We start from the raw sequence: 227,493 nt of genomic DNA on the forward strand, positions 1-227,493 counted from the left end.
CCCCCCCCCCCCCCCCCCCCCCCCCCCCCCCCCCCCCCCCCCCCCCCCCCCCCCCCCCCCCCCCCCCCCCCCCCCGCCGCTGTGGCAGTCAGACGCCAGGGAGGCTCCATTGCATCTGCAGCGTTTTTCCACCGAAGCCTATCCGCGCAACCGGCGCGGCGCCGCATGGCGCGACGAGCTCAGGGCCGCGCGCCTGCAGTGCGAGAGCCTGTGCGCGGACCACACCCTGCACGGCACGATCCAGTCGCGCACCACGCCTGCCGGCATCGGGCTGACCTGCATCGCGTCGGTGCCGCAGACGCTGGCCATCACTGCCGGCGACGGCCGCGGCCTGATGCTGCTGATGCTGACCGAAGGTGAAGCCCACCTCGCCAGCCCGGACCTGCGCGAGCCGCTGCGTCCCGGCCAGGTGGTCTGCGTGCCCGAGCACGCGGCGCGCAAGGTGGCGCTGACCACCGGCTTCCGCCTGCTGATCGTGCATATCGGCCAGGCCTTGCTCAATGCGCGCATCCCCGCGCCGTTGCCGCGCTCCGCGCTGGTGCTGGCCGGCGACGCGGCGGAACTGTTCGCGCGCCTGCTGCAGTCCATGGCGGCCAGCATCGACACCCTGGTGTCCGCCGACGACCGCGCGGTGCAGCCCTTCGACAGCACCATCGTCGCCTGCCTGGGCGCGGCCCTGTCGGACAACCAGCCGAGCGCGCCGGCGGACATGACGCCGTCGCGCGCGGCGGTATTCGCGCGGGTCTGCAGCCGCATCGACGCGCGCCTGGCCGAGCCCGAGCTCAGCCTCAGCGCCATCGCCGCGGACGAACACATGTCGGCGCGCTACCTGCAGAAGCTGTTCGAGAAGTCCGGCAGCAGCTTTTCCGCCTACCTGCGCACCAGCCGGCTGGAGCGGTGCCGCGCCGACCTGGGCAATGCGCAGTACGACAAGCTCTCGGTCTCCGACATCTGCTATCGCTGGGGCTTCAACGATCCTTCGCACTTCAGCCACGCGTTTCGCGAGCAGTTCGGGATCTCGCCGCGCGCCTACCGCGAGCAGGCCGCGGGCACCCCCGCGCAGCGCCCGCCGCTGAATGTGTCGCGCGGGCTGCCGGCCGATGCCAGACGCGGCCCCGCGCCACAGCGCGCCCCGGCCAACGACGGTGCGCGCACACGCGCGCTGCCCGCGCCGTCCGTGGTCCCCATCACCCAGGCCCGCTCGCACGCGGCGCGTCCGGAAGGCCGCCACCACTGGCTGCAGGCCACCGACAAGACCGTGCACTGGGGCTACCTGAGCCACCAACTGCCGCCCGTGCTGGAAGTGATGTCGGGCGACACCGTCACCATCGAAACGCTGACCCAGCACGCCTCGGACGACCGCGAGCGCATGATCGACGGCGACCCCGGCGCCGAAAGCGTGTTCCACTGGACCGCCGAGCAGAAGAACGTCGACCGCCGCGGCGCCGGCCCGATCGACGCCTCGGTCTACGGACGCGGTGCCGGCGAGGGTTTCGGCGTGCATATCTGCACCGGTCCGGTCGCGGTGCGCGGCGCCATGCCCGGCGACGTGCTGGAGGTGCGCATCCTCGACGTGCGCCCGCGCCCGTGCGCCAACCCCCGCTTTGCCGGCCGCGCCTTCGGCAGCAATGCCGCCACCTGGTGGGGCTTCCACTACCGCGACATGCTGACCGAGCCGCGCGAGCGCGAAGTGGTGACGGTGTTCGAGATCGACTGCGAACGCGCCGACGGCTGCGCCCGCGCCGTCTACAGCTTCCGCTGGACGCCGCAGCGCGATCCGTTCGGCGTGCTGCATCCCACCATCGACTATCCCGGCGTCCCGGTCGACCACGACACCATCGTCAAGAACCACGACGTGCTGCGCGATATCGAGATCCCGATCCGGCCGCACTTCGGCGTGATCGCGGTCGCGCCCGCGCAGGACGGCCTGATCGACTCGATCCCGCCCTCCAGCTTCGCCGGCAACCTCGACAACTGGCGCGTCACGCGCGGCGCCAGCGTGTACCTGAAGGTGGCGGTGCCGGGCGCGCTGCTGTCGATCGGCGACCCGCATGCCTCGCAGGGCGATTCCGAGCTGTGCGGCACCGCCATCGAATGCTCGCTGACCGGTGAGTTCCAGCTGATCCTGCACAAGAGCACCATGATCGAACGCGGCGCGCCGTTCGCGGACCTGAGCTATCCGCTGGTGGAGACCGCCGACGAATGGATCCTGCATGGCTTCAGCTCGCCCAACCACCTGACCGAGCTGGGCCAGATGGCGCAAAGCCACATCTACCTGAAGTCCACGCTGGACGACGCCATGCGCGATGCGTTCCGCAAGACGCGCCGCTTCCTGATGACGGTCAAGGGGCTGAGCGAGGACGAGGCGGTGACGCTGATCTCGGTGGCGGTGGATTTCGGCATCACGCAGGTAGTGAACGGCAACTGGGGCGTGCACGCCATCATCAGGAAGGCCTTGTTTACGCGATCGTAAGGGTCTGCGATGAAGGGCGCGGGGGCCTGCTGCCGGGCCCTATAGTATTCTCGCGGGTTCCCCGACCCGTACCACGAGATTGATGCCACACACCGAAGACGCGCTGCCCGAGCACGAAGCCTCAGCCATCCACGAACCGCGCCTGTGGCGCGACAAGGGCTGGACCGCCCGCGTGATCAAGAACGAGGATGGTGAAGGCTGGGCGGTCGAGATGATCCGCGACGGCAGCGCCGAGCCGGCGCTGGTCGGCCCCTGGACCATGGGACGCAACAAGGTCGACCCCAAGCCGCTCGACGCCACCGCGCACCAGACCCTGGTCAAGACCGCCTCGGAAGTGATCCGGCGCCATGAGCAGCAGTTGCACGCGCAGCTGAACAAGCAGGTCAGCATCGAAGCCGAAGCCGGCAGCGTGACCGTGAAGCTGGCGATCACGCCCGATGAGTTCGAGCCCTTCGGCACGCTGAGCGCCGAGGATGCCTTCGGCGAGGTGCTGGCCAGCATCAAGGTGCGGCCCGACTTCCGGCTGACGCGCGACAGCGCCGAGCGCTGGGCCGCCAGCGGCTTCGACAAGATTCGCTAGCCCGGACGGTTACTTGCGCAGCCGCAACAGCTCGGCGTAGGAGACCAGCTTGCTTTTCTCCTTGGCCAGCGTTTTGGTCTTGGCAGCCGGGCGCTTCGGCTGGCCGCGCTCGAACTTGGCGGCGGCGCGTTCGTCTTCGCGCGCGTAGGTGCGCGCGGACCTGGCTTCGGCCTTCAGCCGCTCCGCTTCCAGCCGCGCGGCGCTGCGTTCCTCGCGCGCAATATCCTGCGCGGCCGACATGATTTCGGCCCGCAGCAGGTTGCGTCTCTGCCTGGCGACGGCACGGGCCGCCTGCAGTTCTTCCTTGCGCTGCCGCAGCCAGTCCCTGCGGTTGACCGGCGCGGGCCTGGCTTCCGCCGGCACGCTCAGGCGCAAGGCCCGGCTGAGCGAAACCTGGTCGGTCCGCCGTGCGCGCCGCGGCGTTTCCTTCCCATTACTCACGCTGCATGACTCTCCTGACACCGCACGGGTGCCGCCTGCGTCTCGTCCATGGATGTCGTCGAAACCATTCACCAACCTTACCACAGCGACAAAAGCCGCTTGCCCGGTTTCCAGGGCAGCGAAGTGCGATGGCAATCCGCGTTGTCCGCACTATCCGGTATCGGATTCATCACACGCCACGGGGCTGGAATCTAGTGGCGGGGGCAAGATCGTCCGCTGATACGGGCCAGCGAACGATCCTGAACGCCGTGCCAGCACGCGCGCCGCGGCGCAAGCGAGCCCTGCACGACGCCCGCCTGCCGGTCATGCGTGCGATGACGCACAGACCAGAATTCGCCAGCCATTAATCTCGACCCCATGAACGCGCCATCACTTCGAATGGCGTGCGCCGGTCTCTCAGGAGCATCGGATGGATCGATTTTATTTGTTGGACGCCTCGTTCTGCCCGAGCGTCAACCAGGGTCGCACTCCCATTTACGTCAGCTCGCCCGAGCGCGCCGTGGCGTCGCAGATGACCGCGTTTACCGCGGCGCTGCAGGCGTGTACCGGCCAGTCGTTCCACCGCTACGGCGCGCTGCACGATTTCTCGGTACGGGAATACCGGACATTCTGGCGCTGCTTCCTGCAGTGGTCAGAGGGGCTGGCGTGGTCGGGCAGCCCCGAGCCGGTCTGTGTCGGCGACGATTGCGAACATGCCCGCTTCTTCCCGAACCTGTCGCTGAACTACGCGGACAACCTGCTAGGGCTGGAAGTCGCTGGGCCCGACGCACCGGCGCTGACCGCCTGCCACGCCGATGGCCGGCGTGAACGCCTGACTCGCGGCGAACTGCGCGAGCGTGTCGCGCGTGCGGCACATGCCTTGTCGCAACTGGGGCTGCGCGAAGGGGATCGCGTGGTGGCCGTGATGCGCAACGACGCCGAGGCCATCGTCGCCGCGCTCGCCGTGACCGCGCTCGGCGCCACGCTGTCCACCGCCGCCGCCGAGATGAGCGTCGAAACCCTGCTCGACCGCTTCGCCCCGCTGGCACCGCGGTTGCTGCTCGCGCACACCGCGCAGCGCGCCTTCGACACCGGCATCCCGCTGGCGGACAACGTCGCCGGCCTCGCTGCCGCGCTGCCTTCGCTGCAGGGCATCATCCAACTCGACGACGGCGCCTTGCCGGCCACCGTCAGCCAGCCGGTCCATGCGCTGGCGGACCTGATCGGCCGTGGCGATGCAGAGCAGTTCTCCTTCCAGCGCTTTGCGTTCAACCATCCGCTTTTCATCATGTTTTCGTCGGGCACCACCGGCAAGCCCAAGTGCATCGTGCACGGCGCCGGCGGCAGCCTGCTGGAGCACCTGAAGGAGCACCGGCTGCATTCCGACCTGCGGCCCGGCGACCGCATGTACTTCCACACCACCTGCGCGTGGATGATGTGGAACTGGCAGCTGTCGGCACTGGCGTCCGGGGTCGAGATCGTCACCTATGACGGCCCGATCGCCACGGTCGACGCGTTGTGGCGGCTGGTTGCGCAAGAGCGCGTCACGGTGTTCGGCACCAGTCCCGCCTACCTGAAGATGTGCGAGGACGCCGGCCTGGTGCCCGGCCAGCAGTTCGACCTGGGCGCACTGCGCACGATGATGTCGACCGGATCGGTGCTGTTCGATGCGCAGTTCGAATGGGTGCGCGATCACGTCAAGGCGCTGCCGTTGCAGTCGATCTCCGGCGGCACCGACATCCTCGGCTGCTTCGTGCTGGGCAATCCGAACCTGCCGGTCTATGCGGGCGAAGCGCAGTGCAAGAGCCTGGCGCTCGATGTGCAGGCGTGGGAACACGGCGCGCCCACCAGCGGCATCGGCGAGCTGGTGTGCGCCAACCCGTTCCCGTCGCGGCCGCTGGGCTTCTATGGCGACGTCGACGGCCAGGGCTTCCACAAGGCGTATTTTTCGGCCAACGCGGGCGTGTGGACCCACGGCGACCGGATCGAGTTTCCGCCCGAAGGCACGGCGCGGCTGCATGGCCGTTCCGACGGCGTGCTCAATGTGCGCGGCGTCAACGTCGGGCCGGGCGAGATCTATCGGGTGCTGCGCGATATCCCGCAGATCCGCGAGGCGATGGTGGTCGAGCAGCGCGCGCAAACGGCACCGCCCGACCGCACCCACGCGCAGCGGTACGAGCAACGCATGGTGCTGCTGCTGGTCTTGCAGCACGGCGTCGCGCTGACCGGCGCGCTCGCCGCGCACGTGCGCCGCGAACTGGCGCGCCGCGCCTCGCCCACCCATGTGCCCGACCGCATCCTGGCCGTGCCTGAGCTGCCGGCCACGCATAACGGCAAACTGTCCGAAGCGGCAGCGCGCAATGCGGTCAACGGCCTGCCGGTGGGCAACGCCTCAGCGTTGCGCAATCCGGACTGCCTCGACGCCATCCGCAATCATCCGGCCCTGAACCTGGCGGCGCGCGAACTGCCCGCGCCCGGCACATCGCGCGAGCAGCTCGAACGTCATCTGCAGGCGCTGTGGGAGCGCTTGTTCGATTTCGCCCCGATCGGCCGCGACGACAATTTCTTCGACCTCGGCGGACATTCGCTGCTGGCCGCGCGGCTGCTGGCGGACGTGCACCAGTCGACCGGCCGCACGATCCCTCTGGCGACACTGCTGTTCGCGCCCACCATTGCAGGCCTGGCCGCGGCCATCGACGAAGCCGCGTCCCCGCGGACTTCGCCCAACCTGGTGCCCGTGCGCAGCGGCACCGGCTCGCCGCTGTTCCTGGTGCATGGCGCGAGCGGCTCGGTGATGGAGTGCTGGGGCATGGTCAACGCGCTGCGCACTTCGCGCCCGGTCTATGGGCTGCAGGCACGCGGCCTTGACGGCGAACAGCCGACGCAGCGGCGTGTCGAGGACATGGCGGCCAGCTATATCGAACAGATCCGCAGCCTGCAGCCGCGCGGTCCCTACGCGCTGGCCGGCTACTCGTTCGGCGGGCTGGTGGTGTACGAGATGGCGCAACAGCTGACCCGCGCCGGCGAGCAGGTCGAGCTGCTGTGCCTGCTCGACACCTATGTCTGCGAGCACTTCCTGCCGTGGCGCACCTGGATGCGCTACTGCTGGAACTATCCCGGCTGGCAGCTGCGCAAGCTGCGCGCGGTGCCGGCGGCACAGCGCGTGCGCTACCTGAAATACGCGCTGCGCCGGGCCGCGGAAGGTGTCGGCATGCGCCGCGGCGGCATCACCTGCAAGCCCGACGCGTTTACCGAATCGCTGCCGCCGGCACTGCGGCAGGTGCGCGAGACCATGGTGCGCGCCATGACGACCTATCGGCCGCGGCCGTACCATGCCAGCCCGGTGCTCTACCTGCGCGCCGCGGTCAGGCAGCAGCAGCGCGGCGATCCGCTGTCGCTGTGGCGGCGCGTCGCGCTGGGCGGGCTGACCATTGCCGAGGTGCCCTGCAGCCATTTCGACCTGGTGCTCGAACCCAACCTGCAGGCGGTGGCGGCGATCCTGGACGAAGGGCTGGCGGGCGCGTGACGCGGCGGACGTGGCACGGCATGCAGCATGACGACGTTGCCGCACGGGGCGCGGTGGATACCGCGACGTTCGTGCTGCCGCAATCGGAGCGCCTGGCGTTGCCGGACGGCGCGGTACAGGTATGGCGGCTGGATGACGCGCAGGTCAACCCGGCATGCACGCGCCTGGCCCATACGCTTGCGCCGGACGAGCGCGCGCGCGCCCTGGCCTACCGGCACGCCAGGCACTGCAATGGCTATGTCGCCCGGCGCGGGCTGCTGCGCTGGCTGGTCGGCGGCTACCTGCACTGCCAGCCCGAAGCGCTGCGCCTGACCGTGTCGCCATTCGGCCAGCCGGTGTTGCAATGGCCGCAGACCGGGTTGGCCTTCAGCGTGTCCCACACCGACGGCCTGGCGCTGCTGGCCTTCGCGCGGGATTGCCGCCTCGGCGTGGACGTGGAGCGGCGTGCCGGCGGCGTGAACGTAGCGGCCGTCCCGGGATTTGGACGCGGCATATTTTCCACGCAGGAAGCGCAGGTCCTGGCGCGTGCCCGGCCCGCTGCGGCCGACGCCCTGCTGGGCATCTGGACGCGCAAGGAAGCGCTGCTGAAAGCGCTCGGCACCGGCCTCTCGGCCGATCCCACCGCGTACACCACGGAAGACGACTGGCGGCGCGGCGCGGGCCATTGGCGGGCTTCGCGAGATGGCATAGCCATGTCCGGCTGGACCTGCCTGGACCTGGATGCCGGTGCCGGGTTCAGGGCGGCGCTGGCCGTGTCGCTGCCGGATGCAAGCGTCACGTGGCTCCGTTGCTGACCGGTCCCGCGGCTTGGCAAGGGTTCGGCGACGTAACACGTTACGTTACACGTAACGCCAGCCGGGCCGATGCCAGCCATGCGCGCGGGCCGGTCCGCACCGGCCGCCCTGCCGCAAACCCGCGGCCCGCCTGGGTCGCGGCGCTGACCGGGAGCGCACGCCCGGGCCCTGCCGGCATTGGCATCCCCTTTGCTGATCCCGGTGAAAAGCGTTGGCCAGGAAGCCAATGCCCGACAACGGAGGAAGGAATGAGCTGGACTAACCATGGAACGCCGGCCCCGGCGCAGGTGCTGGAGTGCGGCGGCGAGGCCCATGCCGTGGTCATCGACGACATGCCGATGTACCGGCACGGCATCGCGCGCCTGCTCGGCGAGATGCCGGGCATCGGCCGGGTGGAACCGGTGGAGACCGAGTCCCTGGCGGCGCGCAACCTGCGCTTGCCGGCGCCGGCGCTGCTGGTGTTCGGCATGCCGCCGGACCTGGCCGAAGGCTGGAACCAGCTGCGGCTGGCCAGCCTGGTGCTGCGTCCGCGGCGCCTGCTGCTGATCTCGGACAATATGTGGCTGCGCCTGCCGCCCGGCCTGGACGCGCGCTTTGCGCGCACCCTGTGCCGCTCGGCATCGCTGGCAACGATCGAACGGGACGTGCGCGCGCTGCTGGACCTGCCGCTCGCCGCGCCGGCCCGGCCCGGGCCGGACGCCATGCCGGCCGGAGTCCGGCGTCCCTTCCACGCGTTCGCGTAAGACGCGGCTATCCGGGCCTATCGCGCCGGCGAGATCCTGTGCACCTGGGCCGTGGCACCGGCGCTGCGGCGCGCGAACGTGCCTGCGTTCTCGTTCTCGCCGTAATAAAACGTCGGGGCGGGAGCGAGATGCCTCAGGAACGGCTGGAACTCGCGGCTGCCGATGCAGATCTTGGACCGCTCCGAGGCCGCGCCAAGCAGCACCTCCCGCGCCGCGTGGTCAGCCCTGTCCATGCCCACCGCGCGTGCGCGCTGGTCTGTCAGGTCATCGTCGACCAGCACATAGCGCCCCGGCAGCAGGTGCGACAGCATGAAATCGCTCAGCGCTTCCTGGACCGATATCGACAGGCCGAACAATCGCCGGGGCATGTTGGCGGGATTGATGCCGCCCCAGTCATAGGTGCCGCCCTCGCGATTGCGGCGCGGGTTCACGGTGAACTTCGACGACATTGTTCCTATCGCCATGACGTGCACATCGGCGAGCGAGCGCAGCAGGGAATACTGCGCCTCGTGCACGGCCAGCAGGCCCGGCGCATTGGCGTAAAGGCCGCCATCGACGAACTGGTTGTGGTTGAAGGTGTAGCGCGCGAAGTAGGCCGGCGCGGCACTGGTCGCCATCGCGATATCCGCGATGCGGAACTTGTGGTCGCGCTTGAAATTGACGTGGTGCGGCGTCTTGAATATCTGCGGCCGCCCCGTGGAGTAATTGATCGCGGGAATGACGACCCGGTGCGCGCAGGCGCCGAGCAGGCGCTCGCCGAACAGATGCTCGGCGCACAGCAGTTCCAGCAGCCGGCGCGAGCCGAACGGCGCGCGCCAGATGCCGGCAAGCGACCAGCGCCGCTGAAAGATCTGCTCGCCATGCCGCGTCAGCAGGTCCACGATGCGGCTTGCTGGCAGCTCCAGCGCCAGGGCCAGCGCAATGACCCCGCCGATCGAGGTCCCCGCGATCAGGTCGAAGCGGGTCGCAATCGGAGCTCCGATTTCCTCCTCGAAATCGGCAAGCAGCCTGGCCGTGTACAGCCCGCGAAAGCCGCCGCCCGAGAGCGCGAGGATCTGAAACCGGTCCGGAGCCGACTCGTCCAAGGATTCCCCCTGCCGCCATATGAACCGTCGTCGCACGGCCGGAAACCCACGTCTGGTCCTCGCGGCAATGCCGCCCGCCTCAATGCCATGCGCATCCATACTAGGCGACGGCTACATGTTTTTACAGAAGCGTCGCGGGCGATGTAGCCAGAACATGCAGGCAATTAGATGGCATTTCATTCTGATTTGCACGACGGCACTGTCATGCGCCATCGGGCCGCTCCCGCGCGTCGCACCGCGAAGCGAACGCCAGCGCCGGCATGCGAGACCATCCATGCGATGATGGCCACGTCCTGGCCAGCCTAGCCACCCCATGCCCGACCGCATCCCACGCTCGTCCCCGGTGCAGCGCGCGCTCTCCATCCTGCGCGCGCTTTCCGATCCGCAGGTGCGGCGCCTGTCCGATGTCGCGCGCGCCACCGGGCTCGACCCGGCAACGACATCGCGCCTGCTGGAGATGCTGGTCGCGGAAGGATTCGCCACGCGCGATGCCCAGCGGCGCTTCGGCATCGGCGCCGAGGTCTTCCAGCTTGCCGACGTGGCCCAGCGCCGCGTCGACCTGCGCACGCTGGCACGGCATAGCCTTGAGCGGTTGGTGGAGGAATTCGAGGACACCGCCGTGCTGACCGAAGCCAGCCGCGGCGAATCGGTCTGCACGCATATCGAGCTGGGCACCTTCGCGATCCGCGCCAACTATGTCGAGGTCGGCACGCGCCGGCCGCTGGGCGTGGGCGCGGGCAGCATGGCGGTGCTGGCCTGGTTGCCGCCGGCTGAGCGGGCGACGCGGTTGCAGCAGACCGCGCGCCGGCTCGCGGGTTATCCGCGGCTGACGCCGGAACTGATCGCCAGAGAGGCCGTGGCCGCGCGCGAACGCGGCCACGTGATGTTTCTCGACTGGGTGGTCGAGCAGATGGGTGGCATCGCGGTGCCTATCCTGAACTATGAAGGCCAGCCTCTCGGCGCGCTCAGCATTGCCGCGCTCAGCGAACGGCTGCGCTCGCGCGAAGCGCGCCTGGCCAGGCGGCTGAAGGATGAAGCGCGCCGCATCAGCAGCGCCTGGACCCGGCGCGCCGGACCGCGCTAGCGCTTCAGGCCGGCGGCCCGCGCAGCAGGCCGGCAAGCGCGTCGGGAATGTCCAGTTCGAAGCGCAGCACTGCGCTGGCCAGCGCCTTGCCGTAATTGTCGAGCGCCAGGCTGCGCGATACTCCGCCGCCCAGCGCGCCGTGCGCGACAAAGTTCAGCACCTGCAGGCCGTCGACGGCATAGCGCTCCACCGCTCCCGTGATCACGCCGCCGAACAGGGCCTTGAACGCCGGCGCGGTGAGCTGCGCCTTCAGGTAGGGATAGAACGCCGGGTCATAGGCAATCACGGCCGTATTCGAGGTATTGCCCTTGTCGCCCGACCGGGTATGCGCGACGCGCCGCAAGCAAACGATCATTGGCTGGCCCTCAGAGAAAGTGGATGCGGGACTCGACCTGCGCGCGCGGCACCAGTGCCGACCACACCCCGATGATCTCGCGCGTGCGGTCCTGGTGCGGCACGCGCTTGCCGGTCGACGCCAGCCCGCAGACCGCCATGCTGTCGATCTCGCGGCCGACCTTGGCGGCCTCTTCGCGCGTGCGGGTGCGCGCGGCCACGCGCACTGCAACCTCGTTCGGCTCGCATGGCGGCACCGGCGACGCCGCGCCATGGATGGCGTTGACCCCTAGGAAGTCGATGCGCAGTTCATCCGCCTGCAGGTTGGCCAGCGCAAAGCGCTTTTCCAGGATGACGCGCGCCAGCTGCGCCTTGGCCAGGCAGCCGGGCCCGGCGTAGAAGAACATGTCCTCGCCGATAAAGCCCTCGGTACAGCCCAGCGACACCTTCAGCGTGCCGGTGCGCGGCGCGCCGTGCACGCCGCTGATGCGCACCTGGGCCGGCCCCGCCTGCTCGAGCACGGCGGTGGTGAAATCCACCACCACGTCCGGCGTGATATAGCGGGCGGGGTCGTGCACCTCGTAGAACATCTGCTCCTTGATGGTCTGCAGGTCGATGCGGCCGCCGGTGCCGGCCACCTTGCCGATGACGGCATTGCCGTGCGCATCGACCTCGGCGATGGGAAATGCCAGGTTCCAGGGTTCGGGCACATCCTTGTAGCCAGGATCGCCGAAGTATCCGCCCGTTGCCTGCGCCCCGCATTCGAGCAAATGGCCGATGGCGCTGCCGCGCGCCAGCAGGTCCACGTCGCGCGCATAGTCCCAGCCAAAGGCGTGGATCATCGGCGCCAGGAACAGCGACGGATCGGCGACGCGGCCGGTCACGACGATCTGTGCGCCCTGCTCCAGCGCCCTGACGATGGGCAGCGCACCCTCGTAGGGCTCGGCCGAAATCAGCGTGCCGCGCAGCGACGCAACCGGCGCCCCGCTCTCGAGCAGCGCCAGATCCTGGTCGCAGATGGTCGGCGTGAGATCGGTGGTGGTGATGGCGGCGATGCGCGGCATCGGAAGTCCCAGTTCCTCGCAGATCGCGGCAATGCGGCGCGCCGCACCAAGCGGATGGATCCACCCCTGGTTGCTGATGATGCGCGTGCCATTGGCCAGGCAATGCGGCAGCACGGCGCGCATGCGCTCGTCCAGGTAAGTGTCGTAGCCGGCGAAGGCCGGATCTCGCCGCTTGCGCACTTGCGCTGCGGAGACCGTCGCCTCGGCCATGGTTTCAAAGCACAGGTAGTCGAGCCGGCCCAGGCGCGCGCTGAGGGCGGCCGGTTCGACGCGGTCGCCCCACCAGCCGGAGCCGGAACCGACGCGCAGCGTTGTCTTGGTCATTGGCATTGTCAGGAAGTGGAAGGGTCGCCTTACTGGGGCTGGATGCCCGCCTGGCGGATCACGCGCGACCATTTGTCGTGGTCCGCGCGGATGATCGCCGCGAAGGCGGCGGAGGTGTCGCCGCCTGGCATGGCGCCGAGCTGCTCGATGCGCTGGCGCACCGCGGGCTCGGCCAGCACGCCGGCCACCGCCTTCTGCAGCCGCGCAACGATCTCCGCTGGCGTGCCGGCCGGCGCGAGCAGGCCAAACCAGGAATTCACCACGTAGCCGGGCAGGCCGGATTCCTGCACCGTCGGCACGTCCGGCAACACGGGGGAGCGTTGCGGACTGGTCACGGCGAGGGCCCTGACCTTGCCTGCCCGGATCTGCGCCAGCGCCGACGGCAGGTTGTCGAACATCAGCTCGACCTGCCCGGCCAGCAGGTCCGTCATCGCGGGTGCCGCGCCCTTGTACGGTACATGCTGCAGCCTGATGCCGGCCATGCTGGCAAGCAGTTCAGCCGACAGGTGCGGCGAGCCGCCGGTGCTGGTCGACGCGTAGTTGATGCGCCCGGGCTCCTTCCTGGCCTGCGCGATCACGTCCGCCACCGATCGCACCGGCTGCGCCGCATTGGTCAGCAGCACATTGGGCGAGTTGGCGACCAGCGTCACCGGCGCAAAGTCCCTGGCGGCGTCGTACGGCATGCGCGCGTACAGGTAGGCGTTTGTGACCTGCGTGCCAAGGGTGCCCATCAGCAGGGTGTAGCCGTCGGGGGCGGCGCGCGCCACCGCTTCCGCGCCGAGGTTGCCGCCCGCCCCGGGACGGTTCTCCACCACGACACTCTGTCCGAGCACCTCGCCGAGCCGGGCACCGACCACGCGCGCCAGGATATCGGTGGTGCCGCCGGGCGTGAACGGCACCACCAGCCGCAGTGGCCGCGCCGGATATTCCGCCGCGCCTGCAGCCTGCGCGAACGGCAGGCAACATACCGCGACCACCAGCGCCAGCCGGCGCAGTCCTTTCGTCCGCATTGCTGTCTCCTCGCACTGCGCCGGCAGCGCCAGCGCAGTTTCGCCTGATGAAGGTCTAGTGCGGGCGATGTTAGGCAGCCGACAAAAATGCCGTCAAACTTTTGCGGTTTATTTTCATTGAATGAAAACCCGCGTTCCGGAAGGGAAGCGTCGGGGTGGCACCGATGCGCGCCAGCGGAAATCCGGTCCGCCCCCAAAGGTGACGCCCACGCCGCAGCAACAGGCAGCGATTTTTCTAAGCTCGCCGCCCAAAAAGTTTCACTTCCGCTGCAAATCGCAAGCTGTAACCATGCACCCAACTCTGTCCCCGGCCCGCATGGATGGGGAACGCGCGCGGCGGTGGCACCGCCGTTTCCCAAATCACGCGAGCGACGGATGACCATGGTGTTCTTGCTGACGCGGCGGCTTCCCGTGCTGGCCATCCTGCTGTGGCTTGGCATCGCCGCGGTCCGGGCCGCGCCGGATCCCGCCGCCGAAGCGGCGGCCGTGCCGGTCGAAGTCCGCCTGATGAACCGCCCGATCATGGTGCTGCGTGCCACGCTGGCCGGTGTCACGCCTGAAGTGCGCGCGCGGCGCGCGCTCGACCGCTTCGAAGCCATGACCCCGTCGGACCTGCGCCAGCCCGTGCGCACCAGCCCTGGCGAGCTTGCCGGCCAGCGCGGCGAAGCCATCTATATCGGCGAGCGGCTGCTGCTGGCCGTGGTCGAAGGCGACCTCGATCCCGAGGACAAGGCCGCCTCGCTCGAGACCCTGGTCCGGCAGACCGTCGACAATGTCGGCCAGGCCGTCGCCGCGCGCCGACAGCAACAACATTGGCCTACGCTGATTCGCGGCGCCTTGCGCACGGGCGGCGCGCTGGCGGTCGCGGTCTTGCTGGTCTGGGGGTTGACCAGGACCCGGCGCTTGCTGGGGCGCGTGGTGGACGCCTCGCTACAGCGGCACCTGAAGGCGCGCACCGCCAACGGCTTCGACTGGACCGCCGCGCTCTACCAGCTGACCGACCGCATCGTACGCATCCTGGCGGTGGCGCTGTTTGCGCTGGTCGCCTTTGTCTGGCTGGAATTCTCGCTGCTGCAGTTTCCGCTGACGCATCCGCTCGGCGACCGCATGGGCGCCTACCTGTGGCGGCTGCTGGAAGGCATCGGCAACGCCGTGGTCGGTGCCGTCCCGGGCCTGCTGGTGGTCGCCATCATCCTGTTCATCACGCGTGGCGTGCAGGCCGTGGTCTCGAGCGTGTTCACGGCCACCGAGCGCGGCAACCTCACGGTGCCCGGCCTGCATCCGGAGACGGTGCCGGCGACGCGCCGCCTGGCCATGGTGCTGGTGTGGGCGCTCGGCTTCACCTTTGCCTACCCCTACATTCCGGGGTCGCAGAGCGACGTGTTCAAGGGCGTGTCCGTGCTGCTCGGCTTCATGCTGACGCTGGGCTCGGCCAATGTCGTGAACCAGCTGATGAGCGGCATGGTGCTGGTGTATGCGCGCGCGCTGCGCGTGGGCGACATGGTCAGCATCGGCGATACCGTGGGATGGGTCGAGAACCTGGGTCCGCTGTCGGTCAGGCTGGTCAACCTGCGCCGGGAGCAGGTCACGCTGCCGAACGCGGTGGTGGTCGGCAGCGCCGTGCACAACTATTCGCGCTCGGGCGACGTCCACCAGGGCAGCGCGGCCCTGCTGTCATCGGCGGTGACGATCGGCTATGACACGCCCTGGCGCCAGGTCCATGCGATGCTGCTCAATGCCGCGCGCCAGGTGCCCGGGCTGGACCCGGCCACCGCACCCTTTGTGCTCCAGCGCGGACTGTCGGACTTCTATGTGGAATATGAATTGTTCTTCGCCATCGAAGACCCGCGCCACCGCTTCTTCGCCCTGTCCACGCTGCATGCCGCGATCCAGGACGAGTTCAATCGCCACAACGTGCAGATCATGTCGCCACATTTCGTGCTGCAACCGAAGGAGCCGGTGACGGTGCCGGCCGAACAATGGCATGCACCCCCCGCGCAGCAGCGCAGCGACGGCTGAATCGCCTGCGCACTGCACGCTGCGGAGGATATGGCTGCAGACGAGGCCACGCCATCGTGACCCGACCATCCGTAGCGGTCAGCGCTTGCGAACCACGCAGGCTTAAAGAGCTTATAAGCTGTACTTATCAATCCGGCACGGCATTCTTGACGACAATGATGGCCTCATGACAGGCGCCGCAAGTTCGCGCGCCTTGGCATGGCACCGTGCCATTGTCTTCACAAGGAGTTCCCCATGACAAGATTCCAGGTCAACGGCCAGCCCAAGGACGTCGACGTTCCAGGCGAGATGCCGCTGCTGTGGGCGTTGCGCGATGAGCTGGGCATGACCGGCACCAAGTTCGGCTGCGGCATGGCGCTGTGCGGCGCCTGCACGGTGCACGTCGACGGCACCGCGATCCGCGCCTGCGTGACGCCGGTGTCGGCCGTCGCGGGACGATCCGTTGCCACCATCGAAGGCATGGAAGGCGACCGCGTGGGCCAGGCGGTGCAGCAGGCGTGGATTCAGCATAACGTGGCCCAGTGCGGCTATTGCCAGGCCGGGCAGATCATGACCGCGGTCAGCCTGCTCAAGACCTCGCCGGCGCCGACCGACCGGCAGATCGATGAAGCCATGAGCGGCAATATCTGCCGCTGCGGCACCTATCCGCGCATCCGTGCCGCGATCCGGCAGGCGGCCAGCCGCCTGGCGCAGGGGGGCAAGTAATGGCCGACCTCGCTCGACTCTCCCGCCGCGGATTCCTGCGCGGCAGCGTGGGCCTGATGACGCTGGCCGTGACCAGCGGTGGCCTGGTAACCGTCGCCCGCGCCGCTGATCCGGCTCCGAAGAAGTTCGGCGCCGACTCCATGCCGGGCGGCACCGTCGACAATCCGCTGGCGTTCGTCTCGATCGCCGCTGACGGCACCGTCACCATCGTGGCCCATCGCGCCGAGATGGGCACCGGCGTGCGCACCAGCCTGCCGATGGTAGTGGCCGACGAGATGGAGGCGCGCTGGGAGCGCGTCAAGGTGGTCCAGGCCGAGGCCGACGAGACCCGCTACGGCAACCAGAACGTCGACGGCTCGCGCAGCGTGCGGCATTTCCTGATGCCGATGCGGCGCGTCGGCGCGGCGGCGCGACAGATGCTGGAAGCCGCTGCGGCCGCGCGCTGGTCGGTGCCGGTGTCCGAGGTCCGCGCCGTGCAGCACGAAGTGCTGCACCAGCCCAGCGGACGCCGCCTGGGTTTTGGCGAATTGGCGGCCGATGCGGCGCGCCAGCCGGTGCCGAAGGGCGATGCGCTGCGGCTCAAGCCCCGCGCCGGCTTCCGCTATATCGGCAAGAACGCGGTACGACCGGTCGACCAGGAAGCTATCGGCTCGGGCCGCGCTGTCTATGGCATGGACCTGCGCCTGCCGGGCATGGTGTACGCCGTGGTGGCGCGCCCGCCGGTGGTGGGCGGCAAGCTGCGCCGGCTGGACAGTCGCAAGGCGCTGGCCCTGCCCGGCGTATTGAAGGTGGTGGAGATTCCCGCCTTCCAGGGCGCGCCGGCGTTCCAGCCGCTGGGCGGCGTGGCGGTGGTTGCGCGCAACACCTGGGCGGCCATGCAGGGCCGCGCCGCGCTGGAAATCGAATGGGACGACGGCCCCAACGGCAGCTACGACTCCACGGCGTATCGCCGCACGCTCGAGGCCGCGTCACGTACGCCGGGCAAGGCGGTGCGCAACCAGGGCGATGCGCAGCGGGCCTGGGACACCGCGCCGCCCGCCGAGCGCCTTGCCGCCGACTACTACGTGCCGCACCTGGCCCATGCGTCGATGGAGCCGCCGGTGGCCACCGTGCGCATCCGCGGCGGCAGCGCCGAGGTCTGGACCTCGATCCAGAACCCGGTTGCCGCGCAGACCGCCGTGGCCAGGCGGCTCGAGCTCAAGCCCGGCAACGTCAGGGTCAACGTGCTGCTGCTGGGCGGCGGCTTTGGCCGCAAGTCCAAGCCCGACTTTGTCGACGAGGCCGCCATCGTCGCCCAGGCAATGCCCGAGGGCACGCCGGTCAAGCTGGTATGGACGCGCGACGACGACATCCACCACGACTACCTGCACACGGTCTCGGCCGAGCGCCTGGAGGCGGTCATCGACAGGCAGGGCCAGGTAAAGTCGTGGCTGCACCGCAGCGCCGCGCCGACCATCGCCTCGCTCTTCACCGAGGGCGCGAAAGGCCAGCAGATGTTCGAGTCGGCCATGTCGGCGATCAACATGCCCTACCGCATCGACAACGTGCGCGTGGAAACCGCCGAAGTGCCGGCGCATGCGCGCATCGGCTGGTTCCGCTCGGTGGCCAATATTCCGCACGCGTTCGCGGCCCAGTGCTTTATCGCCGAGCTGGCGCACCGCGCCGGCAAGGACCACCGGCAGTTCGCGCTCGACCTGATCGGGCCCGCACGCAAGATCGACCCCGGCACGCTGGCCGATACCTGGAACTACACCGAATCGCCCGAACGCTACCCGTATGACACGGGGCGCCTGCGCGGCGTGATCGAGGCCGCCACCCGCGGCGCGGGCTGGGGCCGCAAGCTGCCCAGGGGCCACGGGCTGGGCCTGGCGTTCTGCTACAGCTTCATGAGCTACACCGCCACCGTGGTCGAGGTGGCGGTCGATGCGAAGGGCGAGGTGCGCGTGGTGTCAGTGGACATGGCGATGGACTGCGGCCCGCAGATCCATCCCGACCGCATCCGCGCGCAGATGGAAGGTGGCGCCATCATGGGCCTGAGCCTGGCGCTGGCCAGCGAGATCACCTTCGACAAGGGCCGCGTGATGCAGAGCAACTTCCACGACTACGAAGTGCTGCGCCATCATGCGTCACCGCGCGTGATCCGCACCCACCTGGTCAACGACAACCACGACCTGCCGCCGGGCGGCGTGGGCGAGCCGCCGGTGCCGCCGGTCGCGCCCGCGCTGTGCAATGCGATCTTCGCCGCCACCGGCAAGCGCGTGCGCAGCCTGCCGGTGCGCAAGGTGGCATAGGGAAGGCGCCGCGACCATGGCCGCGGCGCCTTTCGCGCAAGCGCGTCAGGCAGCCCGCGCAGCTTCGGCGCGCGCGGTCAGCCAGGTCAGCAACGCCGCAATCCCCAGCAGCGCCGCGCTGGCGACGAAGGTGCTTTGATAACCGCTGCGGTCAAATAGCAGGCCACCCAAGGTAGAACCCAGCGCGATGGCCAACTGCACCACCGCCACCAGCAGGCCGCCTCCGGCCTCGGCGTCGTTCGGGAAGGTCCTGGCGATCCAGGCCCACCAGCCCACTGGCGCCGCGGTGGCCACAAAACCCCACAGTCCCAGCAGCGCCACCGCCGCGCCAGTCTGGCTACCGAATGCAATCAGCGCCAGCGCAATCCCGGCCATCAAGACCGGTATGGCGATCATGGTCGCGTAGAAGCCGCGCCTGAGCGCCGCGCCGATGGCCATGGTGCCGATAAAACCCGTAATCCCGATCACCAGCAGGATCAGCGACAGCGACGACACATCCACGCGCGTCACCGTCTCGAGGAACGGCCGCACATAGGTGAACAGCGTGAACTGTCCCATGAAGAACACGCTGGCGCCGAGCATGCCCAGCAGCGCCAGCGGCTGGCGCAACAGTCGCAAGCCGCTGGGGGAGTCGCTGCCGCGCGCTGCCACCGGCATCGCCGGCAGGCTGAGCCACTGCCACGCGAAAGCGACCAGCGCCACCGGCACCAGGCAAAAGAACGCGCCGCGCCAGCCGATCACCCCGCCCAGGTAGCTGCCCAGCGGCGCCGCCACCACCGTGGCCAGCGCGTTGCCGCCGTTGAAGATCGCCAGCGCGCGCGGCACCTGGCCGGGCGGAACCAGCCGCATCGCCGTCGCCGCCGACATCGACCAGAAGCCGCCGACCACCACGCCGATCAGCGCACGGCCCGCCATGTAGGCAAGGTAGTTGGGCGCCAGCGCAATCACCGCGCCGGAAACCGCCATCAGCGCCGTCAGCCCCAGCAGCAGCGTCTTGCGGTTCATGCTGCCGGCCAGCGCGGAGATAAACAGGCTGGTCACCACGGCAAAGGCGCCGGAGATCGCGATGCCCTGGCCCGCCAGGCCTTCGGTGACATGCAGGTCGACGGCCATGGGCGTCAGCAGGCTGACCGGCATGAATTCCGAGGCAATCAGCGCAAATACGCACAGCGTCATCGCCAACACGCCACCCCAGTGGGCAGGCTGGCGTTCGGCATCGTGCGCAGGGAGGGTCGCGCCCATGGGGGCGTCACAGAGTCGGGTTGTCATGCAGTGCGGAAGATGTGGATGCGCGCACCACGCCGCGCGGCGCCGTCATCGTCCGGAGCTGCGTGGCCTGAGCGCGGGGAGCGGAAAAAATGTGCCGGAAGCGGCAATGGCGAAGCCGGGTGTCCCGCCTCTTCGTCCCACCCATGTTCGCGCGTCGACGCGCCCGTGACTAGCTAATGAGTGCTTAAAGACGATATAAGTAGCACTAATCAATATGCCGATGGAGACCGACTCATGGTCCGACGCAATCTCAACGACCTGCTGGCTTTCGTGACAGTGGCGCGCGAAGGCAGCTTCACCCGGGCCGCCGCCTCGCTGGGCGTAACGCAGTCGGCGCTGAGCCAGGCCGTGCGCGGCCTCGAGGAACGGCTGCGGATCCGTCTACTGACCCGCACCACGCGCAGCGTCTCGCCCACCGCCGCGGGCGAACGGCTGATGCAGGCCATCGGCCACCGCTTCGACGAAATCGAGGCCGAGCTCGATGCCCTGACCGCCTTGCGCGACAAGCCCGCCGGCACGGTCCGCATCACCTGCGGCGACAACGTGCTGCACACCATCCTGCTGCCACGGCTCACGCCGCTGCTGCAGGAATATCCGGACATCAAGCTGGAGTTCGACGTCAACTACGGCTTCCGCGACATCGTGGCGGACCGCTTCGACGCCGGCGTGCGCCTGGGCAACACCATCGACAAGGACATGATCGCCGTGCCCATCGGCCCGCCGCTACGCATGGCGGTGGTGGCGTCGCCCGCCTACTTCGCCGCCAATCCGCCGCCAAAGACCCCGCAAGACCTGATGGCGCACCGCTGCATCAACCAGCGCATGCCCACCTCCGGCGGGCTCTACGTCTGGGACTTCGAGCGGCGCGGCCGCCAGGTGAACGTGCGCGTCGACGGGCCGCTGATCTTCAATACCACGCAACCCCAGGTGGATGCCGCACTCGCCGGGCTGGGCATTGTCCTGCTGCCCGAGGATGAGCTGATGCAGCATATCGAAGCCGGCCGGCTGGTGCGCGTGCTGGAGGACTGGTGCCCGAAGTTCAATGGCTACCATTTGTACTACCCGAGCAGGCGGCAGCCGTCGCCGGCGTTTGCGTTGGTGGTGCAGATGTTGCGGGGGTAGGGAGGGAGCGCGGTGGCGATCGATCGCAGCCGTGCGACCTCGGCCAAAGAAGGGACAATCAGTCATGTTCTCTAGCCCACCCACGCGTGACTCGTTAGCTTGCGGTCGAGACGCTGGGCCGAAACTTTACGCGATCGTCCTAACTGTCGAAAACCCTACGATAACGTCCGTGGCCCTTGGGCTCGCGGCGCGTCGCTGTACCCATTACTGCAAGTACCGCTTCCGTACTCGTTCCAGCGATTGCCCGAAGATCCGCCGCATCAGCGTCCGTCATCAGCGGGACGCCACCTGGGGTCTTCTTATTGGCTTCGAGAACGCGCCGTTCAAAGGCATTCAATTCATAAGCCAACGCTCGGCGGCGCATATTGTTGGCATACCCTGGATTGCCCGACTTCTCCGCGCTCTCCATCAACTTGTCATGCATTGCCTTCTTCTTCCTGACCTCAGCGATGAATACCGCTCTGTCGTCCTTGGTAATCGGACCGAGGAGCCAGAACCCCCCATGTGAATCATGCACGAACTTGTCGAAGAACTCACTCACCGCGGCGGGGACGCTGGACGCCGCGTTGACTTCCGCCACTATCTGCCGTTGCACCGCGTCTGCTGGCGGCGGTAGGTCAACATAGCCGATTCTGGGATTGAAAACCCTTCGCGGCTTGCTTGCCTCCTGGGCGCGTGCGACATCCTTGCGCCAGTCCAACTCCGATTCCCACAGATCCGTCTTGTCCTGGGCGCTGGAATTTCGATAGCTGGACAGACCTTTGAACTTTGAATCAGGAGATACCTGCGCACGCCAACGCCAATAGAGTTGCATGTGATATTGCATGCGGTTCTCGCATGGAGGACCATTTCCAGCGCTTACGCTTTCCTTCTCGACGAATCTGGTCCAGTCGCAATATGCATTGAATGCATTGTCCAGCTCTGGAGCGATATCGAAGTCCACACGGGCTTCAGGCAACATCTTGTCTTTAGGCAACAACTTGACGCCTGCATTGCGCGCTTCAAAGTACATGTCATTCAAGGCTATCTGCGACAGCAGTGCCGATCTACCACTGACTGACTTGCCCTGATCTCCTGGCCCATATCCACCCCCCAAGTCCGAGTGGGCGCCAGGATAGATGAACTCGTTTGTGTTGGATGGGTAGGCCTTGGCACCGATACGCGCGGTGGACAGTGGAAAGGATTGTCGGATTTCGTGGGCCGCCACGTAGTGGACCACCTTGCCAACATTCTCGATATCCATAGTGCCGTCAGCCCAGTCCATCAAGCCCTTGGCAATAGGCATTGAATCTGCCACTCCAACCGAGGCGACGGTGTCAAAAATCCCCAGGAAACGCAGATCGAGGGTGGCGTTGCCGACCTTCATGCCGGTTGCCTTTCGAATCCATTGGCAGAATGTACGGGCTTCTGCTGCGCCGCGTGAAAAGCCAAAGACCGAAAGACGGACGGCGGTGATTCTTGGCCGCTTTCCTTCGATTGCTTTTATCAAGCGATTTTGAAGACCGCCGAAAATAGCGATCATTTTTCCATCGCCCAAGCGCCAGCTCGTGCGAAGGCCATGCATTGCACTTGTCGTGAGCGTAAGCATCTCCTGCTCATCGAGCAAGTCATCGTCTGTCACGGAGCGATGCAGTGCATTGAAGACCTGTAACATCGCCCAATGGATGCGCGCCTCTCCGCCGCTGGCAAAAGCTTTACCCCCGCCAGATTCCGAATTCTCACCGATCTGAGGGAATTTCGTTCCGACGCCAGGCATATAGTAACGAAATCCCTCCACACGATCATTAACGTGAACATTGTGGAGGGCTACGATATTGGAGTGGCTGTTCGTAGGCATATCTCGCACCATGTTGTTATTAGTGCCATCAAAAAAAAGACCGACGTGAATTTCCCGCGTACAGCTTAGAATGCCTTCATTGGCGGCGGCGGTGCCCACACGTTGGCAAAACTCGCGCGGCGTGGGAGCACGCGTTGCCCGTGGCCCTGCGATCGGCAGCAAAGGCCGAAACGTTGCACCACCCGGTGGTTCATTCCACCAATCGGTGGTCGCTGCAGGGGTAAGCCGACGAAAATGTGGTGACCATACCGAAGGCCTGCCATTCCCATTCAATCCAGATGAATCGAGCCATAACAGAGTTTGATGACCGCTACTCTGGACCAGGCATTCGGCTGTCAACGTTGTCGCGGTCTTAAAGTATCCACACCGCACATCACGCGTCGTGGCATTAAAATCAAGTTCATACCAGCCGGGCTGAAAAGCGCTCATTGTCGCTCCTTCGGGTATAGGGGCATCTGCTCCGGGGGAAGTGATGGCGAATCGTCAGGACTAACCTGCAGCGCACGGTGTGCCTCCCGAGATCGGGCACGAGCTTCGGCCTCGCTTGCCGCACCACGCCACGGTTCGAAATGAAAGTCAGGTGGCATTACCGGATAATCTGGCCCGGGATAGTCGGGATGGCCTGCCCCCTTGCTTGAGATGATGATCCTGACTTTCCCGTTCGGTAGAAAATGGACGTTAACGTTGCCGGGCTTGTCGTACTTCTCAATTGGGACGATCGCCTCGTGCCATTTACCTACTGCCGCGTCGCCCGTCGCATTCGGATCCGAACTCGAGGTCGTCCAGCGTACCGTTGCAGTCAGTCCTTCATGCCACTTCCTTGGGTAGGTCACACAACAAACAAAGCCTCCGCCACCGCCATAGGCGAAGGAATTGCCTCCCCACGCGTCGTTGACGTAGAACTGATGGATATAGTCGGGCGTATGATTGTAAGCAGTGATACTTGAAGCAGCCATATCATCCGCCCGCCCCTCACTCTTGCTGCATGCCGCAATCATCATGGTCAGCGCTGCCAGGATAACCGTCATCAATGTCGTGCGCTTCAGCTTCATACCATTTCCGTCCTTCACCGTTTTGTCTTATGTCCACGCATTGCTCACCTACGCACTATTCCGGGGATTTCACCGTATTGCCGGACTCATAGCAGTACTACCACCCGCCACCTTCCCTTCCAGTACGTTCCATATGGCATCAGACCATTGCGTCATGCAGTCCTTGAGACTTTCTCCACCAGCCACCCGTCTCCAGGTATCCGCCAGTTCCGGCAATCGATAAAACGCCTCAGTACAGGTCAGACTTAGTACTATGAACTGAAGTTTGTCTGCCGGCGCTCCTATTCCTAGCTTCGTGGCACGATCGATATGATCCATTAGAGTCGCATGGAACTCCCCCCGTTGTACGACAGGAACCAATTCAGGCGTTGTGTCGAGAAGGAGGCTGAACATGGTGTCGCCCTCACTGGCATCAAGCATTGCGGCAAACTGGCCACCGGTGAGATGTAGAAATTCATGCTGATCGGCAACTTCATAACTGTTCGTGACGACAGGGTTCAGCCGACAAGGCACATTTGTCCGGTCCAAGCAACTCCAGGATGCTATGTCTTGCGTCACCCTGAGACGTTGGGAATTCGTCAACAATCGCCACAACTCGGGCAATATGCGCGTGTCGGCAAACCGACAGTGGAATTCCATGTCGCCGTCGATCTGAGCCATCGCCAGGTAAGAAAGCGTTTGACATACCTCCTCGGCGCACTTTGAGGAAGACAGCCAACTGAACGCAGGAGCGGCAGCCCCTGCCCCAATGATTTGACTGACACGCGCTTTCGCGCTTGCATCGCTGGCGGGTAACTCGACTAAGTGCGGTGCCACATCGCCAAATGCCGCGAGCCTAGAGTGTGCCAGCACATTATGGATTGGCCAGGACTCCTTTCGCGCAATGGCGCGGATTCTCGCAAAATCGACGAGCATCGCATCGATCAATAGCCACTGTGAAAGACCGTCTTGTGCCAACTGCCACTGCGCAATTTGTGCCGCCGCAGCTTCAGGCTTCAGGACGTCGACAGCAAAGTCCACGGCCTTCCTCATTGCAACATCGAGAACGGCGCCCCGCGCTTGGCGGCCTCCAATGCGCACTCAACGCAAACACTGGAAGGGAATAGCGGAATGCCATAAGACTGACTCACCGGCCCCTCGAACTTCCTCTGCGCCGCCTTGTAGGTAATCGGGCCGGGACATTCGAAGGTGATATTGCCGCCCTCAATCGTGATGGCAGCCCCACCAGCCGTCCCAATGTGAATCCGCTTGGCCGCGGCAAAGTCCACATTCATGTTGGCCGACACAATGGTCAGGTCCTCACGCGCCGCCAACATAAGCAGATCCTGCTGCGCCTGGAGATCGATATCGCCCTGACCTGCCGTCAGTTGCAGGCCGACGTTTCCGTCGCCGGCAGCTGAGAGTCCCGCCGCCACGCCAATCGCCTGACCCGCATGGATGCGCCCCTGCCCTGCGACGGCGACATTGCTGTCCTGCCCGCTGGCCATTACAACGCTTTCCCCATTAGCGATCTGCAAGTCCTGTCCCGCGACGACGGCCACGCCAGCCCGGCCGTTGAGGTGGACCATCGGCTCGATTTGGTGCGGCACCATTCCCGGCGTGCTGGTATTGCCGCTAGCCGCGTCCTCCTTTGCTGCTTCGAGCGATTGTCCATCTACCATGCCTGCCGTGGCCGTTGCTTGCCTCACCAGCGGTGAATCGTCATCCTTCGCGGTCGAAAGGGCGTGGCTTTGATGGGTGGTAGCGCCATCACTCAGCGTCCTGACCAGATCGCCCGCCTGCCGCAGCAGTGCGATGCCTGCAGCGTTGTCACCCGTTGGCAGTACGTGGCCCGTGGCGGCATCGCGATAGGTCGTCAACAACAGCCCGGCCCGGCCGCGTACCGCGGCGTAGCCATCGGTCCGCAACTCGAATCCCTGGCCTCGGAAGCTGCCGCGGCGGTTGTCCTGCTGATGAATTAGATGGCCGAGGTTAAGCTGGGTAGCTTGTTCCGTCGTTGCCAGTTGCGTGCGCAGCTGCCCGTCGCTGTCGTCAAGCACCAACTGGTTGTAGCCCATGCCGCCGTGTTCCTGACTCTTGAAACCGGTCAGCGCTGCGGCATTACGGTGTCCGTCTGGGTCAGTGCCCATGCCATGCCACGCGGGGCTGTTGCCACTGGCCAGGTTGCCTTGCGCGCTCGACTGGCTGTCAGAGCCAAGCGCATAAATGCCAGTGGCCTCATAGGGTTGGGAGAACGTGCTGCCGTTCATGGACTTGCCGCCCGGCGTGGGCGGGATGCCGGCTTCGCCTTGGCCGTTGTAGAGCGCGCCGATCACGAACGGCTGGTCGATGTCGTCATCCGCAAATTTGACTAGCACCTCCTGCCCGATGCGCGGCAGCCATTGCCAGCCCATGCCGGCCCCAGCCTGCCGTTGCGCCACGCGCACCCAGCGGCTGCTGCGGTCGTCGGCGCGCTCGCCGCGCTGCCAGGGAAAGCGCACGCGAATCTGACCGCGCGGGCTGGCGTGATGTTCGGCATTGCCGGACGGCCGCGTCTGTCCGTCGGGGCCGACTACGATCGCCGTATGAACGCCGAGCGGGGTGGCGCGGCTGTAAAGACGCGGACAATCAGCGCCCAGGACACGCGCGCGCCATGGCCGCCGCGCGTCGTAGGCGCGGAAGAGGCACGCGTAGCCCTGCTGTTGCGCTACCGCTTTCAGCGCGGAGGTAGGGCTGAGCCGGTCAGCCTCGGACAGCGGAAAGGGGTCCGGCAAGCCAAGCGTGAGCTCGGCAATATCGGGGGCCGGTAGCGGTGTGTCGAAGCACAGTGCCGCGTCCAGCGGTCCCAACCGGTCGGCCAGCGCCGCACGCGTGTCGGCGGCGAGGCTGTTGATGCCGCAGTGCTCGACGGCGTCGATCAGCAGCGGATAGCCGATGCCATCGTCATCCAGCGGGGGCAGGTGCGGGCAGCCATTGACGGTCAGCCGGGTGCCGCTACGCAGCGAGCGCACCGAGGCGCGCCCAGTGAAGCGCAGCGAACGGATTTCGATCGCTTCCATGACCTGTTCGGCGACCCGCTGGGCGCTGGCTGCGTCCGGCGCGAGCGACAGACTCACCGACAGATAGGGGTCCGGGCTCGCGGCGCGGTTCACATGGCCAGCGAAGCGCGCCGGGGCGTGAGCCCGGATCGTGCGCTTGGCTTCTGCGTCCCACGCGGACACGGCGACGCCTCCCACGCCGACCGATGTTTCGCAGGCCAACTGCTGGATAGCGTCCCGGGCTTCCTGGCTATGCGCACGGTGGAAACGAATGCCGCCGCCATCCGCCGACTCGGTGTCTTCGGGCAGTTGCGCGCTGTCGGCAAAGATCACCACAGCGTGACCACCGGCCGCTTCATCTTCTTCCACCACGGTGTAGCCCAAACCGGCCTCGGCCAGCAGGCGCGACAGGAACTGGTAATCGGTCTCGCGGAATTGCGCGACGTGGGGGCGCTCGCCGATTGCCGCGATGCGGGCCTCGGCGCCGGCGGCATAGCGCCACTGCACGTAGGGCGAATATGGCTGCAGGATCGCCTCGATGATGCTGTCGAGGCGGCGGCTCTGGAAAACCTGGCTGTTACGCTGCTGCGTGGTCAGCCATAGCCACGGCACCACGGTCAGCCGGTAGCGCGCCAGGCTGCCATCCGCGCCGAGCTTCTCGGCCTGCCGGATCAGGCCGGTACGGCGCGACTGCCCGCCATCTGCAAGTGCGGTAAGTAGCGTGACGCGCTGCCCAAGCAAGCTGTCGAGCGGGATGCCTGCATTGGCGCTGAGCGCGATGATGCGTGATTCCGCAAGCATCGAGATACCTTCGCGGCCGATCCATGCTTCGACGGCAAGTTCCTCGAGCGGCGAGCTGCCGTCCAGCCTGTACAGACGGTGGTGCGATGAAAAAAGATGCTGATAGAGCGTGGCAAGGTCCATTTTCCGTACAACCAGGGCAGCGCAATCACCGATGGGCGGAACATGCGAATTTGCCGCGAAACGGTACGGAAGTCCATCAGAAATGTATTAAATGATATTTATATCTATTTCTAGCAGATTAAAGAACCGTCAATGAGGGCCTCTGCCGGCTTCGCTAAACAAAAAAAGCCGCTCAAAGAGCGGCTTCCCATGACGCAAGCAGGCACCCAGCCCGCCCCTCGCATCAATCGTCCAACAACGACAAATCCCTCACCGCGCCCTTGTCCGCCGACATCACCAGCTTGGCATACGCCTTCAGCGCCGCCGACACCTTGCGCGGGCGCGGCTTGGCCGGCTTCCAGCCCTTGGCGTTCTGCGCTTCGCGGCGGCGCGCCAGTTCCTCGTCGGACACCAGCACGTTGATGGTGCGGTTGGGGATGTCGATGCGGATCTTGTCGCCGTCCTGCACCAGGCCGATGGCGCCGCCGGCCGCGGCCTCGGGCGAGCAGTGGCCGATGGACAGGCCGGAGGTGCCCCCGGAGAAGCGGCCGTCGGTCAGCAGTGCGCAGGCCTTGCCCAGCCCCTTGGACTTGATGTAGCTGGTGGGGTAGAGCATTTCCTGCATGCCGGGGCCGCCCTTGGGGCCTTCGTAGCGCACGATCACCACGTCGCCGGCCTTGACCTTGTCGCTGAGGATGTTCTCGACCGCTTCGTCCTGCGATTCGGTGACGTGGGCGGTGCCCTCGAACACCAGGATGCTTTCGTCGACGCCGGCGGTCTTCACCACGCAGCCGTCCAGCGCGATGTTGCCGGTCAGCACCGCCAGGCCGCCTTCCTTGGAGAAGGCGTGCTCGTAGGAGCGGATGCAGCCTTCGGCGCGGTCCAGGTCCAGGCTGGGCCAGCGCGTGTTCTGGCTGAACGCCACCTGGGTGGGAATGCCGGCCGGGCCGGCCAGGTAGAACTGCTTGACCGCCTCATCCTGGGTGCGGGTGATGTCCCACTGCGCCAGGGCGTCCTTCAGCGTGGGCGCGTGCACCGTCGGCACGTCGGTGTGCAGCTTGCCGGCGCGCTCCAGCTCGCCCAGGATGGCCATGATGCCGCCGGCGCGGTGCACATCCTCGATGTGGTACTTGTTGGTGTTGGGCGCGACCTTGCACAACTGCGGCACCACGCGCGACAGGCGGTCGATGTCGGTCATGTCGAAGTCGATTTCCGCCTCGCGCGCGATCGCCAGCAGGTGCAGGATGGTGTTGGTCGAACCGCCCATGGCGATGTCCAGCGTCATGGCGTTCTCGAACGCCTTGAAGCCCACCGCGCGCGGCAGCACGCGCGCGTCTTCCTGCTCGTAATACTGGCGGGCCAGTTCCACGATGCGGCGGCCGGCGCGCTTGAACAGCTGCTCGCGGTCCGCATGCGTGGCCACCACCGTGCCGTTGCCGGGCAGTGACAGGCCCAGCGCCTCGGTCAGGCAGTTCATGGAGTTGGCGGTGAACATGCCCGAGCACGAGCCGCAGGTCGGGCAGGCGGAACGCTCCACCTCGGCCACGTCGGCGTCGGAATACGCGCTGTCGGCGGCGATCACCATGGCGTCGACCAGGTCCAGCTTCTTGAACTCCATGGCCTTGGTGACGGGGTTGGCCAGGCGCGTCTTGCCGGCTTCCATCGGCCCGCCCGAGACGAAGATCACGGGGATGTTCAGGCGCATTGCGGCCATCAGCATGCCCGGGGTGATCTTGTCGCAGTTGGAGATGCACACCATGGCGTCGGCGCAGTGCGCGTTGACCATGTATTCCACCGAGTCCGCGATGATGTCGCGGCTGGGCAGCGAATACAGCATGCCGTCATGGCCCATGGCGATGCCATCATCGACCGCGATGGTATTGAACTCCTTGGCGACGCCGCCCGCGGCCTCGATCTCGCGCGCGACCAGCTGGCCCAGGTCCTTCAGGTGCACGTGCCCCGGCACGAACTGCGTGAAGGAGTTGACCACGGCGATGATGGGCTTGGAGAAGTCTTCGTCTTTCATGCCGGTGGCGCGCCACAGCGAGCGCGCGCCCGCCATGTTGCGGCCGGCGGTGGAGGTTTTGGAACGGTATGTGGGCATGGTCTTGCTTTAGAAGTATCGCGGTAGGAAGCGGGCCGCGGGAATAAGGGCCCTGGCATGCCCGTGCGATCAACCTCTTGAGCTGCGCCGTGGGCAAAGCCGCGATTATCCCACAGCCGGCCGGGCAGGTTATGCCGTCCCGCCCGTGGCGTCCGGCGCGCGCAAACGCCGCGCAATGTTCGGGCGGCCACCATGGGAGCGCGCCATTTGTCCCCGACGCCCTTGCGCGATCGCCGTTTCGGGGAAATGCTTGCGCTTATGTCACCTGCGCGGAGCAACGTCATGGACACATCAAGTGAACTGCAAGCCACCGTGGATGCCCTGGCACAGCCGGGCAAGGGCCTGCTGGCCGCCGACGAGAGCGGTCCGACCATTGCCAAGCGGTTCGAGCGCATCGGCGTGGAATCGAGCGAGGAGAACCGGCGCGCGTGGCGTCAACTGCTGCTGGGCACGCCGGGGCTGGGCGACTACATCAGCGGCGTGATCCTCTACGAGGAAACGCTGGGCCAGAGCGCGGACGACGGCACGCCCTTGCCCGAACTGGCCGCGCGCCAGGGCATCGTGCCCGGCATCAAGGTCGACAAGGGCAAGCTCGCCCTGGCGCTGGCCCCCGGCGACGAAATCACCGAGGGCCTCGACGGACTGGGCAAGCGGCTTGCCGGCTATCGCCAACAGGGTGCGCGCTTTGCCAAGTGGCGCGCGGTCTACAACGTGTCGGACACCCTGCCCGGGCGCGCCGCCGTGCAGGCCAACGCCGAGGCGCTGGCCCGCTACGCCGCGATCTGCCAGCAGGCCGGCGTGGTGCCGATCGTCGAGCCCGAAGTGCTGATGGATGGCGGCCACTCCATGGCCCGTTGCGCCCAGGTGACCGAGGCCGTGCTGCACGAAGTCTTCCACGCCCTGCACCGCTACGGGGTGGCGCTGGAACACATGCTGCTCAAGCCCAGCATGGTGCTGCCCGGCAAGGACGCCGGCCAGGCGCCACCGTCGGAGGTCGCGATGCAGACCGTGCAGGTGCTCAAGCGCACCGTGCCCGCGGCGGTGCCGGGCATCTTCTTCCTGTCTGGCGGACAGACTCCCGCCGAGGCCACCGCAAACCTCGACGCCATGAACCGCCTGGCGCCGCTGCCGTGGCGGCTGTCCTTCTCCTATGGGCGCGCGCTGCAGGAACCGCCGCTGCTGGCCTGGCGGGGCGACGCTGCCAACGCCGGGCAGGCGCAACAGGCGCTGCTGCTGCGCTCCCGGCTGAATGGCATGGCCTGCCTGGGGAAATATGACGCGGCGCTGGAAAGCTCCGCCAGCTGAATGCTGCCGCTGCGCCTATGCCCGCCGGGCGTAGGCGCTTGGCCAGCGTCCACACGACGCCTGACCAGGGTCCATGCGCGTTGCGCGACATTGCGCGGCGCCGCGGATGCTTTTAACATTGCGGGCAATCCCCCATCACCGAGGTACTCGTCATGCGCCATTGATGCCGCCGTCTTCATGACGGCCAGTCTCCACCTACCCCCACGAGCAGGGGGAGTTCCTGGCATCCCTGGATGGACTCATGACGCATCCCTATCTCGCGCTGGAAAGCGTGTCTTACGTTCTTCCCGACGGCAGGACGCTTTTCTCCGACCTCACCGAACAGTTCGACCAGCGTGCCAGCGGCCTGGTCGGGCGCAATGGCGCCGGCAAAACGGTGCTGGCGCGCATGCTGGCCGGACAAGTGCAGCCGACCGGCGGCCGCTGTATACGCTCCGGCAGCGTGTATTACCTCGCCCAGCAGGTATCGCCTGCGCCTGGCGCTACGGTGTCGGGCCTCGCCGGTGTGCAGGCCACGATCGATGCGCTCGAACGCATCGAAGCGGGCAGCAGCGCGCCTGACGATTTCGATGCCGTGGGCGAGCGCTGGGATGTGCGCGTGCGCCTGCAGGACGAACTGGCGCGCAATGGCCTGGACCATCTCGATGCCGCGACGCCTGCCAGCGCGCTCAGCGGTGGCGAAGCCATGCGCGTCACGCTGATCGGCGCATTGTTGTCGGATGCCGATTTCCTGATCCTGGACGAGCCCAGCAATCACCTCGACCGGCCGAACCGGCAGGCGCTGCTCGCGCAGCTGCAGCGTTGGCCGCGCGGGCTGCTGGTGGTGAGCCATGACCGGCAACTGCTCGACGCCATGGCGCGCATCGTAGCGTTGTCTTCGCTGGGACTTCGCAGCTATGGGGGCAACTACACCTTCTACGCCCAATGCACGGAGCGCGAGCGGCAGAACGCGATCCAGCAACTGGAACAACGCAAGCTCGAACGCCGGCGCGAAGAGCAGTCCCTGCGCGAACAACGCGAACGCCTGGAGCGGCGCCAGGCACGTGGCAACCGGCATGCACAAGAGGCCAACCAGGCCAGGATCCTGCTCGGCCGACAGAAGGAACGCAGCGAAAGCTCGGCCGGCAAGCTGCGCCAGCAGCATGCCGAGACCCGGCTGGAAATGGCCGAGCGCGTGCGCGAGGCCGCGCAGCGGGTCGGGCACGACCTGGCCATCGTCGTGCACGAGCTGCCGGTTGCCCTGGCTTCGCAAAAACGTGTCGCGGAACTGGAGGCCGTGGAGCTGCCCTTTGTCCAGGCTGCCACGCGCCAGATCAGCCTCACGCTGACGGGGCAGCAGCGCGTGGGCGTGGTCGGCCCCAATGGCAGCGGCAAGTCGACCTTGCTCAAGGTGCTCGCGCGCCAGCTGCAGCCCCTGGCCGGGACATGCAAGCTTCCGGTGCAAGGCATCTACCTCGACCAGCGGCTGGCCAGCCTGGACCCGCGGCGTCCCGTGCTGGAACAGATGCTGGCGGCCAACCCGACGACGAGCGAAGGCGATCTGCGCATGCGCCTTGCGCACCTCGGCCTGGATAGCGGGAAGATTGCAGTGCCTGGCGGCTCGCTCAGCGGTGGCGAGCGTCTCAAGGCGGCGCTGGCGTGCGTGCTGTATGCCGATCCACCGCCGCACCTGCTATTGCTGGATGAGCCCAGCAATCACCTGGACCTGCCTTCGGTACAGGCGCTGGAAGCGATGTTGCGCGGCTACCAGGGCGCGCTGGTGGTCGTGTCCCACGACGACGCGTTCATGAACAACCTTGGCTTGACGGATCGGCTGGTGGCAACGGAACAGGGCTGGCAGACAGCGCCATGGTGATGTCAGGTCACCCGCATCGCCAGGGCGTAGTACGACGCGCCGTCATCGCTGTGCTCCAGCACCGCGCGCACCGTCACCGGCAGCCCGCTTCCATCTTCCCGTTGCAGTTCGGCGGCAAACGTCGCGCGGGGCCGGTTGCGCGTCATCCTGCGCAGGCGGGCCCCGGCCTCGGCGCAGCGCCTGGCAAACCCGTCGCCCAGCAGCGCCTCGGCGTCGCCGCCAACCATCGCCACCAGCGCCGCATTGACCGATTCGCACCGCAGCTTGCCGTCCAGCAGCGCCATGCCTTCCGAGGTCAGCTCGAACACCGCCCGGAACCGCGCCTGCTGGTCGCGCAGTGACTGCTCGGCGAGCTTGCGCGCAGTGTTGTCCATGCTGATGCCGACGATCTTGACGATGCGTCCGTCGAGTTCGCGCACCGGCGTGGCGCGCGACGAGATCCAGCGGATGCTGCCATCGGGCTGGATCAGGCGGAAGTCGAATTCGTGGGCCTTGCCGGTGCGCACCGATTCCTCGTAGGCGGCGTTCATCATGGGAACGTCATCGGCGGGCACATGCTTCCAGAAGCTTTCGTTGCTGACGATGCGCCAGCCGTACACGGCCTCGACGTTGGACGAGTAGGTCACGTCGTCGGTGATCAGGTTCCATTCCCACGTGACGATGCGCGCGCCCTCCTGCGCCAGCTTCATGCGCGCCTCGCTCTCCATGATCTCGGCGGTATAGCGGCGGCGCATGTCGGTCATGGGGATTTCCACCGCGCTGGAGGTTTCGGCCTCTTGCCGGGCCTGTTCGCCGTAGCGCAGCCAGATCCAGTTGACATCCAGGAACGCCGCCAGCTTGCGCAGCTTCTCGTAGTCGATCTCGCCGCCCCGGGTCCACTTGTGGACGGCCGGACGCGACACGTCTAGCGCGTTGGCCACCGCCTGCAGCGTGAGCTTCTTGTGTTCGAGCAGTTCCTTGAGGCGGAAGGCAAAGCTGTTTTCTGTCATGTTGTGGATTCCCCCGTGGCACCGCCGAGATGCCGCATGAAAAACTCGACGCAGGCGCGCACGCGCGCGGAGCCGGACAGGCGCGAAGGATACACCGCCCAGATATCGGCGTCCTGGCGGTAGTCGGGCAGCACCTGCACCAGGCGCCCGGCGCGAAGGTCGGGCGCGATATCCCACATCGAACGCAGCATGACGCCATGCCCGGCCAGCGCCCAGCCGGTGACGATCTCCCCATGGTTGGACGACAGCCGTCCGCCCACCTTGACGCTGCGCTCGCCCTCCGGCCCCGTCATGCGCCAGATGCCGAACGGGTGGTCGCGCTCCTTGGTGACCAGGCAGTCGTGCTCAGACAGCGCCTCGAGCGTCTGCGGCACGCCGCGCGCCGCCAGGTACGAGGGCGCCGCGCACAGCACGCGCCAGTTGCGCGCCAGGCGGCGCGCGATCAGGTGCGGGGCAATGTCGTTGCCGATGCGGAGGTCGAGGTCGATGCCTTCGGCCACCAGGTCGACCAGCTTGTCGAATACGTCGAAGCGGATTTCCAGCCCAGGAAACTGCTGGCAAAGCGTCGAGATCAGCGGCGCGACATGGCGCCTGCCGAAGCCCACGCTGCTGCCGATGCGCACCAGCCCGCGCGGCGCGCCGCCGGCGGCAGCGATTTCATCCCTCAGCTGCCCGATCTCGTCGAGCATGTGGCGGGCCCAGCGGCACACGCGCTCGCCGTTTTCCGTCAGCGATACCTGGCGCGTGCTCCGGTGCAGCAGTTGCGCGCCCAGCACCTGTTCCAGCGCCTTGACGCGCTTGCTGACATAGGCCGGCGAACTACCCAGCTCTTCGGCGGCGGCGACGAAGCTGGCGCGCTGCGCGACCAGGCAGAACACCCGCAGGTCTTCCAGTGGGGGCAGATTATTCACGATTCGTGTTTCCTGTATCCACGCTGGCGCGGATGATCCGCGCCGGGTTTCGCGGCATTCTCGGTCGGACCTGACCACCAGACCCGAGCGAGACACCGCCATGACCACACCATCTCCTGCTGCATTCCGCATCGCCGCCATTGCCGGCGACGGCATCGGCAACGAAGTCCTGCCCGAAGGGCTGCGCGTCGTCGAAGCCGCCGCGCGCAAGTTCAACCTGCCGATTGAAGTGCGCCACTTCGAATGGGCCAACTGCGACTACTACCTGCGCCACGGCAAGATGATGCCGGACGACTGGAAGCAGCAGCTCGACGGCTTCGACGCGATCTACTTCGGCGCCGTGGGCTGGCCCGACAAGGTGCCCGACCACATCTCGCTGTGGGGCTCGCTGCTCAAGTTCCGCCGCGAGTTCGACCAGTACGTCAACCTGCGCCCGGTGCGCCTGCTGCCCGGCGTGCCGTGCCCGCTGGCCGGCAAGAAACCCGGCGACATCGACTTCTACGTGGTCCGCGAAAACACCGAGGGCGAGTACAGCCCCGTCGGCGGCCGCATGTACGAGGGCACCGCGCGCGAGATCGTGATGCAGCAGTCGGTGTTCAGCCGCCACGGCACCGACCGCATCCTCAAATACGCCTTCGAGCTGGCGCAATCCCGTCCGCGCAGGAAGCTGACCTCGGCGACCAAGTCCAACGGCATCGCCGTCAGCATGCCGTGGTGGGACGAGCGCACTGCGGCAATGGGCGCGCAGTACCCGGAGGTGGCATGGGACAGCCAGCACATCGACATCCTGTGCGCGCGCTTTGTGCTCCAGCCCGAGCGCTTCGACGTGGTGGTGGCCTCCAACCTGTTCGGCGACCTGCTGTCGGACCTCGGCCCGGCCTGCACCGGCACCATCGGCCTGGCGGGCTCGGCCAACCTGAACCCGGAACGCAGGTTCCCGTCGCTGTTCGAGCCGGTGCATGGCTCGGCGCCGGACATCTACGGCAAGCAGATCGCCAACCCGATCGGCATGATCTGGTCGGGCGCGATGATGCTGGACTTCCTTGGCGGCGAAGCCGGACGCCAGGCCCATGACGCCATCCTCGCCGCCATCGAGACCGTGCTGCGCGAAGGTCCGCTGACGCCGGACGCCGGCGGCAAGGCCGGCACCAGCGAGGTGGGCAAGGCCATCGCGGCCGCGCTCTGAACCTGCGCGGCGAGCGGGACGTGATGCCGGGTTCGCGCCCGGCATCGTATTCCCACAACGCAGCGCGCACCGTTCGTCACACCCGCAATTTTTTTCCACGCGGAGCTTGTGCATGTCCGGAATTTTGCATAGAGTTTCCGTTAACTAATAGTTACTGTAAACCATTAGTTAACAAAATACAAGCAATCTGAACGCGGGCACCACCCGCGCCCGGGCAGACAAGTTCCACCCCAAAACCAACCCGTGCGCCACGACGCATCGGAGGAGACGCACTTGAAAACTCCCACGCCCCGCCTCGACGGCTTCCTGACCGTCTGCACGCTCACCGCCGTGCTGGTCACCGTCATCGCCATGGTCCGCTGGCCCGCCGAAGCGGCCGCCACCGCCACCCTGCTGTTTGAATGGTCCACGCGCTCGTTCGGCTCGCTGGTCCAGATTTTTGTCTTCGGCTGCGTCATCGCCTGCCTGGCGCTGGCCTTCAGCAAGTACGGCAACGTGCGGCTGGGCGAAGGCAAGCCCGAATACTCCACGCTGTCATGGGTGTTCATGTTCATCTGCGCCGGCATGGGCTCGTCGACCATGTACTGGGGCGTGATGGAGTGGGTCTACTACTACCAGTCGCCCGGCCTGAACGTGCCCACCGGCACGCGCGAGGCGCTGGAGCACTCCATCAGCTACTCCTTCTTCCACTGGGGCCTGAGCGCGTGGGCGGTGTACGCGCTGCCGTCGCTGGCGATGGCGTACCACTTCCATGTGCGCAAGAACAAGGGCCTGAACCTGGCGTCCATCGTCGAGGCCATCACGGGTTTCCGCGCCACCGGGCCGGTGGGCCGGCTGGTGGACCTGATCTTCCTGCTGACGATGTTCGGGGCGCTGACGGTGTCGATCGCGCTGACCGCATCGACCTTCACGCGCGGCCTGTCCGGGCTGTTCGGCGTGCCGGATACCTTCGTCACGCAGCTGGTCGTGATCGTCGGCGTGTCGGTGCTGTTCTCGGCGAGCGCCTACGTCGGCATCGACGGCGGCATGCAGCGCCTCAGCCATATGGTGTGCTGGGGCGCGCTGCTGCTGGCCGCGGTGGTGTTCGCGATCGGGCCGACCCTGTTCGCCGGCAATAACATCGTCAACGGCCTGGGCCTGATGCTGCAGAACTACGTGCACATGAGCCTGTTCACCGATCCCACCGGCGACGGTGCCTTCAGCCGCGGCTGGACCGTGTTCTACTGGCTGTGGTGGGTGTCGTACTCGCCGGGCGTGGCGATGTTCGTGGCGCGCGTGTCCAAGGGCCGCAAGATCAAGGAAGTCATCTACGCCCTGCTGCTGGGCGGCAGCGTCGGATGCTGGTTCTTCTTCGGCGCGCTGGAAAGCTACAGCATGCACCAGTTCATCACCGGCGCCATCGACGTGCCGCGCATCCTGAAGGAGCATGGCGGCGAGGCCGCGGTGGAAATGCTGCTGAGCGCGCTGCCGGCCGGCAAGGTGTTCCTGGCGGTGTACCTGGCGATCATGATCGTGTTCCTGGCCGCCCACGTCGATGCCGTCGCCTACGCCGTGGCCGCCACCACCACCCGCCATCTGAAGGAGGGACAGGACCCGTCGCCGACCAGCCGCGTGTTCTGGTGCGTGATGCTGACGCTGGTGCCGCTGGCGATGCTGTTCGTCAAGGCCTCGCTGGAGACCATGAAGACCGCCGTGGTGCTGACCGCGATCCCGTTCCTGGTAATCCTTGCGATCAAGTTGTTCGGTCTGTTCCGCTGGCTGATGCAGGACTACGCCGACACGCCGGCCCACCTGATCGAAACGGCCCGGCCCGAAGCCGAGGGTGCCGTGACCACCGAGCGGCAGGCCGCCATCGCCAAGGCCTGATCGCGCCAGAGGGGACGCGCCTCGGCGTCCCCTCTCGGGAAACTTTGCCGCCAACTGGCTCTATTTTTACGCCGTGCTGTTAAACAATATTTAACTGGTAACCACAAATTAACTAAAGGAAACGGAATCATGGAGAAAACCCTGGACACCGCCGCCGTCAAGCTGCCTGCCGGCTTCTGCGCCGACGACGAAAACGCCTGGACCCTGCCCGCCTCCTTCTACACCACGGACGCGGTGTTCGAGTACGAGAAGGAGAAGATCTTCGCCAACAGCTGGATCTGCGTGGCCCACCGCAGCGAACTGGCCGAGTCGAACGACTACGTGACGCGCGAAGTCATCGGTGAAAGCATCGTCGTGCTGCGTGACCGCGAAGGCGTGCTGCGCGCCTTCTACAACGTCTGCCCGCACCGCGGCCACCAGCTGCTGCAAGGCAGCGGCCGTGCCAGGAACGTCATCACCTGCCCGTACCACGCCTGGACCTTCAAGCTCGACGGCGAACTGGCGCTGGCGCGCAACTGCGACAACGTGCCCAATTTCGACAAGAGCAAGTCGAGCCTGGTGCCGGTGCGGGTCGAGGAATACGCCGGCTTTGTCTTTATCAACATGAACCCGGACGCGGGCAGCGTCGAGGAACAGCTGCCCGGCCTGGAAGCGCGCATGCGCGCCGCCTGCCCCGTCATCGACGAGCTCCACCTCGGCGCCCGCTTCGTCACCGAGACGCCGGCCAACTGGAAGTCCATCGTCGACAACTACATGGAGTGCTACCACTGCGGCCCCGCGCACCCCGGCTTCTCTGACTCCGTGCAGGTCGACCGTTACACCCACACGCTGCACGACAACTGGACGCTGCAGTTCGGCCATGCCAAGTCGTCGGAGAAATCCTTCAAGCTGGACGAGTCGGTGAAGGACCCCAGCTTCAGCGGCTTCTGGGCCTGGCCCTGCACGATGTTCAACGTCCCGCCGGGCGCCAACTTCATGACGGTGATCTACGAGTTCCCGGCCAGCGCCGAAGTCACGCTCCAGCACTACGAGATCTACTTCCTGAACAAGGACCTGACCGAGGAGCAGCAGAAGCTGGTCGAGTGGTATCGCGACGTGTTCCGCCCCGAAGACCTGCGCCTGGTCGAAAGCGTGCAGAAGGGCCTGAAGTCGCGCGGCTATCGCGGCCAGGGCCGGATCATGGTCGACCGCCAGCGCAGCGGCATCAGCGAGCACGGCATCGTGCATTTCCACCGCAAGGTGGCCAGGGAATACGAAGGCGCGTGAGCGCCGGTACAGCCAATACTGAAACGGAGACCAGACCCATGCAACTAAAGGACAACGCCCTGTTCCGCCAGCAGGCCCTGATCGGCGCCGAATGGACCGACGCCCCCGACGCCGCCACCGTGGCCGTGACCGACCCCGCCACCGGCGATCTGGTCGGCACCGTGCCGCTGATGCGCGAGGCCGGCGCCGTGGCCGCGATCGAGGCCGCCAATGCCGCCCTGCCCGGCTGGAAGGCCCGCACCGCCAGGGAGCGCGCCGCGCTGCTGCGCAAGTGGTTCGACCTGATCATCGCCCACGAGGACGACCTCGCCGCCATCATGACGCGCGAGCAAGGCAAGCCCCTGGCCGAGGCGCGCGGCGAGGTGCGCTACGCCGCCTCGTTCATCGAGTGGTTCGGCGAGGAAGCCAAGCGCCTCTATGGCGATGTGATCCCCTCCCCCGCCGCCGACAAGCGCCTGGTGGTGGTGCGCGAGCCGATCGGCGTCTGCGCCGCGATCACGCCATGGAACTTCCCGGCGGCGATGATCGCGCGCAAGGCCGCCCCCGCGCTGGCGGCCGGCTGCACCATGGTGGTCAAGCCCGCCAACGAGACGCCGTTCAGCGCCCTGGCGCTGGCCGAGCTGGCGCTGCGCGCCGGCATCCCCGCTGGCGTGCTCAACGTCGTTACCGGCGACGCCGCGGCGATCGGCAGCCAGTTCACCGGCCACCCGCTGGTGCGCAAGCTGTCGTTCACCGGCTCCACCCCGGTCGGCCGCCTGCTGATGCAGCAATGCGCCGGCACGGTCAAGAAGGTGTCGCTGGAGCTGGGCGGCAATGCGCCCTTCATCGTGTTCGAGGACGCCGACATCGATGCGGCGGTCGAAGGCGCGATCCAGGCCAAGTACCGCAACGCCGGCCAGACCTGCGTCTGCGTCAACCGCCTCTATATCCACGACGCGGTCTATGACCAGTTCGTCGAGCGCTACGTGAAGAAGGTGGCCGGGCTGCGCGTCGGCAACGGCTTCACCGCGGGCAGCGAGATCGGCCCGCTGATCACCGACAAGGCGGTCGCCAAGGTCGGTGAGCTGGTGGCGGATGCCGTGAGCAAGGGCGCGCGCATTGCCATCGGCGGCGGCGTGCATGAGGCCGGTGCGCAGTTCTTCGCGCCGACGGTGCTGGCCGACGTCAAACCCGGCATGCGCGTGCTGGACGAAGAGATCTTCGGCCCGGTCTCGCCCATCGTCCGCTTCACCTCGGAGGCCGACGTGGTGCGCATGGCCAACGACACCATCTACGGCCTGGCCGCCTACTTCTTCAGCCGCGACATCGGCCGGGTCTGGCGCGTGGCCGAGCAGCTCGAGTACGGCATCGTTGGCATCAACACGGGCCTGTTCTCGAACGAGGTGGCGCCGTTCGGCGGCGTGAAGCAGTCGGGCCTGGGCCGCGAGGGCTCGAAGTACGGCATCGAGGACTACCTCGAGATGAAATACCTCTGCATGGCGCTGTAACGCGCGGCAGTACACCCGGAAGACAGCAGCATGGGCAATACCTACCAGACCCTCCAGGTGCGGGTCTCGCGCATCGAGCACGTGACCCCGCTGATCAAGCGCTTCACCATGGAAGCGCTCGACGGCGGCGAGCTGCCGCCCTTTACCGGCGGCAGCCATGTCATCGTGCAGATGCGCGACGGCGAGCGCCAGTACAGCAACGCCTACTCGCTGATGAGCTCGCCCGACGCGCTCGGCAGCTACCAGATCGGCGTGCGCCGCGAAGAGCAGTCGAAAGGCGGATCGGCGTTCCTGCATGACAAGGTGGCCGAGGGCGACGCGCTGACCATCACCACGCCGAACAACCTGTTCGCACTGAACCATGGCGCGCATCACCACGTGCTGATCGCTGGCGGTATCGGCATCACGCCGTTCATGTCGCAGATGCACGAGCTGCGCAAGCGCGGCGCGTCGCACGAACTGCACTACGCGTTCCGCGCCGACGAGCACGGCGCGTTCCGCGATGAGCTGGCGGCGCTCACGCAGCAGTCTTCCGGGGGCCAGGTCCGCTTTTACATCGACAGCCAGGGACAGAAGCTCGACCTGTCCGGCCTGCTGGGCAGCATCGACGCCGGCGCGCATGTCTATGTGTGCGGCCCGGCCCCGCTGATCGACGCCGTGCGCCAGGCAGCGCGGGACCGGGGCCTCGATCCGTCGCGCGTGCACTGGGAACAGTTCGCCGCGCCGGAACAGGCGGGCGACGCCTTCACCGTGGTGCTGGCCAAATCCGGCAAGACGGTCGAGGTTGGCGCGGGCGAATCGATCCTGAAAGCGATCGAGCGCGACGGCACCGTGCCGGTCGAATGCCTGTGCCGCGAAGGCGTGTGCGGCACTTGCGAGACCCGCATCCTGGAAGGCGAGGCGGCGCACTTCGACCAGTACCTGAGCGACAAGGAGAAGGCTGCGCAGAAGACCATGATGATCTGCGTCTCGCGAGCCAGGGGCGGCAAGCTCGTGCTCGACCTGTAAGACCACGACAGGCCGGCGCATCGGACGCCGGCCACCATCCACCGAGGAGACCCCATGAGGAAATCAGCCAGCCTGTGGCTGCTGGCGGGCGCAGTGCTGCCCGCCGTTTCGTATGCGCAGTCCAGCCTGACGCTCTACGGTGTGATCAGCACCGCCGTGCGCTACACCTCCAACATCGACGGCCGCCATCACGACCAGGGCGAGCTGGTCTCCAGCGGCATCGGCGGCAGCCGCTGGGGCCTGAAGGGCGACGAAGACCTGGGCGGCGGCAACAAGGCGGTGTTCCTGCTCGAGAACGGCTTTGGCACCGACGACGGCAAGACCGCCTATAGCGCGCTGTTCGGCCGGCAGGCATACGTGGGCCTGTCCGGCGACTGGGGCACGCTGACCTTCGGCCGCCAGTACAACGCCCTGAACAATATCGCCTGGTCTTTCGATCCGCTCGACCAGGGCTGGGGCAATTTCTGGTCGGACCCGCTCTACACCGGCGGCGATATCTTCTTCCAGGGCTACCGCGTCAACAACAGCGTGGTCTACAAGAAGAAAGTCGGGCCGGTCAGCGTGCAGCTCGACTACGGCTTCGGCGAGCGCCCCGGCAGCATGGCGCGCGGTGCGACCTTCGGCGGTGGCGTGATGTACCAGGACGGGCCGCTGGCGCTGGGCGTGGCCTATGACCAGCAACGTCCCGGCAGCGGCGACAACACGCTGCACAACTACTCGGTCGGCGCATCCTACGTGATCGGCAAGGCCACCGGCTATGCCGGCTACATGGGCCGCCGTGAGACCAATCCGGACGCGCGCTTCTGGATCGCCTTTGTCGGCCTTGGCTATCAGCTCACGCCGGCGCTGCACCTGTCGGGCGCCTATTACCGCTACCAACAGAGTGGCACTGTGACCACCCAGTTCCAGGCCACGCCGCTTGTGCTGGGCAGCGGCAATGCCGATGCGATCTCGGCGGTTGCCGACTATGCCTTGTCGAAGCGCACCAGCCTGTTCCTCGAGGCCGACGCCACCTTCGCACGCGGCGGCACGGTCGGCCGCGAGACCGAGTACTGGGCCGGCACGCCGGTGACCGATGTCCGCAGCACCACGCGCGTGGGCGTGATGGCGGGGATCCGGCACGTGTTCTGAGGAGGCTTCATCGGTACGGGCTGGCGCTGCGCGGCCGGCACCACGCCGCGCGCCCCACAACGACGCTCTCGCAAACACGTCAGCCCGCCGTAGCGGCGGTGACAATGATTTCCACCAGAATGTCCGGATGACCCAGTTCGCACTGCGCGGTCGCTCGCGTAGACGCGGCGTTCGGCGCCGTCCATGCGTCCCAGATCTCGTTCATGCCTTCGAAATCCCGCTCGAGGTTCTTCAGCCAGATCTGTGCGGTCAACAGACGTCGCTTGTCGGTGCCAGCGTCGGCGAGGAACTTCTCGATCTTGGCAAGGGTCTGCCTGGTCTGGCCCTGAATGTCCTGGCTGCGGTCATCGGCCGTCTGGCCGCCCACGAATACCATGCCGTTGTACACCACCGCGCGGCTACGTCGTTGGTCCGTAGCGATTCGCCGGATTTCAGCCATAGGTCCTCCTGGTTGAGGCTGTTGATAGTCATGCAGAACCGGTGTGCCGGCGGGGCTATGCCATGGCCCCGGCCAGGCCGCGGTGTTATCCCGCCAGCTCGCCCAGCGTGATGGGCTTGATGGGTGGACGGATGCGGTAATAGCCCACTTCCTGTGGCGCCACACCGCGTCCCTGCGCGATCAGTTCGGTCACGGTCAAGCCGCAGAGGCGCCCCTGGCACGGGCCCATTCCGCAGCGTCCAAACGCCTTGGCCTGGTTGGGGCCATGGCAACCCACCTCGACATACTTCCTGATGGCCCCCGCCGTCACTTCCTCGCAGCGGCAGACAATGACGGCGTCATCCGCGGGCATGCGATGCAAGTCGCTGGGGCGGTACAGCGCATCCAGGAAGGGGCGGATACGCAAGTGTCTTTGCAGCTCGGCACGCATCGATGACTCTCTCACCCGCCGCTCGCTCATGCCGAGTCGCTGCAACCTGGAAGCAATCGACAACGCGGCCAGCGTTCCCTGCACCGCGGACGCCCTGGCACCGACAATGCCTCTGCTGTCGCCCGCGATATAGATGTGCGTGTCTTCAATCTCGCCATACTCGTCCGTCTCCGGAATCCAGCACAGCTGGGCATCGCTCCAGTTGTGCCTGGCCCGCAGCGCCCAGCTGATCTGGGTATTGGGCACGACACCCTGGTGGAGCAGTACCAGCGAGGTGTCGATACGACGCTCGACACCCCGGTGCGTGAAGCACAGGGCTTCGGCACGAGCTTCGCCCTGGATGGCGAGGGCTTGCGCTCCCGCATACACCGGGACGCGATGGCGCCGCAGCTGCCTGAACATGTCCATGCCCTTGCGCAGGTCCCGCCAACCGCGCAAAGCCGCCGGCAGATGGGAGACGGCGCGCAGGTAGTCAGCGCGCTGCGTGGTGTGCACGACGGCCTTGAGCTCGATGCCCGCGCGCAGATATTGCGCGGCCAGCAGATAAAGCAGCGGCCCACAGCCTGCCAGGACCGCCGGCTGCCGTGGCAGCGCTGCCGCGCTCTTGATCAGGATCTGCGCCGCCCCAGCGCCCATCACGCCGGGCAGTGTCCAGCCTGGCAAGGGGAAAGGACGTTCCATGGCCCCGCTGGCCAGCACGATGGACCTGCCCTCGACGGCGTGGCTGGCACCGTCCTGCAGGTAGCTGACTTTCCGGTCCCGGCCGACGTTCCACACGGAGGCCCCAGCGATATGCCGCGCGCCCGATGCGGCGAAGGCCCTTGTCAGCGCCGCGCCGGCAACATAGTCATCGCCAAGGACCGCGCGCAGCGTCGGGCTTGCCGCGTCGACATTCCGATAGATCTGCCCGCCAGCCGCCGGCTGTTCATCCAGCACTGCGACGCTCAGCCCCCACTGCCGCGCTTCGATCGCTGCGGACAGTCCAGCCGGGCCCGAGCCAACCACGACCACATCGAACACTGCACCGTTCATGCTTCAACCTCTTCCTGGATAGCAATTGCCGAGGCGCCTTGCTGGCGCTTGATGACCATGCCGTCCCGGACCGGAGTCAGGCAGGCCTGGCGGCTGGGCTTTCCGTCGATCTCGACCAGACACTCGAAGCAGACGCCCATCATGCAATACGGCGCACGCGGCGCGGATGTCACCGGTGTGGTGCGGAACGGGGCCACGCCGTTCAGCAGCAGCGCCGCGGCAACGGTGGCACCGGCCGGCGCCCTCAGCGGCTGGCCTTCAAAGGTCAGAGTGACGGTGGACGATCGATCGGTCTCGACCGCCGTGAATAGCGGTGCACCAGCGGCGTGGTCATTAGTGGGCATTGGCAAAGCTCCTGGTGGGGTCGAGGTAACGATCCCCGGCGAATTCTTCGATATCGTCCGGTGCGGGTCCAAGTCCGGAAATCCATGGCCCTACGACATAGGCATGCGTGCCCGCAAGCGTCACGCCACTGTGGCTGGCCGCGACGAATGCTCCCGGACATGACCGGGATTCCTGGTAGATCGGGTGTCCATCCGGCGTCATCACGCGCAACGCGCCCCAGGCGCGGACCAGGCGCACGTTGGCAAGCAGCGGGAAGGTGTCCACGGCACGCCGTGCGATCCACTCGATGGCTGATACGGTAGTGCCATCATCGAAGCCAACATCCTCGATGGAATAGCCAAGCTGCACCGTCCCTTCCGCCGTCTGCCGCGCCTTGTTGGTCGGATAGGGCAAGAACGGCCTGAGCCGCTCGGTGATCAGGACCTGGCCCCGGTTCGGCTCGACCGGCGCGTGCAGCCCCACCTGCGGCGCAAGCTGCTTGTTGCCCAGTCCGGCCGCCAGCACGAGCCGGTCGCCGCTCCAGCTCCGGTTGTCCGAAGCTGCCACGACAAAGCCGCCGTTGGTCCGATGGCGCACGGCAGTCACATCCACCCCAGAAAACACCTGGGCGCCCAGCGCTTTCAGACCCGCGTGCAAGGCGTGCAGCAGCTTGAGCGGATTGACATGCCCGTCCAGCGGACACCAGCTGCCGCCAGCCACCTTCGGTCCGATGGCGGGGAGATGGGTCTTCAGCTCGGCATGCTCCATCATCTGGTAGGGCACGCCCGCACCCGTGTGCCTGAGACGCTCCAGCAGCTTCTCGCGAGCGCGCATTTCCGTTTCGCTGAACCCTATCCAGAAGCCGCCCGCCTGTTGCAGATCGACGTCGATCCCGGTGAGGGACAGCAACTCGGCCGCGAGCGGTTGCCAATGATCGATGGCATCCCGGGACCAGCGCGCATAGCGGGGAAACCCGTCGCCTTTGCTCTGGAGCCATACCAACCCAAAATTTCCCCGCGAAGCGCGGTTCGCGATGTCGCCCTGGTCGAGCAATGTGACCGGCGCCCCGGCTTTCGCGGCCCCGAAGGCTATGGCCGCGCCCACCACGCCGCCCCCCACAACGATGACTTCTTCCTTGCGCATGTCTATCCTTCGGCCGCCCCATCCTTCAGTCCGGCACAATGCGTTCTCTTGCGAGACGGGCGGCGTGGTTGCTTCAATCGATACTGATGTGACCGGCCTTGATGACCGCGCCCCATTTGGCGGCATCGGCCTTGATAAGGTCGGCAAACTGGGCGGGGGTACCGGGCGCAACGGTGGCGCCCAGGCTCTCGTGCTGCTTTACGATGCGCGGATCGGCCAGGATCGCGTTGATCTCGGTGTTCAGCTTCTGGACGATGGCGGCGGGCATGCGAGCCGGCCCGACCACCCCGCCCCAGGTCACCATTTCGACGGCGGGAAATCCGGCTTCCGCGATGGTTGGCACATTCGGCAGCAACGGCGAGCGGTTGGGGCCTGTGATGGCCAACGCGCGAATACGGCCGGCGCGTACCTGCGGTTCCATGGAGGTGAAGTTGCTGATCATCAACTGGATCTGCCCGGCTGCCAGGTCAGATTCCGCCGCGGGCGCGCTCTTGTAGGGCACGTGCGTGATCTGTATGCCGGCCTTGGTCCGGAAAAGTTCGGTCACCACGTGCAGTGACGTTCCCGTACCGGTAGAGCCGTAGAACAGCTCGCCGGGATGACCCTTGGCGTATGTCACAAGGTCGCTGACGGAATTGACAGCAAGCGAAGGAGTCACGCCCAGAAGATTCGGCTGCGTCCATTGCTTTGCAATCGGCGTGAAGTCCTGGATTGCGCGATAAGGCAGCCGTTTGGCGGCAAGCGCGGCGACGACGAAGGTAGAGAGGTTAGCGCCCCCGATCGTGTACCCGTCCGGCTCTGCCTTGGCGACAACATCGAGGCCGATCACGCCCGCGCCGCCGGGCCGGTTCTCCACCACAAAGGGCTGGCCAAGGCGCTGGCTGAGGGCGGCGGTGAGAATGCGCGCCGTCACATCCGCCGCGCCGCCGGCGGCCGCATTGACAATAAAACGCACCGGCCGATTGGGGTAGTCGCCCTGCGCGACGGCCGCACACGCCGCAAAGGTCGCCATCAGCCCGACGGCGGCGCGGCCTATGTCCAGGATAGATAACTTCACAACAGTCTCCCCTCTTTTAAAAATCATGATGGAGATGTTATGAAGGTGCGGCCCTTGAATCTATGGCGCCGGCGTTAGCAACCTATTCAGATTCGATATGAGTCCGCGCCTTTTCCGTCGCCGTCGACAGGTATCGGAGCAGATCCCCGGCCGGCTTGCCAAGTCGGGCATCGCTCATGGCGGTGGCATAGAAGGTATAGCTCAGCGTCGGCCTCAGCGGTAGCACCACCCCGCCACGCTGCCGATGGAGCACCCCGGTCAGGGGATCGACGATCGAAACGCCCATGCCACGCAGCACCAGTTCGCTCATGGAGTGGAACAGCGAGGCCTCGACGGTGATGTCCAGTTGCACCCCCGTGGTCGCCAGCAAGGCGTCCAGGCGCTTCTGGAACGTGCCGGTCTGGCCGACGAAAGGCTTCCCCTCAAGATCCTTCAACTCGACGGCGGCCGCCTTAGGCGACAGCCATTTGCGGGTCCCGATGCAAACGCAATCAGCGCTGAATTCAGCAACGGTCTCGAGATCGCCAAGGGAGAGAATATCCGCCGTGAAGCCGATGTCTGCCTGGCGATTGCGTACCGCACGCGCGACTTCGACATACGACGTCACCGAGAGCGTAATGAATACATCCGGATATTTGCCTCGCAGGTGCTCGATCGCCTCGGGCATGATCGAGTGTCCGATCGACGGGATGGTCGCGATGGAGAGTCGTCCCATCTTCTGCTTGCGCAACTGATCAGAAAATCTCATGATCTCGTCCAGCCCCAGGAAGGATTGCTGGACCTTTGTCATGAGCGCAAGGGCTTCCTCGGTCGGCTTCACCGTGCGGCCGTGTTTCAGGAAGAGCGGGAAGCCGACTGCCTTCTGCAGTTCGGCTATCACGCGGCTCATGGAAGGCTGGGACATGCCAAGCGCATCGGCGCCTGCACTCATCCCGCCATGCGCGATGGCGGCGCGAAACGCCTCGATCATCCTGTGGGTTATGACATTGTCGGACATAGGTCGCCTAAGGCTTGCTCGGGTGCCGCCTGGTCGCGGTACGGATACGCAGTATAAGGGTCCGACGGAATACCGATGACGCGCCTTTCTGCAAGCCGCTTCCCTGCCGGCGACACGATTTCAGATGGTCCGCGCGCGGTAATGATGCTCAAGATGGCGGCTCTCGGGCCGGCCCAGCAGCCACATCCCAACGCTACGCCCCGGCGTATTTCAATGGAAGAGAGATGATCACCGGACACGTCTTCATTGCCACCAGCCTTGATGGCTTTATCGCCCGCCCCGATGGCGACATCGGCTGGCTCCTGGAGCGCGATGACCCCGCTGAAGACCATGGCTATACAGCCTTCATCGCCGACAAGGACGCGATCGTGATGGGCCGTGGCAGCTATGAAAAGGTCGTCACGATGGGCGAATGGGCCTACGACCGTCCGGTGCTGGTGCTGTCCCGGCAACTGGCCGGCAAGCCGGTGCCCGACGCGTTGCAGGGCAAGGTGCGCTTTTCCGATGCCACGCCCGCGGACGCGATGGCGCAGCTGGAGGCGGAAGGGGTGCGACGCGTCTACGTCGATGGCGGCCAGGTGGTGCAGTCCTTCCTGCGCGACGGATTGATCGCCGACATGGTGGTCACCACGGTGCCGGTGCTGATCGGGGCAGGCAGGCCATTGTTCGGCGCGCTGCCGTGCGACGTGAGCCTGAAGCTCGAGTCGAGCCGTCACTTCCCCTCGGGACTGGTGCAGTCGGCCTATCGCGTGCTGCGCTGAGCCCAGGACGGGTCGGGGCGCTCCGCGTTATGAGGCTCGAATTCCGCAGTTGCCGGGAACACCATGCTCGATCGAAATGAAACTCAAGCGGGAGCCGGAAAGGGTTGGCGCCGCCCGCCGGCCTGAATGCGTTGTGACATAAACTCTGCGGAAACCGGGCGCCGCGAATGGGCGGCCCCCGTTCGCCATGACCGACCAAACCCGCCGCCGTTACGTGACTTATGCCTGCGCGCTCGGCGCCAGCGCGCTGACCGCCGCATGGCCCACCGAGACGCGCGCCCACGCGCCGCCTGCCATGCGGCGCGCATCCCGCTGGCCGCTCTACCGGCAGTTTCTGGAACGCTTCGTGCAGGCGGATGGCCGCGTCATCGACTACTCCACGCCCTCGTTGCAAAGCACGTCCGAGGGCCAGTCCTACGGTATGGTGTTCGCGCTGGTCGCCGATGACCGCGATGCGTTCGACCGTCTGTGGCGCTGGAGCGTTGCCCATCTTGGCGATGGTCGCCTGGACGACAAGCTGCCGGCATGGCAGTGGGGCCGGCGCGACGACGGCACGTGGGGCGTACTGGACCGCAATCCGGCTGCCGACGCCGACCTGTGGTTCGCGTTCGCGCTGGCGGAGGCGGCGCGCCTGTGGCAAGCCCCTTCCTACGCTGGCGCGGCACGTGCCTTGCTGCGGCGGGCGGCAGAGCAGGAGGTGGTGACACTGCCCGGCTTCGGCCCCATGCTGCTGCCCGGTCCGCAAGGGTTTATCGACGATGGCCCCGATGGCTCGCGCCGCTGGCGCCTCAATGCCAGCTATCTGCCGGTACCGCTGCTGCGCCGGCTCGCCGCCTTCGACCCGTCCGGCCCGTGGGACAAGCTGGCCGCACAGGCGGCCAGGCTGATCGGCGCGGTGTCCCATGCCGGCATCGTGCCGGACTGGTCGGCCTACCGCGCCGGGGGGCGCCGGCAGGGATTCGTGCGCGATCCGGTCAAGGGAGACGTCAGCAGTTATGATGCCGTGCGGGTCTACCTGTGGGCTGGCATGACGCCGCAGCAGGACAGCACGCGGCCTGCCCTGATGCAGGCGCTGCTGCCCCACGCGGCGCGCGTGGCCGGCCGTGCGGCACCGCCGGAGAAGATGTACGCGCAAAGCGGCAAGGTCGAAGGCACCGGGCCGCCGGCTTTCTCCGCCGCGCTGCTGCCGTTCCTGCAGGCCGCCGGCTCGCCCGCCCTGGCCACCCAGATGGCACGTGCGCAGGAGATCGTGGGCGCTCCGTCGGGCCCCGGCGCCCCGACTTACTATGACACGGTGCTGGGCCTGTTCGGGCTTGGGTTCATGGAAGGGCGCTACCGGTTCTCCGCCTCGGGCCAGCTCGACATGTGATGGCGCAAGGCTGATGCGTCTGCCGCAGGATGCACTTTGCCTCGCATCTTCGGGGAAACAGCCATGGCCGGAAACAAAATCCACGTCGTGCCCGTCGATGCCTCCGGGGCCCGGGCGGCGTGCGCCGCATGCGCCGGGCTGCGCTGACCCGGGCACCGGCATCGGGAAACGCCATGGGTGCACGGCGAAAAGCTGATGGGGCGTCGGCCTTCGCGCTCGGCATCGGCGAAAGATACGAGGCTGCCGACGAAGGGGCGGCCCGCGCGACCTGCCGCCAGCATACGAGCACGTGAAACTGGCTGCATCTACTGCAGCGTCAGAACAGCGACGATTGCGGTGTGGCCGCCTGCTTCCAGACAATCCGGTTTTCCGGCGGCAGGCTTTCAAAGGGCACGGCGCGTGCGCATGGCGCGTCGATGTCGTATTAGAGCGTGAGGCGCAGTCGATGCTATCCGCCCCGGTGCACTGGCAATGCCACCCGAGCCAGCTCCGCGAAATACCGCGCCCCGACGCTCAGCACTCCGTCGTTGAAGTCATAGCCGCTGTTGTGCAGCGGAACGCCGCCAGGCATTCCTGTCTCGCCGTTGCCGATAAAGACAAACGCCCCTGGCACGGCCTGCAGGAAGGCGCCGAAGTCTTCGGAGATCATCATCGGCGCGATGTTGCCGTCGACGCGGTCGCTGCCCACGACATTGCGGGCGGCCTCCAGTGCGGAAGGCACCCACTGCTCCCAGTTCACCGTCGGCGCGAACTCATGGGAGTAGGTGAAGGCGCACCCGGCCCCATGCAGCCGGCAGATTCCCTCCGCTATCTCGCGCATGCGGGTTTCCAGCAGCGCCTGCACCGCAGGCGTATAGCTACGCGTATCGCCCTTGATGGTCACGTTGGTCGGAATGGCGTTGCGGATGCCATCTGTGATGAACTCGGTGCACGAGATCACCGCGGGCAGGCCGGGATCGAGGTTTCTGGATACGATGGTCTGCAGCGCCAGGACGATCTCGGCGCCGATCACGATTGGGTCGACCCCCATGTGCGGCCGCGCGGCATGCGTGCCGCGCCCTTTCACGTGGATCACGAAGTTGTCCTCGCTGGCCATGATGCCGCCTGCGCGCGTGGCGATGCTGCCAGCCGGCAGCCCGGGCATGTTGTGCGCACCGAAGATGGCGTCCACGGGGAAACGCTCGAACAGGCCATCCGCCATCATTGCCTTGGCGCCACGCCCATGCTCCTCGGCGGGCTGGAAGATAAAGCGCACCGTACCCTCGAAATCGCGGCGTTCGCTGAGCAGTCTGGCGGCGCCCAGCACCATCGCCATATGGCCATCGTGGCCGCAGGCGTGCATCTTGCCGGGCGTGGCAGACGCATGGGCGCGTCCCGGCGCGTCTTCCTGAATGGCGAGCGCGTCCATGTCCGCGCGCAGCCCGATCACGCCGGTACCTGAGCCGGCGCGCAGGTTTGCCACTACGCCTGTGCCACCGATGCCGCGATGCACTTCCATGCCCATCTCGCCAAGCACGCGAGCGATGAAGTCCGCAGTTTGCCATTCCTCGAAGCCCGTCTCGGGGCAGCGGTGCAGCGCGTGGCGCCAGGACTTGAGCTGTGCAGCGAGGTCGTCGTCAGGAATCATGATTCGGTCCGCAAGAGAAAACATGAGGCATGGCCGATCATAAGGGCTGCCCGCTGCAACGATGTCCGGTTCCACGGGATCTATTCGGGACATCGTTGCGCGCCTGGCCGTTGCCCCGGCAAAACGTCGCGATTCAAACGAGATGGCGCCGGGGATGCTGCCATGCTCGGCGTGGGATGCGAAAATGGCCGTTCCATGCCATGCGCGGGGCCACAGCCCCGCGCGCAAAGAGGACCACGGGCAATGCAACTCGACGCGTATGACCGCAAGCTGCTGCGACTGCTGCAGGACAACAACAAACTCTCGCAGCGACAGCTGGCCGATGCCGTCAACCTGTCGCCGTCGGCCGTCAACCGGCGTATCGCCGCGCTGGAAGCGGATGGCGTGATCGTCGCCAATACCGCCGTGGTCGATCCCGCACAGGTCGGCAAGATGATCACGGTACTGGTCGAGGTGACGCTGGAGAACGAGCGGCTGGACCTGCTGGACGAGGTCCGCAAGCGCTTCGTCGACTGCCCGCAGGTCCAGCAGGTGTACTACGTGACTGGCGACTTCGATTTCCTGCTGGTGCTGGCCGTGGCCGACATGACCGAGTACGAGCGCCTGACGCGCGAGTTGTTCTTTGTCTCGGGCAACGTCAAGAACTTCAAGACACACGTCGCCATGCAGCGGGCCAAGGTGTCGCTCGGTGTGGCGATCGAGCCCTGAATGGGCTCGATCATGCATCGTGTCTTGTCAGTACGCGTGGCTCAGCGTGCCGTCCACGCGGCCTGGCGCGCCAGGACGGAATCCGCCGATTCGCCTACCAGTTGCTGGTAGACCACGGGAGCGGTGGCTCCTTCGGTATTGATCACCAGCACGCGCGAACCAGCATCTAGTCCGGCCGCTGCGGACAGCGCCGGCTGCGCGCGCAATACCGCCAGTCCCGCGACGCCGGCCGCTCCGGATTCGCCAGCGACCACGGGCACGTCGCCGTCGTTGCCGCTGGCGAGACGGTGCATGGCGGTCACGGCATCGTCGTCGGCAATCGTCATGAAGACGTCCACGCTGGGTTCCAGGAAGCGCCAGGCCAGCGGCGACGTCTCGCCACAGGCCAGTCCCGCCATCACCGAGTCGACCGAACCGGTTGCGCGCGCGGGGCGCCCCTGCAGCGCGCTTTGGTACAGGCAATCTGCCTGCGCCGGTTCCACCACGACGAATTTCGGCCGGCCGGCACCGAAGCGCTCCCACAGATAGCTGGCCACGCCGGCGGCCAAGCCGCCGACGCCCCCTTGCAGGAACACATGCGTGTACGGGCATGGCTGGCCGGGCGCGACGTCGCGCTGCGCCAGCACTTCCGCGGCAATGGCGCCGTAGCCCTGCATCACGTCGCGCGGGATGTCCTGATAGCCCTCGTAAGAGGTGTCGGACACAACGGTCCAGCCATTGGCCGCGGCCAGCCGCGCGGCTTCCTCGACCGACTCGTCATAGTTGCCGACGATGCGCACGATGCGCGCACCGCAGGCCGCAATCGCGTCTTCGCGCTCCTGGCTGACGTTCGCATGCAGTACGATCACGCACCGGCAGCCGAAGCTGCGCGCCGCCGCGGCGAGCGCGCGGCCGTGATTGCCGTCGGTGGCGCTGATCACCGTGAAGTCACGCAGCAGCGCGGCATGGCGCCCGGCGATCAGTTCGAACGGATCGAGCTCGCGCTCCGGAAACATGCGCAGCACCAGCCGCACCAGCGCGATGGGAGCGCCGAGCGCCTTGAAGCTGCCAAGCGGCGAGCGGGCCGACTCGTCCTTGACGCTCAACTGCGCGATGCCAAGGCTCGCGGCCAGGCCGGGCAGTTCGCGCAGCGGCGTGAGCCCGGCGTTGAGCTGGTCCCAGTGCGACAGCCACGCGAGGCTGCGCCCGGCTTCGGCGATGCTCATCAGCTGCCTCAGCTCGGCCGGATAGTCGCACAGGTGGGCGCGGGAATTAATGGTCAGCATGGGGGTATCTGCGGTCATTGGAGAAGGGATTCACTCAGAGGTATGCCCAAGGCGGGCGAGGATGACATCAAGCAGCACTTGCGCGCCCATTACCAGCTGGTCGTCGTCGGTGTGCTCGCGCGGGTTGTGGCTGATGCCGCCGCGGCTCGGCACGAAGATCATTGCCGCGGGGGCGATGCGCGCGATCATCTGGGCGTCGTGGCCGGCACCGGAGGTCATGCGCCGATGCGTGTAGCCAAAGCGCGCCGCCGAGGCTTCGATGGCGGCAATGATGCCGGCATCGAAGCTCACCGGCTCAAAGCGCGCGAGCGGCTCGGTGCGGATCGTGACACCCTCGGCTTCGGCGACTTGTGCCAGGAATTCCGCCAGCCGTGCTTCGGCACGTTTCAGCCGGATTTCATCGGGATCGCGCAGATCGACCGTAAACACCGCCTTGCGCGGAATCACGTTGATCACGCCGGGCTCCACGCGCAGGCAACCCACTGTCGCCAGCGTGGTGCCATCCGACGCGTTCGCCAGTTCACGCAGGAACGCCACTACCGCGGCAGCCGCCCAGCCGGCATCGTGCCGCAGGCGGGTAGGCGTGGTGCCGGCGTGGTTGGCGTTGCCCTGTACCGTCACCTGCTGCCACGAAATCCCCTGCAAGTTCTCGACCACGCCGATCTGCGTACCCTCGGCCTCCAGCACCGGGCCTTGTTCGATATGGAGTTCGATGTACTCGTGCGGCACCACGGCGCCGGGTTCCATGTCGCCGGCATAACCGATGCGCGCCAGTTCGTCGCCAAGCCGCGTGCCGTCGGTGCCGACCGTGTCGAGCGCCTGCCGCACCGGCAGTCCGCCCGCATACACCAGCGAGCCCATCATGTCGGGCTGGTAGCGGATGCCCTCCTCGTTGGTGAAGGCACCGATCATGATGGAACGGTTCGGCGTGACGCCGGCCTGGCGGAAAGCGCGCGCCACCGCGAGCCCGGCCAGCACCCCGTAGCAGCCATCGAGCGCACCGGCATTGGTGACGGTATCGATATGCGAGCCGGTCATCAGCGGCGCCTGGCTGCCATCATCGGCCGCCGAGCGCAGGATGCCGAAGACGTTGCCGATGCGGTCGATGCGAACTTCAAGATCCAGCTCGCGCATCCATTGGACAACCTGGTCGCGGCCCGCTTTCTCGGCGTCGGTCAGCGCAATCCGGGTGCGGCCGCCGCCTTCGGGGTCGGCACCGATTTCGCCAAGCGCACGGATCTGGGCCAGCAGCCGTGCGCCGTCCAGCGATAGCGGGTTTCGCCGGGAGGGGGTGTGTTCCATTCACTCTCCATGTCGGTCGGCCCCCGGGACGCTGGTGCGGAAGACCTGGACGTCGCAACGGGGGTGATAACGTCAATGGTAGAGGCGGCGGGATGAAACACGCGCCCTATCCCCGGCACGCAAACGCAACAACGGTGCAATCTCCGCGGCGGCGTGGGTGCGGCGTAGCGTAGTGCAATGCGCAGCACATTAGCGTCTGCGCGAACTACCGCGCTGCACGGTGCGGCCAGCTTCTCCCAGCACCAGCGCCCGGCCGATGGTGTCGAGCGCGTCGCGCATCAGCAAGGCTTCCTCGACATCGCTGGCATACGCGCTTAGATCCGACCAGGTCACATGGCAGAGCAACCTCGACAGAGCGGCTGCGCGCCGCTCGTCGAGCGCCAGTTGGAAAGTTGATGCCATCACCGTCCTATTGCATCCCCGGTCCCACATTGGGCATCTCGGCCAGGCCCGGCCGCCCTTCCCTGGTGTAGAACTTGTAGGCGACGAAGACGATGGCGACCCACGATGCGGAGACGATCAGCGACATCCGCATATCCGGCAGGATCGCGATGCAGACCAGCACCGCGGCAATGAACGCCAGGGCAATGTAGTTGCCATACGGGAAGAACGGCATCTTGTAGGACAGGCTGTCCGCTTGCCCGGTCTGGATCCTGAGCTTCCGGAAGCGCAGGTGGCTGACCACGATCGAGGTCCAGGCACACACCAGCGCGAACACCGTGATCGACGAAAACAGTTCGAACGCCTTTTCCGGCATCAGGTAGTTCAGCAAGACGCCCGCGAACATCGTGGCGAACACCAGCATGATGGCGCGCGACGGCACATTGCGGCGGTTGACCGTGCCCAGGAAAGCCGGTGCGTTCTTCTGCAAGGCCAGATTGTAGAAGGTGCGGCTGTTGGTGAACACGCTGGCGTTCACGGCAGACAGTACCGCGGTGATGACCACCAGGTTCATGACCCCGGCCGCCGCGGGCACGCCGATCCTGGTGAAGACGTCGACAAACGGGCTGCCCTTCGCGGTCAGCGAGGTCCACGGGAAGATCATCAGCAGCACTGCAATGGCACCAACGTAGAAGATCAGCAGACGCCAGAAGGTCGCGCTGACGGCCTTGGGCATGGTGGTCTTGACATCCTTGGCTTCGCCTGCAGCCAGGCCGAGGTTCTCGATGCCGCCAAACGAGAACGCCACCATGACGATCGACAGCACCATGCCGCCGATGCCCTTGGCGAAGAAGCCGCCATGGTCCACCAGGTTGTGATGGCCGATGGGCTCGCCATTGTTGCCCAGGCCGAAGAAGATCATGCCGACGCCGAACACGATCATGGCAACGATCGCGGTCACCTTGATCAGCGCGAACCAGAATTCGGCCTCGCCGTAGAACTTCACGCCGATCATATTGACGCAGAACATCACCGACACGGCTATCAGCGCGGTCACCCAGATCGGCATGGCCGGGAACCAGAAATGCACGTAGTTGCCCAGCGCGTTCAGCTCGGCCGCGCTGGTTGCCAGCAGGAAGATGAATGCGTTCCAGCCGTTCAGGAAGCCGGCAAACCGGTGGATATAGCGGTTCGAATAGGAAATGTAGGACCCGGAGACCGGCTCCTCGACCGCCATCTCGCCCAGCGCCCGCATGACGAAGTAGATCGCCACGGCGGCGACCAGGTACGTCAGGATGATCGCCGGACCCGCGGTCTTGATGGCCCACGATGACCCGTAGAACAGGCCGGTACCGATCGCTCCGCCAATGGCGATCATCTGGATATGGCGGCTTTTTAGATCTCGTTTGAGCTCTTCCTGCTCATAGGACTGAGCGTCTGTTTTCCTGCGCATTACATTGTCTCCTTTGGTACATCTCTTTGTGATGCTTGTCGTTGTGGGTGGCTGTTGCGACGGGCGAGCGCCGTCCGCAGCCGATGGCTCCTTTTCCATCGACTGTCGGTTGGTTTCGTCTTGCGTTCGCTGAGCCGGATCAGAGTCCGGCGACGGCGGCAGTCAATCTGCCGATGGCTTTATCCACGATCGCGCGCGGACATCCCAGGTTGACGCGCATGTAGCCGTGGCCCTCGATGCCGAACTTCTGGCCCTTGTCGAGCCACAGGCGAGCCCGGGTCAGCATGAACTTGTCCAGCGACGGCGCGTCCATGCCGAGGCCGCGGCAGTCCATCCATGCCAGGTAGAGCGAGTCGGCCGGCAGCACCTGGATGCGTGACGTGGCGCGATGCACCGACTCGCGGAAATGGTCGTGATTGGCGCGCAGGTACGCCAGCATCTGTTCGAGCCATGCTTCGCCGTGAGCATAGGCCGCCTCTGCGGCAACCATGCCCAGCGTATTGACCAGCGGGAACATATTGCGGTCGTACTGGCGGCGCAGTTCGTCGCGCAGGCGCCGGTTCGGCACGAACACGTTCGCGCTTTGCAAGCCCGGCAGGTTGAAGGTCTTGCTGGGCGCCGTGCAGGTGATGCTGTGCTGGGCAAAATCTTCGCCGAGCGAGGCAAAGGGGATGTGCCTTTTCTCCGGATTGATGATCAGGTCCTGGTGGATCTCGTCCGAGATGACCAGCACGCCGCGTCGCAGGCAGATCTCACCCATGGTCCGCAGTTCGTCTTCCGACCAGACATTGCCGGTGGGGTTGTGCGGATTGCTCAGGATGAAGAGCTTCGTATCTTCGCGGATCGCCGCTTCAAAGACGGCCGGGTCGAAGCGGTAGCCGTCCTCGGTGCGCTCCAGCGGCGCAAAGGCGAGATGGCGGCCGTTCATCAGCACGTCGTTATGGAAGTGCGCATAGACAGGCGGCTGGATCAGCACCGAATCGCCCGGTGCGGAGAATGCCTGGATGGCGGTCTTCAGAGTGGTGATGATGCCGGAGGTCTGCACCACCCATTCCTTTGCCACCTCCCAGCCGAAGCGCTTGCCCTGCCACGCGACGACGGCATCGACATAGCTGTCGGTCGCGCCGCCGGGGTAGCCGAAGACGCCGTGCGCCACCGCGTCGTGCAGCGCATCGATGACGGCTTGCGGCGAGCGGAAATCCATGTCGGCGACCCACATCGGCAGCGGCTTGGCGGCAGCCTCGTCCGGCGCGAGGAGTTTTTCGGGGATGGCCCATTTCATGGAGTGCGAGTTCGCGCGGTCGATGACTTCGTCGAAAACGCTGCCTGCGTGGCCGGCCGCCCCAGCCGACATCTCGCCTTGCACTGCCGTTGCATTGACCTTCATGACTTCCTTTTCTCGCTATGGAAAGGCGCCGAAGGGCGCCAGATGGATTCGACCGAGGCCAGCATAGCAACGCCTTTTCATGAAAAAAAATGGTATCTTTTCATGAACCAATGAACAGGAGTCATGCGTGCTGGATCGCCAACATCTTGCGGCACTGGTTGCGGTAAGCCGTACCGGAAGCGTCACCGCCGCCGCGGAAAAGCTGAACGTCACGCAATCCGCGCTCTCGCACATGGTGAAGAAGCTGGAAGACCACCATGGCGTAAAGATCTGGACCAAGAGCGGCCGCGGCCTGCGCTTCACGCAGGCTGGCGAATACCTGCTGGCGCTGGCGGAACGCCTGCTGCCCCAGCTCGAGCACGCCGAGCGCATACTGGCGGACTTCGCCGAAGGGCGGCGCGGCGCGCTGCGTGTCGGCATGGAATGCCATCCCTGCCAGAAATGGCTGGCGCGACTGACGCCGCATTACCTTGCCGCGTGGCCGGACGTGGACTTCGATGTCAGGACCTCATTCCGGTTCGACGGCGTCGCCGCGCTGCTCGGGCATGAGATCGATCTGCTGATCACACCGGACCCGGTCAAGCTGCCGGAGCTGGCTTTCACCCCGGTGATCGATTACGAACTGGTGCTGGTCGTTCATGAATCGCACCCGCTGGCCGCGCAGCCCTACATACGGCCTCAGGATCTGCTTGACGAGACGCTGATCACGGTCCCGGTCAGCATCGAGCGTCTCGACATCTATACCCGGTTCCTGGTCCCGGCGCATTGCCAGCCGAGACGGCACCGCACTGCCGAAGTGACAGACCTGATGCTGCAGCTCGTCGCCGCCGGGCGCGGCGTTTCCGTGTTGCCTGACTGGCTGGTGGAAGAAGAAGGCGCGGGCATGCCATTGCGCGCGGTGCCGCTGGGCAAGCACGGTATCCGCAAGCATATCAATCTCGGCATCCGGCGCGGCGACGAAGACACCGCCTACATTGCAGGCTTTGTCGAGATGGCGCGGCAAGCGCGCCGCTAGGCGTCTGCCCGACATATTCTTATAGCTTCTGCGCAGACAGAATGGTGGCCAGCGCGCCTCCAGACAAGACGATTGCCATAATAAAATACAAGGCCGAGCCAAAGTTCCCCGTCACGCTGATGGACAGGCCTATCAATACCGGCGATAACGCTCCAAAACCGACGGCGATACCATTCATGGTTCCCGCCGCGGAAGACATTGCCGCCTTTGGAACCAATCTTTGCAGCAGCGTGAAAATTCCCGGAATCTGCGCGGACGAGGCACCGATGCCGAAGGCGATCACGATGGCAGCCGTGTAGTTATCCTCCAGGGTCACCCCAAGATACACTCCCGCTGCACACAACAGTGCCGACAAAGCCATGACGGGTGCGTTTCTTCCGGTGCGATCGATGATCACCCCAGCGGCAAGCTTGAACACGAAGCCAAGAATGAACGGCAGCGACGATATCCAACCCATCGCTTCCCAGGAAAATCCTCGCTCCTGGTTGAGATATGTCGGCAGCCAGGTTGCCACCCCCCAGGACAAGATTGAATTGGATGCAAGAATTAGCAGCAGCATCCAAAAGCGATAGTTGGAAGCAAAGGTTCTCGCCAGCCGAAGGAAAGGTTCTTTCGCTGGTGCGTGGTCTTCGCCACCCTCTTTTTCCTTGGCCAGATTCTCTTCTATGTATTCCAACTCTTCCTTGTTCACGCGCTTATGCGCGTGGGGTGAGTCGGCCGTGAAAAACCACAGCAGTACCAGTGGAACAAGACTGACAGCAAATGAAAAATGGAAAGTCGATTCCCAGGAGAACGCTGCAACAAGATAGGTGAACACGGGCATGGCAGCTGCCGGAGCGAGCGATTGGCCAATAAGCCAGGCGGTATTTGCTCTGCCACGCTCTTTCGGGGGAAACCAGTTCTTGACGAAGGTGTTCTGCATAGGATAGTAGAGTCCCTCGCCGACTCCCAACAAGACGCGCGTAGCGAGGAGGACGCCAAAAGTACGCGCCATGCCGCCCGCCAATAGCGAGACGCAGATGATCACATACGCAACCACCATGGCTTTACGCGGCCCGAGATAATCCCCCAGCGGACTCAGGACGACATTGGAAATGCCATAGGCCGCCAGGAACAGACTCATCATGAGTCCGACTTTTACCGGCTGCCCGGCAATACCCATATCAGCAAGAAACCTCGCATTTGCCGCTATGACTGCGATATTGACGCGGTCCAGGTAGGCAATGGAAATCCCGATAAAAAGAATCACCACCAGAAAAAACCGTTGTCTGGTCGGTCGCTTTCGATCGAGCGCGTGCATACTTGCGTCGCACATATAAGAATTCTGGCTCATTGTTGTCTCCTGAAAACTGTATTTTTTTGCGAGGTGTCACAGGCAAGCCCGATGGCTGGGTTGCCGCAAGGTACGCGTCAGCGCCGTGCCTGGGTTTCGAACCAGCGCCGCGCCAGGCGGTCCCAGAATCGAGCCCCCAGATCCAGGTTGTGGTCGTTGAAGTCGTAGCCGGGGTTGTGCAAACCCAGACCGGAATTGCCATCCGCGCCATTGCCGATCCAGCCATAGGCGCCAGGAATCTGCTGCAGCATGAATCCGAAGTCCTCGGCGGTCATTGCGGGCAGCACGTCGGTGTGCGCGTGTTCGTTGCCCACCAACTCGCGCATGATCTCGCCCATGAACACGGCTGCTTGCGTGTGGTTGGCGGTGTTGGGATAGCCGCCTGGCTTGAGGACGACTTCGGCCGTCGCGAAATGCGCTGCGGCAACGTGGCGCGCAATGCGATGTATGCCGTCGATCAGGAACTGCTGCGATGCCTCGGTCAGGGTGCGGCAAGTGCCATGGATGCGTGCTTCATCCGGGATGATGTTCGCTGACGTGCCGGACTCGATCTTGCCGACGGTAAGCACGGCAGGGTCCAATGGATCCGTGCCGCGCGACACCAGCGCCTGCAACTGGGCAACGATGAAACAGGCTGCCAGAATCGGGTCAATCGTCGTGTGCGGGAGTGCTGCATGGCCTCCCTTGCCTCGCACGATGATCTGGAACTGCTGGGCGGCGGCCATGATGGGGCCCGCACGCACGCCCATTTGTCCCTGGGGCAGCGCGGGCCAGTTGTGCAGGGCGAAGACAGCCTGGCAAGGGAACTGGTCAAACAAGCCCTCTTCCATCATTACGCGCGCCCCAGCACCGCCTTCCTCGGCCGGCTGGAAGATCAGATGCACCGTGCCGTCAAAGTCGCGATTGGCTGCCAGCAGTTCGGCCGCGCCTAGCAGCATGGTGGTATGGCCGTCATGTCCGCAGGCATGCATGCGGCCGTCGACCTTGCTCGCATGACGGAACTGGTTGATTTCCTGCAGCGGTAGCGCGTCCATGTCGGCGCGAATCCCCACGGCCGGGCCTGGATTGTCTGCGCCGCGGCCCTCGCCGTGGATGCTGGCTACGATACCCGTGGTACCCAGGCCGCGCACCATGGGAATGTCCAACGCCGCGAGGTAGGCCGCAATCTTGTCTGCGGTGCGGCATTCCTCGTACTTCAGCTCGGGATGCATATGCAGGTCATGACGAAACGCGGTAAGCCGAGCGATATTTGGGGCAATGTCAGTATTGGAGCGCATAAGCTGGATGGTGGAACGGGGAGGCGTTTCGGTGAATGGTAGAAACAAGCCGTCATGCCGTAAAATACCTTTTCAACATCCAACCAATGCCGAAAAGGTATAGCCATGGATCTCCGTCAATTGCGCTACTTCTCCGCGGTGGCCAAGCATGGGAGCATCAGCATTGCGGCCCAGGCGGTGCACATTGCTCAACCGGCGCTGACACGCCAGATTCAGTCTCTCGAAGACGAATTGGGCACACGCTTGTTCGAGCGAACAACGCGCGGCGTGAAGTTGACGGATGCCGGCAACCAGCTGCTGGAGGATGCAGGCAAGCTGCTTGACGATGCGATTGCCGCGAAAGACCGAGCGCAGCGTGCCGGGCGCGGAGAATCCGGGCACTTGTCCATCGCGCTGCCCGTGATGCAGAACCTGGCGCCCAAGATCGCCGAAGTGCTGAAGAAGTATCGAAGGGAAGTGCCAGGGGTCGGAATCACCCTGCACCATCTGCTTTCCGATGTTCAGCTTGGCCAGATCGCCGAAGGGAGGCTGGACGCAGGCTTTCTGCTATTCCGTCCACCCGGCGACCCGGATTTCGAGGGGATTCCTGTGTTCTCGGATCGGATGTTGTTGGCCTATCCGTCGGACTGGAAATGGCCCCGGGGCAAGCGGCCCAAAGTGTTGAAGGATCTTCAGGATCTGGAGTTCGTCTGGCTGCCGCGCACGGCTGCCCCGGCATGGCATGACCGGCTGATTCATTGTTTCTTCGACGCCGGCTTTATCCCGCGCACCGCGGTTCACGGCGTGGACGCCGCCTCGATGCTGACCCTGGTAGCAGCCGGCATGGGATGCACGATTTTGCCGGAAGGTGCCCGCCGCATTGCTCCCGAAACCGTTGCTTTCATGCCATTGGCAGACCTGACGATTCGTCAGGATTGGGAACTGGTATGGCGCCGTGACCGCTGCTCCTCCCTGCTTCAGCGCTTTATCAGCGTGGTCTCGTCTTCTCGATCGGAATTGAGACAGGGCTCGTGAGCATTGACCGGGCAGCAAGCTGCCCGGTCTATGCAATCTCACGCCATGCTTTGGTGCTCGGCGGCAAGGGCCTTGTTCCTTCTTATCGCCACGGCGAGCGCCACCAAGGCCAGCGCCAGCGGAACGAACGAGACCCACAGCACTGTGTTCCAGCCATAGGCGGACAACAGGCCGCCGGAGGAAAAAGAGCCGATCGCCATCAGGCCAAAGACGATGAAGTCGTTGAGGGACTGCACGCGCGTCTTCTCCTCGGGGCGGTGGCACTCCAGCACCAGCGCCGATGCGCCGAGGAATCCGAAATTCCACCCAAGGCCGAGCAGGATCAGCGTGGCCCAGAAGTGTGCCACGTCGACGCCGCCGAGTCCGACGGCGGCAGACAGCCCGGTGAGCGCCAGACCGACGATCGCCACGCGGCTTGCTCCGAATCGCGCAATCAGAGAACCCGTGAAGAAACTCGGCGCGTACATCGCGATGACATGCCATTGCATCCCCAGGTTGGCGGAGGCCTGCGGATGCCCGCAGATATGCATTGCCAGCGGTGCGGCAGTCATCAGGAAGTTCATCAACATATAGGACACCGCGCCACAGATCGCCGCGGCAATGAAACGCGGCTGCCGTGCGATTTCGGTGAGCGGCCGGCCGCTGGTCATTTCCGCAACGCTGGGTCGAGGTAGCTTTACCCCGAGCAGGACGAGCGCCGAGAGCGCTGCCACGAGTGCCTGCACCAGGAAGGTAGTGGCAAACGTATGCCCTGGCCACAGATCCATGGTCCAGGTCACCAATTGCGGCCCCACCACGCCCGCGGCCACGCCACCTGCCATGACGAGCGATAGTGCCCGTGCGCGCCGGGCGGGTGCAACCCCATCGGCGGCCGCAAAACGAAACGACAGCACCACGGCGGCGTAGCTGCCGCCAAAGAAGGTCGCCAGGCAGAACAGCCAGAACCAGCCCAGGATGACAGCAAGCATGGCCAGCACGCCGGTCAATACACCGGCCCCTGTGCCCACCAGAAAGGCAGCGCGCCGGCCATATCTGCGGGAGACCGCACCGATGGGCAAAATGCACGCCGCCATGCCCACCACAAAGATGGAAATGGGCAACGTAGCCAGCATGGGGATCGGCGCCAGCATGTCGCCGACGATGGCGCCGGTGGCATAGACCACCACCGAGTTGGCGCCAGCCAGTGCCTGGGCGATGGACAAGCGCCAGATGTTGCCGCTCTGGACGCGGTCGGGGAGAAGATCGGATGCGTCGAGGGCTGGTTGGGTGTTGTACTTGGTCATATTAGTATTTGGCCGCCCCTTGCACAGAGCGGTAGCGCGTTCAACGCGGATTATCCATCGTCAGCACCATGCGGTATTTCGCGCTACCGGATTTCATCTTCGCGTAGGCCTGAGCTGCTTGCTCAAGCGGCATGGTCTCTATCCGAGGCCGCACATTCGCTAGCATACTGAAGTTCAACGTTTTTTCGTTGTCGTAAGGCGTACCCGTGAGCGACCCGAGGATGCTGCGTTGTCCGCCGACGAGCAGACCTGGGGGGATGTGTAGCGGGCTTCTGGCGGGGTTGAGGACAACCAGCCGCCCCTCGGGTGCCAGGCCGGGGAGCAGCGCCGAAATTGCCTCGGCATGATCGATCATGGTCACCATGGCCTGCGCGCCGCCCATGGCCTTGAGCCGCGCAGCGGCATCTTCCCGGCGGTTATCGATATAGACATGTGCGCCCAGCGCCAGCGCGTCGCCGGCCTTTTCGTTGCCTCGCCCGATCGCCACGACCCGGAAACCCATGTTTCGTGCATATTGCAGCGCCATGTGCCCCAAGCCGCCGATGCCGAGGATCGCCACCGTATCGCCGGCTTGCGCGCCGCACTTCTTCAAGGCGTTGAAGGTGGCGATACCCGCGCATAGGATAGGGGCGGCCTCTTCCGAGCCAAGCCCGTCTGGAATGGCGACGAGGCCGGTGCTGCGCGCCAGCATCATCTCGGCGTAGCCACCGTCGACGGTGGCACCCACCACAGGTTGGTTCAGGCAAAGCTGGAACCGCCCCTGCCGGCATTGCACGCATTCGCCACAGTGACCACCCAGCCGGCCCACGCCCACACGCTGGCCTGTCGTCCAGATCGATGGCGTGCCTGGGCCCATCGCCAGGATTCGGCCAACCACCTCGTGACCGGGCACACGCGGCGGGTGCGTAGCAGGGCCTGTTCTTTCGATGTCGGCCGCATCCGCTCCGCAGATGCCGCAGGCTTCCACCCGGATCAGCACCTCAGCGACGCCAGGCTGTGGCACGGCCCGCTCCACAAGCTCCAGTACGCCTGGCCTGCTGATCTGCATGGCCCGATAGGTAGTCTTCATCTCGACACTCCAATGTCTCCTCTGGTCCCGCGCTGCGCGCAAAGGCAAATCAATGCAAAAGGGAATCTGCGGTATTGCCGGCCATCAAAGCGGCCACAGCCCGCCGGGCAGCGTCCAATGCGCCCGCGACATACCCGCCAAACTCCGGCGACCATTCGCTGGCAATACCGGTGAGCCGGTTGCACCAGACGCCGGACGCCGCGCACGAAGGTAATGGCAACACTTGGTGCGCGCCCACCTTGTTGTCGGCCTCCAGCGCTGTGTAAGGGTCGCGCGCCCAGTCTTTCAGGTATTCGATGCGGGGTGATGCAGCGCAGCGGCCGAACAAGCGAACCAGCTGAGCACGGCAGAGCGCCCGCAATTCCTGCTCCGGAATCCGGCGGCGCACGGGGGCGGGGACGCCCAGGAAACCGAACAGGGCACCATCGCAAGCCAGCGCCGAGGCGTCGTGAATCTCCGTCATCGGCCCGACAGCGCTGCGCGCCTCGCCGGATAACCCGTGCTCGCGCCAGAAGGGTCGATCGAAGACCGCCAGATACTTGGCATGTGGCGCCATCCATGTCGCGCAGTGCTTCCACGGCCCTGCCAATGCGTCGGGCAACGCTGGCTCGAACACAATGGTGCCGGCTGCAAGACGCGGCGGCACCGCCAACAGAACGTGGGCCACGCGATGCATGAGTTCACGCCCCTGCGGGCCGTCAGCCTCCACTTCGACACAGTCATCCAGATAGCGCACCCGCTTCACATGGCAATGGGTCATCAGCCGGTTTGCTGTCAGGCGCTGATGCAGAGAATCGACGAGCGCGCCCATGCCGCCCACCAGCCGCCGCGAGGCGGGCGTGGAGCGATAGCCATCGACGCGTACGGGGGCGTGCGTCGCGGAGCGCTCCAGCAGCATGTCTCCCTCTTCTTGCTGCGCGAAGGTCTGCAGGCCCAGCTCGTCCACCAGCACCTGAAGATCCGGTTGCAAAGCGGGCCAGAACCAGGTTGCGCCAAGGTCATACTGGTCGCTGGCCCGCTGCTCGCCGGTACGGGCCTTCGGCGAGACAGAAACGATCCGCCCCCCCAAGGCGCCTCGCGCTTCCAGCAACACGTAATCCCGGATGCCGCGTTGCTCCAGCAAGTAGGCCGCGTAGAGGCCACTCAGGCCGCCGCCGATGATGGCAATGCGCGCGGTCAGCATGACGCGCCGTCCAGACTGACAGGGATCGCGAGATGCCCTGTCTTGAGGTACACGCAGGCCCCGAATCTGCCCGCGACGAGATCCGGATACGTCCCCGGCGGCAGCCTCACCCAACTGCCCCGCTCGTATTCCTGTGCGCGCTCACGCAAGCTGCCCTCCACTACCAGCATCTCGGCACCCTCTACCGGAGCGCGGAACAGGGTGGCGCCCGCCGGTATGCGCTCGAGGGAGACATGTTCGATGTCGTCCGAGAACAGCGGGCAGCATTCACGACCATTCCTGACCGTCCAGCGCGACACATCACGCGTGTCGACACGAACCGGGCGGGATTCGTCCTGTTGCATCTGCCGGAGTTTTACAAAGATGACCGCCCCCTCGGCGCTGGAGGGCTCGTGGCAGGAGCCCGGCGGGCTGCGCAGATACCAGCCGGCCGGATAGTGAATGTCTCCTTCGGAGAACGTGCCCGACAGCACGAGAATTTCCTCGCCTCCCGGATGTGGGTGGTGGGGAAACCAGGATTCGGGCGCGTAACGCACGATGCTGGTGGCGCGTCCTTTTTCTCCCCCCATTCGATCCAGCATCACGCGCTCGACACCGGGCTGGGGCGAGGCGATCCACTGGTACTGATGTGGCGTGACGGCTGCGCGCAGCGCAAGATCCGCATTAACTAGCATAGAGACTTCTTTAAAGACAAGCGGGGTACAGGACCGCGGCGTTCCGCGGCGGCCCGATGTACCCCATACCCTTTACCTGGGCAGATGTGCGTGGGTATCGAGCACGCGTGCCGAATAGACGAGAGCGGCGCCGGCGTTGAGGGCAATGGCAACCCCGAGCGCCTCGGCAATTTCTTCGCGCGTGGCACCATACTCCGCTGCCTTCTGCGTGTGCACGGAAATGCAGCCGTCGCAGCGCGTGGTAACGGCGACAGCCAGGGCAATCAGCTCGTGCATCTTGGGTTCCAGATGTCCGGGCCTGGCCACGAATTCATTCAACTTCGCGAGCCCTGCCATTACCTCTGGGTTCAACGACGCGAAATCGCCGACGCGCGTCTTCAATTCATTCCGGTAGGCATTCCAGTCCTGCATCATGTCTTGAGCTCCTGCTGTCAATGAGTGGGCGGGCGGTTGCGGCGAGATCACGCGACCTCGTAGATCCGCACGTCGGGCGCGGCACCCAGCAATGGCTCGAGACCGGCCACCACATCTGCCGTGAACAGCTCGCTTCGCAGATAGGCAGCGGCGTTCTCCCTGCTGTCGAAGCCATGCAGCACTTGCACGTCTTCCTCACGCACCAGCAGTTCCTTCGACTTCGCGCCGGCAACGGTGCTGAGGAACGGCGCCTTGTACCTTTGGTAGACGCCAGCCGCGGCCGCGCGGTTGGCGCTGGCGATCATGAGGGTAATTTGCAGATAGACCATACGTGCTCTCCGAGCAGGTGGTTGGGAAAACAAGGAGGCAAACGGCAGGCGCTCGCCCCACGCATCAGTTGCGGCCAGCCATCACGCCGCCATCCACATCCCAGATGGCGCCCGTCACCCAGCGCGCCTTGTCGGAGAGCAGGAAAACGACCGCTTCGGCAACATCCCGCGGTTTGCCAACGCGGCCGATGGGATGGAAGCTGTTGAAACCTTGCAGGGCGCCATGTACTTCAGCCTTGGGAATGAAGCCCTCGTAGATCGGCGTTTCGACCACCGCAGGCGACACCGCGTTGACGCGGATGTTTTTGGAAGCCAGCTCCATCGCCAGATGCTGCGTCAGCGAATGCAGGCCGGCTTTGGCCATCGAATACGCCGAAGATGGCGTGGCTGCAATCGCCTGCCTGGCCCACATCGAGCCGATGTTGACGATGGCGCCGGTTTTGCCTTGCGCGACCAGGTTGCCTGCGACGCGTTGGGTAATGAAGAAGAACGCCTTGTTGATCTTCATGTACTGGTCGTAGTCAGCCTCCGAGTGTTCCAGGAATGGCTTTGGAAAGAACACACCGGCGGCGTTCACCAGCAGGTCGATGTCGGCATGCTGACCGTCGACGGCTTCAAGCAGTGCGCGGACGCCCTCATCGCTGGCGAGGTTCACCGTCAGTGCCCAGACCTGCCCCAGCGCGGCTAACTCGCTGCGCGCCGCCTCGGTCTTTTCGGGGCGATTGCCCACGATCACCACGCTGCCGCCTTCGGCGAGCACCATGCGTGCGGTCTCCAGCCCCATTCCGCTGGTGCCGCCGACGACCAGCAGTTTTTTGCCCTTGAACTGATTGCTCATATCTCTCTGCCTGTCGGATGGGCCAAATCGGGTTGAAAAAAGAGCACGGTGAGGCTGCTAGTGCGACTTGATGTCCGAACCGAGCGCCAGACCTGCGCCGAAGAAGCGGAATGCCCTTATCGAGTGTCAATGCAATCTGAAAGGAAAACTATCCGCCCAGGGATGCGCCATCTGCTCCCGGGATCCGCGACAGAATCCAGGGAAGTGCCGCGAATCTTTGCCAATTTTTGGTCAATCCGAAACCTCTGGCAAATGAGATAAAATTTCTTTCCTTGAAAGAAAACCTTTACTGCGATGAAGCTACCGGTCCATCTGAATGCGCTGCGCGCCTTTGAAGCCAGTGCCCGACACGAGAGCTTCTCCGCAGCAGCGGAGGAACTCAACGTCACGCCCGCCGCCGTTGGTCAGTTGGTTCGGGGCCTTGAGGATTGGCTTGGCTCCCCGTTGTTCGTCCGGGGCAACAGCGGTCGGGCACGACTTTCTGCCACCGATGCCGCACTGCGCGCATTGCCGGACATCCGCGCCGGATTTGACCGGCTATCCCTGGGCCTGGAACGGCTGCAGGAGGGTTCCGTCCGCGGAGTACTGAGCGTCACGGTCAGTCCCGCTTTCGCTGCCAAATGGCTGCTGCCACGCTTTGAGCGATTCCAGGCGATCTGCCCTGACACTGATATTCGCCTGGAGACCAACCTCAAACCCGTGGACTTCGTGGCGCAGCGGGTGGACATCGGCGTGCGCTACGGTACCGGCACGTGGCCCGGACTGACTGCTGAAAAGCTCATAGAGGAGGAGGTATACCCGGTTTGTTCGCCTGAGCTACTGCGGCAGCATCGGTCTCTGCGCCGCCCCGGTGATCTGGATGGCGTCACCCTCATTCACGATCTCTCCATGGATGGCCATGCGGGCTTCCCCACATGGAGCCAGTGGTTTCAGAAAATGGGCGTCTCCGGCGTAGCGACTTCGCGCGGCATGAAGATCAACAACTCCGCAGCCGTGTTGCAGGCAGCAAGCGAAGGACGCGGCGTGGCGCTGGCGCGCAGCGTCATGGCTCGCGACGACTTGGCGGCCGGGCGCGTGGTACGGCTCTTTCCAAGGTTAAAGTTCCCTTCCGAGTTGGCCTACTACGTCGTTTATCGGCCGGAGAGTGCCGGCTTGCCGAGGTTGCAGGCATTCCGGAACTGGCTGCTGAGTGAAGCGGCCTTACCCAGCGAATAGCCCTATCCCGTTGCAGCGGCGCCGGCTCGAAACCTTATTCGATCGAAGAAGCGAGGTAGTCCTTCACGACTCCATCGTTCAATGTCTGACCGAGGCCGGTGCATCAGCTTCCATCGACGCGACGATGGCCGTGTGCGCGGCGAGCGAGGATTGAAAGTGGGAATCGGGGAACGTCAGCAGACTCCTCATGGCCCAGATCTTGATGTCCACGGTCTCGTAGGCGTCCGTCATCTCGAATTCGCCCTGGACGATCAGCGACTTGATCCGCTCCTGTATCTCAAGTTCGTGGCTGGCCTCTTCCAGACGCACTGGCACGGCTGTCTCCCAAGTACTCAAACCGGCAATGACCGGCGCGCGCGAGATGATATCGCCACAGGCGCGAGCACGACAGGGCGGCCGCCCTCGTCACCGCGTCCGCGCATGAATGCCTGCGGACCGCAACCCATGTCGAGGCGGAAGGCGTAGACGAACGCGGAGGTGGAACCGTAGCCCAGCTCCATCGCCGTGCGCGTCACGCTCATCCCGCCGCACAACAGTTCAATGGCCCGGAACAGGCGCATGCGGCGGCGCCACGAACGCAGCGATATGCCGGTCTCGCCGACAAAGCGCCTGGAAAGCGTTCGCGCCGACATCCCGAGCACCAGGCCCCAGTCTTCCGGCCCGCGGGCGTCGGCGGGATCGGCGTACAACGCCTCGCACAGCGTCGTCAACGGCGCGCTGCGCGGCCACGGCAGCGCGGCGGGAATCGCCTCGGCCCTGCGCAACTGGTCAATGATCAGATGCGTGACGCGTCCGGTGTAGCCGTCGACGTCTTCTGTGCCATCGATCTCGGCTGCCTCGACGATCAGCGCCTTCAGCAGGGCCGATACCCGGAACACGGTAGCCTGGGCAAACGGCAACTCGCCACCCACGCCATCACTGATCCAGAGGCTCCGAAACTCCGCGCCAAGCAACGAACCGACGCGGTGCTGAAGACCGGTGGGCAGCCAGGCCGCCTGCTCGGGAGAAATGACGAAGGAGCCACCAGGAACGATAACGGTCAAGGCGCCCGATATCGCATAGACCACCTGGTGCCACGCATGGGCGTGATCCGGAAAGGCATGGCGTGCCGGAATCGACTGGGCCCGCACGGTCATTGGCCGCGGCGGCGCTACGCCGTGTGGTGCCTCAATGGTGTCCCATCTCATGGTCCTGCCCTCCCCTTGGCAGTTATTCTATATAAATTGACCGTTAGTCGAAAGACGGCCAGCACCGCTTCGGCTTTAATAGTTGGCATGGCGATCCTCCGGCATGCACCGCGCACCCGGAGCTGCCGCTTGCCCGAGGCCTTGATCTCACAGGAGTGAATAGTTTTATGGCGCGCTTCGAAGACCGGTACGGTCTGCAACTCTCCACGACCTCTGACGTCGCCGCGGACCGGTACCGGACCGGCATCGACCTGCTGCTGTCCCTGTGGCCCGACGCGGCAGCGACGCTCGATGCCGCCATCGCGGCCGATCCGGATTTCGCGCTCGCCTACGCTGCGCGCGCACGCCTGCACGCCATCCGCGCCGAGGCCACCGACGCCAAGGGGAAGATTGCCCTCGCCCAGGAGCTGGTGGCGCGCCATGGCACCGAGCGCGAGCGCAGCCATGTCGAAGTCCTGCGGCTGGCCATCCACGGCCAGTCGGCCAGCGCGCTGGCCGGCGCCCTCGAGCACGCCGACCGCTGGCCGCGCGACATCCTGATCCTCTCTCTGCCGCTGGGCGCCTTCGGCTTGCTTGCATTCTCCGGCATGGCAGACCACGACCAGGCACGCGTGGACCTGTGCGAGCGTCATGCTGCGCATTTCGACGCGGATGACTGGTGGTTCCTGACCTATCGCGGCTGGGCGCATGGCGAGAACGGGGATGTCGTGCGCGGTCGCGCCTTCACCGAGCGCGCACTGCAGTTGCGACGGAACAATGTCAACGCGGTTCATGCGCTCACGCACGTGATGTATGAAGCCGGCGCTGGCACCGAGGCGGAAGCGCTGATCGAGGACTGGCTGCCCGGCTACGACCGCAGCGGCGTCCTTCACAGCCACATCGCCTGGCACGCCGCGCTGGTTGCGCTGGAGCGGGGCGACACAGAGAAGGCGCTCGGGATTTATGGCCAGTACGTAGCGCCCTCTAACACCTTGGGCGTGCCGATCAATGTCGTGAGCGATACGGCTTCATTCTTGTGGCGCTTCCAGGCTTATGGGCATCCGGTCCCAGCGGGACTCTGGCAGGATGCATCGGCCTATGCTTCGCGGTACTTCCAGCAGCCCGGCTTCCCGTTCGCGGACGTTCACATGGCGCTGGTCGCGGCAGCCAGTGGCGACCGGGCTGCGCTCGAGGCGCGCGTCAAGGCGCTGAACGCACTCATCGAGGCGGCAAAGCTTCCCGCCGGTCCCGTGGTGCCGACCATCTGCCGCGCTGCGCTGGCATTCGCCGAAGAAGACTACCTGGGTTGCGCCAGCCTCCTGGAGCCCATGGCGCACGAAGTTGTGCGTATCGGTGGCAGCGCGGCGCAGCGGGAGGTCGTGGAAGACACCCTGCTGGTTGCATTGATGCGCAGCGATAACGCGGCCAAGGCGCGGGCGCTGCTCAGCAAGCGGCTACATCGTCGGCCTTCTCCCCGCGACGCAAGCTGGCTCGAAGACCTCGCCCCGGCCTGACACGCTGCACGGCAACGGCTTCTCCTGAGCCACAGCGCCAGGGGTAGCAGTTGAATTTCGCATTGCCTCCGCACTGCTGCGCCATCATGTCCGCCGGCGGCGCAGCGTTCCGGTTCGCCCGCACGGGGCGCGCGCAATTGCGCAGCAGGACAACCTCTCCACCCATGGCCGGCCGCCACGCAACGGCCCGCCGGTTTCCTCATTCCGCATGACCTCCATCGCAACGACAGAAGCCAGCGGGCTTCAACGGCTATTGGTCCATCGCATCGGACCGGTTGCCACGATCGCCATCGCGCAGCTGTTCGGCACCGCGCTGTGGTTCAGCGCAAACAGCACGGCGGCAGACCTGATGCGGCTCTGGCACGCCACGGAGGCCGACATCGGCTGGCTCACCAGCGCCGTGCAGCTCGGCTTCATTCTCGGCACGCTCAGTATCGCCCTGAGCGGCGCGGCAGACCGCTTCCGCGCGAGTTTCATTTTCGTGGCCAGCGCGATCGCCGGAGCGCTCTTCAACCTCGGCTTTGCCTGGTTGTCGACCGGCCTTGCCAGTGGCGCGGCGCTGCGCTTCTGCGTGGGGATCTGCCTGGCAGGGATCTATCCGATGGGCATGAAGCTCATTGTCGGCTGGGCGCCGCATCGAACCGGGCAAGCGCTGGCGCAACTGGTCGCCATGCTGACCCTTGGCACCGCGCTGCCTCATGCGATGCGCGTCATCGGCGCGGGCCTGCCGTGGCAGCTTGTGATTACCGCGTCGTCGGTGCTTGCCTTGCTGGGCGCCTGCATGATCGGCGTGTTGAGGGACGGCCCGCACACCCTCACCAAGCCTCGCCAAACCAGACCAGGACAAGCGCCGCACGCGGCCTCACGCTCCGTGCTGCAGGTCTTTCGCATCCGTGCCTTCCGTGCCGCGACATTGGGTTACTTCGGCCATATGTGGGAGCTTTATGCGTTCTGGACGGTGGTACCGCTGCTTGTCGCGCGCACCGCATTGGCCGCACAGTTTCCCGGCATCGGCATCGCAGGACTCACCTTCATCGTGATTGGCATCGGCGGGCTTGGCTCGCTGATCGGGGGCGCCTTCTCACAGCGCGTCGGCAGCGCCAGGGTAGCGTTGACGGCGCTGAGCGCTTCCGGGCTTTGCGCCATCGCGTTCGCGCTGGGCTGGCAGACGCTTGCGCCGATGCCGCTGTTCGCCCTGCTGATGCTGTGGGGCGCATCCGTGGTGGCCGACTCGCCACAGTTCTCCGCGCTGGCAGCCAGGGCATGCCCGCCGGAACTGGTTGGCAGTGCCCTAGCCATCCAGAACGCGATTGGCTTCGCCATCACGGTCGTGTCGATCGCGGCGACCACGGCCCTGATCGAGCGCATCGGGCTGGACGCCACCTGGCTTCTCGTACCTGGCCCGATTCTTGGACTGGCCGGCTTCTCGCTGACGACGCTGCGCGCGCGCACCGCTCGCTGAACGCCGAAGACTTCCGCAAGTTTCTGCTGCAAGAGCAGACCAAAAAGAAGGCATTGGTCAAGCGCCGTGGGCTGAGCCAGCACTAATGGGGGATCGGCAAGCGATGTCCGCGGGGTACAGTTCCCGTAGCGCTTCCACTACGGCACCCCGCTTCGATCCCTGATTCTCGCTTAAAGCAAGATACCGATGCCTACGCATACCAGCAGTATGCAGACGATTTGCCGCAGTCTCTCCTTCGACACTGGCGGCTGGCGATTCGCGGCGAGGATGGTCACCAGCATGGCGACCGGAAGCGCCTCTGCCGCGAGTTGAAGCGCGAACAGATTCACCTGCCCCGAGAGCCCCATCACCGATAGCCGCAGCACCGCGCCAACACCGAAACTGAAAATCAGCGATTCCTGGATGACCTCCACGGACCAGGGCTGACGATACACCGCATACACCAGCGGCGGACTCGCCGTAGCAAACATGCCGCCGAGGACGCCCGACAGTGCGCCGACGAACGCAAAGGTCCTGGGACCAGACGCCACGGCGTAAGGCCTGGCCGCCTTCCAGAGCAGCATGGCACAACCGATCACACAGATTCCCAGCAACGCGCGCAAGGTCTGGAACGCGTGGGTAGCAAGAAAAGTCAGCAATGCCATACCGACAAGAGAACCGCCCAGACTGCAAACCACCGCAGGCTTGATTTCCGGCTGAATCCTCAGCGGGCGCCTCTTGTACAAGAACAGCGCTGCGTTCAACACGATGATGACGGTTACCGCATTGACCGCATCCGGCAACGGCACAATATCGGTCAGCGCAACCAGGCCCAACAGGACCAATGCCAGCGCGAAGCCGGTCACGTTCGACGCATAGACGGATATCGCCACAAACAGCACGAATAGCAGGTGCGCTCGAGCTTCTGTATCTCCTGACAGCATGGTGTCTCCAACGTGCCGGGCGCGCCGCTATCAGCAAGCGCAGCCATCCCTTGATCTCACTTTCGCGGCGACGTCCACGGCCGGCTAGACGTTGGTGTAACCGGAGATAAAAGTCTTCTGCTCCCCGGTGTGCTCGTCATAGACATGACGTGAGATCTTGCCGATGTTCCCCCCATAAACATGGATGCTGATCGACACGCTGTCGTCATGCGCATTCGCCACGCGGTGAATATCTCCAATCGACGGCGACACCCGATCGACGTGACCGGGCTTGAGAATGTCTTTGCCGAGGGAACGCATCGGCTTGCCAGGCGCCGCGACTTCGAATCGTTCGGACGTCTCGGCACCGCGTAGCATGCCGATGAGGGCCCAGACCGTGTGGTCATGCACCGGGGTCTTCTGGCCCGGGCTCCAGACAAAGCTGACCACCGAGAACCGATCGCCCGGGTCGGCATAGAGAAGATATTGGCCGTAGTACTGGGGATGCGGCTGCGCGTACGCCTCCGGCAACCAGTCATCCACGGCAATCAGTTCGCCAAGCAGCTTCTCGCCCGCATCGAGGATGCGGCGCTCGTTGCCTTCAGCGGTATCGACGATCCGGGTCATTCCGGCGATAAAGTCGGTAAAAACCTTGGGCAGATTCATTGCATGTCTCCTTTCTGGGGTCAAAGCCTTACGTCGTCGCGCGGCCCAGGTCACTGCCAGGCCGCCCTGGTTGATGCTTTTCCATCCTGACAAGGCAAGTGTGAGCCGCACAGCCTTGCGAGAAGCCGGAGCTGCATTTGTCCAGGGTCAGCACGTTCGGATTGCCGGCGACATCTAAGGCGTTCGGCCCCTCGTCTTCCGGCGCATACCACGCGCCCGTCGGCAGCATCAGCACGCCTGGCCGAACCGCATCGGTAACGGATGCCGATGCCAGGCACTGTCCCCGGTCATTCCATAGCCGCACCGCGTCGCCATCGGATATCGACAGCCTTGCCGCATCGCCCGGATGGATCCACACCCGCTCACGGCCGTTATGCTTGGTCGCCATGCTGACCGGCGCCTCGTCCAGCTGGCTATGCAGCTTGCCGGCCGGCTGGCGGGACACCAGGTGAAATTCTTCAGGGCCGGCGCAGCCCAGCCACTCGGCGGGCGGGATCCAGGACGGGCACGGCGGACAGTCGTCAAGGCAAAGCGTGGCTAGCTTGTCGCTACCCAACACGATGCGCCCGCTTTCCGTGTTGAGGCGATGCCCGTCGGGATCACGCCGGAAAGCTTCGAGATAGGTGAACATGGCCCTGGTCGGCACGGGCGTCGAGCCACGTTCCCAGAATGTCTCGAACTCCGGCAGCTCGACGCCCAGCCTTTCCCGGCTGTGCCGCGCCGAGCGTTCGTACATCATGCGGATCCACTGCATCTCATCCCGCCCTTCGCTGAAGGCGCATTCCACACCGAGACACGCGGCGATACCGCGGACGATGTCGTAGTCGTTGCGCGCCATGCCCACGGGACGGATGGCCTGATGCATGGCGATCAGGTGGTCGGAACGGCGGTTGCCCGCAATATCGTTGCGCTCGATGGAGGTGGTCGCGGGCAGCACAATGTCGGCGCGGCGGGCCGTTGCTGTCCACATCGGCTCCTGCACGATAATGGTATCGGGACGAGACCACGCCTTGCGCAGCCGATTCAGATCCTGATGGTGGTGAAACGGATTTCCGCCCGCCCAGTACACCAGCCGTATGTCAGGGTAGGTGTGCGTCATGCCCTCGTACGTGAACTCTCGCCCCGGCTTCAGCAGCAGGTCGGCGATGCGTGCGCACGGGATAAAGTCTGCATTGGGTTTTGCGCCCTGCGGGAACGCCGGAGATTGCGCCTGGGAAAGCGGCGATCCGACACCGCCAAGGGAACCATAGCCAAAGCCGACGCCAGTGCCGGGCAGTCCGATCTGGCCGATCACCGACGCCAGCGCCAGGGCCGCCCAGTATGGCTGCTCGCCATGGTCTGCCCGCTGCAGGCTCCAGCTCACGGTGATCATCGAACGCGTATCGACCAGGCGGCGGGCGAGCGCGTTGAGACAACCAACGTCAAGGCTCGATATCCGCGAGGCCCACTCCGCGTCTTTCCGCACGCCGTCATGCTGTCCGGCCAGATAGGCCAGGAAGCGGTCGGAGCCGCTGCAATAACGGTTCAGGAACGCCTGGTCGTGCCGGTTCGCCGAGACGATTTCTCCGGCCAGCCCCAACATGACCGCGGCATCGGTGTTCGGGCGCACGGGCAGCCATTCGGCCGGCACCCACTCCGGCAAATCGTCACGCATCGGCGAGACCAGGAAGAACCTGACGCCGTTATCGACCATGGCCCGCAAATGGGATTCGAGCTGGTGGCGTGCAACACCGCCGGCCTCGCTCTGGGCCGTGCGGGGCGACAGCCCGCCGAAGACAACAACGGTTTGCGCATGCCTGGCCACGGCATCGAGCGTGGTGGCGCCACCATTGCAGGCCTCGCTGTCGCCGAGGACGTGGCGCAGGATGACCGGGCCGGCGGCAATGCTGTAGGTATCGACATGGCCGGTATAGCCGCCGACCAGGTTCAGCATCCGCTTGATCTGCGAGGGGGCATGATGGAACCGCCCGCAGCTGGTCCAGCCATAGGAGCCCGCGAAGATCGACGCATTGCCGTACTCATGGCGCACGCGATCGATCTCGCTGGCGACGATCTGGTTGGCCTGCTCCCAGGACACCGGCACGAACGCTTCGTTGGCCTTTCGCTCGCCCGGCCCGCGCTTGGCGAGCCAGCTCTTCCGGACCATGGGCTGAGCAATCCGGTTGGCGGACTCGGCCCAGTACTTCACCGAGTGGATGACCGGTGACGGCGACGGATCTCCTGCGAACGGCTCGACCCCGACGATCCGGTTGTTCTCCACCAGCAGGGTATAGGCGCCCCAATGGCTGCAATGGCTAAATTTCTGGACTGCCATGGATTTCCTCCTGCCGCTCACTTCGGCGCTTGTCGCAGCACTGTCGCGTCCCCGGACGTCCTCGCCAGCACACCCAGGACCCGCTGCGCCACCAGTTCACAAACTCGCAGCTCCGAATCGGCGGTCACGCCGGCTACGTGCGGTGTCAGCAGCAGGTTCGGCACCCCCGCCAGCACCGACCCGCCAGGCAGCGGTTCGTCGTCGAATACATCCAGTGCGGCCGCCCGGAGCTTTTTTTCCGTCAGGGCGCGCGCCAGAGCTGCCTCGTCGACGATGCCCCCTCGCGCGGCATTGATCAGCACCGCTTCAGGCCGCATCATGGCGAGCCGGTCCGCATTGATGAGGCTACGTGTCTCCGGCATCAGCGGAACGTGCAGACTGACAACGTCACTGACGGCCAGCAATTCGTTCAGGGGAAGCATTTCGCATGGGAAGTCGGGCGACGTCCCCGGCCGAAGCGCGGCGTCATGCGCCACCACGCGCATGTCCAGCCGGCTGGCCAGGCGGCCGGTCAACTGGCCGATCGAGCCGAATCCCACCAGGCCCAGCGTCCGACCACAGACCTCATGGCCTTCCGGCGTTGCCGGACGGGTCCAGCAGCCATCGGCCAGCGTGTCGCTGACGCTGTAGTGGGAAAACCTGAGCAGCAGCATGGCGCAGGTCACGACATACTCCGCCACGGAGCGGGCGTTGGCTCCGAGGGCCGGGATCACTTCGATACCGCGCTCCTGGCAGGCGGGAACGTCGATATTGTCAAGGCCGACCCCAAGGCGACCAACGGCCCGGCACTGGCCGAGCGCATCGAGCAGCTCGCCACGCACCTGCGTACGGTTTCGGACGATCAGGGCCTGGGCATCGCGCGCGGCATCCAGCAGCGCCGCCTGGCGCGCGAAGAGGGTAGGGTCGAACACGACCTCGTGCTCCTTGCGCAGGCGCTCCAGGGACCGGGGGTGAATCAACTCGGGGATCAGGATCTTCATGTTGGCTCTCGTGGTTCCGGGCGCTCGGTTACGCCGTCGACGTCGGTCTCGATCATCGATGCCAGGTCTACTTCAGCAGCCCGCTTTGCTTGAGCACCGGCGTGTACTTGCGGTAGTCCGCCCAGGCCGCCTCGCGCGCGGTGGCACCATCCTGGTAGGCGATATCCAGCGCGTTGTCCGCGGCAAATTTCCTGAATTCCGGCGTTTCCATGGCCGCCTTGGCGGCATCATGGATGTACTTCACCACGGGTGCCGGCGTTCCTTTGGGAACGACGATGAGGTAGCGCACGCCGAAATCCGCCGCGACGCCCTGCTCCTTCATCGTTGGCACGTCCGGCAATCGTGACTGCCGCGTTTCGCTGAAGGAGCCGAGCGCACGCATCTTTCCTGACTTCAGGTACGGCACCGCCTCGATGGGCTGCGCGATCGCGGCGGTGATGTGCCCGCCCAGCAATTGGGGACCCCCTTCTCCCCAACCCTTCTGGGCCACGTCGATCAGCTGCACACCGGCCAGGCGCTCGAACTGGAGCAGGTTGAGATGGCTCAGAGTCGTCACGCCCGGAAAACCCACGCTAAGGCTTTCCGGGGCCTTCTTGGCCGCATTGAGCAAGTCCTGCAGCGTCTGGTAAGGCGAACTGCTCGGCACCAGCATCACCGGGGCGAAGTTGACGATGTTGATGACTGGCGTGACATCGTCCGGCGATTTATAGGACAACGAATTGACCTGCGGCGACAGCGCCAGGTTCGAGTTGGGTACGAATGCGAACTGATACCCGTCTGGCTTGGCCATCGCGAGCGTCGACACCGCCAGGCTGCCACCGACACCCGGCTTGTTTTCGACCACGATGCCCGAGGGGAACCTGGGCGCCATGACCGCTGCTAGCTTGCGCGTGACAAGGTCCGCGGCACCGCCCGGAAGATACCCGACCAAGGCGGTGACCGGTCGGCTCGGGTAGCCGTCCTGCGCCATCGCGGGGGACACGACGGCGCTTAAGAGAAACAGGGAAAGTAGTGCTCGCATGCTTTGTCTCCAATCGATCTTATGTTTTGCCGGGGATATGCCGGGGCTGCGCCCTGCCTGCTGCTTAATCGCCGAGCTCGACGAAGGTGGTAACCATGCGCCGCTCTGCTTCGGGCGCGAGCGTCATGCCCAGGCCCGGTGCCGTCGGCACGTGGAAGCGGCCGCCCTGCGGCTGCAGATCCTCGATAAACAGATCCCTGTTACACGCCTTCAGCGCATACGTGTGGTGCTCATGAATCTCGAAATTGGGGATGGCCGCTTCAAACTGCAGCGCAATCGCTGTGGCCAGCGGCGATCCGCACACATGGGCCTGCACCCCCACATCGAAGGTGTGCGCGAGGTGTGCAATCTTGCAGGCCTCGCTGATGCCACCGACCAGGCCCACGTCCGGCTGAATCATGTCGATCGACCCGGCCTCCAGGTACGGCAGGAAGCCCCAACGGGTATAGAGCCGCTCGCCGGCGGCTACCGGCACCGGCGACTTGCGCGCGGCACGGTTGTGCGCATGCGCGCCGTTGTAATGAGTCGGCTCCTCCATAAAAAGAATCCCCAGGTCCTTCAAGGTTTCCGCCGCCTGCAGCGCGCCTGCCGTGGAGGTGAAGGAGTGCAACTCGAGGATGATGTCGGCGTCGGGGCCAATGCCGTCCCGCACCGCCTCCATGCGCGCGCGCAGCATCTTGCGCTGCTCGGGTGTCAGGATGCCGCGCAGCTTGGCAGCGCGGCTGCCGTCCGGCGCGATCATCAGCGGATCGACCTTGACGCAGTCGTAGCCTTCCTCGCGCGCACGGACCGCGGCTTCGCGATACCGCGCCGGGTCGACAAGGTTCACCGTTTCCCCGGCCCAGTCGAACTGAAGCTGGCTGGCATAGCAGCGCAGCGGCGCCGGCGTGTCGGCGCCCAGCAGCCGATGCACGGGCAAGCCAAGCGCCTTGCCTTTGATGTCCCAGAGCGCCGCGTCGAGCGCGCTCATGGCGCCGAACACCACGGGCCCGCCGCCTTCGGCCCAGAAGGACTTGCGCAGCATCCGCTCCCAAACGGATTCGGTCGAAAACGCGTTGTGGCCCAGCACGAAGCGCTGGCCCAGCGCCAGCACCATCGGCCCGGCGGCCTGCGCGCCGGTCCCGTACGCCATGCCGACCTCGCCCAGTCCGCTGACGCCTTCTTCGGTGTGAACCCGGACAAATACGTGATGCCACGAGGCAATGCCGCCCTGGCCGGACAGTTCGGCCTCGAGCACTTCGATCTTGGTAATTTTCATGATGGTCTCCCCCAGGCAGTTTGGGTTGGATGGCCGGCGCGCCAGGTGGCAGCCGACCATTGCGAGATGTGGCATGAGAGGATGCACAGCACTCCCATGCCGTGATGACAGCCCCGACTAGGGCAGTTCGTGCTACTCGACCCGGATGTTGGCGTCCCGCGCCACGGCGCTCCAGCGGTCGACTTCGCTCATCAGCAGTTTGCGCAGCACCTCCGGATTGCCGCCGCCGGGCTCGGCACCCTGGCGCCGCCATTGCTCGACAAAGACATCGTTGGCAAACGCCCGGGCCGTGGCGCCGTTCAGCGCGGTAACGACCTGCACCGGCGTGCCGCGTGGCGCGAACAAGCCGTACCAGCTCGCCGCGTCATAGTTGGGCACGCCGGACTCGGCGATGGTGGGAAGGTCCGGCAGCGTGCGCGAGCGCTGCCTGGAAGTCACCGCAAGCGCCCGCACGCTTCCGCTGCGGACATACTGCAGCGCCGACGGCATGGTTTCGAAGTAGACCTGGATGGTCCCGGAGATCAGGTCGACCAGCGCGGGGCTGGAGCCCTTGTAGGGGACATGCATCATACGGGTTCCGGTGACGGCCTTGAACTGCTCCGCCATCAGGTGGTGCAGCGTGCCGGTGCCGGGCGAGCCGTAGGCCAGCTTGTCGGGATTCGCCTTCAGGTAGGCGATCAGTTCGGCGACGTTCTTTACCGGCAGCTTGTTGGTCACCAGCAGCACATGGTCCACCCGCCCCAGGAAGCTGACCGGCACCATGTTGCGGATGTCATAGGGCAGCGCCGGGTAGACGGTCTGGGCGATGGCGTGATGCGCAGCGCCAAACAGCACGGTGTAGCCATCCGGCCTGGCGCGCGCCACCGCATCCGCACCGATGGTGCCGCCCGCGCCGGCGCGATTCTCGACGATCACCGATTGGGATAGCTCGCGCGCAAGTTGCGACGAAACCAGCCGTGCCAGGATATCGACGGTGCCGCCTGGCGGGAACGGCGCGACCAGCCGCACCGGCGCAGCGGGATAGGCCCCGCTCGCAGCGCGCACACCCACAAGCGGCGCCATGGACCCCGCGCCGATATACGACAGGGCTTTTATGAAGTCTCTGCGCTTCATATCTTTGTCTCCTCCGTTATTTTTGCGACCGGCCTTATTTCGCGAGGTAGCCGTGGCGCGTCTGCGGCAGCTTCATCTCGAGCACGCTCGCCGCGACCTGCGTTCTCAGGATCTGCGCGGTGCCGCCGGCAATGGTGAACATCCGGGCATCGCGGACGTGCCGCTCCATCGGGTTGTGGCGGCCATAGCCAGACGACCCATAGAGCTGCAGCGCATCGTTGGTGACCTTGTTGGCCGTCTCGGCGGCGAAGATCTTGGCGCGGGCGGCGCGGGCCATGTCGGGAAATTCCTTGCCACTGCACGCGGCCGAGTGCAACAGCAAGCGCGCGGCCTCCAGTTGCACCGACATATCGCTGATCATCCACTGCAGGCCCTGGAATTCGGCGATGGGGCGGCCGAACTGCTGGCGCGACTTCGCATAGCGCACGCCTTCCTCGAACGCGCCCTGCGCGATGCCGAGCGCCACCGTGCCGGCACCGACTCGCTGCGCGTTGTACGCGTTCATCAGCGCCGCGAAGCCGCGCTGCAGCCCGCCCGGCGGTACCACCAGCATGGATTTGTGGATCTTCAGGTCGCGGAACTCGATATGCGTCTCGGGGATGCCGCGCACGCCCATCGCGTAGAGGCGGCGGCCGATCACCAGGCCGTCGGGAGCATTGCCATCGCGCACGCAGATGAACGCGCCGATGCCCTGGTCGACACCATCGTCGAACACGCGGGCGAAGATCAAGTGCAGGCGCGAGACACCGCCGCCGGTGATCCAGTACTTTTCGCCGTTCAGGATGTAGTCGTCGCCGACCCGGTCCGCGCGGGTGGTCATCTCGCTGGCGGCGCTGCCGGCGTTGGGCTCGGAGATGCAGATGGCGGGCTTGTCGCCGCTGAGCACGGCCGCCGCGGCGAGCTTGCGCTGCTCGTCGGTGCCATAGCGCAGAATGGCGCCGATCGCACCCATGTTAGCTTCGACGGTAATGCGGCCCATGGTGGCGCACGCCTTCGCCATCTCCTCGATCACGATCACGGTATCGTGGTAGCTGCGACCTTGTCCGCCCAGCTCCTTCGGGATCGTCATCCCCATGAAGCCTGCGGCAAGCAGCCGGTCCACGTTCTGCCAGGGATAGGCCTCGGTCAGGTCGGTGTCGGCAGCGGTCGGTGCGAATGCGTTCTGCGCCAGGTCGCGCGCGGCCAGTTGCAGTTCTCTTTGTTCAGCGGTCAGTTCGAACATGCGTCTCTCCATTGGTTTATGAGTTGCCGAGCCAGTCTTTCAGGATCGCGTCGCGATGCTCGTCCAGCCGGGGCGGGGGTTTTCGATAGGTCGCGGGCGTCTCTGACAGCTTGAGCGGATTGGCGAGCAGCCGCAGTTGGCCGTTCTTTGCCCATTCACAGGGCATGCGGATCTCAGCGCCCCGTGCCTTGACATGCGGGTCGTTGAAAACGTCTTCGAGGTTGTTCACCGGGCCGCATGGCACCCCCGCGTCTTCCAGCGCGGCGAGCCATTCGGACCGGCCACGCTGGCGTAGTGCCGCGGCGACCAGCTCGCACACCGCTTTGCGATTGGCAACCCGCGCCGGGTTGGTGCGGAACCGCGCATCCGCGGCGACGTGCATCAGGTCGGCGACCTCGCAGAACCGCTCGAACTGGCCATCGTTGCCGACCGCGAGGATCATCGGTGCGTCAGCGGTATCGAACACCTGATAGGGCACGATATTGGGATGCCCGTTGCCGAGCCGTTGCGGCAGCACACCGTCGGCAAGGTAGTTGGTGGCGCCGTTCACCAGCCACGCAATCTGCGAATCGAGCAGCGACACATCGATATGCTGGCCGCGGCCATGCGCGGCGCGGTACTGCAGCGCGGCGAGGATGCCCACCGCGGCATACATGCCAGTCATGACATCGGCGATGCCGACGCCGACCTTCATCGGCTGGCCGTCGGGCTCGCCGGTGAGGCTCATGATGCCGCCCATGCCCTGGATCAGGAAGTCGTAGCCCGGTCGCTGCGCGTAAGGGCCGGTCTGGCCGAACCCCGTGATCGAGCAGTAGATCAGCCTGGGGTACTGTGCCTTGAGCTGCTCGTATGACAGGCCATAGCGCGCCAGCCCACCGACCTTGTAGTTCTCCACCAGCACGTCGGCGTGCTGCAGCAGGTCATGGATCAGCGCGCGCCCTGCCTCCGACGCCAGATCGATGGCAATCGAGCGCTTGTTGCGATTGGCGCTGAGGTAGTACGCGCTTTCCTGCGTCGGGTTACCGGCGGCGTCCTCGATGTATGGGGGACCCCATTTGCGGGTATCGTCACCCTCCCCGGGGCGCTCGACCTTGACGACATCGGCGCCAAGGTCGCCAAGCAGCTGCGTCGCGCTCGGCCCGGCAAGGATCCGCGAGAGGTCGAGAACCTTGATGCCGGCCAGCGCCAGGCGGTCAGGAGGCACGTTCATTGCGCACCTCGCAAGCATTGGGCCGCTGGGCACTGGCCTGGTACGGCCACGCTGCGGTTCGGCGTTCTACTGCATCGCATGACAAGATCTCCTTGCAGGTCATGCGATCGATTCTAAGAATCGGTGTCCGACAAGCTCAATTGAATTGCGGCGCAAGGAGAGGAGAAACCCCTAGGCAGCCGCCAGCGTTGTCATTTGCGCAGGGCGATGGCAAGCATCTCGGCGGTGGCACAGAGAGTCTCGCCCGCCGTGAGCATCATCTCGACCCACACCTTGCGGCCGTCGATGGCTTTCAGTTTTCCCGACACCGTCAGTACCTGCGCCTGCGGCGTGGGTGCAAGGAAGTTGACCTGGAGTGAAGCGGTAACGAACCGGCCCAAGGGTCCGGAGGGGTCGTCCGACTGCTGCCTGTGAAAGGCGGCAGCGGAAGCCGTGCCGTGGCAATCGAACAGCGATGCGATCATGCCGCCGTAGACGTTGCCAGGCACGCCACCGCTGTACATCGGGTCCGGCGTGAAACGGGAAACTGTTTCTGTGCCGTTCAGGTAGGTCCTGAGTCCGTTGCCATGAGGGTTGGCGACGCCGCACCCATAGCAGTGGCTGTTCTCGGGGGAATATTCTTTCTGGATCCAGACGTCGGCGCGGTCGATATCACTCATGGTCAAGAGGCAATAGTGGCTAGTCCCCGTAACGCCGCAGCGTGCAGCGGGCGGGTTCCGGCAAATGCCCGAGCCTAAGAGTGGCCTCGCTCATGTGCAATTGAATCGGATTTCAATGCGAGCCGAAGACCACCACCTTAGTACCTGGCCACGCTGAACCGCTTCGCCTCCTGCCACAGCGCCTTGGCTGCGGGCGACAGCTTGTTCTCGCTCAGGCAAGCCAGCCCGATGCTGCGGCGGGTCTGGGGCAGCAGCGGAACATAGCGCACGCCCGGATACGTATCCGGGACCGCAAGCCGGGCCAGGATCGAGACGCCTTCGCCACGGGAGACGTACTCCAGGATCGACATGATCTGCAGCAGCTCATGCGCGATCGTGGGACGACAACCATGGCGCGCGAATAGTCTCTGGATCAATTTCTGCGAACCCGCGCGCGTCATGATGAACGGAAAGCGGGTGATTTCGGCGAGCTGGACTTCGGCCTGCGCGGCCAGCTCATGGTCAGCGGGCAGCACCGCAACTAACTCGTCGACCGCCAGCGTAATGGTCTCGAAGTCGGGCTTGGGCAAAGTGACCGCGGCCAGCTCGATGCGGCGCTCGATCAGGTCCTGGCTGGTTTCCTCGTCCGGCCGTTCGGTGACGACCACGCTCACGCCCGGATACCTGGCCCGGAACTGCTGCAGCAGCTTGGGCAGCGCATGCAGCGACGCGCTTGCGCCGAACGAGCCGACGCGGATCAGCCCGGTCTTCAGTTCCGCGCCGGCACGCGCCGTGGCAGTCACCAGCTGCAAGGAGGCGAACACGTCCCGCACATGCGGCAGCACCTGTTCGCCAGCGTAGGTCAGCGACAGCCCGGTCTGGTTGCGCTCCACCAGCTGGACACCGAGCGCATCCTCCAGCGCCCGCAACGCGTGGCTGGTGGCGGATGGCGTCATGCCGAGCTTGGCGCCGGCGCCTGCTATGCCATCGGAAGAGACCAGTGCGAGGAGTAGTTCTAGTTGCCGCAGGGTAGGGTGCTGAGCTCTTTCAGACTTGGGCATCGACGATCCAAAGGCAGAACAGGTGGCGTTGAGATGGATTTCACCCCTAGCCGCGGATCGTTGAAAGTAGCCTCATTAGTTAGACGTGTCAATGGCGCCGGACTGAGCACGTGCGCCAGCGAAAAGCTCTGGCCTTGACTGGCTTAAAAGTCAGTCTCGCCTCCTGGCAGTCAATTCCATGGCTAAGGCCAGGAACAACGCAACCGCGCTGCTGGCAAAGATGAGCCCGTAATTTCCGTCTGTGCGCGAGAATAGCCAGGCATAGCCGTAGCCGCCCAACGCCTGGAACAGCGCGAACGATGCCGTCGCGCGACTCCAGGCGGCTCGTTGGTGGATGGCATCATGCGGTAGCAACTCCTGTATGCGTCCCAGCACCAATGGCACGATGCCGGGCGTGAAAGCGCCCAATATGATGGTTGACACCATTAGCACAGCGGTATGCTGCGAGATTGCCAACAGGCCAACTGCGATCGCCTGCAGCAACAGGGCAATCCGATAGGCATTGCCGAAGCCTACCCTCCCCCCGGCCCATCCGCTGAACAGCGGTCCCGCAGTCGCCGCGACGCCATAGAGCACCCAGTAGCGTGCGCCTACTGTCGCGCCTTGTCCCAGTCCACGTGCGACATAGTCGACCAGCAGAACCATGGCTGGCACCAGTCCCAATGCATTAGCGGCGTACTGCATACAGATGATGCTGAGCATGCGAGCAAGGGTGGGACGGCTGGCTGCAGCACATTCATTCACCGATCCTGGCGCAGGTCTGCCAGCGGGCTTGTCCGCGGGTGGCCACCCGTCCCAACTCAGCACGGTGAGCAGCAGTGACACCGCCCCAAGGCCGAGCCATGCCGCACGAAGGCCCATCGACAGCAATCCGGGTACCAAGGTGCCGGACGCAGCAATGCCCAGACCCACACCCAGAAATATCATGCCGCTCACCAGTGCCCGGCGGGCCGATGGGATATGAGGAAGGATTGTCGTTGCCACCAGCACCATGATGGCGCCGCCGGAAAGCCCGGACAGGAAGCGCCAGATGAAGAACCAACTCAGGGAGACCGGAAGCGCACACGCGAAGAACGCCGCGGTGGCGGTCAGCATCATCCAGCGCATGACGTTCCGGTTCGACATGCGAGCGGCAAGCAAGCGGCCTGACAGTGCGCCCACCAGGTATCCGGCAAAGTTCGCCGCGCCAAGCGAGACAGCGTCGGCAGCGCTGAACCAGTGGGCCTGAATCAACGCCGGTATCAAAGGCGTGTAGGCGAAACGGGCGAGTCCGATCGCGACCAGACTTGCACTCAAGCCGGCGAAGGCGGCATGCAACGCACGCCGGTCGATCAGCCCGCTTGCATGGGGCAAGCCAGCACTTGCTTCCGTAGCTGTGACATCTTGTGACATGGCAGAAATTTTCGTGGGGAATCAGACCCACTGGATAAAGCGCTGAACATCAATTGCGAACGTACGACGATGGCTTCCGATAAGCCAGATGCCCGAAGACACGCCTCGAGCGAGGCATTGCTCACTTGCGCGGCAGCGCTAAAGTCAACTGCGAGATCGCGCGATCCAGCGTCTGGCGTGGGCACGCCAGATTGGCACGCATGAAGCCGTGGCCCTCCTTGCCAAACTTCGGTCCACGATCAAACCAGACGCGGGCCTTGGTTAGCAGGAAGTTCTCGAGGTCTGCGGGAGGCAGTTGCAGATCCCGGCAGTCAATCCAGGCCAGGTACAGAGAGTCCGAGTCCAGAACGCGGATCCCGTCGACACGGCTGTTCACCTCGGTGCGGAAGTATTCATGGTTGGCGGCCACCTTTCCTACTAGCGCGTCTACCCATTGGTCCCCTGACGTGTAGGCTGCCTCCGTTGCCAATGCGCCCACCATGTTGACGTGCGCATTCATGTTCCGCTCGATCGTTCGCTTGATCTCGTCCCGCTTACCTTTGTCAGAGACGACGATATTCGCGCACTGCAGGCCCGCCAGGTTGAAGGTCTTGCTTGCCGAGATGCAGGTGACACTGTTGTCGGCATAGTCGTCCCCCAGCGAGGCGAAGGGCGTGTGCCTCTTGCCACCACCGAAGACGAAGTCCCCATGGATTTCATCGGATATGACGAGCACACCATGGCGACGGCAGATGTCGCCCATGGCGCGCAGCTCGTCCGGGCTCCAGACGTTCCCGGTGGGATTGTGAGGATTGCAGAGAATGAAGAGCTTGGTATCCGCTTGAATGGCGCGCTCGAAGGCCTCCGGGTCAAAGCGGTAGCGCTCGCCATCGAACCTGAGCGGCGCCATCGCCAGCTGGCGCCCGTTGATCAGGACGTCATGGTGGAAGTGCACGTATACCGGCGGCTGGATCAACACCGAATCCCCTGGCCGGGAAAAGGCATGGATAAGGGTCTTGAGCGCGGCAATGACGCTCGCAACCGGCACGATCCATTCCTCGTCGACGGGCCAGCCAAAGCGCCGGCGCTGCCAGTCCGCTACCGCCTTGAAGTAACTCGCCGGAACCGAGGAGTATCCGAACACACCCTTGGCCACCATCCCCTGAATTGCCTCGACGACGACGCTGGGGGAGCGGAAGTCCATATCCGCCAGCCACATCGGAATCGGCTCGGCTCGCACCTGATGCGGTGTGAGAAAGCTGGCCGGAAAACACCACTTCATCGAACTGGAGTCGCTGCGATCAACGATGTCGTCAAATTCGAACTCTGAAACCTTTACCATCACATCATTCCCTCAAACATCCATCATGCGTTTTCAGTACCCCAATGCCTTCAATACGGGCGTCATGCATACGACCACACCCACGAAGAATACGAAGTAGACCGACTTGGACTTGTAGGCGTGTAGCGCAGGAACCTTGTAGACAAGCAGGCACGGGATAATGAAGGAGGTGACGCCGTAGATGGGCGCGGCGATTTGCTGTAGCAAAAGGATCGAGAACTTTGATTGCACCCAAAGCCAGAGCGCTCCCACGATCAGGACCGATGTGCCGATTGAAACCACCTTTCTGTTGATGTTCTCCCTGGGAATGAACCGGGACAGCACATTGATCGCGATGCCGGAAACAGCCTCGTCGATCCCCAGGTACAGGCCAAAGAATGCAGTCACGATGGCAAACACGTTCAGCGCGGTCGTCATCAGCAACACGTCAGCCCCAGGAATCACACTACCTGCCAGGGCCAGTGCGGAGATGTTCTGTGCCTTGGCAGACAATGCCTGTTCGTGCGATAGCGAGAACGTGAACGAAGTGGCGAAGAACAACACCGATACCACCAACACGACGTATGCCACCCGGTGCGCGCGGATCGCGCGGTATGTCGCGATGCGCGGATCTGAATCTTGCTTGCGGAACGCAATGTTCATCGGACTCAGTATCTGAACGAAGAGAATCGAGAACACGGTGAACGGCAAAGTCAGCACGGTGTCGATCGCCAGCTTCTTCAACTCGGGGAACGAAGGAAGATTCCCCATGATGTCCCAATGCGGGATCATGACGAAGCCCAAAAGCAGGACAATAGCGAGCTTCACGATCACCAATGGCCCGGAGACCTTGAACAGCAACCGCTCACCTTGCGCCGCGATCAGCACCAGCACAACCAGAATCGTCAGAGAGTACAGCGGACTATCCGACAGCAGCTGGGTGGTGATACCGAAGGTCTGCAAATACTTGGCGCTATCGAAGGTCACGGCCAACGAGTACGTCAACATCCCCTTCAGCAGCATGAGGAGATAAGCAATACTTAGAAAGAAGCCCCAGTTCTTACCCAGGTAATGGGTAATGATGCTGACATAGCTATCGCAGTCCGCGCTCTCCGACAGCGTCCTCAAATAAAGGTTCTGCATCATGTAGAGCGCGGGATAGGCCAGGATGACGGATGCGATGAATACCCACACTCCCATGATCCCGACCTGGACCGGCAAAAACACCACGCCGGCACCAATGGCCATCCCGATACACAGGATGACCCAGCCGAGGTCGTAGCGCGTAAACGGCACGCGCATCTCCTCAGCAGAAATGGTCAGTTGTCTCATTTCTCCTCCATAATTTCTCAAGCTATTTTTTAAAGCAGTTCGGCAGTCGGGCCTTCTTTGCTTTTCAGCACACCGACGCTTGCATACGGATTGGTGGTCCTCATTTCCTTTCGCCTTCGACCCCGATCCATTCTCAGGGACTTTCGACGATTCAGTTAGCGAATTCCCTTCAAACCATCTTTGATGGAAAGTCAAAGATGCCGGCGTCGCAGGGTAGGTGGCGCGAACCAAGTAGATGCGATGCGTCACGCTTCGGAATAGAATGATGCTGCCCTCAGCACTACAGGGGACGCGCATACGCTGCCAGGCCGGCGCCTCCGAAAATATGTCTAAAAGCTTCGCAACGTTCACACAGATCACTGTGTTTGTCAGGGTGGCCGAACTGGGCAGCTTGAGCGCAGCTGCGAGAGAACTCAATCTGTCGCCTTCAGCCGTGAGCAAGAGCCTTTCGCAGCTCGAAGACCGACTTGGCGTATTGCTGGTCAAGCGCACGACCCGCAGCATGACGCTGACGGATAGTGGTCGCATCATGCTGGAGCGGGCGAACGGAATTCTCTCCGACGTAGAGAGCACTCTTGATGCAACCAGACAGTCCCAGCGCCTTGAAGGGACACTGAGGGTGACTTGCTCCATTGCGTTCGGCAGCAAGCAACTCACCCCTATAGTGGGCAGGTACCTCGGCGCATATCCGGATGTGGACGCGCGCGTAACACTTGACGACCGGCTGGTAAATCTCGCTGAAGAGAACTTTGATGTCGCGGTGCGCATCACGGGCGACACCGACTCGGGCTACGCCGCTCGCAAGCTGGCACCCATACACTGGGTATATTGCGCTGCGCCAGCGTACCTGGCCAGGCATGAAGCGATTCTGGAACCTTCCGACCTGATGCGGCATCAATGCCTGGTTTATCCGGAAATGACCATGAATGGCGCATGGACGTTCCAGCGAGAAACGATGGTGCAGCACATCGGCATCGCATCCAGGCTGACCTCGAATTCCAGCCTGGCGCTGCGCGAGGCTGCGTTGCAAGGCTACGGTGTCGCTTGCCTGCCCACCTATCTGGTCTCCCACGATATCCTGTCGGGGCACCTGAAGCTTGTGGTCCCGGAATACCGGGCGGCGATCTCACATTCGCTGTACGCGATGTACTACCGCTCGCGTTATGCGCGCGCTGTCATTCGCAGCTTCATCGACTTCCTGGTTGCCGATATTGGCGAGGTGCCCGTCTGGGATCGCGCACTCAGTTCCTAGCCGTGGGCCAGGTCAGTCTGCGCTGAGCTGTCTCAGCTTGACGATTCGGGCCCACTTCTGCGATTCGGCTGCAATGATTGCCTTCATCTGCGACGCATCTTCACCCCCCGCACGCATACCCTGCGACATCAGTCTCGCCTTGAGTTCGTTGTCTTGCAGCGCCTTGACAGTGTCGGCCCGGATTTTGCGCTCAATGTCTGCTGGCGTACCCGCTGGAACTAGCAGCGCAAACCATGCCGAAATATCTTCCAGGCCCGGAACACCAGCTTCGGTTGCAGTAGGCACTTCCGGCAACATGGGAGAGCGGCTTTTATCGGTAATCGCCAGCGCCTTGATGCGGCCAGCGTTCACAAATGGAGATACGGCTGCGATGTTTCCAACCACAACCTGCACTTGCCCCCCCATCAGGTCATTCAACGCGGGAGCCTCGCCCTTATAGGGCACGTGCTTGAGATCGATCCTTGCGGCATCGGCAAACGCTTCTCCCGCCATGTGGACCTGGGTGCCATTGCCGGCAGATCCAAAATTCAGCTGGCCCGGTCTTGATCTGGCAAGCGCCACAAGGTCCTTCAGAGTCTGGGCGGGGACAGCGGACCCTACAGCAATCACCATGGGGCCTCTGGCTATATTGGCAATGATGGTGAAGTCTGAGGGGGCTATACGGCAATTGCCGATAGATGTGCGGGTTCACCGTCAGCTGACTTCCGCCGACGAGGATCATCGTATACCCGTCTGCAGGAGACTTTGCCACCAGCGACGCCGCGACACCGCCCCCTGCGCCAGGCCTGTTATCCACTACGACGCTCTGCTTCCATATGTCGCCAAGCTTTTGCGCCAGAGATCGGGCAATGACATCCGTCGCGCCGCCTGCTGCGAAAGGCACAACAAGCCTGACGGGCTTCGTCGGCCATGACTGGGCGAACGCCGAGGAGGCCATCATGGCGCCAATGAAGACCAAGGCTGCTACGCGAAACTGGGGGAGGATACTCATCATTCGGGTATGCGCGAGCGAAAAAATGGCCTGCTACGGATGCCGAGCCACGCGAAGCCAAGCCATGCCATAAGCCAGCTTGCACTTCGCGGCCGTTTTTACAGTATCTCTCCGGCTGCGAGGAACGACGCTTCGATCCGGGCCGACACAGCCAGGTGAACCACCTGCGCAACCTGCGCTGGCACGATACCTAGCGCCCGCGCCGCATCAACATGACGCTCCATGCAATACACACACTGGGTAATAGTAGCGCAGCCGATAGCAAGCAATTCATAGTCGAGCCTGGACAGGGGCATCCCGTCCTTGTGCATCTCGCCGAGCATCTTCGTCAGCCGCTCGAAATCCGCTGGCGATGACTTGCGGAATTGGGTCATCAACTCACGATCTTTCTTGATTTCGGAAACAGCCGAAGAGACAGCGGCGGAGTCTTCATCGCCATTGAGGTACTTGTAGGCCAGCCTGCCGTAGGCAACCGCGGCACCGGCTCGCAAGGCCGTGGCAACACTGACTGCCTGCTCGATCTCCTCTCGCGCAACGATCCCCTCTGCTTCGTTCCTGCAGGTCCGCAACATTTCCGCGCAGGGAATTGCGACGGCAATGGCGATCCGGACCAGCGCCAGCTGGCGAGGGGTCAATCCCGCTTCTCCATCTTCTGCCGCATGCAAGTGGGACCGGTGCGTCTCAAATGCCTGCACATAGGTCGAAGCCGGGCCTTTTACCCCGGAGATGATTTCCTTGACACTTGCTGCCATAGTCTCTTCCTCGTTTTCATGGTGATACGCCCGCGCAAGGCTATCGCGCCGGAAAACCATGCTCAATTGAAATAAAACTCAATGGCGAATGGGATACTTCGCTGCAACCGCTGCGTGAGCCGCTATGGTGAGCGCTGTGCAGACAGGATGTCATCGCATCAGCAGGCCGCGGACCAGCACCGAAGCGCCACTGGCGCCGAGGAACACCAGCAGCGCACGGCGTACGGCATCTGCCGCGATGCGCCGGCGCAGGCAGGAGCCCACGGCCAACCCGGCCAGACTGAATGGCATGGCAAACGCGGCACTGCGCCATAGCTCGTCTTGTTGCAGGAGACCGCCGCCTGCAAACGCCAGCAGCCTAGCTACCGCACTGGACAGGATCACGGACGCAATGGTGGACCGGAACACGTCGATCTCAGGAAGACGGCTCGCCAGATACATCGTGTAGATTGGCCCGCCCGTGCCAAACAAGGCGCTGAATACGCCACCAATGACACCGGCCGGCACTGACCACCCCTTTGCGGCGGCAGCCATGCGCCCGGAGGAACCCATCAATGCGCGCGCCGTCATGGCCAGCACAAACAGCCCGAGCCCCACCAGCAGCCAGCGGGATTCGAGCTTTGCCAGCACGGTGGTGCCCAGCGCCACGCCGATCATCATGAACGGAAGCAATCGAAACAATTCGGTGTGCGACACCGAACTCCGGTTCCGCACACCCACCACGGCGGTCGCCACCAGATCGAGCAGCAGCAGCATTGGCACTACGAACTGCAGCGGAAGGAATTGCACCAGCACGGGTACCGCGACCATCGCCGCGCCAAAGCCTGTCAGGCCGAACACCGTGTAGGCGGCCGCAATGGTCGCAGCCAGGATTGCGTAATGTTCTGCCGCCATGGTCGCCGGTCGCCTTGTCGAAAGTGTTGCTGCCATGCCTGGCTATATCCTGGTCCGGGCGCGGTGGGCGGCGGATGAATAGATGCCGGGGTCATCCGCCTGCCCACAGGGCGCTGGTCCGCCCGTCATTGCAACCACTAGTTAGCAGCAATCTTCCGCTTCGCGACCAGGAGCTTCCAGCGCCCGGCTTCCTGGGCGATCTCTTCGGGGAGCCGCCCCTTCGGCGTGAGCGTCCTGGCCATGCCCTGGGATGCCAGGTAGCGTTGCATGCCAGGCTCCGACACCGCCTTCTCCAAGTCGGCATACATCTTCGCAGTCAACGCTCTGGGCGTACCGGCCGGTGCCATTAGCGCAAACCAGCCGTAGAACGTGAACCCCTGCAAGCCGGCTTCGGCGGCCGTCGGCACATCGGGCAGCAGCGTTGAGCGTTCTTTGCCGGTCACGGCAAGCGCGCGCAAGCGGCCGCCCTTGAGCAGCGGCGAGATCGCGTTGATATTGCCCACGGTCATGTTGACCGTACCGGCCATCAGGTCTGCGTAGGCCGGCCCCTCGCCCTTGTACGGCACATGGACCACATCGATGCCGGCAGCCTCTGCGAAGGCCTCGCTGGCCATGTGTACCTGGCTGCCATTACCGGCCGAGGCGAACGTGAGCTTTCCGGGGTTGGCCTTGGCATAGGCAATCAGCTCGGTCATGGTTTTTGCCGGCACTTGCGTATTGACGGTCACAACCATTGGCCCGCTGGCTACCTTGCTGATCATCTCGAAGCTCTCGGCGGAATACGGTAGCTTCTGATAGATGAACGGGTTGACCGTGAACATGCTGCCGGAAGCCAGCAGCAGCGTATAGCCATCGGGGCTTGCCTTGGCTACCATCTCCGCGCCGACGGCCCCGCCGGCGCCGGGCCGGTTGTCCACCACCACCGGCTGCTTCCACTGCTTGCCCAGTTCGAGAGCCACGGCACGCGCCAGCAGGTCAGTGGCGCCACCGGAGGCAAACGGCACCACCAGGCGCACCGGCTTCGCCGGCCATTCCTCGGCATGCGCTCCCGCCATGTACAGGGGAGCGATGGCAAACGCGAACATGGTCATTGCCACCGAAGTGCCGTGCCGTTTGGCGCGGGCGTGGCCAAATCCCGCTGTTGGAAGGCGATTCCGACGCATGCGGCGCAGCCATTGCTTGGCCTGACCGATCCATTGCCCAAACGCCTGTTCAGTACCTGATGCTTGCATCGCTGTCTCCTTTTGTGGCGCCGTCACGGCTTCGACGATCGCGTTTGAATGCTGCGGTTTCGATCCATCCTAATTTCGAACCTCATCGATACGAAACGGATTATTGCAATCAGCCTTATCAGTTAAATTTGTTATTGTTATTTTCGGAAATACGTCTCCCCTCGCATTTTCAAGAATGCGAATCCGCAATTGGCCCTGATGAGTTTTTGTTTTTAGGCTATTCCAGCGTCACGCCCAGCATCTGCTCAAGCTCGTTCACGGCGGAGCTGACCGCCGACTGCGACAGCGCCGTGGTCTCGCCCGCCGCCGCGGTCGAGCCTGTTCTGGCCACGGCCGAGAACAGTTCCAGTTGCCGCAGCGAGAATCGCAGCGCTGCCATGGCTAGCCCTTCCTGACCAGTTTCGGCCTGCCGTTGTCGGGCGTGCCAGCCGGCGTCGTGACCTCGGTCAGCGCGTCCAGCAACAGCTTCGACAGGTGCGCACGCGGATTGTCACGGGGCACCAGAATGCCAAGCCGGCGGGTCAGCGGCGGCGATCCGAACGGGATGGTGCGAATCGACGCCGGGAACTCGTTCTCGACGCCACGCGCCGGCACCACGGAAGAACCCAGGCCGTTGGCAACCATGGCGATAACGCCTTCGAGCGTGTCGATCTCCATGGTCGACCGGACCGCAATCTGCCGGCGCACCATTTCTTCCTGGACCAGTAGACCGACCCGCGCGGTACGGTTGAACCGGACATAGGGCGTGGTTTCAAGCACGCCTTTGTCCGAGTCGCCACGCGTCGTGGCATGGGTGATGACGACGAACTCCTCATTGAAGAACGGCATGAACTGAAGGTCCAGGCGCGGCACTTCGGGTTCCGTGACGACTGCGACATCGAGCTGGCGCCGGTACACCGCCCGTTCAAGATCGTGCGTGAGGCCGGTGGTCAGGTGGATGTCAATGCGATGCCCTTGCTGCTGGAGCCGCTTGAGCGCGAGCGGCAGTACGCCCGACACGCACGTATGAACCGAACCGAGCTTGAGCACGCCGCCCGCTGCTTCGCGCTTGAGCGCCGCGCTCATGCTCTCCCAGTGTGTCAGCAGGTCGCGGGCCCGGTTCGTGAACGCAAGCCCGGCGTCCGTCAGCACCGGCGGCCGCCGGCTACGATCGAAGATGGTCATGCCAAGCTCCTCTTCGAGCGAGCGCATTTGCATGCTCACGGCCGACAGTGACAGGCCGATCGCGTTGCCTGCTTCCGCAAAGCTGCCTCGGTCTGCGATCGCTACAAGCGTATAGAGTGTCTTAACGTCCATGTCTGACAAATCGATAGTTGGTTGACCCGCTGGCGCGGTGGCGACGTCATTCTGCCGCATGGACGTGCGCCGCGTGCCTACAGCTTCAACAGACGACGGGCGTTTGCGCCCATGATTTTTTCCAGATTGCCGGGGCGGATCGGCAGCGTTTCGAACCACTGCTTGTAATCGCGCACCGGGCAGAACGGGAACGAGCTTGCATACAACATCCGGTCTGACAGGAAGGTATCGGCGGCCTTCACGTATTCCTCCCACCCCGGCATCCGCGAGAAGTACATGTCCGGGGACAAGTACAGGTTCGGACGTCGGAACGCAATGTGCAAAATCTCCGTGACCCAAGGCCAGCCACCGTGGACCACCACCACGCTCAGCCGCGGAAAGTCAGACAGCACACGATCGGTCCGCACAGGGTCCGAATAACTCAGGTCCGGCCCGGCCGTGCCGCCCACCATCAAGATGACCGGCACATCCAGATCTTCGCAGTGGGCGTAGATCGGATACAGCCGTCTGTCATCCGCGTACATCGGTATGGGATAGGCGCCTGGTTCGATGTTGATGGCCTTGAAGCCTGCGGCAATGGCATCGGAGATGGTCTGGCACGCCGCCACGCGCTGGGTCGGGTCGATGGACGCCGCCCCGATGAAGCGCCCCGGGTATTCCCGCACGATCTGCTCCACATCGGCATTCGACACGCTCCCCAAGGTGCCGGCAAGGCGCCCCACCACGACGCCCTTGTCGACGCCGGCGCCGTCCATCTCCTGCATCAGCAGGTCCATCGACTGCTGCTGCGCGGCGGGCGACGGCTCGAAGCCGACGGTCCGGGTAAAGCCATCGCGGCGCTCTCCTGCCGAGTACATCAGGGTGTCAAGGAAGCCACCGAGCGGCGGGCGGAGACGGAAATCGATAATCATGTTCTGTTCCTCGTTGACTGGTGGAGAGCTTGCGTTACATCACTTCGTTCTTGCGGTCGTCGGTCTCGCCATAGCGGTGCAATGCCGGGGGCTTGAGGCCGGCGTATAGCTTCTCGATGCCGGCATTGATCACTTCGGCATGCTGCGCAAACAGCGAGTTACCCTCCAGGTCGCTTTCCACGATAAACGGGCCAAAGTTCTCGACTTCGAACATCCACATTGCCTGGGCAATGCCCAGCTCGTCGAGCCAGAACACATCCTTCACCCGCTTGATGCCCCGTCCCAGCAGCGCGCCGGTGCCATATCCCACTGTCGTCAGATAGATCGCCCCGCCGGGTGCCATGACCCGCTTGTAATCCTCGGCGGGCATGCCGCCCTTGCCGATAAAGATCCGGCAGTCGGTCTTCTCCAGCCATTTCGGAATCCACTTAGAAAACCGGAAACTGGCTGTCGCCGTCACTGCCCCGACGTTGTAGCCGCCGTCACCGGCCGGGGCCGCGGCCGGAGAGCAATGGAAATTGACATTGCTCAGGCCCCTGAGCTCAACCGGCAGGTCAAGGCCTTCATCCAGGACCTTCTTGTAGACGCCCTCTCGCGCGGTATAGACCAGGCCGCTCAAATAGACGGCCGCTCCCAGTTCAAGCCTGGCGATATCCGCCGTCGTGGCCGGCAAGTTGATGTGGAAGACTTTCAGTTCATCGTCCTTGGGGCTTACCATTCGACCGTCTCCCTGCGCAGGTATGGGGTGAACCACTGGGGGTCCGTGCGATATGCGATGTCGCCGTTGGCATGGATCCGTGCCGTCGCACGGCGCGACGACAGACAAAAGGTGTGCAGGCTGATCGGCATGCCGCCGGTATGGGTGTGGCCGACCTCGATATGGCAATCGACCACCATCGAAGAGCCGACGAAGCCCATGGCACCCATGCCGATTGAATTGCCAAGCTTCATCAGCTCCAGCTCCAGTTCGGCGATTTTCGGATCCGGATTGCGATTTCCGACCACGCGCAGGCATGCCGCCTGCTTGCCGAGCTGCATGCAGGTGTCCTTGGACCCGCCCAGCCCGATACCAACGATGGCCGGCTGGCATGCCAAGCCGCGTTTGCCGAAAGCGATCAGGGTATCGAGCACGAAGCGCTTGATGCCGTCGATTCCATCGCCGGGGAAGAGCATCCGGTAGTCGGTACCGAACAGACCGCCCTTGTGCACTGTCGTGATATCGACCCAGTCGGCATCCGGCTCGAAGGACCATTCGATCTCGGGCGCGTTGATGCCGACGTTGTTGTTGTTATCTGTGCGCCATAGCGGGTGTACGCGATTCGGGCGCAGCGGTACGGCCTGCGTCGCGTCCGCCGTGGCCTTGCGCAGGGCACGCTCGACCGCCACGAAGCCACGCTCCACGGTAGCGTTGTTGCCGACCTTGACGTAGTAGCGCGGCAGTCCGGTGTCAGCGCACATGGGCCGCCGGTCCTGGTCCGCGGCTTCCCAGTTGTCCTGCATCGCGTGAATGACAAAGCGCGGCAGCTTTCCGGTTTCCGTCTGCTGCAAGGCCTTGATGCCTTGCTTGTAGTCCTGGGGGATCTCGATCGCGGCGCGCTTCATGATCTCGAACGCGGCTTCCTCGACCCGGTCGATGGAAATGGTCATCGTAGCGGTCCTCTATGCTGCAACTTTGGGGGGTTGACCGGCCTCACCGGCAATCAGGGAGGTGCCGGGCCGGACGATGTCGAACTTCACAGGGACCATATCCAGGCGAAGGCCATCGCCGTCGGCCGTCACCCGGGTATAGCGGCTGCTATGCAGGTCGCCCGGCTCGGGGAAATCCTCGCGGAAATGCGCGCCACGACTGTTCTCGCGCGCCAGCGCGGACACCGTGATCACGCGGGAGATGTCCACCAGGCTTTGCAGGTTCATCCAGTCATGCCAGGTCACGTTGTAGCGGCGGTCGCCATCGGCAACCCCCATGGCCATCAATGCCTCGCCGTGCGATGCCAACGAATCCAGGCCGCGGCGCATGGCCGCTTCGTTGCGCAAGACCCCGACGTCGTCCCACATGGTCTGCGCCAGCGCGTCGCGCAGTTCGTGAATTGCTCCGGGCGATCTGGCGAACGGGTACTCCGCCCGCTCGATGCCGCTGGCAATGACGCGCTTGTCCGGTTCTTTCCAGTGCTGCACGCCCGAAGCATAGGCGGCCATAGAATCGCCGGCGATACCGCCGAAGACCGTCGAATTCGCCACGCCGTTGCCGCCCAGCCGGTTGGCGCCGTGGACGCCGCCACAATCCTCGCCCGCGGCAAACAGGCCTGGCGATGCCGTGCTGCCATCGACATTGAATTCCACGCCGCCCATCAGGTAGTGGGCGGTCGGAACGACCTCGACCCGGCCGCCGGCCAGATCGAAACCACAATCCTTGCAGCGATTGACCATCCCGGGGAATGTCGTGGCGACCTTCTCGGCGCCAAGGTGGCTCATCTGGATATATACGCCGCCCATCGGTCCAGTCCTGCCGGCACGCATTTCGGCATAGATGCCGCGACTCACCACATCGCGCGTGGCACGCTCGCCGCGCGCATCATAGCGAGTCATGAAGCGGTCGCCATCGCCGTTGAGCAGCCACCCCCCCGCACCACGCAAGCCCTCCTCCAGCACCGTGCCGGTCATGCGGGTGTCCGGTCCGCCCAGCAAGCCGGTGGGGTGAAATTGCACCATTTCCATGTCGCGCAGGCTCAGGCCGTAGCGCATTGCCATCGCCAGGCCATCACAGGTCTTGTCGCCGGACGGAGTGTGATAGCGGTACATGGTCGGGCCGGCGCCCGTGGCCAGCAACACTGCCTTGGCCTGCACGAAGCGGTAGCTGCCGCGTCGCATATCGATGAACAGCACGCCGGCGATGCCCGACCCATCCGCGGCGGGTATCAGCTCGATGGCCCGGTGCTCCTCCATCTCTTCCACATCGAGCGCACGCACCTGTTCCATCAGGCGGTTGATAATCTCGATGCCGGTCAGGTCGGCCTTGTGTACGGTGCGGTCGAAGCTCTGCCCGGCGAAAGCCTTCTGGTGCAGGGTGCCGTCCGGATTGCGGTCAAAGAAGCAACCGATCTCGTTCTCGAGCTCGCGCACCCGCTCGACCGCCCCTTCGACCAGCCGCCAGGCAAGGTCTTGGCGGGGCAGCCACTTGCCGCCTTCGATGGTATCCATGAAATGGCGCTCGACCGAGTCCCCGGCGGAAAGCGCCACGTTGTAGCCACCTTGGACCATGCGCGTGCACCCGCACTTGCCTAACAGACCCTTTACGGCCACGGATACCTTTAGCGCCGGATTCGCCTTCTTCGCGTGCAACGCGGCGAACAGGCCTGCTCCGCCAGTACCGAGGATCAGGATGTCCGTCTTGTGGTGTTCGATTTGCATTCAGATTACCCCCAGGGCAAAGATCACGCCGACCAGCAGGGACAGCGCACCACCCCAGCTGATCCAGGACAGGCGAGCGTCACGGGTCGAACTCCATGGCAGCAGTTCCAGTGCCAGCAGCCGCAGGCCAAAGCACATGTGCACGGACAGCAGCAGCACCAGCCCCCATTCGCCGAACTTCACCGCGCCCATGTCGGCAAACTTCAGGAAGGCGTCCATGCGCGCACGCTGGTCGAGGGCGAGGCCCAGAACGTAGAAGTGCGCCGGTAAAAAGATGCCCAGAGCGAGTCCGGACAGGCGATGCCCCAGAAAGGCCCAGTAGGCGCGGTGATTGCGCGGTGATTTCATGACAGCAAGCCTCCCACCGCCGCCACGGCACGCAGCCCCATCCACAACAGCAACAGTCCGAACAGCAGTCCAAGCGAGGACGCTGCGCCGCGACTGAGCCGCCCCCATTCGATCAGGATGTTGCGCATGCCGATCGGCACGTGAACCGCGACGCTCAGCACGAACAGCGAATAGAAAGGAATCCAGATCCAGCTTCCTTGCGTGCGTGACAGGATCTCGGCGGCGGTCAGTCCTCCCCGTACGGCATAGAGAATGACCGCCAGATGCACGAGCACGAACGGCGCCATGATCATGGCCGTCAGGCGCTGCAATGCAAACAGGCGCGACTCCATGGTCAGTCCCCTCCCTTCAGGAACTGCAGCAGTGCGTTCTTCTTGAGTCCGGCGATGCTGCCGGTCGGGCTCAGGCTGACCGGACAGTGCGTCATGCAGTTGCCTTGCGTGTGGCAGGAATGGCAACCGCTGCCCGAAGTCGCTTGCTTGAGCACGCCCTTCGGGTCGGCATGGCGTTCGTCGTTGAACAGCGTCCATGCCCGGTTCAGTGCCGCAGGGCCCAGGTATTCCTTGTCCCACGACACCACGTCGCAGGCGGCATAGCAAACACCGCAATTGATGCATTCAATGGCAGCATCGGCCATCTTGCGCTTGCGGCTGGCGGGCGAAACCGCGGCTGGGGGATCGTTGCGCGTGGCGGTCCCGACAAAGGTGTTACCCGCCTTCTTCCACTTGTCGAAGAACTCGGACATGTCTACCACCAGGTCCTTGATGCGAGGCATGTTGCGCAGCGGCTCGATCACGATCACGCCGTCCTCCTCCACGCGGCTCACATGGGTTCGGCAGGTCCAGCGTGGCCGCCCGTTCACCGTCATCGCGCACGATCCGCACACACCGACCCGGCATGCGAAGCGGTACGACAGTGTCGAATCCATGTGGCGCTGGACCTCGGTGACCACGTCGAGCACGGTCTGGTTCTCGCGCCACGGCACCTCATAGGTGGTGAGACTGCTCTCGTCGGTGCCACGCGCAATGCGTACCGTCAGCGTGCGTTTCGTGGCTGTTGTTGCCTCCATGCCTCTCTCCCGTTTCGACCGTGCCTGGCCGTTGCTCTGATGGGTGGGTTGAGAGAAGTCTAAGTAATCGATATTTATGAAGCAATAATATTTAGCTTGATATTTTTTGAAGTAAATCGCAAAAAGTGGATAAAACCAGACCTGTTTTCCACAGGGTCAGACCAGGGCAGGCGGCGTTGAGGTGAATCCCTTCGAAAAGCTCTCGCGTAGATAGTCGACGAAGACTTGCGAGACCCTCGATGCATGGGCGGAGTATGGCCGGATCGCATAGAGCCAATCACCGAAAGCCCCCGTTGCACGCCACTCGGGCAGCACCTCGATAAGCCGGCCAGTGTCGAGTGCCGACTGGGCACTGAAATCCGGCAGCAGCGCAATGCCAAGCCCTTCGATGGCGGCGTCACGCAAGGCCTCGCTGTTGTTGACCGCCAGCGGTCCGTTGACCGCCACGGTCACCGGGTCGGCATGGGTGGAGGGTTCATCCGGGCCGGTCCGTACGAAGGTCCAGGTCGCGGTGCCATGCTGCCGGGGGTAATGCAGGCAGGCATGGTCAACGAGTGCCTCGGGGATTTCTGGTGTACCGTTGGCGCGCAGATAGGATCGGCTTGCCACCAGCACGATACGCGTGGCAGACAGGGTCCAGGCGACATGGGTTTCCGGTGGCGCGGTCGTGTGGCGCACCGCGATGTCATAACCTTCCTGAGCCAGCGAACGCAGGCGGTCCGACATATCCAGTTCGATCTGGATTTGCGGATACTGCCGCAGAAATTCCGGTAGCCGCGGCACCAACTGTTGCCTGGAAAACGCAACCGGCGCGGTCACTCTCAAAAGTCCGCGCGGAGCTCCGGCGAGGTCTCGCACGTTGGCAAAGCCAGCGGAGATCTGCTCGAACGCACCGCGCATCGAATCCACCAGTTGCCTGCCTGCATCGGTCAGCGTGGCGCTGCGTGTCGTGCGCTGAACCAGCATGATGCCTGCCGACCTTTCCAGGTCAGCAATATGCTGGCTCATGGACGCCTTGCTCACACCAAGGCGGGCCGCCGCCTTGCTGAAACTACCTTGTTGATGCAACACCATGAGCCAATGCAGGTGTTCCCAAAGGCCCTCTACATCACCCTGCCGCATAGTTGCTCCCTGTCCAGGCCATCCCGGCCTCATATTTCACAGCTATAACATGGGTGTAGGCAAATTTCCTGAACAGTGAGTTTGGGCCCGGGCCGCTACCCGGGCCAGATCCTGCTACCTACACTGCGGTCATCCTTCAACGCGGTGGATTTCGACCCACCCACGACGCCAGGAGATCCTTGTGACCGCTCCCTACAACTCATCCGCGGAAGTTATGCACTTTGTAGCCGGAGCGCCCTATGCCGGTGCCGGCACGCGCTCGCAGGCTGTGTTCAATCCCGCCACGGGCGCGGTCGCGCGCAGCGTTCGACTGGGCAGCCCTGGGGACGTGGATGCCGCCGTCGCCAGCGCGCTTGCCGCGTTCTCGAAGTGGGCTGACACGCCGCCGATCCGCCGCGCCCGCGTAATGCTGAAGTTCCTGGAGCTCATGAACCGTCACAAGGACGAACTGGCCGCCATCATCACCGCCGAGCACGGCAAGGTCTTCAGTGATGCCCAGGGTGAGGTCAGCCGTGGCATCGACATCATCGAGTTTGCCTGCGGCATCCCGCAGCTACTCAAAGGCGATTACACGGATCAGGTCTCGACCGGCATGGACAACTGGACGCTGCGCCAGCCGCTCGGCGTCGTCGCGGGAATCACGCCGTTCAACTTCCCATGCATGGTGCCGTGCTGGATGTTTCCGGTGGCCATCGCGGCGGGCAACTGCTTCGTGCTCAAGCCCAGCGAACGCGATCCGTCGGCATCGCTATTCATGGCCAGGCTGCTGCAGCAGGCGGGGCTACCCGATGGCGTGTTCAACGTGATCCAGGGCGACAAGGTCGTGGTCGACGCCCTGCTGCATCACGCCGACGTCAGGGCCGTCAGCTTCGTCGGCTCGACGCCGATCGCCAACTATATCTACGAGACCGGCGCCAAGCTCGGCAAGCGCGTACAGGCGCTGGGCGGCGCCAAGAACCATATGGTGGTGATGCCCGATGCGGACCTCGATCAAGCCGTGGATGGCCTGATCGGTGCCGCCTTTGGATCGGCCGGCGAGCGCTGCATGGCAATTTCCGTCGCTGTCCTGGTGGGTGACATCGCCGACAAGATCATGCCGAAGCTCGCGGCACGTACGCGCGAGCTGGTCATCAGGAACGGCATGGATCCTGATGCCGAGATGGGTCCGGTGATCACGGGCCAGGCGCTCGAGCGCATCGAGAACTACGTCGCGCTCGGGGTCGATGAAGGGGCCCGGCTGGTAGTCGATGGCCGCAACTGCAAAGTGACGGGACACGAGCAAGGCTTCTTCACAGGCGGCACCTTGTTCGATAACGTGTCCCCCGACATGCGAATCTACAAGGAAGAGATCTTCGGCCCGGTGCTGTCATGCGTGCGCGTGGACGACTTCGCCCAGGCGGTCAAGCTGGTCAATGCGCATGAATTCGGCAATGGCGTCGCCTGCTACACGCGCGACGGCCAGGTGGCCCGCGAGTTCGCACGCCGAATCGAGGTCGGCATGGTAGGCATCAACGTGCCGATCCCGGTGCCGATGGCCTGGCACGGTTTTGGCGGATGGAAGCGTTCGCTGTTCGGTGACATGCACGCGTACGGCGAGGAAGGCGTGCGCTTCTACACGCGCCAGAAGAGCGTGATGCAGCGATGGCCTGCCGATATGTCAGGGGGCGCTGAATTTGCTATGCCGACGGCGAAGTAAAAAAGGCAACTTGACGCGAACTCGGGACCAGCTCATATCGATGCGTGAATCAGGCTGGGCCTCCGTCGCGCTCCCTGTGACGATCCTGCCCGACTAACCCTCGGCGTCGCCGCCGATGGCATAGTGCTACGCCAGCGAGCGACTCCCTTGAAGGCCATGCCCTTTTAACGTCTTGCGCGGGCGTTCGTTGAGCCGCCTGGCAATGGAGGAAGCCGCCGTGGCCGCCGCCGAGGGCCGCTAAGGGCAGGACGGTTTCCGTTGTCGGGCGGGCATCCGACCGAGACCGGCCAGCAGCGGACATCGACCAGTCAGCGACGTTCACGCAGACGCCACTGCCCAATAGGTACGTGCATTGGTGAACTCGCGGATGCCCGCGGCGGCAAGCTCGCGGCCGTAGCCTGACTTCTTTGTGCCGCCAAACGGCACGCGCGCGTCGGAAGCGGTGATCGCGTTGATGAACGCGGCGCCGCTGGTGATGCCCTTCGCCACCGCCAGCGCCCGCTGGCTCGATCCGGCCCAAACGCTCACCGACAGGCCAAACGGCGTGGCGTTGGCCAGGCGTACGGCGTCAGCGTCGTCCTTAGCCACCGCGATGGCGGCCAGCGGACCAAACGTCTCTTCGTCGAAGGCAGCCATGCCTGGCTGCATATTGCCGAGCACGGTAGGCGCATAGAAATTGCCAGGGCCCTCGATGGCCTTGCCGCCCGCGAGCAGCACTGCGCCGGCTTCCAGCGACCGGCGCACCTGCTGGTCCAGCGCATCGCGCAGGTCAGGACGAGCCAGCGGCCCCATCTGCGTGGCGGACTTGTTGGGATTGCCGACGACAAGTGCCTGCGTGGCCAGTACAAACCGTTCGGTGAATGCCGTGGCGATGCGTTCCGAGACGATAAAACGCTTGGCGCAGACACAGCTTTGTCCGGCGTTATGGAAGCGCGCCTTGACGGCCGCCGCCACGGCCTTGTCGAGATCCGCATCGTCAAGCACGATAAACGCATCGGAGCCGCCCAGTTCCAGCACCGACTTCTTCGATGCCCGACCCGCCGCCGCGCCAACGGCGGCCCCAGCGCGGTTGGACCCTGTCAACGTCACGGCCGCAATACGGTCGTCCTGGATCAGGCCATCGATGACTCGCGGCACTTCGGGTTCGGCGACGACCAGCGTAGTCATGAGATGCTGCGGCAACCCGGCGTCGAGGAACAGCTTCTCCAGCGCCAGCGCACAACCCGTGACATTGGGCGAATGCTTCAGCAGTACACCGTTGCCTGCCGTAATCGCTGGGATCGCGAAGCGCATCACCTGCCACACCGGGAAATTCCAAGGCATCACGGCCAGCACCAGCCCGATCGGTTCGTAGCTGACCCACGCATCAACCCCCTCAATCTCGGCCTTTTCATCGGCGAGAATGCGCGCGGCGTTATCAGCATAGTAAAGCGCGGTGACCGCGGACTTCTCCAGTTCCCCAGCGGCCTCGGTTATCACCTTGCCCATCTCTGCAGCGATCAGCTCCGCAAATGGCGTAGCCTGGCGACGCAGTTCCTCAGCCAGGCGGCGCACCGCCGCAACGCGGTTCCCCAGTGGTTGCCGGCCCCAGGCTGTCGCGGCGGCATGGCCGGCGCTGACCGCCGCTTCAATCTGTTCCGCGGTCCAGCCTTCATAGGTCTTCAGCACGGCGCCCGTACTGGGGTCGTAAGTCGTAATGGTTTGGGTCATGGCTATCCTTCGGGAAGACCGGTGTTTCAAACAAAAACCTGCCCCTGGCGCACCGGGCCATCGCTCCGGTGCGCCAGAGGGTTGATGGACGGCCTAGTCGGCTGCCACGTTTGCCGTCTTCACGACGGCCGACCATCTGGCCGATTCGGCGCGCATGAAGCGGGCAAGATCCTCGGGCGATCCGCCTGCGGGCTCCGCGCCGAGTTGCGCAAGCCGCTGCCTCGTCGCAGGCTCCTTGAGGATTTCATTGACCTGTGTATTGAGGAACTGGATGGCCTGCTTCGGCGTGCCGGCCGGTGCCAGCAGACCGTACCATGCCGGCGCGTCGAAACCGTTCAGGCCTGCCTCGGCAAAGGTCGGCACATCAGGCAGTTCCGGCAAGCGATGCGTGCCCGTGACGGCGATGGCGCGCAGCTTGCCGCCCTTGAGCTGGGGCAACGCGGATGCCGCGGTATCGAACATCATCTGCACCTGTCCGCCGATCAGGTCGGTCACGGCCGGGCCGCTGCCTTTGTACGGCACGTGGATCATCTCGGCGTGGGTCATGCTGCGGAACAGCTCACCGGCCAGATGCACCGAAGTGCCCTTGCCACCCGATGCAAAGTTCACCTTGCCGGGATTGGCCTTGATGTACCGGATCACACCTTTGAGGTCCTTTTCCGGAAAATCCCTGGTCACGACCAGCACCGTCGGAGACGTTGCGATCTGCACCACGGGCACGAAGTCCTTCTCCGTGTCGTAGCGCAGCTTCTTGTAGACGAACGGATTGATCGACAACGCCACCTGGCCGAACAACAACGTCTGGCCGTCTGGCGCCGCGCGCGCTGCCGCCTCATTGCCGATATTGGTGCCGGCACCGGGGCGGTTGTCGATCAGGAACTGCGCCTTCGTCTTTTCCGACAAGCGCGTGGCGATATATCTCGACACGTTGTCGCTGCCGCCGCCCGGTGCGAACGGCACGATGATGCTGACGGGTTTCGTCGGGTAGTTGCTGTTGGCGCTGGCGCTGCCGATGAACGCCACACTGGCGAGCGTCATCGCCAGCAATGACTTAAATGCGTGCATGCTGTCTCCGGATGTTCTCTTCGGTGGATGGGGCGCGGTGGCAGCCTTGGAGGCACCGCGCCGCTCATAAGGCGGGATTCAGCCCGCGATGATGCTTGCGGCAACGGCCTTGCCGAACGCTGCACAGCCCATGGCGCCGCCAAGGTCCGCCGTGCGCGTAGCAGGATTTGCCAGCACCCGGTCCACGGCGGCGTCGATGGCCCTGGCTGCCGCAACGAAGTTCGGCTTGCCACGGTGCTCACCGAGCCACTGCACGAGCATGGCGACGGACAGGATCATCGACGTCGGATTGGCCTTGTCCTGGCCCTGGATATCTGGGGCCGAACCATGCTGGGCCTGCGCACAGCACAGCGAATCGCCTGCCATGACAGAGCCGCCAAGACCCAGGCTGCCCGATAATTCGCTGGCCAGGTCCGACAGGATGTCGCCATAGAAATTGGTCGCCACGATCACGTCGAAGCGCGACGGGTCCCGCACCAGGTATGCCGTCGATGCATCCACCAGCAGGTCGTCGAGCTTCACTTCGGGGAATTCCGCCGCCACCTTGCGCACTTCGCGCAGGAACAGGCCGTCGGTCATATGGAAGCTGTTGGCCTTGTGGATCGCCGTCACGTGTTTCTTGCGCTTCATCGCCAGTTCGAACGAGCGACGGGCGATGCGCTCCGAGCAATGCGCGGTGATCTTGCGCACCGAGATCGCCATGTCCTTCGACGGCATCATCTCGCCCCAGCCTTCGTACATGTTGCGGTCGGGATAGAAGCCTTCGGTGGCCTCGCGCATGATGACGAGGTCCATGTTCTTTGCGCCCTTGCCCAGGAATTCCCGCGAACGCGACGGCCGCACGTTGGCGTACAGGTCCAGGTCGCAACGGAACGCTGCGGAAATATTGCGGCCGCCCTTGTCCGGCGCCGGATAGTCCGCGTGGGACTGGGTGCCCAGGATCAGGCCGTCATACGATGTAGCTTTCTCCAGCACTTCCTGGCGCAGTGTCGTGCCGTGCTTTTCCAGGCTGGCGAAGCCGACATCCTCATAGTCGAACTGCAGGTCCAGATCAAAGGCCTGGTCGGCCTGCTTCAGGACATCGATGGAGGCAGCAACGATTTCGGGGCCGATGCCGTCGCCCGGGAGAACAAGAATGCGCATGGTGGAAGTCTCTGTTAGGCCTTGGGGGTCTGGTGCTCGGCCGATACGGTCCGGGTTTCGCCGCTATCGACGAGGGTACGGGTGGCGTCGATGGTCGCGTAGATCCACAGGATCTTCATCGGCGCGGTCTTCGACAGGTTGCGGAAGCGGTGCGGCACGTTGGGTGGGATGAATGTGGTATCCAGCGGCTTCAAGCGGTACTCGATCCCGTCGATATCGAGCATGGCCTCACCTTCCACAAGCACAACGCTTTCCTGGCAGTTATGGCTGTGGAACGGAATTTCGACGCCGCCGGCAAACGACGTGTAGCCGGTAATAAAGCTGTCCGAACCGATGGACTTGCCTACCAGCGGAGTCGTGCTGGCGCCGCCGCCACGGTCATAGGCAGGCAATTGGTCGGGCTTGAGCAGCACCGCACCTGAAGGGGTCTTGATCGTCATGGGTAGTTCCTGCTGATTCACTGGTATGTGGTCAGGCCGCGGCACGGTCAAAGCCGTAGAGCCGGGCCGGGTTGTCAACGAGAATGCCTTGCAGCAACGCGGGGGCGGTCGTCCAGCTCGCCAATTGGTTCAGCGCGCGCCCTGCATCCGTCTTGCGGAAGGGCTCGACCTGATCGAGGTTGCCCGTGCGGCTCGCGGAGCTGCCGGTGTGCGGCCAGTCGGACGCCCACACCAGGCGGTCTGAACGCGCCTGGATCAGCGCCATCGCAAATTCCGCAACGTCGTCGAAATCGGGCGCGTTACGCGACGCGCGATACGGCGCCGACAGCTTTACGTACGCGTTGCCGCGCCTCACCAACTCAACCACGCTGGCGAACGCGGCCTTCTGCTCTTCCTTCTTGTAAGCCTTGATGCCGGCGAAGTGGTCGAGCACCACGGGCACTTCTAGCGCCGCGATATCGACGGACAGTTCGGCGATTACATCGACATCCGCATAGACCTGTACCGCCCAGCCGAGAGGCCCGACCAATCCCTCCGCGCGCTTCAGCTGCTTCAGCGCGAAGCCATGGTCGCGTTGGCCGCTCACCTCTAGGTTGAGGCGGATGCCTCGGACGCCCCGGGCATGCATTGCCTGCAGCGCCGCCGGCGTGCTGGTCTCCAGGTCGATCACTGCCACACCGCGGGCCCGCTCGCCAAGCCGGCCCAACGCGTCGAGCAAGGCCGCGTTGTCGGAACCATAGACGCTGGGCTGTACCAGTACGACGCGATCGATACCGAGGCGCTGCTCAAACGCAACCAGGTCTTCGACGCGGGCCGCAGCCGGCGTGTACGAGCGCCTGGCCGCGAATGGGAAACGCGCGCCGTCGAAGATGTGGACGTGACAATCACAACTGCCGGGCGGCGGCCGAAAAGATGGCGCGCTGACGTGGGAGACGAGATCCGGGTTCACTGAAGATCCTTGTGTGGACACACCAGGTGCGTTAGCCGCCATGGCTTCAAAGAGGGAAAGTCCGCCGATGGCCGCCAGGCCTGCCTGAAGCACTTGTCTGCGATGCACTGCTGTCTCCTGTTGTTGTCGGTGCGCCGCCAAGGGGACGCGATGAATGGCATTTTATAAGCTCAAAGAACCATGTAAAGGGTTTTTTGGATTTACAAAGAACCGCCGTCGACCAACAGCGATCGCCAGCCCTTGCAGCACAAGGCACAGCAGGGGATTTTCATGGTATACCCGATGCCAGCTTGCCTGCCTGCGGAATTTGACGCCGCCCGCCGTCAATGTGCATGGCGTCATCGTTGGCCTTTTGATTTTCCAAAAGTCCAACATAGATGTGATAGCATCCGACAACCGGTTTGAACGCTTCCTCTCATGGCCCGCCAGCTCGCCGACGTCCTCGCGGCAAACATTCATCAGTACATCTCTGCTGCCGGGATGGCGCCGGGTACACGTCTGCCCGAGCGGGCGCTGGCCGAGCAGTTCCGCGTGTCGCGTTCGCCCGTGCGAGAGGCCTTGAGGCGCCTGGCGTCACAGTCAGTGGTTGCGGCGCATCCGGAAGGCGGTTATGCGGTGGCCGAAGGCAGCCTCGTGGTACCGGTGGATGGCCGGGAAGTGGATGGCAGCGAAGGCGACGGCGCAGAGGCCGTCTACTTCAGGATTGCGGAGGAGCGGCTCAATGGAGTATTGCCCGATCGCTTCACCGAAAACGAAATGATGCGCAGGTATGGCATCACGCGTGCGCAACTTGGCGCGATCCTGCGCCGAATGGCGCAGGAGGGATGGGTGGAACGACTGCCCGGCCACGGTTGGATGTTCCTGCCCGTGCTCACGTCCGCCGAGACCTACAAACAGGGCTACCGCTATCGCTTGCTGATTGAAGCCGCCGGCATCCTGGAACCGACCTTCGAGCTCGACCGGGAAGCGCTGTTGCGCTGCCGCGCCGAGCAAGAAGCGCTGGCAAACGGCGGTGTCTACTCCGCCTCCGCAGCCGCGCTGTTCGACGCAAACAGCCGCCTGCATGAAACCATTGCCGCTTGCTCAGGCAACGCGTTTATCCTCGAAGGCCTGCGGCGTCTTGACCGCTTGCGCCGACTCATGGAATACCGCAAGGCAGTAGACCGCGACCAGGCCGAACGGCGCTGCCGCGAACACCTAACGCTGATCGACATGCTGCTGAATGGCCAGCAAGAAGCGGCGGCGGATTTCATGCGCCTGCACCTGCGCAATGCTGTGCGCGAAAAGTCGGATAGCTAGTAGCATCGGTCATTCGGCGGATTCCGGGTCACCCGTGACCTCAATCGCATCATTCGGGGCTTGCAGCTGGAGCTTTTTGCATCTACTGCACGTCACAGCAGGGGTTCTGGTGTTGCGGTCCCTTCCAGGCCAGCCGGCCTTCGGCGGCAAGCTTTCGAAAGGCAAGGAGCGTGCGCATAGGGCGTTGCCTTCGAGCGTGAGGCCCAGTCGATCCCCATACTGAGCGTACCAGCGGAAGCCAGCGGTTACCTGGCCCGGCGCGATGCCGGCGTCATAGACTTCCAGCGGATCAAACTCGATCGGGGCAATCAGCAACGCCGCCTCTGCATCGACGAAGAACTGTTGAGCGGCAGGCAACGCCCAGACCACCCGCCCCTTGGCCTTCGCCTGCATGGCAGGATCGCAGGCGGTCAGCCGTGAAACTCTCCACGTAAGGATTTCGCAGGCCCGACCATTCCGCCAGCGCTGCGATATCGTCCCATTCCTTGCCAACGTGCAGGCAGCGCGCCGCGGGCCCGACGGTCTGCGGCACCTCAGGGAGGTCGTAGCGGATGCCTCGCAGCCGAATGTCGCGCCAGGCCCAGACAGCGAAGGATCTGGCGAGCCCCTTGAGCGTCTGCAGCGCGTCGACCGCAAGCCGCAGGTCCAGAGGTCGCAGTTCGACTTTCGGGCGTTTCACGAACCTAGCCGTTCAATATGTGGACGTCCACACCGCCACCCCGCCGTTACCCGCCACGGTGTTCCCACCACGTCCCATGCAGCTTGCAGGCACGAGGCACCGCTCCGCCGCACCTATCGCGCGCGGCACTTCCCCACTACCAATTCGCATCATTGTTTCCTTTTGACGGGGGAGAACGCGCCGCTTTTGCGACGGGCAAAACCTACCATGGATCGGACCCATAGTCATGGCAGCGCACCAGCCGCTTCGACCGGCGTATCCGTAGCGATCTGCCGAGCGGGTGCCACCGCAAGGCCACCGAGCGTTGCCTGAAACAATAAGAATTACCAGGCTTACCCACCCATGGAGGACGACAATCATGATCCGATCGATCACCCTAGCCACCTTGCTTTCGCTGTCTGCCGGCGTATCGCTCGCCCAGCAGAACCCAACGCCGGTGCGCCTTCTGGTCGGCTTCTCGGCAGGAGGCGCCATCGACTCCGTCGGCCGTGCGCTCGCCGAAAGTCTCCGCGTGACACTGAAGCAGCCGGTCATCGTAGAAAACAAGCCAGGCGCCAACCAGCGCCTGGCACTTGCCGAACTCAAGCGCTCGCCGCCCGATGGCCAGACCCTGGTGCTCGCAAACAGCGCACCGTTCACGATCTTTCCGCACGCCTTCAAGAAGCTCGAATTCGATGCGGTGAAGGACTTCACACCGGTTGGACGGGTGACGACGTACGAACTGTGCGTCGCGGCAGGACCGAAGGCGCCTCCCGGCGGGATCAAGGAAGTCCTGGTGTGGGCGAAAGCTCATCCATCCGAGGCTTCCTATGGCACGTCCGGGCCGGGCAACATCAGCCACTTCCTTGGCGGGATGATCGGCACCGCTAACGGGATGCAGCTTCAGCACGTGCCTTACAAAGGCGGCGCCCCCGCGCTTGTGGACCTGGCCGGGGGACAGATTCCCATGATCATCGATACGATCTATGAACCGATGGAAATGTCCAAGTCCGGCAAGGTACGGATCCTCGCCACAACCGGTGAGAGCCGCAGCCCTTTTCTTCCCAACGTCCCAACGCTACGTGAAGCGGGTATCAATGTCGCCGCTGATGCGTACGTGGCACTGTATGCGCCGGCTGGCCTGCCGGCCGACAAGGTAAAGCGTCTGAACAAGGCACTTGAGGAGGCGATGCGGTCGCATGAGTTGCAAGCGCGTATCAAGCAGTTCGCCATGTCGCCAGCGTTTTCCACGCCGTCGGAACTCGCCAGACTGCAGGCCACTACCGCGGCGAGCTGGGAAGGCCCGATCAAGGCCAGCGGGTTCTCGGCTGATTAGTTTCCGGACCCGTGGCCGTCCAGGAATGTCCGAATGCGGCAGGCATTCGCCAGCGCCTTCGCCCGAGCCCGCGCAGGCTCGGGCTTGTTGCGAACGGCTGTCCCGATTCGGGATGTCGTTGCATTTTCTACCGCCACTTCGCGGCACGTTTGCGCCCGGCGCCAGCTAGCATTCACTTGAGTGAGCCGACCGTGCTCGATCGCATCGGCAACGCGACTTGCGAACGGAAAACCGATGGCTTTTCCGCGCAACATTCATTAGCACATCCAATATAACGACACCGGAGACATGCCTCTTCCCGATCCCCCTCCCTACGCCAATTCAATGGCATTCCGGCAGACGCTGCCGGCGCATGAAGGGCCAGACGTGCCCTTTGCATCCTGAACTCTTCCGAAATCGATGTGATGGAATTCAGAACAACCACCGGCCAGCTCACCACTGGTCGCGGATGGACACGCCACGACACGCTGTGGGTGTTGGGCATCTACGGCAACGCGGTAGGAGGTGGCACGCTGTTCTGGCCCGTCAGCCTAGGGATGACAGGTTTTTGGCCCATGATCATTCTGTCGGTCCTGGCACTGCCGGTCACCTTCTTCCCCTACCTTGCCTTGGGACGCTTCGTGCTGTCCGGCACGACACGCGGCGGACGCGACGGCAACATCCTGGACGCCACGCAGGAACATCTTGGGGACGGTTGGAGCAAGGCACTGACGGCCTTGTATTTTTCGGCGGTCTTCCCGGGCATGACAATCTACACGATCACGCTCACCAATACGATTATTGATTTCGCTTGTACGCAACTGCACCTCGGCGGCATGTCGCGCTGGTATGTCGCGCCCATCAGTACCTTCGTGCTGATGATGATGGTGCGCTACGGCACGACTACCGTGGTGAGGATTATGGGCTATATCGTCCTGCCCTTCATTCTCTGCCTAATCCTGTTCGGCATCATGGCTGCACCACACTGGAACGCCTCGATGCTGGAGACAGCAACCCACTTCGGCGGCGTGTCCGGATTGGCCACGGAAACATGGAAGGGACTGCCGCTCGTGGTTTTTGCCTTCAGCTTTACTTCCATCGTGTCCAGCTTTGTGGTCGCCCAGCGACGCACCTATGGTGTCGAGGCGCCGCACAAGGTCAAGCAGGTCATGCTGGTGGCAGTCATGCTTGCGGTGTCGACCGTGCTGTTCTTCTCGTGGAGCACCATCTTCGCCCTTTCCCCGGCAGAACTGTCCGAGGCGAAGGCGAGCAACCTCACCATCCTGTCGTTCCTCGCACGCAAGTTCGACACTCCGGCGATGGCCATAGCCTCGCAAGCCATCGTGTTCGCCGCAGTGATCAAGTCCTTTCTGGCTCACTATCTTGCAACGGAAGAAAGCGCAAAGAGCTTCAGCCGAAGCCTCTTTGGCACGTCCGAAGCTACGCTGCGCAGTCCGGCATTCACGCGCCTGATAGCGCTGTTCGTTTATGCCGTGACCACGGCATGCGCTATCGCCAACCTGGATGTGCTCAACCTGATCAAGGTCGCCCTGGTTCCCGTCAGCGTCTTCGTGGTGTATTTCCTGCCGCTTTATGCATTCCGCAAGGTCCCTTCCTTGCACCGCTATCAGGGGCGCCCGATGAACCTGCTGATCGCTGCGGTCGGCATCGTATGCCTGGTCAGCGGTATTGGAACGATGATCGCGAAGTTCAGCCATTGAACGTCAAGTTGGTGCCCCCGCCGCTGGGCTAGCCGGCATGCGGCACTCCGTGCTTTTCCAAAGGAAATCAGAAATGCGTGAATTTGAAGTTCCGGGCCGCTCGGTGGCTCTTGGCTCCCAGGGCATGGTGGCCACCTCCAATCCACAGGCCGCGCTTGCCGGCCTGGACGTGCTGCGCTCGGGCGGCAATGCCATCGATGCGGCCATTGCCATCGCTGCCATGCTTGCGGTCGTCGAGCCGACGCAGACTGGTATCGGTGGGGATTGCTTCGTACTGCTGAAGAAGCCGGGGCAGCCGCCCGTCGCCCTGAACGGCGCGGGCTGGGCGCCCAAGGCAATACGCGTCGAAGCGCTGCGAGACGCCGGCATGAGCGCCATCCCCGCGGAGAGCGTGCATGCCGTCACCGTTCCCGGGTCGATCCGCGCGTGGGAGCGGTTGCTGGCCGACTACGGCACCCGCAGCTTCGCGTCGCTGCTGCTACCGGCCATTGCCGCGGCCGAGTCCGGTTACAACGTGACGGAGCGTCTCGCGCGCGACTGGGGGCGACAGACGGCAAAGATGTCGGCCACCCCGGAAGCCAAGGCAGTGTTCCTGGCAGACGGCAGTGCACCGCGGGTCGGGGACCGGCGGTCCAACCCCCGACTTGGCAAGGCCTTGCGAGCGATTGCCGCTGAGGGTGCCGATGCATTCTACGAAGGCTGGATCGCCGAAGACATCGTTGCCGCATTGAGGAGCCGGGGCAGTGCCATGTCGCTCGACGATTTTGCCGACTACCAACCGGAGTATGTGACGCCCATCTCGGCGGAATACCGCGGATACCAACTGTGGGAATGCCCGCCGAGCGGCCAAGGCATCGTCGCGCTGCAAATTGCATCGATGCTCAACCAGTTCCCACTGCACGAACTAGACCCGTTGAGCGCGGAGCGTTTTCACTTGCAGGCAGAGGTGTCCCGCGTGGCCTATGCCCAGCGCGATGCAATGCTGTGCGACCCCGCGTTCCACCCCGTCGATATCGACCGCCTGCTGTCCGCCCAGCATATTGCCGGACTGCTGGCGCAAGTCAATCCTGACCGCCGGATCGGCGACCGCCTGCCCGCGGACATGCCGGAGCACAAGGACACGGTCTTCATCTCCGTTGCGGATGCCGACGGCACTTTGGTGGCATTCATCAACTCCCTGTTCGACGACTTCGGCAGCGGCCTGGTCGCCCCCGGGTCCGGTGTACTGCTGCACAACCGCGGATGCGGCTTCGTGCTCGAGCCAGGCCATCCCAACGTGATTGCCGGCCGCAAGCGTCCGATGCACACCATCATCCCGGCGTTGCTGACAAAGGACGATGAGGCGGTCCTCTCGTTCGGCTGTACCGGGGGCCACTTCCAGCCTGCCGGCCAACTCCAGGTGCTGTCTAACATCCTGGACTATGGCATGTCAGTTCAGCAGGCGATCGAGCATCCCCGCATGTTCGCCAGGGGCGATAGCCTCGAACTGGAACAAACCGTGCCCCCGTGGGTGTGGGAAGGCCTACGTCGCCGCGGTCACCGTCCCACCCGAACGGAAAATCCCCTCGGCACCTGCCATGCGATCTGGACCGATCGCCAGCGCGGCGTGCTGATGGGCGGCTCTGACGGCCGGCGCGACGGACTCGCGATCGGCTATTGAAGCGCTGGCCATCCCGCTTGCATGCTTGTCATAGCGGCACGGATTCCGCGCCAGAGAGAGACACCGCGCACAAGACCGCCCGTCACGCCCGACGACGCCGCGCTTTCGAACCTGGTCTGCGGCAGCGACGATCCGCCGTCCAGCAATGCATCGACTCCCCCCGACGACGACGGTCACCCCGCAGTCGTCGTCCATTTGGCGTCATTGTCGCCGTTGATCCGTATGTCCTTGCCGGGGATCTCATCCAGACCTGATTCACGCTTTTTTTGATGGGCTGGCGTATTGCTACGCATCTCGCGTCCTATGTTTGCTGCGTGCGATCAGCTTACGTCCGTCGGGGGACGACAAATCGCTATCGCAGCAATTCTGCCGGATGCTGTTCCCTATCGCGGTTGTCCACAGCGACTTCGACTATTTCACTAGGGCTGTCCGACGCAGACCTTATACAGCACGAAGAAGTCGCGAACTAGACTGCAGGCATGTAGCCGCAAAGGTGGCAATCCTGCCGAACATTCACGTGGTATCGAGCGGGAACAAAGCGAAAGTCGAAGTGAAGCGTGGCACACAAGCTTGGCCGACTTACGACAGCCAGGATGCAGCAATTGTTGCCGGGACAGCTCTGGCAAAGAAGCTCCCGAGCGAGCTGATAGTGCAGGGCTCGGACGGAGCAATTCGTATGCGAAACTCCTACGGAAATGACCCGAGAGACGTCAAAGGGTAAAAGCAGGCCCAAGCTGAGCAAGAGGCCAGTTCTCAAACCCTACGCGCAAAAAAGGGATTTCAGCATCACTCCAGAGCCGTCGGGACAAACGAGGTATCGCAGAAGTCCGCAGTGCCTGCGCTTTGTCGTGCAGAAGCACTGGGCCAGGCGCCTGCACTATGACTTCCGGCTCGAGCTCGGCGGCGTGCTGCTCAGCTGGGCCGTGCCCAAGGGACCGTGCTATGACCCGGCCGAGAAGCGCATCGCCGTCCATGTCGAAGATCACCCGCTCGACTATGCCGGGTTCGAAGGCGAGATCCCGCCGAACCAATATGGAGCCGGGTCCGTGATCGTCTGGGACCGCGGCACCTGGACGCCGGTGGGGGATCCGCATGACGGCATGGCCGCCGGCAAGCTGGTCTTTGACCTGCACGGCGAAAAGCTGACGGGACGCTGGGAACTGGTGCGCATCGCCAAACCGGGCGACAAGTCCGAGCAATGGATACTCTTCAAGAAGCGCGACGCCTGGGCACGTCCGCTGGCAGAGTTCGATGTCCTCGCCGCGCTGCCGGACAGCGTCATCGCCAGGCCGCTCGGTGCATTGCCCGAGGCCTCCGGCGTCGCGGACCAGGAGGATCCGGACCAGGCCATCCGGCGCGCGCCGCGCGCGCCATTGCCGGCGAAGCTGCGGCCCCAGCTTGCCACGCTCTCGCCCGCCCTCCCTTCCGGCGCCGGCTGGATCATCGAAACCAAGTTCGACGGGTACCGGATCCTGGCAAGGATCGACGATGCCCGGGCAACGCTGTTCACCCGCAACGGGCATGACTGGACGCGCAGGCTGAGCTCGCTGGCGGCGGAAATCGAGAAGCTCGATATCTCGCAGGGTTGGCTGGATGGCGAGATCGTGGTGCTGCGCGACGACATGCCGGATTTCAACGCCTTGCAGAACGCCATCGACGGGCATCGCCACGAGGCGATCGTCTACTTCGCCTTCGACCTGCCGTACTGGGAAGGCCGCGACCTGCGCGAGCTGCCGCTGGTGCAGCGCCGGGCGAAGCTGGCCGGGCTGGTTGCCGACCGCTCGGAGCGGGTGCGCTTCAGCGAAGCCTTCGACGCGCCGCCGGCGCAGATGTTTCAGGCGGCATGCCGGCTCGGCCTGGAGGGGCTGATCTTCAAGCGCGCCGATTCCCCCTATGTCTCGGCACGGACGCCGAGCTGGCTGAAGGCCAAATGCAAGCTGCGCCAGGAGTTCGTCATCGGCGGCTTCTCCGACCGCGAAGGCGCCTCTGCCGAGGTGGGCAGGCTGTATCTGGGCGTCTACGCGGATGGGGCGCTGGTTTATGCGGGCGGCGTCGGCACCGGCTGGGACAGTGCCACCGCCACGGATTTGCGCAAGCGCCTGGCGGCACTGGAAGTCAAGGACAGTCCTTTCTCGACGGAGGCCCGCGGCAGCGGGCGCTGGGGCGGCCGGCGGCCTGCCGTGGTGCGCTGGGTCAAACCAAAGCTGGTCGCGGAGGTCGAGTTCACCGAGTGGACACCGGACGGACAGGTTCGCCACGCGTCATTCAAAGGGCTGCGCACGGACCATGTCGTCAAGTCGATCCGGCGCGAAGCCGTGCAGACCGCGGTCACGCCGCATGGCGTTGCCGCCATCAAGGTCACCAATCCGGAACGGGTGATCGACCAGTCCAGAGGCATCACCAAGGTGGAACTGGTGCGCTACTACGAGAGCGTCGCCGCGGTGATGCTGCCGCACCTGGCGGACCGCCCGCTCTCGCTGGTGCGCGCGCCGGAGGGCATCGACTCGCCCACGTTCTTCCAGAAGCATGCCGAGACGGCAATGCCCGGCCTTACCGAGCAGCCGGCTTCGCTGTGGCCCGGCCACGCGGCGTTGCTGACCGCCGACTCGCCCGAAGCCATTGTCGCGGCGGCCCAGATGAACGTGGTGGAGTTCCACACCTGGAATTCCACCGCGCGCGATATCGATCATCCTGACCGGGTCATCTTCGACCTGGACCCCGGCGAAGGCGTGGCGTGGGAGACCATGCAGGAAGCCGCCATGCTGGTGCGCACGCTGCTGGACGAGCTGGGCCTGCAGTGCTGGCTCAAGACCAGCGGCGGCAAGGGCCTGCATGTGGTGGTGCCGCTGGCACCGCGGCGGACCTACGATGAAGTGAAGGCGTTTTCACATGCGGCCGTCAGGCACCTGGCCACCACGCTGCCGCAGCGCTTTACCGCCCGCTCCGGCGCCGCCAACCGCAAGGGCCGCATCTTCGTGGATTACCTGCGCAACGGCTTTTCGCAGACCACCGCCGCCGCGTTCTCGGCACGCGCGCGGCCTGGCCTGGGCGTGTCCATGCCGGTGTCGTGGGAACAACTTTCCAGGCTGAAAAGCGGCGCGCAATGGACCATCCGCGATGCGCGCGAGTACCTGAGCTTCCAGCTGGCGGACCCCTGGCAGTCTTACTGGGACACACGCCAGACTTTGACGGAGGCCATCGAACGCTTAAGCTGAATCCAGGCGCAACCCAATGTGGAGTATCCAATGGCTGCCCGATCGCTCGCTTCCCTGTCGCTGTCGTTTGGCCTGGTGTCGATCCCGGTCAAGCTCTATACCGCCACCGAAAGCAGTTCCGCCGTGCGCTTCAACCTGTTGAGCAAGGATGGCTCGCGCGTGAGGCAGCAGTACATTTCCGAACAGACCCAGAAGGTTGTCGAGCGTGCCGACATGATCAAGGGCTACGAGTTCGAGAAAGGCCGCTTTGTCACGTTCGCACCCGACGAGCTCAAGGCACTGGAAGAAAGCGCCAGCCATATGGTCGATATCGTCGCGTTCATACCCGAGCAAAGCGTCGATCCGCTCTACTACGACAAGGCGTATTTCATCGCCCCCGACAAGCGTGGCGGCAAGCCCTACAGCCTGCTGCGCGAGGCCATGTCGCGGACCGGCCGCTGCGCCATCGCCAAATGGGCCTCCAAGGGCAAGTCGCACGTGGTCCAGATCCGCCCGGTGGAAGGCGGGCTGGTGTTCCAGCAGCTGCTGTTCGCGGATGAAGTGCGCAACATCGCCGAACTGAATATCGAAGAGGTGGCGGTGTCCGAGGCCGAGCTCAAGCTGGCGATCCAGCTGATCGAGCAGGCCTCCGAGGAAGAATACGACCCCAGCCAGTACAAGGACGAGGAGAAGGCCAGGATCCTGGCCGCCATCGATGCAAAGATTGCCGGCAAGCATATCGTCGCGCCCGAGCCGGTGGAAGCCGGCGCCGGCGGACAGGTGATCGACCTGATGGACGCGCTGCGCGCCAGCCTGTCGAAGAAGGGCACCGCGCCCGCCAAGGGCAAGGCTGCCGCAGCCGCACCACCGGCCCGCAAGTCTGCCCGGCGCGGCGCGGCGGCCGAGCCCACGCCGATCCGACGCACCACCAAGAAATCAGCGTGAAGCGCAACGGCGGTCTCAGTACGCGTGACCTCGAGGCGCGCCTGGGCGTGTCCAGGCGGCTGATCGCCAGCCTGGTCGCGGCCGGGCTGGTGCAGCCCACGCGCGGCCCGCGCGGCGAACACGTCTTTTCCTTCCAGGACGCCGTGCTGATCCGCACCGCCGACTCCCTGCACCGGGCGCATATCGGGCCCGCGCGCATCCTGCGCGCCCTGCGCCATCTCGAGCGGCTCAGGCCGGACCGGCACCTGTCCGCGGTACGCATTTCGGCGTGCAGCGGCAAGGTGTCGGCCCGGGACCGCCACGGCGACTGGATTGTGGAAACGGGCCAGCGGCTGATGGACTTCGGCACACAGGACGACGCCGGTGTCCGCGTCATGGCCCTGACCAGGGAAGCCTCAGCCTACGCCGCTGCCGACGAAGCGCTTGCCGAGGGCCTCAGGCTGGAACCGACAGATGCCCGCGGCGCCGAAGCGGCTTACCGGCGCGCGGTGGTTCATTATCCGGCGATGCTGGAGGCCTATCTCAACCTCGGCTGCATGCTGGCCGATCAGGAACGGCTGGACGAAGCCATCCTGCTCTATGAATCCGCGCTGGCCGTGCTGCCGGAGGAGCCCGAGCTGCACTTCAACCTGGGCGTCGCGCTGGAGGATACCGGGGCGACACAGGCTGCCCTGGCTGCCTATGAGCGCAGCATCGAACTTGCCCCGGGCGATGCCGACGCGCACTACAACGCCGCGCGCCTGCATCAGGAGCTGGGGCACATCCAGAACGCGCTTCGGCATTTCAACCAGTATCGGAAGCTGGATCGCTCGAGGTGAGCGTGCGCTGAAGCGGTTTGCGGTGAGGGTCGCAAAAGGCCGTTAGTTACCGGCCCCTCCCCTTACAAATACTTGAACAGATTCATCCCCTGGATCTGCATGAACGACTGCTGCGCCCCCTGCAGCGCCATCTGCCGCTGGTAATACTCGGTAATCGCCTTGGCGTAATCCAGGTCCTGCAGCCCCGACAGCGTCTGCGAATACGTCAGGTCCCGGTTGGCACCCACGTCATCCAGCGCATCCAGCTCGTTCATGCGCGAGCCCACCGAAGCGCGCACGGTCAGCACGTTGTCGAGCGAGTTGGAGAACTGGCGCACGGCGGTCGACAGCACGTTGCCCAGGTGGGCGCGGTCGTTCTCGGAAGCGGCGGGCTGGCGCAGCGTGTCGATCACGGTCTGCAGGTTGGCGAACATGTCGGTGCCGGCCTCGCTGGCGGGCTGCATGGTCAGGGTGTCGCCGGCCTTGGGGGTGCCGGTGACGTTGAAGCTGAAGCCCGCGACTTCGATCTGCGCCGGCGAGGTGTAGGCCACCGGGCCGGTCACCACCGGTGCGGGGGTGGCGCCGGTCGAGGTGTCGGTAATGGTGTATTCGATCTGGCCGGTGGCGTTGGCCGTGAACGACATCTGCAGCGCATGGCCGAACAGCGGGTGGCTCGGGTCGGTGGTGGACACCGTGCCGAAGGTGGCGGTGCCGGTGTTGGCGGGGTCGCCCTTGACCACATAGCCGGCGCCGCCGGTCACGCTCATGAAGACTTCGCGGCCGGTGTTGCCGGCGGGCATCTGGCGCGCCACGTCGACCTGCAGCAGTTGCTGGCCGTTGTCGCCGATGTAGGTGCTGGCCCCCGCGCTCTGCGTGAACGGCGCGCTGCCCGAGCGGGTGCCGCCGAACAGGAACTGGCCGTTGCCGTCGTCGGAGTTGGCCAGGCTCAGCAGCTGGTTGTACAGGCCTTCCAGCGCGGTCGCGAGCGAGCCGCGGTCGGCATCGCTCATGGTGCCGTTGCCGGCCTGCACCAGCAGGGTCTGGATGTTCTGCGTGATGGTGGTGACGGACTGCAGCGCGTTCTCTTCCGCGGCCAGCGCGATATTGGCCTGGTTGCGGGAGGTGGCGTACTGGCCGTTGACGGCCTGTGCCTGGCTGACGCCGAGGGCGCGGGTGGCGCCGACAGGATCGTCCGACGGGGTCAGGATGGAGCGGCCGGTGCCGAGCTGCTGCTGGATGTGCATCAGCGCGCCCTGCTGGTAGTTCATCGAAGCCAGGCCTTGCTGGTACAGGGTGGAGCTTGCAACGCGCATATTGGGTTACCTCTTCTGACGCGGGGGGCGCGGCGCTTAGCGGCCGATGCCGATGATGGTGTCGAACAGCGTGCCGGCGGTCTGGATCACGCGCGCGTTGGCCTGGTACAGCTGCTGGAAGCGCAGCATCGACACGGTTTCCTCGTCCATGTTGACGCCCGACACCGATTGCTGCGCGGTCTTGATCTGCGTGGTGATGCTGTCCTGCGAGGTCGACGCGATCTTGACCGACTTGGCGCGCGTGCCGACATCGTTGACCAGCTGCGCGTAGGCTTCGCTGAAGCTGGACACGCCGCCGATGGTCTTGGCGTTCTGCAGCTTGGCCAGCACCAGCATGTTGCCGTTGTCCTTGACCGCGCCGGCATTGCTGCCCAGCGTAAAGCTGTCGCCCGCGGCGGGGGTGCCGCCGAAGCTGAAGGTCAGGCCGTTGAGGGTGAAGTCGGTATTGCTGCCGTTGGGCACGCCCACCGGCTGCGGCGCCATGGCCACGCCGCCGACCTTGAAGACGTAATTGGTGCCGTCGAACTCGGCGGTGATCTTGCCGGCCGGCAGCGAGAATCCGGGCGCGACCTTGCTCAGCGACGCCGTGGCGTTGCCCTTGTTGCCGGCAGTTGCCTCGATGTAGGCGGGCGATGCCGCGGCGATCTTGGCGGGATCGGTGATCGCCATGTCGAAGCCGGTGGCGGCATTGCGGGTGGGTTGCACCGTGAACGAATCGTTGGTGCCCATCGGCGCGTTGATCTCGACGGTAAAGCCGTCGGCGCTGAATTGCAGCGGGTAGGTGGCGCCGCCCGCGGGCACGGGCGTGACCACCTGCTGGTTGTCGGACAGGCGCGTCAGCGTGTAGTTGGTGCCGTCGAAGTGGAGCTTGTAGTCGCTGGTGGTCAGCGCCGACGCATTGTCGATGGTGGCGGTGGCGACGGTGGTCTTGACGGTGTTGTTGGCGTTGGGGATGGTGGTGGCGCCGCCAAGCCGGAACATGTCGGTGCCGGCGGCGCCGTTCAGGTCGATGCCGAGCTGGTGCTGCGCATTGAAGCTCGCGCCGATCGCCAGCGACAGGCGGCCGATCGCGCTTTGCGCCGGATCCAGCGTCTCCGTACGGAACTGCAGCAGGCCACCCAGCGAGCCGCCGGTGAGCGCGCCCGGCTCGCTCTCGATCACGGCGCCGGAGGGCAGCGTGTAGGCCACCACGGTGCGGTTGGGGTTGGCGGCCGAGGCCACGGCCTTCAGTTCATAGGCGTCGTTGCCCATCACCAGCGGCTGGCCGTTGCCGACGAAGACGTTGTAGGTGCCGCTGTCCTGCACCACCACCTTGGCGCCGACCAGCTTGGTCAGCTCGGCCACGGCCTGGTCTCGCTGGTCGAGCAGGTCGTTGGGCGGCTGGCCGCCCGAGGCCGCTTTCAGGCGCGTGATTTCCTGGTTCAGGTTGGCAATCTGCTTGGTGTACGCGTTGACCTGCGTGACCGCGGTGCCGACCTGTTCGTTGACGCCGGCCTGCAGCTGCTTGAAGTAGTTGCTGGCCGAGCGCACCTGTCCCACCAGCGCCTGGCCCGCCGACAGCATGCCCTGGCGCGCGGCCGGATCGGCCGGGGTATCGGCCACGGCCTGCACCGCGGCAAAGAACTTCTGCATCAGCGGCGCCAGGCCGCCCTTCTGGTCGGCGAGCAGGTTGTCGATCTGGCTGATCTGGTCCGAGTACATCGCCAGCGACGCGCTGGCCGAGGTGGCGCCGCGCAGCTGGCCGGTCAGGAACTCGTCATAGACGCGGATCACCGTGGTGGTGTTCGAGCCGAAGCCGTAGAAGCCCTGGCTGGTGTACTGGCCGCCGGCGGACGCGACGATGGTGTTCTGGCGCGAGTAGCCTTCGGTTGCCGAATTGGCAAAGTTGTGGCCCGTCGTCGTCAGCGCGTTCTGCGCGGTGTTCAGGCCGGAGAGGCCAATACTGAAGAGAGACATGGTGCTCTGGTCCGGGATTGGTGGGACTGCCGCGGTGAGGGGCGGCGGGGTGGTATGTGGACGTTATCGGCTGTTGGGGGGTGGGACTTTAGGCTGGGAATGAATCGGAACGCACTGCCGCTTGCGGTGCGGCGGCTTTCTCCCCTCTCCCGCTTGCGGGAGAGGGAGTACACAAGCGGGAATTTGAAACGCCGAGGCAATGATGCGGCCGGCGGCTACAAGCAAAGCTTTGACCCTAAGCCGCCACCTTCTTCATGATCTTCACCAGCTTGTGCCCGTACGCCGGATCCGTGGCATACCCCGCCCTCTGCAAGCCATGCGCCGCGTCCTCGGCGCTGGCCGCGCTGACCACGCCCGCGTAGCGCGGGTTGCTGGTCAGCAGGCGCGCGTAGTCGGCGCAAGCCTCGTCGTAGGACCCATAGGCGCGGAACTTCGCCCGCACCTTCTGCGGCTGGCCGTCGATGTATTCGGTGGTGGTGATTTCCGCGACGCGGCCCTTCCAGCTGGGGCCGGCCTTGATGCCGAAGACGTTGAACGTGGTCGAGCCATCGGCGTGCGTGATTTCGCGCTGGCCCCAGCCGGATTCCAGCGCGGCCTGGCCGACGATCAGCCGTGCCGGCACGCCGCTGGCGCGGGCAGCAGCTTCGGCGGGGCCGGCCATGCGGGCGACGAAGGCGCTGACGTGCGCGGGCGCATCGTCGGGCAGCCGGCCGAGCCGGTCTTCGCCCTGGCCGTGGTCCCCGTAGGACTGCGGCTGGTACTGGCGCAGGCCCGCGGTGGGATTCCATTGCTGGCCCGCGACGATGGTGCCGATGGCGGGCAGGTCGGCCTGCTCGCCGGCATCGGCGGGCATGGCGCCGGCGCCGCGGCTGTCGAGCAGCCTGGCCAGCTCGGCATCGGCGGCCTTGCCGGCCTCGGCCGGCGTCAGCGCGTTCATGCCGGCGGGCATCGCGGTGCCGGTGGCGCGCGCCAGCTGGCGCACCATCACGTCGGCCAGGCCGATGCCGCGCGACGACATCTGCTGCGCCAGCTGCTGGTCCATCATCGACAGGTAGAGCTTGCTCTGCTCGTTGTCGAACAGGCCGTCCTGCGGCGTGGCGTCGCGCATGCTCTTGAGCACCATCTGCGTGAACACCGCCTCGAACTGCTTGGCGACGGCCTGCAGCGTATTGGCGTCGGCGCCGCCGCGCGCGCTGTGCTTGAGCGCCTCGAAGCCCTGCGTGTCCAGCGCGAAGCGCTGGGTCAGGTCGGCGCCGGTCGCAGGCATCGCGCCACCGTTGATGCCGCTGTTCATGGTCAGATCACTTCCAGCTCGGCGCGCAGCGCACCGGCCGCGCGCATCGCTTCCAGGATGGTCTGCAGGTCGGCGGGGGTCGCGCCCAGCGCGTTCAGCCCCTTGACCACGGCGGCCAGCGAGGCGCCCGCCTTGACGATCTGCAGCGAGCCGCCCTGCTGCCTCATGTCGATCTGCGACACTGGCGCCACCACGGTCTGCCCCTCGCTGAACGGCGCGGGCTGGCTGATCACCGGCTGCGTGTTGATGACCACCGACAGGTTGCCGTGCGCCACCGCGCAGTCTTCCACCGTCACCGCCTGGTTCATCACGATGGAGCCGGTGCGGGCGTTCAGGATCACCTTGGCCGCGGCCTTCGCCGGCGTCACGTCGAGATTCTCGATGCGGGCCAGGAAGCCCACGCGCGCCGCCGGCGACACCGGCGCGCGCACCTGCACCACGCGCCCGTCCAGCGCCGCGGCCACGCCGCCGCCCATGTTGCGGTTGATGGCTTCGACCACGCGCTCGGCGGTGCTGAAATCCGTGTCCTTCAGTTCCAGGTTGAGCACGCCGCCATCGGGCTGGAACGGCGCGACCGCGCGTTCGACGATGGCGCCGTTGGCGATGCGGCCCACCGCCAGCTGGTTGATCTGCACCTTGCTGCCGTTGGCCGACGCGCCGGCGCCGCCCACCAGCATGTTGCCCTGGGCGATGGCGTAGACCTGGCCGTCGGCCCCCTTGAGCGGCGTCATCAGCAGCGTGCCGCCGCGCAGGCTCTTGGCATTGCCCATCGACGACACCACCACGTCGAGCTGGCTGCCAGGCTGCGCGAACGCGGGCAGCGAGGCTGTGACCATCACCGCCGCCACGTTCTTGAGCTGCATGTTCTTGCCGGCCGGCAGCGTGATCCCCAGCTGCGAGAGCATGTTGGTCAGGCTCTGCGTGGTGAACGGCGTCTGCATGGTCTGGTCGCCGGTGTTGTCCAGCCCCACCACCAGGCCGTAGCCGACCAGCGGGTTGTCGCGCACGCCCTGGAAGGTGGCCAGGTTCTTCAGGCGCTCGGCCTTGGCACTGGTGGCAAAGGCGCCAAAGGCCACGCCCAGCGCCAGGCTGACCATGGTCAGCCGCAGCAGGCGGGACAGGAAACGAGCGAGCATCTGGGCAGACATGGCGCGGTCAGAACGGAGAAACATTGAGGAAGAAGCGCTGCAGCCAGCCCATGTTCTGCGCTTCGTCGATCACCCCCTTGGCGGTGTATTCGATGCGCGCATCGGCGACCTGCGTCGACAGCACGGCGTTGTCGCCGGTGATGGTGCGGGGATTGACCACGCCCGAGAAACGGATGAACTCGGCGCCCTGGTTGATGGCCATCTGCTTTTCGCCGGAGACCACCAGGTTGCCGTTGGCCAGCACTTCCAGCACGGTCACGGTGATGGTGCCGTTGAAGGTGTTGGCCGCGCTGGCGCCACCGCTGGCCTTCATGGTGTTGGCGCCGTTGATGTTGGCGTTCTGGCTGGTGCCGAACAGGCCGCCCAGCGCGCGCGGCACGGACTCGAACGCCAGCGCGGCGTTGCCGGTGCGGCTGGTGTTGGTGCCGGAGTTCTTGCTGGCGTTGACGTTCTCGGTGATGAGGATGGTCAGGATGTCGCCCACGTTGCGCGGGCGGCGGTCCTCGAACAGCGGTATGCCGGCGTACGACGACTGGTAGATCGAGCCGGAAGCCGGGCCGATCGGGCGCGGCTCGGCGCGCGCCGTGGTCGGCATCTGCACCAGCGGCTCGCGCGGCATCAGCGCGCAGCCGCTGGCGGCCAGCATTGCCACGCCGGCCAGGCAAACCAGCGCACGCGCGCCCAGGCGGGAAAGCAAGGTGGCCATGTTCACACCAGTCAACCCAGTTGCGCCAGGCGCTGCAGCATCTGGTCGGAGGCCTGCACCGCCTTGCTGTTGATCTCGTACGCGCGCTGGGTCTGGATCATGCTGACCAGTTCCTCGACCACGTTGACGTTGGACGCCTCGACATAGTTCTGCTGCACCACGCCCGCGCCGTTCAGGCCCGGCACGGTGGTGTTGGGCGCGCCCGAGGCATCGGTCTGCACGTAGAGGTTCTCGCCCATGCTTTCCAGGCCGGCCGGGTTCATGAAGGTGGCCAGCTGCAGCTGCCCCACCTGCACGTTGGCGCTGGAGCCCGGCTGCGTCACCGACACCGTGCCGTCGCGGCCGATGGTCATCGACAGCGTGTTGGCCGGGATGGTGATGGCGGGCTGGATCACGAAGCCGCTGGACGTGACCAGCTGGCCGTTCTGGTCCACCTGGAACGAGCCGTCGCGGGTATAGGCGGTGGTGCCGTCGGGCAGCGCCACCTGGAAAAAGCCCTGGCCCAGGATGGCCACGTCCTTGGCATTGCCGGTCTGCTGCGGATTGCCCTGGGTGTGGATGCGCTCGGTCGCCACCGGGCGCACGCCGGTGCCCAGCTGCATGCCCGAGGGCAGCGTGGTCTGGTCCGACGACAGCGCACCGGGCTGGCGGATGGTCTGGTACATCAGTTCCTCGAACACCGCGCGGCCGCGCTTGAAGCCGTTGGTCGACACGTTGGCCAGGTTGTTCGAGATCACGTCCATCTGCGTCTGCTGCGCATCGAGGCCGGTCTTGGCAATCCAGAGAGAGCGGATCATGTGGGTCCTTGGTGGGTGCTGTGGGCCGGCACGACAACGCCGTGCCGGCCGGTCATTCGGTTCAGTTGGTCGAGAGCAGCTGGTTGGCGCGCTGCTCGTTGCCGTCGGCGCCCTGGATCATCTTCATCTGCATCTCGAAGCGGCGCGCATTGGCGATCATCTCGACCATGGCTTCGGTCGGGTTGACGTTGCTGCCTTCGAGCGCGCCCGAGATCACGCGCACGGTGGGATCGGCCTCGAGCGGCTGCGCGCCGGGGCGCAGGCGGAACAGGCCGTCATCGCCGCGGGCGATGGCGTCGTTGGGCGAGTTGACCACGCGCAGCCGGCCCACCTGCGCCAGCCCGGCCGAGGCCTCGCCCGGGCCGCGCGCGGTGATGGTGCCGTCGGTGCCGATGGTCACCTGCGAGCCCGGCGGCACCGCCAGCGGACCGCCGTCGCCCATCACCGGCAGGCCGGAGAGGGTCTGCACCTGGCCGTCCTGCGCCACCTGCAGCGCGCCGGCGCGGGTATAGGCCTCGCTGCCGTCCGGCGCCTGCACCACCAGCCAGCCGTTGCCCTGCAGCGCCACGTCGAGCGCGCGGCCGGTGTAGGTCAGCGGCCCGGCGCGCATGTCGGCACCCGGCGTGGACGCCAGCGTGAAGGCGCGCGTGCCGGCCTCCGCCCCGACCACCGGCACCGCGCGGTACAGGTTGACCTGGGCGCGGAACGCCGGCGTCGAGACGTTGGCGAGGTTGTTCGATACCGCCGCTTGCTGGTCGAGTATCTGCTTGGCGCCCGACAGGGCGGTGTAGATCATGCGGTCCATGGCGGCGGCTCAGCTCAGCGTGGCGATCACAGGTTCACCAGGGTCTGCATGACCGTGTCCTGCGCCTTGATGGTCTGCGCGTTGGCCTGGTAGTTGCGCTGGGCCACGATCAGGTTGACCAGCTGGCCGGACAGGTCCACGTTGGAGGCTTCCACCGCGTTCGAGCGCAGCGTGCCCAGGCTGCCGCCGGCCACGCCGAGCAGCGGCTGGCCGGACGAGCCGGTGGCGGACCACACGTTGTCGCCCTCGGGCTTCAGGCCTTCGACGTTGCCGAACGCGGCCATCACGATCTGGCCCAGCGGCTTGGTCTGCTCGTTGGAATAGTTGCCGGTGATGGTGCCGTCGCCGTTGACCGAGAAGCCCAGCAGGCTGCCCGAGGTATAGCCGTTCTGGCTCAGCTGCTTGACGTCGTTGTCGGCGCCGAACTGGGTGGTGCCGGTCAGGTCCAGGCGCATGGCCATGGCCTGGGCACCGTTGGCCGCCGGCTGGGTCAGCGTGACCGCGCCCGCGCCCGGCGCCTGCAGCGCGCCGGCGTTGTCGAACGACAGCGTGACCGGCGCGCCGCCGACGGTGTTGCCGTTGACGTCGGTCACGTACATCTGCCAGTCGGTGCCGCCCGGCACGGTGGGCGCAGCGCCCGACTTGGCGAAGTACGCCATCAGCTGCTGCTTGTTGCCCAGCGAGTCATAGACGTTGATCGCCGTGCTGTAGTTGAACATGTTGCTGGTCGGCGACACGCCGGGCGCGCTGGCAAACGCCTGCGTCGGCACGGTGGCGCGCGAATCGAGCTGGAACTTGGCGGTGATGCTGCTGGTGGCGCGCGGCTCCATCTGCGCGTTGCTGATCACCAGCGGCTGCGGCTGCACGCCGGCGCCGCCGGCCACGCCGGCCGGATAGCCCGTCACCTGCAAGCCCTGCATATTGGTGATGCGGCCGTCTTCCTGGCGCTGGAACTGGCCGTTGCGCGAGTAGTAGACCGCGCCTTCCGGGCTGGTCATGCGGAAGAAGCCGTTGCCGTTGGTGATGGCCACGTCCAGGGACCGGCCCGAGGCCTCGATATTGCCCTGGTTGAACGACTGCACCACCGAGTTCACGCGCACGCCCAGGCCGATCTTGGTACCCGCGTAGACGTCGGCGAACTGCGCGGCCGATTGCTTGTAGCCAACCGTGTTGGCGTTGGCGATGTTGTTGCCGATCACGTCCAGGTTGGACGCGGCGGCGTTCAGGCCGCTTACCCCTTGACCGAAACCCATGATTGCTTCCTTTTATCTAGGCTGTGGTTGAAGCCGGCCTGGCGCCCGCGCGCTGCCGGCACCTGCGTATTAGAGAATGCGGCGCACGTCGTCGACGTTGGCGGTCTGGCCGTCGCCCAGGTCCACCAGCACGCCGCTGGCGTCGCCGCTGATGCTCTCGACCTTGCCGTACACCAGCGCCACCGGCTTCACCGAGGTGCCGTTGGCGGTGGCGCTCACCTTGAAGGTGTAGTCGCCGTCGGCCACCGCCACGCCGGCGTTGTTCTTGCCGTCCCACGCGATGTTGTGCACGCCCGCGGTCTGGCCCTTCATGTCGATGGTGCGCACCACGTTGCCGTCCTTGTCGAGCACGTCGACGGTGACCGCGTCCGCGGTCGACGGCAGGTCCACGCCGATCTTGCCCGGCACGCCGCCTTCCACCGAGACCTGCTTGCCCGGCACCATCACGGTACGGCCGATCAGCGCCGCGGAATCCATGGCGCGGCTGGCGCTGACCTGCCCCAGCAGCTGCGACAGCGTCGCGTTCATGGTCTGCATGCCGCTGACCGTGCTGATCTGCGCCAGCTGCGAGGTCAGCTGCGCGTTGTCCATCGGGTTGAGCGGATCCTGGTTGTTCATCTGCGTGACGAGCATGGTCAGGAAGTTGTTCTGCAGCTCGGACGCGCTGGCGCTGCCGCTCTTGAGCGCGTCGTTGATGCCTTGCGTGTTGCTGCCTACCGGCGGGGTGGTGGTCATGTCAGTTGCTTGTGTGCGAGGTGCGGATGGAGCCGTTGCCGTGATGGGCCGGCGCGTGTCACTGGCCGATCGTCAGCGTCTTGAGCATCATGTTCTTGGCGGTGTTGAGCACCTCCACGTTGGCCTGGTAGGAGCGCGAGGCCGAGATCATGTTGACCATCTCCTCCACCGGGTTGACGTTGGGCATCACCACATAGCCCTGCGCATTGGCCATCGGATGGGTGGGGTTGTGCACCATGCGCGGGGGCGACGGGTCCTCGCTCACGCCCTGCACCTGCACGCCGCCGATATCGGTCTGTCCCGGCGTGGGCGCCATGCCGAACACCACCTGCTTGGCGCGGTAGGCCTGGCCGTTGGGGCTGACCACGCTGTCGGCGTTGGCCAGGTTGGACGCGGTCACGTTCATGCGCTGCGACTGCGCGGCCATGGCCGAGCCCGCGACGTCGAAGATGTTCATTGCCGGCATGGGTTCGCTCCTGCGTTACTGCTGGATTGCCGCCAGCATGGTCTTGATCCTGGAATTCATCACCGTCAGGCCGGACTCGAAGTGCACGGCGTTGTCGGCAAAGGCCACGCGTTCGGTGTCCATTTCCACGGTGTTGCCGTCCACGCTGGACTGCAGCGGGATGCGGTAGGCCAGGTCGAATTCCTCGCGCCCGGGCGCCTGCGCGGGCAGGTGGCGCACCGACGTGGTCGACAGCGACATGCCCTCGTTGCGGTGGCCGCGCTCCACGGTCTGCGCCAGCGTGCTGGAGAAATCAAAGTCGCGCGCCTTGTAGCCGGGCGTGTCCGCGTGCGCGATGTTCGAGGCAATCACCGACTGCCGCTGGTTGCGCAGGCTCAGCGCTTCCTGCTGGAAGCGTAGCGCCGCGTCGAGTCTGTCAATCATCTGCATCTCCCTGCTGACAAGGCGCCCCCATAAGCGGGGCGAACCGGGGTTCTTCAGGGTTGGCATCTTAGGCGGGGACCTGTCACGCCAATCGGATGAATAAGGACGGGAAATCCGCGCATTTCGGCCCGCCCGCGCGCGAGGCGCTGCCTACAATGGGCCCCGATGACAGATGTATACGGCGCGCGCAGCCAGTCACGGGGCCGTGCGCCGTCCTTGCCGGGAAGTCCAGATGAAACAGCATTGCCGCAACGCGCGCCGCCTGGCGCAAGCGCCGCTGGGCGCTTACCTGCTTGGCGCCTGCCTGCTTGGCCCTGGCGCCGCGGGCGCCGCGCCGGCGCAGATCACGCCGGTCGCCATGCAGGCGCCGGCCGCGCATGGTCCCGGCAGCCCCGCCTCCGCCGCGGGCAGCCCCTTCACGGAAGACCCCGCACGCGTGGCCGTCGAGCGCTTCCTGCAGCAGCAGGCCGCCGGCCTGCCGGGCAAGGTGAGCGTGCAGGTGGCGCCGCCGTCAGGCGGGCGCGCGCCCGAATGCATCGCGCCCGACCCGTTCCTGCCCGCCGGCGCTTCCCCGTGGGGACGCGTCTCGGTAGGCGTGCGCTGCGGCGGCGAGCGGCCCTGGGTGCGCTACATGCAGGCGCGCGTCTCCGTGCTGACCGACTATTACGTGGCCGCGCGCGCGCTGGGCCCGGGCGAGCCGGTCGGCCAGGCCGATGTGGAAATCCGCCAGGGCGACCTGGGCGCGCTGCCGCGCGCGGTGATCACCGATCCGGCGCAGCTTGCGGGGGCCGTCACCGCCAACCGCATCGCCGCCGGCTCGCCGCTGCGCACCGACCTGCTGCGCAAGGCCATCGCCGTGCGCCAGGGCCAGACCGTCACCGTGGCGGTCGAGGGCGACGCCTTCCAGATCACCAGCGAAGGCAAGGTGCTGGCCGACGCCGCCACCGGCAATACCGTGCAGGTACGGCTGCGCAACGGCCAGGTGGTCAATGGCCTGGTGCGCAGCGGCGACACCGTGGTGCTGCAATGACGGTGCGCCAGGTGCTGTAATCGTGGCTGAATTGACTGGAATCCCGGGGCAGGCGGCGTGCGAAAATGCCGCCGCAGCCGCCGTGCAGCGAATCCGGGCCAGGCGCCCTAAAGAATTCGCCTGCGCGTCCGTAATGCCATAGGAAACCAGCAAGGATCGCCCCGTGAAGATCAACCACTCCACCTCGTCCCGTCCGGCCGACGCCGCCGCTGGCGACGCCGCCCGGCCCCACGCCGCCCCGGCCGCCGCCGATGCGGCCACGCCGTCCGCCGGCCTGAGCGTCAGCCCGCTGGCCGCCCAGGTGCGCGACATCAGCGCCCGCCTGGCCCAGCCGGCTGACGACGATATCGATACCGCCAAGGTCGAAGAGATCCGCCAGGCCATCGCCGAAGGCCGGATCCGCATCGACCCGGGCAAGATTGCCGATGGCCTGCTCGCCACCCTGCGCGAGCTCGGCCAGGCCGACCCCAAATAGCCACCATGAGCCAGAGCCTGATCCAGTCCCTGCAGCGCGAAACCGAAGGCATCCAGGCCTTCGGCCAACTCCTCGCCGAAGAGCGCGACGCCCTCAAGCGGGGCGACTTCCAGTCCCTGAGCGGGCTGCTGACGCGCAAGGTCGAACTGGGCCAGGCTTTGTCCCGCCAGCTCAAGGCCCGCGAAGCCCAGATGGGCGCGCTGGGCCTGCGCGCGGGCCCAGAAGGCCAGTTGCTCGGCCGCCAGGTCGAACCGGCCGTGGCCGATGCCTGGCGCGGGCTGATCTTTGCGGCCCGCACCGCGCGTGACGCCAATGCGCTCAACGGGGCGGTGGTGGACGCCCATCTCGACTTCACCCGTGAAGCCATCCAGGCGCTGCGCCAGCATAGTGGCGGGGATGCGGGGTTGTATGGGAAGGATGGGAAGGCGGCGGCGGGTGTGGGTGGGGTTAGTCTGGCGGCCGGGTAAGGGTTCGGTTGCTGTGCGCTTTCTGCAATGGCAATAGCGTGCGCGTTCACTTCGTTGATGCGCTCGCCCTCACCCCAACCCTCTCCCGCAAGCGGGAGAGGGAGTACACAAGCGGGAATTGGAAAGCTCGAGGCAATGATGACGCTGCAGGTTTTCTCCCCTCTCCCGCTTGCGGGAGAGGGGCGGGGGTGAGGGCCGGCGGTGGTAATAGCGACGGCCTTCACTTCGTTGATATTCCCGCCCTCACCCCTAACCTCTCCCACAAGCGGGAGAGGGAGTACACAAATCGTGCGCGGGACCACGCCACCGTCGTGGTGGCAGATATGATTCGCAGCTCAAAGCGGTGGCTCAAATAGGTGGAAGTCCCAAATCCAACCCTCAACCGCCGGCTCTTCGCAGCGCACGCGCATAGTGTTGTGCTTGCTCCCGACCTTGGTTAGATAGCACTTGGTATTGATTGGCAACATCTGGAAGTTCTCGCTCTGCGCACTGGCATCCTCTTCGGTAGCGTAGAGCTTAACGGCAGTAATGGTCACGCTTGGCGTAAAACTGATGCGCAGACCCGTGACAAATACGTACGCTCCGGCCATAAGCGTAAGCAATCCCAAGGTAATGAATATCTTCCTCATGGTCTACCAGTTGGTGGACGCGCCATGCTTCCAACCTTTTGGATACAGCCTTCTTTCCACGACACGGTTGGACTTGCTAACCACGAATAATAGCTCGGCGGGCGTAATGGGCGTCTGTATGTTGCGTGGGTCATGTGCCAGGATGCCGATGTTCTCCAATGCTTGAGCGGTGTTCGTCGAGCATGAATTCTTGAGAAGATCATATTTCATTGCCCGCTTTCACACGGCTTTCCCTGGATCGCCTGATGTTCCATTTTTTCGTCACTTGTTGATAAGTGACGAAAAAACGGAACATTCATCCCTACCTGAACCCCACCACCACCTCATTACTCCGCCCCTGCAACACCGGCACCAGGCTCCCCTGCCCCGGCACCCGGAACGCAAACACAAACCCCTTGGTGGCATCGTCGCCGAAGAACGCATCGGTCTTGCCCTCGGCCTGCGTCAGCAACACGCAGCGTTGCGCATTGCACAGGTAGGCCTGCAGTTCCGCCGGCGGCGTCTTGGCGAAGCTGTAGCGCCAGCGCACCGAGGTAATGACCCCTTCCGATTGCGGCAATACGCCGGTGGGCAGGATTGGCGGCGATACCGCGCGCTGGCCGCGGCCGTGCAGGGCCGGGCCGTTGACCGAGCCGGTCCAGGCGTGGCGGGTGCCGGCGTCGAACGCGGCCCACGCGCACGCCGATACCGCGGCCAGCAGCCAGCAAGCGCCACGCGCGGCGCGCGCCTTGCCGGGCATCACAGCAGGCCGCGCAACTGGCTGCGCAGCCGGTTGATGGCCTGGCCGCGGATCTGGCATACGCGCGACTCGGTCACCTCGAGCACGGCGCCGATTTCGCGCAGGTTCAGTTCCTGGTCGTAGCACAGCGACAGCACCAGCTTCTCGCGCTCGGGCAGGCGTTCGATGGCGCGGACCAGTGCCTCGCGCATGCCGCTTTCCATCAGCACGGTCAGCGGGTTGCCGTCGTCGCTGCCGCCGAGGTGGCGGTCGAGAAAGTCTTCTTCGCCGGAGCGCTCGAAGTCTTCATAGTGCAGCAGCTGGCAGCCATAGACCTCGTTGAGCAGCAGCTGGTATTCGTCCAGCGGCATCTCCATGGCCTCGGCCACTTCGGAGTCGATCGGCGTGCGGCCGAGCTTCTGTTCCAGGTTGCGCTGGGTGCGTTCGATGCGGCGGGTGAACTGGCGCAGGCTGCGCGATTGCCAGTCGTTGGCGCGCACCTCGTCGAGCATGGCGCCGCGGATGCGCTGGCTGGCGTAGGTCTCGAAGCGCGCGCCGTGGGTGTCTTCATAGCGCTTGGCGGCGTCGAGCAGGCCGATCATGCCGGCCTGGATCAGGTCGTCGATCTGCACGCTGGCGGGCAGCCGCGCGGCGAGCTGCAGCGCGATGCGGCGCACCAGCTGGGCGTGCGCCTTGACCACATCGGCCTGTTCGAGCTTTCCCTGGATCGTGTACATGGTGCAATTCTCGTGACTGCTGGATGGCTGGACCGGTACGCCTTGGCGTGCCGGCTGGCTCAGGCTGTGGTGGTTTCGGGTGGCATGGCTGGCAGGCTCAGGCCATGGCGGGCGCGGCTGCTGGCGCGGCGGCATCCGCGCGCAACGGCCAGGCGCCGATGCCGCCGGCGCTGCGGCGCAGGGCCGCGGTGGCCGGCGCGGCCGGGAAGGCATCGACCACGCAGCGGCCCAGCTGCGCGGCGCGCGCCACCAGCGGATCCGCCGGCAGCCAGCCCGCGCACAGCACTTCGACGCCGAGGTACTGGCTGGCAGTGCGCGCCAGGTTGCGCAGGATGGCCTGCACCGTGGCTTCGCTGGCCGCCAGGTTGACGATCAGGTGGAACTGGCGCCACGCATACAGGTGGTGCAGCCGCTTGATGCAGGCGTAGGCGGCGGTGATCGATGCCAGCTCCGGGCGCATCACCACCAGCACGTTGTGCGCATCGCCCGCAAGCGTCGACAGCGCGCCGTCGGCGTCGGGGGCGGCATCGACCAGCACGCTGCGGAAATCGTTCGTCGCCGCCTGCGCCAAGGCAGCGCCCGGCACCGGCCGGCCCGCCGGCAGTACCGACAGCACGCCTTGCGGGCTCACGCCCGCCGCCGCATCGAGCGACAGCCGGCCCGCGTGGACGTCAGCCAGCGTGCCCGCCGGCCTGGCGCCGGACCAGCGCGTGGCAGGGGCGTTGGCGTCTTCGTCGACCAGCAGCACGCGCTCGCCTTGCATCGCCAGCGCATGCGACAAACCCAGCGCCACGGTGGTCGCGCCGGCGCCGCGTTCGCTGGCGAGCACGGCGATGCGGCGCGTGGTGCGCGGCGCCAGCATGCGGCGCAGGCTCGCGGCCTGGTCCATGGCGAGGGTGCTCACTGCAGGGCCTCCGCGGCGGCAGCGGGCGCGGCGTTGCCGCGGCCCGGATAGTTTTCCAGCACGTCGAGCAGCGCCAGCATGCGGCCCATGCCTTCATTGAGCACGGTGCCCGGCACCGGCACGCCCGGGCGCACCGTACGGCCGGCCAGGCGCGCCAGGAACGCGGGCGCGGCCGCGGTGGGCGCGTGTTCCAGGCGCAGCACCGACAAGCCCAGCTGCAGTGCGGCCACGGCGGCGGCATCGGGCGCATCCCCTGCGTCCTGCGCGAAATGGTCGATGGCGTGGCGCAGCGTGCGCAGGCCGGCCTCGGCCGCGTCGGTCCACAAGGCCCAGCGGGCCACCTGCGCGGCATCCTGCGCCAGCGCCGGATCGCACAGCAGGTAGCGTGTATCGAGCAGCTCGCCGGTAGCACGGTCGGCCAGGCGGGCCACCACCAGGCAGGCGTCGATGCCGCCATCTGGCGTGCCCTTGCCGCGCACCGGGCTGTCCGGCACGCGCACCTCGGCGGTTGCCAGCCAGCGCACGGCATCGCGCTCGCGCACGGTGTCTTCGCCGACGGCATGGAAGGTCAGCGTATCCGCCAGCGCATCCAGCTTCCACGCGGTGCCGGCGCTGACCACGCGCGCGGTCTTGCGCGCGCTGGCCACCCAGCGCTCGCCGGCCAGCTGCCAGCGCGCCAGCGTGGCGGCGGACGGCACTGCCTCGATCAGGTTGACGACCTTGCGCGCGGCGCTCATCGCGGCGCGCAGGTTGGCGGCATCCGATTCGGCTTCACCCAGCGGCTGGCCGGCACGGCCAGTGGGCGTGACGGTGGCGGCCAGCGGCATGCCGTTGCGGTCGGCCAGCCACAGCGTGTGCTGGACCGGCTGGGGCGAGCGGCGCCCGGGCACGGCCACCTGCAGCGTGGCGGCGACGGCCAGCACGTACTGGTCGCACTGGCGCGTCACGTCACGGCACACCGCTTCGCGCACCTGCTGCGACATCGCGCGCAGGGCTGGCGCGCCGGCGCCGCGCTGCTGCCACAGCGAGCGGGCCAGGTCGAAGCCCAGGCCCGCGCCGTTGAGTTCGGCCACGCACTGGCCGAGCGCGTCGGCGCTATCGGTCAGCGAGCGCAGCACATCGGTGGCGCCACCGCGCGCGCTTGTCTCTTCACCCGCACCAGCTGCCGCACGGCGCGCCGCATCGGCATCGGCGAAAACAGAGCCGCGGCGCGGCGTCAGGAAGGCGCGCTCGACCAGCGCGGTGCTGTTGGCGAGCTCCAGGTGCTCGGGCACGCGCTGGCCGGTGGAGGCATAGAACACCGGCAGCCGGTGGCGGATCACCACGTCCAGCACCGATCCCAGGTGCGTCGCTTCATCCAGCTTGCTGATGATGCAGCCGTCGATGCCGCCGCCATCCGGCGCGGCGTCGTGGCGGTAGGCGTGCACCACCTCGTTGAGGGTATCGCCATGGCTGGCGCCGTTGAGCAGCAGCACGCGCTGCACCGGCGCAGGCACGCCGGCCAGCATGGCGATCTGTTCCGACAGGCTGCGGTCGCGCTGGCTCATGCCGACGGTGTCGATGATCACCAGGTGCTTGTCCTTCATCGCCGCCAGCGCGAAGCGCAGGTCGGCGGCGTCTTTCACGGCATGCACCGGCACGCCGAGGATGTCGCCATAGATGCGCAGCTGCTCATGGGCGCCGATACGGAAGCTGTCGGTAGTCAGCAACGCCAGCTTGTCGGCGCCGTGGCGCAGCACGTAGCGCGCCGCCAGCTTGGCCGTGGTGGTGGTCTTGCCCACGCCGGTGGGGCCCACCAGCGCCAGCACGCCGCCCTGCGCGAACAGGTGGTCCTCGTCGCCCAGCACCGGCAGCTTGCTGGCCAGTTCGCCGCGGATCCAGCCCATGGCCGCGGGCCGGTCATAGCCCAGCGGCAGCCGCGCCAGCAGCGTGCGCGCCAGTTGCCCGGAGAAGCCTGCGCCGACCATCCATTCGAACAGCGATTCGCGCAGCGGGTCGCTCGCGGCCACGCCGTGCGCTGCCGCGCTCGGGGCCACGCCCGGCGCGGCGCCGATGCCGGCCAGCTGGCGCTCCAGCATGGCCCGCATCGATTGCAGCTCGCCGCGCAGGTCGCCGATGGCCGCGGGCTCAGGTGCCGGTACCTGCGCCGGTGCCGGCGGCACATACACCTGCGCGCCGGCCGACACGCTGCCCAGATCGGTATCGCGCATGGCGACGATCTCCACCCCGCCCTCGACGGTGCGGTTGGACAGCACCACGGCATCCGGGCCCATGGCTTCGCGCACCTGGCGCATGGCTTCGCGGCCGTTGGCCGCGACAAACTTGGCTACGCTCATCGTTGACTCCTCACGCGCCGATCATGGCGGTGATGCGGATATTGCGGTTGTCCGGCACCTCGGCGTGCGACAGCACGCGCAGCTGCGGCATGGTCCGGCGCAGGAAGCGCGCCATCAGCGGACGCAGCTGCGACGGCACCAGCAGCACCGGGTCCATGCCCATCTGCTCCTGGCGCGTAACCGCGCCCTGGGTCTGCTGCAGCAGCGCGTCGGCCAGGCCCGGCTCGATGCCGCCGCCGTTGGTCAGCGCCTGCGACAGCACGCGCTCCAGGCCGGCGTCGAGGCCGATCACCTGCAGGTCGGCATTGTTCGGGAACAGCTGCTGCGTGATGGCGCGGCCCAGCGCCACGCGGACCATCGCGGTCAGCTCGTTCGGATCACTGATCTTGGGCGCGTGCTCGGCCACCACATCCAGGATGGTGCGCATGTCGCGGATCGGCACGCCTTCGTCCAGCAGGTTCTGCAGGATCTTCTGCAGCGCCGTGAGCGAAATCGTCTTCGGCACCAGGTCTTCGGTCAGCTTGGGCGAATCCTTGGCGATGCGGTCCAGCAGCGCCTGCACTTCCTGGCGGCCCAGCAGCTCGGCCGCGTGCATGTGGATCAGGTGGTTCAGGTGCGTGGCCACCACGGTGCTGGCATCGACCACGGTATAGCCGTACGCCTGCGCCTGCTCCTTGATGCCCGCGTCGATCCACACCGCCGGCAGGCCGAAGGCCGGATCGCGCGTGGCCGCGCCGGGAAGCGTGCCGCTGACCTGGCCCGGGTTGATCGCCATCCACTGTCCGGGCATGGCCTCGCCGCGGCCGATCTCCACGCCCTTGAGCGTGATGCGGTAGGCGTTGGGCTTCAGTTCCAGGTTGTCGCGGATATGAACGACGGGGACCAGGAAGCCGATCTCCTGCGCCACCTTCTTGCGGATGCTCTTGATGCGGCCCAGCAGCTCGCCGTCCTGCGCGCGGTCCACCAGCGTGATCAGGCGGTATCCCACTTCCATGCCGAGCGGGTCCACCAGCGTGACGTCGTCCCAGCTGGCTTCGGTCGATTCCGGCGCCACCGCCGGGGTGCGCTCCTCACGCTGCTTGGTCTGCGCCTGCGTGGCCGCGCGGCGCGCGATATAGCGCCCCATCCAAACCAGCGCGCCTGCCAGCAGCAGGAAGGCAAAGTGCGGCATGCCCGGGATGATGCCCATCAGGCCGATGATGCCCGCGGTCAGGTACAGCACGCGCGGGTTGGCGAAGAGCTGGCCGGTCAGCTGCTCGCCCACGTCCTGCTCGTTCGACACGCGCGACACGATCACGCCGGCCGCGGTGGAGATCACCAGCGCCGGAATCTGCGCCACCAGGCCATCGCCGATGGTCAGCAGCGTGTAGTTGTGCACGGCGGTGCCGAAGTCCAGGTCATGCTGGACCATGCCCACCACCATGCCCGCGGCCACGTTGATAAACATGATCAGCAGGCCCGCCACCGCATCGCCGCGCACGAACTTGCTGGCACCGTCCATGGCGCCGTAGAAGTCAGATTCCTGCGCCACCTCGGCGCGGCGCTTCTTGGCGGCGGCTTCGTCGATCAGGCCGGCGTTCAGGTCGGCGTCGATCGACATCTGCTTGCCCGGCATCGAATCCAGCATGAAGCGCGCGCCGACTTCCGCAATCCGCCCCGCGCCCTTGGTGATCACCATGAAGTTGATCACCACCAGGATGGCGAACACCACGATACCCACGGCAAAATTGCCGCCCACCAGGAAGTGGCCGAAGGCCTCCACCACCTTGCCGGCCGCGTCCGGGCCGGTATGGCCTTCCAGCAGCACTATGCGCGTGGACGCCACGTTCAGCGACAGCCGCAGCAGCGTGGTAAACAGCAGCACCGCCGGGAACGCCGCAAAGTCCAGCGGCTTCTGCGTATACATGCTGACCAGCAGCACCATGATCGCCAGCGCGATATTGAAGGTGAACAGCAGGTCCAGCACAAGGGCCGGCAGCGGCAGGATCATCATCCCCAGGATCATGATGATCAGCAGCGGCCCGGTCATGGCCTTGAACTGGCCGGCGGAGCGCAGGCCGGGCAGGTTGAAGAGGTTGCTCAGAGCATTCATTCGCGCATTTCCGGTACGGCGAGTTCATCGGGCACATGCAGGTCCGCCGGTGCCTGCGGCTGCGGGCCCTGCGAGTAGTGCCAGTGCTTCAGTTGATAGACCCAGGCCAGCACTTCGGCCACGGCGGTATAGAGGCCGGCCGGGATTTCCTGGCCCAGCTCAACATGGCGGTGCAGCGCGCGCGCCAGCGGCGGCGCCGACATCAGCGGCACGCGGTGCTCCGCCGCCAGCGCGCGAATGCGCGCGGCGACCTCGCCGGTGCCCTTGGCCACCACGCGCGGCGCGCCCATGCGCCCTTCCTCATAGCGCAGCGCCACCGCAAAGTGGGTGGGGTTGGTCACCACCACATCGGCCTTGGGCACCTCCGTCATCATGCGGCGGCGCGCCATGGCGCGCTGCTGCTGGCGGATGCGGTTCTTGATATGGGGGTCGCCCTCGCTCTCCTTGAATTCCTGCTTGACCTCTTCCTTGGTCATGCGCAGCTTCTTGAAGAACGCCCAGTACTGCCACGGCACGTCGATGGCTGCCACCACCAGCAGCGACAGCGACACCACCAGGCAGCAGAACATCACCAGGTCCACCATGTGCAGCAGCGCCTCCTGCACCGGCGCATTCATCAGCGCGATGGCCTCGGGCAAGCGGCGCCACAGCACCCAGGCGCCGACCGCCCCCACCAGCAGCGACTTGGCCACGGCCTTGAGCAGTTCCACCAGCGAATGCGCCGAGAACATCCGCCCCAGCCCCGCAATCGGCGACAGCCGCGACAACTGCGGCGCGAACGACTTGGCCGAGAACACCCAGCCGCCCAGCAGCAGCGGCGCGGCCAGCGCGGCCACGCCGAACAGCAGCAGCAACGGCAGGAAGGCCAGCAGGCTGTCCCACACCATCAGCGCAAAGCGCGACAGCATGCGCGACGGATCGAACGCCGTGGCCGGCTCAAAGCGCAACGCGCCCTGCATCACCTGGTTCAGGCTGCGGCCCAGGTGCCCGCCCAGCGTCCACAGGCCGGTCACACCGGCAATCAGCATCACGAACGTGGCCAGCTCGCGCGAACGCACCACCTGCCCCTCCTCGCGCGCCTTTTCCAGGCGCCGGGGTGAGGCGGGTTCGGTTTTCTCGAGATCGCTTTCTTCGGACATCCACGCTCCGTGCGAAGCGGCAGGCCGCTATTCGTCAGCGGGGATTATCGAAGCGGGGTGGGATTCCCATTCGCGCGAAAAGGCGGGGGAATTGGGTGCTGTTTGGGAAATGAGGGACTGTTGGGGTTAACGGCGCAGCGGTCAGGAGTCTTTAGCGGGAAAGTGACGAAACCGTCGAACCGCGGTGCGCGGGATAGGCCTTTGCCCACTCACTGAAAGCACGTTTCACATCGTGGGATTTTGGCGTTGCGCAGCGCCGCATCCGCTTTCGTTCTGCGAAAAAACGTTCCGTATCGTGAAAATTAACGCCTATCCCATTGAAAGATAAGGAAAAACAAAGTCTTATGTCTTATATAAGACATGGCCGCAACGAACCCGGATCCCCCTACAATGAGTTCACGCTGTTTGCTTCGACCCACGGTCGGCACGCCAAACGATTTTTCTCAAACGCGCCTTATCTTAGGAAACTGACATGGCCCAGTATCAAGACGACATCAAGGCAGTGGCTGCTTTGAAAGAAACCCAGGGCAGCGCCTGGAATGCCATCAACCCCGAGTACGCTGCCCGCATGCGCGCGCAGAACAAGTTCAAGACGGGCCTGGACATCGCCAAGTACACCGCCAAGATCATGCGCGCCGACATGGCTGCCTACGATGCGGACTCGTCCAAGTACACCCAGTCGCTGGGCTGCTGGCACGGCTTTATCGGCCAGCAGAAGATGATTTCCATCAAGAAGCACTTCAACAGCACCGAACGCCGCTACCTGTACCTGTCCGGCTGGATGGTCGCCGCGCTGCGCTCCGAGTTCGGCCCGCTGCCGGACCAGTCGATGCACGAAAAGACCTCGGTCAGCGCGCTGATCCGCGAGCTGTACACCTTCCTGCGCCAGGCCGACGCCCGTGAACTGGGCGGCCTGTTCCGCCAGCTAGACGCCGCCACCGGCGCCGAAAAGGCCGCCATCCAGCAGAAGATCGACAACCACGTCACCCACGTCGTGCCCATCATCGCCGACATCGACGCCGGTTTCGGCAATGCCGAGGCGACCTACCTGCTGGCCAAGCAATTCATCGAAGCCGGCGCCTGCTGCATCCAGATCGAAAACCAGGTCTCCGACGAGAAGCAATGCGGCCACCAGGACGGCAAGGTCACCGTGCCGCACGAGGACTTCCTGGCCAAGATCCGCGCCATTCGCTACGCCTTCCTGGAACTGGGCGTGGACGACGGCATCATCGTCGCCCGCACCGACTCGCTGGGCGCCGGCCTGACCAAGCAGATCGCCGTGACCCGCCAGCCGGGCGACCTGGGTGACCAGTACAACTCGTTCCTGGATTGCGAAGAACTGTCGGCCGACCAGCTGGGCAATGGCGACGTCATCATCAAGCGCGACGGCAAGCTGCTGCGCCCGAAGCGCCTGCCCAGCAACCTGTTCCAGTTCCGCGCCGGCACGGGCGAAGCACGCTGCGTGCTGGACTGCGTGACCGCGCTGCAGAACGGCGCCGACCTGCTGTGGATCGAAACCGAAAAGCCGCACATCGCCCAGATCGCGGGCATGGTCAACGAAATCCGCAAGGTCATCCCGAACGCCAAGCTGGTTTACAACAACAGCCCGTCGTTCAACTGGACGCTGAATTTCCGCCAGCAGGCGTATGACGCGATGAAGGCCGAGGGTAAGGATGTGTCGGCCTACGACCGCGCGCAGTTGATGAGCGTGGAATACGATGACAGCGAACTGGCGAAGCTGGCGGACGAGAAGATTCGTACTTTCCAGGCTGATGCGTCGCGTGAGGCCGGAATCTTCCATCATCTGATTACGCTGCCGACGTATCACACTGCTGCGCTGTCGACGGACAATCTGGCTAAGGAATACTTTGGTGATCAGGGCATGCTGGGGTATGTGGCTGGGGTGCAGCGGAAGGAAATCCGTCAGGGCATCGCCTGTGTGAAGCACCAGAATATGTCTGGGTCGGATATCGGGGATGACCACAAGGAGTACTTCAGCGGGGAGGCTGCGCTGAAGGCGGCGGGGAAGGACAATACTATGAATCAGTTTTGATTCTGGTAGGACGCCTTAAAGTAGAACGCCAACCCGGAGGGGTTGGCGTTTTTTTATGTGGCAGGATTCCTCGCGGGGTGCTTCTGAAGGTTACCGAACAGGCCACCGATGCAGGCGCCTTGCTCTGAATCCAAGACTTCTCACAATCTATGATAAGTCTTGATACAAGTCGCTCAGCGATGCGTAAAGGGCTGGCGTGCAGGCAGTTGCTTCCGTGGAACGGACGGCAGTAACCGGCCATAAGCGGCCATTGCATATTCGACTGTTCTGTGTGCGGCCGTACCTTCGTAATGCACGGCTGCAGGCAGCATGTATCCTCCATTGAACCGACCGCGCCCACTCAGTTGGGTTGGGTTCGCCAGGTGATGTTCATCGGGGGAACCACAGAGGGCACTGCGCACAATGCGTTCTCGACTGAAAATCCACTGGGTGTGCTGGAGCACGCTCACCGTCCTATTCGGCCTAGCAATGGTTGCGTTTGAGGTCTCAAGCACCACCAACGGCGCTTACCTATCCCTGAATCCTGGGGAGACAGGTAGCGTCACAGTGGTTCGTCTATCCCCAACTCCCCTTGAGCCCTACGTGGAGTTCAAGCGCAAGGGATGGAAGGACAAGCGCCCGGAGTTGGGCATCTACGCATATAACTCGAACTTCAGAGAGAGTGGGTTCCTTGAATTTAAGCAGCCAGGCGAACCAGTGACCATTCGCATCACATCGAACTCAGGGATCGACAAGCTGTATAGGGCGTTACCGAACTCGGGTAACAGCGAGAGCGCGATTACGCGAGCCTTAGAAGTCCGCGATGGAGACGGTGACCCCCATCTCTTCAAGTGGCCCCCTCGGCTAGAGACATTGCCCGCGGGAATCTCGCATCTGACCATTACCGTCGTTGATGTTAGCCCGACGCTCGCAGGAGAGCGCGTTACGGTCTCGGTAAAGCCACCACTTGGGTTCAAGTACGTCAGTCGAGGTTACGGGGGGCTGTACTGGCTCATCTTTTGGCCCGTCTTCGCGGTCTTCCTTGGTATCTATGGCGGCATGCTCCTATGGCGTAGTTATCGGACGATCAGGCAGTGAAACTGTGCTTTTGGCAACAGTGAAAATGACCGCTTAGGGTCGAGAGGCGTCTCTGGCGCCAAGCCGCCCGCAACAGGAGTTGCCGAAGGCCGAGACCGGCCAGGAGGCGTCGTTCGGCGCTCCTCGGCTAAGACGTTCGCAGGACCGGTATATCCCGCAAAACTGCCCTCGAAGGCGACTACGCACTTCACGTTGATGTCTGTCGGGCCATCGAGGCATGCGACGGGCCGCCACCGCCGACGGGTTTTTTATGTTCTTCAACGCACGCACAAGCGTGCAGGCCCATAGTAGCGTGGCGAAGAATGCGCAAAGCAATGTCTGCCACCACCTCCGCTCGCAACTTCAATGTGCCTCGTCAGGTATATGGTTTATGCGTATGAACCTGGCTCGTAAACAAGAGCAAGAAAACGAACTGGGGTTAGCCGAGCTTCTTCGCCAGGCGGCAAGCCTTTACGCGAAGGAGCAGTATTCTCAAGCGTTCCGGATTTACCGGCACCTTGCCGATCAGGGGCATTCAGAGAGTCAAGTTTTCCTTGGCTGCATGTTTGCAGAAGGTAAGGGCGTTCAGGCGAGCCAGGAGGATGCAGCCCATTGGTTCAGGCGAGCAGCAGAGCTTGGCTCAGCGAGGGGTGGGTTCTATCTAGGACGATTGCTGACCATGGAGGGTAAGCATGCTGATGCTTTTCCTTTGTATCAGCGCTCTGCGGCGGCTGGATACCCCCCTTCTCAATTTCGTCTTGGAGTTTCATATCTTAGGGGACAAGGTGTTCGAAGAGATCTCACGTTGGCTTTTCGCTACCTTGAGGCAGCAAAGGCCAACGGACATATCTTTGCTAGACGTGAGCTTGCAATATTGGATATCCTAGGCTATAGGGGAGTCGCGCGGAGATTCCTAGGCGTCATTGAATTTTTGCACGTATTGTTGTTCGGCATGGGAGTTGCTTTTGCGAACCCATACTCTGACGATCTAAGGGGTTGATCATTGCCAATTTGGCGATTGCCGGCCACTCTCAGTCAGTGAGCCCTCATCGATCAATGGCCGAATCAGCAAGAGGCATTCGACTGACGATCTTTCCAGCCCCCATTCTGGGCTAGCTCAGCGTTGGAATGTCCTAGTCCGTGTCCGACTCCACACCGACTCCACACCGACCTCACGAACGACCTCACGAACGACCTCAATCGATAGTCGGACCGGGCGGCCATAGGATGATCGCAGTAAGGCGGTCGGAGCGAGCTCCATTGTCCTGCTTACCCATTCACTTTCTGACGCTTCACGCCTGGATGGATGCTTTATGACAACTGCCGAAGAATTGATCGCTAATCGATTAGCCGGGATTCAACTGGGAATCTTCGAAATCATCTGGCCCGCCTATCCGTGGATAGATCAAGTGGCATTCAGACCGAATGGTCGGATCTGCTCCGTCCATATTCAATCGCACGTAGAGCCAATTGCAGAGGAGTGGGAGGGCCTGACACGGCTGATGCGAGAGCTATTTGATGTTGCATGTGACAGCGCAAGCCTCCATCTCGTGTTCGAGATTAGCAGCACGGGGGCGAGCGAGCGAACTCACATCGTCGCGATGTCTGACTCGCTGTTCAAAGTTATAGCAAGCAAGGTGGCACCATGGCGGCTGAATAACGGAAGATGACGTCGATGCCGGATCAATTTTGAGAGGTCACCTTCCGACGGCCTCTCGGCAAAAGGAGCCGTTTGTCTCGGAGAAGTTGAATGTCTGAGATGGGTCGGCAGTCGCCATTGACGCCGGAAAGCCTGCACCCAGATGGGCGGATGGCTGAGACCGGCCATCTAAGGACGTCCGCTCATGCGATAAGGTGAGCAGACGCACGGCATAGTTTACGCACTTGGATTGTCTTCCCGCTTGCGTGAATCAATGTCAGTAGATCGACCGCATCGACGGCACGTTTTAGGCATCCAAGTTGGGCATATGAAGGGGCCAACGAAGTCATAGGTATATGCCTTGCCACAACGTGGGCAAGAGAAAAAATACGCGTTCCAGAACGCGAACACCAAGAACAGTATGGGAATTGCGATGAAGAACGCGCCATGGACTTTGAAGGCAAGAATGGCCAGGAGATAGAACGACGCAATGGCGCCGGGATAAAAGAGGTAGAACTTCCGCCGTGGGGACATTACGAACCTCCTACTGAGACGAAATTGGCTTCGATAGTCCGGCGTCCTACCGTGCCATAGCTCAGGGCCTAAGGCAACGTATATGTTGAATATCGAACACATATCCATGTCGCGACTGGGAAGGCTGCTGCCGATCCCAGCCATCGTGGCTGAGACGCCTGAATGACCGAAAGGATCGGGTAGTGGTCTCTCGATCCACCCAGGGCGAATGGCCGTCTTGTGTCGGAAGCAGCCCTGCTAACACTGTGCGGCCGCTGTCCGAAGCGCGTCGAGCAACGAGGCCTTGCTTAGAAGTTCGGTCGATAGGTCCCCCAACAGGACAGCAAGAGCCAGCATTAAGCGATAGGGATTATGCAACGGGGCTAGCTGGCCAGAGCTAAAGTAGCTTGACCAATTTGGTGCACTTCCTCGTCCGTAACTTGCAGCAGACGTTGTAGTGTTTCCGTCCGACCATTTAACTCCGTTACGTGTCCGAGCAGGCTTTCAGCGGTAAAACTCTGCTTCACACTATTGCCGCCATCGTATTTGATAAACGTTAGCTCACCCGGCACGCCCACAATAATATTGCCATGCACCAGCGTATTTCGTTGCGCGAAGCCCTCAATGCTGTTGAGCAGCTTTCCGGTCTCCTTGTGGGCGTCGCCATGCAGCTTAAGCAGGCCGCGAAGGAGCTGTACGCGTGGATTGAATTGAAGTTTTCCTGTGACGATTACTGCTTTGGTGGCGTCAATAACTAAATACTTCATGATTGCAGCCTGAACCACAGATTCTAAAACAGCCCATGCAACCATAAAAACCCCATAGGCATGGATTGCTTCAGTGTGCGAGAATGGTTGCGATTGCAAGTTGCCGTTATTCATAAGCTGGAATCAAGTGGTTGGCTCGGGATGGCTGCCTACAAGGGTGGCGCGATTTTGGCCCAATTGTAGCTACTGGCTACGGTTATTGCCTCTTTTGTTGCTCGAACGACGGCTTCTCAGGGCAGTAACATTGCCGCTGTCCTGCCAAATGGCAGAGACGGGTCGGACAGAGACGCTTGAGCCGGACAGCGGCCGGCCGGTCGGCAGAGACCGGCCATGTGCGGTCGATCGAGCAGCCCAACGTAGGTCGTCGACAATGCTGCGCTGAGAGGCTACGAAACGGTCCGCGCCTCAAACCGGAGCATCCCCTTCAGCACGTCGGCGTTTCTGCCTCGCCGGGATCTGCGGCTTGAGCTGGCCAACCTGGCCGTCGAGAATAAAGCTCCGGTGGCAGAACGCCTCAACGATATCCATCATCGTCGCGAGCTGCTTGGGCTGCGGTTTCCATCCCCGGTGTGCAGCCGCGCCGCCGGCATCGGCAAGCACGGCCAACGTGTCCTTTTCCGCTTCGCCCACTTTGCCAGCGGCGAAAAGATCTTCCAGTTTTTGCTGAAAAGTCGTCGCCGGGTCAACGCCCAGAAGTTCTGTCGCCCGGTCGAAGGCGGTTCTCATTCCTGTAGCGGAGAGAACGGCAAGATCCCCGTCGAGGCCCGAGTACACCTCATTAAGAATGCTGTGCAGAACAGTGTCTACGGAGAACAGCTCGTCCAACCACGAAGGACGGGCGCGTTTCAGGGGAGACGGCCAGTACGAATAGTCGATCTCGTAATCTCCCTGTATGTCGCCGGCGGCATCGTAGGAGTAGTTAATGTTCTCGGAAAAGATCTCAGCGCGCTGGACGTAGATGCTGTCGCAGCCGCGGCATTTCAGGATGCGATAGTCAATCTGGCCCCAGATGGGGTGGTCATCATCCTGCCATTTGTGTTCATATGCAGCGACGATGTCGGCGTTTTTCCCTGCCCCGCATTCGGGACAGTGTCCTTTGGTGATCTTCTCTACGACGGGCATTCGTTTCCCTCTCTGGTTCGTTCTTCACGTAAGCCGAGAGCACGGCGACGATTAGGTCCGGGCGGGCATTATATGGCCGCGTCCACGTCGTGCCGTGCCGATCACGCTGGTTCAAACCGCTATGTTAGATATCACCAGGCACATCGCAGGTTGCTAGCTGCGTTACTTGAAGTCTCACGTGCCGAGCGCGAACGTCCGCTTCGAGGGATTCTGAACGTCGCTTACGGGTCGTTCTGCGACCCTCAGCCCCACGATCGAGTCACCCATGCGCCCAGATAGCACGGCAGCCAATTTCACGGCTGCCGTCTCGCCCAACGTCATTCCACCTCCAACCCCTGCCCCTCCACCACCGCCAACTCACTCAAAACCTGCGTCTCATGCGCCAGCGTCGCTGCGAGCGAAAGCAACCCCTCCCAAACCCCCCGCTCCAAATCCACCACCTCCAAACTAACAGCCCCATATTCACTAGCCATAAGCAATAGCCCATGAAGCTGCGCCGCCCGTTGCACCGCAAGACTCAATGGATTCTCGCCAGGGGTGTGGGCGGTGACGAGCATATCGACACCATTGTGTTCCGCCGTAATACCGTGATGACTATGGCTATACATGGCACACCTCCACATACGCGTCCCGCGCACGCTGCTGCATTGTGAAGGTACTGAAGATTGCCAATCGCCCAGAACGGGCAAGTAAGAACTGAAGCATGGGAATGCCCCCTAACCATACAGGTTCAGTCCCGCTCCCCGGTTGCTGATAGGGGTGGGCGGGCGCAAGGCAGGGTTAGCAGACCGGGAAAGAGCCGAAAGCCGGCGAGCCCGAAGGCTCCCCTGCCAGGGCCCGCCCAAAGAAGGGGCGTGCGCAGGCACAGCGGACGTAAGGATACCGCCAGAAGGCAAACGTTCGGCTCTCTCTTTTCGGGCTGCTAAACCCGGTCGCCACGACGCAGCGACGAACCCAGTATGAAGAGGGGCAACAAGGGCGAGTATGGGCAAACTCTTAAAAAGCGTTCAGCGACGGATTGCCGGGATGAAGCGGTGCGCATGTTCATGCGGTTGACTTCGTGGATGCGCTGGCCCTCACCCCCGCCCCTCTCCCGCAGGCGGGAGAGGGGAGAAGACACGTGGCACAGCGAAATGCCGCAGGCTATTCAAGCCCCGATTGCGTGCTCCCTCTCCCGCCCGCGGGAGAGGGTTGGGGTGAGGGCCGGAACATCTACGAAGTGAAGGCTGTCGCTATTGCCAGCGCCGGCCCTCACCCCCGCCCCTCTCCCGCAAGCAGGAGAGGGGAGAAAACACGCGGCACCGCGAAATGCCGCAGGCTATTCAAACCTTAAAACCCCAAACTCGCCAACAAATCATCAACCTGCGCCTGGTCCGACACCACATCCGGCTTCCCCTCCGGATTCACCTGCGGCCCATTCATCAGCGTCGACGGTGCCTGCACTTCCACCCGCCGCTCCGACGGCACGTTGTCGATCAGCACCTGCAGCAGTTCCTGCTCCAGCGCGCGGATCATGTCCATCATCTTCTTGATGACCTGGCCGGTCAGGTCCTGGAAGTCCTGCGCCATCATGATGTCGAGCAGGTGGCTGTTGGTGGCGCGGGCTTGGCCGGGCACCTCGGACAGGAAGGCGCGGGTGTCCAGTACCAGCGAGCGGGCGTCGGCCAGTTCCACCGGTTTTTCAAACCAGGCGGCCCAGCGCTTATCCAGCGTTTCGGCCTGCTGTTCGATGTCGGACTGGATCGGCTGTGCCAGTTCGACCGCGTTGAGCGTGCGTTCGGCGGCCTGCTCGGTCATCGCGGCGATGTAGTTCAAGCGGTCGCGCGCGTCGGGGATGGCTTGCGCGGCGCGCTCGATCTCCTTGTCCAGGCCGAGCTCGCGCATATTGTCGCGCAGCATCCGCGTCAGGTTGCCGATGCGCAGGATCAGTTGTTCGGCGGAATCGTTGCTCAGGGTCGGGGTCATGACAAACGCGCCTCCGCCTCAGCCGCCGAGCTTCTCGAAGATCTTGGTGATCTTCTCGTCCAGCGTGGCGGCCGTGAACGGCTTGACCACGTAGCCGTTGGCGCCGGCCTGGGCCGCGGCGATGATGTTTTCTTTCTTGGCCTCGGCGGTGACCATCAGCACCGGGATCTTGCCGATGTTGGCGTCGGCGCGGATGGCCTGCAGCATCGACAGGCCGTCCATGTTGGGCATGTTCCAGTCCGAGATCACGAACTGGAAGCTGCCGTCCTTGGCTTTTTCCAGGCCGGCGGCGCCGTCCTCGGCTTCTTCGACGTTGACGAAACCCAGCTCCTTGAGCAGGTTGCGGATGATCCGGCGCATGGTCGGGAAATCGTCCACGACCAGGATCTTGATGTTCTTGTCCACTTTATGGGCTCCAGGTAAATGCAGTAATGACTTGTTGGTCCGGCTTTGTTGTTTGGGCTTGCCGGCTCGACTAGACGCGTTGCGCGCGCGTGCCGTACGTGGCCAGGCGCGCCATCACGCGCTGGGTCATCGCCGGCAAGGGCACGACTTCATGCACGCCGCCGGCGGCAATCGCCTCCTTCGGCATGCCAAACACGATGCAGGTTGGTTCGTCCTGCGCCAGGTTGTAGGCGCCGGCGTCGCGCATGCGCAGCATGCCGCGCGCGCCGTCGCGGCCCATGCCGGTCAGGATCACGCCGATCACGTTCTTGCCGCCGTGCTGCGCGGCCGAATCGAACAGCACGTCCACCGACGGGCGATGGCGGTTGACCGGCGCCTCCTGCGACAGGTGCGCGACGTAGTTGGCGCCGCTGCGCGCCAGTAGCAGGTGCGAGTCGCCCGGCGCGATATACGCATGGCCCGGCAGCACGCGCTCGCCGTGCTCGGCTTCCTTCACGGTGATGCGGCACAGGCCGTCCAGCCGCTGCGCGAACGAGCGCGTGAAGCCGGCCGGCATATGCTGCACGATCATCACCGCGGGGCTGTCGGGCGGCAGCGGCATCAGGAATTCCTTGATGGCTTCGGTGCCGCCGGTAGAGGCGCCCAGGATGATCAGCTTTTCGGTCGACAGCAGCGGGCTGCGCAGCATCGGCACGGGCGCGGTGCCGGTGGCTGCGGGCGCGGCCGCTGGCGTGGCCGCGCGCACGCGTGCGCGCGATGCGGCGCGCAGCTTGTCGGCAATGGTGTCGGTGTATTCAAGCAGCCCGTCGCGGATGCCCAGCTTGGGCTTGGTGACGAAGTCCACCGCGCCCAGCTCCAGCGCGCGCATGGTGATTTCGGAGCCGCGCTCGGTCAGCGACGACACCATCAGCACCGGCATCGGCCGCAGCCGCATCAGCCGCTCCAGGAAGTCCAGGCCGTCCATGCGCGGCATTTCGACGTCGAGCGTCAGCACGTCGGGGTTCAGGCGCTTGATCAGGTCGCGCGCGACCAGCGGGTCGGGCGCGGTGCCGACCACTTCCATGTCGGGCTGGCTGTTGATGATCTCCGTCATCAGGCTGCGGATCAGCGCGGAGTCATCCACGCACAGCACCTTGATCTTGGCGGCAGTCATGATTGGTCGTGCTTGTAGGGGTTCAGGGAAGCTGGCGCGAATACGTCTGCCGCGCAAACAGTTCCGGCGAGCGCGACGGTTCGCGCGCCGACGTGGCAATGGCCCGCGCCAGCGCGCGTTCGTCGCGCGCCACCGAAACCTGGTCGTCCTGCCTTGTCAGGCGGCGCACCAGCGCCAGCCCGCCGATCGGGAAATAGCTGACGCGGCGCGCATGCGGGCCGCGCAGGTCCTGCGCCGCCACGCGTACCTCTTCCGCCTTCAAATAGCGCAGCACGAAGTCCGCGTTGCGGTCGCCGATGTTCAGCGTGGTCATGTTGGCCAGCACCGCGCCGCCGCCGAAGACCTTGGCCTCGAGGCGCTCGCGGCGCGCGCCCATCTTGAGCAGTTCGTTGATCAGCACTTCCAGCGCATAGCTGCCATAGCGCATCGATGCGGACAGCATGCGGTCGGCGCTGCCGTCGTCGTCCGGCAGCATGAAGTGGTTCATGCCGCCGACGCCGGCCACCTCGTCGCGGATGCAGGCGGCCACGCAAGAGCCCAGCACGGTGGTCAGCACCACGTCGTCGCGCGTCACGTAGTACTCGTTGGGCAGCAGCTTGATGGCCTGCTTGCCGAACTCGCGGTCGAAGTAGGTGCGCGTGGCCAGCGCTTCGGGCAGGTGGGGCGTGCGCATTACGGCCTGCCCCGGCCGGCCGCGGACAGCGCGCCCGGTGCCAGTTCATAGACGGTCTGCCCGCGCAGCTGGAACGCGCGCGTGACGTAGGAGAAGTTCTCCGAATGGCCGGCGAACAGCAGCCCGTGCGGCTTGAGCAGCGGCACGAAGCGCTCCAGGATGCGCCCCTGGGTCGGCTTGTCGAAGTAGATCATCACGTTGCGGCAGAAGATGGCATCGAACTGCTCGCGGATGCCCCAGTCGGGCGCGAGCAGGTTCAGCGGCTCGAACGCGATGGTGGCGGCCAGCTCGGGCTTGACCTTGACCGAGCCGGTGCGCGGGCCGGTGCCCTTCAGGAAGAAGCGCTTGAGCCGTTCCGGCGACAGCCGCGCCACCTGCTCGGCCGAATAGACGCCGCTGCGGGCCTTGGCCAGTACCTGGGTGTCGATGTCGGTCGCCAGCACGGTGCCGGCGCGGTCGCCCAGCGCCTCGGCCAGGGTGATGGCGATCGAGTACGGCTCTTCGCCGGTGGACGCGGCCGAGCACCAGACGCTGTACGGCCGGCCAACCTGCTTGGCATGCTCCGCCAGCAGCGGGAAGTGGTGCGCCTCGCGGAAGAACGAGGTCAGGTTGGTGGTCAGCGCGTTGGTGAAGAACTCCCACTCCGGCGAGCGGTCGTCCGCTTCCAGCAGCGCCAGGTATGAGGCAAAGTCGGTCAGCTGCAGCGTGCGCAGCCGGCGCGCAAGCCGGCTGTAGACCATCTCGCGCTTGTGGCTGCCCAGCGAGATGCCGGCGCGCCGGTGGATCAGCGTGCGGATCTGCTCGAAGTCGCGCTCGGTCAGCAAAAAGTCGCGTGCGTCGTCGCGCCGCAGCAGGGCGGCCGGCGCGGCGACCAGGCCGGTGTGCGCGGGGGCGGCGTTGCGGAACGGCGTCATGGGCTGTTGCTTCAGCAGTGCAGAAATCAGGCGTACTCGGCTTCGACCAGTGCCATCTCGGGGCTGGTCATCAGCTTCTCGATGTCGATCAGCACCAGCATGCGGCCGTCGATGGTGCCCAGGCCGGTCAGGTGCTCGGTCGAGATTGACACGCCGAATTCCGGCGCGGGCTTGATCGCGTCGCCGGTCAGCGTGAGCACGTCCGACACGCCATCGACCACGATGCCGACCACGCGGCCGGCCACGTTGAGGATGATCACCACGGTCTGGTGGTCGTAGCGCACGTTGCCCAGGCGGAACTTCAGGCGCAGGTCGACGATGGGCACGATCACGCCGCGCAGGTTGGTCACGCCCTTGATAAAGTCGGGCGCGCTGGAGATGCGCGTGACGGTCTCGTAGCTGCGGATCTCCTGCACCTTGAGGATGTCGATGCCGTATTCCTCCGACCCCAGCGTGAAGACCAGGAACTCCTGGCCCGAAGCGTCGCTTCCGGGGGTATCGATGTGTCCGATGCCGGCCATGATGGCTTGTTCTCCTGTGATCGATTACTGCTGCAGCGCCGGTTCCTGCCGGCGCACGCCGGTGCGCTGCAGCGCGCCGACATCGACGATCAGCGCCACGCTGCCGTCGCCAAGGATGGTTGCCGCCGAAATGCACGGCACCTTGCGGTAGTTGGTTTCCAGGTTCTTCAGCACCACCTGGTGCTGGCCGATCAGCTGGTCCACCAGCAGCGCGAAGCGCTTGCCTTCGGCCTGCAGGATCACGGCGATTCCCTGCGTCGGTTCCTGCAGCGCGTTGGCGACGTTGAACACGCGGTGCATCTCCAGCAGCGGCAGGTACTCGCCGCGCACGTGCATGACGCGGTCGGAGTTGGCGGCGGTATGCACGTCCTCGGCCTTGGGCTGCAGCGACTCCATCACGCAGTTCAGCGGCAGGATGAAGGTCTCCTCGCCCACCTTGACCGACATGCCGTCCAGGATCGCCAGCGTCAGCGGCAGCACGATGCGGATGGTGGTGCCCAGGCCCGGGCGCGAGCTGATCTGCACGTGCCCGCCCATCTCCTGGATGTTGCGCTTGACCACGTCCATGCCCACGCCGCGGCCGGAGACGTCGGTGACGACCTCGGCAGTGGAGAAGCCAGGCGCGAAGATCAGCTGCCAGACTTCCTCGTCGGTGATGGTCTCGGACACCGGCAGGCCGTTCTGGATGGCCTTGGCCAGGATGCGCTCGCGGTTCAGGCCGCCGCCGTCGTCGCTGACTTCGATAACGATATTGCCGCCATGGTGCTGCGCGGACAGGATCAGCTGGCCGGTCGCGTCCTTGCCGGCGGCGACGCGCTTGTCAGGGGTTTCGATGCCGTGGTCCAGGCTGTTGCGCACCAGGTGCGTCAGCGGATCGATGATGCGTTCGATCAGGCTCTTGTCCAGCTCGGTGGCACGGCCGTTGGTGACCAGGTCGATCTGCTTGCCGAGCTTGCTGGCCAGGTCGCGCACCAGCCGCGGGAAGCGCGAGAACACATAGTCCATCGGCATCATGCGGATCGACATCACCGCTTCCTGCAGGTCGCGCGCATTGCGCTCGAGCTGGCCCATGCCCGAGAACAACCGGTCGAACAGCACCGGGTCCAGCGACGAGGCGGTCTGCGCCAGCATCGACTGCGTGATCACCAGCTCGCCCACCAGGTTGATGATCTGGTCGACCTTCTCGGTGGGCACGCGGATAGAGCCTTCGCCGTGCGCCGGCGCGGGGGCCGGGGCGGCCTTTGCCTTCTCGCGGGCGGCGGGGGCCGGCGCGGGCGCGGCAGCCACTGGCGCGGGCGCGGGCGCCGCAACCTCTGCCGGGGCCGGCGCCGCCGCCGGCGCATCGGCCGCGGCTTCGATCACGATCTGGTCGCCATCGATGACGAAGCAGCACACCGCGATGATGTCGTCGGCGCTGCATTGGGTGTTGAGCCACACCACCAGTTCGCCATTGGTTTCCTGCTGGCCGGTGATCTCGCCCAGGTTGGCCAGTTCTTCTCGCAGCAGCGCCTGGTCGGACGCCGAGACCTTGATCAGGCGGATCTTCAGGCCGCCGCCGGCGGGCGCGGCCGCGGCGGCCGCGGCAGGTGCGGGCGCGGGCGCCGCCACGGGTGCCGGGGCCGCGTCATGGCCGGCGGCTTCCTGCGCCAGCTGCTGCAGCACGGCGCAGATGCGCGCCAGCGTTTCCGGATCGGGTTCGGTGCCGTTGCGGTAGGCGTTGAGCTGGTCTTGCAACACGTCCTTGGTTTCCAGAAAGGTGTCGATGATGGTCCTGGTCAACGCCAGTTCCTGCCGGCGCGTGCGGTCCAGCAGGTTCTCGAAGATGTGGGTGGTCTCGGTCAGCGCGGCGAAGCCGAAGGTGGCGGCGCCGCCCTTGATCGAATGCGCGGCGCGGAAGATCGCGTTCAGGTGCTCGGCATCGGGCGCCTCGATGTCCAGGCCGAGCAGCAGCTGCTCCATTTCAACGAGCAGCTCTTCCGCTTCCTCGAAGAAGGTCTGGTAAAACTGAGTGATATCGATATCGACAGACATGGCGTCCTGAGTCACTTGGTTACGGCGCGGGGCACGCTGCGGCAGCGGCCCTGCGTCATGGTTTGCTGCCCGATGCCGGCGCTGCCGGTGCCGCGGCCGGTGCCGACGCCGCCAGCCCTGCCTGCATCTCCTGCGCGGCCTTGCCGGCCTGCGCCGCCACCGTGACCTCGGCGGCACTGGCGTTCTCGGCCTCGAAGCGGGCCTGCGCCTTCTGGTTCAGCACCACGATGCTGATGCGGCGGTTGACCGGCGCGAGCAGGTCTTGCTTGTCCAGCGGCATGGTCGCGGCCAGGCCCAGCACGCGCAGTACCTTGCCCTCCTGCATGCCGCCCGCGATCAGCTCGCGGCGCGAGGCGTTGGCGCGGTCGCCGGACAGCTCCCAGTTGCTGTAGGTGCGCTCGCCGTTGGAATAGTTGGCTGCGTCGGTATGGCCGGACAGGCTGACCTTGTTGGGCAGCTCGTTCAGCACCGGGCCGATCTCGCGCAGGATGGTGCGCATATAGCTTTCGACGATGGCGCTGCCGGTGCGGAACATGGGTCGGTTCTGCGTATCCAGGATCTGGATGCGCAGGCCTTCGCTGGTGATGTCCAGCAGCAGCTGCGGGCGGAACTGGCGCAGCACCGGGTTGTTCTCGATGATCTGTTCCAGGCGCTGCTTGAGCGCGCGCAGCCGCTGCGCTTCCTGCTGCTCGTTGCGGCGCTGTTCGTCGCTGGGGTCGTTGTCATGCGCGCGCATGATCTCGCCGTCCTTGCGCATCACGTCCATGCCGCCGCCCGGGATCACGCTGGGCGACTGGCTGCTCTTCTCGCCGCCGACGATGGCGACCTTGAGCGGCATGCGGAAGTATTCGGCAATGCCTTCCAGCGTCTTCTTGTTGGCGCTGGACAGCAGCCACAGCACCAGGAACAGCGCCATCATCGCCGTCATGAAGTCGGCGTAGGCAATCTTCCAGCTGTGGTTGCCGTGCGGCCTGGCGTGCGACTTCGCCCGGCGGACGATGATCGGACGCATATCGTGTGCGCTGCTCATGTGGTGCCCCTTGCTGCGTGCGTTGCCGGCTGCTTAGTTCAGGCTCTTCACTTCACGCACGTGGTCGTCGAGCTCGAGGAACGACGGTCGCACCGTGGAGTACAGCACCTTGCGGCCGAACTCCACCGCCACCAGCGGCGCGTAGCCGTTCAGGGAGGCCAGCAGCACCACCTTGATGCACTCGTAGACCTTGACGTTCTCGGACACCTGCAGCTCGATGCGCGCGGCCAGCGGCGAGATAAAGCCGTAGGCCAGCAGGATGCCGAGGAAGGTGCCGACCATGGCGTGCGCGATAAGCGCGCCCAGCTCCGCCGGCGGCAGGTCGGCCGAACCCAGCGCGTGCACCACGCCCATCACCGCGGCGACGATGCCGAACGCGGGCAGGCCATCGCCAACGCGCGACAGCGCATGGGCGGGGATCTCGGCTTCATGGCGGAAGGTCTCGATCTCGTGGTCCATCAGGGCCTCGATCTCGAACGCATTCATGTTGCCGTTGACCATCATGCGCAGGTAGTCGGTGAGGAATTCCATCACCACCGGATCCGACAGGATGCGCGGGTACTGGCTGAACACGCTGCTGGCGGCGGGGTCGGCGATTTCCTTTTCCAGGAACAGGATGCCCTCGCGCCGTGCCTTGGACAGCAGCACGTACAGCAGCGACATGACGTCCAGGTACAGCTCTTTCTTGTACTTGGAACTCTTGAACAGGCCCGGCAGCGCGCGCGCGGTGGCCTTGATGGCCTTGCCGGTATTGGTGGCGATGAAGGCGCCGATGGCGGCGCCCGCGATGATCACCACTTCAGCAGGTTGATACAGCGCGCCCATATGGCCGCCGGTCATGGCGTAACCGCCAAGCACCGCCGCTACCACGACGACATAGCCAAGAACTACTAGCACGATCGGATCCCCGTCTAAAAACGCGCGTCAGCCACGCTCATTGGCCCGCGGCACGGGCGCACGGAGAGAATCCGTCCGCCAGCGCAGCAAGCTTGCCAGCCGGCGGACCTTGACCAGGATCAGGCGTTGGTCTGCACGGCGGCGGCGTCTTTCGAGAGCTTCTTCACTTTCCCTGCGCGCGACGGCGGACGGCACAGGCTGCACACGAAGTTCGCGTGCGGCTCATACGCGTGCGTGACAAACTGTCCGCCGCAACACGTGCACCGGGACAGCTGCAGCATGTTGCTCTCGAAGAACCGTACTAACGTCCAGGCCCGCGTGAAACTTAAGACAATTTCACCGCCGAGCAGCGAAACATGCTCGAGGTACAGGCGGTAGGCGGCCACCACCGCGCGGATGCCCACGGTCTCGCCTTCCTGCACCATGAACTGGTAGGCAGAGAAGAACAGCGACGAGTGGATATTCGGCAGCCAGGTGGTGAACCAGTCGGTCGAGAACGGCAGCATGCCCTTGGGGGGCGAGACCCCGCGCAGCTCCTTGTACAGGCGGATCAGCCGGTCACGCGACAGCGTGGTCTCGGCTTCAAGCACCTGCAGGCGCGCGCCCAGGCCGATCAGCTCGATCGCGAGCTGGGTCTGGTTGGCGTCCTGGAGCACGCTCTTGCGGCTGGGAACGGAGGTGGCCGTGTAGCTCCGGTTTGGCTCGGCCTGCAGGAGCGCGGTCAATTGAGCGACTCCACAGGCTGACGTGCGAGCAGGATCGCGGCGTGGATCTGCTGCATGTCATGGCTCTTGGCCGTGTGGGTGAGAGTAGACAGAAGTGCATGGTCGTCGAAGCGGAACCTGCACAGCACCATGTTGGATGCCGCGAGCTTGACGAGTTGCGCCGAGGTCAGCTTGGCAAGGATATCCGCGATTTCCTTGCTGACCCCGAGCCTGAACATGGCTTCGACCTGGTTTTCGCGCACAAGGCGTTGCGCGAGCAGCAGATAGGCGAGGTTAACCTCCCTGATCTCCTGGAGAACTTCACTGCTTTCCAATTTATCCCCGCTACCAAAAACCCACCGTGGCCGCTTGTCCGGCGCTTACCGTTGCCCTGCGGGCCCGGCGACCAGATCGTTTGTTTGCGGCTGGGCGGGTACAACGTACGACTAAGGAACTACGCCCAAGTCCAACTGTAATCAACTCCGTTACAAGTGTTACAGAGTGTAAGCAAGACCGTTACGTTTATATCGGCAATCGCCCCGCAATGCCAATCCCTACTTACGCGGGGGGGAAGCAAATGTCGCATGAAACAGACATTGGCGCCGCACATTTTGTAACAAGTCACACGTTTGACGTTTGATTTGGCCCAAGACGGCACGAGCAAATGCCCTCTGCATCAAACGCGCGGGCGCGACGTTGGTAGCCTGCTGGATTCCTCTATTGACGACGGCCGCGCGGAGTGTATCGCCGCGCGCGGTGTGCGTAATACTGTCCAAAATATCCGGCGTGAATCGGCGTGAACCGGCGCGAGGCGGCGGTGCCAGCGTCAATGTCCGAACAATCGGCGCAGCCAGTTCGCGAGCCGCGCGAACACGTCGTCGGGCGCTTCGCGAAACAATGCGGGGCGCACGCGCTCCACCTGCTCCAGCACGCGCGAAGCCTCTTCCGGCTGCACCGAGCCGTATTCCAGCGCCAGCCCCAGCATGCCGCGCAACTCGCCCACGCGCGCGCGGCCGGCGGCTTCGTTATCTTCGGTCTGCAGCGCGTACATCAGGTCGTAGGCGCGCTGGCGCAGGCTTTCAGCCAGGCGCCATGCCGGCGTGCGCATGCGCTCTTCCAGCGCGCGCAAATCTTCCGCCGACGCCGCCACCTGGGTGGCCAGGGCCTCGGTATAGGCGCTATCGGCGCCGCACTCGGCCAGCACCTGCGCCGCCCATTCGCGCGCATGCGCCAGGCGCTGTTCGCCACTCCAGCCCGGCTGCACCGCCAGGCCGAAGCCGAAGCGCTGGGCGTCGCGCATCAGCGCCGCGAGCGCATTGGGCAACTGCTTGTCGAACACGCGGCGCGCCCACCCGTACTCACCCCCGGACAGCAGCCGCGAGACCGCGCGCTCGGTCAGCGGGCCGTCATGCTGCAGCAACCGCGCACGCAGGAAGTCATGGAACTCTGGCGGCAGGAACTCGCGGTCCAGCCCGGTCGAGACTCCGATGAACTGGTCGAATTCCTTGCGCAGCCTGGCCGCTTCCTCTTGCGGCAAGGCCAGGGTGATATCGGTCGTCATGGCAACACTCAGAACGCGCTCCAGTCGCCGTTATCGGCCGCGGCAAGCGCGGGTCGCGGCGTCATGGCCGCGGCGCGCGGCGCCGGCTTTGCTGGCGCCGGCCCGGCCGCGTCGTGCGGGGCTTCATCGGCGCTGGCGGCTTCCGCCTTGGCCATGGGCAGCTTGGCCGCACGCTTGCTTGCGGCGATGGCACGCACCGCGCCCGCGGCGCGCTGGGTCTTGGCGGGCACGGCCGGCATTACCTCGAAGCGCTCCGCGCGCTCGTCCTCCGCGGCCAGGCGGAAGGTCGCCACCGCGGACTGCAGGCGGCCGGCCTGCTCTTCGAGCGCACCGGCTGCGGCGGCGGCTTCCTCCACCAGTGCCGCGTTCTGCTGCGTGACTTCGTCCATCTGCGCCACCGCCTGGTTCACCTGCTCGATGCCCGAACTCTGCTCGGCCGACGCCGCGCTGATCTCGCCCATGATGTCGGTCACGCGCTTGACCGCCTGCACGATCTCATCCATGGTCTTGCCGGCCTGGCCGACCAGCGCCGAGCCGTTGTCCACGCGGGCTACCGTATCGCCGATCAGCCCCTTGATTTCCTTGGCCGCGTTGGCGCTGCGCTGCGCCAGGCTGCGCACCTCGCCCGCCACCACCGCGAAGCCGCGGCCCTGCTCGCCGGCGCGAGCAGCTTCCACCGCGGCGTTCAGCGCCAGGATATTGGTCTGGAACGCGATGCCTTCGATCACGCCGATGATGTCGACGATCTTCTTCGACGCATCGTTGATCTCGTCCATGGTCTGCACCACCCGGCCCACCACTTCGCCACCGCGCAATGCCGTGTCCGAAGCATTGGCCGCCAGCCCGCTGGCCTGGCGCGCGTTGTCCGCGTTCTGGCGCACCGTGCTGGTCAGCTCTTCCATGCTCGACGCGGTCTGCTCCAGCGACGCCGCCTGCTGCTCGGTGCGCTGCGACAGGTCGTTGTTGCCCGCGGCAATCTCGCGCGAGGCGCTGCCGATGGATTCGGCCGAGGCCTTGAAATCGCGCACCATGCGCGACAGCTGCTGCTGCATCTGCTGCATCGCAAAGACCAGGCTGCCCTTGTCGCCGGCGCGCGTGGCCACCGGCTGCGAGAAATCGCCCTCGGCAATGCGCGCGGCGATGGCCGCGGCATACGCCGGCTCGCCGCCCAGCTGGCGCGACAGCGCGCGTGCCAGCAGCACGCCCAGCAGCACCGACAGCGCCAGGCCGCCCAGCACCAGGCCCAGCATCCACAGGCGCGTTTCATCGTAGACGCTGCGCGCTTCTTCCATGTTGTTGCGGGCGCGGTCGTCGCGGCGCTTGACCATCTGCAGCATCACGGCTTCCAGCGCGTGGCTGTCCTTGAGCAGGTCGGCGCTTTCGGAGAACACCTGGCTCTCGAACTGCGAGGTATCGAGCGGCTGCTTGCTGACCAGCTCGACGTACTTTTCCATGCGCGCGCGGAACGCCGGCGACAGGTCCTGGTACTGCTTGACCAGCGCCTTGCCCTCGGGCTTCTCGAAGGCGCCGGCCACCTGGCGGATGCGTTCGTCCATCGCGGCCAGCGACTTGGCGATCTGCTCCTTCTCGACCGTGCGCTCGCCCATGGTCGATGCCGACAGCAGCGCGATCTGCGAGCGGCTGGCGTAGACCAGGTTGATGTTGGCGTCCTGCACCGCCTTGAGCGCGCGCAGGTCGTCGTTGTAGATCTTGCCGGTCCAGTCGGCCATGCGGCCCATGTTGACGACGCCCAGCAGCCCCATCACGGCGCCGATCACGGCAACGACCAGGAATCCGGCAACCAGCCTGGTCGTGACGCGCAATTGATTGAACCAATGCATAGCAACTCCCCCTTGTAACTGAAGCCTCGGGCACGGCCTGCCGCACCCTGTGTACGCTGGCGGCGCGGCATGCCGCGCCCGCCTTCACTTCGATCCCGACCGTGCGGCTACCGTACCGCCCCGGGTCTAGGCCCGTGCCGGCACCGCATCGCCGCGCGCCTGCGCAGGCTGGCGCTGCGGCCGCACCTCCGCCTGCATGCTGACGCGGAAGGTGGACACGGCATCGCGCAGCCGCAGCGCCTGCTCTTCGAGCGCGCCGGCCGCCGCGGCGGCTTCTTCCACCAGCGCCGCGTTCTGCTGCGTGCCCTCGTCCATCTGCGCCACCGCCTGGTTCACCTGCTCGATGCCCGAGCTCTGCTCGGCCGACGCCGCGCTGATCTCGGCCATGATGTCGGTGACGGACTTGACCGCCTGCACGATCTCTTCCATGGTCTGGCCGGCCTGGCCGACCAGTGCCGAGCCGTTATCCACGCGCGCCACCGTATCGCCGATCAGGCCCTTGATCTCCTTGGCCGCGTTGGCGCTGCGCTGCGCCAGGCTGCGCACCTCGCCCGCCACCACCGCGAAGCCGCGGCCCTGCTCGCCGGCGCGCGCGGCTTCCACCGCCGCGTTCAGCGCCAGGATGTTGGTCTGGAACGCAATGCCCTCGATCACGCCGATGATGTCGACGATCTTCTTCGACGCATCGTTGATCTCGTCCATGGTCTGCACCACCCGGCCCACCACTTCGCCACCGCGCAATGCCGTGTCCGAAGCATTGGCCGCCAGCCCGCTGGCCTGGCGCGCGTTGTCCGCGTTCTGGCGCACCGTGCTGGTCAGCTCTTCCATGCTCGACGCGGTCTGCTCCAGCGATGCCGCCTGCTGCTCGGTGCGCTGCGACAGGTCGTTGTTGCCCGCCGCCACCTGGCGCGTGGCCGTCGAGATGCTGGCCATGCCTTCCTGGATCTCATGCACTACCGACAGCAGGCTGCGCTGCATGGTCTGCATCGCCTGCGCCAGCGCGCCGATCTCGTCGCCACTGCGGTGCTCGAAGCGCGTGGTCAGGTCGCCCGCGCCCATGCGCAGCGCGAAGTCCAGCATGTCGCGCACCGGCCGCTCCACGCGCGCCAGCAGCATGGTGCCGGCGGCGAAGGACCAGGCCAGCGCCAGCGCAAAGCCGCCCCACAGCCAGGGGCGCAAGCTCGCGGCAGCCGTGCCGCCCAGCGCCTCCACCGCAACCAGCGCGGCCAGGAACCACGCCAGGCCGCCGGCCTGCGCCCACAGGATGCGGCGCTTCAGGTTCAGCCGCAGCAGTCCCTGCACCAGGCCGCGCAGGCCGGTGCGCACCACCGCGCCGTGGCGGATCGCCAGCCCGTCGGCACGTCCCGCGCGAAAGCGCGCATAGGCGGCGCCGGCGGCCTGCACCTGCTCGCGCGTGGCCATCGAGCGCACCGAGGTGTAGCCCACCACGCGGCCGTCGACACGCGTCGGCGTCACGGTCGCATTGACCCAGTAGAAGTCGCCGTTCTTGCGGCGGTTCTTGACCACGCCCATCCACGTGCGTCCGGCCTGCAGGTCTTGCCACAAGTCCGCGAACGCCTCGGGCGGCATGTCGGGATGGCGCACCAGGTTATGCGGCGCGCCCAGCAATTCCTCCGCCGCAAAGCCGCTGGCCTCGATAAAGGTGCGGTTGGCAAAGGTGATACGGCCCTTGAGGTCGGTGCGCGAGATCAGGTAGTCGGAAGGAGACAGCGGGTACTCGCGCTGCGTGACGGGTTGGTTGTTTCGCATCTAAGTCTGCACTGCTTGCCTGTGGCGCGCCGCATGGGTCCATGCGGCCGCACCGCGGGCGGGTTCGGTCCGGTGCGCGCGTTGCGCGTGGCGGACGGCGGGGGGCGCTACTGCAGGATCAGGACACCGCTTCCAGCGCGGCCAGTTCTTCGGTATTGAGCAGCTTCTCGATGTCGACCAGGATCAGCATGCGCTGCTCGACCGAGCCCAGGCCGCGGATGTAGTCGGTCGCCAGTTCGCCGGAGAAGTGCGGGGTGGGCTTGATCTGCGCGGCGCTCAGCGTCAGCACGTCGGAAACGCCGTCCACCACGATGCCGGTGGTGCGGTCGTTGAGGTCGACGATGATCACGACCGTGTACTGGTCGTAGCTGACATTGGGCTGGCGGAACTTGATGCGCAGGTCGATGATCGGCACGATGATGCCGCGCAGGTTGACCACGCCCTTGATGTAGTCGGGCGCATTCGCGATCTGGGTGACCGACTCGTAGCCGCGGATCTCCTGCACCTTCAGGATATCGACGCCGTATTCCTCGCGGCCCAGGGTAAAGGCCAGGAACTCCTCGCCCGCGCCGTCTGCCTTGTCGATGTGCTGCATCGTCTAGCCCCCCAAGTTTGGCTCATGCTGGTTTCTCTGGCGCCGCAGCGGCCGGGGCCGCTGGCTGCGCCGGGGCATGACATCGCCCACCAGTGTTTACGGCAGCATCCGGGGGTGACTGAAGGGCGACGCCGGGTCTTTCCTTACCCTTCCGACGTAGGGGGTGCCGCGTCCAGCAGCGCGGCCACGGCCTGCATCAGCCCGTCCGGGTCGAACGGCTTGGGCAGGAAGCCCGACGCGCCGGCGGCGCGGGCCTGTTCGCGGATGCTGCCGTCCTGCTCGGTGGTCAGCATCAGGATGGGCATGCGCGCGTAGCGCGGCGTGGCGCGCAGGCTGCGGATCAGCGTCAGGCCGTCCATGCCGGGCATGACCTGGTCGGTGACCAGCATGCCGAAGCTGCCGGCGACGGCCAGCGCATGCGCCTGGTCGCCGTCCGCGGCCTCGGTCACGTCGAAGCCGCCGGCGCGCAGGCAGGCGCCGATCATGCGGCGTAGCGAGGGCGAATCGTCGACGACGAGGATGCTGGGCAATGACATGGGCGCCTCCGGAGGTGCGGGAACGGGTTGGGTCCGCCAGGAACATCGATGGCACGGGCCACGCGGCCGGCGACGGACGGGCCGGCACAGGGCCGGGCCCACGCGGGCCAGCCTGCCAGACCGGTTATCGGCGGCGCGGCGGCCGGGCTTTAGGCGTCAGGCGACGGACTGCGCGCGCAGGGTATCGCCGAAACCGGCGGCGTCCAGCGGCAGCGACAGCAGGTAGCCCTGCACTTCGTCGCAACCCATCTGGTTGAGGATGTCCAGCTGCGAGGCCGATTCCACCCCTTCGGCCACCACCTTCATGCGCAGCTCGTGCGCCAGCGCCACCATCGAGCCGACGATGGCGCGGCCCTGCGCATCGGTATCGAGCCCGCCGATCAGCGTGCGGTCGATCTTGAGCGTGCCCACGCGCAGCCGCTTGAGGTAGCCCAGGCTGGAATAGCCGCTGCCAAAGTCGTCCAGCGCCACCTGGATCCCGAGCGACTGCAGCTCGGCCAGCGTTTCCAGCGACTTGCCGATGTCCTTCATCGCCGCGGTCTCGGTGATTTCCAGCGTGATCGCCGAGGGCGGGATGTCGTGCTGGTGGATCTGCTCCAGCAGGTATTGCGGGAAGTTGCGGCTGGCAAAGCGCAGCCCCGAGACATTGATCGCCACCGGCACGGTCGGCACGCCGGCGTCGCGCCACTGGCGCACCTGGCGGCAGACGCTGGTCAGGACCCAGTCGTCGAGCTTGTCGATCTGTCCGGACTGTTCGGCCACGGCGATGAACTCGGCCGGGCTGACCTGGCCCAGCGCGGGATGACGCCAACGGCAGAGGGCCTCGGCGCCGACCACGGTGCGGCGGCGCGCGTCGTACTTGGGCTGGAACTGCAGCGACAGCGTATCGTCCTGGATCGCCACCCACAGGTCGCGCCGGATCACGCGGGTGCGGCGCGCACGTTCGCCGGCGGCGCTGTTGAACAGGCGCACCTGGTTCGAGCCGCTCTGGCGGGCTTCGGCCAGGCTGACGCGGGCCGCCTGCATCAGCGCCTCCGAGGTCTGCGCGTCGCGCGGATAGATGGCGATGCCGATGTTCACGCCGATCTGCATCTGCAGCCCGCGCGCGGCAATGAACTCCGCCAGCGAGCCCAGCATGCGCGAGCCCAGTTCCTGCGCGCGCCCGTGGTGGACCAGCTCGGGCACGCCCACGGCAAATTCGTCGCGCGCCAGCCGCGCCAGGAAGTCGTGCGGCTCCAGCACGGCCTGCGCCAGCGCGCCGGCGTCCTGGGCCAGGATATCGTCGGCGCGCACTTCGAACACCTCGTCGACTTCGCGGTAATCGGCGATATGGATCAGCAGCACGGCGCAACCGGTCTCGGCCAGGCGGGCCTGGCTGATGGCCTGGTCCAGCCAGCGGCCGAACGCCACGCGGTCCGGCATCACCGTCGCCACGCTGTACTCGCCCACCGTGTCCTGGCCGCGCGCGGCGGCACGCACGGTCAGCCGGCCCGGGCGCCCGGGGATGCGCGCGCCGCGCCGCGCCAGCCGCGGCTCGGCGCCGCGGTGCAGCACCGGCAGGTCATCGGCAAGTTCGTCGGCCAGCGTGGCGTCGGCGCGCACCGGCGCCGGCAGCCAGCCGCGCGACTGCGCCCGGTGGACGGCGAACAGCAGCGCGCACAGCGCGGTCAGGCCGCCTGCCAGCCAGGCCGGGTGCGGCAGCCCGGCGGCGTCGATGCACTCGCGCGCGGTCACGGTGCCGGCGCCGCACGAGCGGCCCAGGTGCGTGCCGGCGGCCGCGACCAGCCCGGCCCCGGCGACCACCGCCATCAGCGCCGCGCCGCGCCACAGGCGCGCGCCCTGGCGCAGCCACTGCACCAGCAGCTTGACCGCGGTGGTGGCCGCCGCCGCGGCGGCAAAGCTGGCCGCCAGCTGCGCGGTGTCGTTGACGGCCGGTACGCTGCCCGACAGGCCCACCACCAGCACCGGCATGCCGATGCTCAATTGCGACAGCAGCGCCGCCGACCACGTCAGCACGCGCAGCGACCGGCTGCCGGCCGGCTGGTCCGCGCGCCCGGCGCGAACGCCGAGGGCGGCGGCTACACCCAGCAGGGCGGCCAGCAGCAACAGGACGGAACTCAGGGCAATCATTGGGCTGCGCGATGATGATGAAGATGCGCGAAGACGGTCAGGACGCGGGGCAAACCCCGCATCATGTCATCTTGCAGTCGCCGTGTGAACAAGGCAATGACTCCAACGCAGGGGTCAGAACGCGCTCCAGTCATCGTCACCGCCGGCCGCGGTCACTGCCGGACGCGCTGCGGAGCGCGCTGCAGGGGGGATTGCCGGGCTGCTCGCCGGCCTGGCCGCGGCCCGCGCCGTCGTGGCGACCGGCACCTTACGCACCGTCGTGGTGCGCGTGGCCAGGCTGTCGCTGGCGACGGCGGGGATCGCCGGCGTGGCCGATGCCACCGCCTTTGCCGCCGTCTTTGCTGCGGCGCTTCCACCGACACGGGCCGTGATGGCCGGCGCCGCCGCGGTGTTGACGGTGAACACCGAGACCACGTTCTTCAGCTTCTGCGCCTGCTCTTCCAGCGCACCCGCCGCCGCCGCGGCCTCTTCGACCAGCGCGGCGTTCTGCTGCGTGACCTGGTCCATCTGGGTCACGGCCTGGCTGACCTGATCGATGCCGCTGGTCTGCTCCTGCGACGCCGCGCCGATCTCGTTCATGATGTCCGTGACGCGGCGCACGGCCTGCACGATCTCGCCCATGGTCTGGCCGGCTTCGGCCACCAGCCGGGTGCCGCTCTCCACGCGCTGGCCCGACTCGCTGATCAGCGCCTCGATCTCCTTGGCGGCCGACGCCGAGCGCTGCGCCAGGCTGCGCACCTCGCCCGCCACCACGGCAAAGCCGCGTCCCTGTTCGCCGGCGCGCGCGGCTTCGACCGCGGCATTGAGCGCCAGGATATTGGTCTGGAAGGCGATGCCCTCGATCACGCTGATGATTTCCACCACCTTGCGCGAGGCGCCGTTGATCTCGTTCATGGTATCGACCACGCGGCCCACCACCTCGCCGCCCTTGAGCGCGATCTGCGAGGCCTCGCCCGCCAGCACGCCGGCCTGGCGCGCATTGTCGGCGTTCTGGCGCACCACCGTGGTCAGTTCTTCCATGCTCGCGGCGGTTTCCTCCAGCGACGAGGCCTGTTCCTCGGTGCGCTGCGACAGGTCCAGGTTGCCGGTGGAAATCTGCTGCGTGGCCGACGCCATCGAATCCGCGCCGCTGCGCACTTCGGCGACGATGCCCGACAGGCTCGACTGCATCGCGGCCAGGGCCTGCATCATGCGACCGATCTCGTTCTTCGAGATGCTGGTGATGCGCGCGGTCAGGTCGCCGCGGGCAATGCGCTCGAACACCGCCAGTGCCTCTTGCACCGGCGCGACGATGGCGCGGTTGAGCGTGACCGCGCACAGCGCGGCAATCGCCAGGCCCAGCACGATCATCACGATCGACAGCATGCGGATGCGGGCAAAACTTGCCTGTGCCGTGCCGAAGTTGGCCTCGCCCGCCGCCATCTGGAATTTCTGCAGTTTTTCATGCGCGCTCGACATGCTGCGCTGCAGGTCGGGCAGCACCTTCTTCGCCAACCGCACCGCCTCTTCCTGGTTGCCCGCCAGCGAGGCCGCCTGCAGCGGCAGCACGCCCTGCTCCATGAAAGCCTGGCGCTGCTTGCCCAGTTCCGCCGCCAGGGCCTGTTCCTCGGCATTCTGCGGCAAGCTCATGTAGCGCTTCCAGGCCGCGTCCGACGCCTCCACGAACACCCGCGAGCGATCCACGTTGACCTTGGGATCGTCCTGCTCGCCCTGCATCACGTTGCGGTCCAGCGCCAGGCGCATGCGCGTGGTGGCCAGCATCGCATCGCTGAGCGCGACGGTCGAGCCAAGCTGGTTGGCATAAGTGTCCTTGAGCGCGTCGTTGCTCTGCGAGATGCCGTACAGGCCGGCGCCGCCGACCAGCAACAGCAGCAGCGACAGGATTCCCATGGCGCCCCGTAGCAGGGTCTTGATCTGAATATTGTTGTGGAAGGACATGATGAATTAAGACACTGGCAATCCGCGGGACACACCCCTTGCCCCGGTCCGGCAGGATCGTTACCGCATTGATCCGCCCTGCCCGGATAACGGCGCGCCCCCTTCATCCTTGAGTCGCCGTCCGGCGCGCACGGTTATGGTGAATCGGCGATAAACGCCATGTCGGATATCAGCCACGTCGAGGGGTTGCGTGGGCGGGATGGCCTGAAACGGGGGTGGCGGCCTGTCCGTAAATGCCGGCGCGATTAATGTCATGGCCGGTATCCGCACACAACGACGACAGCCCGGTGCGGTCGGGAATACCGCCGGGATTTCGGCACTGCCGCCCTCCATCGCAATACCGCTGGGACACGGAAAAATCCGCGGCGACTCGCCCTGACACTGAAAGTTCACACAATTATCAGCAGCAAGAATTTTCGCAAAAACCGTCCGGGATTACGCGACCAGGATTTGCAGCCGGCAGCCGGCCCGTTATAATTGTTTTCAGCATTTTCCCCGCCCACCAGCGCACCCAGCGCAATTCAATCACCGGAAACCGAGGACGCAATGGCGACGTATCAGGAAATCGTTCAGAAAATCAGCGAACTGCAGAAGCAAGCCGAGGAAATCAAGGCGCGCGAACAATCCGCCGTGATCGCGGATATTCGCGAGAAAATCGAGCAATATGGCCTGACCGCGGAAGACCTGGGTTTTGGCGCGAAGGCCCCGGCCGGCAAGAAGGCGGCCAACCGCAAGGTGCCGGTACGTTATCGCGACAACGCCGGCAATACCTGGACCGGCCGCGGCAAGCGCCCGGGCTGGCTGACCCAGGCCCTGGCCCAGGGCAAATCGGTCGAGGACTTCCTGATCCGCTGAAGCGCGCGATCCGGCCGACGGCAAAACGCCACGGAGACTTCCGTGGCGTTTTTGTTTTGCGTGGCGAAAAACCGGCCGGGTCAGGCGTCGAAGCCGTGCGGGTTCATCGACTGCCAGCGCCACGAGTCCTGGCACATGCGGTCGAGGTCATGCTGCGCGCGCCAGCCCAGCAGCTCATGGGCCAGTGCCGGGTCGGCATAACAGGCGGCAATATCGCCGGGGCGGCGGTCCACGATCTGGTACGGCACCGGCTTGCCGCTGGCGCGCTGGTAGGCCTGCACGACCTCCAGCACGCTGTAGCCACGGCCGGTGCCCAGGTTCACGGTCATGCCGCGGCCCTTCCGGCCAAGATAATTGAGCGCCGCCAGGTGGCCGTCGGCCAGGTCGCAGACATGGATATAGTCGCGCACGCCGGTGCCGTCGACGGTCGGGTAATCGCCACCGAATACCATCAACTGGTCGCGGCGCCCGCCCGCCACCTGCGCTACATAAGGCATCAGGTTGTTGGGAATGCCGCGCGGGTCTTCGCCGATCAGGCCGCTTTCATGCGCGCCGACCGGATTGAAATAACGCAGATAGGCAATGCGCCAGGCCGGATCGGATTTTTCCAGGTCGCGCAGGATTTGCTCGCCCATCAGCTTGGTCTGGCCATAGGGGTTGGTCGCCGACAGCGGGAAATCCTCCAGGATCGGCACGGTGTGCGGATTGCCATAAACCGTGGCCGAGGAACTGAACACCAGCTGTTTCACCCCGGCCGCGCCCATGGCGGCACACACCGTCAGCAGGCCATCGAGGTTGTTGCTGTAATAGGCCAGCGGCTGGCTGACCGATTCGCCCACCGCCTTGAGCGCGGCAAAATGAATCACCGCGCTGATGCGGTGCTCGGCAAAGAGCCGGTCCAGCAGCGCGCGGTCGCGCACGTCGCCCTGCACGAAATGCGGGGCCTGGCCGGTAATGGTGGCGAGCCGGTCGATCACGGCCGGGCTGCTGTTGCACAGATTATCCAGGCCGATCACGTGGTAGCCGGCATTGAGCAGCGCGACCCAGGTATGCGAGGCGATATAGCCGGTGGCACCGGTCAGCAGCAAGGTTTCAGGCATGGGTATTGGCGTCGATCGATTCGGTTCAGCGTTGTGCGGAGGGCAGCCGGTGCGCTGTGTGCGCGATAAATAACTTGACGGCCATGCCGGGCACGGGAAGGTAGCTATTATCCACGATGCACCATGGCGCCCTGACAGCCGCCCCAGTCACGGCTTTCAGTCAGAAGCCGCGGAAGCCGGCGCCACCAGCCCTGCCCGCGCCTGCCAGGCCTCATACGCCGCCCGCAGCCGCCAGCCCGATTCCAGGTCGCGCATGCCCAGGCACTGCGCCACCTCGGCGGGCGCCGTGCCGGCCTCGAAATGCATGGCTGCGCAGGTATTGCGCAAGGTCTGCGGCGACGCGCGCTCGCTGCGCCCGGCCAGCACGCCGGCTTCGTCCAGCAAGATTTCCACGCGCCGGTAGACCGACGCCGCATGCATCGGCCGCCCCGTCGGCATGGCCGGAAACACCAGGCTGCCGAGCGTGCCGGACGCCTCGCGCAACGCCAGCCAGGCGCGCAGCGGCGCATGCGCCAGCGGGAACAGCGGCACGGTGTAGGCGCGGCCGTTGTCCGGGCGCACCATGCGCAGCGCCATCCGTCCAGGCGCGCCGTCGGCGATGACGTCGGTGCGCAGCGCGCGCGCCTCCGCCACCTTCAGGCCGCCGCCCAGCAGCACGGCCAGCAGCGCCGCGTCGCGGGCACGCTTCCATTGCGTCGGCGAAGCCGCGGCGGCGGTGTCGCCAGCCGGGGCGCCGGCCGGGCCGAGGATGCGCGCCACCAGCAGGTCGCGCTCGCCCGGCAGCAGGAAGGCGGTGGGGTCGTTTTCACCTTCGGCCAGGTGAGCGCGCACCGCCTGGCTGCCCGGGTTGTGCATGCCCTCGCGCAAGCGCGACAGGTGATGAAAGACCCGCTCGATCAGCCGCGCATAGCGGTAGCGGTGCGACTTGTGCAGCTGCTGCGCGTCCAGGAATTCGCCGATCTGCTCGGCGGACCAGCTCAGCGGCGGCAGGCCGCGTTCGGCCGACCAGCGCAGCAGCTTGCCCCACATGGCACGGTACACCACGCTGGTGCCGTGGCGAAAACCGTGCTGCGCCAGCCAGCCGTCGAACGCGCGCTCGGGGTGGTCGCGCCAGGCGGCCAGGTCGGCATCGAACAAGGCCGCCTGCTCGAGCTGGGCGGCGCTGGGCTTGGTGGTCACGGATTCTCCTGCTGTGCCGCATCAGGCCGGCGGCCAGCGGACGATCCCGACTATTGTAGACAACGCGTCACTGCGCGCCGCCATGCACGCGCCGAGCTTGCAGCGGACCACGCGGCGTGCTACCTTTCGACGCACTATGCAACTGGTTGCATAAATCCGGAAAGAGATCGCAGCAAACCTATAGCGCCCGTCAGGAGACCTCCCGTGACCACTGCCCTGCTCCCCGCCGCCCAGGCTTCGCTCGACGCCTGGCACCAGATGATCGCCACCCATTCCATGGCCGGGCTCGATGCCATCGTCGCCGACGACGTGGTGTTCCGCTCGCCGGTCGCGCACACGCCGTATCCCGGCCGCGCCGCCATCGCGCTGGTGCTGACCACGGTGAACCAGGTGTTCCAGGACTTCCGCTATCACCGCAGCTTTGTCAGCGACGACGGCCACAGCGTGGTGCTGGAGTTCAGCGCCAGCGTGGACGGCAAGGCGCTCAAGGGCATCGACATGATCCGTTTCGACGACGCCGGCCGCATTGCCGAGTTCGAGGTCATGGTGCGCCCGCGCTCCGGCCTGGAGGCGCTGGCCGCCGCCATGGCCGCGCGCCTGGCCAGCCAGAAGGATGTGCTGACCGGCGCCGCCTGACTCGCGCCGGACGACAGCGCCACCGCATCGCTACACCGAATCCATCGACATTACCAAGGAGACTTCCCCATGGCCCTTCCCGCCCAGCTGCAGAACCGGCTTTCGCTGCCGGTGGTCTGCTCGCCGCTGTTCATCATCTCCAACCCGGACCTGGTCATCGCCCAGTGCAAGGCCGGCGTGGTCGGCTCGTTCCCCGCGCTGAACGCGCGCCCCGCGCCCAAGCTGGAGGAATGGCTGGACCGCATCACCACCGAACTGGCGGAACACGACGCGAAGCACCCGGAGCGCCCGTCGGCGCCGTTCGCGGTCAACCAGATCGTGCACAAGTCCAACGACCGGCTCGAGCATGACCTGGAGCTGTGCGTGCGCTACAAGGTGCCGATCGTGATCACCTCGCTGGGGGCGCGCAAGGAAGTCAACGACGCAGTCCACTCGTACGGCGGCATCGTGCTGCATGACGTCATCAACAACGCCTTCGCGCGCAAGGCGATCGAAAAAGGCGCGGACGGCCTGGTGGCGGTGGCTGCCGGTGCCGGCGGCCATGCCGGCACGCTGTCGCCGTTCGCGCTGCTGCACGAGATCCGCGAGTGGTTCGACGGCCCGCTGCTGCTGTCGGGCGCGATCTCCAGCGGCGACGCCATCCTGGCCGCGCAGGCCGCCGGCGCCGACCTGGCCTATATCGGCTCGGCCTTCATCGCCACGCAGGAAGCCAACGCGCAGGACGGCTACAAGCAGATGATCGTCGACAGCAGCGCCAACGATATCGTCTATTCCAACCTGTTCACGGGCGTGCACGGCAACTACCTGCGCGGCAGCATCGAGCGCGCCGGGCTGGACCCGAACGCGCTGCCGGAATCGGACCCGTCGAAGATGAACTTCGGCTCGACCAGCGTGAAGGCGTGGAAAGACATCTGGGGCGCCGGCCAGGGCGTCGGCGCGATCAAGCGCGTGGTGCCGGCCGCCGAACTGGTGCGCCGCTTTGCCGAGGAGTACGCGCTGGCGCGCCGCCGCCTGGGACTGGGCGAAGCCAGCCCGGCCGGCGCGCGCGCCGTCGACCTGGCCTGAGCACGCGCCCGTGCTGCCGCTACAGTAGCGGCAGCAAGGCCTCGCCCCAGTTTACCCAGTCGGTCTCGAAGCGGATCCCGCGCTGCAGCAGCGCATAGCGCAGTTGCTGCGCGCGGTCCATGTCCGGCGCCGAGAAATCGCGCCGCTCGATCGCCAGGTAAGTCTCGAGGCGGGCGCGGTGCAGCGCGATCAGCCGCCGCATCTCGTCGCCCAGCCCAAGCGGGCCGATCACCGCATCGGCGCGCAGCTTGACCAGGATCTCCTCGCGCTGGTCCAGCCCCGCGCCCGGCGCCAGCACCCAGCGCGCCAGTTCTTCACGGCCCGCCGGCAATACCCGGTAAACCTTCTTGCGGTTGCGCCGGTCGGCGTTGCCCTCGCCTTCCGACGCGTCGCTTTCATCGGCGGCAATCCAGCCGCTGTCCGCCATGCGGCCCAGTTCGCGATAGATCTGCTGGTGCGTGGCATGCCAGAAATAGCCGATGGAGCGGTCGAAGCGCCGGGCCAGGTCGTAGCCGGACGAGGGCTTTTCGATCAGGGAGATCAACAAGGCGTGCTGGGTCGACATGCGTCTGCTGGGCGCGGGGATGATGGGAGTGGATTCGGACAGCACAGCGTGCCGGCAGGCGCGCCGGTCACCGCACTTTCAAAAACTGGCGCTATGGTAGCGCAATGCCGGCCGGTGCCTGAAAGAGGCCGCGCGATATGGCGCAAAGCGATATATTCGTCGATTTTGTCAATTAAGAAATTTCCCGCCAGACAGAATTAAAAAATGCTGAATGGCATTTCCGGCCGCTGTGCCATACATTCCATACATTGAAGCTGTGCGAGCAAAAACGATCCGCCCCCGGCCGCACCATGCAGAACTTTGGAGTGTGTCCATGACCGGAAGAATCCTGCTTGCCGAAGACCGCGACGTGCCCTGGGAGGCCGACGCGCGACCGCTCGGCCTGCTGGCGCCAGTGCACGACAAGGCGCCAGTCTATTACCGCCTGCCCGATACGCCCGACGGGCACCATATCAAGGAATATCCCAGCGGCCTGCGCCAGCTGGTACGTTTTGTCGGCGTCGAGGAACAGGTCGTCAAATACAACCTGAGCTGATCCCGCGCCACCGTTTTCCCTGTGGTTGCCTCCTCCAAGCCCGATCCTGCGGGCAGGGACTTGAACCCGCGAGCTTCGCGGGTTTTTTCTTGCCATGACCGTACCCGGCGCGCGCGCCTCAGAGCTGCGGCGCGCGGCAGGCCGCGCCGCCAGCATTGGCCGCCTCCGGCATGCCAAACACGGCCTGCGCCCCGCATTGCGAACCGAACATGCGGGCCTGGTCGTGCCCCACGCCCACCACTTCATAAGCCTGGTGGCGGATTACCAAACCCGGGCCGGCGAGGTAGCGCTCGTAGCGCAGGTAGCCGCGCGCACGCTGCAGCCGCGTGGAGCCCTCGGCCTCGGCGCCGCAGGATTTGTCGAGCACGCGATGGTTCGGATCGTTGTCCTCGGTGCCGGCCAGATACGTCACCTGGCGTCCGGCATAGCGCCGGTACAGCGCCATGCCGTCGACGCCTTTCGCATACGGCACCATGTCCTGCATGCCGTAGCGGTATTTGTCGTAGTCGGGGCAACGGGTGCTGTCATACGGCGCGAACGACTTGCCGTCGGCGCCAGCCGGCCGCACCGGCGTGAAATACAGGTACGACGAGGGATTGGCCACGACGTAGCGCAGGTCGATGCCGCCCGCGCGGATGCGTTCGTCGACATGGTTCAGCGCCGCGTAGCGGTGCACGATCTGCCCGCCGCCGGAATGGCCGGCCACCGTCACCTTGCGCACCAGCGGCAGCCGCGCCTTGTCGGTGAAGCGTGCGAGCAGGTCGTCCAGCACCTGCAATGAGCTGACGCGCGCCGGGCCCTCGACCGCATCCTCGCCGCTGAGCCAGCCCTGCACCGTCCAGTGCGGCATGCCGGTAAAGCCCTTCTTCTGGTCGGGCGTGCCGGGGAAATTGGGCGCGACCAGCAGCACCTCGTCCGGGTTGCGGCCGCTGGCCTTCAGCAGTTCGGCGCCCGCGGCATAGTAGTCATCGCCGTTGCGCTGCAGGCCATGCTGGACGAACACCACTTCGCGAATGCGCGACAGGTCGCCGTCGAGCCGGTGGTTGGCATAGACCGGGAAGTCATAGCCGGCGCCCGCGCCTAGATGCACGCGCTGCCAGTGCGGCGCGGCAGCCGTGGGGCCGGCGGGGTTGCCGGCGGCAGGCGGCACGGCCGGCGTGCCGGCGCAGCCCGCCAATACCGCGAGGCTGGCGGCAGCAAGGACGCGCGCCAGCTGCGAACGGGCGGGCTGCGGCAGGCGAGCGATCGATGGGGTCATGGCGGGTGGTCTCCGGTTGGCATGCCGGCGATGGTAGGGCAGTGGCGCGGGGCATGGCAACGCCTGCCGCGCCGCCATGCAGTTCTACGCCAGCCGCCTGGCCAGCGCCGCCACGTCTGGCCACGTCACCCGCCGCACCATCACGCGCAGGTCGGGCCCATGGAAATCGTCCTCGAACGGCTCAGAAGCCTCGCCGCCCAGCCGCTGGTAGAACTCGCACGCCTGCGTATTGGCCTCGAGTACGTAGAGGAACAGCGGCTGCCCTGGCCAGCCCTGCATGACACGTTGCGCGCAATGGGCCAGCAGCCGCTTGCCCAGCCCCTGGCCATGGAAAGCGGGAAGGACATGCAGGTTGTCCAGGTAGATGCCGAAGCGCGGGTCGGCCTGCGGCAACAGGCAGGCAAAGCCGGCGGCCTCGCCGTCGACCAGCGCCAGCGTGACCTCGGCCGGGCCATCGGCGCCGTCGTGCATGCGCGCGCGCCAGGCCGCCAGGCGTTCGGGGTAGGCCTGGTCGCGCAGGTAAGCGTCCGGCAGCATGCCGGGATAGGTGTGCTGCCAGCTGGCAGCGTGCATGGCGGCGAGCCGGTCGGCATCGGCGGCGGTGGCGGGTATGAGCGCAAGTTCGGGCATGGGAACGAGACGGGAACGGCACAGAGGCGCAGGCGCATGGGGCAAGCGCCCATTGTGCCCGCGCCATGCCAAAGCTTGCAAAAGGCGGAGGAAGGGTTTGCAATCGTGGTCCCCGGCACACCCGGCCTTCCCTTGCGCGCCGCCGCGGCAGCGGGAACGAAGGTTGCAAAGCCCTGGCACACCCCCGCGCAAGCAAAGGAAGCCTTATGTACATGGTCTACTGGTCCGAAGCCCTCGGCACAGGACTGACGCCGCATGCGCAGTCGTTCCCCAGCGACGCGATGCGCGAGGCGCTGCGCTTTACCGAAGCGCTGCGCCAGCGCCAGCACGCGGGCGAGGCGGTCAGCTTTGTCACGCTGTGCTCGGAAAACCCCGACTCGGTCGGCCGCGCCGGCGCGGCCGATCCGCCGCCCGACTACGAGTGGAAGAAGCGGCGGCCCTGATCCGGCGCGTTGTGTCCGGGCCGGTCATGCCAGCGCCGGCTCATCCCTGTCCGGTCTGGCGCGCCGCGATCCGGCGGGTCACGGCCTGGTCGAACCAGCGGTCCATCATTGCCTTTTCGTAGCGCAGCCGGTCGGAGGGATCGTAGATGTTGATGCCGAAATTGAACGTCGGGTCGGCGATACGCTGCTCGCCGCTGCCGATCACGGCACCGTCGCTGCCGCGCAGTTCGTAGCGCAGCGTCATGTGCGGCCAGGTGACATCGCGCACGATGCGCACATTGTAGGCTTGCCTGTGCCACGGCTCGAAATGCCCGGCCAGGTCGACGTCGAGCACTTCGATGCTCAGCGCATAGCCCTCCGGCAGGTAACGCGCCGCCAGCTTGTCGAAGTGGCGGCGGATATCGTTCATCACCTGCGCCCGGTCCTTCTCGCTGCCGTAGTCGCTGCGGTAAGCGGCGTCGGTGTAGGTCTCCGGATGAACGAAGGTGAGCGACAGGGTGCCGGCGGGCGGCGCGGCAACGGCGCCCAGGGCGAGCGATGCCGCGCAGGCGGCCAGCAGACGCAGGGATCTGGCCATGGCGAACTCCAGGACAAGCGTTTTTCGCCTCTTGATTCTAGGCCGGCAAAGGCCGGCGGGCGCGGGTTGCCAAGGCTGGAAGATGCCGCATCCGGTACAAGCGGGCGCCGGCGCGAGCCGGCGCCCGTTGCCGCCCAATCAGCCGATGATGTTGAACTGGCTGAAATATTCCTCGTTCAGTTCCAGCCCCAGCCCCGGCAGGTTGTCGTCAAGCTGCAGGTAGCCGTTGTCCGGCGCCGGATCGCCCTTGAAGATGTAGTAGAACAGTTCGTTGCCGACCTCGACGTCGTGCACCGGGAAGTACTCCGACATCGGCGACGCGGTCGACGCCATGGTCAGGTGGTAGTTGTGCATCTGGCCGGCGTGCGGGATCACCGGCACCGACCAGGCCTCGGCCATGGCGTTGATCTTCTGCGCCGCGGTGATGCCGCCGACGCGGTTGGTGTCGTACTGGATCACATCGACCGCGCGGCGCTCCAGCAGGTCCTTGAAGCCGTACGAGGTGAACTCGTGCTCGCCGCCGGAGATCGGGAACGGGCTCGCCTTCTTCAGTTCGACATAGCCTTCGATATCGTCGGCGATCACCGGCTCTTCGAGCCAGCGCGGGTTGAACTCGGCCAGGCGCGGCAGCATGCGGCGCGCGTATTCGAGCGTCCAGCCCATGTAGCACTCCAGCATGATGTCGACGCCGTCGCCGACCAGCTCGCGCAGCAGCCGCACCTGCTCGATGTTCTTCTGCATGCCGGCGGGGCCGTCCTTGGGGCCGTAGCCGAAGCGCATCTTCAGCGCGGTAAAGCCCTGGTCGAGGTAGCCTTGCGCTTCGGCCAGGAAGGCATCGCGGTCGTCGTTGTTGTAGAGCTTGGAGGCATAGCACCAGATCTTTTCCTTGGTGCGCCCGCCCAGCAGCTTGAACACCGGCTTGCCCACGGCCTTGCCCATCAGGTCCCACAGCGCGATATCGACCGCCGAGATCGCCGCCATGCCGATGCCCTTGCGGCCCCAGGCATGGGTGCGGCGGTACATCTTCTGCCACAGGTATTCGTTGTCGAACGGATCCTGGCCGATCACCACCGGCGCCAGGTATTCGTCGACGATCTGCTTGGCCACGCGCGGGGCCAGCGCGCAGTTGCCGATGCCGACCAGGCCGGTATCGGTCTCGATCTCGACCACCATCCAGCCGTGGAAGCGGAACGAGCCCATGGCGTCGCCGCGCTCGAACAGGATGTCGGTGGCGTTGGTGCAGAAATGCGCCTGCGGCGGCACGGTCTTGCCCTTCCACTCAAAGACGCGGGCGCGGACGTTGGTGATCTTCATGTTCAGCTCCTGATGGCAATGCGTTGGCGCGAACGCACCCCGGCCGCGCCGGGGGGCGGTCATGCTGGATCCGGTATGGATTGACGAGTGGCTAGGCGTTTGCGGCGGCGCGCCGTTGCGCCCCCATGCGGCAGGCAAGCTGGAACGCCTGCTGCGTGGCGCCGGGATCGGCGCGACCCTGCTGCGTGATATCGAAGGCGGTGCCGTGCGCGGGCGTGGTGATCGGCACCGGCAGCCCGCCCTGCACCGTCACGCCGCGCGAGAAGCCCATCAGCTTGATGCCGATCTGCCCCTGGTCGTGGTACATGGTGACGATGGCGTCGAACTGGCGCTGCGACGGCCCGCCCTGCACCTTCAGGAAGATGGTGTCGGCCGGGAACGGGCCCTGCGCATTGACGCCGCGTTCGCGCGCCGCCACCACGGCGGGTGCGATCACGTCGATCTCTTCGCGGCCGAAGGCGCCGTTGTCGCCGTTGTGCGGGTTCAGGCCGCATACCGCGATGCGCGGGCTGGCCATGCCGGCGCGGCGCAACGCCTGATCGATCAGGTCGATCGCGCCGCCGACGCGCGCCGGGGTAATCAGCGCCGGCACGTCCTTGAGCGCGACGTGCGAGGTCACGCGCGAGGTCCACAGGCCGTCCAGCACGTTGAACTCGCAGAAATCGCCGTGGTAGCCGAGTTGCTCGGCAAACCAGTGCAGCTCGTCGCTGTGGCTCATGCCGGCGGCGTGCAGCGAGCTCTTGTTCAGCGGCCCGAACAGGATCGCATCGGCCTGTCCGGCCTGCGCCAGCTCCAGTGCCAGCGTCAGCGTGCCCAGGCTGTAGCGGCCGCCTTCGGCGCTGGCCACGCCGCGCGCATAGGCCGGGCTTTCGGGCAGCTGCCAGTGGTACAGGCGCGGCTGGCCATCGGCGGCGAAGGCGGGCGCATCGGTCTCGGCCAGCGCCAGCTCGACCCCGGCGAGCTGCATGCCGTGGCGCCATTCGGCGCGGTCGGCGATCAGCAGGATCTCGGCCTGCGCGGCGGTGCCGGCATCGGCCAGCAGCCGGGCGATCAGTTCGGGACCGATGCCGGCGGGGTCGCCCAGCACCATGGCGATTCTTGGACGGGAATGCATGAGGCTTCCGAAAGGTTATTGGTCGAGCTTGACGCCCAGTTCTGCGATCAGCTTGCCGTAGCGCACATATTCGGCACGCGAGAAGGCATCGAATTGCGCGGCGCTCAGCGCGCCAGGCACCGCGCCCACGTCGGCCAGCCGGCGCACGGTGTCGGGGTCCTTGAGCACCGTCGCCAGCGCGCCGCCCAGCTTCTGCAGTGTCGCGGGCGGCGTGCCGGCCGGGGCATAGACCCCGTACCACGCGCTCATCTGGATCCCCGGCACGCCGGCTTCGGCCAGCGTGGGCACGTTGGGCAGCAGCGCCGAGCGCTGGTCGGCGGTCACCGCCAGCGCGCGCAGCTTGCCGGCCTTGATATGGCCGATGACCGAGGGCATGGTCTCGAAGCTCATGTCCACCTGCCCGCCCATCAGGTCTACCAGCGCGCTGCTGCTGCTCTTGTACGGCACATGCAGCAGCTTGCCCTTGACCTGGCGGGCAAAGGCGGCGCCGGCCAGGTGCTGGGTGCTGCCGACCCCCGACGAGCTGTAGCGGAACTTGTCCGGATTCGCCTGGATCTGCGCCACCAGCGCCTTGACGTCGCGCGCCGTCACCTGGCTGTTGACCACCAGCACATTGGGCACGGTCGACACCAGCGCCACCGGCGCCAGGTCCTTGAGCGGATCGAACTGCAGCTTGAGCAGGTGCGGCGCGATCGCCTGCGAGGTGACCACGCCCATCAGCAGCGTATTGCCGTCCGCCGGCGCCTTGGCGGTGATGTCCGCGGCAATGGTATTGGACGCGCCCGGGCGGTTGTCCACCACCACCGGCTGCTTCAGTTGCGCGGCGAGCTTGTCGGAGACGATACGCGCCATCACGTCGGTACCGCCGCCCGGCGCGGCGCCCACCATCAGCCGCACCGGGCGCGTGTCCTGGGCCCATGCCGCGCCCGTTGCCGCGGCCATCGTGGCGAGGCCGGCGAGCGTGCCGGCGATCCATGTCTTCATTGCTGTCTCCGTCGTTTGCTGTCCGGCTCTGCGGCGCGGATGGCCAGACTATAGGAGCATCAGCGATTCGCTACTACTGACGTTTTTTGAACTGGCGATCACCTGACGTTATACCTTGGACTCCGCCGCACCGGATCCGCGCGGGCCCGCTTTCAGGATAGCCACCAGCTGCCGCGCCGCCGCCGACAGGCCGCCGCCGCGCCGCGTGACGATGCCGAAGGTCTGCTGGCGCGACTGCAGCCGCACCGGCAGGATGCGCAGCATCTTCTGGCGCGCGAACATGGCGGCGACGCCCGCGGGCAGCAGCGATACCAGCCGGGGATCGTCCTGCAGCATCGCCACCGTGACGAACGCCGATGAGGTCGACACCGCATTGGCCGGGAAGCTCATGCCGGCCAGGTCCAGTTCGCGCTGCAGCAGCGCATGCATCGGCATATGGCCGGCATACGTGATCCAGCGATATCCCGCGAGGTCGGCAAACCCCATCGGGGCCGCGCGCGGCGCGGGATGCGAGCGCCCTACCACCACCGCCACCTGCTCGTCGCCAAGCGCGTGGTAGTGGTAGCGCGCCGGCTCGTCGCTGACCAGCGAGCGGCCGATCACCAGGTCCAGGTGGCCGTCGTCGAGCAGTTCCAGCAGGCGGCGGCTGGTGTCCTCGATGACTTCCAGCGCCAGCTCCGGGTGCGCCTGGCGCAACTGCGCCAGCGCCGGCACCAGCACCTCGGGCACCGCGCCCATGATGGTGCCGACGGCGACACGGCCGCCGCTGCCGGCGCGGATGCCGGCCACCTCGTCGCACATCGCGCCCAGGTCCGCCACCAGCTGGCGCGCGTGCCGGATCACGCAATGGCCGAAGGCGTTGGGCCGCATGCCACGCCTCGAGCGCTCGAACAACGGTGCCTCCAGCATGCTTTCCAGCTCCTGCAGCGACTTGCTCGCCGCGGACTGGGTCATCGCCATGGCCGCGGCCGCCTGGTGCAGCGAGGCATGCTCGTCGAGCGCGATCAGCAGTTGCAACTGCTTCACGCGCAGGCGGCCCATGACGGTCTCGAGGGTGGATTTCATGACAGGTCGGTGAGTCGCAAAAGCGATCACCAGATGGAAAGGTTTCAATATACAGCCCGCCGGGCGGCTCGTATATTGGCCCCGACCGTTTGACTGACAGCCCGGAGACAGACCAATGACCCGCAGCCCAACCCCCACCGTCTACCGCGGCGTATTCCCGGTGGCGCCCACCATCTTCGACGCGCACGGCGGGCTTGACCTGGACGGCCAGCGCCGCTGCATCGACTTCATGATCGATGCCGGCTCGCACGGCCTGTGCATCCTGGCCAATTTCTCCGAGCAGTTCGTGCTCAGCGACGACGAGCGCAACGTGCTGATGAAGACCGTGCTGGAGCACGTGGACGGGCGCGTGCCGGTGATCGTCACCACCACGCATTTCAGCTCGCGCCTGTGCGCCGAGCGCAGTCGCGCGGCGCAGGACGCCGGCGCCGCCATGGTGATGGTGATGCCGCCCTACCACGGCGCCACCATCCGCATGCCCGAGCGCAGCATCCATGAGTTCTTTGCCACGGTCTCGGACGCGATCGACATCCCCATCATGATCCAGGACGCGCCGGTCAGCGGCACCACCCTGAGCGCGCCGTTCCTGGCGCGCATGGCGCGCGAGATCGGCAATGTGTCGTACTTCAAGATCGAGGTGCCGCAGGCCGCGGCCAAGCTGCGCGAGCTGATCGAACTGGGCGGCGACGCCATCGTCGGCCCGTGGGACGGCGAAGAGGCCATCACGCTGATGGCCGACCTGGAAGCCGGCGCCACCGGCGCCATGACCGGCGCGGGCTTTCCCGACGGCATCCGCCAGATCCTCGATGCCTGGCAGGCCGGCGACGCCGAACTGGCCGCGCAGCGCTACCAGCAATGGCTGCCGCTGATCAACTACGAAAACCGCCAGGGCTGGCTGGCCACCAGCAAGGTGCTGATGCAGGAAGGCGGCGTGATCGCGTCGGACGCGGTGCGCCACCCGCTGCAGCCGATGCACCCTGCCACGCGCGAAGGGCTGATGCGGATCGCGCGGCGGCTGGATCCGATGGTGTTGCGGTGGGGGCGGTGAGACTCTTGGCCTTGATGTGCTGGCGCCTCGCATCGAGCAGCGCTGACCCTCACCCCAGCCCTCTCCCGCGAGCGGGAGAGGGAGCACCCAGAACGCATTTGCCACGCCCGCGGTTTGCTCCCCTCTCCCGCCTTGCGGGAGAGGGGCGGGGGTGAGGGCCGGCGCATCCACGAAGCGCTATCCCTGACGATGCCTCCGACTGTCGCAGATACGAAGTCCGCTCCATCTTTCACAAATCCCACCATGACCCTCACCGGCAACCTCTTGATCGGCCGCGAATCCCCCCGCGGCACCCTCGGCACCCTCCACGCCATCGACGCCGCCACCGGCGCCACGCTGGAACCCGCCTTCGGCGGGGCCACGCCCGAGCAGCTCGACCACGCCTGCGCCCTCGCCTGGCAGGCGTTCGACACCTACCGCGAAACCGCCCCCGAGCGCCGCGCCGATTTCCTTGAAGCCATCGCCGCCAATATCCTGGCGCTGGGCGATGCGCTGGTCGACCGCTGCGTCGCCGAATCCGGCCTGCCGCGAGCCCGCATCGAAGGCGAGCGCGGCCGCACCGTGGGCCAGCTGCGGCTGTTCGCCAGCCTGCTGCGCCAGGGCGATTTCCTGGAACTGCGCGTGGATCCGGCCCAGCCCGAACGCAAGCCGCTGCCGCGCCCGGACCTGCGCCTGCGCCAGATCCCGCTGGGACCGGTGGCGGTATTCGGCGCCAGCAATTTCCCGCTGGCATTTTCGGTCGCCGGCGGCGATACCGCATCGGCGCTGGCCGCGGGCTGTCCCGTCATCGTCAAGGCGCATCCGGCGCATCCCGGCACCTCCGAGCTGGTCGGCCGCGCCATCCAGCAGGCCGTGGCCGGCATGGACCTGCCTCAAGGGACGTTCTCGCTGCTGTTCGACGCAGGGCTGGAAATCGGCCAAGGGCTGGTGCGCGATCCGCGCATCAAGGCGGTGGGCTTCACCGGCTCGCGCGCGGGCGGCATGGCGCTGATGGCGCTGGCTGCAGCGCGGCCGGAGCCCATCCCGGTGTTTGCCGAGATGAGCAGCGTCAACCCGGTGCTGCTGTTCCCGCATGCACTGGCGCAGCGCGCCGAAGCCATCGGCACCGCCTTCGCCGATTCGCTGACGCTGGGCGCGGGGCAGTTCTGCACCAATCCCGGCCTGGTGCTGGCCGTTGCAGGGGACGACCTCGACCGCTTCCTGCAGGCTGCCTCGGCACGGCTGGCCACACTGCCCGCGGCGACCATGCTGACCCCCGGCATCCATCGCGCCTATTGCGCCGGCGTCGCGTCGCTGGCCGGGCACGCGCAGGTGCAGACCGTCGCGCGCGGCGCGGCAGGATCTGCCACGCAGGGGCAGGCCGCGCTGTTCGCCACCGACGCCGCCGCCTTCCTCGCCGACCCGGCGCTGCGCCACGAAGTCTTCGGCGCCGCCGCGCTGGTGGTGCGCTGCCGTGACCTTGCCGAAATGCGGGGCGTCATCGACGCACTGGAAGGCCAGCTGACCGCCGCGCTGCATCTCGACGACGCCGACCATGACGCCGCCCGCGCGTTCCTGCCCGCGCTGGAACGGCTGGCGGGGCGCATCCTGGTCAACGGTTTCGGCACCGGCGTGGAAGTCGGCCATGCGATGGTGCACGGCGGCCCGTGGCCGGCGACCTCCGACGGCCGCAGCACCTCGGTGGGCAGCCTGGCGATCGCGCGCTTCGTGCGCCCGGTCAGCTACCAGGACATGCCGGCCGGGCTGCTGCCCGCGTCGCTGCGCCCGGACAGCCCGCAGCGGCAGCACTGGCGCGTCGACGGCAAGCTGCCTGGCAGCGCCGACTAAACACCAGCGCGCTAGCGCGACAGCGCCCGCAATGCATCGATCAGCAGGCTCATCGATGCGGTCGGCGGGCGGCCCCGCCGCGTGACGATGCCATAGGGCCCCAGCTTGCGCGGCAGCGGCAAGGGCAACACCGCCAGCGCCCCAAGCCGGCCATAGTAGGCCGCCACCGACTCCGGCAACACCGCGATCAGCTCGCTGTCCGCCAGCAACGACGTAGTCATCAGCACCGCCGCGGTCTCGATGGTCGACGGCGGCGCCGGCACGCCGGCATCCTCGAACGAGCGGTCGATCAGAGCGCGCATCGGGCTGGGGCGCGGCTGCATGATCCACGGGTAGCGGGTCAGCTCCGCGAACGTCAGCTTGCGCCGCCGCGCCAGCGGATGCTGCGGCCCGACCACGATCGCCAGCCCCTCGTCGCCCAGCTGCTCGAACTCCAGCCCGCTGCTGTCCCAGCCATCCGGCACCCGGCCCAGCACAACGTCGAGCTGGTCGCGCTCGAGCTGCGGCATCAGCACGTCGCTGGTTTCCACATGCACCGCCACCTCCAGCCGCGGATGATCGCGGTTCAGTTGCCGGATCACGTCGGCAAGCAGTCCCGGCGTCGGCGCCATCACCGCGCCAACGCGCACGCGGCCGATCTTGCCGGATTCCAGCGCCACCAGCTCGTCGCGCAAGCCGCCCATATCCGCGAACACCAGCCGCGCATAACGCGTCGCCGCCAGCCCGAAGCGCGTCGGCCGCAGCCCGCGCGCATGGCGCTCGAACAGCGGCACGCCGAGCAGGTCTTCCATGTCCTGCAGCATCTTGCTGACCGCGGGCTGCGTCAGCGTCAGCGCTTCCGCGGCCTGGCGCAGCGAGCCGCGCTCTTCCACGGCAAGCAGCAGGCGCAGGTGCTGCATCTTGAGGCGGCCGTGCAGGGTGCTGACGGGTGGGATCATGGGAGCGGTGAAGGCGCGGAGGCAAGGACGGGCTCGCGCCCGTGAGCGCAAATTCTTATCGCTTTGCCCGGGATGGTCAACCTGCGGAGATTGCGCCACCGGTGGCTGGCCCCGCTGCCATGCCCGCCCTATAGTGGAATGCGAGGCGGCCGGTTGTCACCTACGGTGCTTCGGGGCCGCATCCGATACATCCCAGGGGAGGCCAGCGTTATGCATGGCGATGCCAACACCACCGAGGTGACGATCCCGGCCGCCGGCGTGATCTTGCAAGGCGTGCTCGCGCTGCCCCCGGGCGCCACGGCACTGGTGCTGTTCGCGCACGGCACCGGCAGTTCGCGCCATAGCCCGCGCAATCGCTACGTGGCAGCCGAACTCAATCGCTGCGGCATGGGAACCTTGCTGATGGACCTGCTGCTGCCCGACGAAGACCAGGTGCAGGCGATCCGCTTCGACGTCGCGTTGCTGGCCGATCGGCTTGCCCATGCCACCAGCTGGGTCACGCAGCAGGCCGGCATGCCAGCTCAGCTGGGCTACTTCGGCGCCAGCATCGGCGCCGCCGCATCGATTCGCGCCGCGAGCACGTCGCCAACCCCGATCGGCGCCATCGTCTCGCGCGGCGGCAGGGTCGACCTGGCAGGCGCCGACGCCCTTGCCACCCTGCCGACACCGACCATGCTGATCGTCGGCGGGCTCGATGTCAGCGTGCTGGAACGGAACGAGTCCGCCTTCGCCCAGCTGTCATGTCCGAAGAAGCTGGTGATCGTGCCCGGCGCTTCCCATCTGTTCGAAGAGCCCGGCGCGCTGCAGTCGGTGGCCCGCCTGGCGGCGCAATGGTTCGAGCGCTATCTGTGCAAGGCATCGTCCTGAGCCACGTGCTGGCCTGCAATAAGCCGAACGCCGAAGCGTCCGCGGATTGACCGACCTGCAGGAGACAGCGCACCACGTTGTCACCTGTTCTCCATCAGCCATGACGGATCGCCGGCGCTCGTCCTTCGCGACGATGAAATCATCTGTCCCGGTGCAACGTTCCGCTTTTCCTTGCATGCCCTGGACTTTCCCCTTGGTGACAAGGCGCGAGCGACGCCGCAGGTACAATGTGCCGGCCCGCGGCCTTGCCGAGCGGGCGCATCCACGCCAATTTCTCAAGGAACAGGTCACCACCGATGCGCGACACCAGCCGGGCATTCCTCCTCGGTCCGCTGCTCAAAGGCGTGTCGCGTTCGTTCTACCTGACGCTGCGCGTGCTGCCCGCGCGCATGCGGGATCCGGTGGGGCTGGCCTATCTGCTTGCACGCGCCGCGGACACCATTGCGGATACCGCGCTGATCGCGCCGGAAAGGCGGCTGGCATTGCTGCTGTCGCTGCGCGAGCAGGTCAACGGCGTGAATGCCGGGGTGGCGTCGACGCCCGACTTCGCGGCGGAAGTGGCAAGCCGCCAGGAGCAGTCCGACGAACGCGTCCTGCTCGCGTCGCTTGAACACGCGCTGGCGGTGCTGGCGCAACTGGAGCCGGCAGACCGCAGCGCGGTACGGCAGATCGTGTCGACGCTGACAGAAGGGATGGAATTCGACCTGCGCACGTTCCCTGATGAACGCGCCGGGCGCATCGTCGCGCTGCGCGAAGTGGAAGCGCTGGACCGCTATACCTACCTGGTCGCCGGCTGCGTGGGCGAGTTCTGGACCCGCATGGCCGCCGCCCACATGCCCGGCGCGATCGGCGACACCGGGACCATGCTGCGCCGTGGGATTCGCTTTGGCAAAGCCCTGCAGATGACCAATGTGCTGCGCGACTGCGGCAAGGATCTGCGCATCGGCCGCTGCTATTTGCCGGAGACGATGCTGGAGCGGCACGGTCTGCAAGCGCAGGACCTGCTGCGCCCGGACGCCTCCGCGCTCGCGCGCCCGCTGATGTTAGAGCTGGTGCCCATCACGCTGGCACACTTCGAGCAAGCGCTAGCCTATACGCTGGCCATCCCGGCGCGCTTCGTCAGGCTGCGGCTGGCCTGCCTGTGGCCGGTGCTGATCGGCATGGAGACGCTGAAGCGCCTGGTGCGCAATGACGACTGGCTCGATCCCGCCAGCGCGTCGCGGCTGCCCCGTAGCGGGGTTTACCGGATCCTGGCGGGCTCGTTGCCGGCGGTGCTGTCGAACCGGCTGTTGCGCTTCTGGTTTGCACGCCAGAAGCGCGATATCTCCGCCATCATCCGCTGAGGCGGGCACCGCCGGTGCCACCCCGGCGGGACGACCTTAGTCGGACTGGTACTTCGGCGAGCGCGGCCCATACAGCAGGCCGCCGGGCTGGCCTGCTGCCAGCAGCCGGTAGCTGGTGCTGCCCGCAACGGTATAGCTGGCGTCCATGGTGTGGTTCATCGCCTGCGTGATGGCCGCACTGATCAGCATGCCGATCAGCCCGCCGCCGCTGCTGGAGCTGTCGGTGGCAGCCACCGCGGTGCCGGACCACAGGACGTCGCCGTTCCTCAGGTCGACCAGCTTGGCGTTGGCCGCGACCCGGGTCACGCTGCTGAGGATCTGGTAGCGCGAGCCATACTCGGTCACGGTGACGTACAGCGCCGCGTCCGCGCCGAAGATCTCGTGCAGCTTGGCCAACGGCACGGCATGGATGTCGTCCGGCACGGTCAGGCCGTTCTGCCGGAAGGTTTCGTCGACCACGGCCACGGGCAGCACGTAGTAGCCCGATTCCGCCAGCGGGAAGGTGGCTTGCGACAGCATGGCATAGGTGGCCTTGATGTCGGGCGACGTGTTCTGCGGCGGCAACACCACGATCGAGCGCGGCCGGCTGGCCTTGAAGGCGGCGTAATCCACCTGCTTGGTCGGCACGGCACAGCCGGCGAACAGCATGGCCATGGCCACGCCAGCGACATAGGTGAGGAGCCGGCGCATCATTGGGGATTCCTTGCGGTGGTGGCAGTGGCGGTGGCGGTGGCGATGCCACTATCCTTGCCGGCGGCGGCGCCGGTCTTGATCTCGGTGCGGGTGTCGCTCTTGACGTTCCTGAGCAGGAAATCCATATAAGGCGCCGATTCCGGAAACAGCGTCTTTTCGGTCTGGAATTCCTTGATCATCTGGTCGCCCTTGCCGATGTTCAGGTACAGCAAGCCAAGCTGGGCGTGATAGCCCGGCGGCACCGACCCGCTCTGCGCCTGGATCTTCTGCAGCCCGCTTTCCAGGGCCGTGATCTGCGCTTCCCTGGATTCGCCCTTGAAATATTCGTAGACCTGCGTCTGGTAGCCCTCCCACTGGTACATGGGCTTGGGCGCCGCGCAGCCGGCAAGCAGGAGGCTGCCGGCGGCCGACAATAATGCTGCGCGATGCAGCATGACCGTGTTCATCATTGTTGTTCTCGTTGCGTTGGATTCAGCGCCGCGACCGGGCGCTTACTGCTGCGCCGGCTTCCAGGCGCCGCTCTCGATGGCGCTGACCAGGTTGTTCACGGCCTCGCGCATGGCCAGGTCCATGACCTTGCCGTTGAGCGTCGAGTCATAGCTTGCCGTGCCGCCAAAGCCGATCACCTCGCGGTTCGACAGCTTGTATTCGCCCGCGCCTTGCGTGGCATATACGACTTCCGAGGTACTGATGTTGACGATGTTAAGGTTGACCTTGGCATAGGCCACCTGTTCGCGGCCGCGGCCGAGGATGCCGAACAGCTGCACGTCGCCGACTTCCTTGCGCCCGAACTCGGTGATATCGCCGGTCACCACATAGTCGGCGCCCTTGAGGCGTTGCGCCTGGTTCTTGATCGCTGCCTCGCGCCTGATCTCTTCCAGGTTCTCGCGCTCCAGCACATTGAAGCGGTTGGTCTGCTGCAGATGGGTCACCAGGCTGGTCTTGGCCTGCCCGCTCAGGCGGTCGATGCCGTCCGAGAACACGCCGCGCATGTAGTTGGAGCGGTTGTCGAACTTGCCGACGGCAATTGGCGTGCGCACGCCGTTATAGGGCCGGCTGGCGCTTTCCACCTTCTGCACCGGCAAGGCGGTCGAGGTCTCGGTGGCGCAGCCTGCCAGCAGCAGCGCGGCGGCGGCCGCGCCGAGCAGGCCGCACGATGTCATGATCTTCACTTGGTTTTCTCCCTGTTGTGATTGAGCGGATGCCATGGTCCGGGAACGCCATGGCGGCCCGCGGCGCGCCATGCTACACCGAGTCCTGCGAGGGTAAGTCAACCTGGATCAACAGGCTGGCGCGGCGGGGCGCACGGATCGCTGTTCTGTCTTACGGCAGGCTTTGGCAAATCCTTAGCCACGCGCAGTGACGAAGCAAAAAAAAAACCGGCCCAACGGGCCGGTTCGATGCTGCGGACAGCAAGCGCCAGGCGGATGCTCAATCCACCGTCGCCCCCGAAGCCTTCACCACCTTCGCCCACTTGGCCGTTTCCGACTTCATGAACGCGGCCAGCTGGGCCGGCTTTTCCGGGTTGGGCTCGGCGCCCTGGTCGGCCATCTGCTTCTTCACGTCCGGCATGGCCAGGATCTTCACCACTTCGGCGTTGAGGCGGTCGACGATGGCCTGCGGGGTGCCGCCGGTGGCGTACAGCGCGAACCACGAGGTGGCTTCATAGCCCGGCACGCCCGATTCGGCCACGGTCGGCACGTTGGGCAGCGCCGGCGAGCGCTTGGCCGAGGTCACCGCCAGCGCGCGCAGCTTGCCCGCCTTCACGTGCGGGTACGACGACGGCATGTTGTCGAACATCAGGCCGATCTGGTTGCCCAGCAGGTCGTTCACGGCGGGGGCGCTGCCCTTGTACGGGATGTGCTGGATATGCAGGCCGGTCATCGAGTTGAACAGCTCGCCCGACAGGTGCATCGACGAGCCGCTGCCCGACGAGCCGTACGACAGCTTGTCCGGGTTGGCCTTGACGTAGGCGATCAGTTCCTTGATGTTGTTGACCGGCACCTTGGGGTTGGCGACCACCAGGTTCGGCACCATCGCCACGCGGCTGATCGGCGCGAAGTCCTTGACCGGGTCGTACGGCAGCTTGGAGTACAGCGACTGGTTGATGGCGTGCGTGCCGATGGTGCCCATGAACAGCGTGTAGCCGTCGCCCGGGGCCTTGGCGGCCAGCGACGCGCCGATGTTGCCGCCCGCGCCCGGACGGTTGTCGATCACCACCGGCTGGCCGAGGGCCTTGCCCAGCTGCAGGCCGACGATGCGGGCCAGGATGTCGGTAGTGCCGCCGGCCGAGAACGGCACGATCAGCGTGATCGGCTTGGTCGGATAGCCGCCCTGTGCATGGGCCGCGCCGGCAAAGCCGGCGAGGGTGGTGGCCAGTGCCACGCCGGCGGCAAGCAGGCGGCGGCGCGTGGTGGAGGTCTGGGAATCTTGTCTCATCGGTAATGCTCCGGTGCTATGTCATTCCGGCGGTGATCGGTACCGCGGGAGGTTGTGCTGAATGGCGTGATTGCCGTTCCCGAACGGAGCGCGCACACGCGCGCTGCCGGTGGGCGGCCCGCTTATGGGCCGCCATGCGTGACGCTTGGTTAACGTCTCTTCTTGTTGAATGCTTGAGTCGCGCAGGCGCGCCGGTCCTTACACCGGCGCAACGCCCAGCGTGGTGCCGCCGCACACGTACATCACCTGGCCGGTGACGAAGCCGTTGTCGGGCGACAGGAAGAACAGCGCGGCGCGTGCCACGTCTTCCGGGGTGCCCATGCGCTTGACGGTGATGCTGGCAAGGATGCGCCTGGTTTGCTCCGCGCCGTCGGGATTGCTCTTGCGGAACAGCTCGGTGGCGATCGGGCCCGGGGCCACGGCGTTGACGGTAATGCCGTCGCCGCCCAGCTCCATCGCCAGCGTGCGGGTCATGCCGATCAGGCCGGCCTTGGTGGCCGAGTACACCACGCGCTCCGGCTTGCCCAGCGCGGCGCGCGAGGCCATGTTGACGATGCGGCCGAAACCCGCGGCGCGCATCGCGGGCAGGCAGGCTTGCAGCAGCAGCAACGGGGCTTGCAGGTGCAGGCCGGTGACGTAGTCCAGGTCGGCAACGGTGGCGCTGTCGGCGGTGCCGGGGCGGGTGGCGCCGGCATTGTTCACCAGGCGCGTGACGGCAAAGCGCGACGTGACCTGCTCCGCCACGGCGCGGGTCGCCTCGGCATCGGTCAGGTCGGCCTGGAAGAAGGTCAGGTTGGGATGCGACCACGCCGGCGCGGCGTAATCGACATTGACCACCTGGGTCACGCCATCGGCCAGCAGCATTTCACAGATGGCGCGGCCGATGCCGGAACTGCCGCCGGTGACGAGGGTGGCTACGGGGAGGGACATCTTTGACTCACTTTCAAAACGACTGCGGACTGCGGTCTTGCTCCCCTCTCCCGCATGCGGGAGAGGGGCCGGGGGTGAGGGCAGGACTTTGCATACCAGCGCGACTGACTTCGTCGATGCGCCCACCCTCACCCCAACCCTCTCCCGCCAGCGGGAGAGGGAGCCAACAAGCGGTAGAACTGACCGCCGCGCTTAAACGCGTTCGATCACCATCGCGATACCCTGGCCCACGCCGATGCACATCGTGCACAGCGCGAAGCGGCCGCCGGTGCGGTGCAGCTGGTACATCGCGGTGGTGACCAGGCGCGCGCCGCTCATGCCGAGCGGGTGGCCCAGCGCGATCGCGCCGCCGTTGGGGTTGACGCGCTTGTCGTCGTCGGCGATGCCCAGTTCACGCAGCACGGCCAGGCCTTGCGCGGCAAACGCTTCGTTCAGTTCGATCACGTCGATCTGGTCCAGCGTCATGCCCAGTTGCTTCATCAGCTTCTGCGTGGCCGGTGCCGGACCGATGCCCATCACGCGCGGCGCCACGCCGGCGGTGGCCATGCCGACGATGCGCGCACGCGGGGTCAGGCCGTGTTGCTTGATGCCGGCTTCGCTCGCCAGCAGGATCGCGCAGGCGCCGTCGTTCACGCCGGAGGCATTGCCGGCGGTCACCGTGCCGTCAGGACGGACCACGCCGCGCAGCTTGGCCAGCGCTTCCATGCTGGTGGCGCGCGGGTGTTCGTCGCGTTCGACCACGATGGCATCGCCCTTCTTCTGCGGGATCGTGACCGCGGTGATTTCCTGGGCCAGCGTGCCGTCGGCCTGCGCGCGCGAGGCCTTTTCCTGGCTGCGCAGCGCCATCAGGTCCTGGTCTTCGCGGCTGATCTTGTAGTCGGTGGCGACGTTCTCGGCGGTCTCGGGCATCGAGTCCACGCCGTAGGCGGCGCGCATGGCCGGGTTGATGAAGCGCCAGCCGATGGTGGTGTCGAAGATCTGCGCATCGCGCGAGAACGCGCTGGTGGCCTTGCCCATCACGAACGGGGCGCGGCTCATGCTTTCCACGCCGCCGGCGATCATCAGGTTGGCCTCGCCCGCCTTGATCGCGCGCGCGGCGGTGCCGGTGGCGTCCATGCCGGACCCGCACAGGCGGTTGATGGTGGCACCCGGCACGTCCTGCGGCAGGCCCGCCAGCAGCGACGACATGCGCGCCACGTTGCGGTTGTCTTCGCCGGCCTGGTTGGCATTGCCGTAGATCACGTCGTCGATGGCCTTCCAGTCGACGTTGGCGTTGCGGGCCATCAGCGCCTTCAGCGGCACCGCGCCGAGGTCGTCCGCGCGCACCGCGGACAGGCTGCCGCCGTAGCGGCCGATGGGGGTGCGGATGGCGTCGCAGATAAAGGCTTCGGTCATGGTGCGTCTCTCTCTCTTTGTGATGGATATCGATGCGGGCGCTCAGGCCTGCTTCAGGGGCACGCCGGTCAGGCGTTGCAGTTCGTCAAAGCCCAGGCCTTCCACCAGGTCGCGCGCGACCAGCCCGTCGGGGGTCACGTCGATGGTGGCAAGGTCAGTGTAGATGCGAGTCACGCAGCCGATGCCGGTCAGCGGATAGGTGCATTGCGGCACGATCTTGCTTTCGCCCTGCTTGGTCAGGTGCTCCATCATCACGAACACCTGCTTGGCGCCGATCGCCAGGTCCATCGCGCCGCCCACGGCGGGGATGGCGCCCGGTGCGCCGGTGTGCCAGTTGGCCAGGTCGCCCTGCTGCGACACCTGGAACGCGCCCAGCACGCAGAAGTCGAGATGGCCGCCGCGCATCATCGCGAACGAATCGGCGTGGTGGAAGTACGAGCCGCCCGGCTTGATCGTCACCGGCTGCTTGCCGGCGTTGATCAGGTCGCCGTCCTCTTCACCGGCGGCGGGCGCGGGGCCCATGCCGAGCAGGCCGTTCTCGCTGTGCAGCAGGATTTCCTTGTCGGCCGGCAGGTGGTTGCCCACCAGGGTGGGCAGGCCGATGCCGAGATTGACCACGGCACCGTCGGGAATGTCTTTGGCCACGCGGGCGGCCATCTGATCGCGGGTCAGGCGTTGCATGCTGTTTCTCCTGTATTCGCGCTCAGGCGACCTTGACGACACGCTTGACGAACAGGCCCGGCGTGACGATGTGCTCGGGGTCCATCTCGCCCAGCTCGACCACGCGGCTGACCTGCACGATGGCGCATTTGGCGGCCATCGCCATGATCGGGCCGAAGTTGCGCGCGGTCTTGCGGTAGGTCAGGTTGCCCCAGCGGTCGGCGGTATCGGCCTTGATCAGTGCGAAGTCGGCGTGGATCGGGGTTTCGAACACATAGCCCTGGCCGTCGATGATGCGCGTTTCCTTGCCTTCGGCCAGCGGCGTGCCGTAGGCGGTGCGGGTGAAGAAGCCGCCGATGCCGGCCCCGGCGGCGCGGATGCGCTCGGCCAGGTTGCCCTGCGGCACCAGCTCCAGCTCGATCTCGCCGGCGTGGTAGAGCGAATCGAACACGTAGGAATCCGCCTGGCGCGGGAACGAGCAGATGATCTTGCGCACGCGCTTGGTCTTGAGCAGCGCGGCCAGCCCGGTGTCGCCGTTGCCGGCGTTGTTGTTGACGATGGTGAGGTCGCGCGCGCCTTGCTCGATCAGCGCGTCGATCAGTTCCGCGGGCATGCCTGCCAGGCCGAAGCCGCCGGTCAGGATGGTGGCGCCGTCGTGGATGCCGGCAACCGCCGCTTCCACCGAGTCGTATAGCTTGTTGATCACTTGCGTTCCAGGTCGGAAGATCCGCCAGGCTACCGGAGCGGGCCGCAAGCCGCGGCGCATGAAAGACGGTCTCCGGTAATCCTGCCGGAAGGATGTTCGTTGCGGCGGGCGGCGGGGCCGCCCGGTGAACGAGTCCAGCAGTCTGCGCGTGCTCTGCATCGGTCGAAGTGGACCAGGCACTCGTCGCTCGAACCTACGGATAGACCGGGGATAAATCCGGGACAAACCGAGATGTTCGATATACGAACTTGAATTCGCAGAATGAACAGGTTACACCTGGCCGTCGGCGACGGTCAAGCCGACCGGGCGGTCGGCCAACCAGTTTGTGCGATCAGCGCGCAAGGTGATTCAGACACCCTCTATGTAGGACTGAGCCGACATCACAATCGGCTCGCACGGGATAGGGCGCAACGCCAGCCGGGCCTATCGTTGAAGCAGAACAAGGCAGCGCCGCACAGCAGCCTCCGGACCACCCGGCTGAGCCGGCCTCGCCTGGCAACACACAAGAACGAGGAGCCCGTCATCATGGCCACCGCCAACATCCCGTTTTCTTCCACGCCCCATGCAGCAGCGCTCGCGCGCATCCTGCATGTCACCCGCAATGCCTGGGCAATGGATCGTCACCCGATGCCAGCCACGATGGCGCCCGTCACAACCGGCGCCGCCACGCAGTCCCCCACGCCGCCGCTGTCGTGCCGCGCGCGCCTGGCCCGTGCGGCCGCCCGCGCCTTTGAAGCACAGGTGATGGCGATTCGCTGCCGCCAGGCCGTCGTCGCCTGATCCTGCCCTTCCCCGTCTAGGCCGCCACCGGCACACCGGTCAGCAGCACGCGGCTGCCGCCCGTGCCGGGCCGCACCTCCAGCCGCACGTCGATGCGCTCGCGCAACTCCGTCACGTGCGAAATGATCCCGACCAGGCGCCCGGCCTGCTGCAGGTCCAGCAGCGTGCGCAGGGCAAAGTCGAGGCTTTCTGGATCGAGCGTGCCGAAGCCTTCGTCGACGAACAGCGTGTCGAGCTGGATGCCGCCCGCGCGCGACTGCACCACGTCGGCCAGGCCCAGCGCCAGCGACAACGACGCCAGAAAGCCTTCGCCCCCTGACAGCGTATTGGCCGGGCGCGCCGCGCCGGTATCGTGGTCGAACACTTCGATATCGAGCCCGCCCGCGCTGCGCTGGTCGGCCTGCTCGCGCACGCGCTGCAGCACATAGCGGCCGCGGCTCATCGCCAGCAAGCGCGTGGAGGCGGCCTCCAGCACCTCGTCGAGCAGCGTGGCCAGCACGAAGCGCTGGAACGTCATGCGGCGCGGGTTGTTGCCGTTGGCCACTTCGGCCAGCCGGCCCAGCACGGCAAAGCGGGCTTCGATGTCGCGGCCTGCCTGGTCCAGCTGCTGCAGCCGCTGCTGGCATTGCAGCAGCGCGTCGCGGGAACGGCCGCGTTCAGCCTGCTGCCGCACCAGGTCCTCCACCGTCGCCGCCGCAGCGCCGAGTGCCGCGCGCAGGCCGTCCAGGTCGGGCGCATCGAGCGCTTGCGCGGCAGCTTCCGCGCGCTCGCGCCGGTCGGCGGCGGCCGCCAGCTGGCTATCGAACGTGCGCAGCGTGGCGTCCAGCGCTTGCATCGCGTCGTCGTCCAGGCAGGCGTCGTCGTGCGCCCGCGCATCGGCAAAACCCTGCTGCGCGAGCGCCTGCGCCAATGCCGCTTCGGCGTTGGCCAGCCGTTCAGTGATCTGCGCGTGCGACTGCCGTGCCAACACCAGCGCGGCCTGCGCACCCGCATCTTCCGCGGCGGCCTGGCGCTCTGCCGCCTGCGCCGCGGCCAGCGCCTGCTCCAGTCCAGCAAGCGCCGCCTGCGCCTGGCGCAGTGCCTCGCCCAGGGCCACCGGATCGCGCGAATCTTCAGGAATCTGCGCGCTCTCCGCCTGCCACTCGCCGCGGCAATGCGCCAATGCGTGCGCGGCGGCATCGGCCGCAACCACGGCATCGCGGTGCACGGCTTCGGCGCTGTCGCGCGCCGCGCGCGACGTCGCGATCGCGGCTTCGCGTTGCGCCAGGCTTGCCGAAGCCTGCCGCTGCTGCGCCAGCGCCGCTTGCTGCGCTTCGATGTCAGCGTTGACGCTGGCGGCCGCTGCCGCGCTGGCATCGCCCAGTGCCGCGGCCAGTTCTTCCAGCCGCTCGCGTGCCTGTGCGATCGCCAACTGCGCGGCCTGGTGCTGGCCGGCGCAGCGCACCGCATCGGATTCCGCTTCCAGCAGTGCCTGGCGCGCGGCCTCCAGCGCCAGGTCGGACAGCGGCTGCGCTACGCGCCGTGCCGGCTCGGGATGCGCGGTGCTGCCGCACACCGGGCAGGCATCGCCTGACGCCAGCGTCTGCGCCAGGCGCGCGGCCTGGCCGGCGCGCCACGCGGCTTCAGCTTCGGCCAGCGCGGTGCGGCAGCGGTCGCGCTGATGCAGCGCCTGCTGTTCGGCCTGCGCATGCCCGGCGGCCTGCGCCTTCGCGGCGTCCAGCGAACGCGCCGCCTGCCGGTACCGTTCGAATTGCCGCACGCGCTCCTGCAGCGCGGCCAGCTGCAAGGCGCTCGCCTGTGCCTGCGCCGCGGCAAGCTGCGCCTGTCCCAATGCCGATTCAGCGGTCACGGCGGCGGCGCGGCATGTCTCGACTTGCCCCAAGGCGCGATCGCGTGCGGTGGTAGCAGTGACCTGCCTGGCTTCGGCCTCGAGCAAGGCGCGCTGCAACGCCCCCAGCCGCTGCGCGCGCGGCAGCATCGCGTCCAGCTGCGTAACGCGGCGCTGCGCGGCCTGGCGGACTTCGGCCTGCTGCACTTGCGCCTGCAAGGCCGCGGCGGCCTGTGTGGCCCGTTGCCCGGCGCGGGCCGCTTGCTCGGTCGCCTGCGCCAATGCCGCGGCGCCGGCAGCGTGATCGCGCTGCGCGGCCTGTGCGGCCGCCACCGCCGGCATCACACGCGCGGCACGCTGCGCCGCCTGCAAGCGGCCACGCTGTTCATCGATGGCGGCCTGCCGCGCCAGCAGCGCGGCATGGGCGGCCTGCGCCTGCTGGCGCTCCTGCAGGCGCGCCGACACCTGCTCGCCGGCCGCGAGCGCGGCCTGCGCGGCGGCCTGCGCGGCGCGTGCGCCTTGCTCCTGGCCTTGCAGCGCCTGCAGCTCGGCCTGCATGGCCGCGATGCTGTCCGCCAACGCCTGTGCCGATTCCGCGCCGGCCTGCCGCAAGGCTTCGTCGCGCTGGATCGTGATGCGCTCGGCGTCGCGCCGGATGCCGGCGGCTTCGGTCTTCAGCAGCTCTTCCACGCGGCGGTACAGCTCGGTGCGGAACAGCCGCTCCAGGATGGCCTGCCGCGCCTGCGAACTGGCGGTCAGCAATTCGCGGAAGCGCCCCTGCGGCAGCACGATGACCTGGCGGAACTGCGCGCTGTCGAAACCCAGCAGGTCGCGCACGGCATCGCTGACCTTGCCAGGCTGGCTGGCCTTGCTGACCCAGCCATTGCCGTCGTGCAGGTCCAGCTGCGCCCTGGCCGGCTCGGTGACCCAGCCCTCGCCGCGCTGTTTGGGCCGCTCCTGCACGGGCGAGCGCACCACGCGCCAGCGCTGCGCGCCCAGGCTGAAGGTCAGCGTCACCTCGGTGCGCAAGCCCGCTGCCGCATTGGCGCTGCGCATGGCTTGCGCGCTGCGCTCGCCGCCGGAGGTGTCGCCGTACAGCGCAAAGCAGATGGCATCGAGCAGCGTGGTCTTGCCCGCACCGGTGGGGCCATGGATCAGCACGAAGGCCTGCTCGCCCAGCCGCGTGAAATCGATCTCCTCGGTCGCGGCAAAGGGGCCGAACGCCTGCAGCGTCAGATGCAGCGGTCTCATGCCGACTCCCGTTCCGACGCGGCGATACCCGCCAGCACCTGGTCGAGCGCGGCACGCTGGTCCGGGTCCAGCTCGGCATCGGCCACCTCGCGGAAGAAACTGGCGAACAGCTCGCCGGTGCCCAACTGGCGCAGCTTGCGGCCCGCCTCCGACGCCATGCCGGTGCGCGCCAGCACGGTGCGCTCGATCGCAAGCGCGTTGGGATAGACCTGGCGCAACCGCGCCATCGGGTCCAGCAGCGCGCCGGTGTCGGTCAGGCGCGCGTGGATGTAGTCATCGCGCCGCGGATCGTCGGTGCCGGCGGTCAGCAACTGTGCCAGCTCGCCCTCGAGCACGCGCACGTCGCGCAGCGGCTGCAGCGTCAGCGGCGTGATGGCGACGGTCCCGTCCGCGTCCAGTTCGATGCGCGATACCGACTTCTGGTGCGCGCATTCCGACAGCGAGTATTTCAGCAGCGAGCCTGCATAGTGGATGCGTCCGCCGCCCAGCGTCTGCGGCCGGTGCAGGTGGCCCAGCGCGACCAGGTCGAAGCCGGCGAACAGTTCCGCCGCCACGGCACCGCTGCCGCCCACCGACAGCGGCCGTTCCGATTCGCTGGCCGCGCCGCCCACCACGAAGGCATGGCCCACCACCACCGCGCGCACGCCCGGCGGATGCACCGCGCGGATGGCATCGAGCTGCGCGCGCAAGGCGGCTTCGTGCGACGGCATGTCGGTGCCGGTCGCATCGCGCACCACGGCGGGTTCGGCATACGGCAGCGCATAGACGCGGACTTCGCCGTGCGCATCATGCAGGCTCACGCAACTGGCCTCGGGCAGCGTGCGGCCAGCCACATGCAGCCCCTGCGCGCGCATCAGGCGCGCGCCGAATTCCAGCCGCTGCGCGCTGTCGTGGTTGCCCGCGATCATCACTACCGGCACGCCGGCATCGACCACGATGCGGCCGAGCACGTCGTCGAGCAAGGCCACCGCCTCGGGCGGCGGCACGGCGCGGTCATAGACGTCGCCGGCAATCAGCACCGCATCCGGGCGCTCGTTGCGGACCAGTTCGACAAACTGGTCGAGGAGATAGGCCTGGTCTTCCAGCAGGCTGCGCGCATGGAAGAGGCGGCCGAGATGCCAGTCGGCGGTGTGAAGGAAACGCAATCCGGGGTCCGTTGAAGAATCGGCGAAACCCGCATCATAATGCGTCGCAGGCCGCCACCTGTTCAGCACAGGTTCAGGCGGACTCGCGCATCATGGCCGCAGTCGCCCCTCGATCCCTCTCAACGGAGAACGCACATGAAACGCATCCTGACCACCACCACCCTCGCACTGGCGCTGGGCCTGGGCGCAGCTGGCGCCAGCGCCCAGTACACCGGGCCCTCCACGGTGCCCGTGATGACCGTCAAGGCGCTGCAGGCCGACGGCAAGGACGACCAGCAGGCCGTGCTGCGCGGCAAGATCGTCAGCAGCGTCGGCGACGAGCGCTATCTGTTCTCGGACGGCACCGGCCAGATCAAGGTGAAGATCAAGGCCAGGACCTGGCCCGCGCAGAAGCCGGTGGATGCGCAGACCACGGTGGAACTGGTCGGCGAATACGACAAGGAACTGATCGGCGAATCGCACTTCGACGTGAAGGAGATCCGCCTGCCCTGATGCAGGCAACGCTCAGACCGGCTCGGCCTCGCTGTCGGCGATCTGGTACTTGCGCATTTTTTCCCAAAGCACCTTCCGGCTGATGCCCAGGCTGGCCGCCGTGTCCTGCCGCCGCCAGCCGTTGGCGTCGAGCGCGGCCAGGATGCGGCGGCGTTCTTCCATGTCGCCGCGCAGGTCGGCGCGCTCGCCGCCATCGAACGCGCCCGGATGCAGCGCGCGGAACAGTGGCCGGATGCGCTCTTCGTCCCAATGGCCGGTCTGCTGCACCGTGATGCCGACGCGCTCGGCCAGGTTGCGCAGTTCGCGCACGTTGCCGGTGAAGTAGGCGGTGCCGACCGCGCCCTTGAGCCAGTCCGGCATCGGCGGCAAGGCGTCATAGCCGGAGGCGCCCAGCATATGGCGCAGGAACGACTGCAGCAGCGCCACCTTGTCGGCCGGGCCGCGCTCTTCCAGGCTGGGGATGCGCATTTCGATCACCGCCAGGCGGAAGAACAGGTCGGCGCGGAAGCGCCCCTGCCGCACGGCGTCGCGCAGGTCCTTGTTGGTCGCGGCCACCAGCCGGAAGTCCAGCTTGACCGCCAGCGTCGAGCCCAGCCGGGTGATCACGTTCTCTTCCAGCACGCGCAGCAGCTTGACCTGCTGGAACAGTGGCAGGTCGCCGATCTCGTCGAGAAACAGCGTGCCGCCGTTGGCCTGCTCGAAGTAGCCGCGATGCGCGAACGATGCCCCGGTAAACGCGCCCTTGGCGTGGCCGAAGAACTGCGACTCGAACAGCCCGTCGGGAATCGCGCCGCAGTTGACCGCGACGAACGGGCCCTTGCCGTAGGTGCTGTTGCGCTCATGGAACAGGCGCGCGATGCGCTCCTTGCCCGCGCCGGTTTCGCCGTACAGCATCACGTTGCTGCCGAAGTCGGCAAAGGTCTCCACGTGCTGCAGCAGCTGGCGCATCGCCGGCGAGCCGGCCACCAGGTCGGCCTCGCGCTCGCCGGTGGCCTCGGTGGCGAGCAGCTGCGGCAGCAGCTTGCCGATCTGGCTGCGCAGGTCGGCGCCGGTAAAGTCATCGGCCAGGATATGCGCGTACTCCGGCGGGAAGCGACCGGGATCGGTCTCGCGCCCCGGCCCCGCCACCCAGATCACCGGCATGCCATGCGCGGCCTCCCAGTCCAGCGAAAAGCGCGCGGCGCCGATCACCGACACGCTGATCACCGCGATGCACGGCTTCAGGCGCGGCTCGGCCGGCAAGGCCTCGAGCGCGCCGGCGCGAATCACGTCCACGCCCAGCGGCGCCAGGAAACGCGTGACGCGGTCGGCAATCTCGTACTTGCCTTCCCACACGTAGACTTCAAGGTTTTCGTAGGCCCAGCGGTCTGTCTTCATTCTGTTTCTGCCATCAGGCGGTTTGGCGCGATCATGGCTCAGTACACCAGTTCAGCGTTGTTGCAATCGATGCTGTGGACCCAGAGGTCGCTGTTGCCAAGCTGGATGCCCAGGCTGTTGAGCAGCGGCGGGACCAGCGCGTCGAGCGTAGCCCCCAGCGGCGCCAGCAGCGGGCCCAGATCCAGGGGCACACCGATGAATCCCAGCAATTTGGTCCGCACCTTCAGCGACAGCACCTGCGAGAACAAGCCGCCGAACGGATCTGCCATACCCGCTTGCGCATGCCCACCGGGCGCCAGGGTAATTTCCTGGCCAACCGTGTTGCCGTAGCGCGGTACGTCGGCGGCGACCACGTCTGCGAGGCCGACCCCAAGTACTTCGGCCTTGCCGAGCACCACCTCGCCGCCCGTGCAGCCGTCGGTCAGGCACGCCGTGGCCAGGCCGCTCTTCACTTGCATCGTGGCCCGACGGTCCGCGGGATTGGCCGCGCATTGCAGCCGGGTGAGGTCGGCCGTGGCAGCGGCGACATCGAGGTAGAGCGGCACGTTCAGGCTGGCGTCCAGAATCGGCTTCAGGATGTCGGCCTTGATCTGGAGCGCCAGCGTCAGCCTGAGCTGCGAGGAGGTGGCGCTGGTCTGCCAGGTGTCGGGCTTGCTGGACAGCTGCTGCGCCGGACCGGCCGCCGTGACCGGCGGCTCGATCACGCGCAGGTTGGCGCTGATGCCGCCCAGGCCAAACGGTAGCTTCGGAATGTTCAGCGGCAGCGCGACCGCGGTGTCGCCGCGCGCGACCTGTGCGCCGGCGAGCAGCAACTGCGCGACATTCAGGCCAACTTCCACCGCCGACGATGCCGCGGGTGCCATCAGGCCCAGGTCGAGCAGCCTGGCCAGCGACACCGACGCGGCCGCTCCGCTCGCGCCCAGCGTGGTAGGCGGGCTGCCCAGCATGGTGGTAAGCAGCGTGTCGCGCCCGGCCGCGCCGAGCACCAGCGCATAGAAATCGCGCAGGTTCAGCGATGCATTCAGCAGTTGTTCCACGGTGCCGACGTCCGCCTCTAGCCGCAGCTGGTCCAGCGTCACCGTGGTACTGACCAGTCCCTGCCAATCCGCCAACGACAGGTTCACCGCATTGCCCAGCAGCACGCTCAGCATGCTGTTGGCGGTCGAGACGTCCAGCAAACCCGTGCCCAGTGAAAACGCCGCCACCGGCGGGCTGCCGCTCGCAATCGATTCCGCGAACAGCTGCCTGCCGCTGCCGCCGCTGAACACGAACAGGATCGGCACCGTCTGCGTGGCCTGCACGCGCACGGCATTGGGCGAGACCGTGGCGGCGTTGTACACGGCGCTGAAATGCCGCGGGCCGGCGGTTGCCGGATCCCATACGCCGACACAGGCTGTCATTGCATCCGCGCCACCCCCGGCAGCCTGCGCGCAGCCCATGGCAATGCCCGACGGATAGCCGTTCTTCGCGCCGATATTGCTGACGGTTCCCAGCACCGCGGCGTTGAGATTGGCCGCGCTGTCCGCCCGCTTGAGCTGCTGCGCCGCCGACATCGCCGCCAGGTCCACCATGTTCTGCAGCTGCCGCTGGCGCATGAACACATGGCCGACGTCGATCGACACCAGCGCGGCGATAGCGACGGTGGCGATCAGCACCGCCGCCATCACGCTGACGGCGCCACGTGCGGCGCGGCGGGTGCGGGGCACCGGCGGCTGGCGCAGGCTCATTTTCCGCCCAGCATCTGCCCGGCCGAGCCGGCGCGCGTGGTGCTGGCGTTGGCCTGGCCGGTGTAGAACTCGGGCAGCGCGAAGCGGAAGCTGTTCAGGTAGCGCTCATAGCCCAGCGCGGCCTGTTCGCCGTGCATCGGCAACATCGGCCCGGCCTGCGTGCCCTCGCGCTGGATCGCCAGGATCGTGCGCGTGTCGGCGCCGATCTCGCGCTGCGCGGACCGCGCACGCGGCATGCCGGCGGCGGCCGCTTCGGTCATCGCGGCATCGCCCTGCGCGTGCGCCAGCGGGGCCAGCGCCCCCAGGCCGAGCGCCACGCATGCGGCGCGCTTTTGGATGGCAACGAGAAGATTGGCTGTCATGGTGTAGCGCCGGCTTGCGCGGCGATGGCGATTGGCTTGGCCACGACCGCCACGGCGGCGGGCGCGGATGTCGGCTTGGGCTGCGCCTGGCGTGCCGACGCGCGGTCGCGCGCGGCGGCGGCGCGGGCGATGCGGTCGGCTTCCTTGCGGATCGCGCCGCGGGTGGGCTCGGGCAACGCGGCCTTCTGCATCATGGCGTTGGCCTGGGCGCGCTTGCCATCGGCCATCAGCCAGACCACCGCATTGCTGATCACGCGCGGATTGCGCGCATCCAGCTCCAGCGCCTGCATCACCGGCACGCGTGCTTCCTGCAGCGCGCCGGCGCGCATCAGCGCATAGCCCAGGTCGCTGGCAATGCGCGCGTTGACCGGATCCAGCGCGGCGGCGGCGCGCAACTCCGTCACTGCGCGCGCAAAGTCGTCCTGCCGCCCCGCCAGCAGTCCGAGCCCGTGATGCGCGTGCGCGGCCTCCGCCCCCTTGGCGGTGGCGGCCAACTGCTGGTACGCCTCGATGGCAGCCTGGTCCTGTCCGGTTTCGCGCAGCGCATCGGCGCGCATCACCTGGATCTCCGGACCGGCGCCGAAGCGCTGCACATAGACCTCGATATGCGCGAGCGAGGCAAAGTAGAGCCCGTCCTGCTGCATCTTGCGGATCAGGCCCAGGTAGACCGCCTGTTCGCTGTACTCCGCGCGCGCGGTCTTGTCGCGCAACTTGGCCAGTTCCACCTGGGCCTCGGCTTGCTCGTGCATGGCCGTGGCGCCGTTGTTGCCGGCGGCGCAGCCGGACAGCGCGGCCACCAGCACACACGCCGCCGCGGCGGGGCGCGCCATGAAACCCATCATCGCGTTCCTCCCATGTTTGCCAGCATGCGGATCACCCCGAGAAAGCCAGGGCCCGCGGTCAGGATCAGCAGCACCGGCAACAGGCTGACCACCATCACCGCGGTCATCTTGACCGTGAGGCGGCCGATCTCGTCCTTCATGCGCGACTTGCGCGCCTCCTGCATGCGCAGCCCGAACTGGCGCAGCGGCTCCTGCACCGCGCCGCCATGCTTGTCGACCTGCGTCAGCAGCGTGATCAGGCTCTTCAGGTCTTCGCTGTCGAACAGCCGGCCGATGCGCAGCAGGGTCTGCTCGCGCGAGCGGCCCGACGCGAACTGCTGGTTGGCGCGCGCCAGCTCCGGCCCCAGCACGCGCAGCATGCTGCCGAACTCGGCCACGATCACCTGCAGGCTCTGGTCGATCGACAAACCCACGCCCTGCAGCAGCCGCAGCATGTCGATCAACACCGGCAGTTCGTCGTCGACCATGCGCAGGCGCTCGGCGGCGCGCCGGCGCAGGTGCCACTTGGGCGCCAGGTAGGCCACGGCGAAGGTGCCGAAGCCCCATGCCACCACCATGAAGGCACTGGCGCCGAGATGCCACAGCATCGCCAGCACCGACAAGGCCAGCGGCAGGCCCAGCCGCAGCACGCCGAACAGCACGCGCGCCTGCAGGCCATACCAGCCGCATTGCTCCAGCAACTGCTGGTCCTCCGGCGTCACCACCGCGCGACCGAGACGCGATTCCAGCCAGTGGGCATTGAAGCGCTCGCCCACGCGCGCACCCAGCTGGGCGCCGAGCGCGGTGGCGACGCCGGACGCTGCCGCAGGGGTCGCAGCATGGGCCGCCGCGCGCGCGCCCGCGGTACCCGGGGCGCCGGGCACGCCCTGCGCACGCGGTGCGGTAGCGGGCGCGGCCTGGGCGGTCTGTGCGTTCTGCGCGCCTTCCATTGCGCGCTGGCGCGCCAGCGCGGCGTCGATGGTGCGGGCCGACAGCCGGCGCTGGCGCCAGTCGCGCAGCAACGGCAAGGCCAGTACGCCGAGGCCGCATGCGGCGGCCAGCAGGCTCAGCGAGATCAGCGTCAGGCGGTCCATGGGGGCGATGTCATCGTTGCCTTCAGATCGACTTGGCCAGGCGGTACAGCATCAGCGCGCCGGCAACTTCCAGCGCCCCGGCCGACAGCAGCATGGTCTTGCCGGTGGGGTCTTTCCACATCATCAGGATGTAGCCCGCGTTCAGCGTGAACAGGCCGCCGGCCACCACCAGCGGCAACAGGCCCAGCACCCAGGCCGACAGCCGGGTCTCGGCCGACAGCGCCATCAGCTCGCGCTGCGCCTGCTCGCGGTCGCGCATGAAGGTCGCGGTGCGCTCCATCACCACGTCGGCGCGGCCGCCGTAGCGCACCGACAGGCGCAGCACCGAAGCCACCAGCACCAGTTCCTCGACCTTGTAGGCGCGCCCCACCTGCAGCACCGCCTGGTCCAGCTCCTTGCCGGCGCGCTGCAGGTGCACCGCCTGCACCAGGCACTGGCGCAGCGGCGCCTCGGTATTGGCGATGGAGTTCTGGAACGCGGCCGGCACGCTGCTGCCGATGGTCATCAGCCGCACCACGCCATCCAGGAAACCGGGCAGTTGCGACAGCAGCTTCTTGTGCAGCCGGCGCACGCGGTGCCACGCCGCGCACGCCGTCACCGCGAGCGCCACGACCAGCGCCGACACGGCGCCCAGCCATTGCCCCGCAACCGCGCCGGCCAGCGTGCACAGCACCAGCGGAGACAGCCACAGCAGCGCGGTGCGGCGGGTCGGCGCCAGGTCGGCACGCCGCAGGAAGTCGTCCCAGCGCCGGCGCAGGTCGCGCGCCGGCAGCTGCAGCGACGGATCGGGCGCCTGCGTGTAGCGCATCCGCACCTGCTCGGTCTGCGCCTGCAGGAAGGCCTGTTGCTGTTCGCGGCGCGCGCGTGACTGCGCACCGGCGAGCAGCAGCAGCCCCAGGCCGGTGATGACCAGCGCGAGCGCGGCGAGCAGCAGCGTGGCGCTAGACATCGAAGCGGTCGTCCAGCATGAAGCCCGGGCCGCGCATGCGTGCGAGCTTGGGCGAGTGCGGCAGCAGGCCCAGCGAGAGCCAGCGGTCGGTCTCGGTGCCGTCGGGGTTCACGAACGGCTCATGCCGGTACAGCTCCTGGGTCGAGATGATGTTGTCGCCCAGGCCGGTGACCTCGGTGATCGACACGATGCGGCGCTTGCCGTTGGACAGCCGCGCGATCTGCACGATGAAGTCGATGGCATTGGCGATCTGGCGCCGCAGGCTCATCTCGCTGCCCTGGAAGCCGGCGAAGCCGGCCAGCATCTCCAGCCGGTACAGGCATTCGCGCGGGCTGCTGGCGTGGATGGTGCCCATCGAGCCGTCGTGGCCGGTGCTCATGGCCTGCAGCATCTCCAGCACCTCGCCGCCGCGCACTTCGCCCACGATGATGCGGTCCGGGCGCATGCGCAGGCTGTTGCGCAGCAGGTCGCGGATCGACACCACGCCGGTGCCCTCGAAGCCGCCGGGCCGGCTCTCCAGCCGCACCACATGCGGATGGTTCAGCGCCAGCTCGGCGGTATCCTCGATGGTGATGACGCGCTCGGTGGGCGGCACGAAGGTGGCCAGCGCATTGAGCAGCGAGGTCTTGCCGGAACTGGTGCCGCCGCTCACCAGGATATTGCAGCGCGCCTGCACCGCGGCCTGCAGCAGGTCGCAGATCTCGGGGCTCATGGTGCCCAGCGCCTGCAGGTCGGCCGGCGTCATCGGGTCCTTGCGGAACTTGCGGATCGACACCACCGGCCCTTCCAGCGCCAGCGGCGGGATCACCACGTTGATGCGGCCGCCGTCGGGCAGGCGCGCGTCGACCATCGGGTTGGACTCGTCCAGGCGCCGGCCGATCGGCGCCAGGATGCGGCGCACGATGCGCAGCAGGTGCCCGCTGTCGGCAAAGCGCACCGGGATGCGCTCGAGCACGCCATGGCGCGACACGTACACGTCCAGGTGGCCGTTGACCAGGATGTCTTCGACCGCGGGATCGTTGAGCAGGTCCTCGATCGGGCCAAAGCCGGCCAGCTCCTTGGTCAGCGCCTCGGCGATCTGGCGCAGCTCGGCCTCGTTGATCGGAATGCGCCGCAGCCGCGTAAAGCTCTCCAGCTCCAGGTCGACGAAGCGCTGGATCGCGGTGCGCGACCAGCGCCCGAACTCGGCACCCAGCTCTTCGATGCGCGTCAGCAGGTGCTCGTGCGCGGCTTCCTTGATGTTGTGGAACTCCTGCGACACCGGGAACGGCGCAGGGGTGTTGTCCGAGAATTCGATCGCTTGGGTCATGTCAGCTTCCAGTGCGTGCCGTGCGCGCGCCGCGCGCTACCAGCGCTGCGCGCAGCGCCCCGGGCAGTTTGTCCTTGATCCGCGCCAGCAGCGTGGTGTCCCGGGCGGCGGCAGTGCGATAGCCCAGCCGAGCCAGCAGCTCGGTCAGCGCGCGCACATAGGGACAGTGGGGATCGTCATCGGCCAGCACCGCGCCGCGGTTCATCGCCAGCACCAGCGCCTCGCGGCTGTCCGGCAGCGTCGCCACCGACTCCACGCCCACGCGCCGCGCGATCTGCGCGGCATCGACGCCCAGGCGCGCATCGAAGCGCGACACCAGCAGGTGCAGGTCGTCGCGCTCCACTTCGCGCGCGCGCAGTTCATGCACCAGCTCCGCCGCCGACACGATCGCACCGACGCTCTGGTCCGCCACCAGCACCACGCTGTCGGCGGCCTTGACGATCTGCGCGGTGAACTCGGCATTGCCGAAGCCGCCCAGGTCGACGATCTGCAGGTCGAAGAACGCGCGCAGGCGCTCGAGCAGGCCGATCGCATCGGCGTACGAGATGTCGCGCAGCTCGCTCAGCGCGGCCGGCAGCGGCAGCACGCACACGCCGTTGGCGTGGCGCGTCAGCGCGGTCTGCACGAAGACCTGGTCGAAGCGGCGCAGGTTGCGCACCGCCTCGACGAAATGGAAACCCGGACTCAGGTTCAGGTAGAGCGCACCGTCGCGCGCCGGCAGGCCCAGGTCGGTCAGCAGCACTTCGGCGCGGGCATCGGTCTTGGCGTGGCGCGGCAGGTGGCGGCGCGCCGCCGCGGCCAGGTTGACCGCCAGGCTGGTCACGCCCACGCCGGCGCGCGCGCCCAGCAGCGCCACGATCTTGCCCTGGCGCGCGGCCTCGGCCGGGCGCACCTGCTCGCTCGGCACGGCCAAGCGCTTGACCACGGCCTCGGCCTCGGCCGGCGCATCGCGCAGGTCGATGAAATCCTTTACGCCCGCGCGCAGCGCGGCCAGCATCACGCCGGGCTCGCCGGCCTGGCCCACGGCCACCAGCGGCAGGCCGGGGAAGAGCCGCTGCAGCTGCTCGGCCAGCCGCGCCGACGGCGCCGCGAGTTCCGCCGAGAAATGCAGGAACACCAGGCCCGGGCGCAGCTCGGAGACGCGCTCGATAAAGCCTTCGTGGGCGCCGCCGTCGGCCACCAGCGTGCCCAGCGCGCCGATGACCTTGCCCAGCCAGTCCCTGACTTCGCCCTGCGTTGCGTGCAACAGAAAATAGTCCATCTCTCCGCCTCAAAGCTGTTGGCCATGCCAGCCGGCATGGCCGGCGGCTATTTCGAGAAACCCGGCAAAGTCGGGTCCGCGTATTCGCCCAACATGTACCAGCCCCACACATTGGGGCTGGCACTGGTGCGGCCGTCGGCACCGACGGCCTGCGCCGCCGGCGAATTCTTCGCCATCGGCTTCACCAGGCGCGGCGTGACGACGATCATCAGCTCGCGGTCTTCCTGATGGAAGTTCAGGTTCTTGAAGAACACGCCGATCACCGGCAGGTCGCCCAGCACCGGCACCTTGTTGACGTTGCTGACGGTGTTGCGGCTGACCAGCCCGCCGATCACGAAGCTCTCGCCATCGCCCAGCTCGACCGTGGTGTCGGCGCGGCGCGTGACGATGGCCGGCACCACCGCGCCGTTGATCGAGATGCCGCGCGAGGGGTCGAGGTCGCTGGCCTCGGGCGCCACCTTCAGTGCGATGCGGTCGGCCGACAGCACCGTGGGCGACACCGTCAGCCCGATGCCGAACGGCTTGAACTGGATCGTGGTGGTGCCCAGCGCCTGCGGCACCGGGATCGGGATCTCGCCGCCGGCCAGGAAGCTGGCGCTCTGCCCCGACAGCGCCACCAGGCTGGGCTCTGCCAGCACGCGTGCCAGGCCGTTGGCCTCCAGCAGGCTGATGTTGGCGAAGATGCCGTGCGTGAGCGACGCCGCCACCAGGTTGAAGGCATTGCTCATCGGCGATGCGATATCGGCGGTGAAGCTGCCGGGCGCGCCGCCGCTGCCCGGCGTGAAGGTGAACTTGTTCAGCGTCGACGGCGAGAACGTGCCGAAGGCAAAGCCCGAGTTGTTGCGGAAGAAGTTGATGCCGACTTCCTTGAGCACGGTCTTGCTGATCTCCACCACCTTGACGTCGACCTGCACGGTGCCGCTCAGCGGCACGGTGGAGCGGTCCACCACCAGGCCGGGCTTGCCGTCGGTCTTGCCGGCCGTGGCCGCTCGCGCCGCGGCTTGGGCGCGCGCGGCGCCATAGGCGTCGGGCGACTGCCCGGTGATGGTGGCGCCGGCTGCCGAGTAGCCCAGCTGCGCGCCGTTGGCATCGGGCGCGATGGCATCGACCTGCACGCTGTAGTTCTGCGGCTCGGCGCTGCCGCGCGTCCACACCATCACGTCGGTCACGCCAGGCTGTTTGGCCACCAGCAGCACGCTGGGCGCGCCGCGGGTGCGCAGGATCAGCGCATCGGCCACCGCGGGGTTGCCCACGGCGACGCGCTCCACCGGCTGCGCGCTGCGCAGTTCCTTCTGCGCGCCGGCCATCAGGCGCAATGGCCGCGCGGTGGCGGCGTCCTGCGCCTGCGCGCGCGGTGCCAGCGCGCACCATGCCGTGGTGGCGATGATGGCGGCAAGCGTGAGCTGCATCAGCCGGCGGCGCAGCGTCACGGCATGGGCGGGTAGATTCTGGATTGGCATGCGATCGGCGCCCACGTTCTTATTCGATCTCGCGCTTGCCGGCGCGGATCACTTCCACGCCAGCGCGTTCCCTGGCTTGTGCCGGTGCCGGCGGCGCGGCCACCTGCAGCGGCCGCGGCGCCGGCGCTGCCGCCGGTGCGCGCGCAGCCGGCGCGCCGTTGGTGGCGGCCAGCCCGGACAGCAGCACGCCGGCAGTGGCCTTGTCGGTGGCGGCGCGCGGTGCGTCGGCGGGAATGCCGGCGCGCGCGGCCAATGCGGGCGGGAGTTCGGCAAACATGCCGTCGCTCGGCATGGCCGGGTCTTGCGGATTGCGCAGCGCCAGCATCAGGCGCCCGGAGTGCTGCGCCATCGCCAGCCGGCTGACCTGTTCCAGCGGCACCGACAGCACCGCGGTCTTGGCGCCTTCCTGGCGCGCCATCATCTGTTCCGGCTTGGCCGCCTGCGGCCGGTTGACCGAGGCCACGCCGTAGGCCAGCACGCGCAGGCGCGACAGCAGCATGCGCGCCTGGCTGTCCGGGATTTCCTGCTGGTCGCGCCGCAGCACCAGGAACACATCGACATAGTCGCCCGGCTGCACCTGGTTGCCCACGCCGATGACCTCATCGACCGACACCGCCACCGCGCGCTCGCCTTCCGGCACCTGCGCGGCCAGGCCGGACAGCAGCTGGCTTTCCAGCACCGGCACGTTCGCGCCCAGCGCCACCAGTGGGACCTGGCCAGTAACGCGCGCCACGTCGCGGTAGGCGCCGGCGGGATCGATCGGCAGCATCTCCACCTTGAGCGCCTCGGCATCGAGCGGCTTGCCGGCTTCGGCGGGGCGCGTGGTGACTACCACCGGATGCAGCGGCCTGGCGCCTGCCGATGCCTCGGGCTGAGTTGGCTGGCGTCCTACCTGCCACGCCAGCAGTGCGAGCAGCAAGGCCAGGCCCAGCAGCACGACGGCCAATAATCGGATCTGCTTGCTGGTCATGCGGAAATCCTGGGTTCGGGCATGGGGCGATTCGTCATGCGCATCAGATATCGGGAGAGAGCTGGACCATGGCCGAGCCCGACAGCGAAGCCGGCAGCGGCACCATCGGCACCGCGGGCATGATGTTGGTGGTGGTCAGGGTCAGCGTGACCTGTACGCAGACGTCGGCCGAGCCGGCCGCGCAGGGCACGGCCGCGGCGACGCCGGCGGGCGGGATCAGGTCACGGAGGGATGCGGGTAAGGTGCCGCGCGCCATCGCGGCCGCGGCATTGACGCGTGCCTGCTGGGTGGCCGCGAGGCCGGTGCCGGCGACGCCTGCGGGATAGCGCAGCGCGGCGCGCGCGCCTTCCTCGGCGGCCAGCGTCAGCACCTGCTGCAGCGCCAGCATCACGCCGTAGTACACGATGCCGATCACGATGGTGATCAGCACCGGCGCCACGATCGCAAACTCGATTGCGGCGCTGCCGGCGCCCTGGGAGCGCCGCCTGATCTTCCTGTTGACCCTTGCGTGCAGCAACATCTGAAACCCCGGTCTCTTGGTGTTCCGCCGCGCCGACCGGCGGCGCGGCCTGCTGGCCTCAAGCCATTCCGGCTATTGGCCCGCAGCCCTCCAGACCAGCACGCCCACGGCCAGGTACGCCGCATACGGGATGCCGCGCGCCAGCGAAAACTGCGCCGTTGGAAGGGACTGGTCCTGGGAATGCAAAGCGTGATCCGCGGCCGGCGTGCGGCGTGCCAGTGCCAGCGCCAGCAGCGCGTGCACCAGCCCGAGCAGGCTGCCGACGACCCATGCCACCACCAGCCCTTGCGGACCGGTGAACAACCCCGCGACCGTCAGGAACTTGACATCGCCCGCGGCCATGCGCCCGAGGGCGTAGACCGGCAAGGTGACGGCAAGCCCCAGCCCCGCGCCGATCAGGCGCGCGGCCAGCGGCGGTTCCGCGGCCTGTCCGGCGATCAATGCCAGCCCGAGGGCCAGCACGGCGATCGCCAGCAGGAGGTTCGGAACCCGCCGGTAAGCGAAGTCTGTGTAGAGGGTCGCCGCGCAGAGGAGCGCGGCAATCACGCTAGTCTCGTTAGAGAAGCCGGTTTCTCATTATGTCGTGAACCAGCCCTTGACCTTGACGGAGAGCCGTTCAAAGCTCGCGTCGAGCTCAGTGCCAAGCTTTCCGGCGCCAACGGTAATAGCTAAAGCGACGAGCCCCACGATCAGCCCATATTCAATAGCCGTCGCCCCGCGCTCATCTTTAATAAAGCGTGCAATGAGTCGTTTCATGATTTCTGACACTCCCGAGTGATCTGATGCCGCGATCACGCTTCCCCCGTTCGATTATCACGGTGCTCTGTGGCCCGCTCTTTTATCGACTATTCACGCTTGCTGCGCTTTTTTTATAAGACATGGTATGTCTCAACCATACCCCTCCCTCGGGTGATAGTAATGACCCGAAGGGGTTAAAGCACGCGTTTGAAACGCGCCGGCTCGCAGCTTGTTAAAGAACAGGCGGGCCGGTGCAAACCGGCCCGCAGCCTGGCCATGCCGGCATTTCAGCCGCGTGGCCAGGCGGAATAAAAAGATGCGCTGCGACGGGGTGATGAGCGACAGCGCACCGTGAAAACACCTATGCGGGTTGATACATTTCAGTGGAGCAGTCCGCCCAGGATCGGCAGTTGCGGCTTGCTGTCGCCACCGCCCGAGCCGCCGCCGGCGCTGCCGCCGACACCGCTCTTGATGCCGCCGACCAGACCCGTGACCGGCGCCAGCAGCGCACCGACCGGGCCCAGCGCACCGCCACCCCCGGCACCGCCATCGCCGCTGCCGGGCTTGACCAGCGGCAGGCTGCCGAGCAGGCCGCCGAGCGCATTGCCGCCGTGGCTGCCATCGCTGCCCTGGCCGTTGCCGGCGCCGGCCAGCGGCAGGTTGTTCAACAAGCCGCCCAGCGGGTTGCCGCCGGCCTGGCCGTTGCCGTTGACCAGCACGCCGACCGCGGCAACGGTCTTGCCGGCCTCGGTCACCACGCCGCCGAGCGGCGCGACCACCGGGGCCTGCGTATTGCCGAGCATGCTGCCGCCGGTGGCGACCGTATTGCCGACCTTGTAGAGCAGACCGTCGGCCGGTCCGCCGAGGCGCGTGGTCGCGCCCAGCGTCTGGGTACCGTCGGTGACCTTGCTGGTCAGCGGCACGATCACCTTGCTGAGCGAGTTGGTGACCTGCGCGACGGCGCCATCGGACAGCACCGTCTGCAGCTTGTCGCCGCCGCCCTGCACCGCCGTGCCAACCTTCTTGACCAGGCCGCCCACCGGCGTGGTCAGCGGTGCCAGCGGCGCCAGCTTCTCGGTGCCCAGGCCCTGCACCAGCGCGCCGCCGCTGACCGCGGCGTCGCCCACTTCGCGCACCACGTTGCCGGTGCTGGACACCGTCACGCCCACCGGGTTGTCGACCGAGCCCATCTGCCCGAGCCCGTCGCGCACGCCGGCGCCGAGCGCGCCGACCGCTTCGCCCGCATTGACCACCACCCCACCGGCGCCCTTGCGTGCGTCAGTAGGCAGCAGCGGCAGCGGCGCGTCCTGGATCGACTTGCCGATCTCGCTGACGGCATTGCCCGCCGACACCACGGTGTTGCCCGCGCCTTCGGTGGCCTTGGCGGTCGGCGTGGTCTGCGCCCCGGCCGGCGGCGGCGGCGTGACCGGCGTATCGGCACCGCCCCCGCTGGGCTGCGGATTGGCGCCGCTGCCGCCGCCGCTCGACGAGCAGCCCGACATCAGCAAGGCAAGGGCGGCGACGCCGGCCGCGGCCAGCGAAGTCATGGAAAGCGGTGCGGGATGCTTGGTCTTCATTGTGCTTCTCCTGTCTGGTTGGCCACGGCGCTGCCGGGCCGTCTTTTCTTGTGAACCGCCGCATGGAATGCCGACGAGCGCTCGTTGTTGTCCCGCTTTGTTCGACCTGCCCGCCATCCCCATCAGTCATGGCAACACGGTGGAACGCGAAATCGTCGGCGCGTCGGGATCGGGAATGGCAAGGCGCGTGCCAGCCCGGCAAGGTGGACTGGCGCACAGACCGGCGAACTGCCTGCATGCGTTGCGCGGCGCGGCCTGCAGGGCGGACCGGGGTGGCGGCGAAGCGCGCGCGGACGGTGCCGCGGCAGGGCGAAACGCGTTACGTGCTACGTAACGTGTTCCGTGCACGCGGGAACACGCAGCGGCGGCGTGGCAGGACCCGCGGCGGCTGGCCGCGCCCGCTTCGCCGATGCTGCCTTGTTCCCCGCGCACGACACACGTTACGTAACGCGTAACGCGCCACGCTCTCCATGCCAACGCGCCGGCGGACCTCGCCGCGCTTCCCGCGGACACCGCGCAGGCCGCATGCCGCAAGGCTTCGCGGGTACCACACCCGACTTCGGCGGGGTCTGTGCGGTAGCGCGCCAAACGGCTGGCATACCGATTGCGCCATCACCGTCACCGCCGCACGCAGCAGACAAACGCGTTGCGCGGCCGAGCGATTGAAACGACGGGAATGAAGGAACAGACCATGCGCAAACAACAACTCGCCGTAACGGCACTCCTGGCAACCCTGCTGGCCCTGGGTGGCTGCGCCAGCGGCAGCGGCTCGACCTCGATGGGCACCAGCGATACCGCAGGAACCAATGGAGGCACCAATGGCGGCACGAATGCAGGCACCGGCGGAACCGGTGGCGGCACCGACCTGGCCGGTGGCGGTACCGGAGGCACGGGCGGCACCGGTGGCGGCAGCGGCGGCACGGGCGGTGGCAATGGCGGCAACACCGGCGGCAATACCGGTGGTGGCGAGACGCCCACGGCGCTGACCCCGACCGCCACGGTGATCGACAACGCCGGCACGGTGCTGGGCAATACGGGCAGCACCGTCGGCGACCTCGGCAACCAGCTTGGCAACGCCAACCTGCCGCTGCTGCCGGGCCAGACCCAAAGCGGGCTGGGCGGCGTGGTGGCCGCGACCGGCGATGCCGTCGGCGCACTGGCCACTGGCCTGCAATCCGGGCTGGGCAGCATGCCCAATTCGACCAACCCGGTCGGCACCACCGTCGCCAGCACCGGCAACGTGGTGACCGAACTGGGCAAGGCGGTGACCAGCGCCGGCACCGCGGTGAGCGGCCTGGGCACCGGCCAGCTGGCACCGCTGGCGCCGCTGACGTCGCCGCTGGGCGCGGTGGTCGGCACGCTGGGCAATACCGTCGGCAACACCGGCGGGACGCTGACCTCGGTGTTGTCGAGCGGCGCGGTCGAGCAGGTGACCATCACCACCAGCAAGCTGATCGTGCCGATCACCTCGCAACTGACCAGCACCACGCAGGCACTGGGCGCGGCCACCGGCCTGGGCGCCCCGACCAGCAGCCTGCTCGCGACCGTGGGCGGCGCGCTGGCCACCGCCGGCACCAAGCTGCAACAGACCAACACGCCGGTGGTCGCGGGCGTCGGCGGCGTGGTCAACGCCACCGGCACCACGGTGGCCTCGCTCGGCGGCGCGGTCAACGGCCCCGCCAGCGGCGGCGGGCTGGGCGCGCTGGGTCCGGTACTGGCACCGGTTACCACGCTGGCCGGGGGGCTGGCAGGCGGGGCAGGCGCCGGCGGCACGGGTTCGCCGCTGGCGCCTGTCACCGGCCTGGTCGGCAGCGTCACCGGAGGGCTGGCCACCGCCACCGCCAACACGCCGCTGGCTCCGGTCACGTCGCTGGTCAGTGGCGCGGTGGGCGGCCTGGGCAGCGCCACTGGCGGAGCCGGTGGTTCGCCGCTGGCGCCCGTCACCAGCCTGGTCAGCACCGTCACCGGCGGCCTGGCCTCGGCCACGGCCAGCACGCCGCTGGCCCCGGTCACCGGCGCGGTGAGCGGCGTGGTGAATGGCGTGGTCGGTGGCGTGGTCGGCAGCGTTGGCGGCGCAACCGGCGGCACTGGCACCACCAGCCCGCTGGCGCCCGTCACCAATGTCGTCTCCGCCGTGACCGGCGGCGCCACCACTACCGCGGGCAGCACCACCACCAAGGGCTCGACCACCGGCCCCGTCGGTGGCCTGGTCGGCGGCTTGCTCGGCGGCCTGACCGGCGCGCTCGGACAGAAGTAATCCTGCCTTGGCCGCTGCCCCGGCGATCGTTTGATCACGGGCAGCGGTGCTCACCTGATTCAACGTAGCGGCCACGCGCTGGACCGGCAGTATCGGCCAGCAGGCGCCCGGGGGTAGCGGCAATCCCCACGCCGGTGGCACGCGACGTCAATAGCCGCAGTGTTTCTTACAGGGGTTTTGCCATGCGTGCACGTCATCGCGTTGCCGCGCTGCTGGTCGGCGTCGGCGCGTTCCATCACGGCCTGGTCCAGGCCGATCCGCGCAGCCCGGTCCAGGGCGATCCGACCCAGACGCTTCCCAAGATTGCGCCGGCCCGGCCCGACAGCCGCGTGACCGTGCAGGTAGAGCGGCCGCAGCCCGCCATGCAGGACCTGCTCAGCGCGCGCCTGACGCCGCGGCGCTTTCGCATCGAGGGCGCGAAGACGCTGCCGTTCGAGGAGGTGGCCGCGCAGTTCCAGCCGCTGGCCAACCGCGAGATCACGGTGGCGCAGCTGCTGGAAGCCGCCAATGCGGTGACGCAGATGTACAAGGCGCGCGGCTACCCGCTGTCGTTCGCGTTCGTGCCGGCGCAGGACTTTGCCAACGGCGATGTGCTGGTCACGGTGGTGGAAGGCTACGTCGCCAAGGTAACGGTGACCGGCAAGGCGGGCCCGACCGAGCGCCGCCTGCGCGCCATCGCCGAGAAGCTGCAGCAGGACCGCCCGCTGCGCCAGGACCGCTTCGAGCACTACGTCAACGCGCTGGCGCTGCAGCCCGGGCTGCAGGTGGCGGCCACGGTGCAGCCGCCCACCACCACCGACGGCGCCTGCGAGATGGTGCTCGAGGTCAAGCGCAAGCCCTTCACCTTCGGCACCGGCATCGAATACATGTCGCCGGGCCTGCGCGCCATCGCCACGGCCACCACCAACAGCCTGACGCCGCTGGGCGAGCAGATCTCAGTGTCGGCGCTGTTCCCGAAGGGCCGCGACAGCGAGGAATACTACGCCGCCAGCTATGCGCAGCCGATCGGCACCGAAGGGATGGTGGCGCGGCTCAATGCCTCGCACTACCGCGGCGTGCCGCAGAATGCGACGCTGGCGCCGATCGGCTTCAACCCGCGCTATGTCAACGACACCAAGCGCATCGGCGGCACCCTGAGCTATCCGCTGCTGCTGTCCAACGCGCATGCGCTGACACTGACCGGCGGCGTCTACGGCGCCGACCAGTTCGAGCGCTATACCCATACCGCCACCGGCACGCGCGTCACGCTCGGCACCAACGTGCGCGTGGCCACCGCGGAGCTGACCTATGTGCAACGCGGCGAAGGCGTCAGCCGCAACGCCACGCTGGGCCTGTACAAGGGCTTCGATGCGCTCGGCGCGAGCCGCCAGAACAACGGCAACGACCTGAGCTTCTTCCGCACGCGGCTGCTGCTGTCGCAATCGAAGGACCTGCCCGCGGGCTTCGGCCTGACCGTGGCCGCCGCCGGCCAGTACAGCGGCGACCGGCTGGCCTCGGGCGAGCAGATCAGCTTTGGCGGACGCTTCTTCGGCCTGGGCTACCCCGCGGGCGAAGTCGCGGGCGACAAGGGCTGGGGCGCGTCGGCCGAAATCAGCCGGCTATTTCTGCCGGACCTGACCTACCTGCGCACGATCCAGCCCTATGTGTCGGCCGACGTGGCGCGCGTGTATTCCAACAGCGTGTCGCTGTCGCACCGCAGCCTGTCGTCGGTGGCGCTGGGCGCGCGCTTCTCGGACCGCCGCTACTACACGCTGGACCTGTCGCTGGCGCAGCCAGTCGGGGACAAGCCGACCAATGCCAGCCGCCGCTCGCCGCGCATCAACATGATCTATTCCTACCAGTTCGACTGAATTCCGGTTTTTCGAAGGTTCCCTGCACGGCCGGCGGCAGTTCAGCGCCGGCCGATTTTTCTCGCGAGGGCCGCGTCGCAGCATTTTCGTCAGCCATCGCCGACGGTCACGCGGTTCAGGCTTGACCAGTCAATCCATGCGCGCATGCGGGCGCTGGCCGGGCGCGAGGCCGAAGCGCAGCAATGGATCCGGCGGGTGCCGCAGACCGCCACCGGGCCCTTTATCGACAAGATGCTCGCGTTCCTGCGCGACGCGCCGCAGCAGGCGCTGCAGCGTCTGTACGCGCATGCCTGCGAGGCCGCGAAGATGGTGCCGCAGGCCGCTGCCGCGGCCTGAACACAGCGAGGGCTCAGGTCACGCGGAAACCCACCTTCAACGTGACCTGGTAGTGCGCGATCTTGCCATTCTGGATATGGCCGCGCGTTTCCACCACTTCGAACCAGTCGATGTTCTTGATGGTCTCGCCGGCCTTGGCGATGGCGCTCTGGATGGCCTGGTCGCAGCCGTCGGGGGAAGAGCCGACGATCTCGACCAGCTTGTAGGTGTGGTTGGTCATTGCCTCTCCTTGGCGGCCGCGGCCGCACGGGTTGCATCCATCATAGGCGCCGGCCGCGGATAGCCCCAAGGCTGCGGCGCGACGCCATGCACACCGCAACACCGGCCACAGATCCTGTTACACAATCCCGCTTTGCCAGTGGCGTATGCGGCTGCTACGCTGCGTTCCCGCCCCGGACAGGTGCGGCGCGCGGCGCGCGCACGCTGTCCTTCACCGACGCCAAGATCCGCCGTGACTTATCGCTTCATTCGCCGGGCCGCGCTGGGCCTGGGCCTGGCCGCCGCCGTGTCGGCCTTCACTTCGTTCAGTCCCTTCGCGCTGCTGGCCCATGCCCGTTCGGCATCGACCTTCGATCAGGTGTCCGAGACCATCGCCGACAGCATCAGCGAGACCTTCAACGAGGCCATCGCCAATCACTTCCCCTCGCGCGCCGGCAAGCCCGCGCAACCGGCCCAGCCGCCCGACGCCAGGCCGCTGCCCGCCAAGCCCTTTGCCGATGGCAGCGGCTACACGCTGTGCTTCGTGCCGGATGGCGCGAGTTGCCAGGCGCTGCTGATCAATGCCATCCGCAGCACCCGCCAGCGCCTGCTGATCCAGGCCTATTCGTTCACCAGCGCGCCGATTGCCGAGGCCGTGGCGCAGGCGCACCGGCGCGGCGTCGACGTGCGCGTGATCCTGGACAAGAGCCAGCAGAGCGAGCGCTATACCAGCGCCACCTTCCTCAAGCACGCCGGCGTGCCGGTGGTGATCGACAACAAGCCCGCGATCGCCCATAACAAGGTGATGGTGTTCGACGACCAGGCGGTCTTCACCGGCTCCTTCAACTTCACCAAGTCGGCGCAGGAGCGCAATGCCGAGAACGGCATGCTGATCCGCGGCGACGCGGCGGTGGTCAAGGCCTATACCGACAACTGGCACAAGCGCTACCGGCAGTCGCGCGCGTACTGAAGGCAGCTCGACGGCCGCCTGCACGATGCGGCGCGTGGTGGCACACTGGCGGGCTGACATTGCGGCAACCCCTGCCAAGTCCTTTCCGGAGAATCCTTCGCCATGACAGCCATTCCCGACAGCCAGTGGATCCGCGTCGACACCGCCGCGGGCAGCTTCGATGCCTACCTGAGCCTGCCGCCGGCGGGCGTGCAGCCCGGTGCGCCGGGCATCGTGCTGCTGCAGGAAATCTTCGGCGTGAACGAGCATATCCGCGCGGTGGCCGACCAGTACGCCGCCGACGGCTATGCCGTGCTGGCGCCGGACGTGTTCTGGCGCCAGGCCCCGCGCGTGCAGCTGGGCTACGAGGGCGACGACATGGCGCGCGCCATGGCCTTGCGCAAGGCCGTGGACGTGTCCGCCGCGCTCGACGACATCGCGGCCACGGTGCAGGTGCTGCGCCAGCATACCGGCGCCGGCAAGGTGGCCGCGGTGGGCTACTGCTTCGGCGGCCTGCTGTCGTACCTGAGCGCGGCACGCGGTCTGGTGGATGCGGCCGTGCCTTACTACGGCGGCGGCATCCAGAACCAGCTGCAGGAAGCCGCCAACATCCGCGTGCCGGTGCAGTTCCACTACGGCGCGCTCGACGCGCATATCCCGTCCGACGCCGTGCAGGCCGTGCGCGATGCGATGGCCGGCAAACCCGCCACCGAGATCCACGTCTACCCGCAGGCCGACCACGGCTTCAACTGCTGGGCGCGCGGCTCCTACCACCAGCCCAGCGCCGCCCTGGCGCACGGCCGCGCGCTGGTGTTCCTGTCGGCATCGCTGTAGTCCCGTGAAAGGGCTGCCGGCTTGCCATGGCGAGGCGGCAGCCCTTATCCTCGGCGCCTGGCTTCAAGACTTGCTGGACCCCAACCATAACAACGGAGACCACCATGCAGTCAGAGCAGCAGCGCGCCCTGCGCAACACCATCCCCGACGCCATGGCCCGCGCGGTGCGGCGCAGTCCGGACAAGACCGCGATCCGATTCGGCGAACGGTCCTGGACCTACCGCCAGCTCGATGAAGCCACGGCGCGCATCGCCGGCGCGCTGGCGCAGTGGGGCCTGCGTCCCGGCGACCGGGTTGCCGCCTTTGGCAAGAACTCCGACGCCTATGTGCTGTTGTGGCTGGCCTGCCTGCGCAGCGGCCTGATCCATGTGCCGGTGAATTTCTCGATGACGCGCGCCGAGGCCGAGTACCTCGTCACGCAGTCGGGCGCCAGCGCGATCTTTGCGGATCCGGCGCTGGCCGACCGCGTCGACGGGCTGCCCTGCAAGGTCCGCGGTACCCTGCATGGCGGCGATGGTCGCAACGATATTCTCGCCGCTGCCGCCGACGGCCCCGCCGTGCCGGTGTCCGAAGCCCTTGCCGACACCACGCCCGCGCAGATCCTTTACACCTCCGGCACCACCTCCGCGCCCAAGGGGGCGGTGCTGACGCATCGTGCGCTGCTGGCCGAGTACGTCAGCACCATCGCCGCCTGCGATATCCGCGCGTCGGACTATTCGCTGGCCGCGCTGCCGCTGTACCACTCGGCGCAGATGCATGTGTTCCTGATGCCGCTGCTGCTGTGCGGCGGCACCACGCTGATCGCCGACAGCCCGGAAGCCGGCTATTGCCTGCGCACCATCCACGCCGAGCGCATCACCAGCTTCTTTGCGCCGCCGACGGTCTGGATCGCGCTGCTGCGCCATGCGGAGTTCGATCCGGCCCGGCTGGGCGCGCTGACCAAGGCCTACTACGGCGCCTCGATCATGCCGGTGCCGGTGCTGCTGGAGCTGCAGCAGAAACTGCCCGCGCTGCGCTTCTACAACTGCTACGGGCAAAGCGAGATCGGGCCGCTGGCCACGGTGCTGGGACCCGCCGAGCACGCCGCGCGTCCGGCCTCGGCGGGGCGGCCGGTACTGAACGTCGAGACCCGCATCGTCGATGAAACCCTGCAGGACGTGCCGCCGGGCGAGCTGGGCGAGATCGTGCATCGCTCGCCGCAGTTGCTGACGCATTACTGGGACAAGCCGGAGCAGACCGCCGAAGCCTTCGCCGGCGGCTGGTTCCATTCCGGCGACCTCGGCTACATGGATGCCGAGGGCTACCTGTATGTGGTGGACCGGATCAAGGACGTGATCAACTCGGGCGGCGTGCTGGTGTCGAGCCGCGAAGTGGAAGAGTGCCTGTACACCCATGGCGCGGTGGCCGAGGCAGCGGTGTTTGCGCTGCCGCACCCGAAGTGGGTCGAGGCGGTGACGGCGTGCGTGGTGCGCAAACGCGGCCACGAGGCCGCCACCGAGGAGGAACTGGTCGCGCATGCGCGCCAGGCACTGGCACCCTTCAAGGTGCCCAAGCGCATCGTGTTCGTCGCGGACCTGCCGCGCAATACCGCCGGCAAACTGCTCAAGCGCCAGCTGCGCGAGGATTACGCGCAGCTGTTCGGCGCAGACTGACGCCCTCAGTACGGCACGGCAACGCCGTTCTCGATCCTGACGCGGTCGCCGATACGCATCTGGTAGGCGTTGGACTGGGTCAGCGTCAGGTAGCCGTTGTCGCTGGTGCGCACGCGCACGCGGTAGGCCGGGGCACTGGTGCCGGTGCGCTTCTCGACCTCGTTGCCGGCCACCGCGCCCGCCACGGCGCCGCCGATGGTCGCCACGGTATTGCCGCGGCCGCCGCCCACCTGGTGGCCCAGCAGCCCGCCGACGATGCCGCCCACCACCGCGCCCGCGCCGCTGGTCGACGGCGGCTGGCCCGGCACCACCTCGATACCCTCGACCCAGCCGTAGCGCACGCCGTAGGCCTGGTTGCCGTAGCCGTTGCCATAGCTGCCGTCCTGGTACGACGGCTGCGGATACGAAGACTGCGGGTAGTCCTGCTGCGGATAGCCTTGCTGCGGATAGCCTTGCTGGGGGTAACCCTGTTGCGGATAGCCCTGCTGCGGGTAACCGCTGATGGTGGTGCCGCTGCCGTAGCCGGTGTTGCCATAGCCGCCGCCGTAGCCCCCGCCATACCCCCCGCCATACCCCGCGCCATAGCCGTTGTCGTAGCCGTACGGCGTGGCACACCCGGCCAGCGCACCGGCGCCAAGCACCGCAAGCACAACCGAACGAAAGGGGATGGACATGTCAGGACTCCTGCGCGCTGCGCGTGTTGGGGAATGCGCGCGAGTCTAGGGCCGCCGCGGGCCAGCGGGTGTCACCGGAGCTTGTGATTGGTAACCGCCTGTAACGGCCGCTGGTGCCGGCGTGGCAACGCTCAGCCGCGCTCCGCGCCGTCGTCGTTGAACTGCGTGATGCGGGCCACGCGGAACGCGCCGCGCAGCGATTCCAGTTCGGTCCGGTGCAGCATGGCGAGCCGGTTCAGGTAGCGTTCTCCCTTGGCGGTCAGGTGCACCTGCACCACGCGCCGGTCTTCGGGATTGAGGCGCCGCTTGACCAGCCCGGCGGCCTCGCAGCGATTGACCAGCGCCACCACGCCATGCTGCTTGGCCTGCAGGCGCTCGGCCAGTTCGCCGATCGAGGCCCAGTCCTTGTCGGCGCAGCCGCGGATGTGCAGCAGCAACAGGTATTGCTGCACCGTCAGCCCCTCCTCGCGCGCCGCGTCTTCGGAGAACCGCAGGAAGCGGCGCAGCTGGTAGCGGAAGTCGGACAGTGCCTCGAAGTCGGCCTGGGTAAGCGGGGCGGGTTGCGGCGACGAGGCGGACTTGCTGGGCATGGGCGGCAAAAAACGCGAAAGGGAATGAAGGCGCGGCAATCCGCGCAAGCCCGCGGCGGGGCGCTCGCAATTATAGGGGCCGCGCGGCACAGCGGTAGCCGACCCCGGTTTGCGCCGTGCGCGCGCCCGGCTATGGCAGAATCTGTGCGGTTGCAGACACCTTCACCCGTCACCGGAAAACGCACCGATGTTCTCGGAAATCGCTCTCTTCCTGCTGGATACCGTCTTTACCCTGTTCGGCATGGCGCTGCTGCTGCGCGTCTGGATGCAGCTGACGCGGCTGCCGACGCGCAATCCGGTCTCGCAGGGCGTGTTCCAGATCACCGACTGGCTGGTGCGGCCGCTGCGCCGGATCATCCCGGGCGTGGGCGGCATCGACTGGGCCACGATCCTGGCCGCATGGCTGACCGCGGTGGTGTTTCTGGCTTTGGTCGCGCTGATCAGCGGCATCGACCTGCCCGGCTTCGTGCCCGCCATGCTGCTGACCGCCGTGCTTTATGTGCTGAAGTGGTCCATCAGCCTGGTGATGTGGGTCACGCTGCTGATGGCGATCCTGTCGTGGGTCAACCCGCATTCGCCGATCACGCCGGCCA

At 66.1% G+C, this 227,493-nt stretch carries 206 protein-coding genes and 2 pseudogenes (1 of these 208 only partly in view); 61 read left to right on the forward strand and 147 right to left on the reverse strand.

The window, feature by feature from the left end; genetic code table 11:
- The first annotated feature begins 109 nt into the window (after window positions 1-109).
- A complete protein-coding gene (locus U9J39_RS17660; RefSeq protein WP_326347650.1) occupies window positions 110-2,473 on the forward strand; it encodes an acetamidase/formamidase family protein in 2,364 nt (787 codons plus the stop codon).
- A gap of 82 nt (window positions 2,474-2,555) precedes the next feature.
- Window positions 2,556-3,053 carry a hypothetical protein gene (locus U9J39_RS17665; protein ID WP_115682322.1) on the forward strand — a complete coding sequence of 166 codons (498 nt, stop codon included), beginning with the start codon at window positions 2,556-2,558 and terminating at the stop codon, window positions 3,051-3,053.
- A 9-nt stretch (window positions 3,054-3,062) separates the two neighbouring features.
- Here the strand turns inward: U9J39_RS17665 and U9J39_RS17670 are convergent, their stop codons facing one another.
- Window positions 3,063-3,494 carry a hypothetical protein gene (locus U9J39_RS17670; RefSeq protein ID WP_326347651.1) on the reverse strand — a complete coding sequence of 144 codons (432 nt, stop codon included), beginning with the start codon at window positions 3,492-3,494 and terminating at the stop codon, window positions 3,063-3,065.
- Window positions 3,495-3,903: 409 nt separating this feature from the next.
- On the opposite strand from U9J39_RS17670, the gene U9J39_RS17675 reads away from it, so the two are divergent.
- The 3 genes from U9J39_RS17675 to U9J39_RS17685 all read left to right on the forward strand — a co-directional run bounded on the left by U9J39_RS17675 (window position 3,904) and on the right by U9J39_RS17685 (window position 8,536).
- Complete coding sequence (locus U9J39_RS17675; RefSeq protein WP_326347652.1) at window positions 3,904-6,999, forward strand: acetoacetate--CoA ligase; 3,096 nt, start codon at window positions 3,904-3,906, stop codon at window positions 6,997-6,999.
- Between the two features lie 20 nt (window positions 7,000-7,019).
- The gene (locus U9J39_RS17680; protein ID WP_326347653.1) at window positions 7,020-7,793 is read left to right on the forward strand and encodes a 4'-phosphopantetheinyl transferase family protein; all 774 of its coding nucleotides are present in this window, start codon (window positions 7,020-7,022) and stop codon (window positions 7,791-7,793) included.
- A 248-nt stretch (window positions 7,794-8,041) separates the two neighbouring features.
- Window positions 8,042-8,536, forward strand: coding sequence for a response regulator transcription factor (locus U9J39_RS17685; protein WP_115712185.1), 495 nt, complete (start codon window positions 8,042-8,044; stop codon window positions 8,534-8,536).
- Between the two features lie 17 nt (window positions 8,537-8,553).
- On the opposite strand, the gene U9J39_RS17690 is transcribed toward U9J39_RS17685, so the two are convergent.
- Window positions 8,554-9,720: a CBASS cGAMP-activated phospholipase gene (locus U9J39_RS17690; protein ID WP_240987728.1), complete on the reverse strand. Its 1,167-nt coding sequence runs from the start codon at window positions 9,718-9,720 to the stop codon at window positions 8,554-8,556.
- A 226-nt stretch (window positions 9,721-9,946) separates the two neighbouring features.
- Between U9J39_RS17690 and U9J39_RS17695 the strand changes: the two genes are divergently transcribed.
- Window positions 9,947-10,705, forward strand: a complete 759-nt coding sequence (locus U9J39_RS17695) for an IclR family transcriptional regulator (protein ID WP_442784906.1) — start codon at window positions 9,947-9,949, stop codon at window positions 10,703-10,705.
- Window positions 10,706-10,709: 4 nt separating this feature from the next.
- Here U9J39_RS17695 and U9J39_RS17700 read toward each other — a convergent pair whose 3' ends face one another.
- From U9J39_RS17700 to U9J39_RS17710, 3 genes are read right to left on the reverse strand one after another with little or no spacing between them, the layout of a single operon-like run.
- Window positions 10,710-11,060: an AtuA-related protein gene (locus tag U9J39_RS17700; RefSeq protein ID WP_116313424.1), complete on the reverse strand. Its 351-nt coding sequence runs from the start codon at window positions 11,058-11,060 to the stop codon at window positions 10,710-10,712.
- 10 nt (window positions 11,061-11,070) lie between these two features.
- Window positions 11,071-12,426, reverse strand: coding sequence for an acyclic terpene utilization AtuA family protein (locus tag U9J39_RS17705; protein WP_326347655.1), 1,356 nt, complete (start codon window positions 12,424-12,426; stop codon window positions 11,071-11,073).
- 29 nt (window positions 12,427-12,455) lie between these two features.
- Window positions 12,456-13,436 (reverse strand): Bug family tripartite tricarboxylate transporter substrate binding protein, encoded by a 981-nt coding sequence (locus U9J39_RS17710; protein WP_116313422.1) that lies wholly within the window; start codon window positions 13,434-13,436, stop codon window positions 12,456-12,458.
- Window positions 13,437-13,811: 375 nt separating this feature from the next.
- Here U9J39_RS17710 and U9J39_RS17715 point away from each other — a divergent pair, with 375 nt between their 5' ends.
- The 3 genes from U9J39_RS17715 to U9J39_RS17725 all read left to right on the forward strand — a co-directional run bounded on the left by U9J39_RS17715 (window position 13,812) and on the right by U9J39_RS17725 (window position 18,451).
- Window positions 13,812-15,455: a mechanosensitive ion channel family protein gene (locus U9J39_RS17715; protein ID WP_240987727.1), complete on the forward strand. Its 1,644-nt coding sequence runs from the start codon at window positions 13,812-13,814 to the stop codon at window positions 15,453-15,455.
- Window positions 15,456-15,689: 234 nt separating this feature from the next.
- A complete protein-coding gene (locus tag U9J39_RS17720; RefSeq protein WP_326347656.1) occupies window positions 15,690-16,160 on the forward strand; it encodes a (2Fe-2S)-binding protein in 471 nt (156 codons plus the stop codon).
- The gene (locus tag U9J39_RS17725; protein WP_326347657.1) at window positions 16,160-18,451 is read left to right on the forward strand and encodes a xanthine dehydrogenase family protein molybdopterin-binding subunit; all 2,292 of its coding nucleotides are present in this window, start codon (window positions 16,160-16,162) and stop codon (window positions 18,449-18,451) included. The genes U9J39_RS17720 and U9J39_RS17725 overlap by 1 nt, the downstream gene beginning before the upstream one ends.
- A 45-nt stretch (window positions 18,452-18,496) precedes the next feature.
- Here U9J39_RS17725 and U9J39_RS17730 read toward each other — a convergent pair whose 3' ends face one another.
- A complete protein-coding gene (locus U9J39_RS17730; RefSeq protein ID WP_442784905.1) occupies window positions 18,497-19,720 on the reverse strand; it encodes an MFS transporter in 1,224 nt (407 codons plus the stop codon).
- Window positions 19,721-19,954: 234 nt separating this feature from the next.
- Here U9J39_RS17730 and U9J39_RS17735 point away from each other — a divergent pair, with 234 nt between their 5' ends.
- Window positions 19,955-20,842, forward strand: a complete 888-nt coding sequence (locus U9J39_RS17735; RefSeq protein WP_115712169.1) for a LysR family transcriptional regulator — start codon at window positions 19,955-19,957, stop codon at window positions 20,840-20,842.
- A 139-nt stretch (window positions 20,843-20,981) separates the two neighbouring features.
- On the opposite strand, the gene U9J39_RS17740 is transcribed toward U9J39_RS17735, so the two are convergent.
- The 5 genes from U9J39_RS17740 to ilvD all read right to left on the reverse strand — a co-directional run bounded on the left by U9J39_RS17740 (window position 20,982) and on the right by ilvD (window position 29,755).
- Window positions 20,982-23,108, reverse strand: coding sequence for a phospholipase effector Tle1 domain-containing protein (locus U9J39_RS17740; protein ID WP_326347659.1), 2,127 nt, complete (start codon window positions 23,106-23,108; stop codon window positions 20,982-20,984).
- The gene (locus U9J39_RS17745; protein ID WP_116380764.1) at window positions 23,105-23,731 is read right to left on the reverse strand and encodes a DUF3304 domain-containing protein; all 627 of its coding nucleotides are present in this window, start codon (window positions 23,729-23,731) and stop codon (window positions 23,105-23,107) included. The genes U9J39_RS17740 and U9J39_RS17745 overlap by 4 nt, the downstream gene beginning before the upstream one ends.
- Window positions 23,732-23,800: 69 nt before the next feature.
- Window positions 23,801-24,751 (reverse strand): DUF4123 domain-containing protein, encoded by a 951-nt coding sequence (locus U9J39_RS17750; protein ID WP_326347660.1) that lies wholly within the window; start codon window positions 24,749-24,751, stop codon window positions 23,801-23,803.
- 8 nt (window positions 24,752-24,759) lie between these two features.
- Window positions 24,760-27,672, reverse strand: coding sequence for a type VI secretion system Vgr family protein (locus tag U9J39_RS17755; RefSeq protein ID WP_326347661.1), 2,913 nt, complete (start codon window positions 27,670-27,672; stop codon window positions 24,760-24,762).
- 223 nt (window positions 27,673-27,895) lie between these two features.
- Window positions 27,896-29,755 carry a dihydroxy-acid dehydratase gene (gene ilvD, locus U9J39_RS17760; protein WP_326347662.1) on the reverse strand — a complete coding sequence of 620 codons (1,860 nt, stop codon included), beginning with the start codon at window positions 29,753-29,755 and terminating at the stop codon, window positions 27,896-27,898.
- Window positions 29,756-30,037: 282 nt separating this feature from the next.
- Between ilvD and U9J39_RS17765 the strand changes: the two genes are divergently transcribed.
- The 3 genes and pseudogenes from U9J39_RS17765 (at window position 30,038) to U9J39_RS29465 (ending at window position 32,915) form a co-directional block, all read left to right on the forward strand.
- Window positions 30,038-31,060 (forward strand): class I fructose-bisphosphate aldolase, encoded by a 1,023-nt coding sequence (locus U9J39_RS17765; RefSeq protein ID WP_326347663.1) that lies wholly within the window; start codon window positions 30,038-30,040, stop codon window positions 31,058-31,060.
- A gap of 247 nt (window positions 31,061-31,307) precedes the next feature.
- Window positions 31,308-31,802 (forward strand): annotated as a pseudogene (locus U9J39_RS29460) (ATP-binding cassette domain-containing protein); the annotation flags it as partial.
- A 420-nt stretch (window positions 31,803-32,222) separates the two neighbouring features.
- Window positions 32,223-32,915 carry an ATP-binding cassette domain-containing protein gene (locus U9J39_RS29465; RefSeq protein WP_442784907.1) on the forward strand — a complete coding sequence of 231 codons (693 nt, stop codon included), beginning with the start codon at window positions 32,223-32,225 and terminating at the stop codon, window positions 32,913-32,915.
- 2 nt (window positions 32,916-32,917) lie between these two features.
- Here U9J39_RS29465 and U9J39_RS17775 read toward each other — a convergent pair whose 3' ends face one another.
- On the reverse strand, window positions 32,918-33,904 hold the full coding sequence (locus U9J39_RS17775; protein ID WP_326347665.1) for a PAS domain-containing protein: 987 nt from the start codon (window positions 33,902-33,904) through the stop codon (window positions 32,918-32,920).
- Window positions 33,901-34,815 carry a LysR substrate-binding domain-containing protein gene (locus U9J39_RS17780; RefSeq protein WP_115712160.1) on the reverse strand — a complete coding sequence of 305 codons (915 nt, stop codon included), beginning with the start codon at window positions 34,813-34,815 and terminating at the stop codon, window positions 33,901-33,903. Before U9J39_RS17780 ends, U9J39_RS17775 begins: the two co-directional genes overlap by 4 nt.
- Window positions 34,816-34,915: 100 nt before the next feature.
- Between U9J39_RS17780 and U9J39_RS17785 the strand changes: the two genes are divergently transcribed.
- The 6 genes from U9J39_RS17785 (at window position 34,916) to U9J39_RS17810 (ending at window position 42,759) form a co-directional block, all read left to right on the forward strand.
- A complete protein-coding gene (locus U9J39_RS17785; RefSeq protein ID WP_115712158.1) occupies window positions 34,916-36,001 on the forward strand; it encodes a tartrate dehydrogenase in 1,086 nt (361 codons plus the stop codon).
- 273 nt (window positions 36,002-36,274) lie between these two features.
- Window positions 36,275-37,867 carry a BCCT family transporter gene (locus tag U9J39_RS17790; RefSeq protein ID WP_116380774.1) on the forward strand — a complete coding sequence of 531 codons (1,593 nt, stop codon included), beginning with the start codon at window positions 36,275-36,277 and terminating at the stop codon, window positions 37,865-37,867.
- Window positions 37,868-37,996: 129 nt separating this feature from the next.
- Window positions 37,997-39,133, forward strand: a complete 1,137-nt coding sequence (locus U9J39_RS17795) for an aromatic ring-hydroxylating oxygenase subunit alpha (RefSeq protein WP_326347666.1) — start codon at window positions 37,997-37,999, stop codon at window positions 39,131-39,133.
- Between the two features lie 38 nt (window positions 39,134-39,171).
- A complete protein-coding gene (locus tag U9J39_RS17800) occupies window positions 39,172-40,620 on the forward strand; it encodes an NAD-dependent succinate-semialdehyde dehydrogenase (protein ID WP_116313411.1) in 1,449 nt (482 codons plus the stop codon).
- Between the two features lie 30 nt (window positions 40,621-40,650).
- Complete coding sequence (locus tag U9J39_RS17805; RefSeq protein WP_326347667.1) at window positions 40,651-41,628, forward strand: PDR/VanB family oxidoreductase; 978 nt, start codon at window positions 40,651-40,653, stop codon at window positions 41,626-41,628.
- 54 nt (window positions 41,629-41,682) lie between these two features.
- Entirely contained in the window at window positions 41,683-42,759 is a 1,077-nt protein-coding gene (locus U9J39_RS17810) for a porin (RefSeq protein ID WP_326347668.1), read from the forward strand.
- 79 nt (window positions 42,760-42,838) lie between these two features.
- On the opposite strand, the gene U9J39_RS17815 is transcribed toward U9J39_RS17810, so the two are convergent.
- From U9J39_RS17815 to U9J39_RS17840, 6 genes are all read right to left on the reverse strand, one after another.
- Window positions 42,839-43,198 carry a RidA family protein gene (locus U9J39_RS17815; protein ID WP_326347669.1) on the reverse strand — a complete coding sequence of 120 codons (360 nt, stop codon included), beginning with the start codon at window positions 43,196-43,198 and terminating at the stop codon, window positions 42,839-42,841.
- A gap of 85 nt (window positions 43,199-43,283) precedes the next feature.
- Window positions 43,284-44,660, reverse strand: a complete 1,377-nt coding sequence (locus tag U9J39_RS17820) for an FAD/NAD(P)-binding oxidoreductase (protein WP_326347670.1) — start codon at window positions 44,658-44,660, stop codon at window positions 43,284-43,286.
- Entirely contained in the window at window positions 44,657-45,004 is a 348-nt protein-coding gene (locus U9J39_RS17825; protein ID WP_115682293.1) for a (2Fe-2S)-binding protein, read from the reverse strand. The genes U9J39_RS17820 and U9J39_RS17825 overlap by 4 nt, the downstream gene beginning before the upstream one ends.
- Entirely contained in the window at window positions 44,994-46,127 is a 1,134-nt protein-coding gene (locus U9J39_RS17830) for an NAD(P)/FAD-dependent oxidoreductase (RefSeq protein ID WP_326347671.1), read from the reverse strand. The genes U9J39_RS17825 and U9J39_RS17830 overlap by 11 nt, the downstream gene beginning before the upstream one ends.
- Before the next feature lie 73 nt (window positions 46,128-46,200).
- On the reverse strand, window positions 46,201-47,184 hold the full coding sequence (locus U9J39_RS17835) for a Bug family tripartite tricarboxylate transporter substrate binding protein (protein ID WP_326347672.1): 984 nt from the start codon (window positions 47,182-47,184) through the stop codon (window positions 46,201-46,203).
- Window positions 47,185-47,266: 82 nt separating this feature from the next.
- Window positions 47,267-48,181, reverse strand: coding sequence for a LysR substrate-binding domain-containing protein (locus U9J39_RS17840; RefSeq protein ID WP_326347673.1), 915 nt, complete (start codon window positions 48,179-48,181; stop codon window positions 47,267-47,269).
- A gap of 224 nt (window positions 48,182-48,405) precedes the next feature.
- Between U9J39_RS17840 and U9J39_RS17845 the strand changes: the two genes are divergently transcribed.
- Window positions 48,406-48,942: a dihydrofolate reductase family protein gene (locus U9J39_RS17845; RefSeq protein WP_326347674.1), complete on the forward strand. Its 537-nt coding sequence runs from the start codon at window positions 48,406-48,408 to the stop codon at window positions 48,940-48,942.
- A gap of 187 nt (window positions 48,943-49,129) precedes the next feature.
- Window positions 49,130-50,311, forward strand: coding sequence for a cellulose synthase complex periplasmic endoglucanase BcsZ (gene bcsZ / locus U9J39_RS17850; protein ID WP_326347675.1), 1,182 nt, complete (start codon window positions 49,130-49,132; stop codon window positions 50,309-50,311).
- Between the two features lie 448 nt (window positions 50,312-50,759).
- Here the strand turns inward: bcsZ and U9J39_RS17855 are convergent, their stop codons facing one another.
- Window positions 50,760-51,938, reverse strand: coding sequence for a M20 aminoacylase family protein (locus tag U9J39_RS17855; protein ID WP_018006513.1), 1,179 nt, complete (start codon window positions 51,936-51,938; stop codon window positions 50,760-50,762).
- Between the two features lie 243 nt (window positions 51,939-52,181).
- Here U9J39_RS17855 and U9J39_RS17860 point away from each other — a divergent pair, with 243 nt between their 5' ends.
- Window positions 52,182-52,646: an Lrp/AsnC family transcriptional regulator gene (locus U9J39_RS17860; RefSeq protein WP_018006514.1), complete on the forward strand. Its 465-nt coding sequence runs from the start codon at window positions 52,182-52,184 to the stop codon at window positions 52,644-52,646.
- A 41-nt stretch (window positions 52,647-52,687) separates the two neighbouring features.
- Here the strand turns inward: U9J39_RS17860 and U9J39_RS17865 are convergent, their stop codons facing one another.
- The 5 genes from U9J39_RS17865 to U9J39_RS17885 form a co-directional block, all read right to left on the reverse strand.
- The gene (locus U9J39_RS17865; protein ID WP_018006515.1) at window positions 52,688-53,911 is read right to left on the reverse strand and encodes a diaminopropionate ammonia-lyase; all 1,224 of its coding nucleotides are present in this window, start codon (window positions 53,909-53,911) and stop codon (window positions 52,688-52,690) included.
- Between the two features lie 30 nt (window positions 53,912-53,941).
- Window positions 53,942-55,213 (reverse strand): Zn-dependent hydrolase, encoded by a 1,272-nt coding sequence (locus U9J39_RS17870; RefSeq protein ID WP_116313400.1) that lies wholly within the window; start codon window positions 55,211-55,213, stop codon window positions 53,942-53,944.
- A 189-nt stretch (window positions 55,214-55,402) separates the two neighbouring features.
- The gene (locus U9J39_RS17875; RefSeq protein WP_116313399.1) at window positions 55,403-55,615 is read right to left on the reverse strand and encodes a DUF7706 family protein; all 213 of its coding nucleotides are present in this window, start codon (window positions 55,613-55,615) and stop codon (window positions 55,403-55,405) included.
- Between the two features lie 7 nt (window positions 55,616-55,622).
- The gene (locus U9J39_RS17880; RefSeq protein WP_326347676.1) at window positions 55,623-57,047 is read right to left on the reverse strand and encodes an amino acid permease; all 1,425 of its coding nucleotides are present in this window, start codon (window positions 57,045-57,047) and stop codon (window positions 55,623-55,625) included.
- Window positions 57,048-57,186: 139 nt separating this feature from the next.
- On the reverse strand, window positions 57,187-58,434 hold the full coding sequence (locus U9J39_RS17885) for a MalY/PatB family protein (RefSeq protein ID WP_326347677.1): 1,248 nt from the start codon (window positions 58,432-58,434) through the stop codon (window positions 57,187-57,189).
- Window positions 58,435-58,561: 127 nt separating this feature from the next.
- Here U9J39_RS17885 and U9J39_RS17890 point away from each other — a divergent pair, with 127 nt between their 5' ends.
- Window positions 58,562-59,449, forward strand: coding sequence for a LysR family transcriptional regulator (locus tag U9J39_RS17890; protein WP_326347678.1), 888 nt, complete (start codon window positions 58,562-58,564; stop codon window positions 59,447-59,449).
- A 19-nt stretch (window positions 59,450-59,468) separates the two neighbouring features.
- Here U9J39_RS17890 and U9J39_RS17895 read toward each other — a convergent pair whose 3' ends face one another.
- On the reverse strand, window positions 59,469-60,782 hold the full coding sequence (locus tag U9J39_RS17895) for an MFS transporter (RefSeq protein WP_326347679.1): 1,314 nt from the start codon (window positions 60,780-60,782) through the stop codon (window positions 59,469-59,471).
- A 77-nt stretch (window positions 60,783-60,859) separates the two neighbouring features.
- Window positions 60,860-62,059: an amidohydrolase gene (locus U9J39_RS17900; RefSeq protein ID WP_326347680.1), complete on the reverse strand. Its 1,200-nt coding sequence runs from the start codon at window positions 62,057-62,059 to the stop codon at window positions 60,860-60,862.
- Between the two features lie 105 nt (window positions 62,060-62,164).
- Between U9J39_RS17900 and U9J39_RS17905 the strand changes: the two genes are divergently transcribed.
- Window positions 62,165-63,073, forward strand: a complete 909-nt coding sequence (locus U9J39_RS17905) for a LysR family transcriptional regulator (RefSeq protein WP_326347681.1) — start codon at window positions 62,165-62,167, stop codon at window positions 63,071-63,073.
- A gap of 38 nt (window positions 63,074-63,111) precedes the next feature.
- On the opposite strand, the gene U9J39_RS17910 is transcribed toward U9J39_RS17905, so the two are convergent.
- The 7 genes from U9J39_RS17910 to U9J39_RS17940 all read right to left on the reverse strand — a co-directional run bounded on the left by U9J39_RS17910 (window position 63,112) and on the right by U9J39_RS17940 (window position 68,863).
- Window positions 63,112-64,356: an MFS transporter gene (locus U9J39_RS17910; protein ID WP_326347682.1), complete on the reverse strand. Its 1,245-nt coding sequence runs from the start codon at window positions 64,354-64,356 to the stop codon at window positions 63,112-63,114.
- Between the two features lie 40 nt (window positions 64,357-64,396).
- Window positions 64,397-65,425 (reverse strand): alcohol dehydrogenase, encoded by a 1,029-nt coding sequence (locus U9J39_RS17915; protein ID WP_326347683.1) that lies wholly within the window; start codon window positions 65,423-65,425, stop codon window positions 64,397-64,399.
- 49 nt (window positions 65,426-65,474) lie between these two features.
- The gene (locus tag U9J39_RS17920; protein WP_326347684.1) at window positions 65,475-66,608 is read right to left on the reverse strand and encodes a flavin monoamine oxidase family protein; all 1,134 of its coding nucleotides are present in this window, start codon (window positions 66,606-66,608) and stop codon (window positions 65,475-65,477) included.
- Entirely contained in the window at window positions 66,602-67,282 is a 681-nt protein-coding gene (locus tag U9J39_RS17925) for a cupin domain-containing protein (protein ID WP_326347685.1), read from the reverse strand. Before U9J39_RS17925 ends, U9J39_RS17920 begins: the two co-directional genes overlap by 7 nt.
- A 72-nt stretch (window positions 67,283-67,354) precedes the next feature.
- Complete coding sequence (locus tag U9J39_RS17930) at window positions 67,355-67,696, reverse strand: carboxymuconolactone decarboxylase family protein (protein WP_018006525.1); 342 nt, start codon at window positions 67,694-67,696, stop codon at window positions 67,355-67,357.
- A 47-nt stretch (window positions 67,697-67,743) separates the two neighbouring features.
- The gene (locus U9J39_RS17935; RefSeq protein WP_018006526.1) at window positions 67,744-68,025 is read right to left on the reverse strand and encodes a hypothetical protein; all 282 of its coding nucleotides are present in this window, start codon (window positions 68,023-68,025) and stop codon (window positions 67,744-67,746) included.
- Window positions 68,026-68,089: 64 nt separating this feature from the next.
- A complete protein-coding gene (locus U9J39_RS17940) occupies window positions 68,090-68,863 on the reverse strand; it encodes an SDR family NAD(P)-dependent oxidoreductase (RefSeq protein WP_326347686.1) in 774 nt (257 codons plus the stop codon).
- Window positions 68,864-69,157: 294 nt separating this feature from the next.
- Between U9J39_RS17940 and gcvA the strand changes: the two genes are divergently transcribed.
- On the forward strand, window positions 69,158-70,078 hold the full coding sequence (gcvA, locus tag U9J39_RS17945; protein ID WP_326347687.1) for a transcriptional regulator GcvA: 921 nt from the start codon (window positions 69,158-69,160) through the stop codon (window positions 70,076-70,078).
- 78 nt (window positions 70,079-70,156) lie between these two features.
- Here gcvA and U9J39_RS17950 read toward each other — a convergent pair whose 3' ends face one another.
- Both U9J39_RS17950 and U9J39_RS17955 read right to left on the reverse strand, forming a co-directional pair.
- Window positions 70,157-70,393, reverse strand: coding sequence for a hypothetical protein (locus U9J39_RS17950; protein ID WP_026164243.1), 237 nt, complete (start codon window positions 70,391-70,393; stop codon window positions 70,157-70,159).
- A gap of 17 nt (window positions 70,394-70,410) precedes the next feature.
- Window positions 70,411-71,214, reverse strand: coding sequence for an AraC family transcriptional regulator (locus tag U9J39_RS17955; protein ID WP_326347688.1), 804 nt, complete (start codon window positions 71,212-71,214; stop codon window positions 70,411-70,413).
- 218 nt (window positions 71,215-71,432) lie between these two features.
- Here U9J39_RS17955 and U9J39_RS17960 point away from each other — a divergent pair, with 218 nt between their 5' ends.
- Entirely contained in the window at window positions 71,433-72,758 is a 1,326-nt protein-coding gene (locus U9J39_RS17960; RefSeq protein ID WP_326347689.1) for a tetratricopeptide repeat protein, read from the forward strand.
- A 208-nt stretch (window positions 72,759-72,966) separates the two neighbouring features.
- Window positions 72,967-74,220, forward strand: a complete 1,254-nt coding sequence (locus U9J39_RS17965; protein ID WP_326347690.1) for an MFS transporter — start codon at window positions 72,967-72,969, stop codon at window positions 74,218-74,220.
- Between the two features lie 170 nt (window positions 74,221-74,390).
- Here U9J39_RS17965 and U9J39_RS17970 read toward each other — a convergent pair whose 3' ends face one another.
- The 14 genes from U9J39_RS17970 to U9J39_RS18035 all read right to left on the reverse strand — a co-directional run bounded on the left by U9J39_RS17970 (window position 74,391) and on the right by U9J39_RS18035 (window position 90,629).
- The gene (locus U9J39_RS17970; protein WP_115712106.1) at window positions 74,391-75,143 is read right to left on the reverse strand and encodes a TSUP family transporter; all 753 of its coding nucleotides are present in this window, start codon (window positions 75,141-75,143) and stop codon (window positions 74,391-74,393) included.
- An 84-nt stretch (window positions 75,144-75,227) separates the two neighbouring features.
- Window positions 75,228-75,788, reverse strand: coding sequence for a cysteine dioxygenase (locus tag U9J39_RS17975; RefSeq protein ID WP_326347691.1), 561 nt, complete (start codon window positions 75,786-75,788; stop codon window positions 75,228-75,230).
- A gap of 28 nt (window positions 75,789-75,816) precedes the next feature.
- Entirely contained in the window at window positions 75,817-78,102 is a 2,286-nt protein-coding gene (locus U9J39_RS17980; RefSeq protein WP_326347692.1) for a molybdopterin-dependent oxidoreductase, read from the reverse strand.
- Between the two features lie 17 nt (window positions 78,103-78,119).
- The gene (locus tag U9J39_RS17985) at window positions 78,120-79,082 is read right to left on the reverse strand and encodes a hydroxyacid dehydrogenase (RefSeq protein ID WP_326347693.1); all 963 of its coding nucleotides are present in this window, start codon (window positions 79,080-79,082) and stop codon (window positions 78,120-78,122) included.
- A gap of 67 nt (window positions 79,083-79,149) precedes the next feature.
- The gene (locus U9J39_RS17990; protein ID WP_240987726.1) at window positions 79,150-80,103 is read right to left on the reverse strand and encodes a tripartite tricarboxylate transporter substrate binding protein; all 954 of its coding nucleotides are present in this window, start codon (window positions 80,101-80,103) and stop codon (window positions 79,150-79,152) included.
- A 64-nt stretch (window positions 80,104-80,167) separates the two neighbouring features.
- The gene (locus U9J39_RS17995; protein ID WP_240987725.1) at window positions 80,168-81,421 is read right to left on the reverse strand and encodes a mandelate racemase/muconate lactonizing enzyme family protein; all 1,254 of its coding nucleotides are present in this window, start codon (window positions 81,419-81,421) and stop codon (window positions 80,168-80,170) included.
- 72 nt (window positions 81,422-81,493) lie between these two features.
- Window positions 81,494-82,474, reverse strand: coding sequence for a Bug family tripartite tricarboxylate transporter substrate binding protein (locus tag U9J39_RS18000; protein WP_116313378.1), 981 nt, complete (start codon window positions 82,472-82,474; stop codon window positions 81,494-81,496).
- Window positions 82,475-82,508: 34 nt separating this feature from the next.
- Window positions 82,509-83,696: a 3-sulfinopropanoyl-CoA desulfinase gene (gene acdA / locus U9J39_RS18005; protein WP_025583077.1), complete on the reverse strand. Its 1,188-nt coding sequence runs from the start codon at window positions 83,694-83,696 to the stop codon at window positions 82,509-82,511.
- Window positions 83,697-83,712: 16 nt separating this feature from the next.
- Window positions 83,713-84,906 (reverse strand): CaiB/BaiF CoA transferase family protein, encoded by a 1,194-nt coding sequence (locus U9J39_RS18010; protein ID WP_025583076.1) that lies wholly within the window; start codon window positions 84,904-84,906, stop codon window positions 83,713-83,715.
- Window positions 84,907-85,097: 191 nt separating this feature from the next.
- Entirely contained in the window at window positions 85,098-85,565 is a 468-nt protein-coding gene (locus U9J39_RS18015; protein ID WP_115712096.1) for a PaaI family thioesterase, read from the reverse strand.
- 137 nt (window positions 85,566-85,702) lie between these two features.
- Window positions 85,703-86,605, reverse strand: coding sequence for a LysR family transcriptional regulator (locus U9J39_RS18020; protein ID WP_020384466.1), 903 nt, complete (start codon window positions 86,603-86,605; stop codon window positions 85,703-85,705).
- Window positions 86,606-86,755: 150 nt separating this feature from the next.
- Window positions 86,756-87,997, reverse strand: a complete 1,242-nt coding sequence (locus U9J39_RS18025; RefSeq protein WP_326347694.1) for a YbfB/YjiJ family MFS transporter — start codon at window positions 87,995-87,997, stop codon at window positions 86,756-86,758.
- 121 nt (window positions 87,998-88,118) lie between these two features.
- Window positions 88,119-89,318, reverse strand: coding sequence for a MalY/PatB family protein (locus U9J39_RS18030; protein WP_115699556.1), 1,200 nt, complete (start codon window positions 89,316-89,318; stop codon window positions 88,119-88,121).
- A 33-nt stretch (window positions 89,319-89,351) separates the two neighbouring features.
- The gene (locus U9J39_RS18035) at window positions 89,352-90,629 is read right to left on the reverse strand and encodes an amino acid permease (RefSeq protein WP_116313377.1); all 1,278 of its coding nucleotides are present in this window, start codon (window positions 90,627-90,629) and stop codon (window positions 89,352-89,354) included.
- A gap of 262 nt (window positions 90,630-90,891) precedes the next feature.
- Between U9J39_RS18035 and U9J39_RS18040 the strand changes: the two genes are divergently transcribed.
- Window positions 90,892-91,881 carry a LysR family transcriptional regulator gene (locus U9J39_RS18040; protein WP_051373359.1) on the forward strand — a complete coding sequence of 330 codons (990 nt, stop codon included), beginning with the start codon at window positions 90,892-90,894 and terminating at the stop codon, window positions 91,879-91,881.
- 12 nt (window positions 91,882-91,893) lie between these two features.
- Here U9J39_RS18040 and U9J39_RS18045 read toward each other — a convergent pair.
- From U9J39_RS18045 to U9J39_RS18110, 14 genes and pseudogenes are all read right to left on the reverse strand, one after another.
- Window positions 91,894-92,875: pseudogene (locus tag U9J39_RS18045) on the reverse strand (Bug family tripartite tricarboxylate transporter substrate binding protein).
- A gap of 95 nt (window positions 92,876-92,970) precedes the next feature.
- Complete coding sequence (locus U9J39_RS18050; protein ID WP_172581810.1) at window positions 92,971-93,624, reverse strand: carboxymuconolactone decarboxylase family protein; 654 nt, start codon at window positions 93,622-93,624, stop codon at window positions 92,971-92,973.
- Window positions 93,625-93,774: 150 nt separating this feature from the next.
- A complete protein-coding gene (locus tag U9J39_RS18055) occupies window positions 93,775-94,554 on the reverse strand; it encodes a sulfite exporter TauE/SafE family protein (RefSeq protein ID WP_240071515.1) in 780 nt (259 codons plus the stop codon).
- Window positions 94,555-94,655: 101 nt separating this feature from the next.
- Window positions 94,656-95,603: a tripartite tricarboxylate transporter substrate binding protein gene (locus tag U9J39_RS18060; RefSeq protein ID WP_018006551.1), complete on the reverse strand. Its 948-nt coding sequence runs from the start codon at window positions 95,601-95,603 to the stop codon at window positions 94,656-94,658.
- Window positions 95,604-95,967: 364 nt separating this feature from the next.
- Window positions 95,968-96,129, reverse strand: coding sequence for a LysR family transcriptional regulator (locus tag U9J39_RS18065; protein WP_115712089.1), 162 nt, complete (start codon window positions 96,127-96,129; stop codon window positions 95,968-95,970).
- 2 nt (window positions 96,130-96,131) lie between these two features.
- Window positions 96,132-97,106, reverse strand: coding sequence for a LysR family transcriptional regulator (locus U9J39_RS18070; RefSeq protein WP_240987723.1), 975 nt, complete (start codon window positions 97,104-97,106; stop codon window positions 96,132-96,134).
- Window positions 97,107-97,123: 17 nt separating this feature from the next.
- Complete coding sequence (locus U9J39_RS18075; RefSeq protein ID WP_252678941.1) at window positions 97,124-97,957, reverse strand: amidohydrolase family protein; 834 nt, start codon at window positions 97,955-97,957, stop codon at window positions 97,124-97,126.
- A gap of 34 nt (window positions 97,958-97,991) precedes the next feature.
- A complete protein-coding gene (locus U9J39_RS18080) occupies window positions 97,992-98,675 on the reverse strand; it encodes a fumarate hydratase C-terminal domain-containing protein (protein ID WP_018006555.1) in 684 nt (227 codons plus the stop codon).
- Window positions 98,669-99,604: a fumarate hydratase gene (locus U9J39_RS18085; protein ID WP_018006556.1), complete on the reverse strand. Its 936-nt coding sequence runs from the start codon at window positions 99,602-99,604 to the stop codon at window positions 98,669-98,671. The genes U9J39_RS18080 and U9J39_RS18085 overlap by 7 nt, the downstream gene beginning before the upstream one ends.
- A 12-nt stretch (window positions 99,605-99,616) precedes the next feature.
- On the reverse strand, window positions 99,617-101,365 hold the full coding sequence (locus U9J39_RS18090) for an L-aspartate oxidase (protein ID WP_115712084.1): 1,749 nt from the start codon (window positions 101,363-101,365) through the stop codon (window positions 99,617-99,619).
- Complete coding sequence (locus tag U9J39_RS18095; RefSeq protein ID WP_018006558.1) at window positions 101,366-101,713, reverse strand: succinate dehydrogenase; 348 nt, start codon at window positions 101,711-101,713, stop codon at window positions 101,366-101,368.
- On the reverse strand, window positions 101,710-102,045 hold the full coding sequence (locus U9J39_RS18100; protein WP_025583057.1) for a succinate dehydrogenase: 336 nt from the start codon (window positions 102,043-102,045) through the stop codon (window positions 101,710-101,712). Before U9J39_RS18100 ends, U9J39_RS18095 begins: the two co-directional genes overlap by 4 nt.
- A 2-nt stretch (window positions 102,046-102,047) precedes the next feature.
- Window positions 102,048-102,782 carry a succinate dehydrogenase/fumarate reductase iron-sulfur subunit gene (locus U9J39_RS18105; RefSeq protein ID WP_018006560.1) on the reverse strand — a complete coding sequence of 245 codons (735 nt, stop codon included), beginning with the start codon at window positions 102,780-102,782 and terminating at the stop codon, window positions 102,048-102,050.
- A 156-nt stretch (window positions 102,783-102,938) separates the two neighbouring features.
- Window positions 102,939-103,904 carry a LysR family transcriptional regulator gene (locus U9J39_RS18110; protein ID WP_115712082.1) on the reverse strand — a complete coding sequence of 322 codons (966 nt, stop codon included), beginning with the start codon at window positions 103,902-103,904 and terminating at the stop codon, window positions 102,939-102,941.
- A 214-nt stretch (window positions 103,905-104,118) separates the two neighbouring features.
- Here U9J39_RS18110 and U9J39_RS18115 point away from each other — a divergent pair, with 214 nt between their 5' ends.
- Window positions 104,119-105,600 carry a CoA-acylating methylmalonate-semialdehyde dehydrogenase gene (locus tag U9J39_RS18115; protein WP_115712080.1) on the forward strand — a complete coding sequence of 494 codons (1,482 nt, stop codon included), beginning with the start codon at window positions 104,119-104,121 and terminating at the stop codon, window positions 105,598-105,600.
- A 318-nt stretch (window positions 105,601-105,918) separates the two neighbouring features.
- Here U9J39_RS18115 and U9J39_RS18120 read toward each other — a convergent pair whose 3' ends face one another.
- From U9J39_RS18120 to U9J39_RS18140, 5 genes are all read right to left on the reverse strand, one after another.
- Complete coding sequence (locus tag U9J39_RS18120; RefSeq protein ID WP_115712078.1) at window positions 105,919-107,310, reverse strand: aldehyde dehydrogenase family protein; 1,392 nt, start codon at window positions 107,308-107,310, stop codon at window positions 105,919-105,921.
- A gap of 93 nt (window positions 107,311-107,403) precedes the next feature.
- Window positions 107,404-108,348 (reverse strand): Bug family tripartite tricarboxylate transporter substrate binding protein, encoded by a 945-nt coding sequence (locus U9J39_RS18125; protein WP_018006574.1) that lies wholly within the window; start codon window positions 108,346-108,348, stop codon window positions 107,404-107,406.
- A 105-nt stretch (window positions 108,349-108,453) separates the two neighbouring features.
- Complete coding sequence (locus U9J39_RS18130) at window positions 108,454-109,518, reverse strand: isocitrate/isopropylmalate dehydrogenase family protein (protein WP_115712076.1); 1,065 nt, start codon at window positions 109,516-109,518, stop codon at window positions 108,454-108,456.
- A gap of 14 nt (window positions 109,519-109,532) precedes the next feature.
- On the reverse strand, window positions 109,533-109,958 hold the full coding sequence (locus U9J39_RS18135) for a cupin domain-containing protein (protein ID WP_062802364.1): 426 nt from the start codon (window positions 109,956-109,958) through the stop codon (window positions 109,533-109,535).
- A gap of 31 nt (window positions 109,959-109,989) precedes the next feature.
- Window positions 109,990-110,907, reverse strand: a complete 918-nt coding sequence (locus tag U9J39_RS18140) for an amidohydrolase family protein (RefSeq protein WP_051373357.1) — start codon at window positions 110,905-110,907, stop codon at window positions 109,990-109,992.
- Window positions 110,908-111,324: 417 nt separating this feature from the next.
- Here U9J39_RS18140 and U9J39_RS18145 point away from each other — a divergent pair, with 417 nt between their 5' ends.
- Entirely contained in the window at window positions 111,325-112,206 is an 882-nt protein-coding gene (locus U9J39_RS18145) for a GntR family transcriptional regulator (protein ID WP_025583043.1), read from the forward strand.
- A gap of 9 nt (window positions 112,207-112,215) precedes the next feature.
- Here the strand turns inward: U9J39_RS18145 and U9J39_RS18150 are convergent, their stop codons facing one another.
- Window positions 112,216-112,599: a hypothetical protein gene (locus U9J39_RS18150; RefSeq protein WP_198036056.1), complete on the reverse strand. Its 384-nt coding sequence runs from the start codon at window positions 112,597-112,599 to the stop codon at window positions 112,216-112,218.
- Window positions 112,600-113,243: 644 nt separating this feature from the next.
- On the opposite strand from U9J39_RS18150, the gene U9J39_RS18155 reads away from it, so the two are divergent.
- The 7 genes from U9J39_RS18155 (at window position 113,244) to U9J39_RS18185 (ending at window position 122,517) form a co-directional block, all read left to right on the forward strand.
- Complete coding sequence (locus U9J39_RS18155; protein WP_326347695.1) at window positions 113,244-114,200, forward strand: Bug family tripartite tricarboxylate transporter substrate binding protein; 957 nt, start codon at window positions 113,244-113,246, stop codon at window positions 114,198-114,200.
- Between the two features lie 404 nt (window positions 114,201-114,604).
- Window positions 114,605-115,900 (forward strand): hypothetical protein, encoded by a 1,296-nt coding sequence (locus U9J39_RS18160; RefSeq protein ID WP_240987721.1) that lies wholly within the window; start codon window positions 114,605-114,607, stop codon window positions 115,898-115,900.
- Between the two features lie 73 nt (window positions 115,901-115,973).
- Complete coding sequence (ggt, locus tag U9J39_RS18165; RefSeq protein ID WP_326347696.1) at window positions 115,974-117,560, forward strand: gamma-glutamyltransferase; 1,587 nt, start codon at window positions 115,974-115,976, stop codon at window positions 117,558-117,560.
- 373 nt (window positions 117,561-117,933) lie between these two features.
- Entirely contained in the window at window positions 117,934-118,281 is a 348-nt protein-coding gene (locus tag U9J39_RS18170) for a DUF2188 domain-containing protein (RefSeq protein WP_326347697.1), read from the forward strand.
- A complete protein-coding gene (gene ligD, locus U9J39_RS18175; protein WP_326347698.1) occupies window positions 118,256-120,775 on the forward strand; it encodes a DNA ligase D in 2,520 nt (839 codons plus the stop codon). Before U9J39_RS18170 ends, ligD begins: the two co-directional genes overlap by 26 nt.
- Before the next feature lie 30 nt (window positions 120,776-120,805).
- Window positions 120,806-121,699 carry a non-homologous end joining protein Ku gene (ku, locus tag U9J39_RS18180; protein ID WP_115712069.1) on the forward strand — a complete coding sequence of 298 codons (894 nt, stop codon included), beginning with the start codon at window positions 120,806-120,808 and terminating at the stop codon, window positions 121,697-121,699.
- A complete protein-coding gene (locus tag U9J39_RS18185; protein ID WP_115712067.1) occupies window positions 121,696-122,517 on the forward strand; it encodes a tetratricopeptide repeat protein in 822 nt (273 codons plus the stop codon). The genes ku and U9J39_RS18185 overlap by 4 nt, the downstream gene beginning before the upstream one ends.
- 62 nt (window positions 122,518-122,579) lie before the next feature.
- On the opposite strand, the gene flgL is transcribed toward U9J39_RS18185, so the two are convergent.
- From flgL to flgB, 11 genes are all read right to left on the reverse strand, one after another.
- Complete coding sequence (gene flgL, locus U9J39_RS18190; protein WP_326347699.1) at window positions 122,580-123,809, reverse strand: flagellar hook-associated protein FlgL; 1,230 nt, start codon at window positions 123,807-123,809, stop codon at window positions 122,580-122,582.
- Window positions 123,810-123,845: 36 nt separating this feature from the next.
- On the reverse strand, window positions 123,846-125,765 hold the full coding sequence (gene flgK, locus U9J39_RS18195; protein WP_326347700.1) for a flagellar hook-associated protein FlgK: 1,920 nt from the start codon (window positions 125,763-125,765) through the stop codon (window positions 123,846-123,848).
- A 235-nt stretch (window positions 125,766-126,000) separates the two neighbouring features.
- Window positions 126,001-127,059: a flagellar assembly peptidoglycan hydrolase FlgJ gene (gene flgJ / locus U9J39_RS18200; RefSeq protein ID WP_115682275.1), complete on the reverse strand. Its 1,059-nt coding sequence runs from the start codon at window positions 127,057-127,059 to the stop codon at window positions 126,001-126,003.
- A gap of 2 nt (window positions 127,060-127,061) precedes the next feature.
- The gene (locus U9J39_RS18205) at window positions 127,062-128,207 is read right to left on the reverse strand and encodes a flagellar basal body P-ring protein FlgI (RefSeq protein WP_269462432.1); all 1,146 of its coding nucleotides are present in this window, start codon (window positions 128,205-128,207) and stop codon (window positions 127,062-127,064) included.
- A gap of 7 nt (window positions 128,208-128,214) precedes the next feature.
- Window positions 128,215-128,913, reverse strand: a complete 699-nt coding sequence (flgH, locus tag U9J39_RS18210; protein ID WP_326347701.1) for a flagellar basal body L-ring protein FlgH — start codon at window positions 128,911-128,913, stop codon at window positions 128,215-128,217.
- 11 nt (window positions 128,914-128,924) lie between these two features.
- Window positions 128,925-129,710, reverse strand: a complete 786-nt coding sequence (gene flgG, locus U9J39_RS18215; protein ID WP_012355134.1) for a flagellar basal-body rod protein FlgG — start codon at window positions 129,708-129,710, stop codon at window positions 128,925-128,927.
- 61 nt (window positions 129,711-129,771) lie between these two features.
- The gene (locus U9J39_RS18220) at window positions 129,772-130,515 is read right to left on the reverse strand and encodes a flagellar basal body rod protein FlgF (protein WP_326347702.1); all 744 of its coding nucleotides are present in this window, start codon (window positions 130,513-130,515) and stop codon (window positions 129,772-129,774) included.
- 26 nt (window positions 130,516-130,541) lie between these two features.
- Window positions 130,542-131,768 (reverse strand): flagellar hook protein FlgE, encoded by a 1,227-nt coding sequence (gene flgE, locus U9J39_RS18225; RefSeq protein WP_326347703.1) that lies wholly within the window; start codon window positions 131,766-131,768, stop codon window positions 130,542-130,544.
- A 69-nt stretch (window positions 131,769-131,837) separates the two neighbouring features.
- The gene (gene flgD / locus U9J39_RS18230; protein WP_116313366.1) at window positions 131,838-132,503 is read right to left on the reverse strand and encodes a flagellar hook assembly protein FlgD; all 666 of its coding nucleotides are present in this window, start codon (window positions 132,501-132,503) and stop codon (window positions 131,838-131,840) included.
- A 58-nt stretch (window positions 132,504-132,561) separates the two neighbouring features.
- Window positions 132,562-132,969 (reverse strand): flagellar basal body rod protein FlgC, encoded by a 408-nt coding sequence (gene flgC / locus U9J39_RS18235; protein ID WP_115699518.1) that lies wholly within the window; start codon window positions 132,967-132,969, stop codon window positions 132,562-132,564.
- 15 nt (window positions 132,970-132,984) lie between these two features.
- Window positions 132,985-133,392: a flagellar basal body rod protein FlgB gene (flgB, locus tag U9J39_RS18240; protein WP_112774630.1), complete on the reverse strand. Its 408-nt coding sequence runs from the start codon at window positions 133,390-133,392 to the stop codon at window positions 132,985-132,987.
- Window positions 133,393-133,624: 232 nt separating this feature from the next.
- Between flgB and flgA the strand changes: the two genes are divergently transcribed.
- From flgA to U9J39_RS18255, 3 genes are all read left to right on the forward strand, one after another.
- Complete coding sequence (flgA, locus tag U9J39_RS18245; protein ID WP_326347704.1) at window positions 133,625-134,422, forward strand: flagellar basal body P-ring formation chaperone FlgA; 798 nt, start codon at window positions 133,625-133,627, stop codon at window positions 134,420-134,422.
- Window positions 134,423-134,585: 163 nt separating this feature from the next.
- Window positions 134,586-134,897, forward strand: a complete 312-nt coding sequence (gene flgM, locus U9J39_RS18250) for a flagellar biosynthesis anti-sigma factor FlgM (RefSeq protein WP_116379714.1) — start codon at window positions 134,586-134,588, stop codon at window positions 134,895-134,897.
- A 5-nt stretch (window positions 134,898-134,902) separates the two neighbouring features.
- The gene (locus tag U9J39_RS18255; protein WP_115712056.1) at window positions 134,903-135,364 is read left to right on the forward strand and encodes a flagellar protein FlgN; all 462 of its coding nucleotides are present in this window, start codon (window positions 134,903-134,905) and stop codon (window positions 135,362-135,364) included.
- 335 nt (window positions 135,365-135,699) lie between these two features.
- Here U9J39_RS18255 and U9J39_RS18260 read toward each other — a convergent pair whose 3' ends face one another.
- The 7 genes from U9J39_RS18260 to flhB form a co-directional block, all read right to left on the reverse strand.
- The gene (locus tag U9J39_RS18260) at window positions 135,700-135,993 is read right to left on the reverse strand and encodes a hypothetical protein (RefSeq protein WP_018006611.1); all 294 of its coding nucleotides are present in this window, start codon (window positions 135,991-135,993) and stop codon (window positions 135,700-135,702) included.
- 301 nt (window positions 135,994-136,294) lie between these two features.
- Window positions 136,295-136,732, reverse strand: a complete 438-nt coding sequence (locus U9J39_RS18265; protein WP_116313362.1) for a flagellar protein FlhE — start codon at window positions 136,730-136,732, stop codon at window positions 136,295-136,297.
- Complete coding sequence (locus U9J39_RS18270) at window positions 136,732-137,448, reverse strand: RNA polymerase sigma factor FliA (protein WP_115699513.1); 717 nt, start codon at window positions 137,446-137,448, stop codon at window positions 136,732-136,734. The genes U9J39_RS18265 and U9J39_RS18270 overlap by 1 nt, the downstream gene beginning before the upstream one ends.
- 97 nt (window positions 137,449-137,545) lie before the next feature.
- Window positions 137,546-138,337 (reverse strand): MinD/ParA family ATP-binding protein, encoded by a 792-nt coding sequence (locus tag U9J39_RS18275; RefSeq protein WP_326347745.1) that lies wholly within the window; start codon window positions 138,335-138,337, stop codon window positions 137,546-137,548.
- An 11-nt stretch (window positions 138,338-138,348) separates the two neighbouring features.
- Window positions 138,349-140,688 (reverse strand): flagellar biosynthesis protein FlhF, encoded by a 2,340-nt coding sequence (gene flhF / locus U9J39_RS18280; RefSeq protein WP_326347705.1) that lies wholly within the window; start codon window positions 140,686-140,688, stop codon window positions 138,349-138,351.
- Between the two features lie 10 nt (window positions 140,689-140,698).
- Window positions 140,699-142,780: a flagellar biosynthesis protein FlhA gene (flhA, locus tag U9J39_RS18285; protein WP_326347706.1), complete on the reverse strand. Its 2,082-nt coding sequence runs from the start codon at window positions 142,778-142,780 to the stop codon at window positions 140,699-140,701.
- Window positions 142,777-143,919 (reverse strand): flagellar biosynthesis protein FlhB, encoded by a 1,143-nt coding sequence (gene flhB / locus U9J39_RS18290; RefSeq protein ID WP_326347707.1) that lies wholly within the window; start codon window positions 143,917-143,919, stop codon window positions 142,777-142,779. Before flhB ends, flhA begins: the two co-directional genes overlap by 4 nt.
- A 472-nt stretch (window positions 143,920-144,391) precedes the next feature.
- Between flhB and U9J39_RS18295 the strand changes: the two genes are divergently transcribed.
- From U9J39_RS18295 to U9J39_RS18305, 3 genes are all read left to right on the forward strand, one after another.
- Window positions 144,392-145,972: an isocitrate lyase gene (locus tag U9J39_RS18295; protein ID WP_326347708.1), complete on the forward strand. Its 1,581-nt coding sequence runs from the start codon at window positions 144,392-144,394 to the stop codon at window positions 145,970-145,972.
- A gap of 1,447 nt (window positions 145,973-147,419) precedes the next feature.
- A complete protein-coding gene (locus U9J39_RS18300; protein WP_326347709.1) occupies window positions 147,420-148,028 on the forward strand; it encodes a tetratricopeptide repeat protein in 609 nt (202 codons plus the stop codon).
- Between the two features lie 313 nt (window positions 148,029-148,341).
- The gene (locus tag U9J39_RS18305) at window positions 148,342-148,698 is read left to right on the forward strand and encodes a hypothetical protein (RefSeq protein WP_326347710.1); all 357 of its coding nucleotides are present in this window, start codon (window positions 148,342-148,344) and stop codon (window positions 148,696-148,698) included.
- An 865-nt stretch (window positions 148,699-149,563) separates the two neighbouring features.
- On the opposite strand, the gene U9J39_RS18310 is transcribed toward U9J39_RS18305, so the two are convergent.
- The 21 genes from U9J39_RS18310 to U9J39_RS18410 form a co-directional block, all read right to left on the reverse strand.
- Window positions 149,564-150,061, reverse strand: coding sequence for a hypothetical protein (locus U9J39_RS18310; protein WP_326347711.1), 498 nt, complete (start codon window positions 150,059-150,061; stop codon window positions 149,564-149,566).
- Window positions 150,062-150,352: 291 nt separating this feature from the next.
- Window positions 150,353-151,069: a DUF4145 domain-containing protein gene (locus U9J39_RS18315; protein WP_326347712.1), complete on the reverse strand. Its 717-nt coding sequence runs from the start codon at window positions 151,067-151,069 to the stop codon at window positions 150,353-150,355.
- A 317-nt stretch (window positions 151,070-151,386) separates the two neighbouring features.
- Window positions 151,387-151,677: a hypothetical protein gene (locus tag U9J39_RS18320; protein ID WP_326347713.1), complete on the reverse strand. Its 291-nt coding sequence runs from the start codon at window positions 151,675-151,677 to the stop codon at window positions 151,387-151,389.
- 721 nt (window positions 151,678-152,398) lie between these two features.
- The gene (gene cheZ, locus U9J39_RS18325) at window positions 152,399-153,034 is read right to left on the reverse strand and encodes a protein phosphatase CheZ (protein WP_012355109.1); all 636 of its coding nucleotides are present in this window, start codon (window positions 153,032-153,034) and stop codon (window positions 152,399-152,401) included.
- An 18-nt stretch (window positions 153,035-153,052) separates the two neighbouring features.
- Window positions 153,053-153,439, reverse strand: coding sequence for a chemotaxis response regulator CheY (gene cheY / locus U9J39_RS18330; RefSeq protein WP_018004712.1), 387 nt, complete (start codon window positions 153,437-153,439; stop codon window positions 153,053-153,055).
- A 70-nt stretch (window positions 153,440-153,509) separates the two neighbouring features.
- A complete protein-coding gene (locus U9J39_RS18335) occupies window positions 153,510-154,592 on the reverse strand; it encodes a protein-glutamate methylesterase/protein-glutamine glutaminase (protein ID WP_326347714.1) in 1,083 nt (360 codons plus the stop codon).
- Window positions 154,593-154,614: 22 nt separating this feature from the next.
- Window positions 154,615-155,265, reverse strand: a complete 651-nt coding sequence (gene cheD, locus U9J39_RS18340) for a chemoreceptor glutamine deamidase CheD (RefSeq protein ID WP_062802333.1) — start codon at window positions 155,263-155,265, stop codon at window positions 154,615-154,617.
- The gene (locus tag U9J39_RS18345; protein ID WP_172581806.1) at window positions 155,265-156,179 is read right to left on the reverse strand and encodes a CheR family methyltransferase; all 915 of its coding nucleotides are present in this window, start codon (window positions 156,177-156,179) and stop codon (window positions 155,265-155,267) included. Before U9J39_RS18345 ends, cheD begins: the two co-directional genes overlap by 1 nt.
- Before the next feature lie 26 nt (window positions 156,180-156,205).
- Window positions 156,206-156,700: a chemotaxis protein CheW gene (locus tag U9J39_RS18350; protein ID WP_111521529.1), complete on the reverse strand. Its 495-nt coding sequence runs from the start codon at window positions 156,698-156,700 to the stop codon at window positions 156,206-156,208.
- Between the two features lie 24 nt (window positions 156,701-156,724).
- A complete protein-coding gene (cheA, locus tag U9J39_RS18355) occupies window positions 156,725-158,731 on the reverse strand; it encodes a chemotaxis protein CheA (protein ID WP_326347715.1) in 2,007 nt (668 codons plus the stop codon).
- Window positions 158,732-158,786: 55 nt separating this feature from the next.
- On the reverse strand, window positions 158,787-159,761 hold the full coding sequence (gene motB, locus U9J39_RS18360) for a flagellar motor protein MotB (RefSeq protein WP_115712029.1): 975 nt from the start codon (window positions 159,759-159,761) through the stop codon (window positions 158,787-158,789).
- A gap of 33 nt (window positions 159,762-159,794) precedes the next feature.
- On the reverse strand, window positions 159,795-160,658 hold the full coding sequence (motA, locus tag U9J39_RS18365) for a flagellar motor stator protein MotA (RefSeq protein WP_012355101.1): 864 nt from the start codon (window positions 160,656-160,658) through the stop codon (window positions 159,795-159,797).
- A 119-nt stretch (window positions 160,659-160,777) separates the two neighbouring features.
- Window positions 160,778-161,383, reverse strand: a complete 606-nt coding sequence (gene flhC / locus U9J39_RS18370; RefSeq protein ID WP_018004719.1) for a flagellar transcriptional regulator FlhC — start codon at window positions 161,381-161,383, stop codon at window positions 160,778-160,780.
- The gene (gene flhD / locus U9J39_RS18375) at window positions 161,380-161,697 is read right to left on the reverse strand and encodes a flagellar transcriptional regulator FlhD (protein WP_010812713.1); all 318 of its coding nucleotides are present in this window, start codon (window positions 161,695-161,697) and stop codon (window positions 161,380-161,382) included. Before flhD ends, flhC begins: the two co-directional genes overlap by 4 nt.
- Window positions 161,698-162,188: 491 nt before the next feature.
- Window positions 162,189-162,923, reverse strand: a complete 735-nt coding sequence (locus U9J39_RS18380; protein ID WP_115682251.1) for a DUF4088 family protein — start codon at window positions 162,921-162,923, stop codon at window positions 162,189-162,191.
- Window positions 162,924-162,931: 8 nt separating this feature from the next.
- Window positions 162,932-164,764 carry a methyl-accepting chemotaxis protein gene (locus tag U9J39_RS18385; RefSeq protein WP_326347716.1) on the reverse strand — a complete coding sequence of 611 codons (1,833 nt, stop codon included), beginning with the start codon at window positions 164,762-164,764 and terminating at the stop codon, window positions 162,932-162,934.
- A 126-nt stretch (window positions 164,765-164,890) separates the two neighbouring features.
- Entirely contained in the window at window positions 164,891-166,534 is a 1,644-nt protein-coding gene (locus U9J39_RS18390) for a methyl-accepting chemotaxis protein (RefSeq protein WP_326347717.1), read from the reverse strand.
- 118 nt (window positions 166,535-166,652) lie between these two features.
- On the reverse strand, window positions 166,653-167,129 hold the full coding sequence (locus U9J39_RS18395) for a chemotaxis protein CheW (protein ID WP_115712022.1): 477 nt from the start codon (window positions 167,127-167,129) through the stop codon (window positions 166,653-166,655).
- A gap of 143 nt (window positions 167,130-167,272) precedes the next feature.
- Complete coding sequence (locus U9J39_RS18400) at window positions 167,273-167,665, reverse strand: response regulator (RefSeq protein ID WP_115682248.1); 393 nt, start codon at window positions 167,663-167,665, stop codon at window positions 167,273-167,275.
- 156 nt (window positions 167,666-167,821) lie between these two features.
- Entirely contained in the window at window positions 167,822-169,795 is a 1,974-nt protein-coding gene (locus tag U9J39_RS18405) for a putative bifunctional diguanylate cyclase/phosphodiesterase (protein ID WP_116313341.1), read from the reverse strand.
- 114 nt (window positions 169,796-169,909) lie between these two features.
- Window positions 169,910-171,733 (reverse strand): methyl-accepting chemotaxis protein, encoded by a 1,824-nt coding sequence (locus tag U9J39_RS18410; protein WP_326347718.1) that lies wholly within the window; start codon window positions 171,731-171,733, stop codon window positions 169,910-169,912.
- 546 nt (window positions 171,734-172,279) lie between these two features.
- Between U9J39_RS18410 and U9J39_RS18415 the strand changes: the two genes are divergently transcribed.
- Window positions 172,280-172,588, forward strand: a complete 309-nt coding sequence (locus U9J39_RS18415; protein ID WP_062802319.1) for an H-NS histone family protein — start codon at window positions 172,280-172,282, stop codon at window positions 172,586-172,588.
- A gap of 80 nt (window positions 172,589-172,668) precedes the next feature.
- On the opposite strand, the gene galE is transcribed toward U9J39_RS18415, so the two are convergent.
- Together galE and U9J39_RS18425 are read right to left on the reverse strand one after the other, a co-directional pair.
- Complete coding sequence (galE, locus tag U9J39_RS18420; RefSeq protein WP_116313339.1) at window positions 172,669-173,688, reverse strand: UDP-glucose 4-epimerase GalE; 1,020 nt, start codon at window positions 173,686-173,688, stop codon at window positions 172,669-172,671.
- Window positions 173,689-173,844: 156 nt separating this feature from the next.
- Window positions 173,845-174,867, reverse strand: coding sequence for a tyrosine-type recombinase/integrase (locus U9J39_RS18425; protein WP_115712015.1), 1,023 nt, complete (start codon window positions 174,865-174,867; stop codon window positions 173,845-173,847).
- 204 nt (window positions 174,868-175,071) lie between these two features.
- On the opposite strand from U9J39_RS18425, the gene U9J39_RS18430 reads away from it, so the two are divergent.
- Together U9J39_RS18430 and U9J39_RS18435 are read left to right on the forward strand one after the other, a co-directional pair.
- Entirely contained in the window at window positions 175,072-175,503 is a 432-nt protein-coding gene (locus U9J39_RS18430) for a nuclear transport factor 2 family protein (protein ID WP_115682243.1), read from the forward strand.
- A 69-nt stretch (window positions 175,504-175,572) separates the two neighbouring features.
- Window positions 175,573-176,568, forward strand: a complete 996-nt coding sequence (locus U9J39_RS18435) for an NAD(P)H-dependent flavin oxidoreductase (protein WP_115682242.1) — start codon at window positions 175,573-175,575, stop codon at window positions 176,566-176,568.
- 19 nt (window positions 176,569-176,587) lie between these two features.
- Here U9J39_RS18435 and U9J39_RS18440 read toward each other — a convergent pair whose 3' ends face one another.
- Window positions 176,588-177,133, reverse strand: a complete 546-nt coding sequence (locus U9J39_RS18440) for a PadR family transcriptional regulator (RefSeq protein ID WP_115712013.1) — start codon at window positions 177,131-177,133, stop codon at window positions 176,588-176,590.
- A gap of 313 nt (window positions 177,134-177,446) precedes the next feature.
- Here U9J39_RS18440 and U9J39_RS18445 point away from each other — a divergent pair, with 313 nt between their 5' ends.
- Window positions 177,447-177,668 (forward strand): hypothetical protein, encoded by a 222-nt coding sequence (locus U9J39_RS18445; protein ID WP_018004733.1) that lies wholly within the window; start codon window positions 177,447-177,449, stop codon window positions 177,666-177,668.
- A 118-nt stretch (window positions 177,669-177,786) separates the two neighbouring features.
- Here the strand turns inward: U9J39_RS18445 and U9J39_RS18450 are convergent, their stop codons facing one another.
- Entirely contained in the window at window positions 177,787-178,926 is a 1,140-nt protein-coding gene (locus tag U9J39_RS18450) for a hypothetical protein (protein WP_326347719.1), read from the reverse strand.
- Between the two features lie 84 nt (window positions 178,927-179,010).
- Complete coding sequence (locus U9J39_RS18455) at window positions 179,011-179,556, reverse strand: GNAT family N-acetyltransferase (RefSeq protein WP_326347720.1); 546 nt, start codon at window positions 179,554-179,556, stop codon at window positions 179,011-179,013.
- A gap of 206 nt (window positions 179,557-179,762) precedes the next feature.
- On the opposite strand from U9J39_RS18455, the gene U9J39_RS18460 reads away from it, so the two are divergent.
- Window positions 179,763-179,999 carry a hypothetical protein gene (locus tag U9J39_RS18460; protein ID WP_018004736.1) on the forward strand — a complete coding sequence of 79 codons (237 nt, stop codon included), beginning with the start codon at window positions 179,763-179,765 and terminating at the stop codon, window positions 179,997-179,999.
- Between the two features lie 40 nt (window positions 180,000-180,039).
- Here the strand turns inward: U9J39_RS18460 and U9J39_RS18465 are convergent, their stop codons facing one another.
- The 5 genes from U9J39_RS18465 to U9J39_RS18485 form a co-directional block, all read right to left on the reverse strand.
- On the reverse strand, window positions 180,040-180,576 hold the full coding sequence (locus tag U9J39_RS18465) for a DUF3016 domain-containing protein (RefSeq protein ID WP_115712007.1): 537 nt from the start codon (window positions 180,574-180,576) through the stop codon (window positions 180,040-180,042).
- A gap of 138 nt (window positions 180,577-180,714) precedes the next feature.
- Window positions 180,715-181,890 carry an L-rhamnonate dehydratase gene (locus tag U9J39_RS18470; protein WP_115699485.1) on the reverse strand — a complete coding sequence of 392 codons (1,176 nt, stop codon included), beginning with the start codon at window positions 181,888-181,890 and terminating at the stop codon, window positions 180,715-180,717.
- Between the two features lie 91 nt (window positions 181,891-181,981).
- Entirely contained in the window at window positions 181,982-183,004 is a 1,023-nt protein-coding gene (locus U9J39_RS18475; RefSeq protein ID WP_326347721.1) for a 4-hydroxythreonine-4-phosphate dehydrogenase PdxA, read from the reverse strand.
- A 15-nt stretch (window positions 183,005-183,019) separates the two neighbouring features.
- Window positions 183,020-183,988 carry a Bug family tripartite tricarboxylate transporter substrate binding protein gene (locus tag U9J39_RS18480; protein ID WP_326347722.1) on the reverse strand — a complete coding sequence of 323 codons (969 nt, stop codon included), beginning with the start codon at window positions 183,986-183,988 and terminating at the stop codon, window positions 183,020-183,022.
- Window positions 183,989-184,096: 108 nt separating this feature from the next.
- Window positions 184,097-185,053, reverse strand: coding sequence for a LysR substrate-binding domain-containing protein (locus U9J39_RS18485; protein ID WP_115712002.1), 957 nt, complete (start codon window positions 185,051-185,053; stop codon window positions 184,097-184,099).
- 115 nt (window positions 185,054-185,168) lie between these two features.
- On the opposite strand from U9J39_RS18485, the gene U9J39_RS18490 reads away from it, so the two are divergent.
- Window positions 185,169-186,101, forward strand: coding sequence for a dihydrodipicolinate synthase family protein (locus tag U9J39_RS18490; protein ID WP_115712000.1), 933 nt, complete (start codon window positions 185,169-185,171; stop codon window positions 186,099-186,101).
- 243 nt (window positions 186,102-186,344) lie between these two features.
- Window positions 186,345-187,928, forward strand: coding sequence for an aldehyde dehydrogenase (NADP(+)) (locus tag U9J39_RS18495; protein WP_326347723.1), 1,584 nt, complete (start codon window positions 186,345-186,347; stop codon window positions 187,926-187,928).
- 11 nt (window positions 187,929-187,939) lie between these two features.
- Here U9J39_RS18495 and U9J39_RS18500 read toward each other — a convergent pair whose 3' ends face one another.
- A complete protein-coding gene (locus tag U9J39_RS18500; protein ID WP_115711996.1) occupies window positions 187,940-188,866 on the reverse strand; it encodes a LysR family transcriptional regulator in 927 nt (308 codons plus the stop codon).
- Window positions 188,867-189,076: 210 nt separating this feature from the next.
- Between U9J39_RS18500 and U9J39_RS18505 the strand changes: the two genes are divergently transcribed.
- Both U9J39_RS18505 and U9J39_RS18510 read left to right on the forward strand, forming a co-directional pair.
- The gene (locus U9J39_RS18505) at window positions 189,077-189,733 is read left to right on the forward strand and encodes a dienelactone hydrolase family protein (RefSeq protein WP_326347724.1); all 657 of its coding nucleotides are present in this window, start codon (window positions 189,077-189,079) and stop codon (window positions 189,731-189,733) included.
- Window positions 189,734-190,029: 296 nt separating this feature from the next.
- Complete coding sequence (locus U9J39_RS18510) at window positions 190,030-191,076, forward strand: phytoene/squalene synthase family protein (protein ID WP_326347725.1); 1,047 nt, start codon at window positions 190,030-190,032, stop codon at window positions 191,074-191,076.
- A gap of 36 nt (window positions 191,077-191,112) precedes the next feature.
- On the opposite strand, the gene U9J39_RS18515 is transcribed toward U9J39_RS18510, so the two are convergent.
- The 8 genes from U9J39_RS18515 to U9J39_RS18550 all read right to left on the reverse strand — a co-directional run bounded on the left by U9J39_RS18515 (window position 191,113) and on the right by U9J39_RS18550 (window position 197,899).
- Complete coding sequence (locus U9J39_RS18515; RefSeq protein ID WP_115682221.1) at window positions 191,113-191,769, reverse strand: DUF799 domain-containing protein; 657 nt, start codon at window positions 191,767-191,769, stop codon at window positions 191,113-191,115.
- Complete coding sequence (locus U9J39_RS18520) at window positions 191,766-192,218, reverse strand: DUF4810 domain-containing protein (RefSeq protein WP_326347726.1); 453 nt, start codon at window positions 192,216-192,218, stop codon at window positions 191,766-191,768. Before U9J39_RS18520 ends, U9J39_RS18515 begins: the two co-directional genes overlap by 4 nt.
- A gap of 42 nt (window positions 192,219-192,260) precedes the next feature.
- A complete protein-coding gene (locus U9J39_RS18525) occupies window positions 192,261-192,932 on the reverse strand; it encodes a CsgG/HfaB family protein (protein WP_326347746.1) in 672 nt (223 codons plus the stop codon).
- 268 nt (window positions 192,933-193,200) lie between these two features.
- Window positions 193,201-194,208 (reverse strand): Bug family tripartite tricarboxylate transporter substrate binding protein, encoded by a 1,008-nt coding sequence (locus tag U9J39_RS18530; protein ID WP_116313330.1) that lies wholly within the window; start codon window positions 194,206-194,208, stop codon window positions 193,201-193,203.
- A 198-nt stretch (window positions 194,209-194,406) separates the two neighbouring features.
- Window positions 194,407-195,138 carry an SDR family NAD(P)-dependent oxidoreductase gene (locus tag U9J39_RS18535; protein ID WP_326347727.1) on the reverse strand — a complete coding sequence of 244 codons (732 nt, stop codon included), beginning with the start codon at window positions 195,136-195,138 and terminating at the stop codon, window positions 194,407-194,409.
- A 192-nt stretch (window positions 195,139-195,330) separates the two neighbouring features.
- A complete protein-coding gene (gene pcaF / locus U9J39_RS18540) occupies window positions 195,331-196,533 on the reverse strand; it encodes a 3-oxoadipyl-CoA thiolase (RefSeq protein WP_115711979.1) in 1,203 nt (400 codons plus the stop codon).
- 42 nt (window positions 196,534-196,575) lie between these two features.
- On the reverse strand, window positions 196,576-197,214 hold the full coding sequence (locus U9J39_RS18545) for a 3-oxoacid CoA-transferase subunit B (protein WP_115682217.1): 639 nt from the start codon (window positions 197,212-197,214) through the stop codon (window positions 196,576-196,578).
- Window positions 197,215-197,236: 22 nt separating this feature from the next.
- Window positions 197,237-197,899, reverse strand: a complete 663-nt coding sequence (locus U9J39_RS18550) for a 3-oxoacid CoA-transferase subunit A (RefSeq protein WP_116297379.1) — start codon at window positions 197,897-197,899, stop codon at window positions 197,237-197,239.
- Window positions 197,900-198,424: 525 nt separating this feature from the next.
- Between U9J39_RS18550 and U9J39_RS18555 the strand changes: the two genes are divergently transcribed.
- Window positions 198,425-198,679: a hypothetical protein gene (locus U9J39_RS18555; protein WP_326347728.1), complete on the forward strand. Its 255-nt coding sequence runs from the start codon at window positions 198,425-198,427 to the stop codon at window positions 198,677-198,679.
- 16 nt (window positions 198,680-198,695) lie between these two features.
- On the opposite strand, the gene U9J39_RS18560 is transcribed toward U9J39_RS18555, so the two are convergent.
- On the reverse strand, window positions 198,696-201,758 hold the full coding sequence (locus U9J39_RS18560) for an SMC family ATPase (RefSeq protein ID WP_326347729.1): 3,063 nt from the start codon (window positions 201,756-201,758) through the stop codon (window positions 198,696-198,698).
- Window positions 201,755-202,903 carry an exonuclease SbcCD subunit D gene (locus U9J39_RS18565; protein ID WP_116313325.1) on the reverse strand — a complete coding sequence of 383 codons (1,149 nt, stop codon included), beginning with the start codon at window positions 202,901-202,903 and terminating at the stop codon, window positions 201,755-201,757. Before U9J39_RS18565 ends, U9J39_RS18560 begins: the two co-directional genes overlap by 4 nt.
- A gap of 135 nt (window positions 202,904-203,038) precedes the next feature.
- On the opposite strand from U9J39_RS18565, the gene U9J39_RS18570 reads away from it, so the two are divergent.
- The gene (locus U9J39_RS18570) at window positions 203,039-203,395 is read left to right on the forward strand and encodes a YgiW/YdeI family stress tolerance OB fold protein (RefSeq protein WP_111521495.1); all 357 of its coding nucleotides are present in this window, start codon (window positions 203,039-203,041) and stop codon (window positions 203,393-203,395) included.
- A gap of 12 nt (window positions 203,396-203,407) precedes the next feature.
- On the opposite strand, the gene U9J39_RS18575 is transcribed toward U9J39_RS18570, so the two are convergent.
- The 14 genes from U9J39_RS18575 to U9J39_RS18640 form a co-directional block, all read right to left on the reverse strand.
- Window positions 203,408-204,772, reverse strand: a complete 1,365-nt coding sequence (locus tag U9J39_RS18575) for a sigma 54-interacting transcriptional regulator (protein ID WP_025582903.1) — start codon at window positions 204,770-204,772, stop codon at window positions 203,408-203,410.
- 38 nt (window positions 204,773-204,810) lie between these two features.
- A complete protein-coding gene (locus U9J39_RS18580; protein ID WP_326347730.1) occupies window positions 204,811-206,499 on the reverse strand; it encodes a TadG family pilus assembly protein in 1,689 nt (562 codons plus the stop codon).
- Entirely contained in the window at window positions 206,496-206,861 is a 366-nt protein-coding gene (locus U9J39_RS18585; RefSeq protein ID WP_115711972.1) for a DUF3613 domain-containing protein, read from the reverse strand. Before U9J39_RS18585 ends, U9J39_RS18580 begins: the two co-directional genes overlap by 4 nt.
- Entirely contained in the window at window positions 206,858-207,691 is an 834-nt protein-coding gene (locus tag U9J39_RS18590; RefSeq protein ID WP_240987719.1) for a pilus assembly protein TadD, read from the reverse strand. Before U9J39_RS18590 ends, U9J39_RS18585 begins: the two co-directional genes overlap by 4 nt.
- An 8-nt stretch (window positions 207,692-207,699) precedes the next feature.
- Complete coding sequence (locus tag U9J39_RS18595; RefSeq protein WP_326347731.1) at window positions 207,700-208,776, reverse strand: type II secretion system F family protein; 1,077 nt, start codon at window positions 208,774-208,776, stop codon at window positions 207,700-207,702.
- 22 nt (window positions 208,777-208,798) lie between these two features.
- Window positions 208,799-209,725, reverse strand: coding sequence for a type II secretion system F family protein (locus tag U9J39_RS18600; protein WP_116313320.1), 927 nt, complete (start codon window positions 209,723-209,725; stop codon window positions 208,799-208,801).
- The gene (locus tag U9J39_RS18605; protein WP_115682206.1) at window positions 209,718-211,034 is read right to left on the reverse strand and encodes a CpaF family protein; all 1,317 of its coding nucleotides are present in this window, start codon (window positions 211,032-211,034) and stop codon (window positions 209,718-209,720) included. The genes U9J39_RS18600 and U9J39_RS18605 overlap by 8 nt, the downstream gene beginning before the upstream one ends.
- Window position 211,035: 1 nt before the next feature.
- Complete coding sequence (locus U9J39_RS18610) at window positions 211,036-212,295, reverse strand: pilus assembly protein (protein WP_326347732.1); 1,260 nt, start codon at window positions 212,293-212,295, stop codon at window positions 211,036-211,038.
- 47 nt (window positions 212,296-212,342) lie between these two features.
- Window positions 212,343-213,755, reverse strand: coding sequence for a type II and III secretion system protein family protein (locus U9J39_RS18615; protein ID WP_116313318.1), 1,413 nt, complete (start codon window positions 213,753-213,755; stop codon window positions 212,343-212,345).
- Between the two features lie 19 nt (window positions 213,756-213,774).
- Window positions 213,775-214,725, reverse strand: a complete 951-nt coding sequence (cpaB, locus tag U9J39_RS18620; protein ID WP_326347733.1) for a Flp pilus assembly protein CpaB — start codon at window positions 214,723-214,725, stop codon at window positions 213,775-213,777.
- Window positions 214,726-214,768: 43 nt separating this feature from the next.
- Window positions 214,769-215,245, reverse strand: coding sequence for a TadE/TadG family type IV pilus assembly protein (locus U9J39_RS18625; protein ID WP_115711963.1), 477 nt, complete (start codon window positions 215,243-215,245; stop codon window positions 214,769-214,771).
- Window positions 215,246-215,317: 72 nt separating this feature from the next.
- Window positions 215,318-215,791 carry an A24 family peptidase gene (locus U9J39_RS18630; RefSeq protein WP_326347734.1) on the reverse strand — a complete coding sequence of 158 codons (474 nt, stop codon included), beginning with the start codon at window positions 215,789-215,791 and terminating at the stop codon, window positions 215,318-215,320.
- Window positions 215,792-215,821: 30 nt separating this feature from the next.
- Window positions 215,822-216,001, reverse strand: a complete 180-nt coding sequence (locus U9J39_RS18635; protein WP_115682200.1) for a Flp family type IVb pilin — start codon at window positions 215,999-216,001, stop codon at window positions 215,822-215,824.
- A 362-nt stretch (window positions 216,002-216,363) separates the two neighbouring features.
- A complete protein-coding gene (locus U9J39_RS18640) occupies window positions 216,364-217,560 on the reverse strand; it encodes a collagen-like triple helix repeat-containing protein (protein WP_326347735.1) in 1,197 nt (398 codons plus the stop codon).
- Window positions 217,561-218,251: 691 nt separating this feature from the next.
- Between U9J39_RS18640 and U9J39_RS18645 the strand changes: the two genes are divergently transcribed.
- The 3 genes from U9J39_RS18645 to U9J39_RS18655 all read left to right on the forward strand — a co-directional run bounded on the left by U9J39_RS18645 (window position 218,252) and on the right by U9J39_RS18655 (window position 222,003).
- Window positions 218,252-219,817, forward strand: coding sequence for a collagen-like triple helix repeat-containing protein (locus U9J39_RS18645; RefSeq protein WP_326347736.1), 1,566 nt, complete (start codon window positions 218,252-218,254; stop codon window positions 219,815-219,817).
- Window positions 219,818-219,999: 182 nt separating this feature from the next.
- Window positions 220,000-221,667: a ShlB/FhaC/HecB family hemolysin secretion/activation protein gene (locus U9J39_RS18650; protein ID WP_326347737.1), complete on the forward strand. Its 1,668-nt coding sequence runs from the start codon at window positions 220,000-220,002 to the stop codon at window positions 221,665-221,667.
- Window positions 221,668-221,811: 144 nt separating this feature from the next.
- The gene (locus tag U9J39_RS18655) at window positions 221,812-222,003 is read left to right on the forward strand and encodes a hypothetical protein (RefSeq protein ID WP_326347738.1); all 192 of its coding nucleotides are present in this window, start codon (window positions 221,812-221,814) and stop codon (window positions 222,001-222,003) included.
- 13 nt (window positions 222,004-222,016) lie between these two features.
- Here U9J39_RS18655 and U9J39_RS18660 read toward each other — a convergent pair whose 3' ends face one another.
- A complete protein-coding gene (locus U9J39_RS18660; protein ID WP_018004776.1) occupies window positions 222,017-222,223 on the reverse strand; it encodes a dodecin in 207 nt (68 codons plus the stop codon).
- Window positions 222,224-222,454: 231 nt separating this feature from the next.
- Here U9J39_RS18660 and U9J39_RS18665 point away from each other — a divergent pair, with 231 nt between their 5' ends.
- From U9J39_RS18665 to U9J39_RS18675, 3 genes are all read left to right on the forward strand, one after another.
- On the forward strand, window positions 222,455-223,171 hold the full coding sequence (locus U9J39_RS18665; protein WP_240987718.1) for a phospholipase D family nuclease: 717 nt from the start codon (window positions 222,455-222,457) through the stop codon (window positions 223,169-223,171).
- A gap of 102 nt (window positions 223,172-223,273) precedes the next feature.
- A complete protein-coding gene (locus U9J39_RS18670; protein WP_115711953.1) occupies window positions 223,274-223,984 on the forward strand; it encodes a dienelactone hydrolase family protein in 711 nt (236 codons plus the stop codon).
- Between the two features lie 104 nt (window positions 223,985-224,088).
- A complete protein-coding gene (locus U9J39_RS18675; RefSeq protein ID WP_115711951.1) occupies window positions 224,089-225,636 on the forward strand; it encodes an acyl-CoA synthetase in 1,548 nt (515 codons plus the stop codon).
- 5 nt (window positions 225,637-225,641) lie between these two features.
- On the opposite strand, the gene U9J39_RS18680 is transcribed toward U9J39_RS18675, so the two are convergent.
- Both U9J39_RS18680 and U9J39_RS18685 read right to left on the reverse strand, forming a co-directional pair.
- Window positions 225,642-226,310 (reverse strand): glycine zipper 2TM domain-containing protein, encoded by a 669-nt coding sequence (locus tag U9J39_RS18680; RefSeq protein WP_326347739.1) that lies wholly within the window; start codon window positions 226,308-226,310, stop codon window positions 225,642-225,644.
- Between the two features lie 131 nt (window positions 226,311-226,441).
- Entirely contained in the window at window positions 226,442-226,900 is a 459-nt protein-coding gene (locus tag U9J39_RS18685) for a MarR family winged helix-turn-helix transcriptional regulator (RefSeq protein ID WP_115711948.1), read from the reverse strand.
- Window positions 226,901-227,087: 187 nt separating this feature from the next.
- Between U9J39_RS18685 and U9J39_RS18690 the strand changes: the two genes are divergently transcribed.
- Window positions 227,088-227,493 carry the 5' portion of a YggT family protein gene (locus U9J39_RS18690; RefSeq protein ID WP_115711946.1) on the forward strand. 155 nt of this gene lie beyond the right edge of the window, so the window shows 406 of its 561 coding nt (coding positions 1-406); it begins with the start codon at window positions 227,088-227,090; the stop codon falls past the right edge of the window.

This window comes from Cupriavidus sp. SS-3 (genome assembly GCF_035818815.1).
Lineage (GTDB): Bacteria > Pseudomonadota > Gammaproteobacteria > Burkholderiales > Burkholderiaceae > Cupriavidus > Cupriavidus taiwanensis_C.

Excerpts from the sequence above, each read along its gene's own strand:
- U9J39_RS17665 (WP_115682322.1), top strand. The coding sequence starts at position 2,556 with ATGCCACACACCGAAGACGCGCTGCCCGAGCACGAAGCCTCAGCCATC.
- U9J39_RS17675 (WP_326347652.1), top strand. The coding sequence starts at position 3,904 with ATGGATCGATTTTATTTGTTGGACGCCTCGTTCTGCCCGAGCGTCAAC.
- U9J39_RS17680 (WP_326347653.1), top strand. The coding sequence starts at position 7,020 with ATGCAGCATGACGACGTTGCCGCACGGGGCGCGGTGGATACCGCGACG.
- U9J39_RS17685 (WP_115712185.1), top strand. The coding sequence starts at position 8,042 with ATGAGCTGGACTAACCATGGAACGCCGGCCCCGGCGCAGGTGCTGGAG.
- U9J39_RS17690 (WP_240987728.1), bottom strand. The coding sequence starts at position 9,720 with ATGGATGCGCATGGCATTGAGGCGGGCGGCATTGCCGCGAGGACCAGA.
- U9J39_RS17700 (WP_116313424.1), bottom strand. The coding sequence starts at position 11,060 with ATGATCGTTTGCTTGCGGCGCGTCGCGCATACCCGGTCGGGCGACAAG.
- U9J39_RS17705 (WP_326347655.1), bottom strand. The coding sequence starts at position 12,426 with ATGACCAAGACAACGCTGCGCGTCGGTTCCGGCTCCGGCTGGTGGGGC.
- U9J39_RS17710 (WP_116313422.1), bottom strand. The coding sequence starts at position 13,436 with ATGCGGACGAAAGGACTGCGCCGGCTGGCGCTGGTGGTCGCGGTATGT.
- U9J39_RS17715 (WP_240987727.1), top strand. The coding sequence starts at position 13,812 with ATGACCATGGTGTTCTTGCTGACGCGGCGGCTTCCCGTGCTGGCCATC.
- U9J39_RS17720 (WP_326347656.1), top strand. The coding sequence starts at position 15,690 with ATGACAAGATTCCAGGTCAACGGCCAGCCCAAGGACGTCGACGTTCCA.
- U9J39_RS17725 (WP_326347657.1), top strand. The coding sequence starts at position 16,160 with ATGGCCGACCTCGCTCGACTCTCCCGCCGCGGATTCCTGCGCGGCAGC.
- U9J39_RS17730 (WP_442784905.1), bottom strand. The coding sequence starts at position 19,720 with ATGACAACCCGACTCTGTGACGCCCCCATGGGCGCGACCCTCCCTGCG.
- U9J39_RS17735 (WP_115712169.1), top strand. The coding sequence starts at position 19,955 with ATGGTCCGACGCAATCTCAACGACCTGCTGGCTTTCGTGACAGTGGCG.
- U9J39_RS17740 (WP_326347659.1), bottom strand. The coding sequence starts at position 23,108 with ATGAGCGCTTTTCAGCCCGGCTGGTATGAACTTGATTTTAATGCCACG.
- U9J39_RS17745 (WP_116380764.1), bottom strand. The coding sequence starts at position 23,731 with ATGAAGCTGAAGCGCACGACATTGATGACGGTTATCCTGGCAGCGCTG.
- U9J39_RS17755 (WP_326347661.1), bottom strand. The coding sequence starts at position 27,672 with ATGGACCTTGCCACGCTCTATCAGCATCTTTTTTCATCGCACCACCGT.
- ilvD (WP_326347662.1), bottom strand. The coding sequence starts at position 29,755 with ATGCCCACATACCGTTCCAAAACCTCCACCGCCGGCCGCAACATGGCG.
- U9J39_RS17765 (WP_326347663.1), top strand. The coding sequence starts at position 30,038 with ATGGACACATCAAGTGAACTGCAAGCCACCGTGGATGCCCTGGCACAG.
- U9J39_RS29465 (WP_442784907.1), top strand. The coding sequence starts at position 32,223 with ATGGCCGAGCGCGTGCGCGAGGCCGCGCAGCGGGTCGGGCACGACCTG.
- U9J39_RS17775 (WP_326347665.1), bottom strand. The coding sequence starts at position 33,904 with ATGACAGAAAACAGCTTTGCCTTCCGCCTCAAGGAACTGCTCGAACAC.
- U9J39_RS17785 (WP_115712158.1), top strand. The coding sequence starts at position 34,916 with ATGACCACACCATCTCCTGCTGCATTCCGCATCGCCGCCATTGCCGGC.
- U9J39_RS17795 (WP_326347666.1), top strand. The coding sequence starts at position 37,997 with ATGGAGAAAACCCTGGACACCGCCGCCGTCAAGCTGCCTGCCGGCTTC.
- U9J39_RS17800 (WP_116313411.1), top strand. The coding sequence starts at position 39,172 with ATGCAACTAAAGGACAACGCCCTGTTCCGCCAGCAGGCCCTGATCGGC.
- U9J39_RS17805 (WP_326347667.1), top strand. The coding sequence starts at position 40,651 with ATGGGCAATACCTACCAGACCCTCCAGGTGCGGGTCTCGCGCATCGAG.
- U9J39_RS17810 (WP_326347668.1), top strand. The coding sequence starts at position 41,683 with ATGAGGAAATCAGCCAGCCTGTGGCTGCTGGCGGGCGCAGTGCTGCCC.
- U9J39_RS17815 (WP_326347669.1), bottom strand. The coding sequence starts at position 43,198 with ATGGCTGAAATCCGGCGAATCGCTACGGACCAACGACGTAGCCGCGCG.
- U9J39_RS17820 (WP_326347670.1), bottom strand. The coding sequence starts at position 44,660 with ATGAACGGTGCAGTGTTCGATGTGGTCGTGGTTGGCTCGGGCCCGGCT.
- U9J39_RS17825 (WP_115682293.1), bottom strand. The coding sequence starts at position 45,004 with ATGCCCACTAATGACCACGCCGCTGGTGCACCGCTATTCACGGCGGTC.
- U9J39_RS17830 (WP_326347671.1), bottom strand. The coding sequence starts at position 46,127 with ATGCGCAAGGAAGAAGTCATCGTTGTGGGGGGCGGCGTGGTGGGCGCG.
- U9J39_RS17840 (WP_326347673.1), bottom strand. The coding sequence starts at position 48,181 with ATGTCCGACAATGTCATAACCCACAGGATGATCGAGGCGTTTCGCGCC.
- U9J39_RS17845 (WP_326347674.1), top strand. The coding sequence starts at position 48,406 with ATGATCACCGGACACGTCTTCATTGCCACCAGCCTTGATGGCTTTATC.
- bcsZ (WP_326347675.1), top strand. The coding sequence starts at position 49,130 with ATGACCGACCAAACCCGCCGCCGTTACGTGACTTATGCCTGCGCGCTC.
- U9J39_RS17855 (WP_018006513.1), bottom strand. The coding sequence starts at position 51,938 with ATGATTCCTGACGACGACCTCGCTGCACAGCTCAAGTCCTGGCGCCAC.
- U9J39_RS17860 (WP_018006514.1), top strand. The coding sequence starts at position 52,182 with ATGCAACTCGACGCGTATGACCGCAAGCTGCTGCGACTGCTGCAGGAC.
- U9J39_RS17865 (WP_018006515.1), bottom strand. The coding sequence starts at position 53,911 with ATGCTGACCATTAATTCCCGCGCCCACCTGTGCGACTATCCGGCCGAG.
- U9J39_RS17870 (WP_116313400.1), bottom strand. The coding sequence starts at position 55,213 with ATGGAACACACCCCCTCCCGGCGAAACCCGCTATCGCTGGACGGCGCA.
- U9J39_RS17875 (WP_116313399.1), bottom strand. The coding sequence starts at position 55,615 with ATGGCATCAACTTTCCAACTGGCGCTCGACGAGCGGCGCGCAGCCGCT.
- U9J39_RS17880 (WP_326347676.1), bottom strand. The coding sequence starts at position 57,047 with ATGCGCAGGAAAACAGACGCTCAGTCCTATGAGCAGGAAGAGCTCAAA.
- U9J39_RS17885 (WP_326347677.1), bottom strand. The coding sequence starts at position 58,434 with ATGAAGGTCAATGCAACGGCAGTGCAAGGCGAGATGTCGGCTGGGGCG.
- U9J39_RS17895 (WP_326347679.1), bottom strand. The coding sequence starts at position 60,782 with ATGAGCCAGAATTCTTATATGTGCGACGCAAGTATGCACGCGCTCGAT.
- U9J39_RS17900 (WP_326347680.1), bottom strand. The coding sequence starts at position 62,059 with ATGCGCTCCAATACTGACATTGCCCCAAATATCGCTCGGCTTACCGCG.
- U9J39_RS17905 (WP_326347681.1), top strand. The coding sequence starts at position 62,165 with ATGGATCTCCGTCAATTGCGCTACTTCTCCGCGGTGGCCAAGCATGGG.
- U9J39_RS17910 (WP_326347682.1), bottom strand. The coding sequence starts at position 64,356 with ATGACCAAGTACAACACCCAACCAGCCCTCGACGCATCCGATCTTCTC.
- U9J39_RS17915 (WP_326347683.1), bottom strand. The coding sequence starts at position 65,425 with ATGAAGACTACCTATCGGGCCATGCAGATCAGCAGGCCAGGCGTACTG.
- U9J39_RS17920 (WP_326347684.1), bottom strand. The coding sequence starts at position 66,608 with ATGCTGACCGCGCGCATTGCCATCATCGGCGGCGGCCTGAGTGGCCTC.
- U9J39_RS17925 (WP_326347685.1), bottom strand. The coding sequence starts at position 67,282 with ATGCTAGTTAATGCGGATCTTGCGCTGCGCGCAGCCGTCACGCCACAT.
- U9J39_RS17930 (WP_018006525.1), bottom strand. The coding sequence starts at position 67,696 with ATGATGCAGGACTGGAATGCCTACCGGAATGAATTGAAGACGCGCGTC.
- U9J39_RS17935 (WP_018006526.1), bottom strand. The coding sequence starts at position 68,025 with ATGGTCTATCTGCAAATTACCCTCATGATCGCCAGCGCCAACCGCGCG.
- U9J39_RS17940 (WP_326347686.1), bottom strand. The coding sequence starts at position 68,863 with ATGAGCAATCAGTTCAAGGGCAAAAAACTGCTGGTCGTCGGCGGCACC.
- gcvA (WP_326347687.1), top strand. The coding sequence starts at position 69,158 with ATGAAGCTACCGGTCCATCTGAATGCGCTGCGCGCCTTTGAAGCCAGT.
- U9J39_RS17955 (WP_326347688.1), bottom strand. The coding sequence starts at position 71,214 with ATGACCGTGCGGGCCCAGTCGATTCCGGCACGCCATGCCTTTCCGGAT.
- U9J39_RS17960 (WP_326347689.1), top strand. The coding sequence starts at position 71,433 with ATGGCGCGCTTCGAAGACCGGTACGGTCTGCAACTCTCCACGACCTCT.
- U9J39_RS17965 (WP_326347690.1), top strand. The coding sequence starts at position 72,967 with ATGACCTCCATCGCAACGACAGAAGCCAGCGGGCTTCAACGGCTATTG.
- U9J39_RS17970 (WP_115712106.1), bottom strand. The coding sequence starts at position 75,143 with ATGCTGTCAGGAGATACAGAAGCTCGAGCGCACCTGCTATTCGTGCTG.
- U9J39_RS17975 (WP_326347691.1), bottom strand. The coding sequence starts at position 75,788 with ATGAATCTGCCCAAGGTTTTTACCGACTTTATCGCCGGAATGACCCGG.
- U9J39_RS17980 (WP_326347692.1), bottom strand. The coding sequence starts at position 78,102 with ATGGCAGTCCAGAAATTTAGCCATTGCAGCCATTGGGGCGCCTATACC.
- U9J39_RS17985 (WP_326347693.1), bottom strand. The coding sequence starts at position 79,082 with ATGAAGATCCTGATCCCCGAGTTGATTCACCCCCGGTCCCTGGAGCGC.
- U9J39_RS17990 (WP_240987726.1), bottom strand. The coding sequence starts at position 80,103 with ATGCGAGCACTACTTTCCCTGTTTCTCTTAAGCGCCGTCGTGTCCCCC.
- U9J39_RS17995 (WP_240987725.1), bottom strand. The coding sequence starts at position 81,421 with ATGGTCGGCTGCCACCTGGCGCGCCGGCCATCCAACCCAAACTGCCTG.
- U9J39_RS18000 (WP_116313378.1), bottom strand. The coding sequence starts at position 82,474 with ATGAAGCGCAGAGACTTCATAAAAGCCCTGTCGTATATCGGCGCGGGG.
- acdA (WP_025583077.1), bottom strand. The coding sequence starts at position 83,696 with ATGTTCGAACTGACCGCTGAACAAAGAGAACTGCAACTGGCCGCGCGC.
- U9J39_RS18010 (WP_025583076.1), bottom strand. The coding sequence starts at position 84,906 with ATGAACGTGCCTCCTGACCGCCTGGCGCTGGCCGGCATCAAGGTTCTC.
- U9J39_RS18015 (WP_115712096.1), bottom strand. The coding sequence starts at position 85,565 with ATGAGTGATATCGACCGCGCCGACGTCTGGATCCAGAAAGAATATTCC.
- U9J39_RS18020 (WP_020384466.1), bottom strand. The coding sequence starts at position 86,605 with ATGCCCAAGTCTGAAAGAGCTCAGCACCCTACCCTGCGGCAACTAGAA.
- U9J39_RS18025 (WP_326347694.1), bottom strand. The coding sequence starts at position 87,997 with ATGTCACAAGATGTCACAGCTACGGAAGCAAGTGCTGGCTTGCCCCAT.
- U9J39_RS18030 (WP_115699556.1), bottom strand. The coding sequence starts at position 89,318 with ATGGTAAAGGTTTCAGAGTTCGAATTTGACGACATCGTTGATCGCAGC.
- U9J39_RS18035 (WP_116313377.1), bottom strand. The coding sequence starts at position 90,629 with ATGAGACAACTGACCATTTCTGCTGAGGAGATGCGCGTGCCGTTTACG.
- U9J39_RS18040 (WP_051373359.1), top strand. The coding sequence starts at position 90,892 with ATGATGCTGCCCTCAGCACTACAGGGGACGCGCATACGCTGCCAGGCC.
- U9J39_RS18050 (WP_172581810.1), bottom strand. The coding sequence starts at position 93,624 with ATGGCAGCAAGTGTCAAGGAAATCATCTCCGGGGTAAAAGGCCCGGCT.
- U9J39_RS18055 (WP_240071515.1), bottom strand. The coding sequence starts at position 94,554 with ATGGCAGCAACACTTTCGACAAGGCGACCGGCGACCATGGCGGCAGAA.
- U9J39_RS18060 (WP_018006551.1), bottom strand. The coding sequence starts at position 95,603 with ATGTTCGCGTTTGCCATCGCTCCCCTGTACATGGCGGGAGCGCATGCC.
- U9J39_RS18065 (WP_115712089.1), bottom strand. The coding sequence starts at position 96,129 with ATGGCAGCGCTGCGATTCTCGCTGCGGCAACTGGAACTGTTCTCGGCC.
- U9J39_RS18070 (WP_240987723.1), bottom strand. The coding sequence starts at position 97,106 with ATGCGGCAGAATGACGTCGCCACCGCGCCAGCGGGTCAACCAACTATC.
- U9J39_RS18075 (WP_252678941.1), bottom strand. The coding sequence starts at position 97,957 with ATGATTATCGATTTCCGTCTCCGCCCGCCGCTCGGTGGCTTCCTTGAC.
- U9J39_RS18080 (WP_018006555.1), bottom strand. The coding sequence starts at position 98,675 with ATGGTAAGCCCCAAGGACGATGAACTGAAAGTCTTCCACATCAACTTG.
- U9J39_RS18085 (WP_018006556.1), bottom strand. The coding sequence starts at position 99,604 with ATGACCATTTCCATCGACCGGGTCGAGGAAGCCGCGTTCGAGATCATG.
- U9J39_RS18090 (WP_115712084.1), bottom strand. The coding sequence starts at position 101,365 with ATGCAAATCGAACACCACAAGACGGACATCCTGATCCTCGGTACTGGC.
- U9J39_RS18095 (WP_018006558.1), bottom strand. The coding sequence starts at position 101,713 with ATGAAATCACCGCGCAATCACCGCGCCTACTGGGCCTTTCTGGGGCAT.
- U9J39_RS18100 (WP_025583057.1), bottom strand. The coding sequence starts at position 102,045 with ATGGAGTCGCGCCTGTTTGCATTGCAGCGCCTGACGGCCATGATCATG.
- U9J39_RS18105 (WP_018006560.1), bottom strand. The coding sequence starts at position 102,782 with ATGGAGGCAACAACAGCCACGAAACGCACGCTGACGGTACGCATTGCG.
- U9J39_RS18110 (WP_115712082.1), bottom strand. The coding sequence starts at position 103,904 with ATGCGGCAGGGTGATGTAGAGGGCCTTTGGGAACACCTGCATTGGCTC.
- U9J39_RS18115 (WP_115712080.1), top strand. The coding sequence starts at position 104,119 with ATGCACTTTGTAGCCGGAGCGCCCTATGCCGGTGCCGGCACGCGCTCG.
- U9J39_RS18120 (WP_115712078.1), bottom strand. The coding sequence starts at position 107,310 with ATGACCCAAACCATTACGACTTACGACCCCAGTACGGGCGCCGTGCTG.
- U9J39_RS18125 (WP_018006574.1), bottom strand. The coding sequence starts at position 108,348 with ATGACGCTCGCCAGTGTGGCGTTCATCGGCAGCGCCAGCGCCAACAGC.
- U9J39_RS18130 (WP_115712076.1), bottom strand. The coding sequence starts at position 109,518 with ATGCGCATTCTTGTTCTCCCGGGCGACGGCATCGGCCCCGAAATCGTT.
- U9J39_RS18135 (WP_062802364.1), bottom strand. The coding sequence starts at position 109,958 with ATGACGATCAAGACCCCTTCAGGTGCGGTGCTGCTCAAGCCCGACCAA.
- U9J39_RS18145 (WP_025583043.1), top strand. The coding sequence starts at position 111,325 with ATGGCCCGCCAGCTCGCCGACGTCCTCGCGGCAAACATTCATCAGTAC.
- U9J39_RS18150 (WP_198036056.1), bottom strand. The coding sequence starts at position 112,599 with ATGCAGGCGAAGGCCAAGGGGCGGGTGGTCTGGGCGTTGCCTGCCGCT.
- U9J39_RS18155 (WP_326347695.1), top strand. The coding sequence starts at position 113,244 with ATGATCCGATCGATCACCCTAGCCACCTTGCTTTCGCTGTCTGCCGGC.
- U9J39_RS18160 (WP_240987721.1), top strand. The coding sequence starts at position 114,605 with ATGGAATTCAGAACAACCACCGGCCAGCTCACCACTGGTCGCGGATGG.
- ggt (WP_326347696.1), top strand. The coding sequence starts at position 115,974 with ATGCGTGAATTTGAAGTTCCGGGCCGCTCGGTGGCTCTTGGCTCCCAG.
- U9J39_RS18170 (WP_326347697.1), top strand. The coding sequence starts at position 117,934 with ATGCTGTTCCCTATCGCGGTTGTCCACAGCGACTTCGACTATTTCACT.
- ligD (WP_326347698.1), top strand. The coding sequence starts at position 118,256 with ATGACCCGAGAGACGTCAAAGGGTAAAAGCAGGCCCAAGCTGAGCAAG.
- ku (WP_115712069.1), top strand. The coding sequence starts at position 120,806 with ATGGCTGCCCGATCGCTCGCTTCCCTGTCGCTGTCGTTTGGCCTGGTG.
- flgL (WP_326347699.1), bottom strand. The coding sequence starts at position 123,809 with ATGCGCGTTGCAAGCTCCACCCTGTACCAGCAAGGCCTGGCTTCGATG.
- flgK (WP_326347700.1), bottom strand. The coding sequence starts at position 125,765 with ATGTCTCTCTTCAGTATTGGCCTCTCCGGCCTGAACACCGCGCAGAAC.
- flgJ (WP_115682275.1), bottom strand. The coding sequence starts at position 127,059 with ATGAACAGCGGCATCAACGGTGGCGCGATGCCTGCGACCGGCGCCGAC.
- U9J39_RS18205 (WP_269462432.1), bottom strand. The coding sequence starts at position 128,207 with ATGTCTGCCCAGATGCTCGCTCGTTTCCTGTCCCGCCTGCTGCGGCTG.
- flgH (WP_326347701.1), bottom strand. The coding sequence starts at position 128,913 with ATGGCCACCTTGCTTTCCCGCCTGGGCGCGCGTGCGCTGGTTTGCCTG.
- flgG (WP_012355134.1), bottom strand. The coding sequence starts at position 129,710 with ATGATCCGCTCTCTCTGGATTGCCAAGACCGGCCTCGATGCGCAGCAG.
- U9J39_RS18220 (WP_326347702.1), bottom strand. The coding sequence starts at position 130,515 with ATGGACCGCATGATCTACACCGCCCTGTCGGGCGCCAAGCAGATACTC.
- flgE (WP_326347703.1), bottom strand. The coding sequence starts at position 131,768 with ATGGGTTTCGGTCAAGGGGTAAGCGGCCTGAACGCCGCCGCGTCCAAC.
- flgD (WP_116313366.1), bottom strand. The coding sequence starts at position 132,503 with ATGACCACCACCCCGCCGGTAGGCAGCAACACGCAAGGCATCAACGAC.
- flgC (WP_115699518.1), bottom strand. The coding sequence starts at position 132,969 with ATGCCGGCAATGAACATCTTCGACGTCGCGGGCTCGGCCATGGCCGCG.
- flgB (WP_112774630.1), bottom strand. The coding sequence starts at position 133,392 with ATGATTGACAGACTCGACGCGGCGCTACGCTTCCAGCAGGAAGCGCTG.
- flgA (WP_326347704.1), top strand. The coding sequence starts at position 133,625 with ATGAAACAGCATTGCCGCAACGCGCGCCGCCTGGCGCAAGCGCCGCTG.
- U9J39_RS18255 (WP_115712056.1), top strand. The coding sequence starts at position 134,903 with ATGAGCCAGAGCCTGATCCAGTCCCTGCAGCGCGAAACCGAAGGCATC.
- U9J39_RS18260 (WP_018006611.1), bottom strand. The coding sequence starts at position 135,993 with ATGAGGAAGATATTCATTACCTTGGGATTGCTTACGCTTATGGCCGGA.
- U9J39_RS18265 (WP_116313362.1), bottom strand. The coding sequence starts at position 136,732 with ATGCCCGGCAAGGCGCGCGCCGCGCGTGGCGCTTGCTGGCTGCTGGCC.
- U9J39_RS18270 (WP_115699513.1), bottom strand. The coding sequence starts at position 137,448 with ATGTACACGATCCAGGGAAAGCTCGAACAGGCCGATGTGGTCAAGGCG.
- U9J39_RS18275 (WP_326347745.1), bottom strand. The coding sequence starts at position 138,337 with ATGGACCAGGCCGCGAGCCTGCGCCGCATGCTGGCGCCGCGCACCACG.
- flhF (WP_326347705.1), bottom strand. The coding sequence starts at position 140,688 with ATGAGCGTAGCCAAGTTTGTCGCGGCCAACGGCCGCGAAGCCATGCGC.
- flhA (WP_326347706.1), bottom strand. The coding sequence starts at position 142,780 with ATGAATGCTCTGAGCAACCTCTTCAACCTGCCCGGCCTGCGCTCCGCC.
- flhB (WP_326347707.1), bottom strand. The coding sequence starts at position 143,919 with ATGTCCGAAGAAAGCGATCTCGAGAAAACCGAACCCGCCTCACCCCGG.
- U9J39_RS18295 (WP_326347708.1), top strand. The coding sequence starts at position 144,392 with ATGGCCCAGTATCAAGACGACATCAAGGCAGTGGCTGCTTTGAAAGAA.
- U9J39_RS18300 (WP_326347709.1), top strand. The coding sequence starts at position 147,420 with ATGCGTATGAACCTGGCTCGTAAACAAGAGCAAGAAAACGAACTGGGG.
- U9J39_RS18305 (WP_326347710.1), top strand. The coding sequence starts at position 148,342 with ATGACAACTGCCGAAGAATTGATCGCTAATCGATTAGCCGGGATTCAA.
- U9J39_RS18310 (WP_326347711.1), bottom strand. The coding sequence starts at position 150,061 with ATGAATAACGGCAACTTGCAATCGCAACCATTCTCGCACACTGAAGCA.
- U9J39_RS18315 (WP_326347712.1), bottom strand. The coding sequence starts at position 151,069 with ATGCCCGTCGTAGAGAAGATCACCAAAGGACACTGTCCCGAATGCGGG.
- U9J39_RS18320 (WP_326347713.1), bottom strand. The coding sequence starts at position 151,677 with ATGTATAGCCATAGTCATCACGGTATTACGGCGGAACACAATGGTGTC.
- cheZ (WP_012355109.1), bottom strand. The coding sequence starts at position 153,034 with ATGACCCCGACCCTGAGCAACGATTCCGCCGAACAACTGATCCTGCGC.
- U9J39_RS18335 (WP_326347714.1), bottom strand. The coding sequence starts at position 154,592 with ATGACTGCCGCCAAGATCAAGGTGCTGTGCGTGGATGACTCCGCGCTG.
- cheD (WP_062802333.1), bottom strand. The coding sequence starts at position 155,265 with ATGCGCACGCCCCACCTGCCCGAAGCGCTGGCCACGCGCACCTACTTC.
- U9J39_RS18345 (WP_172581806.1), bottom strand. The coding sequence starts at position 156,179 with ATGACGCCGTTCCGCAACGCCGCCCCCGCGCACACCGGCCTGGTCGCC.
- U9J39_RS18350 (WP_111521529.1), bottom strand. The coding sequence starts at position 156,700 with ATGGCCGGCATCGGACACATCGATACCCCCGGAAGCGACGCTTCGGGC.
- cheA (WP_326347715.1), bottom strand. The coding sequence starts at position 158,731 with ATGTCTGTCGATATCGATATCACTCAGTTTTACCAGACCTTCTTCGAG.
- motB (WP_115712029.1), bottom strand. The coding sequence starts at position 159,761 with ATGAGCAGCGCACACGATATGCGTCCGATCATCGTCCGCCGGGCGAAG.
- U9J39_RS18380 (WP_115682251.1), bottom strand. The coding sequence starts at position 162,923 with ATGACGACCGATATCACCCTGGCCTTGCCGCAAGAGGAAGCGGCCAGG.
- U9J39_RS18385 (WP_326347716.1), bottom strand. The coding sequence starts at position 164,764 with ATGCATTGGTTCAATCAATTGCGCGTCACGACCAGGCTGGTTGCCGGA.
- U9J39_RS18390 (WP_326347717.1), bottom strand. The coding sequence starts at position 166,534 with ATGCGAAACAACCAACCCGTCACGCAGCGCGAGTACCCGCTGTCTCCT.
- U9J39_RS18395 (WP_115712022.1), bottom strand. The coding sequence starts at position 167,129 with ATGCAGCACATCGACAAGGCAGACGGCGCGGGCGAGGAGTTCCTGGCC.
- U9J39_RS18400 (WP_115682248.1), bottom strand. The coding sequence starts at position 167,665 with ATGTCATTGCCCAGCATCCTCGTCGTCGACGATTCGCCCTCGCTACGC.
- U9J39_RS18405 (WP_116313341.1), bottom strand. The coding sequence starts at position 169,795 with ATGATTGCCCTGAGTTCCGTCCTGTTGCTGCTGGCCGCCCTGCTGGGT.
- U9J39_RS18410 (WP_326347718.1), bottom strand. The coding sequence starts at position 171,733 with ATGTCCTTCCACAACAATATTCAGATCAAGACCCTGCTACGGGGCGCC.
- U9J39_RS18415 (WP_062802319.1), top strand. The coding sequence starts at position 172,280 with ATGGCGACGTATCAGGAAATCGTTCAGAAAATCAGCGAACTGCAGAAG.
- galE (WP_116313339.1), bottom strand. The coding sequence starts at position 173,688 with ATGCCTGAAACCTTGCTGCTGACCGGTGCCACCGGCTATATCGCCTCG.
- U9J39_RS18435 (WP_115682242.1), top strand. The coding sequence starts at position 175,573 with ATGGCCCTTCCCGCCCAGCTGCAGAACCGGCTTTCGCTGCCGGTGGTC.
- U9J39_RS18440 (WP_115712013.1), bottom strand. The coding sequence starts at position 177,133 with ATGTCGACCCAGCACGCCTTGTTGATCTCCCTGATCGAAAAGCCCTCG.
- U9J39_RS18445 (WP_018004733.1), top strand. The coding sequence starts at position 177,447 with ATGACCGGAAGAATCCTGCTTGCCGAAGACCGCGACGTGCCCTGGGAG.
- U9J39_RS18450 (WP_326347719.1), bottom strand. The coding sequence starts at position 178,926 with ATGACCCCATCGATCGCTCGCCTGCCGCAGCCCGCCCGTTCGCAGCTG.
- U9J39_RS18455 (WP_326347720.1), bottom strand. The coding sequence starts at position 179,556 with ATGCCCGAACTTGCGCTCATACCCGCCACCGCCGCCGATGCCGACCGG.
- U9J39_RS18460 (WP_018004736.1), top strand. The coding sequence starts at position 179,763 with ATGTACATGGTCTACTGGTCCGAAGCCCTCGGCACAGGACTGACGCCG.
- U9J39_RS18465 (WP_115712007.1), bottom strand. The coding sequence starts at position 180,576 with ATGGCCAGATCCCTGCGTCTGCTGGCCGCCTGCGCGGCATCGCTCGCC.
- U9J39_RS18470 (WP_115699485.1), bottom strand. The coding sequence starts at position 181,890 with ATGAAGATCACCAACGTCCGCGCCCGCGTCTTTGAGTGGAAGGGCAAG.
- U9J39_RS18475 (WP_326347721.1), bottom strand. The coding sequence starts at position 183,004 with ATGCATTCCCGTCCAAGAATCGCCATGGTGCTGGGCGACCCCGCCGGC.
- U9J39_RS18480 (WP_326347722.1), bottom strand. The coding sequence starts at position 183,988 with ATGAAGACATGGATCGCCGGCACGCTCGCCGGCCTCGCCACGATGGCC.
- U9J39_RS18485 (WP_115712002.1), bottom strand. The coding sequence starts at position 185,053 with ATGAAATCCACCCTCGAGACCGTCATGGGCCGCCTGCGCGTGAAGCAG.
- U9J39_RS18490 (WP_115712000.1), top strand. The coding sequence starts at position 185,169 with ATGACCCGCAGCCCAACCCCCACCGTCTACCGCGGCGTATTCCCGGTG.
- U9J39_RS18495 (WP_326347723.1), top strand. The coding sequence starts at position 186,345 with ATGACCCTCACCGGCAACCTCTTGATCGGCCGCGAATCCCCCCGCGGC.
- U9J39_RS18500 (WP_115711996.1), bottom strand. The coding sequence starts at position 188,866 with ATGATCCCACCCGTCAGCACCCTGCACGGCCGCCTCAAGATGCAGCAC.
- U9J39_RS18505 (WP_326347724.1), top strand. The coding sequence starts at position 189,077 with ATGCATGGCGATGCCAACACCACCGAGGTGACGATCCCGGCCGCCGGC.
- U9J39_RS18510 (WP_326347725.1), top strand. The coding sequence starts at position 190,030 with ATGCGCGACACCAGCCGGGCATTCCTCCTCGGTCCGCTGCTCAAAGGC.
- U9J39_RS18515 (WP_115682221.1), bottom strand. The coding sequence starts at position 191,769 with ATGATGCGCCGGCTCCTCACCTATGTCGCTGGCGTGGCCATGGCCATG.
- U9J39_RS18520 (WP_326347726.1), bottom strand. The coding sequence starts at position 192,218 with ATGATGAACACGGTCATGCTGCATCGCGCAGCATTATTGTCGGCCGCC.
- U9J39_RS18525 (WP_326347746.1), bottom strand. The coding sequence starts at position 192,932 with ATGACATCGTGCGGCCTGCTCGGCGCGGCCGCCGCCGCGCTGCTGCTG.
- U9J39_RS18530 (WP_116313330.1), bottom strand. The coding sequence starts at position 194,208 with ATGAGACAAGATTCCCAGACCTCCACCACGCGCCGCCGCCTGCTTGCC.
- U9J39_RS18535 (WP_326347727.1), bottom strand. The coding sequence starts at position 195,138 with ATGTCCCTCCCCGTAGCCACCCTCGTCACCGGCGGCAGTTCCGGCATC.
- pcaF (WP_115711979.1), bottom strand. The coding sequence starts at position 196,533 with ATGACCGAAGCCTTTATCTGCGACGCCATCCGCACCCCCATCGGCCGC.
- U9J39_RS18545 (WP_115682217.1), bottom strand. The coding sequence starts at position 197,214 with ATGCAACGCCTGACCCGCGATCAGATGGCCGCCCGCGTGGCCAAAGAC.
- U9J39_RS18555 (WP_326347728.1), top strand. The coding sequence starts at position 198,425 with ATGGCCACCGCCAACATCCCGTTTTCTTCCACGCCCCATGCAGCAGCG.
- U9J39_RS18560 (WP_326347729.1), bottom strand. The coding sequence starts at position 201,758 with ATGAGACCGCTGCATCTGACGCTGCAGGCGTTCGGCCCCTTTGCCGCG.
- U9J39_RS18570 (WP_111521495.1), top strand. The coding sequence starts at position 203,039 with ATGAAACGCATCCTGACCACCACCACCCTCGCACTGGCGCTGGGCCTG.
- U9J39_RS18575 (WP_025582903.1), bottom strand. The coding sequence starts at position 204,772 with ATGAAGACAGACCGCTGGGCCTACGAAAACCTTGAAGTCTACGTGTGG.
- U9J39_RS18580 (WP_326347730.1), bottom strand. The coding sequence starts at position 206,499 with ATGAGCCTGCGCCAGCCGCCGGTGCCCCGCACCCGCCGCGCCGCACGT.
- U9J39_RS18585 (WP_115711972.1), bottom strand. The coding sequence starts at position 206,861 with ATGACAGCCAATCTTCTCGTTGCCATCCAAAAGCGCGCCGCATGCGTG.
- U9J39_RS18590 (WP_240987719.1), bottom strand. The coding sequence starts at position 207,691 with ATGGCGCGCCCCGCCGCGGCGGCGTGTGTGCTGGTGGCCGCGCTGTCC.
- U9J39_RS18595 (WP_326347731.1), bottom strand. The coding sequence starts at position 208,776 with ATGGACCGCCTGACGCTGATCTCGCTGAGCCTGCTGGCCGCCGCATGC.
- U9J39_RS18600 (WP_116313320.1), bottom strand. The coding sequence starts at position 209,725 with ATGTCTAGCGCCACGCTGCTGCTCGCCGCGCTCGCGCTGGTCATCACC.
- U9J39_RS18605 (WP_115682206.1), bottom strand. The coding sequence starts at position 211,034 with ATGACCCAAGCGATCGAATTCTCGGACAACACCCCTGCGCCGTTCCCG.
- U9J39_RS18610 (WP_326347732.1), bottom strand. The coding sequence starts at position 212,295 with ATGGACTATTTTCTGTTGCACGCAACGCAGGGCGAAGTCAGGGACTGG.
- U9J39_RS18615 (WP_116313318.1), bottom strand. The coding sequence starts at position 213,755 with ATGCCAATCCAGAATCTACCCGCCCATGCCGTGACGCTGCGCCGCCGG.
- cpaB (WP_326347733.1), bottom strand. The coding sequence starts at position 214,725 with ATGACCAGCAAGCAGATCCGATTATTGGCCGTCGTGCTGCTGGGCCTG.
- U9J39_RS18625 (WP_115711963.1), bottom strand. The coding sequence starts at position 215,245 with ATGTTGCTGCACGCAAGGGTCAACAGGAAGATCAGGCGGCGCTCCCAG.
- U9J39_RS18635 (WP_115682200.1), bottom strand. The coding sequence starts at position 216,001 with ATGAAACGACTCATTGCACGCTTTATTAAAGATGAGCGCGGGGCGACG.
- U9J39_RS18640 (WP_326347735.1), bottom strand. The coding sequence starts at position 217,560 with ATGAAGACCAAGCATCCCGCACCGCTTTCCATGACTTCGCTGGCCGCG.
- U9J39_RS18645 (WP_326347736.1), top strand. The coding sequence starts at position 218,252 with ATGCGCAAACAACAACTCGCCGTAACGGCACTCCTGGCAACCCTGCTG.
- U9J39_RS18650 (WP_326347737.1), top strand. The coding sequence starts at position 220,000 with ATGCGTGCACGTCATCGCGTTGCCGCGCTGCTGGTCGGCGTCGGCGCG.
- U9J39_RS18655 (WP_326347738.1), top strand. The coding sequence starts at position 221,812 with ATGCGGGCGCTGGCCGGGCGCGAGGCCGAAGCGCAGCAATGGATCCGG.
- U9J39_RS18660 (WP_018004776.1), bottom strand. The coding sequence starts at position 222,223 with ATGACCAACCACACCTACAAGCTGGTCGAGATCGTCGGCTCTTCCCCC.
- U9J39_RS18670 (WP_115711953.1), top strand. The coding sequence starts at position 223,274 with ATGACAGCCATTCCCGACAGCCAGTGGATCCGCGTCGACACCGCCGCG.
- U9J39_RS18675 (WP_115711951.1), top strand. The coding sequence starts at position 224,089 with ATGCAGTCAGAGCAGCAGCGCGCCCTGCGCAACACCATCCCCGACGCC.
- U9J39_RS18680 (WP_326347739.1), bottom strand. The coding sequence starts at position 226,310 with ATGTCCATCCCCTTTCGTTCGGTTGTGCTTGCGGTGCTTGGCGCCGGT.
- U9J39_RS18685 (WP_115711948.1), bottom strand. The coding sequence starts at position 226,900 with ATGCCCAGCAAGTCCGCCTCGTCGCCGCAACCCGCCCCGCTTACCCAG.